The following is a 230,686-nucleotide window of genomic DNA, read 5'->3' on the forward strand; positions in this document are numbered from 1 at the left end:
GAATAGCCTGTAATTTTATTTTTTTTGAAAACATAATAAAACCGGTTCTATACTTTTTCCTGTTGATGGATTGCCAGAGTGGTAATCTATTAACAGGAAAAAGTATAGAACCTTAATAAATAGAGGATCTGAATTCCAGATGGGAATTCGGGTCCTCTGTTTAATTTATGCCTACTTTCATTGCTTTCATCAATATTCTTTCACTCTAATACTTAAACAAATGAATACGACGTGTCTTTATTCATCTCGTAACCAATATTCATGACAACCTTCCTCACTTTGGTCAACAATTTTAAACTATTGCAAGCGTTTACATTATTACTCTATAAGCTTATACTTTGATTAGACAGAAGTTCGATTCTAATCTTCTGCTTAACCAAATTGGAGGTTTTATTATGGGTCGTCTTGATGGAAAAGTTGCAGTTATTACCGGCGGTGTTAAGGGCTTTGGTTTAGCAAGTGCTAAAGTATTTATCCGCGAAGGAGCAAAGGTTGTTATCACAGATGTCGATGAAAAAGGTAGTGCCGATGCTTTAAAAGAGCTCGGAAATGAAAATGCTATCTTCGTCAAACAGGACGTTTCCAAAGAGGCTGAATGGGAACCCGTTTTCGCCGCAGCTGAGGAAAAATTTGGGACTGTCGATGTTTTGCTGAACAATGCTGGAATTCTATTCTTCGATGATGCAGAACACGTCACCCTCGATGAATGGCATAAAATTCTCTCTGTCGACTTAGATGGTGTCATGCTTGGTGTCCAAACTGCTATCAAGCACATGAAGAAAAATGGTGGTTCTATCGTTAATATCTCTTCAATCGCCGGATTAATAGGAATCCCAAATCTCTATGCCTACAATGCTGCAAAAGGTGGCGTTCGCATGTTAACGAAATCTGCAGCTTTGTATTGTGCAGAGAAGAAATATGCCATTCGAGTGAATTCAATTCACCCCGCATATGCTCATACGCCAATGGTTGATGCCTACCCTGAAAAGCTCAAAGAATTGGAGAGTTTGCATCCAATGGGCCGACTCGGAAGTGCTGAGGAAATAGCGAATATGGCACTATTCCTTGCTTCAGATGAATCATCATTCTCAACTGGAGCTGAGTTTGTCACAGATGGTGGCTATACTGCTCAATAAACAAATATAGGAAATGGCGACTAACTTCACATTCATCTGCACGTCAAACAATGAAAATTCTTAGCTTTGCCTTCAAAACTTAATCCCAATCCAGTGGTACCTCCCGCGATTATACGGTATACTAGTTCAGCATAGGCGCTTCATTTGTACCTGTGCACACTATTAGGATGATTCATAAGAAGGAGCACATACATGAAAGTTTCGAAACAATCTTTGTTTGATAGCATCAGTATCGGCCTATTCACCCTGATTTACAGCATCGTTATGAGCGGGTTTTCACTTTGGATGGGTGCTAGTGCATTCGTTGCGGTTGCCTACTTTTTCGGTGTCGGTTTTCCAAAGGACCAAGTTTGGAACATTATCGCAAGCTTCGCCACCGGAATCGTCTGGGGCTTGATTGCTTACAGTCTGCTACAATTGCCTGGCATGGATCAAACTTGGCCTACCGCCATCATTCTTGGCATCATGACGTTCCTGGCAATCATTCTGCAGGGATCCATCATGAAATTCACCATCGTTCCTGCCTGGTTTGTCAGCTGGGGAACCTTCATGCTGATCGTATCCAACGTCAAATTCGACAGCATGCCACTTTTCATGGTGCAGCTTTTTGCGACAATGTTGCTGGGTGTTTTCCTCATTGGTTACGGCTCTGATGCACTGAATAAAGTACTATATCGTTTCTTTCCTGAAGATAAGAAAATTTCAGAAGTAAAACTAGATGAAATTGATGAACTCGGTGATATCGAGGATTAACCAAAACTCAACTAAAAATCATAACTATTTTAACTAAAACTGCCTGCCTCAAAAAATCTGAGGACAGGCAGTTTTTTCTATTCATTTTGCTTTCCACTCCATCTCAACTTCCCTTTGACTCGTTTTCTCATCCATGTCTTCATTAATTACTTTGAACCCTTCTCGCTCATAAAATGCCACCGCTCGTTCATTCTGCCGATAAGCGTGCAAAGTTAGCTCATGATGAATTTCCTTTGCGTAATCGAGCAGCTGCTTGCCAACTCCTTTGGACCGTACTTTTTTATCAACAAAGATACCTGCGATGTACGTGTCCATTATCCCGATGAATCCGATCAGTTTGTCATCATCGATGTAGACATAAACGTCAGCTTTGGGGAACATCGTCTTTACCAAATCGTAGTTGCCCTCCCAGTAACTAACCGGAATAAAATTGTGCGCATCAATGTTGGACTGCAACCAAATTTGCATCACTTGGTCGAGCTCGTTTGCGTTCATTTTTCTGATCATCTCGTATCACCTCTATTAAAATTATAGCAGATGAACTTGGTTATTTAGTTTGAGTTGAATAGTGGCGTTGATACACGTTCTTAATACGTGTATCATGCAGTTAAAGAATTAAATCTCGCTAGACACCTAATTCATAAACACCAACTAAGGAGGTAACCCCATGTCTGACTTAATTTTAACTTATTCCGTTTTGATTAAAGAAGATTCAAAAGACTCAAAAGTTCCCTATCTCGTCTACATCCCTGCATTTGACGGCTATACTCAAGGCACCTCCATTGCCGATGCAATCGGGATGGCCAGGGACTTCATCGGTTTACAAGCAATCGATTATCTTAATGAGCACCGGGAATTGCCAGCAGAAGATATTCACGGCTTTGACTCACCGGATGGCATCAACACCATCGTGGATATCAATGTCGATCAATATCGTCGTCGCCACGATACCAAAGTGGTTAAGAAAACCCTCACCATCCCCAATTATTTGAATGAGTTAGGGATGGAACAAAAGCTTAATTTTTCGAAAGTTCTAACGGAAGCGTTGAAGCAAAAATTAAACATCTAACACAAAGTCCCCAGCCATTTCATCAATGGCTAGGGACTTCATTTTTCATTAATTTATGCTAATTGTATCCATTTTTTTAATAGTCATTCGTATTATACTTCATCGCATTTGCCAGGCTGGCCCACGATTCCTCGTGTTGATGGCCCTCAAGATCCTTTGAAAGGAGCACCCGATAGCCATGCTTCATAGCGGGTTTACTCATGTTAGTTGCCCCGCTTGCCTTACCACCAAGCTGATTCGAATACAGACGGTAGTAGCCCCGTTTCTTTTTCAAGCCAAAGTGAAAGGAATCTTTAGGTGACGTGTTTGAATAGGAAATTTCATCCAATTTATTGGGCTTGAATTGATACTCTCCATGGTGATTAGAAACCGTTCCCGTACGCACTGCGTAGGAATGATCCGTAAACGTCGTTCGAATGACGGTCCCATCACTCATCTTCTGATACCAAGACCCTTGAAGTGATTTAGGTGGCATCGTCTTTTTTGTATGGACGTTGCTTGCGATTCCCAGCGATAGTACAACCAAAATTAGGGCTGTCGCACCCACAATCTTTAATTTCACAATAATTCCTCCAAAGTACGTGTGATTAATGATAGTTTCCATTTTACACCTAGCGTCAATTTGAGACAAAATAGATTCCGACCGTTGCAAGTAGAAAGCCTAAGCAACCGCAAACCAAATAAGCGATTACCCTCAAATGGAGTAGTCGCTTATTTTTGTGAATGATTAAGATCAGTCAAACGCTTACATTTGTTGACTCATCTTAACTTCGTTTGGGACCGCTTTGTACCCCAGTCCACGCACCGTTGCAATGTGAAAACAATCAACATCGGCCAGTTTCTCCCGAATCTTTGTCATGTAAACATCAACCGTTCGAATCGTGGTCTCGGTGTTGGCTTCCCAAAACTCATCCATTAATTGCTCTCTGGTAAAGATTCGTTTGGGATAGGAAAGGAGCTTAAAAACGAGATTAAACTCCCGCACTGTCAGCTCAATCGGTTCCCCATCGTTATAGGCCATGTGCTCATCCATATCCAAAACAAATTTACCCATGGTCACCCGTTGATTTTCATCAATCTTGGCTCGCCGAAACAGTGCCCCAATGTGCAGCAGCATTTCCTCAAAATTGATAGGTTTGGTCATGTAGTCGTCAATTCCAGCTTCATATCCAAGCTGTTTTGATTCAAGATCATCACGATCGGAAATCAACATAATGGGAATATCCGTATTTAATTTTCGAACACTTTCAACAAACTCAAAACCGTCAATTCCTGGTATCGTCATATCTGAAATAACTAAATCAAACTGATTAACATACATTAAATCGTACGCCTTATTGGCATCCGGTGCTCCCTTGACATCGAACCCATGACGTTTCAGAAATTGACAAGCCCCCTCGCTAAAATCCTGATTGTCCTCTACTACAAGTATTTTTAACATATTATCGTCCCCCTCGACAATTTCATTATACCAACAAACTCCCCAGTAATACATTTAAAATATCTTTTATTCGACACAAAAGAGCCCTCACGCTTAAAATTCACTAAGTGCGAGAGCTAATTTGGCAACTAAACGCCAGAGGGGGTCGTCTAATTGCACAATAGACCAACAAAATTGAGGGCTAAATCAGATATAGGGTTTAAGGTTTGTTGATCTATCTATAGCTTTTTCTTGAAACAGAGTAAACCGGGTAAGCCAACAACCAGCGCGAGCCCTACAAAAGCCCGAACATTAGTGTTACTTTCAGTTAGTTGCGATAGAACCCCGGTCGCTATCCTATCGGCATTGTTACCTAAATTGATATTACCAACGGATGATACTGTCCGTCTTTCTACAATAAAATCCAATTCTGGTAACGGTTTCATTATGCCAATAGATTGTTTCTAAACTGTTAACAAGATATTGCTACTTTGTTAATATTCCAATTTTATTAAGAAAAAATGTGGAAATAAAAAACTTCAAAGTCGGATTAGTCCGGCTCTGAAGCTTCCTTTATAATTTATTTATTATTTTCCTGGTACATAGCTCTCATCAATGATTAATACAGGTTTAATGGTCTTGCCACTACCTGAATCAGCATTTGCTTGATTAATTTCACTGAATTTGTAGAACTTTTCAGTCTTATCAAAGTCAAACATGCCCTTACGGTAGAATTTAATCAAACGAGGAACATCGATTTGAGGAATTGAGTCACCCATGTTAACACCAATAACTGATTGGTCGTTGACACAAAGGTCGTTCCAAGTATCCAAGTCGACATGGTTAGGGGTGACGGCGATGCAGGCTGATGTTCCGCCTTGGTTCAAGGCGTGAATGGATTGTTCCATAACAGCACTGACACCAGTGGTATCAACGGTGTAATCAACACCTAAGCCATCCGTTAACTTTTTGATTGCTTCAACGGCGTCTTCCTTCTTACTGTTAACAACGTCTGTAGCGCCAAGTTCTTTGGCTAATTCCAAACGTGAGTCAACAATATCGACGGCAATAACAGTTGTACAGCCAGAAATCTTGCCGGCCATCATAGCTGCCAAACCAACGGCACCAGTACCAAATACAGCAATCGTTTGGCCTGGACGTGGTTTCAAGGTGTTGAGAACAGTCCCTGAACCAGTGACGTAGCCACAGCCAAGAGGGCCTAATTTACGTAAATCAAGATCCTTGGGTACTTTAACCGCATTACGTTCACGAACAACCGTGGTCGTCGTAAATGATGATTGGTCAAACATATCAGCAACATCGTGACCATTTTCAGTAAAGTGAGCCGTGTTGTCAGGACGAACGCCAGATAAGTTGTTAGCACCGTAGTGTAAGCACTTAGTTGGTTCACCTTTCAAACAGTTTTCACAATTTCCACAGGCGTAGAATGAAAGAACAACGTGATCGCCGGGTTCGAAGTTTTGAACGTTCTTACCCACTTTTTCAACAATCCCTGAACCTTCATGGCCTAAAACGATTGGGTAGCCAATTTCGGCATCCCCTTTTCGTAAAGCTTCATCAGAATGACAAATACCACTGGCGACCATCTTAACTTGGATGTCCTCGTCGGTCATATCTGCTAATTCAACGTCATCTTTAATTTCAAAATCTGAACCTTTTTTATCAACAACAGCTGCTGTAATTTTCATGCTTGTCAGCACTCCTTTTGAATTTAATGAAAGCGTTTACTACACCTTAGTTATAACAGCTTGTGAAGCGAAATTCAATGATTGACTTTTCAAATAAAACGTGACGCATCAATAAAAAAAGCATCCGGCCTTATCACTTAAGACCGAATGCTCTCTATGGAATTTATTTATACTGCCATTTCTTTCTAAAACCAACTAGTCCAATCAGGTTAACCGATAATGCCAAACCAACAATGGCCCAAATAGTTGCGCTACTTTCACTCGTTTGTGGAAGTGTGCCATTATCCGAATTACCAACATTATCATCAGAAGCCCCATTGGCATGAGCGCGCGTCGCTACCAATTTGTTTCCGTTGGCAGTCGTTGCCGCCGCTGTGGTGTTTCCTGATGTCGCCACCGTGATTGGATTATTACCAGTTGATTCTGATGTGCCTGTGGAACCTGGTTGCCCGGCTTCCGATGGCGTTGTTGTCCCAGGCGTTACAGTTCCAGAACCAGTCTCGTTGCCGCTGCCAGTACCAGCGCCCGGACCCGTAACTTCTCCGCCACTACCACCAGTACTGCCACCAGTTCCAGGTACAGTCGTTCCGCCTCCTGAACCAGGATTAGCAGGCACGTTCACCTTGATTGCTACCTGTAGCGGTTCCGTATACTGCAAGCCGTTTGCGGTGATTGCAAAGCTATTATAGGCAACCTGTCCATTAGTAGCCGTGTCAGGCACTTCAACTTCAAATGACACCGTCTGATTTTGACCATTAATCGTTGCGCCAGTCGCGGGATCCAAGACCAATCTGAAGGCAGTCACCGTTGCGTAATCATCAACCGTATCTGTCCAAGCGGCACTTGCGGGATCAGTCGTCACACCTGAATCAGTGGTGTAAAGCACTTGAACCTTACCTACCCAGTCAGCGGGAAGCGTCACCGGCCCAGTCAGCTTAGCTTGATAGTCTGACCCACGCTCAGCATTTGTCGTTAATCCTGTGTCACCCACAACTGGTAATACATCAACTAAGTCTAAAGAGGTGAGCTCTTTATCCGTATTAGTTGTCGTGTTGAGGTTAATCGTTACCTTGTCGCCCGGCTTAACGGTTGCTGAATCCGCGAAGGTGGCCCCATTTTGCCCCTTCACTTGCTGGGTAACTTGCGTAACAGAATTTTTAATAATGGTGTAGGTAACCCCTGAAGCGGCTAATGAAGTTGCTGCAGATCCAACGCCAGTGATTTCACTAATATCCGTCACTTTACTTGTATCAGTTACTGAAGGATTCGGAGTTGCGGTTTGAACTTCGTAATCATTATCGCCTAAATCAACGTACGTTTTGAAAACAACATCTTTAGGTGCATCATTTGCGATGTTAACGGCAAATTGGGTTTCAACTGTTTGTTTCGGTGCGACGTACGAAAGTCCCTTCCAGTCAATTTTGACAAGTTGTTGTCCCGTACCTTGGTAATTGCCGTCAGAAACACTGACCGTCTTTTCGCCGTCAGCAACAGTATTCGCCGCATCAAACGTAACGCCCTTAGGAAGTAATGTGTAAGTCGTGAAGTCTTTTCCTGAAGCAACTAAATTACCTAACGACCCATTTGCGACACCAAAATCAACTTTAACTTGATGCGTACCAGCTGCGATTTCCTTACTATCAGCAGTGCCAACGAGACTCGTACTAGTGTTAACAATTTTGGTCGTTCCGGTTGGTCGACTGGCAACTTCAACTAAGTTAGGATTCTTCAACCAGGTATATTGACCACCGGCTTCCTTAGCAAAGACTCGCCAATCACCAAGGGTAAAGTAGTGATCATGATGGGCCGATATCGGCGCATTCACACCGTATTGTGGCACAAATTGGTTTGTCAGCGTCCCCGTATAACCATCCTTAACTGAGGTGGTGAAGAAGAATTCTTGTGCCGTCCCATTTGGTGCACCAGAATCTGCTGGTAATGAAGCGTAGTCAATGTTAGATGACACACCATTAGTTGTGTTATTGGTGTTTGTTGGTTTGATATTGAAGTACCATGTGTCCGGATCAGTTGGCAGTGCTTGTCCATCTGCGTCCAAATGATAATACATGAAAACATCAATAACATCCTTACTGGCATCCAATCCCATTGCTAATAAATCAGTTCGAGTAAAGACATTTTTCTTAGACGTATCGATATTGCTTGATAGAACTTGATACTGGTTCGTTGTGTTCTCACCCGCGTACTTAACGGCCAAAGTGACAAACGGATAAACCGTCAAAGGTTGATCCTTATAGCTCATATTTGGTCGGTAAACGGCTGGATTGAGTTGAATGGTTTGTAAAACTTGGTTCCCGTCAAATTCTTGATGCATCCCAAAATACTTCAAGTTGGGGTAAGTAGAAGAAGTTTGCTGGCTACCATAAACCCCCGTTAGAACATCATACGTTAATAAAATTGGATTATCTTCAATATAAACGGTTGGATCACCACTGGTGTAGTCAAGGGTTGTATGTCCCTTTCCATCTGCTGGGCCTGCACTTACGGAAGCTGCTACTTTTCCGGAAGTGGTAGGGAGCGTTGATGGGTCATATGGTGTAACCGTTACGGTAGCGTCGGTTAGGGCAGATGATGTTTCTGTATCTGTCGTACCGTCCGTATACGTAGCCGTATATTGGCCAGTCGTTGCCAACTCTTCGTAGTTAGCAACATCGTCATCAACCGTTGTCTTAACGCCAAATTTGTACGTTTGATCATTAGCAACTTGATCTGCTAACGAACTGGCTGGTTGGGTCCAGGTTAAAGTCGTTATTCCAGTAGCACTGTCAACGACGACAGTTGGGGTTGGATTTGTTAACCCGTCAGCGGAATCCATGCCAACGTACGTTAACCCCTTAGGCAGTGTATAGGTGAAAATAATATTTTTGCCAGCTTGAATGAGTTTCACTCCATTTTGGCTTGTCGGAATATTAACCGCCCAATTCCAAACGACTGAATCGTTCTGAGTTGGATTAATGTGCGTTTCCCCCGCACTATCTTTAATACTGCCAATATGGTTTGTTACACTACCCACTACTTTATTGTTTGAAACGGTTGCTGGTCCTGACGTTGCAGAAACGGTTGGCGCAAGATCTAACTCATCAGCGGTAAAAGTCACCGTTAAGGCTAATTTTTCACCATCTTTGGCCTGCGTTCTGTCTGTTTTAAAGTTCAAAACAATGTTAGCTGATGTCTCGCTAAGGGTTGCAAAATCGTATTCAAGTTGCCCCTTCGTATTAATAATTGGGGTGACGCCAGCAACTGCTAGGTCTGCTAATTGATTGCCTAATGTCGTTCCATCAATCGTTGGCAACGTCAGTGTTAATTTAGCATTATGATAATTAGTCTTGATACCTGTCGCGTCAAACGTGACTTTAAATACTGCTGAATCTCCCGCCTCAACCGTTGGTGTAACAGCCTCGCTGGTCACCGTAATGGGCGACTTCACAGCGGCAGTCGGTACTTAAGCTGCTCTAGCCGACGGTGCGGACCGCTTAGTCGCCACAGGTTTTTCAGCAACTGGCTGTGCAGGCGCAGGCGTTGCCGGTTCTGGTGTTGCCTGCTCCATTGCTGGCTGCGCAACTTCCGGTGTTTTAATTTGTGTTGATGCTGCGGGTTCTGTAACCTTTGGAACGACCTCTTCTGCCACTACCGGCGAGCTCTCAGGTTCTGCTTCAGATGCTGCCGGCGTTTCTTCTACTGGCGTAACTGGTGTTTCCGCTGCTACTTCAGTTGGTGTCGTTTCAGCTGCCGCAACAGGTGTTACCACAGTTTTTGTCGTTGGTGCTTCAGATACGGGATCCGTTGCTGTATCAGCATGCACAAGGCCGGCCCCACCGGCTAAAAATGCACCAAAGCTAAGCAGTGAAATCCCAGCGACTACCCAGTTACGTCCTGATTTATACATTTTATAATGAGTCTTAGTATCGGTAACCCAATTTTTTCGATTCATGTTTTCACTCCTCCAAATTGATGAAACAGTTCTCCCAACCGTGATCAACCTCTGAAAAAACGATGGCATTTAGACTGACTATCCCCATAGTCCATGCTCTGTCGAGTGTTTCGTTATTTTCGGCTAATTAGTATACCCCCTTAATAATATAGACATCAAATTAAGATATAAAGCGTTTACATGACCTTTATACCATATATGATTGATAAAGCAAGCTAACGCCATTATCTATTTACTATATTCTTTTTAGTCTTCTACAAACGACATATTATGACACCCTAAAAGTGTAAATTAGCTTATGTGGAGTAACTAATAATAGACTTCATACATAGAATCCAAGGGGGAATTTAAAAATGTCTAAGTTTTCTGCAAAAAAATCATTCACTCATTTTTCTCTACTGTCGATGTCCGCACTAACGCTACTAGGAGTCGGCGCAGGATCAACTGCATTCGCGCTTGACTCACACGTACCAACGGCAGCAGCTACTGATTCCACTGATGCCTTTTTCAGTTTAGGTGCAACGCGAGATGGCAAACCAACTACGGTTACTGCAAAAGGTTATTACACATTCGTTAAAAATAAACCGACAACCGTCAAAATCCCTAGAATTGTTGGTTATCACTGCAACATCAAAACAACCAAAGTTACCTGGAAGGGTGGGAATAACTTTACGGTCAGTGCCTATCCCGTTTATACAAAAAGTGATTCAAAAGCCGACAATACGCCACATAAATTTAAAGTATTTAAATCAAAAGTTTATGCGACTAAACAGCTCAAACATCACCAATTCAAAAAAACTTATATTCGCTATAGTGAAGCAGGATTAATTTACACTACTCGTTCATTAAAGCACTGGTCTCATCGGGGAAATAACTGGATGGATACTAAATGGTCAACTAATCAATCGGTAACCGTTAAGAAATCTAATGGTAAAACCGGTGTCTATTATTACATCAAATCTGCGGACGAAGGAATAAAAGGCTGGATTTGGCGCGGTTATCTTCATAAATAGTGGCTAGTAAAATAGCGTTAAACTTGAAATTTCATTATTCAAGTTCAACGCTATTTTTATTAATTATTTTTCAAAATATCCCGTCGCCAATTTCGTATTATCAGTAAACAGACCATCAAGTCCGCTTGCCTGACCGTTCGCAAGTTCGGTATCGGTATCTAATGCATAACCGACAGCTTTCTTGTTGCTCATGTGAATCAACTGCACGTCCTGAGTAGTGACCCCCGGCGTGTAAACGGCCACGATATTAATGTAGCTTGGTAATTGCGACAATAGTTTGCTCAAGTAGTTAGCATTTGAATTATCACCACTTAGTACCAACATTTCTGGTGCATTTGGTAATAAATTATGCAGATACTTCAGGCTTGCGAGGCTAAATGACTGTAAGACCACGTTATTTTCAACGTGATGTTCCTTGATGGAAGCAGCAATTTCCTTTTCAAGTAAGTAGCCACCCTTAGCCGTTTTCTTGGTTTCCACAACGTAATTCGTGGATTGTTGGTAACGGTTAAAAATGCTACCTAACGTATGAATCGTTTCCCCATTTGACAAAGGTGCCTTCCGAATCTCGCTGTAAGTTGAATTGGTCACGCTAATATTATGGCCCGTATTCTTCTTCAGATTGTTATCGTGCGACACAACCAGGTGATTATCCTTGGCCAAAATGACGTCCTGCTCGATGAACTTGCTTCCATTTTGAATGGCATCATTATATCCGGCAAACGAGTGCTCCGGGAACTGCAATGGACTTCCCCGATGTGAAATGATCAGTGGTGTTTCTGCTGTATATTGATTCAATGAACCAACCTCAGCAGCTTGTGCGGTGGCGCTAAATGTCAGACCAGCCAAAGTCAGTGCGATGGCCAGCATCCATTTGAAATGACGCTTCGTAATCATGTGTTCTTCCCCCAGTGCTAAAATGCAATGCACTTATTAGTTTACAAGAGTTGGGAGAAGTTGTCATGCTTTCATGAAAATTTATTATTTTCCTGGATTGAAAACGAGGCGCTTACCAGTTTCTTTCAGCCACATTTCAGAAACTTGGCTGAGTGGCGCAACTTCGATTGGAACGTTGAAGTGCCCTTCGCTGATGAGCTGGGCCAATTCAGGCAACTCCTTAACGAAGGCTCGGGCGGGAACAGATCCCATGCCGCTTCCAAGTAAAGTGAGTGCCGTGGAACGAAGAAAAGCCGCTGGTAATTTAATGTCGGCTCCGGCCATACTGCCGATTTCCGCCCAATTGAGGGGTTGGCTGTGGTCGGTTCGCGCTTGCAATATAATAGGAAGAAACTGTTCAGTCACTTCTCCCCAAAGGTAGTCCAATACCACGTCCACGTCGGCGTTCGCCTTTAAATCTGCATCTGGATTTCCTAACCAAATTTTTTGATCTGCATCTAGTTAATTCAGTTTCTCCTGGTTTCGCCCAACGGCAACCACCTCACTGGCACCCAAATAACGACTGATTTCAATAGCGACGCTGCCGGCAGCGCCGGTTGCACCCAAAATCATCACCTTCTTACCTTTAATATCGCCAAGACGCTGCTTAATCGCCATCCATGAGGACGTTGCGGGATTCATTGCGGCGGCAACCTTATTGGCATCGACGTTTGCTGGAATTGGAATCATTCGGTGCTCGTTCACTGCAACTTTCTCGGCCAGTGGCCCGTTCGCCATAAAGTAGACAAGCTGGCCGTTTGCTAACTTGCCCACGCCATCCACTCCAGGAATAAACGGTAATTGGCTGGCATCGCTAGAGTAATGCGTTCCATTTGCCCGCGCCTGTACCAAATGGTTCACGGGACTTGCTAAAACGGTAACGAGTTGCTCGCCGTCCTTGGCGATTGGCGCCTGAACTTCTTTATATTGTGGGACTTGGTTAAATGTTTCGACTAATGCTGCTTTCATATTTAAAACTTCCTTCTTGATTATTAATTACATGTAATACATAATGATTATACATAGAAACTTTTTAATTACAAGTAATTAATTCGGAGGACTTTTAAAATGAACACCCAATTTTCTCGATTACAAGAAGCGATTCGTAACGTTAACCAACAACACGAGCAAACTGAAGAATCCTTTTGGCAAGCCGCTTGGAATCACCTTGCGGATGAAATGCCGCAATCTCAACAAACTGATCTTAAACTGGCAAAATTAACTCATAATGAAATGCAGATTTTGAGTCAATTGAATAACACCACGGCAGAGCTCGTCCCCTATAAGGAGCTCCAAAAACAAATGCCGTTTTCTCAAGGGCTCTTTTCACGTTACGTCAACCGTTTAGCGAAAGCGAGTTTAATTGAAAAATCGAAAAAAGCAGACAACAAAAAAGCGGTCCAACTCTCGATTACCGAGACCGGCCGCTACGCTGCAAAACTACACGATGAAATGCATCGAGTGGAAATTGCTTCCTATGAAAAATCCTTATCTAATTTTGATTCTGAAGAGATTGAAACAGCGATTAGGGTGTTAAGTCAACTTTCTGACTAAAAGGCGTGGACTATTCTCCTAATATTGCATGGATGAGTTCATTTACTTGTTGAGGAATAGTAACGTGTTCAACAAACTCAATCTTTCTCGCCTGAATATCAACGCAAGTCAACTGTTGCACTAACAGGGTTTCATTTGTCTGACTTGTCGGAACCAGAGTCTCCCAATTTAAAACTAGCGGATAGTCGCGAATCGTACTGGTAAATGGAATAACCCAGGCAAACGGCGATATTTCGCTTAATTCTTTGGCACTCACAACGAGCCAAGGTCGGAGTCCCTTTTTGTTCATGGTTTGAATCATCGGGCTTGGGATCATTTGAAAGACGAATAATATCGCCTCTTTGCATTTCATGTACACTCATCTACTCGACGCCTTTCTTAGATTAATTCTTTACCAACTGGTTCTCCTTTATCCACAATGTCAAAGGGATATGGCTGTTGCTTGTCGTAATCACGCAATAATTCTTGGATAGCAGTTTGTTTGGGGTTAATAACAATTGCGCCATCTTGCTGACTAATTTCCACGGTATCCTGCTCCTTCATATCTAATTGTTCAAGTAAGTCTTTGGGAATTCGAATGGCCAAGCTATTGCCCCACTTGGTTAGCTTTGTTTCGCTTTTTGAAGTCATCATATCGCCTCCTGTATCTACAAATATATACTAGCTGTCAGTGAAGTACAAAAGTTAACTCATCCTATTATTAAATATGAATTTAGTTATTAAAAACACGGCCATCTTTTTTAAGATGAGCCGTGTTTTAATTTATTTTCTTAATATACCGGACGATCCTCACCCTGCGTCTCCGGATCCGCCATTCCCAAGCTATCATTTGATCCAAATGCTGGATCAGCAACAATTTGAGAACAACATCCGCAACACTTTGGCGTGAACCTGATACACCCTCATATGATTCGTCACGATGAGTAACTGAGTACTTCACTTCGTCACGGTCATTCAACCATGGCAAACGGAGCGTTGTGTAGTCCAAACCGGACTCCGCTAACAACTTGTCTGAGTTGGTAGCAGCTGCTAACCCGGCCATAACTGATTGTTTGTTCCAGCGACCAAATTCACCAGGAACCTCGTCGTAAATGCCTAAGATATTAGTAAAGATAACGCGATTAACGTTTTCTTCCTTCATCCCCGCAATCACGTTCTTGGTCCAGTTGTTATTAGCAGTATGGTCAACAACCGCAACGAACACCATGTCCTGTCCAGCAACAGTTTGCTTAACAGCATCGGCATCCCCCAAATCAGCTTCAACCACGTTAACTCGTGGGTTGTCAGCCAAGTTGGCTAGTCGTTTACTGTTTCGAAGGGCCAAAGTTAGCTCAACGTCTTTAAATTGATCTTCCTTTAAAATTCGATCTTCAACGATACTTGCAATTTGTCCGTTGGCTGCAAAAATTAGTAATTTCATTTAAATACTTCCTTTTTCATTTATTAAAGAATATTATCTCCACCCAGTTGTTTAACCATATTTGGATCACGGTGGTCAAAGAAGGCAGATACCTTCATGTCAAGTTCCTTGATTTGATTCATTTCGGTATCACTTAATTCAAAATCAAAAATGTCGATATTTTGTTCCATTCGTTCCTTATGAACTGATTTGGCAAGACTGACAATTCCACGTTGGTAGAGCCAGCGAAGGACAACTTGGCCAACGCCCTTGTTATGGGCCTCACCAATTTTACTCAATGTTTCGTTGGTAAATAGGTTATGCTTTCCTTCAGCAAATGGTGCCCATGCCTCAGGTTGGATATTTAGCTTGTTGTTCCAATCAACTTCTTCATCTTGTTGGAACCAAGGATTAATTTCAATCTGATTCATCTGAGGCGTTACTTCAACATGCTGGTTTAAATCCATGAATCGATCTGCATTAAAGTTTGAAATACCGATGCCACGAACCTTTCCAGCCTTTTGAAGTTCCTCCATTGCGCGCCATGATCCAAAAATATCCCCATAAGGCTGATGAATTAAGAACATGTCCAAGTAATCAAGTTGCAACTTGTCTAAGGCTTCTTGAAATTCTTTCTTAGTTGCTTCATAACCAGTTGATGTCACCCAAACTTTTGTCGTCACAAACAAATCTTTACGGTCAACGTTAGATTCTTTAATTGCTTCGCCAACCTCGGCTTCATTACCATAAGCCTGCGCTGTATCGATTAAGCGATAACCGGCATCAATTGCGTCAAGAACGGCTTGCTTTGTCCCGCCACCCTCAACTTGAAAAACACCGAATCCAACTGCTGGAATCTCTAAACCATTGTTTAACTTAAATGTAGGTACTGTCATCATATAAAATCCTCCTAAATTATTGTTCATCATTATTCTAAACCTTAAAGTTCACTTCATAGCAACCCTTATTACTCACAACTTACTTTTCATCGTTTGATATAAATTTATCAGATTCCCACAACTTTTCCGTGTTATCCGCATCCATATCACCAGCCTTAAACTTGGCAACGTGATCATCGTAGGTCTCAATTTTATACTTCAAGATGTCTCTGGTTCTATTTAATTCATCAAATTTTTTATCTATTTCTTCAAGCTGTTCCTTCAAAAGGTCTTTTTGCGCATTTGAGACATCATGTTTCGATTGTGCCAATGTGGCAAACTCAATCATCGACTCAACTGACATCCCCGCCTTTTTAAAATTTTTAGCTAGGAAAACCCAATTCAAATCATTGGTTCTAAAATTTCGATAGCCATTTTCATCTCTACCAATGGGTGGAATCACACCGACTCGTTCGTAATACCGAATCGTATCAATTGAAATTCCCATTAATTCAGATGCCCGCTTACTATTCATTAACTCATCTCCTTACCTTACAACCACATCATAAACCTTAAAGTTAACTTCATAGCAAGCAAAGCGTTTCAATTTATCCAAATTACATCTGTTATTTAACACCTAAGCCATCGTCGGCTTTTTTTGTTTGATCCGAATCACAATGGCCAAAATTAATGTCAAACCAGCATAAACCGCTGCATTTAGCCAAAATAGATCTCGTAAATTCGTAATATTCAACCAATCTTGAATCAATAGTGACGTATAGGGTGACAGTGATCCTGCCAAATTATAAACGACCAGAACGATTGAAGTCGCTAATGCGTTACCGGTTCCCCCAATGTTGACGGCATTTAGAACCCATGGGAAGAAGAACCGGGCACCGATTCCAGTGAAGAAACCGCCAAGCATCGTCAACCAGGTTGTGTTTGAAACGGCAATCAAGCTCATCGCGAGGGCCAAAAAGACAAACGCAATGACTAAGATGTAATCCTTCATTAATAGGAACACGCGACCAAACAAAATTCCACCGAGCATGGCCCCTAAACTCAAGGATAAAATGACAAAGCTTGCGGAAGTTGCGGTCCCATATCCTGCGCTAACCATCAGAGTTGGCACTTTAATCCCCATAATCATATGGAAGGTAATCACAACAAAGGTCATCACAAGATAACCAAAGAGGGCTTTTGGCAGCTTCGCTTTTGAGGCAACTTTTGTTTCCTTAGTCGTAGTTACATCTGCTTTGGGAATGCTTGGCACAAACAAGGTAAATAAAATGAGTGCAGGAATCGTAATCGCATATGCCCAAAACGACATGTGCCAATTAATTTGAACTAATTGACCTGCGATAAAGGTGACTAAAACGCCACCCAAGCCTTCAAACGTGCTTTGAAACCCAAGCGTTTGTGAGCGTTCGGGTCCTTTGAAAAAGTAGCTGATGATGGTAACCAGTAATGAGTTAAACAGGCCGACCCCAAAGCCAAACAGCGCTCGAGACACCATCAATAAACTAAAACTATTGATAAAAATGGGTGATAAACCGGCAACTGCCGTCATGATAACCCCAACAATCACGGTTTGTTTTAACCCAATCCGTTTCGCAATCCAGCTACTCAATAGGACTGCAATCATTAAAAAGAATGACGGAATTGTTGTGAGCAGTTCAATCTGTGCCAACGGAACGTTTGGAAACGCCTTTGCCAGCACTGGAATATTTGCATTAATTGCGGGTGCTGAAGCGGTGATAACTGAAACTAGTAAAATGGATAGTTTCATTAACGTGTGATTTTTATTTTGCATGTTATTTCTCTCCTTAATCAATTGGTAGTCTGAGTAACCAGTTCTTAAACTGGTCTCGCGTACTCTCTAATTTCGTATCATGAATGGTGTAGCCGGGTAAAATCTTTGCGGATTTTGGTAGTAAGGCCTGCAAGACCATTTGCGTATCACCATTCCCGTAACCTGCATTTGTTGAAAACGACGTGACCGTTTTGCCGGCCAACTGATCTCCAACTGTTTCCAAAAATTGACGCATGGGGTTCGCAATGGTCATCGCCCAAATTGGGTGTCCCAGCAGGATATTGTCATACTTAGAAAAATCTGGCAGGTTCTTCGTGATGATTGCCGGCCATTCCTCCGGTTCACGTTCCGCCGTTGCCCGCTCCACTGAAGCTCGGTAGTTTGCTGGATACGGGCTCTCAACAACCAGTTCCACCATGTCTGCCGTTAACGTTTCTTGAGCAAAAGTTGCTTGGGCTTCCGTATTACCACTTCGCGAAAAGTAAACAATCAACGTCCTCGTGTCATTGGTTAAAATTTGCATTGGCTTATTCTTCGCATTCGTATCAGCACCATCTGAAACGGCGCCGCAACCCTTAGGTAAGTTTGTCATCATCAATTCTCTCCTTCTATAATAATGACCATTAGTCATATTTACTGTTTAAGTTAACCACCATTTCTGGTGGCTGTTAGTTTGTTTGAATGAGGTAATCGCGTAATAGCGATGGTAACTGTAAATCGCAAAATCGTTTGACGGTGGTCACTGGATTAACGGTTTCAGGCGAAATACACCAAGTTAATAAAATGCCGTACATTTCGGTTAGCATCAATTGCGCAATTTGGTGAACGGGCGTCGTGATTTTTAATTTACCCGCATCAATGAGTTTCATCAAAATTCGTTCAAACGACTGAACATCGAACTTCCATTTATTACGATTGGCCGATGAGGCACTGACGTAGCTGATCCACTGGCGGGCAAGTTCGATTTTGGAATTCTCAATCACCGTCATGTAATCAACCAAATAATTTTTGATTACATCAAATGCATCCCCAGAAACCGCCTCATTGTCGTCAATTACATTAGCAAAATGTTCCTTGCTGAGTTCAAAAATGAGATCCTCTTTTCGCTCAAAGTAATTATAAAACGTGCCTTTGGCGATTCCCGCCGTTTTGACAATTTCATCAACTGAAATATTTTCATAACCGCGTTGCACAATGAGCTGGTCTGCAGTATCTAATAATTTTTTTCTGGTTGCAATGGCGTTATCTTCTCTCTTGCCCACTTCTATCACCTCGAAAAATAGTATACAACGTTTTAATTTAAAAAACAATGACTAATGGTCATTTATTTTTATAAATCTGGAATGAGCTTCCGATACAGCTTCAATATGGCCGCTTTTGATAAGGGTTCAGGTGCCTGAACGACCTGTTGCGCAAATTGGAGAATGGTCGCACCTAAGAAGGTTGCCACAAAGGTTCTATTGGGCTCCGGATAATCTCGCAAAATTAAGATTCGTAGTGCAGCACCTGAAATGACCGGTTCAATTCGAGGACGGCTTTGACTCCAATTCATTAATCGAATCAGATCGAAATTGGCATCAATTATGTTTACCAGTTCTTGGCTCCCGGTCTCAAAGTCCAGAAAGGTTAATTGATCCACCCGCGCTTCGAGTTCCGAAATCACAATGATAAACTGAACCGTCAATATATCGCGTAGATCTTGATGATGACGGTAAAAAGTCGCTCGAGAAACGTTGGCTTGTTCGCATGATGCTTTGACCGTTATCTTATTAAAATCTATGTTTCTTCCATAATAATGTCGCAAGGCTTGATAGAGCTTTTGCTGACTCTTTTTAGATCTAGCATCGATTGCCATAGGATTACTAAGTGGAATACTTGCCATTTTAATTTGGTATGATACATTGTGCCTAATATGTATCATAAACTCCTTTTTTTCTTAGTATAGCACCCTTACAATACATAATGAATCGGAAAGGACTGTTCACCTTGAAAACCATTACCGTGGAAGAACATTTTGAATCACAGCTGGTGACCGACCTTATGACTAAGGTAACCGGAAAGCCTACCGTTCCGTCATTAAGCGAAGATATGCTCACCTATATGCGGACAACGTTGCCAACGTCAGCCATTATGCAGGATGTCACCAAAAATCGACTAAACTTTATGGATCAGAATGACATTGATATGCAGATTCTGTCCTACGGCAACTCGCAACCCCAAAATATGGATCCAAAATTTTCAATCGATATTTGTCGGGTCGCTAATAATGAACTTGCCAAAATTGTAAATGAGAATCCTGACCGGTTTGGTGGTCTAGCCGTCTTGCCTGTCGGAGATCCCCAAGCCGCAGCCACTGAATTAAAACGAGTTGTCGAGGACCTCGGACTGAATGGCGTGCTCTTCAAGGGAAATTATGGTGGAAAATATTTCGACGACCCCTTCTTTCTCCCAATCTTTCAAATGGCAAGTGACCTGGACGTTCCTGTTTACTTTCATCCCTCGTTTATTCCAAACGACATTGCCCAACATTATTATGCCAACGATAACTGGTCAGATGTTGTGACCGGAATTCTCTCCTCTGCTGGTTTTGGCTGGCACATGGACGTTGGTATTCAAGTGATGCGCATGATTATTTCTGGTATTTTTGATAAGTTACCCAATTTGAAACTCGTTTCTGGTCACTGGGGCGAATTAATTCCAATGTTCCTTGAACGATTAGATGACGAACTTACGCCATACGCTGGATTGAAGCACCCCTTTAGCACCTACTACCGCAATAACGTTTACGTGACGCCAAGTGGCATTTTGGCAGAGCCCCAATTACGGTTTATCCTGGATGAAATGGGTGCGGATCATCTTTTATATTCGATCGATTACCCCTACAAAACACCAGAAAACAGCGGAACATTTTTGGAGACGGCTCGTTTAACTGATGAGCAACGGGAGAAAATTTTCCATAAAAACGCAGAGACCATTTTTCATTTGAAAGGAGAAAAATAATATGACCTTAAATCCTAAACAATTAGACATGACCCGGCACGAGCTGCAACAAAATTTTGAGCTTAGTGGCTTGACGAAAAAGCAGGTCGCAACTGACCTCAATATTAGTGAAATCAAATTAGACCACCTATTTAACCTCAATCAACAATCCCTGGATGACCCTTGGATTTTGCGCAATTACCTCATTGAAAAGGTGCAGGAGGCTGGCAAGGAGCCCGTCCCATTCTCAGCAATGGGTGGTGATTGGCACCGGCACTGGTTCCTGAATAGTGAGGCGATAGATGCGCGCCAAATGACGCCGGGAGATAATTAAAGAAGGTGCGATAAGCTAAAGAGGTGGCTGGGACAAAAGTCCTAATCTAAAATAAAAGAACCAGGAATTCGAATTTGAATTCCTGGTTCTTTCATTTTATGTAGGCACGGTGTGCCCAAATCTGTTAATCTTAAATCACCACAAAATAAGAAAGTTGGTGCCCACCGTGTATAAACATTATAACAATAACCAAACCATATTAACATTTCCAATTGAATTTAAAATTAATCCCAATCATATTGTCGTTTCAATTAGTGATTTTGTAGATAGTATTCCCACTGAAATTCTGTATCCGGATGCTGACAAGTTTGGGCGACCAAAATATTCGCCAGCGATGATGATGAAACTCCTATTATTTGCTTATATGCGTCATACGTTTTCTGGCCGTGCTATCCAAGAAATGGCAGAGGAAAACCTACCAATGAAGTGGTTAATTGGTAATCCGGACGAAGTCCCAAGTTATCGGAGCATTAATCGCTTTCGAATTTCACAAGTAGCAAAAGGGATTATCAAAAAAATGTTTCTTCAATTTCATGAACAATTAAGTGCATATGGTTTAGTAGATGACGAATCGTTATTTATTGATGGCACAAAGATTGTCGCAGATGCCAATAAATACTCCTTTGTTTGGCGAAAAAGCGTCGAACGAAATGATGCCAAGTTAGAGGAAAAAGCTAGCGCCTTATTTGATGACATGATTCAAGAAAAGGTTAATCTAGCAACTGATGCCGAAGGCACTTTGGCGAAGTTAGATCATGCAGAACGTGAATTAGAACATGATATTGATAACCTCGATCAGAAAATTAGTGCAGAAAAAGTCATTAAAGGTGGCTCGCCATCAAAGCAACGACGAAGAAAACTAAAACATTTTAAGCATATTATTACTTCGGATTTAAAGCCTCGGAAGCAAAAATATGAAGATTATCTTGAAATTCTGGGAAACCGAAACAGTTTTTCTAAGACTGATCATGATGCAACCTTTATGCGAATGAAGGAAGATCCAATGCAAAATGGTCAATTAAAACCAGGATATAACTTACAGATTGGTACTCAAAATCAATTTGTCCTATTTTATGATTTGAATCAACGGCCAGCTGACCAAAGAACGCTAGTCCCATTTTTGAATCAAGTCCAACAAAGAAAGGCCACGTTCCGTTACGTAGTAGCGGATGCAGGTTATGGTAGTGAACCAAATTATGACTTTGTTTTAAAGGATTTTAAAGCGACGCCACTTATTCCCTATACAATGTATTTAAAAGAACAATCCAAGAAGTATAAAAATGATGCCAATAAGGTTATGAATTGGACCTATGATAACGCAACTGACAGTTTCACTGATCAGCATCATATTCAATTCTCCTTTAAACAAGTCTATAACAGGACTGATAAGTATGGGTTTCAGCGGACCATTCGAAAATATGAAGCCAATCAATACGAGGATCCCGAAGGTTATCACTATTCGATTACGGAAAGGGGTAACCAACGGTCAATCCAAATAAATCCGCATTGGGAAATGGAAAAAAGATTAATTAGAGTTAAGCTTTCAAGTAAGACAGGTGCTTCAATTTACGCAAAGCGTAAAATTGAAGTTGAGCCAGTTTTTGGTAACTTGAAGGCTAATTTGGCGTTCAAACGCTTATCGGTCAGAGGGTTAGAAAAAGCCAAAAATGAATTGGGGATCATTTTAATGGCCGGAAACTTAAAGAAGATGATGAAAATCATCCTTTCAAGTCGTCAGCAGAGTCAAAAAAGTAGTTGGAAAAACTTAGTGAATAAGTTTTTCCAACTACTTTTTTATTCAGAGGTCAGTTTTGTCCCAGCCACCTCTTTCTATTTACTATTCAATCACTAACATATCATGTTCATCAAATTGCCAATCCTTGGAATAGGCCACTTCCCAATAATAGCCATTAGGATCTTGGAAGTAACCGCTATAGCCACCCCAGTCGCCCCAAACCGGTTGTTTGACGATCACTGCGCCATTTTGCTGGGCATTTTCAAAAACAGTATCGACCTCTTCCTTCGATTTCGCATTGTAGGCGTGCGTCACGCCATTAAAGGTTGTGGGCATTGGATTGTCCTCAGCCTTAATGCCGATATCCTTCAATAGTTCATCATACGGAAACAGTTCTAATTTAGTACCCGTATTATTGAAAAAGACGATGGTATCAGCCATTTTGTCGTTCGGTTCGTCAAACCCGATTGCTTTGTAAAATTTGCGTGAGGCTGCGAGATCATTGACGCCAAGACAGATTAGATGAATGGTATTCATGGAATCATCTCCTATTTTTGCTTAAATTATAGCACGAAAAAAGGCTTGGCCACTTATGGCAAGCCTTCATTATTATTCTTAATTAGCTGAATACACCAACCGTTTGCAAGATTAGGTAAACATTTAAAACAATCAAAACGATAGTTGATGTCCAGGCGCTGTACTTAACCCAGGCGTGATTCTTGAACTCGCCCATGAGCTTCTTGCTACTGGTGAAGATAACCAGTGGCACCACTGCGAATGGTAGTGCAATACTCAAGAAGACCTGTGAGAATGTCAGTAAGTTTTCAATCTTTGCTTCGTCACCGTGGTAATAAATGGCAAATGCAAGCACTGGTGTTACTGAAATCAATCGAGTGAGTAATCGTTGTGCCCAAAGTGGCATCTTCAATCGAATGAAACCTTCCATAATAATTTGTCCTGAAAGGGTTCCAGTAATCGTTGAACTTTGACCTGATGATAACAGGGCAACGGCGAACAACATACTGAGCATTGGACTGGCAATGGCACCTACGATTTGGTGATTACTTAGAGCGTTGAATAAATCAACGAAACGACCAAGTGAACTGTCAGTACCGAAGAACAATGCAGCTCCCAAGATTAAGAGCAAACTGTTCACGATAAATGCGATGAACAATTGGATATTTGAGTCAATTGTTGAGAACTTAACGGCCTTTGCAACGCCTTCGCGGTCGCTACGGTCAATCTTCCGTGTTTGAGAAACGGATGATCCAAGGTATAAGTTATGAGGCATAACCGTTGCACCAATGATACCAAGTGAAAGGTACAACATTGAGTGGTTCGTAATAATCTTATCTGAAGGAATGTAACCGTTCATGATACCGCTGATACTTGGGTTAGAAAGTAAAACTTCGTAAGCGAACACAAGGAGGATAACCCCAACCAGCGTTGCCACGATTGCTTCAATTTTCCGGAAACCAAGCTTCATTAATAATAGCAAAATCAATACGTCAGCAGTTGTAATCACAATACCGACAATCAGTGGAATATTGAATAACAACTTGATAGCAATCGCTGAACCGATAATTTCAGCAACATCCGTCGCCATAATTGCTAATTCAGTGATAACCCATAGGAAAATTCCCATTCCCTTTGATGTATGTTCACGGGTTAGTTGAGCTAAATCTTTTCCCGTTACGATTCCAAGCTTTGAAGACATTGCTTGTAGCAACATCGCAATCAAACTGGAAATCAAGATGACGGCTAATAAACTGTACTTGTACTGAGCGCCACCAGCAATTGATGTAATCCAGTTACCTGGGTCCATGTACCCCACGGCAATCAAAACACCTGGTCCTGTATATGCAGCTAACGTGCGCCAGAAACCGGCACCCTTTGGTACTTCAATACTTCCATTAACTTCATCCAGACTCTTGCTTCCTGCTGGATCAATATCTAAATTCGTTTCTTCATTAACACTTGTTACTTTCATTGTGTTCCCTCTTTTCTATTGGCTTAGAAATTCAGGTGATCTTCAAATTGATTAAATTGACAGATCTTGATTTATAGAAGTTTAAACGCAGCTAGTTTCTCTGAACTAAATATTTTTAAACAACCATCAATCGCCATCATTTTTTACAATCCAAAACCTCCTCAAAATTATAAGACGTTACTTTTTCGTGCTTACATACTATAGCACCTTTATTTGCTAAGTCAACAGTAATCTGGAATTTAATTGTGCCCGTTGAGTATAAAGTTTGGACAGTCTAACTTTATGATAAAAAAGCCAGTCCAACTTGAAGTGGTCTCCCAGATTGAGCAGATTAAATTCAATTTTCACCCTTTTCTCGATTTACAATGGCATAAATCCTACTTCAAATTCGATTTTTGTCGTTTTCTCAATTTACAACGGCGTACATCTCACTTCAAATTCAATTTTCGCCTTTTTCTCGATTTACAATGGCGTACATCTCACTTCAAATTCGATTTTTGCCGTTTTCTCGATTTACAATGGCGTACATCTCACTTCAAATTCGATTTTTGCCGTTTTCTCGATTTACAATCAATTATATCCCGATTCAAATTCAATTTTACATAAAAAAACCAGTCCACTTCTGGACCGGTTCTCCGCTTGGTTGATTCATTATGTGTTTTGTACGAGTTGTTGCTATGTTTGGAAGAAAATAGTAATCCTAAATTTTCCGTCATCACCTCCAGATATGTGGGTTATTTCCAATAGGCATACTTATATTGAACGGCATTTAACATCCCGTAATGAATGCCACCAATTTTCGTACTCAATAGGTTGGCAGTTGCTGGCTGATACAAAGGAATCGTTCCTTGAATTGCCATTAGTCGTTCGTCAGCCTGTTGAATGTAGTTGGCGCGTTCCTTATCCGTATACTTGCCAAGGTTGTTCGCCTTAGCCATTAAGGCTTCATACTTGTTGTCAGTCCATTGGGTAAAGTTGATGGTGTTCCCCTTTGTGGCTAAGTTCATCATGTCGGTTGGATCAGGATATTCGGTTGAATATCCGGTTAGATTCATTTCAAATTTACCGGAAAAATCGCGGGAAACGTGTTGGGCATGTGGAATTGACGTGATTGAAATTTTAATTCCAGGAAGGTACTTCTCAAGTTGCCCTTGAATGTATTGGCCCGCCTTCTTATCGGAATCGGTATCATCCGTTAGCAGCTCCATCGTGAGCGTTGATTTACCAGTTTCCTTCTTAAAGGTGTTCCAGTATTTCTTAGCTTTAGCGAGATCGTACGTTTGCAGCTTATGGTTGCCATAGTAATCCTTTCCGGTTCGGGGATCCTGGTACTGATCCTTAATAATTTCACTTTGAGCCGCAACCGATCCATCTTGAAGCACTTTATCGGTGATGGCGGAACGGTCAAGCGCATTACTAACGGCTCTCGCTAAATTAGGATTGTTTAGGGTTTTGTTTTTGGCGTTAAACATCAAGTAGTTCAAGCGGTTTTGCGGTGTGATGTGCAGGCTCTTCAACTTAGCGTCTTCTTTAACAAATTGGCCGGAAACCTGCGTCTCTTGAACCTCATCTGATTTGAATAAATTTTGCGCGGTGTTTGGATCAGAAACGACCCGCGCATCAATTTTACTAATCTTGGTATCCTTGGCATCCCAATATTGCTTATTTTTACTGTATGACCAGGAATCCTTGGAAACGTTCCAGTCAGCTAATTTGTAGGCGCCGTTAGAAACCGTTTTGTCACTGCTGGTCCCGTACTTGCTCCCATATTTAGCGATGGCATTGGTACTTAATGGATAAATTTCAGTTAAAAGGTAATCAAACCAGGAAGATCGCTGGCTCAGTTCAATTTGGAGTTTATATTTGGAAATGGCTTTAACGCCTAACTTACTAGTCGCCATTTTGCCGGAATAAACGCCCTCATAATTTTTGATTGATTTCAAACTATCTGTATTTTGAGATTTCGTTTTTGGATCAAGGTGGCGTCTAAGAGAAAGAACAAAATCTTGGGCAGTCACCGTGTCGCCGTTACTCCACTTTGCGTCTTTTCGTAAAGTAAACGTGTAAGTTTTGCCATTATTTGTGGGCTTAACAATTTTGGTTGCGACCCCAGGAATAATTTTACCGGTGGCACTCTTTGCGTAGAGGCCTTCATATAACTGGTTTTGAATGAGGTCTGAATTAGTGTCCAGCGTCTTGTCGGGGTCGGTGGTCATTGCTCGACCAGGAATCGTGATGTTCAGCGTCTTGTTGGTACTACTCGCTTGCGAATTGCCGCAAGCTGCTAATAAGAGACTACTCGCTGCTAAAATTAAAGTTCCAATCAATTTGTTATGTTTCATGTTAAATCCCTCCAAAAATAATTTTGGCAAATAATCGATTACTGCTAAAAAAATAAACAAAAAAAAGCCCTGCAAGACCTAAAGTCTTAACAGGGCATTCACACGCGGTACCACCTGATTTTGTTGTTGCCAAAATGGCGACAACCTTATTCGTACAGTAACCTAAATTACGATACGTCAACACGGTAATGGGTGTCCCCATCGCAAACTTTGATTACTCATCGCTCGCGCCACTCAAAGGCTACTTTCATTCATTAGGTTAGGCTTCCTTGCACCGAACGAAGCTCGCTTAACTAACTGCTTGAATTACTTTCCTTATCTGTGTGTTTAATTTCTCATTTATTTTTAATGTACTGAGTATGCCTTATTTTTAGGGGACTGTCAACCCTTAAAATTAAAATAAGATTAAAAAGTGAATCTTAACTTTTTTAGGCTTTTTAATTTGCCGCAAGATGCTTATTATGAATTTAAGGGAGTTCAGACCACCTACAGGAGGTGTATCCAATGACGTATATTCGCGCAAACTTATCCTTATTTATCGGAATCATTTTAGTCTCATTTCTCATCTTTTTTGGATTCGGCGTCTTTGTGTCCAATCATTCAACCAGTCGAGCAGCTTACCATCGACCAACCCTTTTACTAACTGGATACGGTGCGGTATCAGATACGTTTGACGCAATGATTTCCCGAGCCGAGGTTAAAAAGGACAGCCAGGCCACGGTCATTGCCACCATTCATCAGAATTCGGTTAGCTACCAAGGCAAGTGGCATCCCAGTGATAAGCACCCAATGATTAAGGTTGTTTTCGCTGACAACAAGATGTCCTGGATGGACAATGCCAAATGGCTGAATCGCCTACTTTCTAGTTTGAAACAAAAATATGGCATCAAAACCTTTAACGCCATTGCTCATTCTCGTGGCAGTCTCGACTTACTGGTCGCATATGGAGAAAAGCATCCTTTAAAATTAAAGCGCGCCGTTTTTGTCGGAGCTGCTGCAAACGGGCACCTTGGCCAAGATGATAAAATTGGGCGAAACTACTTTTTGAAGAATGGACAACCCAAATACAAGCATCAAGCTTACGCTGATATTACGAAACACAAACAGGATTTTCCAAAGGGAACCCATGTCTTAAACCTTTATGGTAACGTTGGTAATGGATCAGATACCCACGTCACTAATGTTTCAAGCCAATCGCTTTATCCAGGGTTGGGCAGTCGTTTTGCTTCATACCAGCAAAAAATGATTAAGGGAAAGTACGTTTCTCACCACTGGATTATTCGCAAAAATGGCCAAGTGCGCAAATTGGCGCTGAATTATATTTGGCGGTCAAATAACTAAATCTTTGAACACGACAACACAAAAAATCGGCATCCCAAGTGGAATGCCGATTTTTCATTATTTATCCGTTTTTCTTCTTCTGAATCCAAAAAGTCCCGCAAATGCCGCTAGCAGCGTGATGATTCCCGCCCAAATGCTCATCGAACTGGATTGTTCATTTGTTTGTGGAAGTTTGTCAGCACTTGTACTCGTCGTGGCGTTCGAACCCGTCCCATCAGTTGTCGTTGCACTAGTTGGCGTTGTAGTCGCATCGGATGCTAAATCGGTAACACCACTTTGACCACTGCTGGTAGTGCCGGTACTTCCCGACCCATTTTCTGCATTCTCAGCCGTTTCAACCGCAGCCCCGCTAGCTGTGTTGCTTACTGCTGACTCGGTGTTGGTTGTGCCAGTAGAATCAGTTGACGCAGCACTAGTCGTTGTTCCCGTATCACTACTTTCATCAGACCCAGTCGTTGAAGCTGCATCAGTTGAAGCACCACTGCTCGTTGTCCCAGTTGTGTCGGTGTCAGTGTCAGATCCCGTAGTCGTACCACTTCCTGTTCCAGTATCCGTATCTGTGCTGGTGCCAGTATCAGTGTCACTACCTGTGTCTGTATCCGTGTCTGTACCCGTGTCTGTACCCGTTCCAGTATCCGCTGCACTCACAACCACGTTAACGGTTTTGGAAATCGTTGTCCCGTTGACCGTTTAACTGTACGTTGCTGTGTAGGTTCCAGCTTTCGAAGTATCGACATCGTCCGTTTCAGTCACGTCTGCATACGTTAGCGTATCACCCGTTGATGGATCAACTAAACTGACAAAACTGTCAGTTTCTGGATCCCAAGTATCACCGACCGTCAAAGAAGCATCTTTGGCGTCAATGACTTGAACCAATTCGACATATTGACTTCCATTTGCCATTTCAACACCCGAAGCCGTTCCGACAACATTTCCATCTGTATCGTAGATAGTGAGACCCGAATTATTCATCGTGTAGCTATAGTAAGCGTATGGCTCACCCGTACTACTATCAAATTTGATCGTGTAGCCATCAGTATCAACAGCTGCTTGCGTTGAGCTGGTGTTAATGTAAAAGTTTGAACCACTATAGAGAACCGTTTGACCGGCCGCGACACTAGCACCGTCATCGAAATTATCAAATGTAATGTCACCATCCGCAACGTCCGGCATTAGACTCTGAATATCGCTGGACACCATCGTATAAGTCCCATCGCTATTTAAGATAGTCCCTATATATTGACCGCCAGGATCCGTTGTCGCTAATTTAGCAAATCGTGCCGTAGCAGATGTCTGTTGCGCCGAATAGCCATTTTCAACATCGTAGTTAATGTCGCCGTATGTCATTGTTGCCGTGCCATCATAGACATTAAGATCGTCCGCATTGGTCAGGGTTAGTGGCGTAGACAAGTTGACGATTTGACCAGCAGCCAAAGTTCCAGTAATCTCAACTGCGATTAATTGATCCCAGGTGAAATCAGGATAGGCGGCTTTCAGTTCTGTTAACGTCAAATATTCCCCACCCTTAATCGAGTAGAGAAGTTGCAGTGATGTGGAAGTATCGGCTTCATTGCTGTAAGTGAGTTCCAAACCGGTGGCTGAAATTCGCGAAGCATCGGCGACAACGGTTGCTGTCGTCCCAGTACTCGTAACGTTCTAACTAGGTAGCAGTTGGATGTCTTCAATGACCTTATCCGTATCACTTGTATTAGTGACGGAAGTATTTTCGTTCAAATCGGTTGCCGTATCGACATTGACAATGGCCGAAACACCCGAATTATTTGTCTGCGAGTCACCGGTTGAAACGGTATCACCGGTACTACTGTCCGTTGCCGTCACCGTGGTATCGTGCGTTACGTCATTTTGTGTTGAAGGCGTACTCGTTGACTCAGAAGGATCATTATAAATAGTGGTTGAATCGGCATCGGCAGTTGTGTCGGCGGTATCATCAGTTGTGCTAGTTGCACTTACATCACTAGACTCACTAGTCGTGTCAGCCGCCACGGTAGCAGCCGTTTTAGCCTGTTTGGTAGCGGTGCTAGTTGCGGCAGTTGATGACTCAGCTGAAGTCGTTGCAGCTGTCGTGTCGGCATCAGTCGCCGTCGTATCCGAACTAGTGCTAGAGGTACTTGATGCAGCAGTTGTAGCGGTTCCAGACGTCGTAGTCGCGGCATCACTACTGTCAGCCGCATCCTCACTCCCTGAACTACCGCTAGACGTGGTTGTTGCAGTGGCAGTCGTTGTTGCCGTATCACCAGTGGTATCGGCGCTGGCGGACGAATTTGAAATTGCCAATCCTGTTCCAAACGTGATGACGGTAATCGCAGCAAATACCCAATTTCTGCCGGACTTGTACATCTTGAAACGAACTTTTTGTTCACTCATACTAAAATCTCCCTACATTTGAAGTTTTGTATTTGTAACCGTTATTAACTTAACATCATCTTTACCCGCAGTTACGCAACTTTATTTAAACGTTTAAAAACGTTCCCTTTTTTATCATATTGTTTAAATGAAGGTTAATTGAAGATTAATTGAAGATTAAAATCATCGTGCGTCATCAATAGCTAGTTAGCATTGAATAATCAACCAAACTCTGGAATAATATACCTATGCCGTTGGGGAACGCTTCCATCTTTATCATTTAAGCGGCAAAAACACATTAAAGGAGTGGGGTCATTGAAACAACATCGTAAATTTTTAACCATTATTGTTGTCTTTTTTGCATTATTTTCCGTAGGGGCGACTACGGCAATCATCAACCCAGAAACTGCCCAAGCAGCCACGCACGTTTACGTGACTGAAACGGGTAAACATTACTTTTATCACAAAGGTAATAAAGGGCTTAACCGCGCAAAGAAAATCTACAAGGTTACTTTAAGTGCCGCCAAAAAGCGCGGCTTAACTTTGGCAAAGACGGACTACAAACCGGGCAAACGAAAGGTCGTTAAAAAGACCACCGTTAAGAAGGCCAAGGCCGCAACCAAAAAAGCCAAGAAATCAGCGGGAAAATACGTTACTTCTGGGAAATATAAAGTAAAAGTTCTCAACAGCAATAAACCTGGCTTCTCAAAAGCCACCCTTTCACTTAAAAAGGGGGCATGGCAAAAGTTCGGTAACTTGGATCGATTGAACCGGGCTACCACTGCTAACGCCATGCTAAATAAAAAGTTGATGCCTAAAGGTGAGCGAGAAGCCCTTTACGTGAACCCGACCGCTTGGCACAATAAAAAAATTAAAACTGGCTGGCTTTATAACCGGAGCCACTTAATTGGTTATCAATTAACGGGTCAAAATAACAACCTGAAGAATCTCATTACTGGTACTCGCGAGCTCAATGATCCCGGCATGGTAAAGTATGAAAATAAAGTTGCTAGTTATCTAAAATCTAGCAAGAAACACTATATTCGCTATCAAGTTAAACCAGTTTTCAAGGGAAACAATCTCCTCGCAAGCGGCGTTCAAATGAAGGCTCAATCCATTCATTCAAACGCGGTTCGCTTCTCAGTTTACTTACCTAATACGCAACCTGGCATGAAGCTTAACTATGCCACTGGATACAGTAAGGTTAGCTAATTAATTTTCCGTACAACAATAACTACGAAAATAAATCATCATTCCATTTTTTACTTTGGAATGATGATTTTTTTGTGAAGAACTACTATGATAAACGTTATAAATCAATTTAGGAGATCATCACATGAACGCATCGAAACCAGTACAATGGAAACGAAACTTATGGGCCCTTTGGCTTGGCAACTTTGTCACGGGTGCCGGGTCCAGCATGAGTTTGCCATTCTTACCCCTATTCATTTCTGAAATGGGAAATTACTCCAAAGCCGAATTAAGCATTTTAAGTGGGGTCGCATTTGCCGTCACCTTTCTCAGTCAAGCAATCGTTTCACCATTATGGGGGAAATTAGCCGATCGGACAGGTCGTAAGCCAATGCTGATGCGAGCCGCCGTCGGAATGACGATCACGGCCACCCTTACTGGTCTGTCACCAAACGTTTGGATTCTGATTGCCTTGCGACTTATTCAGGGTGCCTTTTCTGGTTATATTAACAACGCCTACGCCCTGATGGCCAGTGAAGTTCCAATGAACCAAAGTGGCCGCGTGATGGGCACCCTCACAACCGGTAACGTCGGTGGGCAATTAATTGGGCCCATTATCGGTGGATTCTTAGCTGGTATTTTGGGCTACCGAATTCCGTTCTATTGCTTTGGTGGCTTGATGTTGATTGCATCACTATCCACCCTCTTCTTTGTGAAAGAAAATTTTCATCCCACAACCAGTCAGGACAAATCCGAGAGCCCGTTTGTCCATATCAAAAACCCTTCAATCGTTTGGGCGATGATTATTTCGTCCATGCTGATTCAAGCGGCAACGACCTCCATTAACCCAATCTTGAGTCTCTTCATCAAAGAACTCATGCATGGTTCGGGTAACGTGGCGTTTGTGAGTGGGGTAATTGCGGCGCTTCCCGGTATCGCGACTATTTTTGCAGCACCACAATTGGGGGCGCTTGGTGATAAAATTGGCCCGCAAAAGGTCCTCATTGTTGGGCTCATTTTCTGCGGGGTCGTCTTCTTCCCAATGTTCTTCGTGACAACCGTCATTCAACTAGGGATTCTCCGCTTCTTGGTCGGAATTTCTGACGCCGCCCTGCTACCCGTCACGCAAACGGTGATGACCCTAAACACCCCCAGCGAAGTTGTGAGTCGAATTTTTAGTTATAATCAATCCTTCCAGGCAATTGGATCAGTGATTGGCCCATTGTTAGCCTCGGCTGTTGCGAGTGCCTTAGATTACCGTTATGTCTTTCTGATGACCGTTCTTCTGGTTCTCATTAATTTGGTTGTCGTAACGCGAGCATATCGCAAGGATCGTAGAACTACTCAATCAATGGCAAAGTAAAAGAACTAATCAAAAACGATTAGCTCTTTTTTTGACTTATCTATGAAATTGATATTATGAAAACAATTAAATACTAGCTCCTGTCCTAATTTTTGTTTGAACCCAAAAAATAATTTATTTGCTAGTGAATCCTGTAACCAACTTGTAACCATTAAACAGCTGAAATGACACTTTAAAACACTTAGTATTATAATGGTTATTATTCGATAGAAAATATAGGGGTGACAAAATTATGAAGCGCCAACGAATCCAGTGGATTGACGTTGCAAAAGCCTTTGGGATTATCGCCGTCGTTTTAGGACATAATTTACCGTATCATGGGGCTTTTTTCCATTTTATATACTGGTGGCACATGCCACTGTTCTTCATTGTTGGGGGCTTTTTCCTCAAACCAATCTCAAATGATTTACATAAGATTATTCCAACGTGGTGGGCATTCTTTAAAAAGCGCATTTGGCCGTTACTGATTGGCTACTTTGTCCTAGGTGCCTTCTTCATCCTGGCGTATCACTTTATCTATGACAAACAATGGTGGTATACCCGGGGCTATTTCCTTCGATTACTTTGGGGTGGCCGAACGCTGAACCTTTACGTCACAAATTCGTGGTTTATCGAAGTTTTCATTCTATCGTTAATCGTCACAACGTTCGTGATTACCTACGTTAAATCAGTTCGCCTTCAATACATTCTTGCTTTTCTAAGCCTGATTGTTGGCATGTCCTACACGCACATCACAATTTGGAAACATTTTAACTTTTACGCAACGCCGTGGGACTTCGATATCACATTTCTCGCCTTCTTCTTTATGTTCATGGGGCGCGAATTTTTCAGACACGCACGCCAACTGATTGAAAAATGGTATGTGGTTCTGGGCAGTATGGCCATCGGTGCGTTCTTGCTGTACATGGAGCATTTGGATAAATTCCACTTTGCCTTCTTCATGAAGTCACACAGTATCAACGCCCGCCCTGCCAACGCGACAACCTGGGTTGCCATCGTTCCATTTTTAATGGTCGCAGGCGTCTTCGGAGTTTCGTACTACGTTTCCAAATGGATTCCATTTACCGGTGGCTTGCTGGCCATCATTGGTGAGCATTCATTGGTCATCATGTACTGGCACCGATTCATTTTTGACATCATGGATCGAATCGGCTGGACCTCATGGCAATGGCAAGTTGTTGCGGGGGTTCTGTTACCGGTCATCGTGATGGTCCTGTATCAGGCAATTAAGCAAAAGATTCAAGGCAATAAGAGCTCGCGAAATTTTAGTTCTAGCAAAGATTAGAATGAGCAGTATTTGTCAGCCTTTTAAGCTATAATAATCGTGTAACCATAAAACTAAATTTATCGGACTGGGGTGCCATTTGGCTGAGATTAGACCCATTGAACCTGTGCAGTTAATACTGACGAAGGAAGTCGAAAAGTAAGCGACCCCTGCGTTTTGTAGGTGGTCGCTTTTCAGTCTGGAAGGGAATTACGATGAAATTTACTGATGATTTATACACGACAGCTAAACCACTTTGGCAAAAGAGCATGCGCCATCCATTTATTCAGGAACTAGCGGCTGGAACGCTTCCACTGGCAACGTTTCGCTACTATCTCAAACAGGATCAACACTATTTAATGGAATTTGGTAAATTGCACGAAATTATCGCCGCAAAAGTGACTAATCCTCAAGATAAGGCCATTTTGTTAGCAGGCGCTGGCGCTGAAGACAACGAAGAAACGCTCATCCGTAACGATATGCTTAACCAGTTAACGATTTCTCAAGCTGAAATTGCCGCAACCCCTTTGTCTCCAGCAACTTATAAATATGTGACTCACATGTACTACGAACTGAACGCCGGGTCTCCGGCGCGGGCAATTGCTGCACTCCTCCCCTGTTACTGGCTGTATAGCAACATTGGAAAGCAGTTGAGCCAGGCAACATCCCCCGTTCCCATTTATCAGCAATTCATTGATGGCTACGCAGCTGATGCGTTCACAACCGCAACGACGGATATGATTGACCTCGTTGACCGCGAAAGTACGGCAGTTGATGCCGCAGAACAAGTCGACATGAAGGATGCCTTCATGAAAAGTAGTGAATATGAGCTCGAATTCTGGGAAATGGCTTATACCAAAGAAAAATGGCCGTACGAAAGTTTAAGTATTTAAATAAACACACAAAAATGGTTTAACCCAACGGAAATAGTCCGGGTTAAACCATTTTTTAACCTTTAAATGCTGTTATTCCCTGTTTCAACCGTGCCAAAGCATCTTGCAACTGTGCCGTTGGACACGCAATGTTCATCCGAATAAAGTCGTGGCCATCACCACGATAGTCGTTTCCGGTCGACAAAATTAATCCGGTTTCTTGACGCAAAAAGTCGGTCAGTTTCTGCGCATCATCGGTTAAGTCACGAACATCGAACCAAAGTAGATAGGTGGCGTTCTCCGACACTAATCGAATTTGTGGCAACTGGTCGCGAACAAATTTGGCAACCTCGTCCCGGTTCTCAGTCAGCTTCGCCTTTAGTTCATGCAACCAGTCAGCTCCCTGCGTATACGCAGCGATTGTTCCCGGTAATGCGGCAAAATTTGGCTCACCTAGCTCCTCGTTATTGAGGCCGCGAGAGACTGAAGCGCGCAAATGAGGCTCGGGCACAATAACGGTTGCAGCGTGCATCGCCGCAACGTTGAACGTCTTGCTGGGTGACACACAAGTGATGGTGTTGTTCCGCAAATTTTCAGGTAGTGAGAAAACGGGCGTATAGTGAGGCTCTCCAAAGACGAGATCCCCATGAATTTCATCGCTTAATAAGGTGACGTGGTTCTTTTGACATAGCGTTGCAATTTTAGTGAGCTCATCCCGTGACCACACCTTGCCCACCGGATTGTGTGGGTTACAAAGAATCATCAACGTTGTCAGTGGTTCTGCTAATTTAGCTGCCAGGTCCTCGAAATCGATATGATAGCGGTGATTCGTTTCATCATAAACTAAGTCGTTTGATAGCACGTGTCGCCCATTATTTTCGATTGAATTGTAAAAAATATTATAAACCGGTTCCTGTACCAAAACGGTGTCGCCAACGTTGCTACTACTGCGAACAATGGACGAAATAGCTGGTACAACGCCAGTACAGAATATCTGCCACTCGTTTTCCAAATGAGCGTGATGCTCCGTTTGGTACCAATTTGCGACAGCATCAAAGTAGTCGTCCCCCGGCTCTTCATAACCAAAAACGCCAAAGTCGACCTTCTTGCGCAGCGCCTCAATAATTGCGGGTGCCGTTTGAAAGTCCATATCTGCAATCCACATTGGCAGTTCATTCGGTTTGATGTCCCATTTGACGGAATTTGTGTTGCGGCGGTTCAATTTTTGCTCAAAATTAGCCATTTAGCCCGCCCGTCTTTCTGTCTGAGCGTCATTGGTGATGATGGTCGTCTTTGATGGATCCACTTTGTCGACTTCCATAATTAATTCGCCAATTGACTCAGCTTTAATGATGCCGCTGATTGGATTTTTAACGCTAGTAATATTGGAATGGATGTCCGCATCAATATCACTGCAGTATTCGAATGCCAAATCGGTCTCGAGTAACGTGCAGTTTTTCATGACAAGGTGGTCGATGTAGCAAAGGCCCTGATCACTCTCAATGGTACAGTTAATGAGCGTTAGACTTTTGGTGTTCCAGCCCAAGTACTCACCGTTAATGGTGGAATCGTAAATGGTCACGTTCTCACAGTTCCAAAAAGCATCCTTGGTCACAAACGTTGAGTTATGAATCTCAACGTTTTTAGCGCCATCAAACCCGTAGTTTCCAATTAAGCTGAGGTGGTCCGCGTAAATATTTTCGCTGTTCATGCCAAAGTAGTCACCGCGGACCTGCACATTTTCAATATGAATATTCGAACAGTTCCACAATGTCTCATCTGCATCTGAAAAATAATCGTTAATCAGGGTAATTCCCTTGCCCCGCCTAAATTCTTTGGGCGCCTGGATGGAACTATTTGTCACTTTGATATCGTTGGTATACCAGATTCCGGATCGAGACATTTCTTCCAAAATGATGTGATCTGCTTCGATGTGATTGCTGTACCAAAGCGGGTACTTCCATTTAAAAATGGTGTTCTTCAAGTTAATGTTGCGACTTTCCTTCAATGGCGATTCACCATCGCTAAATGTGACTTGGTTGAGGGTGGCGTCCTGCTCCGCAAAGAGTGATCGTTCACCAGTGAATAATTGATTTTGATAAGTTGTCAATATAAGTCCTCCTTATGCCTAAAAAGAAACTTTCCGTAAGTTCTACTTTAGCACTAATCGTTGTATTAATAAGTTAATTTAGCCAATTTGAAACAGCCTGACTTGCACATCCTACCCGTGACCCGCGCATCGGTAATCCTTTCGCAATCGTTGCATCGGGGACGAGCTCATGAATGACTTCGAGGCAATTGCCAAACCCGCTCCCCTCATGTGTACAAAATGGGTGGATAACTTTGCCAGAAAGCGTCGCCTGCTGTAAAAACGTAGCTACTGCTCCCGGTAGTGTGCCCCACCAAACGGGAAAGCCAATGTAAATGTCCCGTTCTGCCTTTAAATCGACTGCAATTGGTTGGATTGCGACTAGTTTGTCAGCATCAAGTTTGCTCCGTTGGAGAGTCTGATCATAACTGTCGGGATAGGGAATGGCCGCCAAAATGGGGAACGTTGGCATCCCTAACTGCTTACCAATTAGTTGCGCTAATTTGGCCGTATTTCCAATGTCTAATTTTTTAATTTCTCCGTTAATCAGCGTTTCACCACCATGGGAAAAGTAAATCACGACTGCCATTTCAAACCCTCCTTTCAACTAAAAAAGCCGTCACTATTGATTATCAATAGCGTACAGCTCGTTCTCTTCATCGTCTAATACTTAATGAAAGTTAATCTATGCTTGAAAAGCATTTTTAAAACGCTTGATTAGCTCGGAGGCCACCGGTGACATGACCCGATTTTTCCGCCAAGCAAGTACACAGTTAGTGGAAATGGCCGGGTCTAGTGGCAGAAAGGTTGTCTCTACATTCCGATTAGTGACCGCCCCTTCGATTCCAACGGCAGCGGCAACTTGTTTTTCGACCAACGGTAAAATATTAAATGCCAAATTGAAATTGCCAACCACGTTTAATTCGCTGGGGTCAATTTTTGCCCAATTTGAAATCAATTTAGTAATTTCCGGTCGTTTGGAAATCATGAGTGGCATCCCCTTGATATCAGCAGGTGTAATCCCTGTTTTGGTTGCCAAAAATGAGTTGTTCGCTACTAATAATCCCCATTTTTCTTGGCGTGGTAATGTCAAAGTGGCGTATTTTTCCGTATCAATTGGTTCCAATAGGATTGCCATATCGACCAGCCCTTTGTCCAAACGGTCGATAATATCATCACTGGTGCCTGTTGTAATATCAAATTTCACTTCGGGATAATCACGCACAAATTCTTCCACCATCATTGCCATGGTGTCCGAATTATCAGCTTCCACACAGCCAATTTTGAAGGTGCCACTGAATAGTTGATGGCGCCTGTCAACGAAGGCTTGCTCAGTCGATTGAGACAGTTCCAAAATTTCTTCAGCCCGACTCTTTAAAAATAGCCCCGCTTCGGTTAGTCGAAATCGTCCCTTTTCGCGGTCGAATAGTGGCGTGCCCAGCTCATCTTCGAGTTCACGCAACTGCCGACTCAAGGTTGGTTGGGTAATATGGAGCTGTTCCGCAGCACCGGAAACTGTGCCGACATCTGCCACCATCCAAAAGTACTGTAAAAGTCGTAGTTCCATGTGCTGGTTTCCCTCCATTTCGAATTCTAATAGATTTATTATACCATTGAAAAACGAGGGTGAGACGAAAGGCGGTTTGCTTTTGAGCATAGCCTAGATTAACGAATAATCCTGCACTTGGGATTGTTTGTTGATCGTAGCTAGGCGGAGAAAGCAGCCTTTTGGAACCCGACTAAGCAAAAGTATTCGGAAATAACAGAGCTGGGACAAAACAAATGTTTTGTCCCAGCTCCGTCTTTTTGTCTTATTTTATTGGAAGTACCACGGTGAAGATACTACCACCACCGGGATTATCGGTCACTTTAATGCGACCATTATGTGCCTTAATAATCCAAGCAGCGATCGCAAGTCCTAACCCATTTCCACCGGTTTCCTTATTGCCTGAGCGTTCTTCCCGATAGAATCGATCAAAGATTCGCTTCTTGTTCGCATCACTGATTCCCTGCCCAGTATCCATGACCTGAATTTTCAGCGAGTTGTTTTCGATAACCGTGCGCACCGTAATCGTATCACCCGGCATCGTATATTTGGCGGCATTATCCAGCAAAATCACCAGTAGCTGATTAATTCGTTTGGTATCCAGCATGACGGACTGCGTTGTTTCCGTCTTAATCACAAACTGTTTATCCTCACTTTGAACAAATTCTTGGTACGGATCCAACACTTCGCTCATAAATTCCGGCACAACGACGCTCGTTTTTTTGATGGCAATGGCGTTGGAATTCGCGCGGGCCAAGGTAAGCATATCGCTCGTCAACCCATTTAATCGCCTAATTTCCGACAGCGACATGATAATTGGGTCAATCTGATCCTTAATCGTATCGTTGGGTTTGGTCATCAAGCCCTCCAGCTGATTCTGGATGATGGTCAATGGTGTCCGAATTTCATGCGCGGCACTGTCAACAAAGTCCTGCTGCTGTTGCCAGGCCTTTAGAACGGGTTTCATGTTAATCCGCGAGACAATGTAACTAATGATGAAAACTAATAGTCCAAATAAAATCAGCGCTGCTAACAACAGATTTTTAAATCGATTAATCCCCTGCAAATCTGGGGTGATGTTCTGAAGCACCATGGCGTACTTGGCGTTCTTCAAAAAATCGTTATTTTTAATATTATTTCGCTTTTCCACCCCTGCCGGTAGGCGATGCCGCTGCGTGTCTGCATTTACTTTTACGTAAACGCCACGCATGGTTGCTTTACCAACCTGTTTGCTAAAAGTTTTATTGAGATCTTTCGTTTGCCCTTTGACCTTCAAAATTGACGCGGAAAAGCGCTGGAGACTGTCGCGATTCAAAATTTTGCCATTTTTATCGTAGTAAATCGTAATCGTCTTAAAATCAGAAGGTCGATCCATTAGCATTGGCTTCTTGGACACGATGGCTGCCCGCTGCTCTAATCCTTTATCAATGTTTGCATAGGTACTTTGTTGAAAGCGCGCAAAGATAATCAGCCCTAAGATCGAGAAAATGACCATAAAACTGATTAACTCGGTTAAAAATAACCGTAACTGTTGTTTGCGATTAACAATTTTATCCACTAAATTACTTCACTTCCAGTAAGAATCCGACGTTTCGAAGCGTTTGAATCAAGTCTGGCCGACCCGCATGCTCCAATTTTCGTCTTAGGTTACTAATATAAATGTTGACCACGTTAATCGTCGTGTCGGAGTCCATCCCCCACACTCGGTCAAAAATCTGCTCGCGGGAGACGATGATGTTTTTGTTTTGCACCAAGTAGGCTAAAATATCGTACTCCTTACCCACTAACTTGAGGGCTTGATCGGAAATTAAAACCTGGCGATTTTCAGTATTTAACCACATTGCATCATCAACGACCAGTCGTTGGTCGTCTTGATAAACACCGCTTCGTTTGAGCAACGCCTTCACCCGCAAAATGAGTTCTTCACGATGAAAAGGTTTCGTCAAATAGTCGTCCGCACCAGCCTGAAATCCCGTTACTTTATCATCCAGACCATCCTTAGCCGTTAAAATGAGCGCCGGTGTTTTCACTTTATTTTTTCGGGCACTCTTGATAACTTCGATACCGTTCATGAGCGGCAACATCAAATCCACGATGAATAAGTCAAAGGGCTCTTCAATGGCTAAATATTCGCCTTGCTCGCCATCGAATGCCTGGGTCACCTCGCCAACGTCCTGTAAGAATCCTTTGACGCTGTCTGATAACTGGTGATCATCTTCAATCAATAATATTTTTATGCTACTTGCCATGTACACCATCCCAATTTTGTTCGCAAGATTTCGTTTCGTGAATTGAAGCAACTGTGAATCGTCACAACATTTCTATTCGTGCTCCGCTCCACTGCGTACTACGTCTAACTCTAGCCTACGAGGAACAAGTTCCTCTTCCAGGCTCTTCGTTAGTCCTCGCAAGCAATCGTGGATCGTCACAACATTTCACAACAAGGTTGCCCCAAACCTCTCGATTTGAGCCAACCTTTTGCTTTTCTCTATTTTACCCTATTAACGGGCCAACTTCATTGCCAACCCTAAAGTGAAACCTAATTGTTAGACACTTTGAATTGATTATCCTTTAATTCAATTTTGACATCGCCCTGCTTGGCAATTTCTGAATCATGCGTCACGATGATAACTGTTTTGTGATGATTATGCGCCAGATCCTGGAATAACTTTAAAATCATTTCCGAGTTGGCAGCATCTAAATTTCCAGTCGGTTCATCGGCGATAACCGTTGTTGCATCCACAACCAAAGCTCTAGCGATGGCCACTCGCTGTTGTTCACCACCAGATAATTTCTGAACGTTCTTACGTGCCTTTTCTTCTGAAATGCCCACATTTTTCAAAGAATCAAGCACAAATTGTTTGTCACCGCGATGACTGGACTTAGTGATATCAAGTGCCGTCAAAACGTTATCAATCGCTGACATGTATGACATTAAGTTATATTGTTGGAAAATCATCGCAATTTTGGTGCGGCGATAATTTGTTAACCCAATTTTATTGATATTCTTATCATCAATTGTGATTTCTCCCGTTTGGGGGGAGTCTAATCCAGCAATGAATGATAGAAAAGTTGTTTTGCCAGAACCGGAAGCCCCAACAAACGTATAGACCTTACTTTGATCAAAACTCAGGTTAACATTTTCATATAACGGTTCTGAATTTGCATACGCATGGGTAAGTTCTTTAACTTCTAACATGTGTGCGCTCCTTTCGCTTTCAATGGTTATGTCGCTAAAGCGACCAGTCGGACTGGGACCTACTCGTTTTCAATGTCTATTTTGCTGTCGCAAAATCTGATTCTCATACGGAGAACCATCCAAACTGCCATACTTCAACTTAGCGACTTTTGCTTTAGTTGAATGGACAACGCCCGGAACATCAGAGATTCTCGGAACGAGAATATTCCTTAGAGTGAAGTAGTTATGTCGCTAGAACGACTAGTCGGACTGGGACCTATTCGCTTTCAATGTCTATTTTGCTGACGCAAAATCTAATTCTCATACGGAGAACCATCCGAACTGCCATGCTTCAACTTAGCGACTTTTGCTTTAGTTGAATGGACAACGCCCGAAACATCAGAGATTCTCGGAACGAGAATCTTCCTTGAAGTGAAGTAGTTATGTCGCTAAAGCGACCAGTCGGACTGGTTTATTCACTCGTCAATATTTTCTTTGGCTTCAATCTCAAAATTCCTATTGAAGCAACACACACTGCCAACGCGATAATGACAAATCCTAAACCACCCAACTTCATAATTGACGATGGCGTAATCGTCGTCTTCAGGCTCTTAAGCTGACTCGCTTTAGACGTTGAAGTTGTTCCTTGGCTCATTCCTGGACGACCCATTTTGGCGCCGCCACCAGTGCCACCAGGTGCCTGTCCCTGACCACCACCGCCTGGTCCACCAGTTGAGGTGCCCGTACTCGTTGACGTTGTTAGAGAGGAATTTTGCTGTGCCAGAAGTTGGTTACCAACCTTATTACCCACAATATTTCCAAATAAGCTGGCCACTACTAATGACGCAATCATGATGATGAACAACTCTGAAAATAGTTGTGCCACAATCTTTGATTTAGATTCGCCTAACGAAACCAGGATTCCAATTTCACGCCGACGAGAACGAACTGACAGGATGATAATCAGTGCAAGAATAATTGTTCCTGCAGCGGCAACCAACCAGACAATTTTAGAGGCAAACGCTTTAACGTTCTTCATTGGCTGAAGCAATGATTGATAAGTTGAATCATCAGATGTTACTGAGAAATCTGAATCGCTAATGATTGACTTGATTTGCTTGATTGTTGCCTTTGATTTCTTCGAGTTAGATAACGTATAAGTTACAGTGCTTGCCTTGTTTTCCTTGCCGTTGATGCTGGCTGGTAACGTATAACTGGTGTAAATCGTATTGCTTGGGTCGCTACCTGGCATACTGCTACTTGAACTCGTTTTATAGATTCCGACAACCTTCATAGTGACATATTTCTTGGAGGTCGTCTTAATTTTGATGGTACTACCCACTTTTAAAGCATCTTGCTTAGCTAATTGCTTTTCAATGACGACATTTTTTGTGCCGGCATCACTAGCTGTAATATTTCGGCCAGATACTAATTTAGAAGTCTTAGACGTGAAATCCGAAGCTAGTTTAGTGCTCGTAACCCCACTTAGCGTTGTGTCGCCGGAAGAGGTACTGCTAGTGCCGCCTGGTCCACCCTTCATTGCTCCCGAAGAACCAGTTGTGGTTTCTATCGGATCAAACGAGTTAGCGGTAACTGAGGCAGTCGTTTGAATATTGTAACTGGCGACCGTACTTAATTGTCCGGCCTTTTTCGCCTTTGCATTTGAAACCGTTGGCGTTGTGATCTTAGTGGAACTAGAGCTCCCTGGTTTCATATTTTTGAACATTTTATTTCGGTTCGCTGAAACGGTGATTGTCGTTCCTGCTGATTTTGTTGCACTCTCTGTGGCGCTGACTGCGGCACTTTGAATGATGATACCTGAAAGAATGAAAATTAAAATGGCTGTCATTATCAGAAAGAGGAGAAAGCTTTGTCCCTTTTTGTGAATGAGATATTGCTGTGCCCGTTTTAAAAAGTTCAATTTCCCATCTCCTTAGCTTTAATGTTATTGAGTCTATAGGCGTGAGGTTAAATGAAGTTTAAAGCAGGAAGTGCTTTACCAATCGTTAAGTTATTGAGGATTATAAAGAAAACAAAAAAACGCTCATCCCAATTAGATGAACGTTCCCATTCCTATTTCGTTAACTGATCCACCCATGCATCACATTCTGCCAAATGTTTGGGCAAATAATCCTTTAAATAATCAAGCGTAAACCAATTTGCAGGCGACTCCCACAATGCTTGATCCAGCTTGACTGATTGCTTAATCTGGCCTGCTTGTGCTTCGGCATCTGCCATAATTAAATCGGACTGCAGCACCGTTTGGCGCAAAGCTTGCCACTGTTGCTGAATCTCAGTTGCAAACGTCCGCTTCATTTTCTCCCAAAGGGGACTCGTTTGATCATCAACCGTTTTTTGATGATTTTTACTTTCAGGATTGACCTTGTGGCCAGCCGTTCCCACCATGAAAACAGCGTCTAAATCCAGAATCGTAAACAACCACTTTTGCCCGTCATACGTGTACATCACGTTATTGTGCGTCATATTGTCGTATGCATCAGTTGCAATCACGAACAGAAAGTAATTAATCACCTTGATTGGGTCAAAGTAGTCGTTGGCCTTCGCGTAAAATTCCGCATCACTTGCCTCATGAATGAAGCTGGTTAACCGATAAATCGACTCTCGCACCACTTTATTTCCAGCTGATTGATGGCTCATAATGTCAAAATCACTGCCATCTAAATGAGGGTGCGATTCAGAAAATACTAAACCTGGCCTATCTGTGTGGCCTTGGCGCCCCATAATCATTATTTCGGACGATGAGCGAGAATCAATTTCTAACGAATTTGCATCCAAATAGGTCATTAAATTGTAGATTCCGGTCGTTTCACCGTTCATGCTTAAATTAACTGGATAGCCGGCTGTAGTGCCCAGAAAATCAGTATCCCGCACCGTATTGACGTAAGCATCATCCGTTTTTAAAATGGCCCGCCATAAATTTAAAGCGGTTTGCGTCCTCACGTGAGTCGGATCCATGTAGTCAGACCTCAAAGAAAATTTGGACCTTGCTTGTTGCCAATCAAATAGTTTCAGCTTCAAAGGTTCTCGAGTTGTCACATCCTTAAATAGTTGAATTTCATAATTATGGCGCGCCCAACTTGCACTCGAAGCGCCCTGAACGGTGATTCGCCCCCAAGCTGTTACGGGGGTCTGATTGAGGAGATGAATTGTCACTGGGACAACTGCCGTCCGCCCCTTTGCGAGCTTAAAAACATCTCCAGTAATATTAATAAGCGGCAAAACAGTGCCTTCATTCGTTATAAATTCCTTATTAATCCAAATTGTTCTGCGATTATCAATCACATGGACAAATGTACCAGCTGAACTCGTCGCTTCTTCAAAGACTTGGACAACATTTTCCTTAAAGTAATTTTTCCTAATCGACCGGCGTTTAACGTGCGCTGTGGGCGTGCTGTACGGCAAGTTTTCGTAGATGGGCAAATGTTCCGTGAAGTTCAATTGGGCCAAGTATGGCGTTTTCGAAAAAGTATATGTCCTGGTCGGCACCTCTAACGCATCCTTCGCAATCCAGTAAGCTTCATCCCGAATTGTGACGTGACACCAAATTGAGCCAATGTTGAGCAACATTTCCTCAAAAACGGCCACCGTTTCGCCATGAAACTGGCCGAGGTCGCCACCCGATTTAATCGTCTCACCCGCACGAACGGGCCAGGGATTTCCAGCGTACATCCCATCCTTCCGATTATTTTGGTTAATAACGCCATCATAAGCTACCTTCTTAAGATTGACGACGTATGACTGATATTCAGATTTCGATTCTTTCGTCATGCTAATCCGCTCCAATTATTTTTTCGCCAAACTCGCCAGTAACGTTGTCCAAGCTTCAGTTTCATCCGTTTGATAATCGTTACCACGTACCACTTGAACGCCTGCTTTTTCAGCCATTTGCGCCTGATTATCATTTCTAACAAGCAACGCATCGTAGGCGGCTAACTTTTTCGGAATTTCGTTATAGATGGTCCCCACTTTTAGAATAGTTTGGGGTAATTTTGCCAGCAACTCATCGTAGTCCGTTCTTTCAGTGACAACGATATCGCCAGGCTTTAGGCGCTGCTCTAAAAATTCCAATTCTAAGTCTTGCCTGCTATAAAATCGCGCATGCTGACCAGCCTTACTAAAAGTTGCGTAGTGCTTTTGATCAAACGTCGCCGTTAAGGCCGTCTTGTCTGCCTGATCAAAATAAGTTTGCGCTGCCGTGACGCCATCCCGTTGATAGGCTGTCATCGCCAACCGGCCTAAGTCATTGAAATAGTCCAATTGAATTTGATTCCCTAACCGGTCAAAGTACCGAACTTGTTCCACTTTTCCCCGTTTATCAGTTTGCGCTTCGGCAACGGTTAGGTCACCATCCTGAAATTGATAGTCTCGACTCTCAGGGTGCATTCTAAAGTAGCCATCCAAATCATGAAAATCATTCACCGAGAGTGGACTAGCTGTCGGTTGTTCAAAGCCTTGCAGTTCATCAAATAGCGATTTAATTTGACCCTTTTGAGCAACGATTGTCCCAGCGGTTTTACGCCAATTTGGTGAAAAATGCATGAGTAGAAGGGTCGCATCAACGCCCATTTCATTGAACATTTTGAGACGCTTAAGACTCGTCTTTTCGATAATCGTGTTTTTAGCATTCAAAGTTCCATTGATGAGATATAGCATCATTGTTGACCGCCTTTCTCGTAAAATTCTGCCGCCCGCTCACTAATTTGTTGCCACTGCGCAAAGACTTCTTTTTGACTAAACCGCAGCGCAGATTCGTAGGCGTGATTGCTATATTCTTGCCACTTTTTCTTGTCCTGCAGCAAATCAATCCCGGTACTGGCCGCGATTCCACGATCGCCCATCGCAACAATATTGCCATTTTCGCCAGGAATAATGAATTCGCGCGGTGCGTATTTGAAATCATAAGCAATCACTGGAACGCCGTGTGATAGGGCTTCATTAATGACCAGCATCACGCCTTCGTACTCACTAGTTACAATCATCAGTTGCGCTTCGTCGTACACCTTGGAAATATCTAGTGCGAAATCGTGAAATTGGATTTCCTTTTCTAGCTTCAACTCTTTAATTTGCTGCTTCAATTTATCAAAGTAGTCATCATCAGAAACCAAGCCCCAAATATCAAACGTGGCATCCGGAATCTCCGCGTGAATTTTGTTAAAAATATGAATCTGTTCTTCAATCCGCTTTTCGGGTGAAATTCGCGAAATTGAAATCATTTTATAGGGTTGGCGATCCTTTAGCTTATTCTTTGTAACAGTTTCAGGATCCCACGAAGCACCAGAAATTTTCACTACTTTATCATCTGGAAACTGGAGGCGACAGTCGGCAGCCTGTTGGTCCGTTTGTGCAATCATGCAGTCCCACTGATTCAAATTTAGTAGGGGTTGGCGATAGTTAAAATTATAGTCCTTTGATGTGGGATTCTTTAGGAGGTTGGTCGCGTGAATATTGTGCAAGAAGAGGGCCTTATAAATGGGCGTCTTCGTGTTTTCCATTGCCCAGGAAACGTCTAATGCTCGGTCAGTGATGAAGGCCGATTGCGGGAAAGCTTCGGCCAATTGGCTAAGAAAATAGGCTTGTAATTCATTTTTCCCAGTTAGGATTGTTTTGCGCTGGCCATCATCGACGATAACCGACGTTTTACTGACCTTTTCATCCTTGAGTTGCCAACGCTGTGTGATGCGCTTGTTGCCCGCTAAATCATAGTAAATATCAACTAGGCGGCGCTGATTAACATCAAAAATAATGGTTGATGATAAAAATCCGCGAACATCATACTTATCTTCCGACGTGTATTTTTCATCAGGACCGTAGTGCAAAACGCGCTTTACGTTTCCGTTTGAGAACGTATCGATAAATAAGGTGAGCTTTCCCTTAAGGTAGTATCGTTTATTCTTTTCTGTCACTGATGATAACGGTAATTTGGCCATTTTTAATATGTCTGTCGGTTGAATTTGCCGTTGTTCAACTTCACGAATATCGCACAAATAATCATACAAGTTAAAATATTCATCGGCGTGTACGCCGTGAGCTGCCATTCTAACGCTAGTTTCGGGATCATAAAGCATTGTTAAAATTTTAGCTGGCTTACCAAATTTTCGAAATAAGACCAACCGTTTAATTTGCGCATTTTCGATTCCTGACACTTTAATTTTCATCGTTTGCCCTACAAAGAAAAACATCGTGACATCCCCCGTTAATTATGAATTTTTGTTATCTTAATTTTACTATAAAACCATTTATGTAAAGAAGCCACCTGACCTTAAAATCGAGTGGCTCCTTTTTAGCGTCATTTCAAATTAGCTTTTTGTTACTCCTCGTCTTTGCGATTCTTTCGACGTAATCCAAAGAGTGCAAGTAGGCTGGTAAGAGCCACCATTGCAAGTCCCGCTTCAGCTGCCGCATTACCAGTTGTTTCATTGGTTTGTGGCAAACTGTCCTTTGGAGATTTAACGTTACTTCCATTAACGTTACCGTTTGTTGAATCAGCAGTTGCGGCGGCGGAAGAATTCTTACTCCCAGCCTTACTACTTGAATCACTATCGTTTGACCCGGATTGCTTTGCACCTGATTTAGGTGACTCATTATCCGAATTCGTTTCCTCAGTAGCGTCAACCACTTCATTAAATTCTACCGCGTCCGACTTAGTTTCACCTGGCTCACTAGGAGTCGTTGGTGTTCCGCCAGGAGTAGCTGAAGCGTGGTAAACGTCATCGGAAGGATCTAATGGATCAGTGCCATCAAGCTTTTCTTGGCCATCGTTGGTTCCACCACCATCAGTGTCGGACTTAGTTGGATTCGTGCCATCAGTCTTTTCTTGACCATCAGTCACACCATCACCATCAGTATCAGACATAAATGGACTAGAGCCGTCCGACTTTTCAGTACCATCGGTAACCCCATCACCATCCGTATCAGGCTTCAATGGATTCGTGCCATCCGACTCTTCAATACCATCGTTGACGCCGTCGCCATCAGTATCAGGCTTCAGTGGATTCGTCCCGTTCGATTTCTCAGTGCCATCAGTCACGCCATCACCATCAGTGTCGACGTTTAATGGATCCGTGTTGTTTGATTTCTCAGTGGCATCCGTTACCCCATCGTTATCGGTATCAGGGTGGGCAACATCATCGGAAGGATCGAGCGGATTGGTCTTATCGATCTTCTCTTGACCATCATTGGTTCCACCACCATCAGTATCGGCCTTATTTGGGCTAGTACCATCTGACTTTTCAACGCCATCATTGACACCATCACCATCGGTATCGGCCTTTAGTGGATTGGTGCCATCCGACTTTTCAACACCATCATTGACACCATCGCCATCGGTATCGGCCTTTAGTGGATCGGTCCCGTCTGACTTCTCAACGCCATCTTTGACACCATCGCCATCAGTATCTGCCCTATTTGGGCTAGTGCCATCTGACTTCTCAACACCATCGTTGACGCCGTCGCCATCCGTATCAGGATTCAGTGGATTCGTCCCGTCTGACTTTTCGGTACCATCATTGACGCCATCGCCGTCAGTATCTGATTTTAGTGGGTTAGTGCCATCGATTTGTTCCTGCTTATCGTTGACCCCATCGTTGTCAGTATCGGCTTTATTAGGGTTGGTCTTGTTTGTGACTTCAGTGTTATCTGAAATGCCATCGCCATCCGTATCAGTCTTATTAGGATTCGTCCCGTCTGACTTTTCGGCGCCGTCAGTCAGGCCGTCACCATCCGTATCCGATCTTGTGCCATCAGTGCCATCAATTTTTTCTTGACCATCAGTGACACCATCACCATCGGTATCAGCCTTGTTAGGATCTGTTCCATCAACGGCCTCAGTTGCATCTGATACACCATCTCCATCGGTATCGGGATGATTCTTGTAGTCATTAGGATCTGTTGGATCGGTTTTATCCGTCTTTTCCTGACCATCAGCGACACCATCACCGTCTGTATCCGTCTTATGTGGATCAGTCTTATCAGTCACTTCAGTTCCGTCGGTTACCCCATCACCATCAGTATCAGGATTCTTAGGATCAGTCCCCTCTGACTTCTCAGCGCCGTCAGTCAAACCGTCGCCATCTGTGTCAGCTTTATTAGGATCAGTGCCGTCTGATTTTTCGGTGCCATCATTGACGCCATCCCCATCTGTATCAGATTTATTAGGGTTAGTGCCATCCGACTTCTCGGTGGCATCCGTCACACCGTCACCATCCGTATCAGTCTTATTAGGATTAGTGCCATCTGATTTTTCGGTGCCATCTGTTACGCCATCGCCATCTGTATCAGACTTAGTTGGGTTGGTCCCGTCCGATTTCTCAGTGCCATCATTGACGCCATCTCCATCAGTATCGGATTTTGTTGGGTCAGTGCCATCCGACTTCTCAGTGGCATCCGTTACGCCATCCTTATCCGTATCTGGATGTTTGACGTCATTTGAAGGATCGAGTGGGTCTGTGCCATCTGATTTTTCTTGACCATCAGTTGCACCGCCGCCATCAGTATCCGTCTTATGTGGGTCAGTGCCATCTGAAATTTCTGTACCATCGTTAACCCCATCGCCGTCGGTATCTGATTTATTAGGATCCGTTCCCTCTGACTTCTCAGCGCCATCGGTTAGCCCATCGCCATCAGTGTCTGACTTATTCGGGTTAGTGCCATCCGACTTTTCGGTACCATCAGTAATGCCATCACCATCAGTATCTGAGTTCTTAGGATCAGTGCCATCTGATTTTTCTTGACCATCAGTGACGCCATCGTTATCCGTATCTGGATTCTTTGGATCAGTGCCATCGGATACTTCGGACTCATCCGTCACGCCATCACTGTCGGTATCTGGATGAGAAACATCGTCAGTTGGGTCTAATGGATCGGTCCCATCGTCAATTTCTTTCCCATCAGTAGTGCCACCACCATCAGTGTCTGGGTTCTTAGGATCAGTTCCCGCTGGGTTCTTAGGATCAGTTCCCGCTGACTTCTCAGCACCATCACTCAGGCCATCTTTATCGGTATCGGAACTTAGTGGATTAGTCCCATCAGATTTCTCGGTGCCATCGTCGACACCATCACCATCAGTATCGGATTTTGTCCCATCAGTACCATCTGACTTCTCAGTGCCATCAGTGACGCCGTCGCCATCCGTATCGGACTTGTTTAGGTCCGTGCCGTCTGATTTTTCGGTGTCATCAGTAACCCCGTCGCCGTCCGTATCTGTATGAGTTTTGTGATCCGTTGAATCAAGTGGGTCAGTCTTATCGGATATCTCAGTCCCATCAGTGACGCCATCCCCATCTGTGTCGGGTTTATTAGGATCAGTTTCAATCGTTTTTTCTGTTCCGTCAGTCAGGCCATCGCCGTCGGTATCCGACTTATTTGGGTTGGTCTCATCTGACTTCTCAGTACCATCATCAACGCCGTCACCATCCGTGTCAGGCTGAGTCGGGTTAGTGCCATCTGATTTCTCAGTACCATCAGTGACCCCATCACCATCGGTATCAGTCTTATTCGGATCGGTGCCATCGGATTTCTCAGTGCCGTCTGTGACCCCATCATTATCCGTATCTGGATCAAATGGGCTGGTGCCATCTGATTTTTCAGTTTCATCAGTAATGCCGTCGCCGTCCGTATCTGGATGGTCCTGATCATCTTTAGGATTTAATGGGTTAGTCCCATCTGACTTTTCTTGACCATCAGTTGTTCCACCACCATCGGTATCCGTCTTATTCGGATCAGTCCCATCGGATTTTTCGGTACCATCCGTCACACCATCGCCATCGGTATCTGGTTTGGTGCCATCGGTGCCATCTGACTTCTCAGTGCCATCAGGAACACCGTCGCCGTCCGTGTCGGACTTGTTCGGGTCAGTGCCGTCGGATTTTTCTGTCCCATCAGGAACACCGTCGCCGTCCGTGTCGGACTTGTTCGGGTTAGTGCCGTCTGATTCTTCAGTCCCATCAGTAACGCCATCACCATCGGTATCTGGTTTCAGTGGGTCAGTCCCATCGGATTTTTCAGAACCGTCAGTGACGCCATCGCCATCGGTATCTGGTTTAGTGCCATCAGTGCCATTGGATTTTTCAGTACTGTCTGAAATCCCATCACCATCTGTATCGGATTTAGTTGGATTAGTGCCGTCTGACTTTTCAGTGCCGTCATCGACCCCATCACCATCCGTATCGGATTTCAATGGATCAGTGCCATCTGACTTTTCTTGACCATCAGGAACACCATCTTCATCGGTATCTGATTTTAGAGGATCAGTGCCATCTGATATTTCGGATTCATCTGTCACGCCATCGCTGTCAGTATCTGGATGAGAAACGTCATCACCTGGTTTTTTGGGATCGGTGCCGTCTTCAATCTCTTTCCCATCAGTTGTGCCGCCACCATCAGAATCAGGATTCTTAGGATCAGTACCCTCTGTCTTCTCAGTTCCGTCACTCAGGCCATCTTTATCAGTATCTGAACTTAATGGATTCGCGCCATCCGATTTCTCGGTGCCATCATCGACCCCATCGCCATCGGTATCAGATTTAGTTGGATTAGTGCCGTCTGACTTTTCAGTGCCATCTGTAACCCCATCACCGTCTGTATCTGGTTTAGTTGGGTCAGTGCCATCAATCTTTTCAGTTGCATTTGTAACCCCATCGCCATCGGTATCAACGTGGCTCTTATCATCTGTTGGATCTTTGGGGTTAGTGCCATCGATTTTTTCTTGGCCATCCGTTACACCGCCACCATCAGTGTCCGTTTTTAGTGGATCAGTCCCATCAGATTTTTCGGTGCCATCATTAACCCCATCCCCATCGGTATCTGATTTATTAGGGTCGGTGCCATCGGAAAGCTCCGTTTTATCAGAAATCCCATCACCGTCCGTGTCGGACTTATTAGGGTCAGTTCCCTCTGACTTTTCGGAACCATCCGTTAAACCATCACCGTCTGTATCAGTTTCTTTAGGATTGGTACCATCGGTCTTTTCAGTCCCGTCAGAAACGCCGTCACCGTCTGTATCAGGTTTATTAGGATTGGTGTCATCCGATTTCTCGGTGCCATCCGTTACACCGTCGCCATCTGTGTCGGTCTCTTTAGGATCGGTGCCATCGGCCTTTTCAGTCCCATCAGAAACACCATCACCATCGGTATCCGACTTAGTGCCATCCGTTCCGTCTGATTTTTCTGTTCCATCAGAAATGCCATCGCCGTCTGTATCAGATTTATTTGGATCAGTCCCATCAGATTTTTCAGTGGCATCGGTAACGCCATCACCGTCTGTATCTGGATGATCTTGTTTTTCCGCTGGATCAAGTGGGTCAGTCCCATCGGATTTTTCCGTCCCATCAGTGACGCCATCGCCATCGGTGTCGGATTTATTAGGGTCGGTTCCGTCTGATAACTCAGTGTTATCAGTCACCCCATCGCCATCCGTATCCGACTTAAGTGGATCGGTTCCTTCTGATTTTTCAGAGCCGTCAGTTAAGCCATCACCATCAGTATCAGGGTTTGCACCATCCGTGCCCTCTGACTTTTCAGTACCATCGGAAACGCCGTCACTATCGGTATCCGTCTTAGTACCGTCCGTGCCATCAGACTTTTCAGTACTATCGTCAACCCCATCGCCATCGGTATCTGACTTATTAGGGTCAGTTCCGTCCGACTTTTCAGTTCCATCAGTCACACCGTCGCCATCAGTATCAGGATTATTCGGATTCGTACCGTCTGACTTTTCTTGTGTATCGGTCACACCATCACTGTCGGTATCGGTGTGCGCCTTATCATCTGTGGAATCTAGTGGATCTGTTCCGTCAGATTTTTCATCATCATCAGTGGTTCCGCCACCGTCAGTGTCTGGATTTTTAGGATCAGTACCATCACTCTTTTCGGTCCCATCCGTCACACCATCGTGATCTGTATCTGAATTTGACGGATTAGTGCCATCGGATTTCTCCGTTCCATCAGTGACGCCATCGCCATCCGTATCTGACTTAAGTGGATCAGTCCCGTCAAATTTTTCGGTGCCATCAGTCACGCCATCACTATCGGTGTCAGGATTGTTTGCATCGGTACCATCAGATTTCTCTGTTCCATCAGTCACACCGTCGCCGTCTGTATCTGACTTGTTTGGATTAGTGCCATCGGTTTTTTCACTGTTATCAGAAACACCATCGCCATCGGTATCCGTCTCATTAGGATTCGTACCGTCTGACTTTTCAGTGCCATCATCAACACCATCACCATCGGTATCTGACTTCAGTGGGTCCGTTCCATCGGTCTTCTCAGTATCATCAGAAACGCCATCACCATCCGTGTCCGTTGGCTTAGCGTCATCATCTGAATCTTTAGGGTCAGTACCCTCTGACTTTTCGGTGCCATCAGTGACCCCACCACCATCGGTATCGGCCTTGTTAGGATCAGTCCCATCGGATTTTTCTGTTCCGTCAGTCACACCATCGCCGTCTGTATCGGATTTAAGTGGGTTCGTGCCATCGGATTTTTCGGTGCCATCAGTGACCCCATCGCCATCGGTATCTGACTTATTAGGATCAGTGCCATCGGACTTCTCAGTTCCGTCAGTCACGCCATCCGAATCAGTGTCTGATTTATTTGGATCAGTCCCGTCTGCTTTTTCTGTATTGTCAGTGATACCGTCACCGTCTGTGTCTGGATGATCTTTATTTTCCGCTGGATCAAGCGGGTCAGTGCCATCGGATTTTTCAGTCCCATCAGTGACACCATCGCCATCGGTATCAGATTTGTGCGGATCAGTCCCGTCAGATTTTTCGGTGCCATCATTGACCCCGTCGCCATCCGTATCTGACTTCAGTGGGTCAGTCCCGTCCGACTTTTCAGTGCCATCCGTGACGCCATCGCCATCGGTATCTGATTTGAGTGGGTCAGTGCCATCAGATTTCTCAGTGCCATCGCTCACTCCGTCAGAATCTGAGTCTGAATTTTCCGGATCAGTCCCATCAGACTTTTCGGTAATATCCGTGACACCATCACTATCAGTATCAGGATGGTCTTTATCATCCGTTGGATCGAGTGGATCGGTGCCATCCGTTTTTTCTTGACCATCAGTTGTGCCACCACCATCGGTATCTGGTTTTAGTGGATCAGTTTTGTCTGATTTCTCAGTCCCATCAGTCACACCATCGCCGTCGGTATCTGGTTTTGTCCCATCAGTGCCATCGGATTTTTCGGTCCCATCAGAAACACCATCACTATCGGTATCTGACTTCAGCGGATCAGTTCCGTCTGATTTTTCGGTTCCATCCGTCACACCGTCGCTATCAGAATCAGAATTTTCTGGATCGGTGCCATCAGACTTTTCAGTCGTATCGCTAACCCCATCACTATCTGTATCTGGATGATTTTTATCATTTGTTGGATCGAGTGGATCGGTGCCGTCAATTTTTTCTTGACCATCACTTGTTCCACCACCATCGGTATCGGGATTATTAGGATCAGTTTTATCTGATTTCTCAGTCCCATCAGTCACACCATCGCCATCGGTATCTGGCTTAAGCGGATTGGTACTATCGGACTTTTCAGTACCATCCGTCACACCATCGCCATCGGTATCTGGTTTATTAGGATCAGTGCTGTCTGACTTTTCAGTTCCGTCAGTCACACCGTCACTATCCGTATCTGGCAGCGTTGGATCTGTCCCATCAGACGTCTCAGTTGCATCCGTCACACCATCATTATCAGTATCAATCGTTGTATTGATGGCTCCTTTAACATCCTCTGGATCATTAATGCTGTAATCTGATTCATCGGTATCAAGTGCGTCAACCGCCGCATTAACTTTAGCAATGCCACTTTCGTTCAATTGGTAAGTATAAGCGTAGGTCGAGCCATCATTTTGAGTGATTGTGAAGTCATCAACCGTTAAGTTTGGTGCCAATCCATCCACGTCAGTGCTAAATGCAGTTCCATTCGCTAAAGCATCCGTCAACGCGCCTTCAGCTGTTTGGTCAGTTGTGCCAATAATGGTGTTGAGGGTAATGCTCCCAACGACCACTTGGGTTGGCGTTGTAACCGTCACCGTTTCGTCAAGCGCCCGAATGGCATCATCAACATCTTCCTGTGAAGCATTGACGTTACTCAAAATATCAGCGCTAGGATTTAGTGCTTCAAGTTGGGATTTATCCACATTTTGGTAGGCAATCGTTGTGTCGGCACGCGTAACGGTGTTGTATAACCTCGTTGCTTCGTTAAATTGTTCCCCAATGAAATCACCAGCTGCAACACCTGCAGCGTTTAAATCTGGGTCGGTCCAAGTAATTGGGACGATTGTCGTCGTACTTGCCCCAAATCCACCATCAATGGCAGATCTAACCAGTTTGTCGAGGGTATCATCAGTCAAAAAGTTCGATACGGTAGCAACAGCCGTATCAATTCCATCTTGAAGTGTTGTTGATGCTGTATCTAATGCAGCTGATAACGCATCTGATGCAACGCTAAAAATTGAATTTCCCGCAATTGCGTTCATCAAGTTTGATAGCGCCGTTGAACCGGTCGAATTATCCGTGCTCGTCCCAGTAATTCCAGCCAAAACATTGCTTGTTGATGACTCCCAGCCATAAAGGTAGTTCGTAATCATTCCTGAGATGGCGGCTGTCGCTGATGCGTTACTGAACGCACTAATGGTGCCCGTTGCGGCATCGTAGGTCGCATTAACTAATTCGCTAACAGCAACCCCATTTTCCATCAAATTATTTCCGGAAGCGGTCATGTCATTTGCCTGCTTGACCGCATTATTAATTGCCTCTTGATAAACTGACGCAGCGTCAGCAATATCACTTAGTCCCAAAGAACCGGCTAGACTTCCGATTGCGTTAACTGCAGCACCAATCCCAGTAGAGATAGCTGTCAAAGGTTTCGATGCTAATGTATTTAAATTGCCGACAATTGTATCCGTAAAGAAAGATGTAATGTCTTCCATACCAGCGCCATTGAACGCGGTTTTAACAATCGTCTTGCTCGTAATGGTGCTATTGACAGCATATTCTCTGGCAAGGTTGTAATCCGTAATTTGAAATAATTCGCCGGTTGACTCATTTTCAATTGTGATACCGACCCCATCATTGGCCGTTACCAAAAATGTGCCAACACTGACAGAATCGCCAATAAGTGAAGGTACACCAATGGTCGTCCCGTGCTCATTGTTACCGAGCGACGAAACGTTAATTCCTGATTGTTGCGCATTTGCATAGAGGGTTGTCCCTCGTTCTTGAAGATTTTCGCTGTCCGAACTGATTGCGCCTTGGTTGTTGAAACTATCGGTAGCGGGTGTCTCTGTATTTGCTTCCGTCCCATTGAGGATTGCGCCAGTAACGTTGAGATCATCATCTAGGTCATCATTATCCGTCGCTTCCAAATCGGCTCCATCTTTTGCGGTGACGTCGCCGTACTGTCCATTTGCACGGTCCGTGTCAGCATTTGCCTGCTGGATTGTTGCTGAAGCAGTCTCACTGTCACCTAGATTTGCCGTTGCACTATTTTCCGCTTGGGCGCCATTAGAGCCGAACAAGGTTCCTTTAAAAAGCGCGCCCCCCGTCTTAGGATCCGTCACGATTCCTTGTTTTTAAGAATCAGTTTGACTGGTTCCATCTTCGGTTGATCCGTCCCCTAACTCAACGGTGGGGTTGGTACTTTCATCAGTGGTGACTGAGCCATTTCTGACCACGTCACCAGCCTTTGCTGCAGTTTGGTCACTGGTCGCTGTGCTTTTTTCTGAGGTACTTTCAGAAGTTGCGGTAGCTGGAGTCGCAGCCTTCGGAGCGGCTGTGGCTCCTTCCTTAGCGGGCGCATCAGAAGTTAGTGGATTAATATCTGCGCCATCCTTAATGCCATCCCCATCAGTATCAGCCTTCGTTGCATCGGTCCCAGCTGCGGTTTCTTGAGCCGTGGTAAGGCCGTCACCATCAGCATCTTCGTTTGCATCCGAAGCCGCGTCCGAAGCGCCATCAGATGTGCCATCTGAAGCGGCATCTGAGGTACCGTCAGAAGTTGTGCCTGACGCATTTTGAGTCGCATCAGACTGCGTTGTCGCCGTTTGCTCGGTTGCTGGATCCTCAGTTGTGGCGGCGCTTGCGCTATCCACCTGTGCAGCACCTAAAAAGAAGAAAAATGTCGTAATCAAACCAGCTACAACCCACTTCTTACCTGATTTGTACAATTTAAAACGTTCTTTTTCATCCGACTTGACCCGTGTCTTTTTAGACACAAAATTACCCCTATAATTAATCTTCATATGTAGTTATCCTCCCTACAAATACACTTGTTCTGAATCGACAAATCACGAAGCTTCCCGTCGCTTTATAATTATCTACAGCTTAAATCCCACTAAAATTTAAGCCCCATCAAGGTTTCCCCCATGATTGATTAACATTATATTATAGTTCCATGATAAGTAAAGCTTTTAATATCCCAATTTTAGTCCCCACAAAATGGTTTTAAGACCATGTGCTTCCTTTATGTACAGTATTCTAAGATATTATGGCAAAATAATAAGAATCAGGTCGATTAAAGTCGCCTGATTCTCATTATTTTTATCTCCTTAATATTTTTTAGGGTCCACCTGCATAGGACCATACTCATCCGCATCGTCGTCCATATAATCCCACCACTCATTTTCATAGCCATGAAAGCCAGCCTGTTCCATTGCGATTTTCAGGGCTTGATAATTTTTCTCTTGAACGACACTTCTCGGATAACTGCGTTTTGCCTTACCGGTGAAATCATCAAAGTCGCTTTGCATGTCAACTTCATTGCCATCCAGATCCGTTAGTGTCAAATCAAAGGTGACCCCCTTTTCATGACTGTAATTTGGATTGGGCTTTGCCACCCACATCTCGTCTGGATAAACTTCGTACAGTTTCTTTTGGGCATACGTGGGGCGATACGCATCCCAAATTTTGATTCGGAATCCCTGTTGACGCAGTATTTTAGCGGCAATTCCTAATTTTTTAACCGTCCCGGCCCGCGAAATCGCTTGGCTAAAATCATAGACTTTTTTGCCAGTAAAATTAGCCGCGGTTGCGTATTTCAAATCAACAATAATGTCTGGGACCACTTCATGAACGTTAATAAAATCCGGATCCTGTTTGACCGCTCGTGCTTCTGGTAACACGCGTTCTTTACTCATTAATGTTGCCCCCCTGGTTTTCTTCTATTTTACGCCATAAACCGATAAGCAAATAACTATCCGTCCAAATTGGCATACGTTAGACTGAAATTAACGCATCAACACACTCATTTAGGAGGACGTTTATATGACTGAACCCCATCTTCAGGACCCCCGTGAATTGTACTATCGTCATGAATTTCCTGATCAAGATCAAGCAGCCCCCGCTCTACAATCTGAAATGAATCCGCAACCTGATTGTGGCGAGACCAGCTATGAAGGTCACGACCGCCTGTTGAATCGGCGCGTTCTCATCACTGGTGCCGATTCCGGAATTGGCCGGGCAGTTGCGATTGCCTTTGCTCGTGAAGGCGCTGATGTTGCCATTCAATATTTGCCCGGTGAAGAAACCGACGTCAACATGGTCGCAACCTTAATCAAGGAAGCCGGCCGAAAATGCGTCCTGCTTTCTCACGATTTGAGAGATGAAGCTGCACCCGAGGAAATGGTCGCCAAAGCCGTCGAAGAGCTGGGCGGGCTCGACACGCTTGTCTTAAACGCTGCACAGCAAATTGCACACAAGGATATCGCAGATCTTTCAATGCACCAGGTGAAAGACACCTTCATGGTCAACATCATTTCCATGTTCGCCATCGTCAAGGCGGCAGAACCACATCTCCCCGCTGGTGGCGCCATTTTGACAACCTCGTCTATTCAGGGATTCAATCCCAGCCCCCAACTTTTGGACTACGCAACCACCAAGGCTGCCATCGCTAACTTTACAATCAATTTATCGCAACAATTCATCAAAAAGGGCATTCGAGTGAACGGTGTGGCGCCCGGTCCCATTTGGACGCCGATTCAATTAGCTGGTGGCCAACCACAGGACGCGATTCCCAAATTTGGTCAAAACGCACTCCTTGGACGTGCCGGTCAGCCAGTGGAACTTGCGCCGGTTTACGTCTTTCTAGCATCAAATGAAGCAAGTTACGTCACGGGTCAAATTTATGGCGTGACGGGTGGCGAAGCAATCAATTAGTTGCAAAAATAGCACATTCCTCGATAAGTAGAGAAACGTGCTATTTTTTGTTTTCTAGTGATTCTTATAGTGATTGAAGCAGGCAACACTAGTTATTGATATCTGCACCAAAGTACTTCTTTGACAGCTTCGTCAACGTTCCATCAGCCTTCAAATCTTTGATTGCTTGACTGATTTTTTTCTGAAGTTTAGGTGACTTTTTGTTCAAGAGTGCTGCAACCTTAGCAACTGGAACCTTTTCTGGATCAAGCTTTTGGTACTTTAATCCAGCAGTTGAGTTATCTTTTGCATAAACTAACCATGAACCCAATGAGTTAATGGTGGCTTCACCACGTTTTTGTTTGAGCATCTGTAGCGTTGTTGGGAAATCACCATTTGGCACAACGGTTGCACCATACTTCTTGGCGATTGCTGCGTTATCTGAACCGGTTCCTTCAACAAGGCGCTTGCCCTTGATGTCGTTAATACCCTTAATGCTGTTGTCCCCTTTGCGCGTTACTAAGACGTACTGTGAATTGATATAAGGCGTTGAGAAACGATACGTCTTTTGGCGTTCCGGCGTCACAGTGATGTTATTGAGGGCGGCGTCAAACTTGCCACTTCCAACTCCGGCAATCAAACTGTCCCACTTTGTTGGTTCAAATTTAACTTTTAAGCCAAGTTTTTTGGCAATATCACGGCTCAAATCGACTTCAAAGCCGACTAATTTGCCATTTTGACGGTATGAATAGGGTTTAAATGCCCCTTCAAGCCCAACCGTCAGCGTTCCTTTGTTCACTAGCTCTGATTTATAGGTTGATTTTGAACTCGATGATTTATTTGATGAGCCACATGCTGTTAAGGTAACAGCGACTAAAAGTGCCCCTGCTAAAACTGATAATTGCTTAATTCGTTTTGAAAATTTCATAATGTAACTCCCCCTGTGTTGTCCAAAAATAATTTTTGCTACTTTTACGCGATGCTTGAGAACGTCATTGCCGATACAAAATCTTTGATTCGTTTGTTTTCCGAGTTGAAGAATGGTTCCACTTCCCCGTCGTAAAGGATGCAGCCCTTTTCGATGAAAATGACCTTATCTGCCACCTGACGTGCAAACTCCAAATTATGCGTCACGATAATCATCGACTGCTTTTCCTTTGCAATCTGTAGAAGCACCTTGAGCACCTCGAGTTCCAGTTCAGGATCCAATGCACTAGTCGGTTCATCCAGTAAAATGTAGTCCGGATGCATCGCCAGTGACCGTGCAATGGCAACCCGTTGCGCCTGACCACCGGATAACTGGTTTGGATAGCTGTCAGCTTTGTCGCCAAGGCCCACCTTTTTGAGTAACTCTAAGGCTTCAATGCGAGCCTTATTTTTGTTCTGCTTTAAGACCTGAACCGGTCCCTCCATCACGTTTTTCAACACCGTCAAATGCGGAAATAGATTATATTCCTGAAAAACCATTTCCGTTTGGCGCCGGACGGAGAGAATGGTTTTGTTTGCAATTGGTTTGCTCAAATCAATGTTGATTTCATTAAACTCGTACTGGCCTGACTCCGGGCGTTCCAAAAAATTCAGTGATCGCAGTAACGTCGACTTTCCGGCTCCTGATGGGCCAACGAGAACGGTCGTCTGATTTTCAGGAAATTCTGTCGTAATGTCCGTTAAAGCCGACTGTTTGCTGAATGTTTTATTTAAACTGGTAAGCTTTAACATTAAACGTTTCCTCCTCCATTTGCTGAAATGTAACGGGACGTGACTTTTTCAAGGTAGCCTTGCAGCCACGAAAGCACGGTACAGAATATGGCGTAAATCAAGGCTACCAGGCTATACATAATTAACGGTTGGTAATTTTCGGCGGCAATTTGCTGGCTCACTTCGAACATTTCTACTATTGTAATGGACGCTGCCAACGATGTATCTTTCACCAACCCGATAAAACTGTTGGAAAGGGGTGGCAAAGAAACTCTTAATGCTTGCGGTAAAATGATGCGCCGTAACGCCTGGGCTCTGGTCATTCCGATTGAGTAAGCGGCTTCCCATTGCCCTTCCGGAATCGACAGGATGGAAGCTCGAATCGTTTCCGAACAGTAAGCACCCGTATTCAATGAAAAGGTGATAATCCCAGCGGTCATCGGTTCCAATTTGATTCCGTCTGGAAAAATTCCCTTAATTTTCAAATAGGGTAACCCAAAAAACACGATGAACAATTGAACTAGCAGTGGTGTGCTCCGGAATAACCAAACGTAGAATCTGAAAATGGCTTTAACAATGTAGAAGAACCCTTTTTGATTTGATAGGCGAACCAACGCCGTAATCAGCGCCAAAATGAGTCCCAGTACAAATGAAATCAGTGTTAACGGAATCGTATACTTCAACCCCGCTGCTAATAGCTGCGGGAATGAATTTGTAATTATTTGCCACATAAGTTTGTGTCATTCCTTTTTATTTAGATAATTGATCAAGTGATTGCGCTAAATCTTCAATTAAGTCGTTTGCATCTTCAATTCCGACTGAGAACCGCAGTAATTGTGGGGTAATACCCGCCTTCAACTGATCCTCTGGCGAAAGTTCTGCATGGGTCATCGTGGCTGGTAGCTCAATCAAACTTTCAACGGCACCAAGACTCACGGCGATGTGAATGAGTTGCAGGTGGTTCACAAACTGGATGGCGTCCAGATCATCCCGGAGTTCAAATGAAATCATGGCCCCGTATCCGCGAACTTCTGCGGTGGCAATTTCGTAATCTCTAGTTCCTGGAATGCCTGGGAAGTATACTTTTGCAACTTCATCGCGATCTTGTAAAAATTTAGCAAGTTTCAAGGCGTTTTCTTGATGACGATCCATCCGAACAGCAAGCGTCTGAATCCCACGGCGCAACAGTGTGATGTCTTGTGGTGATAAAATGCCGCCAATTGCGTTTTGCGCAAAGTAAATTTTTTCGGCTAAGTCTTTCGCCTTCGTGACAACCAACCCAGCAATGAGATCGGAATGTCCACCAAGATATTTGGTAGCGGAGTGAAGAACGATGTCAGCGCCCAAATCAAGTGGCTGTTGTAAGTATGGCGTCAAGAAAGTGTTATCAACAATCGTCAGCAGGCCATGCTTTTTGGCAACCGCTGAAATTTCTTTAACACTGGTCACTTGAAGGCGGGGATTCGTAAATGTTTCAAAGTAAATTGCTTTGGTGTCTGGTGTAATCGCAGCTTCAACTGCCGCTGGATCCTGCGTATCAACTTCCTTAAACTTTAGTTGCCAGCGTTTAAAGTACTCGTTAATGAGGCGGTAAGTTCCACCATAAATCTTGTCGCCCAAAATAATTTCATCGCCTGGTTTAAATTGGGATAGAACGGCATGAATGGCAGCCATTCCGGAAGCAAAGGCAAATCCGGCCTCACCATGTTCAAGTTGCGCAATCAGACTTTGGAGATTATCTCGCGTTGGGTTGCCAGAACGAGAATAATCGTATTGCACGTTACTTTCGGCATCTGGATAAGCGTACGTTGTTGCCGTATAAATTGGGGGGTTAATTGCCCCGTTTGCATCCTTAATCTGTTTGCTACTGCCGTGTACTAAATCTGTGTTAAAACTTGTCATTTGATCTTCACCATCCCTATTAGAATAAAAAAATCCGCCCCCACATATCGCTATGTAGGGACGGACGCACCGTGTTACCACCCATATTTATGTTAGTTTAAAGCCAACACCTCACTGGTACCTATTGATACCTGACAATATAACGGTTGTAACCGGCTAGTTAGCGTTAACTTTCTAGCAACAATTCGGAGCTCATCTTCGCGACCAAAACTAGTTCCCTTTCTCACCATCCGGGGTCTCTTTATCTACTTTTTGGTTGTTACTCTTCTCTTCAATGTGTTCACTTATTAAAATTCACTGTATAAATTAGAATTTAATGAAAGAATACACTCGTTTTTTAATCTTGTCAACATTCTATTGCAAACACAAAGATTTCAAAACATTTGGTCACTACCTTGTTACTTTCCCTCAGACTTTGGTACACTGAAGGATAGACCACAAATCAGTCAATCAACGAAGGCTCGGGGGCAACATTATTATGAAAGAACATAACATTCCAAAAAGATTCTGGGATCGTGGTGAAGCAATTGCCAAATCCGGAAAAGTAATTATCAATTCAATCGATCGAAATAACCACGTCATTGAAGCGACGGTTTACGGATCAACTCCCTATCACGTCACGCTTAGACAAAATGAATTAGAAGATGACTCCTGCACCTGTCCATTTTTTGATGGCAACGGTTTTTGTAAACACGTTGCTGCCGTCATCGAACTGCTTGAATCAGAAAATCGCCCATTAGAAACCCTGTTCGACGATATAGCAGATGCCAACGATCGTATTTCCAAAACGGATACGTCAATCGTCCAGGCCAGTGAAGCTGCTGACCGCTTCTTCAACATGCTCAAAGAACGCCGAAATAAAACCGTTGAAGCAGATCATAGCGGTGAAGAATTTTTGGATCAATTATCCTTACCTCGGCAGCAATATTTCCAACCAATTGCCGATGACGCATCAACACAACTCAAACTTGAAGTAACCCTATTTGTCGATAGTTTGGATCCATACTGGGATAATCCCAACGCCCAAAATCGACTGCTCATTCGGCTGCGAATCGCGTCAAAGGCCCAAAATCGGTTCTACATTATTAGTCGAATTCAAGAATTTTTAGAAGCCTACAAAATTGGGGGCGACCTGCACACTGCTGGTAAACAGGTTTTCCACATTAATAAGGAATCATTTTCAAGTCCAGATCAACAATTTCTGGATTACCTCTTACTCATGCAACCCGATATCGTCCCCGATGAACACCAAATTAATCGAAACCGCGACTTACTATTACCACCACTGTACGTCTCCCATTTGCTGGACCTAAGTCAATCATTACCCGACTTTCAATTCGTGTTAGACGACAAACACTACGATTTGATTGAGCAGGAAACTTTTGCACCAGATAATGGCCTCATTACCGCTGAAATTAAATCCGTTGCGGACGGTTATAATTTAAGCATTACGGTACAACCGCAAACCCAAGTCCAAGCGAACCTATTTGATATTTCGGGCAACGTTTTTTATTCAACAACGCCCCTCCAAATGACGTTACTATCGAACATTATCAGCACGTATAAATTATCACTTCAGCGCCATTCGATGCTCAAACTACCCGGCGAGCCACTCGAAAGAGCAGCCCTACATTTTTCAGCTGGACAGGTCGCCGAATTGAACCAATTTGTCGCTAACTTTAAGAAAATTGGTGAGATTACCGTCCCCGATGAATTAAAAACAGTTCAAATGGTGCCCCATTTTGATTTAAGTCATGCCGGTAATCAGCTCGATTTAGCACTCTCCTACGAATACGAATCAGGGCTGGTTGCTGAAGCGGATGCAGCTGAACTGCCCGAAGCATCCCGAAACTTGCAAATGGAACAACAGTCACAGCAATATCTCCGCCAGTTACAGTTCATTCCGGCCAATAATACTTGGTCCAAAGACTTTTCCAGTGGCGCAGCACTGTATCGTTTCTTTGCGCAAGAACTTCCCAATTTACGCCTAAACGGGGTGGTCACCGTCAGCGATGATCTAAACGATTTGGTCGCCGACGCATCAGACCTCGATTCCTCGGTCGCGGTCAGCGAAAATGGTGGCTTACTGGCCGTTGACTTCAACTTCAAGGGCATTGATGAACACGAAGTTGACCACATTTTAAATGAGCTGGATAAGAATCAGCCCTACATCACTCGGGAAGATGGGACAATTGTTTTAGTTGATGAATCGTTAAAGAAAATTAGTACCGCTCTCACCCAAGTTCGAAAATGGGCCAATCAACCCATTAAAAATGGGCAATTAACCGTCTCAAATACCCAAGCACTTGCCGTTCAGGCCGTGCTAGGTAAGGATGCCCATTTTGATGAAAAGTTTTTAAAACTTACGCAAAATTTAGCTCATCCGGAACTATTTGACGTTCAGCCCAGCCACAGGGTTCACGCAACTCTCCGTCCCTATCAAAAAGTCGGTGTTCAATGGCTAGAAATGTTGAATTCTTACCATTTTGGCGGGATTCTTGCTGACGATATGGGTCTTGGAAAAACGATTCAAATGATTGCCTTTTTGCTGAACCATTTGGATAAGGACAAGCCGAGTCTGATTATTTCACCCGCCTCCCTTATTTATAACTGGCAGGCTGAATTTGAAAAATTTGCACCAGAAATGATCGTTGAAGTTGTGGATGGTAGCAAATCCAACCGCGTCGCCGTGATTGAGCAGGGAGACGCTGACGTTCTCATCACCAGTTACAATAGCGCTCGCCTTGACGTTGCTGAGTATGAGCAACGCAAGATTAACTACTTGGTTCTTGATGAAGCGCAGTACGTTAAGAATTCAAGCACCAAAACGAACCAGAGCCTACAAAAGCTGAATCCAACGAACACGTTTGCCCTCTCTGGGACACCCATTGAAAATCGGATTGAGGAGCTTTGGGCCATTTTCCAGCTGGTCATGCCTGGCTTGCTCCCCAGCAAAAAAGAATTCAAAAAGTTAGATCCGCAAGAAATCGCCTTGCGCGTTAAACCGTTTATTTTACGACGGGAAAAGATGACCGTTCTAAAGGACATCCCTGCCAAGGTCGAATCCAATCTGACCAACGAGATGACCAAGGAGCAAAAGACCGTCTATCTAGCTCAACTCAAGCAAATGCAGGTTAAAATTCAAGGGATGTCGAGCGAGTCATTTGTTAAGAATAAAATTGCCATCTTGGCAGGACTTACTCGTCTCCGTCAAATTTGTGATACACCAGCGCTTTACCTGGATGATTATCAAGATAGCTCTGGCAAATTGGAACAGCTGACTGAGATTGTGAACCAAGCCATCGAAAACAATCGTCACGTGCTGATTTTCTCTCAATTTACCAGCATGCTGGACATCATTAAACAACGCTTAGATGCGGAACATCACGATAGCTTTATGCTTCAAGGAAATACCAAACCAAAGGATCGCCTCGCAATGGTGAACTCGTTTAATCAGGGGGATAAAAATCTTTTCCTCATCTCCCTAAAAGCGGGTGGTACTGGATTAAACTTAACCGGTGCCGACATGGTCATCCTGGTTGACCTTTGGTGGAATCCGGCGGTTGAGGATCAGGCGACCGCCCGAGCGCACCGAATCGGTCAGAAAAAAGAAGTCGACGTTTTCCGCCTCATCACTAACGGGACAATCGAAGAACAAATTTACAAACTGCAAGAAAAGAAGCGCAATTTTGTGGACCAAGTCCTTAGTGGCACCCAGAATAAGGGGTCGCTGACGGAGGATGAAGTTCGTTTGATATTGGGCATTGATTAGCTAAATAGACCAGCTCTCCGAATGGGAGGGCTGGTCTATTTTTGTTTCATGTGAAACAATTTTTTATGCGTAATTCAACTTAAAGTTATCCTCTTCGTAAAAGTGCAATTTATCTTCAAATACGTAATTGCTCAGGATTCCCAATCCAATTGGCAGGATTAAGACGAGCACCGTTACCAGCGTAATTGAACCAAGTGTCACTTGCCCCAACCCATTTAACGCAGCAATTGGTCCAATCAGACCAGAGAAACCGAATCCCGCACTCATCGTCGTTCCTTGAATGTTGAAAAGTGCGCCGAGTCCACCCAAGATTCCCGCATTAATAATAATTGGAATGATTAATTTTGGCCGAGACATAATGTTCGCCATTTGCATCTTGGGCGATCCTAAGAAATGGGCTAAAGACGTCCCCACTGAATTAACTTTCCAGCCGTAAACAGCCAAGGCAAATCCAGCAGCAACAATTCCTAAGTTGGCGGATCCAGCTGCAATGCCATTGATACTGATTGCCGCTGCAATTCCGACCGATGAAATGGGCGAAATAATTAAAAGTGAAAAGACAATTCCCAGCAAAACGCCCATGATAATGGGTTGTAACGTGGTCAATTGCATGACGCCTAACCCGATTAATTTGGTAATTTCGCTTACTGGACCCAAAGTTAACGTTCCGATACCGCCCGCAATCACGAGCACTAACGTTGGAATCAGTAAAATGGTGTACGCCTTAAGTCGTTGCCCCAATACCAAAATGACCGCGTAGCCAATCATAATGGTGATGGCAATATTGATAACATCGCCCGTCCCACTGGCGACAAACCCGTTGGCACCCGCCTTAAAGTTACCTGCCCCCATGACGGCGGCTAACGCAATTGACGTTGTTTGAATCGGCGAAAATTTGGCAAGCATCCCCACGCAAACCGCAGCAACCGCTGGCAACAAGACCATTGTGGCATTCGTCATCCCCATAATGGTTTCCCCGCCTGGAAAAACGGGTAACAAAGCCGTCAACAGTTGGTTAAGCAAGGCACTGGGAACCAGTGCCACGATAATCCCAATCGATAGTCCATTTAGCGTATTCATGACCACTTCTTTAGTTGTTTTTCCAATTGAATTTTGTGACTCACTTTTTGTTATTTCCATCCTACTCACTCCTATTAATTTATCGTCCCGCCGTTGGTAGCACCTGTTTTACAATGTAAGCTTGAATCCGTTCAATTGCTTTCGTCAAATCTTCAGTGCTGGCTGCATAGCTAATCCGCACGTAACCCTCACCGCCAGGGCCAAATGAAGCCCCCGGAATCACGGCCACTTTTGCTTGCTTAGCCAAGTCGTAGCAGAATGTCCAACTATCCTGATTTAGCGTTTCTGGAATTTTAGCAAATAGGTAGAAGGCCCCGTTTGGACTCGCACATTCAAAGCCAGCTTTAGCTAACCCAGCTAACAATAAGTCCCGGCGTTCTTGGTAGACCGCGCGCATTTTAACGCCATCATCCATCCCATTTTCAAAGGCCTCCTGGGCTGCGACCTGAGCATTGGTGGTTGCTGAAGTAATCGCAAACTGATGAACCTTACCAATTTCCATGATCACGTCGGCTGGTCCGCAAAGGAGCCCAATTCGCCAACCCGTCATTGCGTGGGATTTTGAGACCCCATTTAAGACGAGGGTTTGTTCCGGAAGCATCGTCCCCATTGACGCGTGCGTCCCCTCGTAAGTTAATTCACTGTATATTTCGTCGCTAAGGCAAAAGATATCGTATTGCGAAATGACGTCAGCAATTTTCTGAAGATCGTCATGCTTGTACGTCACACCAGTTGGATTGCTTGGAAAGTTGAGGACAACTGCCTTAACGGTTTCTTTATTCGCCTCGATTGCGGCCTGCAATTTTTCTGGAGAAAGGACAAATCCATCAGCCGATGTATCGACAAACACAACCTTGGCCCCATTTAGCATGGCAACCGGAATGTATAATGGGAAAATTGGCGTTGGGATAATCACCGTGTCGCCAGGATTTAAAATGGCGGTTAAAGCTGAATAAATCGCCTCGGTAGCCCCCGTGGTCACGAGCATTTGGGTTTCCGGATTGTAATCCAATTCATATTTTTGCTTCAAAAAGTTGGCAGCTGCTTTCCGAAGACCAATGATTCCACGAGAATTCGTGTAATGACTCTCATTATTCTCGATACTCCGAATTGCGGCTTGTTTGACGTGCTCTGGGGTGTTGAAATCCGGCTCTCCCAAAGTTAACTTGACGATGTCCGGAATGTTCGCAATTTCCTGATTAAACTTTAAAATTTCTGATGGTGCTAATGCGCTTAATTCCTTTTTCATGTGACCAATCAATCGACTCATATGCCATTCCTCCTGTAATATAAAAACCCCTTCCAGTCACGACAAATGACTGAAAAGGGTTCGCAGTTACGCTTATAGTCCCCCCGCACAGTCAGTTAACGTGATCTGTGCGGCCGGTTTTAATCAAAGCTAAAATGCTTTTGGCTCTCCACAAATCACACCCGGAAAAACCAAAAGTAATAACGACAATTATTCAGTTGAGTTTTTTCATTAAGTTTCATAAGTGAAAGCTCCCTTGAATTAAATGTTGCATTTATCATACCATTTTAATATTTTTAATCAAGCTCTAATTTATTTTAGTTGGCTTAATTAACGTTTCAATCTGCGCAACAGTAGGTGTTGCCAGTAATCCAATCGATTGGCTGATTCCACCATTTCAAAATTGCGAGTTTTTCAATCACTTCTTCGGAAAAGCGCTGTTTGATGGACTGTGCGGGATTGCCACCCACAATTGAGTACGCGGGAACATTCTTGGTAACGGTACTATTTGCGCCGATAATCGCACCATCCCCAATCGTGATGCCTGGCAAAACGGTCACGTTCTGCCCAAACCACACATCATTACCAACAATGGTATTCCCCTTCATCGACAGGTCGCTAAGTTCTGGCGTGTTGGCTTCCCAACCATTTGCCAGAATGTTAAATGGGTACGTCGAAATCCCTTTCATCACGTGGTTCGCCCCATTCATCACAAATTCAATGCCGCTTGCGATTGAACAAAACTTGCCAATGATCAGTTGATCCCCGAGGAACTCATAGTGATGCGTCACGTGGTCCTCAAAATGATCGGAATCTTCTGGGCTATCATAATACGTATAATCGCCAACCGTGATATTTGGTCGGGTAATTGTCGGTTTTACAAATGCTAACTCGCCAATTTTTGGATTAGGATGACGATCATTTGGATTTGGTCCCTGTGCCATAGTATCAGCTCCCATTTCGTATTTTCCCCATTATACCGTATAAACTTTTCCTTGACAGACTATTAAATTACGGTTAGAGTAAACACATATTTTAACCGTACGGATTAAATAAGAGAGATTAGTCACCGGCTGCAAGCTAATCACAAAAAATGGCGAACCACAAAATGTTTGGCCTCAATACCGGCTATAAAGGCAATCTAATTAATTGCGAATTAAGGATGGAACAGCGCTAAGGACGCTCCTAGTAGAAATACTAGGGGTGTCCTTTTTTATTTTAAACGGAGGTTATCAAAATGGAAGATAAACAGAAACTATCACGCTCACTCAAGAGCCGCCACATTCAAATGATTGCAATCGGTGGGGCAATCGGGACCGGTTTATTCCTGGGATCCGGGAGTGCCATTCGAGCAGCTGGTCCCTCAATCATCCTCGCATATCTCGTTGTTGGGATCTTTTGTTTCTTTCTCATGCGGGCAATCGGGGAGTTACTCCTCTCCGACACCAGTAAGTCGTCCTTCATCGATTTTGTGAAAGAGTACCTCGGTGACCGAGCCGAATTCATCACCGGTTGGACGTACTGGTCCTGCTGGATTAGTTTAGCAATGGCTGATTTAACGGCTACAGGAATCTACGTAAAGTACTGGTTCCCAGGCTTTCCACAGTGGCTAACTCCACTCATTATCATTTTATTATTATCACTCATTAACCTCGTGAACGTTGGGCTATTTGGAGAATTTGAATCATGGTTCTCCCTTATAAAAGTTGTCGCAATTATTGCGTTAATCGTGGTCGGGGTCGTTTTAGCAATCGGGCACTTTAAATTAGGTTCCACAACGACCGGTTTCTCAAACCTTGTCAGTCATGGTGGCTTCTTCCCAACAGAAATTTCTGGATTCTTGCTATCATTTCAAATGGTGGTCTTCGCTTTCGTTGGGATTGAAATGGTTGGGCTAACCGCTGGGGAAACTGCCAATCCCGAAGAAAATTTACCAAAAGCCATCAATAGTTTGCCAATCCGAATCGGGCTATTCTACGTTGGGTCAATGATTGCCATCATGAGTGTTTACCCATGGGACAAAATTACCACGACCTCTAGCCCCTTCGTTCAGGTCTTTTCTGGAATTGGGATTGCTGGTGCTGCTGGGATTCTAAACTTCGTCGTCCTAACCGCGGCCATGTCAGCAACGAATAGCGCCATCTTCAGTACCAGCCGGACACTGCACGCCTTGGCAACTGGGGGTAACGCGCCTAAACGGTACAGGGAACTGGATCGCCGTTCGGTACCTAGCAAAGCTTTAAACGTGTCATCCCTCTTCCTATTTATCATCGTTATCCTAAACTTCATCATGCCAGCAAAAGTCTTCACCCTCATTTCAGGGGTTTCAACCATTAACTTTGTCTTTGTGTGGGTGGTCTTGCTGTGGTGCCACATTAAATATCGGCAAAAGCACCCAAAGGGACACGCCAGCTTTACGATGCCAGGGTATCCGGTTACGGATTACCTCAGCCTCATCTTCTTCATTGGCGTTCTGATTTACCTATTCTTTGTGCCATCAACAAGAATCTCATTAATAATTTCAATTGTTTGGTTTATTGCCCTAGCAATCGTTTACCAGGTAGCGTATCGCAAACGATACTGAAAAGAACCCCTCACTTTGACCACTAAAGTGAAGGGTTCTCTTTGTTACAAGCACTATTATACTTCTTATTTAGCCACAATAGGTAGGTATATTTTAAACTTGCCCTTCCCTGAAATCAGGTTCGTGACGACTTCCAAATTATAGTTTCCGGCAACTGCGTAATCAATAGATTGAGCCAATTCGCCATATGCCGCACCAATCATTTGATCGATTTCGTTGCGATCCAATGATTTGAACTCAAACTTGGCATACTTCCCAGCTGGAATCGTAAATGACTCAGTGGGTGCGGCCATAACTCTAACGCCCACGAGGTAGTGCTGCTTCTCATCTTGATTGAAGTTGACAGCGTAAAAATCATCGTCCATTGCATCCTCAGTAACCTGATCCTGAATGTCCTTTAATTTACTGATGTAATCGGCTTTGACGACACTCATTTCGGAAATATCGTTAAATGACGCAGGTGTTGGTAGGGTCGTTTGAAATCCTGAGATAAGTTGTTCTGGTAATGTTTCGACTTTAAATGGCATATTAATCACTCCTGTTTTATAGTTGTTTACAAGATGGAGTATACTACTGGAAAGATGACAGCTGTCTGTCACCTATTAAAATTTAGGAGTAACTGATGAAAATTGGCGCGAATCATTTCGACCACGCTGTTAGAACGTCACTTCACACCTCGAGAAAACAAACCTCAGCCATTTGAACACTCGGGTGGTGGCCTGTTTCCCACCATTTCAATCGACATTGTCATCGACAAGTCGCTGCGGGATAAGTTGGTGGAACGCTATGGTCAAAGTACTCTAAACGACTACGATACCGAACATTATCGCGCCCAAATTACCATTCCATATCACGAATTTGGCTACCGGTACTTAACGAGTTTTGGCACTGGTTTGAGAATTCTGGGACCCGCTCCGTTCAAACAAGATTACCAAAATTATCTGCAAAAGTTGATTGACCTTAATCATGATTGAAACAGCTGCTCCTCACACCGCAAAAGGCACCCCTTCATTTTTTGGAGGGGTGCCTTTATTAGCTATTCTTATTCATGTTTTCGACGAATACCCAACATCCCCAGTAGCACACTGAACATGGCTAGTCCAAGGGCCAAGATTCCGGTTGAATTCGTTTCATCAGTTTGAGGCAAAATTGAAGCTTGTTGCACTTTCGTCGCTTTTACTGCTTTTACTGCTTTTGCGTTATTAATTTCTGTGGCATTGGTGTCTTTAGTCACTGGTTTGGCGCCATCCGTTGAGTCAATAATCGGATCATCTGGTGTTTCACCAGGTTGCTCCTCGCCTGGATTTGCTGGATCAGGCGTTGGCTCTGGAGTTGGCTCCGGTGTTGGTTCTGGAGTCGGTTCTGGTTCCGTCGTTGGTGGCGTCACAACTGGAGGTGTTACCTCACCGCCGCCACCCGGTGTCTCAGGAACAAGTACATAAACTAAGGTAATATCGCGGTGGTCGCCCGTGTACAGGCCTTCAAGTGGTGCTGAATTAGACGTGACCGTCTTGAAGGTGTAGGTTTTTCCGTCGACAGTGATGGTTTGGTCTGGCGTAACTTTGTAGGCACTACCGCTATTACCGGTTAAAGTAACGTCTGGCAGAAGCACATTCCCATCAGCATCAATGAAATGTTCGGTTATCGTTCCTTGACTAATTTCGTAATTAAACTGAATTGTATTATTGTCCTTAACCAACGTAATGGTTGCTGAGTCCGAATCAATTAAGTTATAAATAACCCCATTTTTGGTAATCGTAGCTGGTGCCGTCGCCGTATATTGATCACCCACGTTACCGGTATCAGACTTAAAATCTAATAATTTGTCGGTCCCTTTTTCAACATATTTGATATTAATGGCCGTTTTGGTAATCACATCATATATGACTTTTACCTGCAGATTCTCGTCACCAAATGGAATCGTCTTTGCTGCTGGATCTAGCGTCGTCCAATTAACACCATCGGTAGAAACCTGAATTGAATTAAACTTATATTCAGGAAATTCTAACAGGACATTACTTACTGGAAATGGCGTGGTTGGATTTCCGGTTGCCGTTCCAGTGAGCGGGTTCCCTGACCCATCTAAAATTGGTTTTTGAGTCCCATCTGTATCATTGTAAACAAATGACACATTTATTTTGGAATCTTTAACAAAGATAAGTGTCATGTTCCGCGCAGTATCCGTATACGTTCCGGTCGTGTTAACTTTATTAGCCAGCCCATTATTTGCAAGATAGTCCGAGTAAAGGCCGGTTCCATCTAGAATAATATAGGAGTACTTATATCCTTTACCAATGATGTTGCTGAACTGGGTCATCACGTTTGTATTTGAATTTAAATCAAATTGAGTATTCACGTCACCCGCCAATACTGAAGTCGGCGATAAGTTTAATTGCGACATATCAGACTTCAAGTAGGCGTAGTCCACAATGACATTTCCGACATTTTCTTTAAATAAATATGGCTGAATAATCCAACCGTTATAATCACTGTTGGGATCCTTCCACAATGTCGAAAAGTTGCCGTACATTGTTGTGCTATCTGGTAATAGGTTAAACCACGATAACGTAATTGGATCAACGTTTCCACCTGAAGATGTGCTTGGATAGAGTTTGGGATACTCTAGGTTATTTTTATTATCAAAGGCAGTAATTGGTAAATTATTTGCCAATAAATCCTTGATAATGAAAGATGGTGTTTCATACGCTGTCGTTCCCGTTCTTAAAGTAATGGGTTGAAGCAAAATATGTTGCTGAATAAATCCCTTCGATAAATCCAAAGCAGGATTAGTGTCACTTTGTAGCGCTGATAAATCAGCAATTTGATTGTAGGAAAGGTTCAACGTGGTCAGATTTGGTTTATTACCAAGCGCCGTAACGTCATTAATAACAAAGAAATTAATGATGACTGAGCTTAATTTGTTTAAATTCTTTAAAGCACCAATGTCCCATAAATTACCATTCATAAATGCATCTTTAAAGATTGTTTGGCTCACTGATAAATTTGGAACCATGTAAATTTCTTTCAAATTGGTCGCATACTGCAATCCTTCCATACTAGCCATGGACATTAAAGCCATGTAATATTGGAGGCCAGAGCCTGAGGTTGATTGTGAACCTTCAGTCACATAAATTTTAGTGACATTTGCTAAACTATTTTTCGTAAAATTATCTCTAAACAAAGTAATCGTACTATATTGCGCTCTGAAATTGGTATACCAAAGGAAGTATTGAAACGCATAGTCTGGCATCCATTCATCAATATAGTATGCCTGTCCCGCCGTATCGACACCTTTGGCATCCATAGCAATAGCTGCCGCATAAGCCGCACCCTTCCAGGCATGTGCTCCCTGAACCTGGGTTAGGTCTCGATGAACATAGGTGTAGTGCAGATCTGTATTTTTGGGCACGTTAAACGAAGCCGTCGCATCCACAACATTGGTCAAATCGTCTGGCGATACTGCAGCTGTTGCGTCAGACCTCGTAATAACTTGATTCGTGCCAGTATCAACATATGCTTGCTTTGCAGTTTCTTTTACTTCATTAACTTGAGCGTCACTTGCATTGCCTAAGTCCTGTTTAACCGCTTCATTTGACTGTTCGGCGGTTGAAGGCGCTTTGGCTGATGGTTCAGAATTCGTGACATCTTCCTCAACCGGTTGAGTTTTAGGGGTAGCTGCTGGTTCGGGATTCGTGACATCCGCATCAGCCGCTTCAGTTTCAGTGGTGACTGCTGCTTTCGGTGTTTCCAAAGCAACCTCTTTTTGCTGTAACTGCTCCCCATCAGAATCTGCAACAGATTCCGATGTTTGCGCGACATCAACATTATCTACTGTATCAGCCTTAACTAAGTTAGTTGAACCCGCAAAAAAGAGAAGCCCACCAAATAAAATGGTCGTCCCTGCAGTAACCCAAAATTTTCCTGACTTATACTCTTTATAGCGTGATTGTCGTTCTGTCACCCGCCGGCTCTTTTGTTGCTGATTATTTTTTCCTAACATGTTGAACTCCCCTCCAACGATGTTTGCCTGCCCCAATCCTACCTGTTCAATGGTATTCCCCTTAACACCAAGCTAAAATGAAAGCGTTTACGCTCCTTGGTACTGGAATCTTAACATGTTTTTTAAACGATAGATATTAATATGTCCGATATTACGCTAAAAAGACCCGTCTAATTAGACGGGTCTTTTTGGCGAGTTCAAGCTATTCCGTTGCCGCCTCTTGCGGTAAAATTAAGTTTAAAACAATTCCCAAAATCGTGGCTAACGCAACGCCCGTAAACTGGAATTTTCCAAGCTGTAGATAGGCGTTACCGACACCAATAATCATGACGGTTGAGGCAATCATCAAGTTTCGTTTCTTATTCATATCGACTTTATGATCCGTCATGACGGTAATCCCGGCTGACGCAATGGTTCCGAACAACAAGAAACTAATTCCGCCAATAACTGGTAGTGGCATTGCCATGATAATCGCATTCAGTTTTGAAACAAACGAGAACAGGATGGCAAATCCAGCAGCTCCCATCAAAACATAAACGCTGTGGACTTTGGTGATGGCCATGACGCCGATGTTTTCACCGTAACTGGTCATCGCTGGAGCCCCAACTAATCCGGCAAATATTGAAGCCGCACCATCGCCGGCTAGTGTGCGATGTAACCCAGGATCTAAGAAGAAGTCTCGTTTGGTCAAATTGTTCAACACCATGATGTGCCCCATGTGTTCGGTCATCGTCACGAATGCAATTGGGGCAATCGTAATGATTGCCGACCATTCAAAATGGAAATGATAAGTTAACCCCGGAATTTGAAATGCAGGCAGCTTAAACCATGGTGCAATTGCGATACTATGAACGTCCACAATCCCCAATGCAAGGGAAATCAAGTAGCCACACACAATTGCCAGTAGCACGGGAATGAGGCCCATGAACCCTTTGAAAAACATGTTGAAGCAAATTGCGAGTAACAACGTTGCCATTGCGACTAAGAAATATTCTAGGTTATAAGTGCCATTTTTCATCATCGCATCAGTTGCCGCAGACCCTGCCAGTGAAAGGCCAATCACCATCACAACCGGTCCCACAACGATGGGTGGTAAAATTTTGTCAATCCAATCCGACCCAACTAGTCCAATAATCAGTGCAACAATTAGGTAGACAACCCCAACTGCCACCACGCCTTGCCCGATTCCAGGATAGCCAGTCGTTTTCATCAACGCCAGCATCGGCGTAATAAAGGCAAAACTGGATCCCATATACGCGGGTATTTTCCGCTGGGTAATCATAATATGTAGTAACGTTCCGACTCCTGAAGCAAATAGTGCAATTGAAGGACTCAATCCGACAAGCAATGGCACAATTACCGTACTGCCAAACATCGAAAACATGTGTTGCAGTGACAACCCGACCCAAGCCCAAAATTTAGGCTTATCGTGAATATCTAATACCGCGTCATTATCATGGAATTCTGGTTCCTTCATGTATAAAGTCCTCCTTGGATTAACAAGTTCGGATAAGTTGATCTCGTAAAGTCAAATTAAGGATTTTTCCACTTTTATATCAAGTTTCAAAAAGCAGAATCCAACGCTTTTTTCGCTCTTAAAAATAAAAATGCACCCGCAGTCCGCAGACTACAAGTGCTTAGAGTTCACGCCTATTGCGCGAACCACCGAACTCCTTGCTAGCCTCACGGACCAACTTAAAGGAACTTATTTAATTGTTATTATCATACGCATCCCCATTTGAAATGTCAAACAGGTTTCGTCGTCGATGCTTCAAACAGCGTCTTCGTTGCCGCCCAAATCCGTTGCGCCACCTGACTGTGGTTCATCGTATATAAATGAACACCATCAACACCGTGGGCCACTAAATCCACAATTTGATCAATCGCGTAAGCAATTCCCGCATCACGCATCGCTTCTGGATTATCGACATACCGGTTCATAATCGTTAAAAACTTTTCGGGCAGCGGTGTCCCAGAAATATCCGCTATTCGCGCAATTTGTTTCTGATTCGTTACTGGCATAATTCCGGCTTCAATGGGAACGATGATGTCAGCTTGCCGAGCCTGCTTCGTAAAATCGTAGAAACACTGATTATCGAAAAACAATTGGGAAATCAGGTGTTCAGTCCCACAATCAACCTTTTGCTTGAGAAACCGAATATCGGTCGCGATGTCTTTAGCCTCCTGATGGCATTGCGGATAGCAGGCGCCGATAACATCGAAATCCCCATTTTGCTTGATGAATTTCACCAAGTCGTCTGCATGGTCAAAGTCGCCAACCGGCTCATGGCCAGGTACGCGATCCCCACGTAAAGCCATGATATTGGTGACATGATGTGCGGCAAACTGGTCCAATAATCCTTGAACGTCTTTCTTTGACTGATAGAGTCCCGGAATATGGGCCACAGCTGGAATATGAAGGTCATTTTGAATTAAGCCTGCTATTTCAACCGTTGAGTCCCGCTTGCCAGTACCGCCAGCCCCAAGTGTCACCGAAATGAAATCCGGATGGATGTCCTCAAGCTCCTCTAGGGTTTGCTTAATTTTGACGAGGGGCGTTTTGCCATGGGGTGGAAACACCTCAAACGAAAAAACCGTTTTCTGTTTAAAGACTTCCGTTAGTTTCATAAACCTGGCTCCTTACCTTTTTGGCCGCATTCACCATGTTCGTGACTGCCTCAAACGCCTCGGTTTCAGACCGCGTCTTCAAGCCACAATCAGGGTTAATCCAGACCTTCGAAACTGGTAATTTAGCAATGATTTTATTAATAATTGTTTCGAGTTCGTCAACACTTGGAATTCGTGGTGAATGAATATCGTAAACGCCAGGTCCGACCTCCGTTTGGAAATCAGCCGCAACCAACTGGTCAATGAGCGACAAATCAGAACGGGACGCTTCAAATGAAATCACATCGGCATCCAAATTGTCGATTGCTTGGATAATGTCGCCAAACTCGCTATAGCACATGTGCGTGTGAATTTGGGTTTGTGGTTTCACGCCACTGTGAACGAGGCGGAACGCTGGAACTGCCCAATCGAGGTACCGTTTGTACCAATCCGTTTTTCGAAGTGGTAGGTTTTCGCGCAAGGCTGGTTCATCAATTTGAATGATTTTAATATCATGGGCTTCAAGGTCTTGGACTTCATCTCGAATCGCGAGCGCAATCTGCGTCACAGACTCTTCGGGGGTGATGTCTTCACGAGGGAATGACCAGTTGAAAATGGTCACAGGACCCGTCAGCATTCCCTTAACCAATTTGTCAGTTAAGTTCTTGGCGTAAACAGTTGTCTCAACGGTGATTGGCGCGTTACGACTCACATCGCCCCAGATAATTGGTGGCTTAACGCCCCGAGTTCCATAGGATTGGACCCAGCCATTTTGAGTGAAGACGAAACCATCCAGTTTTTCACCAAAGTATTCCACCATGTCGTTGCGTTCGTACTCGCCATGCACAAGTACATCCACGCCAGCTTTTTCCTGGAATTCAATGACCCGCTTAATCTTATCGCGATTGAATTGGTCGTATTCTTCCTGCGTGATTTCACCCTTGCGAAGCTTAGAACGATTTTGACGAACGTCCTTGGTCTGTGGGAATGAGCCGATGGTTGTCGTTGGTAATGCAGGCAACTCAAACTCATCCTGCTGAATCGTTTCCCGTTCAGCTCGTGCTGGCAAACGGGTGTAATCGACATCGGTCAATTGATTAACTCGTTCCGTAACTGCTGCACTCTTGGGATGTTGAATAGTGCTAAAGAGGTCGGTATTTTTAGCCAGACCACCTTGGTCTTCGCCGTTCAAAATTTGATCCAGTTCCTTAATTTCCGTTAGTTTTTCATAAGCAAATGCCAAATGTTGTTGCACCGTTTCAGGTAAATTTGTTTCTAACGCTGCGTCATATGGCACGTGTTGTAGGGAACATGAAGAGCTGAGCACAATCGGTCCCTTAACGTTTAGTGAGTGCAGAGTATCAATTGTTGTCGCATAATGATTCCGCCAAATATTTTTACCGTTCACAACGCCGGCAAATAAAACTTTATCTTCAGGAAATCCGAATTTTTTAACTAAGGCAATGTTCTGATCCGTTTCCACAAAATCCAACCCAATACCATCAAATGGCAATTTGATCACATCTTCGTAAACATCGCGAATGTCGCCAAAGTAGTTTTGGAGAAGCACCTTAACGTTACCCTTAGCCGGCAGAAGCTCACCATAGATGCTTAGGAACAAGGCCTTGTCATCAGCGGTTAAATTAAAATCGAGCGCTGGTTCGTCCAATTGCAACCACTCAACTTTTTGCTGACCTAATTTAGCCAGAATAGCTTTGTAGGCAGAAATCGTTGCTGGGGCAAAATCTGCCGCTTGTTTGTTGCCAATAAACCGACTCAATTTGAGTAACGTAAAGGGACCCACAATGGCGGCTTTAGGCGAAATTCCTTGCGCTTTGGCTTCATTAATTTCATCAAATAGTTTTGTTCCGACCAATTTAACATCCGTTTGATCATCAAATTCGGGAACGATGTAATGATAGTTTGTGTTGAACCACTTCTTCATTGGTAACGCCTTAACAGATTCTGTGTCACTTTGGTAACCGCGGGCTAGTGAGAAATATTCATCCAATGCAGATAGCCCGAGAGCTCGATAGCGAGCGGGCACTACGTTGAGAGCAAATGCTGCATCCAAAGTGGTGTCAAAAAGTGAGAAGTCCCCAACTGGAATTAAATCAATGTCGGCGTCTTGCTGCTTTTGCCAATGTTGTGCTCTTAAATTTTTGGCGGCCGTCAGTAACGCTTCCTTGGTTGCCCGTTTCTTCCAGTAATGTTCCGTTGCAAATTTTAATTCTCGATGTTCACCAATTCTTGGAAATCCAATAATACTCGTTGTCATAAAACATCCTCCAATATCATTTAAACTTAATTTATCAACACAAAAAGGTGGTACCCGATTACACAGTCTCGGAAATAATTCCGAGGACGCGTAACCGTGGTACCACCTCATTTTTCGCTAATTTCGCAATTAACGACTCAGCTAGTCTCAAAAAGAAACTAGTGCCGTGTATCGCCGGCAGTCGGTGGATTGGCGTTAACCGCACCACAGCTCTGAGCTCATCTTCGTCGCTGCCTTGAATCCTCGCTTCCACTAACCCGAGGTCTCTGAAATTCAATGCAACAACTACTCTTCTCATCAATGCTTACTTTTTAAATTAGATTTTGATGAGATTATAATCTCTTTTATTAGGACTGTCAAATGGAATTCTGAGTTAGCTGTTCCGCAATTGCATCCCCTTGCCGAAAAGTCACATCATTCGTCAGTGGGCGGGGGCTTGCCGTCGTAAACCATTGCTTTCCCTCAGTGGGAACACCCCAAAAGAAAAGCTGTGGATTTCGTTTACCATTCACCAATAGTTGCTGCGTTTGAACGTCAACGTCTATCGCACCCGTTTTAAATTTTGCGCCGTTAGAAAGGCGCAGCTCATGGGCTTGTGCCAACTGATTCCCGACCAGCTGTTGAAGTAGAAAGTTTTGGCTTTGATCCGCCTTAATTGACGGTAATCGGCCCTCCAACAAGTAGGTTGAGCGAACCTTTCGTTCTGGCTGCGCTTTAGACCAGGTGACAAATGAACCCGTTTCGTCGTCAGTCTCAACGACCATGTTTGGTCCCAAAATTTTGACAGTGCCCGCAATCACCAAGGCTCTCAGCTCTTCGATTCGGTTTTCCGGTGGACCCACTGCCAAATGGGAATTTTCATAGTTAAATTGACCCAAAAAGTCATTCCGGTAATCGTCAGGATCCAGTAACTGCAGATTCACAACTTTACGAAAGACGTCCCGAATATCCCGGAACACTTCGAACGCTGATGTCAGCGGGCCGGTCTTGGTTCCCTTATTGGCTTCATCGGCATCTCGTTTCAAATAGTCGGTAATTCCACCGGTTTTAATCATTGGATGAACGGTCCGATCCCAATCGAAGTAGTCCGATTCTGCAATGTCAGATTGCTGAACAACCATTTCGGGATCAGCTGATTTCCTAAATTCATCGAGAAAGTTATCGACGTTAATCGTTGGGTAGCTTTGCTCAATTAGCCGTTCATAGTAAACGTACTCCACTTCATGATGAACCGTTTGGATGAATTCACGACCTGATATTTTGCCTTGCGCCTTTGCTGCTGCGAACCATTCAGCAGTGAAAAAGTGCGGTTGCGTTCTTTCGCCAACTTTTTTCTCATTGCGCCCCTTTGCCCTAAGCGGCACACCCAGTCTCGATCCCGCTACAATCACCGGCTCATTGCCAGAAGGCTGGTAAACCAGATCTCCTTTATCATCGCGAGTAAATGTTCCACCCCGGCCAATCGTTAGCATGGCCATCGCATCAAAAAAGCTGAGTCCCAAGCCACGAATCACGATTGTTTGGCCGGCAGCGAGTTCTTGGAAGGCGTACTCTTGCGGTTGCATTGGATAGATATAGTTGATGTGCTGCTTAACTGCAAACTGGCGAAGATTAGCCTGTTCCGCAGTTGGCTTATTTTCACTGTGCCCTAATGCCATCACAACTTTGTCAACGGGTAACATATGATTACTGCACTTAATCAAATACTGATTCGTATCCGCTGAAGGCTGAACGGCGACCACTTCTTCCGTAATGATTTTTAAGGTCGTGTCAGCCGTTTTCCGGGATTGTAAGTAGTCGTAAAACCAGTTTAAATAGACACCAAACATGCCACGGGTTGCGTAGCCATTTTCAGTTAGCGGGGAAATCTCTGCTAATAATGACTGACTCATTGAAAAGTGATTTTCTTTAATATAGGCTTCCCCTGCCGTTTTAATCCATTCATACAAATTGGGACCAGGGACGATTGGCCCCTCAATCTCGTTTGTTTCATCCGTGAACATCGAAATTTGACTCGGATTCGTGTTCATAATTAAATCCGGAGATTGATTAGGCTGCCAAACGCGACCGCCAATTCCAAATGGATCAATCAAGGTAATCGTTAACTGTTCAAATTTATGCTGCTCTCTTTGTCGTTCAATTAATCGTTCGGCCACGACCAATCCACGTGGCCCTGCTCCAATAAGTCCTATTTCCATGGCTGCTTCTCCATTTCATCTATTCTAGCGCCATTTGTTTCACGTGAAACAAAATTAAATCATGATTTATTAGTGATCTTATAGGGATTCTCTAAATGATTCTGCTCTTTTTCTCTTGATGCAAATTGAATTTCCCGGCTAACCTGTTCAAATGAATCATCAGCCTCATACATTTCCAATTTGTAATCGATCTCACGTAAATTATCCGCAATCTTTTGCTGCTTCGTCAATACTTCTGCTCGATGCTCGGATAATAACTGTTGTCGATGGGCGATTGTCGTTGGTCCCGCCATAATGTCATTCACATACTCACGAATATCATTAATTTTCATGCCGGTGTCTTTCAAACAGCAAATTGTGTGAATAATATTGAGGTCCCCATCCGTAAATTCTCGATAGCCAACTTGGTTTCTAGCAACAAACGGCAACAATCCTTGCTTGTCATAAAACCTTAGCGTATAGATGGATAACCCAACTTTTTCTGAAACTTCTTTAATCGAATACGTCATATCGTTCACCTATTTTATTTTTGGCTTTCCCTAGAGTATTATCTAGGGTTTATCATCATTATCATAAATTAAACGTCACACGTTTTCAACTATATAGGAGGTTTATGATGAACAAAAAAGTTTTAGTTACCGGTGGCAATGGGTTTCTAGCATTGCACATTATCGCAGCTCTTTTACCCTTAGGCTATGAAGTTCGGACAGCACTCCGTTCACTGAACAAGCTGCCGATTTGTTAGATTGGCAACCCGTTCATCGCAATGAAGAAATTGTGTTGGCAACGGTAAACGAACTCATTAACGTGTCGTACAGAACCAAAAGATAAATGAGGTCCTTCAAATGCCCCAATTTCTGAAGCTGACAAAGAAAAAATTGCGCATGAAAATATCGAAAAAATCCTGAAATTTAACTAATCTGAAATACGCGATTAACTGGTTTTTAAAATCAGCTAACCGCGTTTTTTTATTTCCAGTTAAGGGCAAATAGCAGACTGCTCATCCCCATTATGCTAGACTTGCGGTGATGTTATCAGTTAATTAAGGTGGTGTTTTCCAAATGAAAAATAAAGAAGTCAGCATGCTCAATATGTTTCGTTACGTTTTCTCATCAGTCCTGAAAAGTCGGGTTCTCCTCATTGTGAATGTTCTTGCTCTCATTTTGATTACGGCGTTTCAATTTGTCATGCCCCAATTCACGCAGTACATCATTGATAAAGTGATTCCTAGAAGCGACTACCACTTGCTTTTTCAAACGATTATCTTGTTACTCGCGGCAGCCATTATTTTAGGATTACTCAATTACTTTTCGACCTATTATATGGGCGTGATGAGTCAAAACGCTATTACACGGCTTCGGAACTCACTATATGACCACATTATCAACCAAGATACCTACTTCTTCGAGTCCCGAAAAACGGGTGACTTAATGGTGCGTTTGACCAGTGATATCAATAACCTTCAAAGCCTAATTTCGCCAAACATGCTCTCGATGATTGGAAACATGTTTACTTTCGTGGGCGTTCTGGTCTTCATTGTTTTTGTTAACTGGCAAATGGCGTTGGCCGTTAGTTTGACCTTTCCACTGATGTTTGTCATTTACCGCGTCTTTCGAAATCGAATTCGAACCTCATTCATGAACGCTCGAGCAGCTCAATCAAAGATGTCGAACCAAATGCAAAATACACTCACTCGAATTGAACTCATTAAAGGGTACACCGCCGAAAAAACGGAACAAAAGCGGTTCAGCGACTACGCAAATGAAAATCGTGATTACACGATTAACGCAACCTGGAATCAAGCAGTTTTTAGTCCTTTAATTGATTTCGTGAATTACTTAGGAACGGCAATTATCCTGGCTTTGGGCGCCTACTTCGTCATCAAAAAGGATCTCACCATTGGTCAATTAGTCGCATACCTAAGCTACGTTGCCTTGCTACAAAGCCCCATTCAGTCCTTTACGCGACTACTTAATCAGCTACAACAATCGCTCGTTTCTTACGGTCGAATTACCGATATTTTAAAAGTTAAGCCACAAATTACAACCGATTCAGCCGCCGTTGCTTTCCCACAATTTAGCAATCAAATTGATTTTGAGCACGTGAATTTTACCTACCCAGCCAAGTCATCCAATGCCAAAAATTTAGTTGCGATTAGCGATGTCAGTTTTGATATTCCTTACGGACAAACCGTTGCCCTCGTCGGTCACTCCGGCGCTGGTAAATCGACGGTTGTTAAGCTACTTGATCGCCTGTACGACGCGGATTCAGGTGTGATTTTATTTGACGGAATACCGATTAATGACATTGATTTAACGAGTCTTCGCCAAAATATCGCCATCGTTTCTCAAGACGTCGATTTAGTGGACGGCACCATCAAAGACAATATTACTTATGGCTCAGCAAACGCCACTGATGCGGAAATTCAACACGTAGCTGAACTCGCCGACATCACCGACTTTGTCACCCCACTACCGGATGGGTTCGACACACAAGTTGGTGAGCGGGGCATGCGCCTCTCTGGCGGGCAAAAGCAGCGAATTGCGATTGCGCGGGCACTGTTAAAAGATGCACCCATTATTATCTTGGATGAAGCCACTTCGGCGCTCGATAACGAATCTGAAAAAGCCATTCAACACGCAATGGATAATTTGATTGAAGATCGAACTTCACTCGTGATTGCCCATCGGTTATCAACCGTCCACAATGCTAATACTATTTTGGCCATGGATCACGGAGTCATCATTGAACGTGGAACACACGATGAGCTAATTGCCAAAAATGGGTACTACCGCCAATTGTATGATGCACAATTTGAATGAAGACGCAAAAAGAGCGAGAATTTTAAAATTCTCGCTCTTTTTGTATATTCCTGAATATTGCAGCCTAGTCGGGTTCCTAAAGGCTACTTCCTACGCCTAGCTACGATCAACGAACAATCCCAAGTTCAGGATTATTCGTTAATCTAGGCTACGCTCGGAAGCAAAACGCCTTTCGTCTCACCTTTTTAGACCATCTTCGACTTTCTTCGATGGTTCACTGAAATTCTAATTATTTTATCCAACTCGGTCACAACCAATGTGACAAAACCGGCAGCAACCACAATTCCCCATTGCATCAGGTTCATGTCAGCTGTCTTAAAGACGCCTTGCATAAATGGTTGATAAACCAGAAACATTTGGAGAACCAGCAATAATCCAATCATGACGAACGCCATTGGGTTGGAGAAGAAATGACGACCAAACGCCAAATGTGGTGTCCGAATGTTGAACAGGTAGAAAATCTTACCCATGATGATGACGTTAACGGTAATGGTACTTGCAACCATGTGCGACACGCCACTTGAAGTCAGCCAGTCGAAGACCCAAAGTCCCATTGCTGCAATCAATATCGAAACATAGGTTAGCTGGAACACATCTCGTTTGTTAAGCAAGGCGGTTCCCGTTTTCCGTGGTGGCCGCTGCATAATGCCCTCTTCTTCAGGTTCGAAAATAAAGGCAAACTGAATCGTAATGGCTGAAACCATGTTAATCCATAGCAATTGTGTTGGCACCAGCGGAAGCGCTTGTTGCATGATGATACTAAAGGCAACAATCAATCCTTCGGCGAAACTAGTTGGCAACAGGAAGGCAATTGTCTTTTTTATATTGCTATACAAACGGCGACCTTCACGAATGGCTTTGGTCATCGTCGTAAAGTTATCATCAACCAAAATCATATCGGCTGCATCCTTCGCAACATCGGTTCCCTTGATACCCATGGAAACCCCGATATCCGCTTTCTTCAAAGCTGGCGCATCGTTGACACCATCCCCAGTCATTGCGGTAATCTTACCGTTCTTCTGGTAAGCATCGATAATGGCCAACTTATTTCGCGGCGTTGTTCTAGCGAACACATTATAGTGGCTAATATTTGCTTTTAACTCATCTGGTGTCATCTTATCCAGTTCAGCACCGGTAATCGTTCGAATTTGATCAGCCAGGCCAAGTTGACGACCAATTGCTGCGGCAGTATCCGGATGATCACCGGTAATCATTTTAACTTCCACGCCGGCAGTGTGCATTTCCTTAAGCGCCGAAATAACTTCTTCACGTGGCGGATCAATGATTCCAACAATTCCAAGGAAATCAATCCCTTGATTTCGCAGGGTTTCGTGGGTCACTTCATCGACAGTTGAGTCGACAACCTTATGGCCGACCGCCACAACTCGTTTACCTTCATGCGTTAACTCATGGATAACTTCATCCCATCTGCTGCGGTCGAAACTAGGATCAGAAATTGCAGCCATTTGGTATAGCTTATCGGGGGCACCCTTAATGAAAATTTCGTGCTGCCCGGTGGCATCCTTGTCCAACCTAGCAATGTAACGATAATCCGAGTCAAATGGAATCCGGTCTAGCTCTTCCAATTCTGGCTGATCAGGACCAAATCCCTTATGATATAGGGTTAAGAAGGCTCCATCGGTTGGTTCACCGTTAATAACCCAATGCCCATCTTCTTCTTGGAGCATCGTGTCATTTGCTTCAAATCCAGCAATTAATAGCTTTTGTAAGTCAGCATCCGATTTGATATCGATTGCTTGTTGATCCAATTTGATTTGACCTTCAGGCGCATAACCCGTTCCGGAAACCGTGTAGCTCTTGGTTGCTGTAATGATGTCCTGTGCGGTCATTTCGTTCTTCGTTAATGTCCCAGTTTTATCAGTTGCAATCACGTCAACCGTTCCCAACGTTTCAACGGCAGGTAAGGTCTTCATGATTGCGTTATGCTTGGCCATTTTGTTGACACCCATTGCCAAAATAACGGACGTTGAGGCAGGTAGTCCTTCAGGAAGCGACCCCACCACCATCGTTACAACGGCTAATGCTAAAGTTGGCAGTGAGTAGAGGTTCGTCCACCAACCAATTCCAAATAGAATTACCGCAATAGCAATAATAAAGTATGAAATCCATTTGCCAAGACCATCTAGCTCAACCATTAATGGCGTTTTGGCTGCCTTAACGTTGCTAACATCGGTCGCAATTTGACCTAACTCTGTGTCATGACCAGTTTGCACAACAATTCCAGTGGCACTCCCATTTGTAACGGCGGTACTGGCATAGGCCATGTTGGTCCGTTCTGCCAATGGGGTTTTTGAATCTGTGAGTGGGTCAAACGTCTTAAGAACGGAATCTGCTTCACCCGTTAGCGCTGATTCTTGGACTCGCAGGTTATCAGAATCTAAAAGACGCATATCTGCCGGGATATTATCGCCGGCTTCAAGGTACACGATATCCCCAATCACCAATTCACGGGCTGGAATATCAGTTCGCGTCCCATCCCGAATCACGGTTGCTTCGGTAGATAATAGGGACTTTATTTTGTCCAGCGCATTGCTAGCGTTAACTTCTTGAAAATAACCAATCATTGCATTGATAATAACGACCAGCCCAATAACGATGGCATCTGAATAATGCTGGAGCAGCAGCGTCATTGCCGCCGCAAATAGCAGAATATAAATAATGACATTATTAAACTGACGCAAAAAGATTACCCACTTGGGCGTTGCGTTTGCCGTTAATTCGTTCGGGCCATTTTTAGCTAAAAGACTCTTGGCGGCACTGGAACTTAACCCATTTTCAACGTCTGAATTAAACTCAGTTAAGACGCCGGTCCAGGTTTTGAATCTGGTGTTTCAATTGGCTTTTTTTCCATGAAGTTCATCATCCTCCGTATATTTAGTTCCATAAGTATATCATAGGCGTATCTATCAGAAAATATTTTAATCTCAATTATAAGATTTATGTAAATGAAAAAGCTGAATTCTTTCCAAAATTTCAGCTTCGTCACTTCTATTAATGTTGCGTCGTTGGTCGAATCACGATTTCATTAATTGCCGTATCAGCTGGGGCCTCAACTGCATAGGCAACCGCTTCAGCGACACGTTCTGCATCAATTGCAAAATCTGCGTATAATTTGTCGACTCGCTTTTTAGTTTCCGGATCCGAAATTGTGTCGGGTAATTCTGTCGCAACCGCACCCGGTGAGATAACGCTCACGCGAATATTGCTTCCGGCAATGGCTTCTTCTTGACGTAACCCTTCACTAATAACCCGAACTGCGTACTTTGTAGCACTGTAGACGCTACCGCCTGGGTGAACCGCGTGGCCAGCTACGGAAGACGTGTTAATAAATTGACCTGATTTTTGTTCGCGCATAAATGGAAGTGCTGCGGCAATACCGTACAGAACACCCTTAATGTTAACGTCAATCATGCGATCCCATTCATCAATTTTGTACTTATCCAAAGTTGATTGGGGCATCAATCCCGCATTATTCATCCAAACGTCAATTTTGCCGTAAGTCTTTACCGCAAACTTGGCCAGCTCAGCAACTTCACTTTTATTGGTGACATCTGTCACTTGGTAGCTTGCGTCGCCGCCTGCCGCCTTAATTTAAGAAACTAATTTTTGCAAACGCTCTTCCCGTCGTGCACTCACGACAATCTGATTTCCGTTTGCGGCTAATTTCTTGGCAGTCGCTTCGCCAATTCCACTTGAAGCTCCGGTAATAACAATCACTTTACTCATCAAATACATCTCCTCAATCATATTAAGTCCATTATAGTCGTTTTGCGCACAAAAATAGGATTCAAGTCTTCTCTTACTTGAATCCCTTATGAGGAAATATTCTCGATAGTCGAAATGTTACGCTTAAAATCTTTAATCACTTAACACCTTCATATTCAATTACACGATGTTTCTATCCTGACCTACCTGCTTCAATCATCTATGACGTTAGTCGGTGTGGCTTTACCATTCACCCAATATGCAGGCTAAGCGGCGGTATGAAACATTGTGGAGAAACCATTAACAAACTTCTTAATGAGCTACTACCTCCACTGATCGTATCTTTACTTTTAAAACATTGGAGCTTTTAAATCTATTCTCTAAAGAAAGTTGACGCTTAATTCTTGAAGCTAAAATCTGATGCTTCTAAACTACTTGCATCGCCGTAATCCCAAACATTTGAGCCCGTTTCGAACTTCCTGATACTTTCAGACCCCTTCCAACTTTCGCTGGAAAATCACTCTGACGGATTACGTTCAACCAGTGGTTAATCTTTCTGAATCGGTACTACATTGTTACTTAATACCTACTTGAGAAGTCGATTATCGAGGATTAAGACCTTTCCTCACTTAGAAATATACCATATCTTGTAAGCGATTACAAACAATACACTCACCATTTTAGTTCCTTTTTTATAACTGTTTAATTGCCTTGATATGTGGGTCTTTTAGCACAAACCATCTTTTTATGTTATACTGCGTTTCAAGGTGCCAAACCTTGCGGATTGAGAAATCCGCGCGCGATTTATCGCGCCGCACTTCTATTGAAGTGCTCAGCAACCACATCGACTACATTGTGGTTGCTTTTTTCTACGATTAGTCAAGAGAAACCTCTATTTTATGGGGTTCTCTTTTTTTTGAGCAGTACTTTAAGATTTTTTCCCGTGTTTTATAGATTGTATTACCGAATAAATGTATGATAAATAGCACCTCTGGTGTTATTGATTTTTTGAGGTGTTATAATTGTGTGTGAATGAATTATGATTTATTTCTCTGGTGAGAATTGTGTTGAATCATATAATTCATTATTTTTAATTAGGTGGTAGATGGTCCTAATCAGACGTCCCATCGCAGCTATGGCAATCTTCTTAGTGTGTGATTCACTAGAAGATTGCTTTTTGCGTTGATAAAAAATACTGATATTCGATGGATGATATTTGGCGACACTCATCATGTTTAAGACAGCTTTAAATAATATTTTTCTTGCATATGGATTACCGCGCTTTCGAATATGCTGCATCATCTCGAAATCCCCAGATTGATACTGGATCAAATCAATTCCAACGTATGCATTAATGGCATTGGAGCTATGAAATCGGCTAATATCACCTAACTCAGCTAAGAGACAAACTGCTGTTTTAATACCGAATCCCGGAATTGATTCTAAGATTGGGATTTCGGCAAGTAAGCTTGAAATCTTAGTCATTTCCTCAATAATATCTGCCTTAAGTCCGCTTAAGTGTTCAACCTCGTTAGCTGGATAAATAACGGAGTGAACTGCGTGAGCGTTGTAATCAACTGCGGGGGCAGATTGACTTGCCAAATCATGAAGATGCCTAGCTAGAGCGAATGCACGCTTCTCACTCATGTTTTTTGGTGTAGCCTTTAAAATGAATTGGGCTAACGCTGGTAATTCGATTGCTAATACAAGGCTGGCATGTGGAAATTGTTGCACGACGTGCCAATACAATGCACCATCGGTCGTGCTTATAAATTGTTCCACCTCTGGGAAAGTAAGCTGCAACTTTTGATGTAATCGATTTTTAGCTCGTACAATATCTTCGTGGAATTCTTGATAGGTTCGCTCCAAGTCGTGAAGCTCGCCATACACAGCTTTTTCCTTAAAGGTCGACTGATAATGATGTTGTGCCATTGCCATTGCTAATGAAACGGCATCTAACCGATCATTTTTATTATGCCTAAACCCATCCATGTCTTTTTTTGCTGCTAATGGGTTAATTTCCGTATAATTCCAATTTTCCCTTTGAAGAAAGGACCGTATACTTCGGGAATAGATGCCAGAAGATTCAAAAATTACCTTCGGCGATCTAAAACTGTTAAGCGCATCATCAAGTATTTTGTAACCTGGTCGGTTATTGGTTATTTTAAATTCTTTAAACGTCCTGCCATCAATCAAAATGGCTACGTTTGAACTATGTTTACTGACATCAATACCAAATATGATTTCCATATCAAGCATCATCAAACACCACCTACATAAAAGTTGTATTCATCGATTCACTCATCTCAATTTTCAATACACGACTTTAATAGCCAACAGACTTCGAGCGAGCTCATTGGTGAACCGGATGAAGTTGCCGTTTTTTGTTACGACGTCACCGTAAGGTGCGCCAAAAAGCAATTCGACATGTCAACTTCATTTCCACTTTAACAGAATATAAAAGTGGTGAATCATAATTCCGTCGAATTATGATTCACCACTAATGTTAGTCAGTTTTTGTGTCCAAAATAAAAAACCATCCAGTTTCGGATGGCTTTACTCTGTGACTGTATTAAATTGTTGGGTTGGCTTAAGTGGAAATTCTGTTGCTTCTTTTTTAGTGAGCAACGCTTCAGTCAGGACAACCTTTGTAATCGTCTGATCATCGTAAGGCTGCATGTAGTACGTTGGGGTTGCCATTTCCATATATCCGCGGTACTGCGTGTAATCTACATCGCCATCCGCCTGAATTTTAACACCTTTTGGAATCTCGACACTATTCAAAATATGGGATAGCGCGTTGATTGATGACGAACTATCTTGCGCCTTTTCAGCATGCTGACGCATGAAGGCCATTCGGATGAAACGGGAAACTGAGGTGTAATCCCCAGGCAATCCGAGCGCCCCCGTTCCAGCACCAAATCCGTTTGCGGTAAATTTGCCGTAGGGCTTATTTTCATGCAAACCTGGATTCAACTGAACATAATTGTTTAAGTTCTTTAAATGCCAATCAAATTCGGGTGAGTTGGCCATCACGCCCACTGGGTTATCGGTAATTTTGATTCCATCTGCCTGTTGCTCAATGACGCAGCTCTTTCCCGTTTTATCAGCGACAATCCAATGAAGGGGAACGACTATTTGCAGCAGTGAATTAGGGACTGCCACAATATTGACGTTCGCAAATTTGGCCCTTAATTCAGCAATACTTGCCACATTCCCCAAAAGTCACATCAGAACCTCGTGAGACGCAATATTGACTGATTCCGTAAAGTACAGGGCCGCCGCACTAAGTCCCTTTTCGTTCACCCCGTCAACCAGGATGTAGCCGTTTAAGTTGCGGCCTGCACCCGTAAATCCGAACTTCGTATCGAAGCCATTTGCTGATGCATCGCTATCAAAATGGTAATTTCTAGGAATGACGACTGGCCGACCATCTAAATTGAACCCGAAGTCCATGGTTCGCGCCAAATACCAGTCACCCTTATAATCTTCATACGTTAAACTTGTGCACATTAACTTCACGTCCTTTTTATTTCGTTAATTTTAGCACGCCTCATTTAATCTTCGTAATCATTTTTGAAAATTAATTGGTCCAATCAACCGTCATATTTTTATCCGCTTTTCCACGGCCTGTTGTGTAGTTGAAAACAACACCCGGTTGAACGTTCCAAACGTAGGCGTTAAAGTTTAATTTTTTATTAGTTGAAATTGCTTGGGTCCAGTATCCCCGTGGCATCAACTCACTTCCCAGGTAAACGGGTTGGACTCGATAGATCACCTTTTCCCGTTTTTCCAAGGCCGTTCGAACTTGCTCTTCGTAAACCTGCATGGGCTGCTGGTTACTGAATGCTGTCTGGGTTGCTAAATTTTTAGGATTATCGCTACTGCCCTCGGCACCCTTTTCCTGTTTACCATCACTATTCAAATTAAACGTCAGCGTGTAGGCAATCAAGTGTCCCCTATTTTCTGGATAGACACGTTTACCATTCACCGTAATCGGTTGGTTATGCCAACCTGCCGGCTCCCAATTTTGAGCGGGACGTCCAGCAGAGCGACCCAAATTGGAATTATCTAGGTATGCAGTCGCAACCCGTGCCCGATTATGCGTATCTAAATTAGAATACTGAATGTGCGAATATTTCCAGTCCGTTGCCTTCAGCTGACTTTGATTATGGTTCACAATTTTAACCGCCTGCATCCCTGATGCAAACTGCCAATGCGCAATCGTCTCATACGTGTCGCTGAAGCTCGGACTATTCTTAAAGCTGGTTGTTTTTTGGCTGGTACTGTTCGTCTGACTAATGTTTTTGACAGTATCCGGACCGTACTTTGCGGCAGTTGGCGTTAGCACAACGACGGCAAATATAATCCACCAAAGAATCCCCTTATTTTTATTCTTACGTCTACGTCTTTTACGTGCCATGTTTAAAATTCCCCTCAAAAAAGTAATACATAAATTATAACGCAAACGAGTGTTCGAAGGATAGCTGAAAATAAAAATTCCAGCTCCTAAATCGAGCTGGAATTTTTCTATGGAATTATTAGTCTGGATCTGCCAACGACTTACCACTCGTTGCCGTTTGAAATTTTACAAATACATCATCAATTGCTTTGTACTCCGCATCGCTTAACTCAACGTCCATCGCCTTCGCATTTGCCTCAACTTGACTGGCTTTCTTGGCGCCAGGAATAACCACACTAATTAATGGATTCTTCATGTACCATGCCAAGACAGTTTGAGCAACGCTTGCGTTATGTTCGCCAGCAATTGGCCGAACCTTTTCAATTGCCGCCAAAGCATTGCTGTAACGCGGTTCTTGGAAATCAGAAATTTGGCTGCGAATATCGTCTTTAGGAAACTTAACATCGTGATCATACTTACCGGTTAAGAGCCCAGAAGCTAGTGGGAAGTATGGGACAAAGCTAATCCCGTTTTCTTTCAAATAAGGCATCATGTCGACTGCATGATCCTGGTGCAATAAGCTAAATTCATCTTCAACTACGTCAACGTAGCCGTCCGCATTGGCTTCTTTAATTTGGGCCAAACTAAAGTTAGAAAGTCCAATTGCTCGGATTTTCCCCTGCTCCTTTAAGCGCTCTAGAGCGCCAACCGCCTCCGCTTTGGGGGTGTCGTGATCTGGGAAATGAATGTAGTAAACATCAATGTAATCTGTATCAAGTCGTTTCAAACTTGCTTCCACTTGAGCGGTTAGAAATGCTGGTGAATTATCAATGACCTGCTCGCCAGTTGAAAAGTCCTGAGCCCCTTTGGTTGCGAGTGCGAAACTATGGCGGTCAAACTCCTTCATTGCTTGACCAACGAGTTCTTCAGAATGACCTAACCCGTAAACGAAAGCCGTGTCCAATAATTTAATGCCATTGTTTAAGCCCGTTTTGACAAGTTCGAGCCCATCCTCATCCTTTAAATTTGGAAACAGGTTATAGCCACCGACCGCATTAGTGCCGAGACCAAGGGCCGTTGCCTGAACATCACTTTTACCGATTTTAACTTCATTATGTGCCATAAATAGGAACCTCCTCGTTATGTGAAAACGGATACAATCTAATGATAAGTATAGCATAGGAAAACCACCAATCTAAGGAAAGATTGGTGGTTAATTTTTACTAATATGTCACATCGATATCGCCGTTTACATTGATTAAGCGGTAAAGCACCGCGTTTTTGGCCTTCAAATCCCCATAGGTTGAACTATCTTTACCATATAAGGTCGTATCGCCATTATCATTGTCCGTGATAATCGTATTATGCTTATTCTGATCGATTTGACCGTCAATATCACCATTCGAAAGTCTAGCGACAAATTGTTTCTTAATGCTCTCTTGGGAAAAGTCTAAATCCCCGTTTTCCAACTTAACGTTCAGTGATCGCCAAGAATTTTGGGCTAATTCCGCATCATCGTTTGTGCTAACGATTGAACTGTCCTGTTCTATGAAGTGACTATTCTTAACCGTTATTTCACCATCCGTTTCTGCATTAAGGCCTGGTGCCGTCACCCGATTTAACTCCAAATCAGAGTAATTGGATTCATTCAAATCGAGCGAGTTTTTGCTCGTCACGTTGTCGAGCGTAATTTCCGAATAGCGGCTATTTAACCGGTCAACGTTGAGGTCCTTCATGGTTAGTTCCCCATGAGCCACTGAAACAGTCTTCAGCTGGGTTTTCTTTGGAATCGTAATCTCAATTTGGGAATCTTCGTAGTCCTCATCAAAAAATAGGTTTACTGCTGGGTGACTACCACCCTTGACGGTTAGCTTCCGTTTACTGTTATTTAATGAAATATTTGTATTTGAACTCTTAGTCGATTTAACGGTTACTTTAGCTTCATCCCCGCGGTGAATAATCACCGGTCGACTCGTATCCAATTCAATTTCGTTAACGTTACCAATCTGTTTTGACTGGCTGACGCGACTATCGATTTTGAACCCATTTTGCCAATAAACTGACTTTGCTCCCCCGTGTCCGACACCGAGGGCTAAAATGAATAAACCAACAACCAATGTGATGGCACCTGCAATGAGTGATTTTTTCATTTGTGCGCCCCCCTTTCCTGTGCTTTATCTCGGTGCTTAATTTTGGCATATAACCATTTGCTAATACTTAAAACACCACGAATCAACCAGCGAATAATCCAAATGATGATTGGAATACCAATCAAGGTAAGCCCAACTCCGGTCACTCCCGCACCTAAGTAGAACATCCCCGGCCAGAAGTTCACCGTAATCAAACTAAATCCAATGAAAATGGCGACTAACACCGTCACAATAAATGCCAAAACAACTGCAATGATTGAGACGACAATCGCTGCTCCAATTGCAATAATCGCAAATAGCATTGCGAACACGACAATCGCGATTGGAATCGTTACTGGCGTTGAAAGTAACGCCAAAATAATAAGCCAAATCGTTTTAACTTGGGCTTTTGGTGCCCGTCTTTGTCTGCTCGCACTCGATCCATTTTGCGGATCATCCAAGCTTTTGATTGAGTAATCGGCCAAAACTTTCCGGGCCAGCTGCTTGCTACTGCCGAGTTCCGTGACACAGGCCTCATAGTAGTCAAACCCGCCATCTTCTAAATATTCCTGATAGAAGTTAATTACTTCATCTCGTTCAGAATCTTCCAGTGGCTGTAAATATTCCGTTAACTCTTTAATGTATTTATTCATCGCTCTTTTCATCCCCTAACATAGATTCGATGCCTTCTCGAAATTCTTGCCATTCATCCCTGACTGTTGCCAAATGAGTTCGACCTTCTTGGGTAATCTGATAATAACGTCGATTCCGTCCCTGAAATGGTTCATCATAAGTTGTCAGTAACCCATTTTTCTTCAATCTTCTCAGGACCGGATACATCGTTGATTCAGAGACGGTAACCGCCTGCTGCACGCGCTGGGTTAACGTGTATCCGTAATAATCCTCATCTTCTAGAATCGCTAAAACACACCCATCCAGAAGTTCGGAGCTAATTTGAATTGCCATTTTATCACCTCTATAATACTATATGACGTATAATATGATTCCAAATACATAATAACTGGTCATGAGCCACTAGTCAAGAAAAAATCCCCATTCAATTATCGAATGGGGATTCCTATTAATTATGCAAACAAGTCGTTCAGCGCCTCCGTCATCGTCGGATGGCTATAAATTTGATCTCGCAACTCATCAGCAGAAATATGATGACTCATTGCTGTTGTAATCAGGTTAATCGTTTCATAGGCTTCTTCGGCATAAATCGTCATGCCTAAAATGGTATGATCTTTCGCATCGAGAATCGCTTTATACATTCCTCGGGGATCGCCAATTACCTGGGCTTTTGGGACACCAGCTGCCGCCATGGACTTAACGATAAAGTTGAGTCCTTTTTCAGTAGCTTGTGCCTCAGTTAACCCAACCGAAGCAAGTGCTGGTTTCAAAAATGTTGTCGTTGGATAGACGGGACGATTGTCCAACGTTCGGGTCTGATCACCGTAAAATTGATTATTTAAAATCCGCCAGTCATCAAGTGACACATAGGTGAATTGAGGTCCGCCATTAACATCACCCAATGCCCAAATAGTTTCAACTGAGGTTTGAAGCTTATTGTCCACAACAATCTCACCTCGTTTGCCCTGCTTTATATGGGTATTTTCTAGGTGCAGATCTGCAACATTTGGCTGTCGGCCGGTTGCGACTAAGAGCGCATCCGCCGCTATCACCTTAGTCTCATCGCCTTGCTGATAAGTCAATTTCACACCGTCATCCGTGTCCTCAACGCTGCTAAGGACCGAATTGAACGCGAATTTGATGCCATCTTCTTCCAAATCAGCGGTCGCCATTTCAGCAACTTCGGGTTCAACCCGTCGCAACAATTGAGCGTCATGAGCGAGAACTGTCACGTTACTCCCAAATTGGGCGTACATTGACGCGAATTCGAGCCCGATTGGTCCACTGCCCAAGATGGCCAAATTTTGAGTTTGTTTTCTTTGGTCTAACATTTCGCGGGATGCAAAAACGTGTTTGCTCTCACTTAAGCCCTCAATGCTGGGCATAATCGGGGTTGATCCCGTATTAATGAAAATTCGATCCGCCGTCAACATTTCTTCGCCGGAGTCATCGGTCACCTTGATGGTCTTATCATCAACGAATTCAGCATCCGCATTTAAAACGGTCGCTGTTTCTTGATCAGCCACTTTATGGTAGTTCTTATTTCGTAATTTGCTAGTCATCTTATTCTTGGTTTCAAACGCTTGGTCAAATGAAACCCCTTTTTGCGCGTTTAAAATTAAATTTTTTGTTGGCAAACAAGCAACATTAATACAGGTTCCACCATACATCATGGCGTCCTTTTCAATAATTAAAACTTCTTCCTGCTGGCTGGCTAAAGTTGCAGCCAACGTCTTACCCGCCTTACCAAATCCAATAATAATATTATCGTAATGCTTCATTAGAAGGTCACTCCCTATTTGTAATCATTCAAAATCAGTATACATCAGGATTTTTAAATGAGTTCGCTGGAAGTTTGGCCTCAATTTAGTGTTTCACGTGAAACTAAACTTGCACCTTTTTTAGAAGACTGTCTATAATAATTCATAACTATACTAGAGCAGGTGCTAATCATGATTAAAAAAATTATCACAGATACTAATTTTCTTTCTAAAAAGGCCGTTCTTGCTACAAAAGACGACTTATCCGTTGTGACCGATTTACAAGATACGCTCAAGGAAAATGCCTACCGTGGCGTCGGCTTAGCTGCCAACATGATTGGCGTAAACAAGCGAATCATCGTCGTCCAAATTGGCCCAATGGAATTTCCAATGATTAACCCCACAATTACAGCAAAATCTGATTCTTATGAAGCAGAGGAAGGCTGTCTTTCTTTACTAGGCAAACGAAAAGCCACTCGGTATCAGCGCATTACCGTCTCATATGTCGATAAAAATTTTAAATCACACTTGGATACCTTTACGGGATTCACCGCGCAAATAATTCAACACGAGGTTGACCACTGCGAGGGCATCCTTATTTAGGAGGCTTTTGGAAGAATGTTTCAGATTATTTTATTAATTATCATTGGCTTTTTCGTTGGTATTTTCGTTCTATCCATGGGTGGTGGCGGTGGCTCGTTCTACCTTGGCGCACTCTCGGCTGTCTTTGGACTGGCACCCGCAGTCGCTGCGGCAACGTCCATCGTTACTGCCATTCCGCCCCTTTTGATTGGATCGTGGTCGTACTACCGAGAAAAACAGATTAACTTCAAACTCGGTAATCGCCTCTTAATTTCAGCAATTCCGTCAGTTGTCGTTGGGTCGCTGCTGGCACCCCTCATCCCAACTAAAATTTACAAAATTGTCATCGGACTTATTTTGGTTGCGCTTGGGGTTCAAACGCTCTATCGATTGCGCGGAACGTCAAAAGATAAGCCCAAGACTCATAGCAAATGGTTATCCGTTTTCTTTGGTGTCATTAGTGGCCTAATGGTTGGGATTGCCGGCTTAAGCGGTGGCGGTCCAATTATGGCTGGGTTGCTCATCATGGGTGGCTCCTTCATGGAAGCTTCCGCAACCTCATCCTACGTCCTCATCTGTATGGCAATTGTCGGCGCCATTTTCCACACATCTGGTGGAAACGTTGACTGGACTGCAGGTCTAGATGATTTTGGTGATGGGTGTTAAGACGATGATTTAACGACTAATAAAGGCAAGCGTAAAAGCGCCTGCCTTTTTGTTTGTTGCATTTACAACATATCTATTTTACAATATGACTACTGAAAGTGAGGTGGTCTCATGGCAAATATTCTCCGCTCAATCGGCGTTGTTGCCCGAACACTTGATTCAATTGCCAACATTGAATTCAAACAGTATGAACTTGCTCGCGGACAATATATGTATTTAACGCGAATTTGCGAAAATCCTGGCATCATTCAGGAACGCCTAGCTGAAATGATCTGTACCGATCGCACGACTGCAGCAAGGGCCGTTCAGCGATTGGCCGAAAACGACTTTATTGAACGCCGATTTGATTCAGAAAATCGAAAAACCAAACATCTTTATCCCACTAAAAAGGGACTAAAAGTTTATGAGCCAATTAAACGCGAAAATGATTACTCAACCGAAGTTGCGTTTCAGGGATTTAGCGCCGAAGAACGCAAAAATGCTGAGCAGCTTTTAGATAAAATGAGCGTCAATATTGCGCAGAATTGGGACTATGTAAAAAAAGGCAATAAACGAAATTACTAAAAAGGAGATTCATGTTCATGACTAAAAAAATCATTATTGATCCCGCATTCTGGGAACTATTCCCAGAGGCCCACATCGAAATTCTATTTGCTAAGGGAATCGACAATCACGTGGATGAAAGTAAAAAGGCCCATTTTCAAAAAATGCTAAGTGCTGCTGAGGATGAAGCAGAGCCCTTTATCGAGGTTGATCCCTTTAGGAAGAACCCAGTCATCGCTGAGTGGCGTGATGCTTTCACCAAATTTAAGACGAAGAAGGGTGCTCGTTCTTCCATTGAAGCCTTACTCAAACGGGTCAGTCAGGGACACGAATTCACACCAATTATTCCCCTCGTTGACATCTACAACAGCATTTCACTTAAATACGCGGTCCCAGTTGGTGGGGAAACAATTGCCAAAATTGATGGTAATTTACATTTGGGCGTTGCTAAGGGCGGCGAACCATTCTGGCCACTTGGTGCTGAAGAAGATTCTCCCGCTCTTCCTGGCGAGGTTATCTACTACGACGATACCGGTGCCGTTTGCCGTTGCTTTAACTGGCGTGAAGCACAAAGAACCATGTTAACCGAGGAAACTACCGAAACAGTTCTCGTCATCGAATCCGTAACGGAAGATGGCGCCAAACGAGCAAAGGACGCCGTTCAGGAACTGAAACAGCTTGTTGACGCAGAGTTCTCAACAACCGGTGTCATTCATGAGCTAACCAAAGATAATCAAGAAGTCGATGTCCAATTTGAAGATTAAGAAAAACGTTCATCCCCAAAAATATGGTGGATGAGCGTTTTTTGCTGTTCTAAGCCTATTTAATTGCACAAAAATAGGATTCAAGCCTTCTCTTACTTGAATCCCCTATGAGGAAATATCCCAACTGATTGATTTATTAAACCTAAAATCTTTAATCACTTAACACCTTCATATTCAATTACACGTCGTTCCTATCCTGGCCTACCTGCTGTCATTGTTCTAATGATAAAAGTTGGTGTGGTTTTACAAGCACCCATTACTTATTCAGGCTAACGGCGGTATGAAACGCTGTGGAGAAACCATTAACAAACTTCTTAATGAGCTACTACCTCCACTGATCGTATCTTTTAATTTTTATCTAACATAACCTTGGTGCGCTTGCGAGCTTTCACATCACCCACAAGGTCTTGCTTGTAACACGTGACTCTTTTGAAACGTCTTGCATTTCCGCAATCCCAAGCTTTTGGATCCTACAAACTTCCTGAAACACAGAACCCCTCCACCTCTCGATGGAAAATCCTTTGACGAATCTACGGAAATTGCCGCAATCCCAAACTTTTGAGTCGTTTCAAACTTCCTGAAGCATCTCGACTCTTTCCATCTTTCAACAGAAAACACTCTGACGGATTAACGGTCAAATCAGTGGTTATTGTCTCTTGAAACGGTACAAACGCTAACATTCGAGAAGTCAATCAGATGAGGTTTATTTCTTTCCTCACAAGTAAGATACCACTTTTTGAAAACGATTACAACCAAAATACTTAAAATCTTTGTGACTTTTTTATCAATCATGATGAATGCCTTGATATATAAGAGATTAGGGCTTCTAATTTATTTTAAAATTAGTCATCTTTTTCGCCTTATCGAGGATTTTTTCCAGCGTATTTCCATTTCGAATTGTCATCTGTCGGTAGTACGGATTCTTCATCAATTTTGAATACTCACTTTTAAAGTAACCCTTTCGATCCGCAAATGAAGATGACCAAAAAATGATATTCTGCGTCATAAAAACGGCCTCATACTCAGTGTTTAGTTTCCCAACATGTTGGAGCACCTTCTCGGCCGGCACATTGTCTAACAAAAAAATGGCATTATGTCGCCAGCCATCATCCTGCCGCCACCAATCTGGCAGATTATCGAGGGCTGCTCTAATCACCTGTTCATCGACTATCAACGTTTCAATTCCAGCTGGTAATTCAAGCTGTAAGGTTTCTTTTGGATCGTCATACACAATAACCCCGGTCGCCCCAATCGTCTCTGCTTCCGAATGACCCTTATTCGCAAATAGTTGGCGGACGTCCGCCATTAAGAGGCGCCGCTTACCACCAACATTAACGCCGCGCAATAACATTACTTTCATGACCGTTTAATCTCACCGTCTTCATTTAAATGCTGATAAATTTTCTGCATTTTGGTTTCGATTTCCTCAAGCTCATCCGAATATTCTTGCAAATTTGAGCCATACTGATCAACTAACTCCTGATTAATGTCCGTTTTATAGCGCAATTTGTGCTCCAAGCTTGCCCACATATCCATGCCAACGGTTCTAATCTGGATTTCGACCTTAACGTCTTGACTGCCAGACGCCTGAAATACGGGTACTGACACAACTAAATGCAAACTTCGATAGCCACTTGGTTTGGGATTTTTAACATAGTCTTTTCGCTTAAGTAACGTGACATCGGACTGATTAACGAGGATTTTCTCCACCAAGTAAATGTCGTCTAGGTAGTTGGTCACAACTCGAAGTCCAGCAACATCAGAAATATTATCCTCAATGTTTTCAACTCTCCGATCAAGCCCCTTTTTATCAAGTTTCTTCATTAAACTTTGAACACTTTTAATTCGTTCCTCAATATGATGAATGGGGTTATGATCATGTTTCACTTGAAATTCAGAATCTAAGTTTTCAAGCTTCGTCCCAATCTCATTTGCACCGGCCTGGGCCAATGCAAACAGTTCATTAAGTTGCTCTAGCTCAGCGATTGCAGGCTCTTCAGGAACGCCACGCTCACTTCTAAAGTCTTTCGCAATTTGTTTGAAATCCATATAACTTTTTCGTTCTAGTATCATTGAATTCCTCCTGTATATTAGCTACCAGTATTATACTATTGTTTCACATGAAACATCGTTCATTTGTTCCCGCGGCTCTTATCTGATAGTATAGGGGGACGATAAAGGAACTCGAAAAATAAAAATTAAAGCGAGGTATAAGCTTGTTAACTGTAAATAATGTATCAATGTCTTTTTCTGATCGAAAACTGTACGATGACGTCAATTTAAAATTCACCCCCGGTAACTGTTACGGAATTATCGGTGCAAACGGTGCAGGTAAATCAACTTTCCTGAAAATCCTTGAGGGCAACCTTGCCCCAACTTCCGGCAAAGTTTCAATGGGCCCCAACGAACGAATGAGTAGTTTAAAGCAAGATCACTTTGCTTTCGATGATCAAACTGTTTTAAACACCGTTCTCCAAGGCCACGAACAACTGTACAAAATTATGGCTGAAAAAGATGCCATCTATGCTAAACCAGACTTTACCGATGCAGACGGCCTGCGCGCTGCCGAATTAGAGGGTGAATTTGGTGAAATGGACGGCTGGAACGCCGAAAGTGATGCAAGTCAGTTGTTACAATCACTGGGAATTCCTGAAAGCCAACACGATTCTTTAATGAAGGATTTACCAGAAAGTGACAAGATTAAGGTCTTGTTAGCTCAGGCCCTCTTTGGTAAACCAGACGTCCTACTTTTAGACGAACCTACCAACGGACTTGACCCTCAGACGATTAGCTGGTTGGAAAACTTCCTCGCCGACTATAAAAATACCGTCTTAGTTGTCAGTCATGACCGTCACTTCTTGAACGCCGTTTGTACCCATATCTGCGACGTTGATTTTGGTAAAATTGAACTATTTGTCGGTAACTACGACTTCTGGCTTGAAAGCTCTAAGTTAGCACAAAGCTTAAAAGCCCAATCAAATGCTAAAAAAGAAGATCAAATCAAACAACTGCAAGAATTTATTGCCCGTTTCTCGGCCAACGCTTCCAAGTCAAAACAGGCCACTTCTCGAAAGAAGCAACTAGATAAAATCACGTTAGATGACATCAAACCCAGCTCACGTAAGTACCCATTCATTAAGTTTACACCAGAACGTGAACTTGGAAATGACTTGCTTCGCGTTGAAAACGTCAGCAAGACCATCGACGGCGAAAAAGTTTTGGATAACGTCAGCTTCATTCTTCGCCCTGGCGACAAAACAGCCTTCGTTTCCCGCTCTGATGCAACAACTAGTTTACTGATGCAAATCATTGCCGGGACACTTGAGCCAGACACTGGTACCGTTACTTGGGGCGTGACAACAAACCGAGCTTACATGCCAAAGGATTTGACCCCTGAGTTTAGCGACGACCGGTTTGATATTTTGGAATGGTTACGTCAATATGCTAGCAAGGAAGAAAGTGACAATACCTTCCTTCGCGGCTTCCTGGGTCAAATGCTGTTTGCAGGCGACGAAGTTTTGAAGAAGGTAAACGTCCTTTCCGGTGGTGAAAAAGTCCGGAGTTACCTTTCTAAGTTAATGCTTAGCAAAGCAAACGTACTCCTTTTAGACGATCCGACTAACCATTTGGATCTTGAAAGTATTACAAGTTTGAACGATGCATTGGTTGATTTTGCTGGCTCTCTCATCTTCACGAGTCATGACCACCAATTCATCCAAACGATCGCCAATCACTTGATTGAGGTTGGACCAAAGGGAATCGTTGACCTGCCTGACACGACTTATGACGAATTTTTAAATCATGAAGCTAGCCAAGCAAAAATTGAAAATATCTACTAAATTGAAAAACGACTAGATGATCTAATCTTGAATGATTAGACTTTCTAGTCGTTTTTTGTTTACGCATCAAACTGAATTGACCCGGTGACCAATGCGTAAATTCCAACCAACGCCATTAGGAAAATGACCGAGCAAACCACTATTTCAGATTTATTGAAATGGGAATGCCGTTCTCGCTTCCCTTTGAAAAAGAATGGAAGACCTAGTGACCACACAATTGCGGCCAGCAGTAAGTACCGGAATCCTGCGCCATAAATCATAAAGAAAACAAACAAGATTGCGATACAAGCAGTAACCCCTGAGTAAACTCGCTGTTGCGTTGACCGATTAGCAAATCCGGTTCCCACAATCACACTTTTAAGCGCGTAGATGGACGAAAACAGGTACGGAATCAACGCCAGTGAAGTTGAAAACGAGAGCAACGTAACGTAACTCGACTTATCAATTCCGGCAATAATCATCAAAACTTGGGTAATCCCCGTCGTAATTAATAGTGAATTGCGCGGTGCTTCATTTTGATTGAGGCCGTTCAACCACTTTGCAGCAGAACCACCTCTACCCGCCAAACGTACTTCTTCCGCACTCAGATTAACCCAAGCAATTAAGGCCCCCAGCACAGCTAAAATCAGGCAAATATCAATTAACGTGCCGCCCCATGAACCAACCATGTGGGTCATTAAACCCGCCATTGACGGGTCATGTAATTGACTAATTTTTGAAGGCGCCATTAATCCTAACGCCAGCACCGTTGTTCCAACAAGAAGGAATACGACGATTAGGGCGCCGATGATGGTTGCTTTGGCAACATCCGCCAGCTTCCGAGCTCGCGTTGCGAAAATAGTCCCAGATTCCAAGCCAATCAACGTCCACATTGTTGCTAAGAGCACCGTTTTACTTTGATTAAATAGTGAAACGTGCGTCCATTTGCCCGTTGCGACAGACATCACCTGCGTAGAGGCAAAACTATGCATGAAAATATGCGGATTAAACTGAATAATTGCCAGCACAATGAACAATACAATGGGAATAATTTTGATAATCGTTGTGAAATTGTTGAGCCTCGTACTCGACTTAACCCCGCGAAGCACAAAGTAGTTCACAATCCACAGCACGGCTGACGCACAGATGATTGCCGGCCAGGTCGTTCCCTTACCAAAGTAGTCAAAGATTCCGAAGCTCCCAAGCGCCGAAAATAGCACGACTAAGTAACTTGCATTTCCAATGGCATCCCCTGCTCCGTGACCAAACGCACCAATAAAGCCACCAAGGTGACCAAATGCATTTCGAGACCAACCATAAATCCCATCATCAATGTTGGATTGCTGCAACGTTAGGTTACTATAAACGGATACCAAGGACAGCATTCCGATACCCACAATTGCCCAACCAATTAAGATGCCGGCCGGATTGGCGCCACCCGTCACCGTCGCGGGTAATGCAAAGATGCCTGACCCAATTGAGCTCCCGACGATTAACGCAATTAACCCACCTAATCCAACTTTTCCATCATTTTTTGTTTCCATTATTTTGTTCCCTCTAATCAAACCAGATTTAAATAAAAGCGTTCTTCGTTTACAAGTGAATTTGTAAACTTGTTAGCACCGCTAAAAGTATAGTTCTTTTTTAGAGGGATTAGAAGGTACGACTTATACAAAATGCCAAAAAATTTAAAAGAAGAAATTGTTTTCACCGCCATCATGGCCGGACTAATGGTCTTTGTGATGGTTTGTTACAACGTTGCGTTAGTACAAGGATTTACGGACGGATTCCTATTAAACTCTATTAAGGAATATCCCGGTGGCTTACTTGTCGCAATCATCTTGGACCTACTAGTCGTTGGTCCCATCGCTAAGGGTCTCGCTTTCAAATACATCATTAACGATTACATGAAGAAAAACGTTGTCCTCATCGGAATCACCATCTCAGTTATGATGGTTCTTGGAATGGTTTCATGCATGTCACTTTTCGGAATTATCATGGCCGGTAACGTCGGCGTTGCAAACTACTTCCATGCCTGGGGCTTCAACTTTATCGTTGCTTTACCACTTCAATTAATCATTGTTGGACCAATCGCCCGAGCTGTTTTAGGCAAGATGCAGGCTGCATCAGCCAAAGCTCAAGCAAAAGTTAACGAAAAGGCAAATGAAGAAGTCGACTAAACATTTATAAAAATCACTAGCAACACAAAAATTCCTCAGCAAGTTTTAAATGCTGAGGAATTTTTTTGCTCATAAATATTTACTGCCTTCCTTAACTGCCAACCGACTCATTTGGTGCGCCACTAAAAAGTGTCGTACCCAAGCTGGGTCCGTTTTGCTGTACTGGCGCAGCGACCAGCCAATCGCCTTTTGGATGAAAAATTCATCCGTCTCCTGGTCAGCCAGTATGGCCTTCGTCAACATCGTCAGATTTGTATTTCCTTTTTCCATTAATTGTAAGTTGATGGCAACCCGGCGCTCCCAGAAATTGTCACTGCCAAAGAACAGGTCAAATACTGCCTGCTTTTCTTCCAGGTGCCATTTAATATACTTGCCAAACATGGTTCGCCAGGAATCAACGCTATCCCACCAGGATTTCTGAGTAATAAACTGTTTGAAATAGGCAATATCTGAAAATTGCCAGCGCCGGACATTTTTATCCGCCAAATCAATCGCAAGATACTGGTACTCGCGCTCATCCCGCTCATAGAGTGTTTTAATCCACTGGCGCAATGATTCAAGATCCATCGTGCTACTCAGCTTCAGTAGTGGCTTGCTTTGCTCTTTACGTTCCGGCGCCTTTAACCCGATGAACTCGAAACGATTCCTCATGTAAGCCGCCATCGCCGCTGCGTTTTCCGGATTACCCGTAAATTCAAAATCTAATTTCATCATAAATACGTTCCCTTTATGATAAAAAAGGTTCCCCGAATGGTTCCTGCCAAAGTTGACCGTTGCTTAGCGAACTTAAATTTCCCTTCAAATTCTGCCGGAATTTCCATCCCGTCGCTCAATTTGAATCCAACAGCTCGCTTAGCCCCTTCTTCCAAACCGTATAGAACATTCACCGCCAACCCATTTTCATAAAAAACGCAAGCGTAGCGATTGCCACCAGCTTCAAATGACGTCACTTCTAATGGTTGATATGGGAAAACAAGGTCTCTTTCCTGGCAAATCGATTCGATCCACGCTAAGGTGTCTGGATCATCTGCGGCCGGGACAGTGATAAACTCATGCTTGAATTTGTTCCAGAAATAACGGGCTTCGTGGGCTCGCATTCCAGCGAGTTTCTCTGCAACCGGTGAGCTTCCTAATCCAATTGTTGCGACGTTTTTGAAATCAACTTTGTAGGCCATGAGGTTCCCCTTTTCATTTTGTTGAGTTGAGTATACCAGTAAATTTAAAAAGAAAATAGATTGATCTATTTCCCATCTGGCACCAGCACCAACTTCTCCTTCACGCCACCAGTTTGCAATAACTCATGTGCCTCGCGCGCGAAAGAAAGTGACTTAACCAAAACCTGATCATCCAACAAGTTTCCTTGTGCAAATTGATCATTCAACACTTTGGCGGCGACTTGCAATTGTGGTAACTCAGCGTGACTAATCACAAATCCAATAAGTTGCTTGTCAGTGGTGTAAAAACTTCGTGACTCCAAAGTGGCGTTAACATCTGCGGGCGTTGTAATCATTCCAATTTTGCCACCCAACGCCAGCAAATTCACATTCTCCTGCAAAGCCACTTTCCCAGAGGTATCAACAATGACATCGACACCACTCGCACTAGTTTGCCAATTGCCATGGTAATCAAGAGTTTTATCGCTGCCAAGCCTTTTTAAGTTATCAAAATCATTCGGATTCGAAGTGGTCAGAACTCTTGCACCCATTGTGTGCGCCACTTGAATGAGCTTGGTTCCAACGTGGCCAGCAGCTCCCTCAACCAGCACCTTTTGTCCGGATTCAAGCTGCAAATGATGCTGCAGGAGAATAACGGCAGTTGCTGCAGAATGGACTGCCGCAATCAGTTGAATCGGATCAACACCATCCGGTACCGCGTTCAATCGCTCAGCTGGAATCGCCGCAAATTCACTGGTAATCCCTTGGCGCCCGTCATAGCCCATGCTGTTCGTCCAAACGAGCTGACCGGCGTGAAATTGCGTCACCTGTGACCCGCTTTCCAGCACTTCTCCAACGGCATCCCGACCAATCACAAACGGAAAGGTCAAGTTGGTTTTAAATCCTCCACTTCGGACAAACGTATCAACATTATTGACGGACACCGCCTTAACTTTGATTAACACGTCATCTTCATGCAGCTCGGGAGTCGGCAACTCGCCAAATTGAATTTCACCGGCATCCCCCACTTGATTGATATATGCAGCTTTCATATCCACTCATCCCTTTATTAATCTAGTTTCATTGAACGCCACTCTCTCACCAAATGCAACTTCAAATTGTACATTTATTGCGCTAGTTGTCTCCATAGTGTATTCTGATTATGGCTTATTTGTAAGCGCTTGCCTATCTATAAATAGGAGTTGATATCAATATGGCGACTAACTCAGTCAAACGAAACGTTAGTTCACTCAGCCTCATTTCTTTGGGGGCTGGTGGCACTATCGGTAGCGGTTGGATTTATACTAATAGTCAGTTTTTCAATGAATACGGTGCTGGTGGGGAAATATTTGGTCTCGCCCTCGCGATGGTTTTTGCAATTTTAGCTTCCCTCTCCTTTGCCGAGCTTTCCACCATGTTCACGCGTTCTGGTGGGGAGATTGTTTACGGCTACATTGCCTTCAAAAAGCCGGGCGCCCTGTTTGCGGCCTGGACACTTCTCGGTGGCTATCTAAGTGCACTTGGCTTTTACGTCACCGCCTCCAGCCTTCTCATTTCCCAAATTGTTCCGGAAATTGCGGTTGGGCCGTACTACTCCTTTGCCGGCATCAAAGTCCATTACTTAGAGTTGGCAATTGGGGTTGCCATTACCTTGCTGATTTTCGCCATCAACTACCTGGGGGCCCATTTGACGGGACGAATTCAAACCATCCTGGTCATCGGGCTAGTCGTACTAGGAGCCATTCTGGTCGCGGTCGGCTTTAGCCAAGGCTCCTTCAACAACTTTTGGCCAGCGTTCACCAGCAAACAGGCACCACTCCCCTCGATGATCCGGTTCATTTTACCAGCCATGACGTTCATGACCGGCTGGGAATCGGTCGCGACCATGGCAGAAGAAGCAAAAATGCCGGCCCGCAAAATTGGCTTAATTGTCATTGCTTCCATCGTTGCTGCGGGCGCCTACTACATTGTTGTGCTCCTCTCCTCCGCCTTCGTTTGGCCTTGGCAGGAAACGGCAAAAATGCAAATGGGAACAATCGATGCCTTCACGGCGGCAGGTTTCCCCATTCTTGGTACGGTGGCCCTCATTATTTCAGCGCTCGGATTACTAACCAGTTTCTTGAACTTATTTTCAGCTTCATCCCGGTTAATTTTATCCCTCGCACGGGGTCACATGTTGCCAAAACCATTAGCAAAAATTCATCCGAAGTATGGCACACCGACTAACGCTTTATGGGTCGTTTTGGCACTTATTTTGAGTATTGGTTGGTTGGGCAAAGGCGCCTTGGTCTACTTCCTAGACATGGGTGGTTTCTTGATTGCTTTGGCCTGGGCATTCAGTACGTTGTGCCTTTTCAAAATTCGCAAACGGTACCCTCAACTAATTGGCGGCTTTCGCAATAAGACGTTACTTTGGCCCCTTTTAGGTGGGATAGCAGCATTAGGAATTGCTTTGATTACAGTGACCCCTAAAACTGATTACTCGCTTATCTGGCCTTACGAATACGTTCTGCTTGGGGTCTGGATTGTTCTGGGCGCTGTGGGTGTCTGGTGGGGTCGCAAGATTCCGGTGACAGACCGCGATTTACTTGGTGATACGATTATGCAGGATTTGGAAAAGCACGATATTAGTGGAAACTAAAAATCATGAGCAAAAATCTGCTCATGATTTTTAATTTGGCCTAGGCCGTCTTTGCTGCCAAAGCTGGTGTCTCTGCGCCAGCCTGTCGTAAGTGTGCCTGTGCTGCCGCCAAACGGGCAACGGGCACGCGGTATGGTGAACAAGAAACGTAAGTCACTCCAATTTGCTCAAAGAACTCAATGGAGGCTGGATCACCACCCACTTCTCCACAAACACCAATTGGGAGCTGTGGTTTCGTTTGACGCCCTTTATCAATTGCAATCTTCATTAACGCACCAACGCCTTCCGTATCCACGGTTTGGAACGGATCAGCCGGTAAAAGTCCCTTTTTGATGTACTCCGGCATGAATGAGCCCACATCATCCCTTGAGTAGCCGAAGGTCAGTTGCGTCAAATCGTTGGTCCCAAAACTAAAGAAATCAGATTCCTCAGCAACCTGGTCAGCGGTCACACATGCTCGTGGCATTTCCATCATGGTTCCAACCGTATAATCAAGCGTCACGCCCGCCGCCTTAGTTGCCTGGTCAATTTGATTAACGACCAGTTCCCGAACCCACGCCATTTCAATCTTGGAATCCGTCAAAGGAATCATGATGTGTGGCGCCACTTTCAAGCCTTCATTTGCCAACTTCAGTGCCGCCGTCATAATCGCCTGGACCTGCATTTCATAAATATCAGGGAAGGTCACTGCCAACCGGTCGCCTCGGTGGCCTAACATCGGATTTAACTCCTTCAAAGAGCTGACCCGCTCTTTAATCTTGCTGGTAGAAATTCCAGTTTGCTCAGAAACTTCCGCAACTTCTTTTTCATCATGCGGTAGAAATTCGTGCAAAGGTGGATCCAGCAAGCGAATCGTGACCTCTTTATGCTCAGCTAATTTGTATAGCTCGTAAAAATCACCTTGTTGCATTTGCAGGAGCTTGGCGAGTGGATCTTTGCGTCCTTCTGCATCTTCTGCCAAGATGAGGCGCCGCATTTGGACGAGGCGTTCTGGCTTGAAAAACATGTGCTCAGTTCGCGTTAACCCAATACCATCTGCATCGTAATCCAATGCTTTTTGGAAATCCTTTGGCGTGTCAGCATTCGTGTAGACACCCATTCGGGAATACTCTTTCGCCCACTCCAGCAAAACCGACAAGTCGCCTTTGACGGTGACCTCAGTGGTTTTAATTTGCCCCAAATAGAGATCTCCAGTTGTCCCGTTGACGGATACCCAGTCGCCTTCATGAATAATTTGCTGCTTAACTTTGGCTTCCTTGGCCTGATAGTCCACGTTCAATTCGTGTGCCCCAACAACCCCAGTTGCGCCCATTCCGCGTGAAACTACGGCCGCATGGGAGGTCATTCCGCCTCGGGACGTCACAATTGCCTGACTGACAATCATACCGTCAATGTCTTCCGGCGATGTGTCTTGCCGCAGTAAAACCACTGGGTGCCCCGCCTCACTTGCCTGTTTGGCATCCGCTGCAGTGAAGTAAACCTGACCAGTCGCAGCACCCGGAGACGCTGGTAGGCCAGTCGTTAAGATTTGATGTGCCGCCAGTGCTTCCTTATCAAATTCAGGATGAAGCATCGCCGAAATAGCGTCCGGTTCAATTCTCAGTAATGCCTGCTTTTTGGTAATTAGGCCTTCGTTCACTTGATCCACTGCAATTTTAACGGCCGCATACGCTGTTCGTTTGCCATCTCGTGCTTGAAGCAGGAACATCTTTCCCTTTTCAATCGTAAATTCGAGATCTTGCATGTCCTGGTAATGGGTCTCCAATTTTTCTGCGGTTTCGGCTAATTGATCATACAAAGCTGGCATTTCAGTTTTCAAAACGCCAACATCTTGCGGGGTTCTGACACCGGACACCACGTCCTCGCCTTGCGCATTCAGTAGGTACTCACCAAAGAGGGCCTTTTCACCAGTTGCTGGGTTGCGAGTAAAAGCAACACCCGTCCCAGAATTTTCGCCCGCATTACCAAAGACCATTTCCTGCACGTTGACCCCAGTGCCTAGGTTTTCAGAAATATGATTCTGCTTTCGATAAACTTGTGCCCGATGATTATTCCAAGATTCAAAAACGGCATTGATTGCTGCTAATAGCTGCGTTTTCGGATCCTGGGGAAAATTTCCTTTATCAGATGTTTGATAGATTTCTTTAAATTCAGTCACAACTTGTTTAAGATCTTCCGCTGTTAACTCTAAGTCAGAAGCATAACCGTTTTTCCGTTTGATATCGGTTAGCACCTGGTCAAAGGCCGCTTCATCAAGTCCGTACACCACGTTTCCAAACATTGCCAGCAGTCGTCGATAGCTATCGTAAGCGAACCGCTCATTATTAGTGGTTTGTGCCAAAGCTTTTACTGTCTGATCATTTAGCCCAATATTTAAAATGGTATCCATCATGCCGGGCATCGAAATTGCAGCACCGGATCGAACAGAAATAAGTAGGGTATTGTCATGACTATCAAATTGCTTCCCTGTTTCTTGGCTAAGCTGTGCAATTGAAGCGTCCAGCTGAGTCAATAGATCAGAGCTTAAGCTCAGGGTGCGTTGATAAGCGTGACACGCCTCCGTTGTAATGGTAAAGCCATGAGGAACGGGTAGCCCTAAGTGGGTCATTTCGGCTAAGTTGGCCCCTTTTCCTCCTAATAAATCACGCATATCCTTATTTCCTTCAGAAAAATTGTAGATAAACTTCGACATATTATCCCTCTTTCCACTAAATGAAACGTCATATTTAAACATTTATAACGTATCTTATTTAGTGGGAGATTGCAAGCGCTTTCCAAAAAAGCTCAGTGGTATAGTCCGTCTCACCTAGCTTTAGTAATTCCTCATTCCTGATATAGGGCGTGGATTTATACCATTACAATAAACAAAAAGAACACCCCAAAAGGTGTCCGATTTCTTTACCAAAATTTTAAATTTGTCCTCGTTCAATAAAATGCTGAAATATTCGATTTTTAGTAATTTTCCCGATTACTTTAAGCGACCCTTTTTTCTCAACGACTGGCAGTGAATCTACCTGGTGTTTTAGTAATAATTTTCCAGCTTCCATGACCGTTGTTTGCGGCGTGGCAGAGATAAGATTGGGCATTCGCGTCATGATGACACTGGCCAGCATGGATTCAGGATTTGTACTATTAAAACTAGCTCGTAACAAATCTTTCCTAGAGATAAGGCCAACAATTTGCTGTTGTTGATCCACAACGTATAGTGAGCCAACATCCTTTAGAAATAACTTTGAAACAGCCTCTTGTAAGCTAGCTTCGTCGTTAATTTTAGTGGGTGCCAACATAATGTCACCTACCGGAATATCATATAGGTCGTCATAATCAACATTAACTAACTGATCTCCTTGGTAGCGATAGCCGACTTTGGGTCGCGACTTTAAAACACCGACCGTCGTTAATAATCTTAAATCGCCACGAATCGTTGGAACGCTGAGCCCCAAAGTTTTGGCGATTGTGTCGCCTGTCAATGGACTCGTTTTTTTGAGCATATTAATTATTTTCGTTTGGCGATCAGTAAACTCCATCGTCATTAGCCTCCTCCATTGATTGTGCCTTTTATATCACGTTATTAATATGAATTATTATAGCATTTATTCGGAATCTTGATGACTTTCATTTGCAGAAGACGACACCCATTTAATTGACAAGTCCACTAAACGGGTCATACAATGGATAAGTCCATTAAATCATTGGAGGCTTTTCATCATGCAATATCATCATTTTAGTCAATACATTGCCGGAATTTATCGGCGGTCAAAGAACGATTTTAATCATCAAATTGAAGCTTTAGACGTGCACGCCACTCAAAGTGACCTGCTGATGTTTATCTATGAACATCCCGGCCGCCAGCAAGTCCAAATTGCCCAGGAAATGAGCGTTGATCCAAGTTTGCTTGCCCGCGACTTAACCGTTTTGGCGAAAAAGGGCTGGGTGACTCGAACCCCCGCCACCACCGATCGGCGGGCGAAAGTAGTTGCGCTCACGGTTGCCGGAGAAGCGCTCGCACAGGAACTAACCGAAACGATGGCCAAATGGTGGCAATCACTATTTAACGAATTAGCCGATTTTGACGTTGACGATTTCGATACCAAGCTAACTGATATCTACAATGTTCTACTAAAGCGTGACCGCCCATGACCCTTAGCAAACACATTATCTATGAGCTAAAACACGTTTGCTTACTGGTTCTTGGATTGCTCATCATGTCCGCCAGCGTTGCCTTAGCAAAAATTGCCACGCTTGGTACTTCTCCCATTTCAAGTGTGCCAAACGTTTTGAGTATGTTGGTTCCCCTCACAATTGGCCAGACAACTATTCTATTCATGATTCTGATTATCCTTTTGGAATGGGTCGTCCTTCGCAAAGATTTTGGCTGGATGAATTTGATTCAACTTCTACCCTCAATTTTATTTGGTGCCATGATTGACTGGTTCGTTAACCAATTTAGCTTTTTACAACCTAGTGTTTATTGGGAACAAATGGGCCTCACGCTCATTAGCGTCGTTCTTTTAGCGACCGGGGTTTTCTTTGAAGTTAACTCACGAACCCTCATGATGGCCGGCGAGGGAATTGCAGCTGCACTAGCCTTTCGCTTTAAAAAGCCATTCGGGACGATTAAGGTGCGGGTCGATATTTCGATGGTCATTGCGGCAGTTATTCTGTCACTCGTTTTCGCTCACGGTCTGATTGGCGTCCGAGAGGGTACGGTCATTTCAGCACTGTTGACCGGCAGAATCGTCGACTGGTTTGAGGAGCATTTAACCAAGTTTACAAAATGGGTTCAAAATTAAAAGCAATCAGAAATTTCTGATTGCTTTTTATGTTTAACTTAACGCCGTCACAACTTCCAAAGTTGCTGAGAAGTAATTCTTTTTCTCAATTGATTTTGGCAATTGTTTCGTTGTTTTTGTTTGTAAACTCTTCTGCTTCAACGTCTTCGCTGCAAAGTTAACTGGCGCCGTGAACGCGGTATTAACGTAGCTGTTCACCGCTTTGCCGCCCAATGTATAAACGGCGGTCACCTTTGAACGTTTGTTGAAGAAGGTTAACTGCTTCTTGAGGGCTTTCTTCGTGGTGCTGTCCTTCTTTATCTTGTAGGTTTGTGCCAATCTCCATGGAACACGGCAGGCATTGTAGCCGTATTGATCATCACTGGCCCCTTCAATTTGATAAGCAGAGACGGCAGCTAATTTGATACTGCTGCCTGTGGCTTTGATAAAGTCGGGGAACAGTCCCGTTTTATGGCGGGCGCTCAATTTTTTAACAGCTGTCTGACTGTGACTAGCAACTTTCGTCCAAAATGAATCCTTTGTGTAAGTTGCAAAGGTCTTAAAGTAGCCGGTTGTTAAATCTGAGGTTCGTAATTTGCTTTGATCATAGCTTCTGGTTGCCCAATTCCCCATCTTAGGGAGATATGTGGTCTTATTAATTTCATTTTTCTTAATGGCCTTTAAAATATTCTTAGCGGCCGCTTTATAGTTTGTGGTTTTACTTCCCCACTTTTTATCTGCTAGAATTAGAGAGTAAGCAATATCCAAATCACCATCAGTGGCACTATTTTTTTCGGATCCGGTGCTGGTCATTTTTCCGGAACGCTTCGTTTGCTCCCATTCCATGAGCGGATTGCTACTAGAAATTCGGTGCGCCCGATAATAACGATAAAATTGATTGAACGTCGTATGCGTATTCGCACCCTTTTTGGCTGCCAAAACGGTGGCAAGCATCCCGTAGCCTTGACCCTCAGACACGGCCTTTGTTGCTCCCTGTCCGTTATTAGATTTCACGTATTTCTGGGTCTTTCCACCTACATAAGCCTTCTTCCACTGGTTGTATAATGTAACAGATTGACTCGCCTCGGCCTTATGAAGCTTGGTGCTTGAACAACCTGCAAAAACACCAACAGCAATTGCCATACTCAGGATACTAAGTCCAATTTTTTTCAACTTCATGTTAAGAATCCCCTTTTATTGACTAATTACTTTCATTGTAGCGATATTTTCCGTTAGTATGGAGGTAATAAGACTATTTATCGAAAAAAATCTTAAAAATTAGTTAACGTCCTATAAGGTTCTTGTAAACCATTTTACCTAGTTTATAATACTATATAGTGACTTAAAGACTAAACTAATAAAGTTGGTGAACTAAATGCCCAATATCAAACTAGTAACAGACTCCGCAACGGGTCTAACTAAAGCCGAAATTAACCAATACAACATTACTGTTGTGCCATTAACCGTTATGATTGATGACGTTATTTATGTTGACGGCGTGACCATTACGAGCGATGAGTTCCCAAGTCTAATGCGATCAGCTAAAGCTTTACCGAAAACGTCTCAACCCCCAATTGGCAGTTTCGTCGACGCATTTGATCAGGCTGGCGAAGACGGAAGCCAAGTATTATGTATCGATATTATGGAAAGCATCAGTGGCACGGTTCACGCTGCTCATCAGGCCTCAATGCTCTCTACAGCAGACGTGACCGTCATCGACAGCAAATCCGGTGATCGTGGAAGTGCCTTTCAAATTTTGACCGCTGCCAAAATGATTGAAGCTGGTGCAACTCTTGACGAAATCACGACTGAATTGGAATCGATTCAGCAACGTACAAAAGCCTACCTATCCGTTGTCGACCTGCATAATTTGATTGCGGGTGGCCGAATTAGTAAAGCTGCCGGGATTTTAACCAATCTATTAAACGTGAAAATTGTGATTGAAATTGTGAACGGTGAGCTTGTCGTTCAGAAAAAGGGGCGGGGCATCAAACCAATTAACCGTTTTTTTGATAACATTTATGAAGAAATGAGTAGCGGTCCCAAGGTTAAGACAATTGGAATTTCCCATGTCGATGCACCCGAGCAGGCTGAAATAATGAAGACGGCCTTGACTGTCCAATTTCCGGACACTGAAATTTCCGTTAATGCCATCTCGCCAGTTTTGGCAACTCATGGTGGCGAAGGCGCGTTTTGTTTGTTCTATGAGACGGAATAGACTCATGTTATACTGTCATTAAACAGGGAGACTATCAATTATGAAAAAACAAATCAATCTATTATTATCTTTAGCCACAGTTGGTATATTTGCGGTAACAGGCTTAGCAGTCAGCCAGCAAAATGCTCAGGCTAAATCAGCTACCGTAAAAATCGGGACTCATTCTGTTCCTCGCGACTATTTGAATACAGATACTTACTATAAAACCACCAAAAAAGTTTCTGTAAATGCACACTGGTTTGCATCAAATAAGGAATTCAGTACCAAGCTAACATTGCCCAAGGGCACTGTCATAACGGGTAAAACCCAAATGATTCAAGTTGGTAAGAAATGGAAATCGGGACTCCTCTTAAATAAAAAGAATAATTTACGCTATAAGTACATTAAGTCAGGTATTGATAAGGGATACTCTCTGGCCCAAATAGATACGACCAACAAGGCAGCCTTTAGCAAGGTCAAAACGCCTACGTTTGTACCGACCTATAGCCATGGTAATTTAACAATCGGCGGTACTAGCGCCATTGGCTCTTCCTCTTCAAAATCCGTCCAGTTTACTTCCGATGGCTATGTTGAAGTTCACACGAATACCAATAAAAGTTACAACGCCCTAGCCTATTACCGAACACCAAGTGCTTCCGTAAAGATTACCAAAACGTCGGTTAAGGGTAGCTATCGTTACATTTATACAAAAACCAAGATTAAGGGATTAACCACAAAACACGTTAAGACGACTGGAAATTATCGTTATCGTTTAACGCTCAAAAACCAGCATAAACCAGTGTTCTTAGCAGGAGACCCAGATAACGATCTGCAAGCTGCCTACTACAGTCTTTACAGCCTTGGCGGTAAAACTTACTTTACTCAAATCGCGCAAGAGGCGGAATAAATTTAACTAACCGTACCCGTTTATACGGAAAGACTAGAATCCTAGCCTTTCCGTATTTATTTTTGACTTTTAAAAGAAGAAAATCCGAAATTGAAAGCTTTTTCTCATCTTGAATTATTTTCTGGATAAATTTACAATAAATATGTGATATATTTCACAATAAACGGAGGTAATATTATGGGTCGTTTAGATGGTAAAGTAGCACTGATCACTGGCGCAAAGAGTGGTATGGGACTTTCTGGAGTCAAACTTTTTCTTAAAGAAGGCGCTAAAGTCGTCGCAACTGACATTGTAACGGATAAGCTAAATGAAGAGGTAAATAAACTTAAACAAACTTATCCAAATGTTATTGGTGCAAAGTTAGACGTGTCTAACGCTGATGATTGGAAAGCCGTAGTGGATCTTGCTGTTAAAAAATTTGGCACAGTCAATGTTCTAGTCAACAATGCTGGTATTCATATTCCCAATGGCATTCTTGAAACTAAAGAAGATGATTGGGATAAAGTTATGAACATTAATGCAAAAGGCGTTTGGCTGGGAATGAAACAAGTCATCCCCGTCATGCAGCAAGCCGGTGGTGGATCAATCATCAATAATTCCTCAGTTTCTGCTCTGATTGGCGGCTTTGCAGATGCCCATAGCGTTGCTTATAGTGCCTCAAAGGGGGCGGTTACCTCCATGACTAGGCATGCCGCACAATGGTTTGCTAAGGATAATATTCGTGTCAATTCCGTTCATCCCGGTCCAATTTATACTGATTTGGCCAAGGATGCAGGAATCTCTTCGCAGGAAGCAATGGGAAAATTACATGTTGGTAGAATCAACTTGCCACCTTACGCTGGAGAAGCAGATGATGTTGGCTATGGATTTGTTTATCTAGCCTCTGATGAATCAAAGTTTACAACAGGGACTGAACTTGTCATTGACGGTGGCTGGGTAACTAACTCAACTATTTAATAAAAAAATAAATATTCAAAATGTTACATTCAAAAAGGGATGCTAGCGGATTAACCTGCTTGCATCCCTTTTCTACTTATTTGTCATTTTCATCAATTCATCTCGCGAATACGTATACTCAACGTGGGCCGCTTCAGGCACATCTTCCCACTGAACGGGATAGCCTGCCCCATGCGCACAAAATACGGAGCCCGGTGTATTTTCCAAATCAGACACCGGATGATAATCCTTCGTCGCAATAACATCATCCGCATTGTGACATGGCCGATAGCCATCAATCACACATTCTAGTTCCCCTTGTCCATGGGTATAAGCCCGCACTTCTTGAATATACCCCTGCATTTCGGAAACGGGCGCCACCCCGGTCAAAGTCGTTTGATCAACGCCGGTATCCGGTGTAACAAATTGACCACTCATTCGCTGAATATCGCTCATTGCGCGACCAATTTGGTCTTGCCCGACTTCTAGTCTAAACCGGTACCACGGCTCTAATAACTGGCATTCATTGCGTTCTTTTAGCATCATCAAGCCTTGGCGAACTGCCCGCCAGGTGGCTTCACGGAAATCGCCACCGACTGAATGCACGATGCTGGCTCTTCCCCCAACAAGGGTAATTTTCATATCGGTAATCGGCGACCCAGTTAGGACGCCAAGGTGTTCTTTAGCACCAAGATTGCTTAATACCTGATGCTGCCAATTTTTGCCGAGCACTTCGAGTGAGCAATTCGCATCAAACGTTAGCCCACTGCCTCTGGGTGCCGGCTGCATCAACAGATGAACCTCCGCGTAATGCCGTAATGGTTCGAAATGGCCAACACCTTCAACTGCTTGATTAATCGTTTCTTTGTAGAGAATACTTCCCTCGCCAAAGCCAATATCCAAATGGAACCGATCAAGTAAAATTTGCTGCAAGATTTCCAACTGAATTTCACCCATAATTTGAATTCGAATTTCCTGCAGATGCTCTGACCAAGAAACGTGCAACTGAGGATCCTCATCCTCTAGTTCCCGTAAGGCGTCAAGGCAAATATGTATCTCATTGTCTTTCGAATCCACAGCGTAGTTTAATACCGGCTGGATAGCTGGTATCGCTGCATCTGTTTCACCACCCAAGCCCTGACCAGGATGGGTGCCCGTCAGCCCTGGAATCGCACAAATTCCGCCGGCTGTCACTTCCTGAGCCACCGTAAACTTAGTGCCATTGTAAATCCGAAGTTGATTTGCCTTTTGGTCCCCTAGAATAACGTCCTTCGTGGCTATTTTGCCACCCGTTACTCGAACCCAAGTGAGTCGGTCGCCCTTTTCATCGTGTGAAATTTTAAAGACTCGCGCACCAAAATCAGGTTTAGTCGATTTCTCGCTAGTCCATTTTTCAACGCCAGCTAGGAATTTATCGACGCCATCAACCTTCAATGCCGCACCAAAATAGCACGGAAAGACTTGTCGTTGCAGAATCATTTGGCGAACTGTGTCATCGTCGAGGTCGCCGGTTTCCAAATAAGTATCCAAAACTACCTCGTCTTGCAATGCGATTTCTTCATAAGAGTCATCTGGAATTTCAGCTGAATCAAAGGCAACGCATCCCTGCGATAGTGTATCTTTTAATTGCGCTAAAACTTTATCCTTATCAGCACTATCCGCATCCATTTTATTCACAAAAATAAACGCCGGAACGTGGTATCGCTCAAGCAAATGCCAAAGAGTTCGGGTATATCCCTGCACCCCATCCGTCGCCGAAACGACCAAAATGGCATAGTCGAGCACGCTAAAAACTTGCTCAGTTTGGCTTGCAAAATCCGCATGTCCTGGCGTATCAAGTAACGTTAATTCAAGATTATTGTGCTGCAGAATGGCTTGATGGGAGAAGATGGTAATTCCCCGTTGTTTCTCTAAATCATCTGAATCAAGAAAGGCATCCCCATTATCCACTCGGCCCAGCTGACGCAGTGCACCGGTTTGGTAGAGCAGCGCTTCTGAAAGGGTTGTTTTGCCAGCGTCAACGTGGGCGATGATGCCTGCTACGATGTGTTTCATGATTGATTTCTCCCCAAATTTCTATTTTTAGTTTCATTTTTAACGGAAAAACAAAAGTCCGCCAAATACAATCAACAGCATATAAATATATTTGACCAGCGTCTCACTCGCAATGTGTGCGGTCAGCCAATTACCAAATGGGATGACCACGAATAACAGGGGCACGATGATGCAAAGTAGCTTAACCACTTCCATCGACCAAAATCCCGACGCAACCTGGCTCACCACCACAATGACGCCAACGCAAACAAAGTGAGCTTGGAGAATGCCGCGCATTGTATCAATCGGCCAACGTTTTAACGTTCCGTAGATGACGACTGGAACCCCATGACTATTGAACGCACTCCCCATGGTTCCCGAGATGATGCCAGCTAAATAGTCCCACCCATTTGCGTGTAAATGGGCTTTCCCTGGTCGGTTGCGTAAAACTTTAAGCAGACTATAGGCGCCATAAAGAATTAAAAAGCCACCAAATAAATGTAATACCAAGCTCCGATTTACCGTTTTAATGAGCAAAATTCCGACTGGAACGCCCAATACGGATCCAGCCACTAATCGACGAACAGCCGCAAAATCAATTTTAGTATGATATTTGACCGTTGCTGGTAACGCAACTAGCAGGCCAAGCGCGCCAATTAAGGCAGTAGATGCTTGAATGTTAAACCCAACTAAAGCCAGCAGCGGCATCGTTACGAGCGCCTCACCGAACCCAAAAACGGTTCGCACTAAAGCACCAAAAAGAGCGATTAAAATGATTAAAGCTATCGTCATGTCGTTCTCCTATCATCTATCCATCCCTTAGTATAAAGAAAAATCGATAACAATTTCAATAAAATTGATATCGATTCCTTAAATGATTAATCGTTTTCCTTTAACCAATTATCCAACACGCTAATAAACTCATCGTGTTGATCCAAAAGTGCCAAATGACGACTGTTCGCAAATAAGTGCCACTTTGCACCTGGAATATTGTCATAGACGGATTTAGCTACTAATGGTGTACATAAATCATCTGTTCCACTCGTGACCAAAACGGGAACATCGATGTTCTTGAGCTGATCCGTCACATCAAAGTCGCTAATTGTCCCATTTTCAGTAAACTCATTGGGTCCTTCTGCAATCAAACTAGCACGAGCCCCGTTTGTCTCTCGGCGCAGAGGTTCTGGTGAATTTTCATCGGGGTCATCCCAGCAGTAACGTTCCATGTAGCGGTCGTTTGCAGCCAAATACTTAGGGTTAGTGAAGTCGCCGGTTCTTTTTGCCTCAGCAATCGCCGTGCGATCCTCATAACTTAAATAAGAAATCAACCGTTGCTGTTCTTGCGTCCATAATTTAATGGAAGCTGGTGAACCGTCAATCATCACACTCTTAATCCCCTTAGGATTGTAGCTAGTCAGGTATAGCATTTCGAGCATGCCGCCCCACGATTGACCCAGCATGTGAACTTGGTCCAAATGGAGGTATTCTCGTAAAGCAATCAGTTCTTCTGCCCAAGTTTCTTTGACGTAGACGCTTTCGTCTTCAGGAAGTGATGACTTTCCGCAGCCGACTTGGTCATACATAATTAATTGGCGACCCGTATTGGCGTAATCATCCATCAATTCAAAGTAATTATGGGATGATCCAGGCCCCCCATGAAGTAATAATAATGGTGTTTTGTCGCTGGGTTCGCCAACGATGCGGTAATAAGTTTTGTAGTCACGAAATGGCATGTATCCTTCTTCAATTTTCATAGCAAACGGTCCTTTTCTAATGAAGTTGTTAGAATTAATTGTACGCCTAAATTAAATGAATGACTCTTTACATTTTCACTCCACAAAGCATAATAGATATTATTAAATTCTCTAACAAAAGGGTGATCATGATGATAAAGAGCCGATTGTTTCGCGAAACTGATGCAGAAGAAGTTTCCAAAGTAGTCGCAGAAACGCTAAGAACCACAAATATTTCTGATTATTCACATGATTATATTGAAAGAACTATTCAAACGCTGACGCCAGCATTTTTTAAAGAAAAGAGTACTCAAACCCATTTTTATGTCATTTGTGATAACTCTAAAATTATCGGTACCGGCGCTATTGGATCTTATTGGGGAAGCCAAACAGAATTTAGTTTATTTGATATTTTTGTTCTTCCAGCTTATCAAGGCCAAGGCATCGGAAAATCAATTATTCAAACCTTAGAATCCGATTCCTTCTTCAAACATGCAAGCCGCATAGAGATTCCAGCCTCAAAAACTGCTTTGGGATTCTATCAAAAAATGGGATATACTTTTAAAAATAATATTGACTCACTGGATGATGAACAACTGTACCGACTGGAAAAATTTCCGCAAAAAAAATAGCGTGACCTTTTTAATACCTATTAAGTAATGAGTCATCGGGTTGTTTTTAACCTAAATTTGGACTGTCTTTAATTCAATCCCATTTCTACTGAGGCCAAGTAGTCACCCAAATCAATCAGTTTCACGCACCCCTGTCACTACCGTAAAGTTTCACGTGAAACATCCTCCACTCACAGTAACCTAATCATTCTCCCCGTCATCTCAATCACACCCTCTTGGCTCAACTTCGTAAATTGACGACTCAGAGTCTCCGGTGTAATGCTCAACCAATTTGCCAAATCACGTTTACTCAACGGTAATTTGAAATAATGGCTACCAATCTTTCCCGCCGTATCCTCAAGATATTGAACTAATCGATCATGTGAAGTGAGCGTTCCATATCGGGCACTGCGGTTTTCTAAATCCGTCAGTCTGTTGCCAAACGCGTTAATGATGCTGACGGCCAAGGAAGGCGTCTTCTCAAGCAACTCCTGAAAATCTGACTTCCTAATCGAGCAAACGAGTGAGTCCTCTACCGTTTCAGCGAAGTTGTGGTGCGTTGATTCCGTGAAAAGTGCTGCTTCGCTATCGACCGCATGACCATCTAAGAAGTAGAGAATTTGTTCCTGCCCGTCTTCATCCAACCGGTAAACTTTGACGCGCCCCTGGTCCACCACTAATAGTCGATCCACATCCGAGCCAGCCTCATAGAGCGTTGTTCCGGCGGGAAATTGTTCCTGATGGGTTGAAATGGTCGTTAACTTCTTAATTGTATCGTCGTCCAGTCCAATAAAAATTGGCGCCGATTTAACGCACTCGAATGCGGAATGATTTTTCATCGTTTTCCTCCAAAAATTGACATTTATCAATTTATTTTGATTAACTTGATTATATACTAAGTTCAGATAAATCGAGGAGGAACTTTTATTATGACAAAATACGAAGCACAGATTGTTCCATTAAACGACACGAAAATTGGTACGAGCGCCCATGGGACTGCAACCTTTTTAGAAGAAAACGACAAACTAACCATCACCATTGAAATGTTCGACACCCCCGCCAATACAGAACACTGGGAACATTTTCATGGTTTCCCAGATGGCAAAGATGCTGCAATTTCAACCATTGACCAGGATACCAATCTTGATGGGTTCGTCGATTTGATGGAAACTGAAGCCGTTTCTGGCACAACGATGGTCGCATTTGACGATGCTCCTGAAAACATCGACATCCCCCATGATCGTTATCCCGTATCTGACGCTAATGGCCATTTCTCATACACGCAGGTCGTTCCCCTATCAACCTTACAAGCTAACTTTGAAAAAGCATTTGGCAGCAAGGACCTTCAACTAGACAAACGGGTCATTTACATTCACGGTGTACCTGCATCTCTCGAATTACCAGCTACGGTTGCTGGGATGGTCGGCGACTTTGATGCGCATGTGACGCTACCAATTGCGGTTGGTAAGATTAAACGAGTTGACTAGGTGATCGCATGAAAATTCTACATTTATTTGTCCTCGCCATTTATATCATCGGTCTCATCGGCATGCTCAGGATGCACATGGACTTTGCCATGTATCTGATGTTTGCCGGAATGATTATTGAATGCGTTGTCCATTTGGTGGTACCGAAGAAAAGATGAGGTAAAGCTTGATTCGATGAGAATCGGGCTTTTTTCATATCCAAATGCTTTCCTTTGACTTTAATTTTAACTGATGATAAATTATTAAAGTCCAAATCGTAATAATAACGATTTACTTAGTTTAAAGCGAAAATGAAAGCACATAATCATTAACTACAGGAGGTTCATCATGGAAAAAACAGATTTAGCCAGTGCTCACCGTCGATTAAAAAGTCCGGATATCAAAGCACGTAAACGCGCATTAAAGGTAATTAAAGACGCCAAACGTAACAGTAAGAAAGCTTAAGCTTAGATAGGAGATCTCACTCATGGCAGTTCCAGCAAGAAGAACCTCTAAAACCAAAAAGAACCAGCGCAGATCACCAAAAAAATTGGATCAACCTAATGTCTCAGTTGATTCAAAAACTGGTGATGCGCATATGAGCCATCGAGTGTCGTTGGATGGCTATTATAATGGGAAAAAGGTAATTTAGGTGACTATATTTTATGTAAGGGCTTGATTCAATCTGAATCGAGCTTTTTTTATTGAAAAGATAGACGTCATCACCAAAACCTTGTAATATAAGCAAGTCTGTCAAATAATTAGGTATAGAAAGAGAAGTAAAATGATGAAACAATTCAAAATTCAAAGTTTAATTCTTATATTAATTGCGTTTACGCTGGGGATTAGTGAATTCCTAATCGTCGGAATTTTAGATGACCTATCAGCGCAGTTTAACGTCTCCGTTGCTGCGGTTGGCTATCTGGTGACAATCTTTGCCCTGGTATATGCGGTCAGCACCCCATTTATCACGTTGCTAATTGGTAAACATAATCTATTTTGGGGACTATTTGGCCTCATGGGTATCTTTACATTTGGTAACATTTTAAGCTTCATCTCACCAAACTTTACCTTATTTACCATCTCTCGGATTATCACGGCGTTAGTTTCCGGTGTTGCCATCTCAATTGCGCTGTCATTTGCCGGTCATATCGCACCACTGCCAAAACGAGGGTGGTTATTATCTTGGGTGTTCGCTGGATTTAGCATTGCTTCCGTGCTCGGAGTTCCACTGGGCACCTGGATTTCAACTAATTTGGGCTGGCGGATCTCATTTTTAACCATTATTATCATTTCGTTTATCACAATGGGCCTCATTTTAGCGTCACTGCCTCGTGACTTTAAACAGCAAGCCAGTAGCATTATGGGTCAGTTAGCCTTATTAAAGGATCGTCGAATTCAGGTTGGAATGTTCTTGCCGATGTTTAACCTTGCGTCTATTTATGTCTTCTATACATATTTGCGCCCCATTCTCACGACCCAATTGCACTTCTCGACGGGCATGCTGACAATTCTCCTATTTGTCTTTGGGATTACCAATATTATTGGCAACCGGATGAGCGGCAAATTAACTGAAGGGCCCGGACTCAACGTCATGCCTCAGGTCTACATTGGCCAATTTGTACTACTCCTCATCATGCCCCTTGCCTTCCTTTATAGTTGGGTGGGCGTCCTCGTCTTAATGCTGCTGATTACCAGCATGCCACTCTTGGGCTCCCCCATTCAAATCCTCTTCTTACAAGTAGCGGAAGAGGCTTACCCACAATCAATCGTTCTGGCATCCTCTCTCAATTCGATTTTCTCCAATTTTGGAATTGCGTTGGGATCCGCAACTGGCGGTGTGTTAGTTAGCTCAATCGGTATGAATTCCGTAGGGCCTGGTGGTGCCATTTATACGGTGATTACGTTTGGACTGACGGTTTGGCTGATTAGGTTGAATAAGAAAAGTAAGGCAGCTGAATAAGTGTTACAGGAGAAATATTTTGTTCAAAAATAAAGTCCTCTTCAAATGAAGGGGGCTTTATTTAGTCAAACATCAAAATTAATTTGTTTCCAATGTCCTAGGCCAAACAACTATAGGAGCAGCTAATTTACTACTCACTTATACAGGCGCAACCTTACTTAACCCGAGAATTACTAAGGAAAATAAACTTTGATTTTAATTAGATCGCAACGACGTCCCATTTCCACGCCACATTTGCGTTATACTATGTATGCAAATTAATCACATATTATCCTCGGGAGGATTCATCATGAAAAAAAGACTCATCATCACCTTAGGCATCTGCTTTGGCTTGTTCGGCCTTGGCGGTGCACTTGTTGCCCAGCCACATCAAGCACAAGCAAAGACCACCTATACCAAAGTTAGCGCGAAATATGGCATTTTTGACACAACTTACTACGTCAAATCGAGCAAGAAGTCCGTTTACATGTGGAACGCCAGCCATACAAAGAAAATCATCAACTTGAAAAATTATCCAAGCCAAACGTTCGTTAAATTGTCTGAGTTAGTGCTGAAACATGGCAATACCAAGGCAGTTTACTACCGAACTTCAACCGCTTTGCGTGGCAATGGAAAAATAGTCACCGGTTACGTTTGGCGGGGGAACTTAAAGGCGGGTGTCAATCCTAATCCCAACAAATTAAACTACGCTGCGCTATCTCAATTTAATTCAACTAAAACGTACGCCAGCTATATTCAAAAGGGAAATTACCAAAAACTAGCTAAATCAGTCGTCAAATTATTCCCTAAGACACCGGTTGATTTGAATCTTAGTAGAATTGCCGCGTACAACGAAAGCCTCAGCACTTTCGATGAGGGGACGACTTGGTTTGAGGACCAAACCTCAGTCACAACTACTGGTTATACTGATATTATTCCGCTCAATAGCGCTATGAATACCCTTTACAAACATAAGACTGCCAGCAATGCTAAGAAACTTGCCTACCTCCAAACGGCACTCAACAAAGCCGGCTACAGTGCTTCCAAGCGTGCCAAATTATCAGGCTACAAGCTTGGCATTTACTTCATTAACAACATACCCGATACTTACCGCTCAATTATTGAAGATGGTGGTAATGGTCGTGCCGCGGGTTATGCCTTGGTATTAGCTAAGCGTAATTCCGAAACACCAGATGTCCATTTCATCACTGAATAAACCAAATCCCCAAGGTTGAAACCGCAGCCCTGGGGATTTTTTGTATTCTTATTCTCAATTTTGCGGTATTCTACACACATGAACCTACACTAATGCTAAGGAAATGACTCATGAAAATTATTATTTCACCCGCCAAAAAAATGCAAATAGATACCGATAACTTTGCTAGTACAGCATTGCCGCAATATTTATCAGAGACTAAAAAAATCGTGACTGCACTAAAATCTCATAACTATGATGAACTCAAATCCATTTGGAATTGTAGCGACAAACTTGCCCGAGAAAATTACGATCAGCTGCAACGCCTCAATTTAGAAACTCAGCTTACGCCTGCTCTGATGGCCTTTTCGGGCATTCAATATCAATACATGGCACCCGACCTTTTTACGGAACCAGCCCTAGATTACGTTCAAGCCAATTTAAAAATATTATCTGGCTTCTATGGCATCTTGCGACCATTTGATGGTGTCGTTCCCTACCGGTTGGAAATGCAGTCACCACTTGTGGTTGAAGGACATCAACGACTCTATGATTTCTGGGGCGATAAACTTTACGATGCATTAGGTAGCAGCGCCGGCGAACCCATTATCAATCTGGCCTCTCAGGAATACGCTAAAGCCATTCGGCCTTACCTACCACCGGATACGCCCTTTATCGAAATTGTCTTCGGGCAACTAATTGATGGCAAAATAAAAATCCGCGCCACTTTTGCTAAAATGGCCCGGGGAGAAATGGTTCGATATATGGCAGAAAACGACGTGCAAAAAGCGGCTGAATTGAGGAAATTTAACCGCTTAGACTACCAGTTTGATGAGCAACGGTCGACGAAGGAAAGACTGGTGTTTGTGAAAGCATAATTCTTTTCAGATTATGAATGACTATACTTTTGCCAAACCTGTTTGACTAAGCTTAAAACGTATTCTAATTGACTATCATTTTCCAGTCGAATCTCATAGTCTCCGTTTCCCCAATGCCCCGTTTCACTGACATCGCGAATTAGATTCTTAGGATCCTTTAATTCACCCATAGGAAGATTAATCCACATTTTCATAGCCTGTTTTTGTAGAAGAAAGTCTACAATTTTATGCTGATTAATCCGAAAACCAATGTATTTAGATGTTGGCTTTATTTCAAACGATGAATCCCACTCCAGCAAAGCATCTTTCATTTTTTGATAAAGATTCTGGATGCTTTCAGAGCCCGCCGCTACTAGTCTTTCTTCATTTGGTGCAATTAGTTCGGCAGCATTATCTAAGTTAACACCTTTATCTTCACGAACTGCTTTCTTATTAGAATTATGAGCAAAATGCCCTAAATTACTAGGCCGCAAAATTTGATTCAATGAAAGATGATTATTTCGATATTTTTTTGCTTCAAATAATTCAATTGGTAAATCAGGATTATTAATTGCATCCATTTGGTAGGCGCTAAATCCGCCAGCGACAAAGATGACCTTTACCTGCGTCCAATCGAAATCCTCAATCCCTTTTTTTGCTTGAAACTGTTCGTTATAAACGAGTGCAAAATCAGCCTTATGATTTAATAGTGTATTCAGATAGGCAAATCCCTGATCAATGACACTATACTTGGAGGATCTCTTATACTCCACAATAACAAACGAATCCGTACTCTGATCAAAACCAACCGTATCAAGGCGGTATTTACCAACGACAAACTCACTTGCGACAAATTGAATTCCTAATGTTAATTCAAGATTGTTTTCAATTAGGTTTTGTAATTCTCGCTCCAATTCAAAATTACTGCCATCTACCTTTTTCAGGTCTTGGTTTTCTATCTTAAAAAGTTCCAATGTATTTTTTCCTCCAAAGTAAAACGCATATCATGTAAATTGTTGATACTAAAATCAGCATTTTTCATTATCCTCTTTTTTTATAAAGCAAACTACCCTTTTCCATTTGCTTAAATTTTCAAAGATTCCAAGCAGTTTATCGTTTTACTGATATAATACCTTGAGGAATACAACAGCAGTAACTGCACTCAAATAATGAATAACTTAGGAGCCACACCATGAATGAGATTTTAAAAGCACAATTTTTTGTTGATGATCTTTCAGACGATCAAAAAGCAAAAATCACAGATATTAACAATTACATTGAAAAAGGACTCAACGATAAGTCCCATTCCATCGCGATTATCGAGGGTGGTGCGGGAACCGGAAAGTCAGTCGTTTTAATGGAGCTGGTTCGCCAATACATGACCGACAAGCGCTATAAGACCGCATTAGTCGTTAACCATCCGGAACTATATAAAGCTTACCGTGACATTGGTGAGGCAATCCCAAATATGAACGTGAAGTCCATTTTGCGACCAACAGCGTTAATTAATGACGCGCAAAAGAATCATAAAAAATATGACGTTATTTTTGTCGACGAAGCCCATCTCCTCTATTCCAAATCAGAACCCTACGCGCACTATCGCGGACAAAATCAACTAACTGATTTGATGAGTATGGCCAAAGTGGTCGTCGCCGTGTACGATTTCGACCAGGTCTTCCAGTCTAAGATGTACTGGGACAAGGAGTTGCTCTTTAAGACGATTGGTAAGGACCCCTACAAAGTATTTGATATGGATTTCCAATACCGAATGGTCGCCAGTGATGAGCAGGTTGCCTGGATGGACGATTTATCTGCTGAAAAGCCATTGAAGGCCTTCCCGAACAATAGCGACTTTGAGTTTAAGGTGTTTGATAAAGCCGGCGACTTGTTTGAAACTATCAAAAAGCGCAACAAAGAGTTTGGCATGAGCCGTGTCGTGGCCACTTCTGGCTTCCCACGAATTGATGGCCGCCATAACGTTGAAATGGATACTTTCAGCCTACCTTGGGATGAATGGGATCCACAACGCACCCCGTGGGCTAAACGTGAGGGATCGATTACCCAAGTTGGGACGATTTACACGCTGCAGGGATTTGATTTGAACTACGTCGGGATGATTATCGGTCCTTCATTTGGCTACGATAAAAAGACGGACACCATGACCATCATTCCCGAAAAGTATTCTCATAAGGAAATTTTCAAGAAACGGAAAGATATTCAATTTTCTCAAGATGAATATAAAACCTTCATCGCAAACGTTTTGAACGTGTTAATGAAGCGCGGTAAGTATGGGCTGTATTTGACGGCTTATGACCCTGCGTTGAGACAGCGATTGATGGAATTGGATGAAGATAGGAAGTAAGTTCTATATACTACTTCACTTTACAAAAAGTAGGTGCCATAAGAGGCACCTACTTTTATTTTCCATGGAGACTTGTCAAAAGTTCTCGCTCCATCTTTCCAGTTTTGTCATCTCTGAACATAGCATATACAGGAAAATTTGCAACATCATTCTCCTTACATTTCTGAACGAGTATTTTGGTTATTTTTATCTTATTTTCATTGCTTGTTTTAGGACCAAAAGTTATTGATTTCAATTCTGAAAAATCATAAAAAAATGTCCTACTTTGAGTCGTAGAATATCCCTCCATAAAATTAGAAATAATAAGACGCGACTCTCTTTGTGTGATCCACGAAGAATCCTTTGTTAATACTGTTTGCTCGGTCCATTTCCAGTAGTTATCTTTTAGATTTTCTTTTATTTGATGAGTATCGTTTCCCCAATCATAATTTGCAAATATTCCTGTAATCATTGCATCCGGTAGTTTTCCTATAGAACTAAAAAAATTAAAACTTTGTGCATTCTCATATGCCACTTTTTTAAACTTATGATTACTGCTATTTCCTTCAGAATCCCTTAAAGTGATTGACTCATCATTCTTATACTCTATTGCAATCCCCTCATAATTAGTATAATCATGCCACATCCGTCCGTCTGAATAATCATCTGTAAATGAAGCAATGTAGCAGTTTTCTAATGCCATATTCCTTAATCCTTCAAAAAAACTGTCCATCAACTTTTCACTTATTTGATAATTAACGAATTGCTGACTATTAACATCCAACTCATTTTGGTAACATAAAGGGTCACTAGTAAATTTTGACAAAATATCTACACGACTTGTTTCTTCGCATGGTACTTTATTGAGTGTACTTATTATCTTCTGCACACTATCCAATTTTTTCACCATTTGTTTATTCTTTTTTTCAAGTTCTGTTTTCTTATTAACAAATGCTCCAAATTGCTGCGAGTAAAAAATAGTTAAAAATAAAATATACTGAGTAATTATCTTACGCAACTGACGTTCATATACTTTTCCTGACGCTGCAAAAAGCGCTATTAAAGCCCTCACTCCGCCTATATTTAAATATCCTTTAAATTCCTCTCCATCATAATTATAATTTCTACTAGTGAGATTCGTTTTTAATGGGACCATGGCTGGTACATATTCATCAAATTTTTCGCCAACGATTCCTTGATTGAATGAAATATGTTTGTAGAACATAGCAAAGAAACCTTGCCACAATGCCTCATTTCCGTCAAAATACATTGGATATCTGCCTTCATACATATCATCTTCAACACTAGCCGGAGCAAAATAGATGGATTGTTTTTCTAACTCTTTAAATTTCAAAAGAGTATCAATATTTCTTAATCTAAAAATAACTTCACCTTCTATAACAATTTTGAATCACCAGTTTCACCATATTTCCGGTAAAGCCTTACATGTTTGCAAACCTTCACTTATGATACGGGCTTCCCTCGTTAATCATAAATGCCCGGTATACCTGCTCCGTCAGCACCAGTCTCATCAATTGGTGAGGAAGTGTGAACCGGCCAAACGAAATCTGTGTGTTGGCACGTTTAAGGACCTCTGGTGTCAATCCGAGTGATCCACCAATGACAAACGTGATATCAGAATGTCCATAAGTAGTTAATTGCGCGATCTCGGCAGCAAATTCCTCCGATGAACGTTCCTTCCCTAAGATTGCGAGTGCGTACACGTACTCGCGGTCTTTTATTTTGCCCAAAATACGTTCGCCTTCCTTAGCCATCACGTCATCCATCTGGGCCTGACTCAAAGATTCAGGAGCCTTCTCATCTGGAACCTCGACAATTTCAAACTTACAAAAACGTGATAATCGTTTTGCATATTCAGCAATTCCCTGTTTAAAGTATTTTTCCTTCAGTTTACCCACACCAATAATTTTAATATTCATCACAGACTCCTTAGCCATTATTTCTGCTTTCATTTTACGCTATCCACCGAAAAATGGAACTATCAACAAGTTATGCACAAAGTTATCCACAGACTTAATTCACACTTTATTTTAATTGTAACCGTCAACATGCTTCAAAAACGGCATTTATAATAGACCCTCAAAAATAGTTATCAACAGGTTAAACAAAACAAGCGTTCCTATGTTACAGTCAAACGCTTACGGCCACAAGGGATTAAGGAATTATCCCCAGTTGTTGACAAAGTTATGCACATTAGCCTGTGGATAACTTAAAAATTTAGCAAAATAAAGTTATACCAGTATCATTTTTAAAATATACACAAATTTTGACTTATCCACAAAGTTATCCACAGGCTCCTCTAATTTATCTCACCCGAAGTTTTACCCTTAATCCACTATTTTTATTCGGACTTTTCGTCTCTTTCACCCTGCAAATACACTTGATTCCGCAAGCATTCATTTTCCTAGTTCGGAAAACAGACAAAAAAGCCCGATAGACGCGCTCGTCTATCGGACCTTTTTCATGCTAAAACCAATCGATTGTGTGACTCAAAATGCCGTCTATCGCCAGTTTTTAGAAATTTTATTTTATGCATCATTTATGAAGCAGTTTTATTAAGCGTTACCGTCTCAGTCTTCTTGTTTCCGTTGTGGTAGTAGGTCACTTTGACCTTATCGCCAACTTTGTAATTATACAGAAGATCACGTAGCGTCGTATTTTCAGTTACCTTTTTATTCCCAAGAGCCGTAATAACATCGTACTTCTTAATACCGGCCTTACTTGCGGGCGAATTGCTGCTTGGCGCTGCCATCACAACGGCACCGTAGGAAACGCTACTTGGTAATTTAAGCGTTGATTTTTGTTGGGTCTTAGAGATTTCCGACAAATCAACGTACTTGATTCCCAATGCTGGTCGGGTAATCTTACCACTCTTAATGAGTTGATTAATAATCTTCACAACTTCATTACTTGGAATGGCAAAGCCCATCCCTTCAACGCTAGTACCTGAGCTGTCAGAAGCTAACTTCATCGAGTTAATCCCGATAACTTGGCCACCTAAATTAATCAGTGGACCACCCGAGTTACCTGGGTTGATGGCGGCATCCGTTTGAATAACCGTTGCAGTCCCATTCGTTGTTTCAACCGTTCGTTTCTTAGCTGAAATAATTCCTTGCGTCAATGACGTTGCGTACTCTGAACCAAGTGGTGATCCAATCGCGAGCGCCGTTTCACCAACCTTGATGGCCGATGAGTCACCAAACGTGGCAACTTTATTGATATCGCTTGAATTAACCTTAATAACGGCTAAATCAGTCACGCTATCCTTACCAACAATTTTGGCTTCCTTCTTCTTACCAGAACTAGTAATGACTTCTAGCGCGTTTGAACCAGATACCACGTGGTTATTTGTGACGATGTAAGCCGAGTTCCCAGATTTCTTATAAACGATACCTGAACCCTCTGAACTTTCCTCTAAGGAGCTGCTAGAGGACGATGATGACTCACTACTGCTCTCGCCAAACAAACTTCCCAATCCATCGCTACTTGAACTTTCTTTTTGCAAATTGATAACCGAAACAACGGCACCCTTCACATTTTTGAACGCAGTTTCAGATTTAGAACTAACGTTAACCTTCACGTTGCTCGTCGATGCTGTACCACCACTGTTTGAGCCACTAGGAACTGAAGTTGTATTCACATGATTATTAAAGTAGGTCATTCCCCCATAGGCAATTCCCCCACCAAGTAAACCGGCAATTAATGCTGTTATGGCAACCTTTGTTAGCATTCCGCCGCCCCGCTTAGCACGAGTTGGTTGATCTTGGTTATTTAAGTTTTGGTTTTCATTATTATTATTATCCATATTGATTCGGCTTTCGCCTGACCTCCCTTTGGATTTAGCGCAAAAGAAAAACGCCCTTATTTAAACCTTTTACAAGTCTATATTACCGTTAACTTGTGAAAAATGTTTGAATAAAGTCGCTAAATTCTCGTTAAATTATTAAATTTTATTAAAGAGAAACAATTCCTGATGCCTTATCAGGATCCGTATCGAGTAACTGAAAGTCGTGTCCCACGCCGTAATCGTGGTTCGCCATCATTGAAGCCACCGTCAAATGGGCAAGCGTCTTGATGTTATTTTCCTGACTTAAATGGCCAAGGAAAATGCGCTTCGTATGGTTGCCAAGCACATCCATCATCACGTTAGCGCTATCCTCGTTGGACAAATGCCCCTTATCACTTAGAATCCGTTGCTTCAATGGCCATGAATAGCTTCCCTGACGTAACATTTCAAGATCATGGTTACATTCCAGCAAGTAGCCATCTGCGTCCTTAATCGTGCCCTCAACGTGCTCTGAGACCATTCCCGTGTCCGTCAAGATGACAAACGACTTCCCATTATGATGAAATGAGTAAAATTGAGGTTCGGCTGCATCATGAGACACGCTGAAACTTTCAACGTCCAGGTCACCCATTGATAGAGTGGTATCTGGTGCAAATAGGTTCTTTTGGTCAGCAGCAACTTCCCCGATTCGGTTAGCCATCGCATCCCAAGTTCCCTTGTTGGCGTACACGTTTAGTTGTGGATAGCGTCGTGCTAAAATGCCAACTGCTTTGCGGTGATCACTGTGTTCGTGGGTCACAAACAGAGAATCGACATCATTCAGACTTTTGCCAATTGATGCCATTAATCCTTCAATTTTCTTGCCGCTTAATCCGGCGTCAACCAATACCTTGTGCTGACCCGTTTCAATGTATGTGCAATTGCCAGTACTACCGCTGGCTAATACGCTGACTTTTAGTCCATCATTCATTGTCATTAAGTGCTCCCTTTTATGTAAAAAGCCGGGACAATGGTTCTGCCACCAGCTCTTATTCCGTTATCTTTAATTATGGCTCGATTATACACTATTTTTTAATCAGTCGTTACCGATTTGGCTGACGTTTCACTTTTAAGAATGGCACCAGTAAACGCATTAACACGTCTCAGGTACGTCCCCGTCGTGTTATTGGTCTTCATCGCAATAATCCAAGTTGGCACGTACACGCTACTTTCCTGAATGGACAGTAGTTTTGTATATCCAAGTTTCGTCCACTGAATCTGTGCCCCGTTTGGAATTTCATTATATTGATACAACCAAATTAAGGCCCGTTGTTCGGAAATTGTGTCGGTTTTTTCACGTAAAGACTGGACGTCACTCAAATATCCTTGAGTATATCCGGTGATTTCGTTATTGCTAACTTTAAAGCGAACTTCACCCATTTGAGAATAAATGGAACCATTGGTCACATCTTGCACGTAAATTATCTGATTTTTGGTCGATAATTGCTTGCTGTAATGGTATTCCTTCCCATGAGAAACCTGACTAGAATCCTTCATCATGATGTCAGTTGCCTTTTCTGCCGTTGAATTACTGATGGCAACTGGGGTCTTGAACGTGCTGGTCAACTGGTCATCACTGTAACTCGTTGATTGACCAAGCAGTGAACCGGCCTTATCTTCCAAATCATTATTATTACTACTCGAAATGTAGTATCCATCAGAACTTTTTGCAGATGGTTGGCTAAATTTAATTTGATCACTTTTCATTTCCTTGATGATGGTCCCATTTGAATCGCCAGTTTGGGCACTGCCACTTGTTTGAACAGTCCCACTTTGCCTAAACGACACAAATAAGAAAATATCAATCGCAACAAAGATCACTAAGAATATCCATTCAATTCGTCGAAAATCCACACAATTTCCTCCTTTCCTGATTGCTCAAATTAGTTACTCAACAATGACTCGTAAGTCCGCCATTTTCCCTGATATCTCACGTACCAAGTTGGGTTTAAGTCAACGACTTCACTTGACGCTTTATTCTGCTTCCATTCATAGCCTAGTTGAATATTATCAACATCCGCTTCCTTAATACCCGCCTGTTTCAGCTGATCCAGCATCGATTGGGTTGTCGGCAGGTCCTTATCTTTCTGTCTTGAAGGAACCGGCACCTGTAATCCGTACAGCGAGAAGTTGTAACGTTTGATGCTTTGACCCTGCAACTGAATGCGTGCAGTCCCATATTCTGCTTGATTAAAGATTGGGAAGCCTTCAACGAAGCCACGGTAGGCAACGCTACTCGTTTTTTTATTGTAATAGTAGAATCGCGTGTTATCTAACGGAATGCCAATCTTTTTCAGGTCACCATATGATCGCAGCAACATGTTTGTATACGTATTAATCGACTTCATTGAGCTGTAATCACCGTAAGTGACAAATCCCGTTTTCGTATTCACTTGCAAACGATGGTAAGAGCCATCATCATACGTTGTCACATTTTGACGTTTCTTAATTGAAATGTTGTCATTATCTGAACTCATCAGCCGGTTAACAAAGTTATTGGCATCCTGTTTGTTAATCATGTAGCTATACCGCGGCATTTTTAGGCCTTTGTTAATGAAAACAGTTGGTTGATCACTGACCATCTTGAGATTAATTGGATACTTAATTAAGTTTGTTTTTAAAACGCTGCGTAATTTACTCAATTTTTGACCACTAACAGTAACCCGATAAATTCGATAACCGTTATCGTTTAGAAGATAAATGTGCTTCGCATCGTCCATTTTGATTTGAATTCGGTTAAATTTTCGATTGCGAACACCCTTCAACTGGTTCTTAAAGACGCGATTGAAAACCTTCACGGTAATGCTACTATCGTAATTCATCATCACGGTGTCCGGCCGGCGCAATTGCGCTAAATAGTCGGACTTAGAGCGTGATTTAACTAAAACCATTCGATTCGATTTCCAAGTACTCATTCGGTCCCGAATTTCAGTCACTAAATTAACCTTGTGATTATTCACCAAATTTTGATTGCCACCAACATCCGTTGTGATGACCTGAACTGGCAAATAAATATCACGAATTGATTTCGTACTCAAATCCCGTTGGGTACTCGTACTCGTCACGGTATCTTCCTTGTTACGTTCATACCTCACTGGATTATTTGTCCAAATAAACCACGACAAAATCATGCTAAGAACGACCGCAACCAGGAGCGCCACTGGTAAAAATATTTTTCTAGTTACTTTCATCCCAAAGGTCCCCCTCGTACGGTTCATAAGGTAGCGTAATGTAGAAAGTTGAGCCTCGGCCTTCGTGACTATCAACCCAAATTCGGCCACCCAGCATTTGGACAGTTTCTCGTGAAATTGCCAACCCTAGTCCAGTTCCACCTTGTGCTCTAGCCCGGGCCTTATCAACTCGATAGAATCGATCGAAAATGTGGGTCTGATCCGCCCGCGGAATTCCCAATCCTTGGTCACTGATACTGATGATGACGTTGTTATGGGTTTCCACCAAACGGCAGGTAATGACGCCACCATCTGGCGAATACTTGATGGCGTTATTCATGATGTTATCAAGAACCTGAGTAAATCGGTCCGTGTCAATTTCTACCCATAAATCGCGTTTGGTAAAATTACGCTTGATTGAGTAGTTCTTTTCCGGTTCTTCCTCATCGCTCTTCTTTTCGTTACTCGTAATAATCATGTCGAAGCGATCGAGGACATAGTTAAATAGCTCGTTCAAATTGACGAGTTCTAAATTCATCTTTTGTGTTCCGGAATCCATTCGTGACAGCGTTAATAGGTCATTAATCATTCGAATCATTCGGTCAGTTTCTTCCTGGGTCACCTTTAAAAACTTGGGTGCAATCTTCGGATCCTTCCAGGCACCGTCAGATAAAGCCTCGACGTAAGAACGCACGCTTGTCAGCGGTGTCCTTAACTCATGAGAAACGTTTGACACGAATTGTTTTCGATCCTGATCAATCTTTTGCTGCTCAGTGACATCATGAAGGACACAGACGAGTCCGCTAATGAAGCCAGATTCCCTTTGAATCAATGAGAAGTAAGCCTGCAAAATTAAGTCATGTTCATCAGTTGAAAAATCGAGAATAATTTCGTCTGGATTTTCGAGGAGATCTCGCAATGAGTATTCCTTGCGAATATTCAGGATATCTAGGATTGATTTGCCAACAGCATCATCATTTTCTAGATCCAAGAAATCATTCGCCATTTCATTAATCGTGATGACGTTTCCTCGTCGATCGGTTGCTAAAACACCGTCAGTCATATGGGACATAACGGAATCCAAACGACGTCGCTCTGATTCAGTTGATTCCTGAGCTTCTTCAACTCTGACAGACAGGTTATTAACGGCGCCAGCAAGTTGTCCGAGTTCATCATTTCCATATACGTGAACTTGGCCAGAGTAGTCCCCTCTCGCAATTCGCAAAGTCTGTTTCTTCATTTCATCGATGGGCCGGGTAATTGCTCGCGAAATAACGATTGCCAGCATTAAGCCAAGGACAATCGCAATCAGTGCCGCAAAGACGTAGATCAACGTAATTGTATTGATGTTGCTATAAACGCTATCTAAACTAGCCCGCATGTAAATAACCCCGACAGGCGTGTTGTTATTGCTGCCGGCAGTTTGGCTCCGAATAATCGGTTTTACCGTCATATAGTAGTGATTGTCCCCACTATCAACGGTCGTCCGGTCAATTCCCGCACTTCTTGTATTATAAATAACGCTCTTAATCCCACTATCAGTCGTTTTCTGGCCGACAACGGATTGATCGTTAATTTCATTTGTTCCACGGATGGTTCCCTTACTATCAATGACCTCAATTTGCGCGTTATTAGGCGCATTCACGTCTTGCAAAATAATTCTAATTCGCTTATTTGCGGCACCAGAATTACTGCGCACTAACTGATCTGCCAACGAAGTGCTAACGTACGGCGGTAAGGTCATCTGTGATTTAAATGTATTAATATTTTGTCGTTCAAGCTGTTGAACGAAAATTGCCCCAACAATTTCCAGGGTCACTATCAGCATTAGCGCAAATACGAGCGCAATTTTATAATGAATGGACTGATACCAACGCAGTTTTGTATTCACGCTTTTTTGACTCCTCCGTGCAAATTAGCTTTGTTCGTTATCTGGGTTGCGTAAGTAATACCCTACGCCCCGGCGAGTCACCAACCATGTTGGGTGACTTGCATTATCTTCAATCTTTTCTCGTAAACGTCGAACCGTCACATCAACCGTTCTGACATCACCAAAGTAGTCGTAGCCCCAAACTGTTTGCAGTAAGTGCTCACGGGTCATTACTTGACCTAGGTGTAATGCCAAATAGTGTAGTAGTTCAAATTCACGATGGGTTAATTCGATATTTTCGCCACGTTTTGAAACGGAGTAGGCATCTGGATGAATAACTAAGTCCCCAACTTCAATATCTTGGGTTTCATTATCATCTGCCTGAGCGTTAGAAACCGTATTTTGACGACGCAAATTAGCTTTAACACGCGCAATCAATTCACGATTTGAGAATGGCTTGGTAACATAATCATCAGCACCAAGTTCGAGTCCTAGCACCTTATCTAACTCAGAATCTTTTGCAGTGACCATGATAATTGGCATGTCGTGGTTCTTTCTTACCTGACGGGCAACTTCTAGTCCATCAATCTTTGGAAGCATTAGGTCTAAAATAATGAGGTCTGGGTTAACATCCTCAACTTGTTGGATTGCTTCTTCACCGTCAGAGGCAACATATACCTCGTAACCTTCTTTAGTTAAATTAAATTTCTCAATATCAGTAATTGGTTTTTCATCATCGACAACTAGAATTTTCTTCATGGATGTTCCTCCTTAAAGGATTTTCATTTCTCGTTTTAAATTTTTAATTTCAAATTATCGTTTCGCTCATTCCGATTAAGTCACTCTGCCAGGAGCGTCCAGCTAGAATGAATAAACATCCCTAGATCACCATTTTCGGCCATTTAGGATAGATTTTTATTCCAATTTTTAAAATAATTAGAATTAAAGTCATTATAGCACAGACTACCTACTGACGCATAAACTCGGCATTTCTTGGGTCATTTGTCGTCAAATTGTACGGAGATTGTAAATGAATTTTTAAAAAAAGGTGTTGCGTTGCTAAAAGCTACATGGTAATATTATTATCGTTGTTAACGAGCAAGTTTTGTTAACGCAAATTATATGGGCAGTTAGCTCAGCTGGCAGAGCAACGGACTCTTAATCCGTGGGTCCAGGGTTCGATCCCCTGACTGCCCATCATATAAAAACACTAAACAGTAATCACGCTGCGTTAAATCGCCGTGATTGCTGTTTTTTTATTTCAGCTACTTTGAGTTTAAGCCCATCAGATTAATTTTGGGTTAAATAATCCACTTACAAGTTATATACTACAATCAGAAAGAGGTGTTTATGATGAATGAAACCAAGAACCCGTATTGTCACGAAGGAATGGTTTGTGAACCCGGCTGTGGTTGCGCCAGATCTGATGGTATTTGTCACTGCCCCATGATCAGTGAAGATAAGTGCGCCTGTGACGGCTATTGTGGAAATCCAAATAAGTCCTAATCAGCTTCCACGCGTGTGGTAAACTTATTTATAAGCTTATTCACGAAACGGACTTGACTATAGTTATGGAACGAAAAAAAATTGATCGATCAAAAATTAAAATTGTGGCCGACAGCTTCTTAGTCGGTCTTTTTGCCGGAATTGTGGTGAGCTCGTTTCGCTGGCTCATTCAGCACGGCCTCCTCATTTGGAAAAAAATGTACCACCTATCTGTTAATTGGCCAAACGTCCTATTCCTCTTAGTTGTGATTTTGCTAGTTGCTGGTATCGTTGGGCACCTCATCAAAGGTCATTCACACATTATGGGTTCAGGAATTCCGGAAGTGGAGTTACAACTATCAGGGCAACTTTCACTCAAGGCTTTCCCCTTACTCTGGCGCAAATACATAGCGGGGGTCCTCATGATCAGTTCTGGCGGTATGCTTGGACGAGAAGGACCCTCAATTCAACTGGGTAGCCTAGTTGGACAATGGTACGCGGAAGGACGCCATTTAGATGAACAACGATGGCGGTTAATGATTGCTGCCGGTGCCAGTGCTGGTTTGTCAGCCGCATTTGGAGCTCCTTTGGCGGGTGCTATGTTCATTTTGGAAGAAGTCGCGCATAGTTTTTCACTTTTACTTTGGTTGAGTGCATTAAGTAGTGCGCTTGCTGCCGACTTAGTTTCCGAGCAAGTCTTCGGTCTAAAACCCGTCCTAGATGTCGTTTACACGCACACTCTGCCCCTTCAATACTTCTGGCTTCTAATCCCCTTAGGAATTCTGTTGGGTCTTTTAGGACGTCTCTATCAAGTTGTGACGTTAAATATGCCACGTCTCTATTCAAAAATTCCATGGTTGCCGAGGCGCTACCACGGCGGCATTATGCTTCTCCTGATTTGGCCATTAGGCATTTTGTGGCCAGCCGTCATTGGTGGAGGAAACGACGTCATCAAGCTTTTAGGGACCCACCGCTGGACACTCCTATTTTTACTCGGTGTCGTGCTTGTCCGCTTTATCTACTCGGCCATTTCCTTTGGTTCGGGCGTTCCAGGTGGCATTTTCTTACCAATCCTCGCCCTTGGCGCTGCAATTGGTGCGCTAATCGCGACGCTTGCCGTTAGTTTTCATTTGATGCCAAATATGTACATCCCCAACCTCATCATCGTCAGCATGGCGGGCTATTTTGCCGGTATCAGTAAATCTCCTTTTACCGCGATTATCCTCATTACCGAAATGGTGGGCTCAATTATTCACTTATTGCCCCTCATCATCGTTGCGCTAATCGCCTATCTAATGGTCGATTGGCTGGGTGGTTCGCCAATTTACAACGCACTGGCTTCTCAAATTGCTCTCAAAAATCAAATTAGCACCCCGGCTGCAAAGTTAGATGAACTCACCATTACTATCTCACCAGCAAGTTTAATCGCTGGCAAAGAGGTTCGTGGTGTTGACTGGCCCGCCGGCGTGATTCTAACGCGTGTGCATCGACATAATCGTGAACTCGTTGCAAATGGTGACTTAACTCTCGCTGTTGGTGATCAGCTGACACTTCTATTTGATAGTAACCATCGGCCAAAAATCAATCAATTTAAGGAAACGTACCTTTAACCAAATTAAAACGCCACTACATTTTTGTAGTGGCGTTTTTTTAAGCCTCCTGCGGAATCCAACCCGCAATATCACCAGGCGTAAATTCGTAGGTCAATTTTTTCCCATATGCGCGCTCGTACGCCGCACACTTTTGATCATAATCCTGTTGCATCATCGCCAAACTATTTTCATGCACATTTTTAGTCGCATCGGGATAGATTGGTTTCAGGATATGCATGATGAACTGCACCTCGTTGAAATCAACGCTAACTTGCTGATGGGTATCCACAATTTCGACGAAACACGAAATGATTGGAACATTGAATCTCGCAGCGTAATAGTACGCCCCACGCTTTGGTGGCCGCGGCTTACGATAATTAAACCACATTTCCTGTTCCGGATAGATTAGGATAAAATGCTTCTTTTCTAAAATATCTGCCAACATATTTGGAAACGGTCGCGCCATGTACTGGGTACTCGTACTCATTGGAATCGTATCGTAAAAATTCATGACGAAACCAACAAATCCCTTCATTTCAAGGTTAGTCGCTTCACTCACGATAAATAGTCGTGACTTACCACTCACCCGCATGGCCTTGCTGACAACCGTATTTTCGATTGGACTAAAGTGATTGCTCGTGACAATTGCCCCACTTTTAATCGCTTGAATATTCTCGCTCCCGACAACTTTGGTCGTGCGCATAATCCACTTTGATGCCACTCGCAGCATGCTTCTTGCGGCGACATTTTTAACCTTATACCGCCAATTTTCATAGTAATGGAGGTAATGATTCACCACTTTTTCCTGCTGCTGCATGGTCATGACCGGATCATTCGTTTCCACTTTATCGTTAAATCGCTGTTCAGTGACTGCTTGTTTAATATTTTGAATGACTTCTTCGCGGTTTCCCGCCACTAATTTGCTAGCATCCATGTGCCTACTCCCCTCCGTTCAACACCTTTTTAAAGGTAATCTCCTCATCAGGAACACTATTTGCCATTTTAATTAGACTCAACAAATTGGTTTGATCTTGCTGAACGTCTTTTGATGAGTAATGCTTTTTCATTTCTAAAAGCTCATCATAGAAGCCTGATTTACGGGCGGTTTCCCAGAAAAATGTTTCATGTGGAACATTTTCATAGTGCGTTGGCTTCTTGAATAAGTTGTAATGAATAATTTTAGGATCCGCCGTCAACATCTCAGGAACCGCTGTTTGATCATTCCACTTTGGATCTAAATAGAGGGTCTTTTGGTAAGCTAATGCGTTCAAATAGTCTTGATCCGGTGCAATGACACTAAAGTGGTAGCGATTAAACAGTTCTAAAAACTGTTTGCTGAAATTAGTTGCCCTAAATTTCTTTAAATTAAGCAAGAGGACGCCGGAATTGACATACTTGCCAGCGGGGACGCCCACCGCATTGTTATCGTAGTTGACGCCTTCCGGAATACTAGCGGTAAATGTATCCGGTGCTGCAGCAATCAGATTATTGCCCAATTCCATTTCATAAAGTTCCGATATATCGCCTGGTGCTAACATATCCGCATCCAAATAAATGGCCTTATCAAATTGCGGGAACATGTCCGCAATAAATAACCGGAAGTAGATGGTTAACGTACTGTAGTCGCCACGTAATTTTGCGTTATCCGCCGTCATTTGGCGTTCTAAGACGTTTGCCATTGGGACAAATTCAAGTGTAAAGGATGCTGTTTCTTGCTCTTTAAGGCGTTTCTGATTGCGCTCAGTTATATCTTGGTACAGAATAATTGCTTTGTAATCGTATTTTGGTGATGCAGACGCAATTAGTGAATTGATCATGACGCCCAAATAGGGAACGTACCGATCATCTACTGAAAAAAATAATGGAATCGTCTCTCTTATATCTTGCATATCGCTAAAGCCTCCTCAGCTTTGGTTGTAATTCTTGATACTCAGCCAGAATATCATCATAGGCGTGCAGGTTCAGAACCTCGTGCATTTGGTCAACTTGCCAAGGCTTTACCTTCTGCGTGTGAATCCAAGGCCAAAATCTAAAACTCGTGGTAAAGTGCTGAAAAACGGTGTTCTTTCGGAGTCGTTTCTGTTCATTGAATCGCTTTGATACAATTTTCTTGGATTTTGCGAGTTTATTAAGTGCTGATTGATCTGGCATGAAGAGCCACTTAGTTGCGCACATTTGCCGACATTTTTCGAATAATCTTGTCTGTCGAATTTGCGCCAAATTCAGGAGCAAAACGCCAGAGTTCATATAGTCCAAAGAATCGGCTCTTCGATGAAATAACCACTTTCCATATCGATCTAAGACGCCCATCACTTCAGTTTGACCCATTTCCTGATAATAGAATGAATGAAAATCTTGGTGACAAATAATATCAGTATCTAAATATAATAGTTTATCAGGTAAGGATGGAATCAAATCGGCGTAGAGTCTGATCATGCAATATGGCGTAAACATGGTGTTCATATTGGCTGTCGGTGGATTGTCCATGAATTCTTTCGTCACATCCACCTTCGTCACGGTGCTATCACGATGTTCAAGCTGAACCCGCTCGTTTAGAAATTGAATCGTCGCATCATCAATCGCGTGATACGTTAGTTGCGTCGTCTTGATTGCCGCCGTTAACACAAAAATATGCAGCGGCTCTTTCGTATGCTTTAATAGCGAGATGATTGAAATTAAAAGTCCATCCGCCATCTTGTCGTTCCCACAGTATAAAATGTTCAACTATCTCGCCCCCTTTGATAATGAACGGTTTCATAATGACTTTCTTTGCTTCTCATAACCATACAATCATGAACTTCTTGATTCAACTTCTTCCGTTGGTCTTTTTTGTTCAGTGTCTGATCCGGCAAAAATGGGCCATCCACATAGACCGTTAATCGCGGTTTCGACCCCCAGCGCCGCTTTTGGTACGTCGTGGTCATCGCAAACGCAGCTGCCTGCGTTTGAACCGGGTAGTGAAACGCGCCATCCGGAAATGGTCTAATTTTCGTGTAGTACGGCCAAACGTGCGCTTCCGGATAAATGGTCACAGCCTGATTCCGTTGAATGAGCGACTCAATTTCCCGATTAAATTGACCCATTTGGTGAATCGAATCTGGCAAAATTAGCGCACCCGCAATTGGGATCAATTTTCCAAGAACTGGAATGCCTAGATTTGCCATGCCTGCCATCATGTAGGTTCGTTTAGGCGCCATGACCTGCAGGGGTGTGAAAACATCCCCAACCGGCTGCGTGTGATTCCCATAAACGAAGTAACCCTGATGACGGTACGGTTTCAGTACTTTCCGGTTCTTCACTGTCACATGGAGTCCCCACTTACAATAGAAAACGCCAAACAGCCAAAACAAGCCGTACAGAAACCTTGATAACCAGCGGAATCCCCAACTATTGTGCGACCAACTGTACGCACTAGGTAGTTTTTGATCCTGATTTTTGCTGGTCACAAAATCATCCGTAAATGACTGATAATAGTAAGTTTTTGGCGCCTTTTTCCCTCTCAAACCGTTATCTCACCTCCCAACGATTGGTATGTGTATCAGACTAAGCTTAGCCGCAAAATTCGTCAACCTGCGTTGCTGAATTCACCTTAGTATATTATCCCAAAAGTCAGAAATTTCAAGCCTAATTCCCTATTCTATTGGGATTTAAGCTACATAAACTAACAAGTGTTAATTAACGCGACATATATTATAATATTGTTGACTAAAACTTTAATTAGGAAGGCTTTTACTTATGACTGATTTGCGTATTAGACGAACTGAAATTGCCATTAAAAGAAGTTTCATTGATTTAGTAAATCAAGAGGGATTTAACGCTATTTCCGTTACCAAAATTGCCGAAAATGCGATGATTAATCGGCTCACCTTTTATAAACACTATGCCGACAAGTACGACCTGGCTGAAAAACTAATCAAAAGCCTTTCGGCCGACTACCGCCAAGCCGTTGAAGAACGCATTCAACTAATGGATAGTGGTCTTGATTTTGGGGAAATCATTAAGATAATGACCCCCGAGTTAAAGCAGGTTTTCTTGAATCAACGTGACACCATCAAGGCTTTAAATACCATTCAAATTGGTTCTTTAACGCTTCAGAGTGAAATTAAAACCATTATTTCAGATAATATCGACCAATTGACCCATCACGAATCATCGGTGCTGGAAAAGGCAATCACCCTCTCCCTTTTTCTAACGATTATTAATTACGTTTTAGAACAGGAAAAGATTCCCAATTACCATGAAATCGGCCAAATATTGCAGAACATGCAACACTATTTTAGCTAAACAAAAACCACTTAGAGCTCTCAGTCAGCTAAGTGGTTTTATTTATCTATTTAGTTTTCTCAAACTCGTGCCCTAGTTTGAGCTTTCTTACCAATCGTTTAGTCTACTTCCAGTAGGCGTATTTGTACTGTGCTTCCGTGATCATTGAGTAATCCATGCCACCGACCTTATCACTCACTAGGTAGGCCTTAGCTTGTTGATAAAGTGGAACCAAACCAGCATTTTCTGTCACGTAGGTATCTGCTTTCTTCATCAAATCCCAACGTTGCTGAGTCGTGTGGTTCGAAGTATCGTTAATCTCTTTAATCATGTTTTGATACGTCTTGTCGTCCCACTTTGTGAAGTTGACGGGGTTTGATCCATCAGCCATTTGGAGGAAGTCTAACGGATCGTACCAATTGGTTGACCAGCCATCAAGATCGATGTCGTAGTCCATCTTAGCGCCCTTGGCAATTTGTTGCGCCAAAGGTAATGATTGAACCGTCACGTGAAGTCCTGGCATGTACTTTTCTGCTTGTTGTTGCAGGTACTGGGCGACATGCTTTTCATCATCTGTATCAGCAGATAGGATTTGAAGGTTAACAGTTTTCTTTCCAAGTTGCTTCTTGGCCTTATTCCAAAGGACCGTTGCTTTTTTAGGGTTATAACTCAGCAAATTACCAACTTCTTTGGTGAAGTCTTCACCCGTCTGAGGATCCTTGGCATCCCCCTTTGGAATTAGGCTGGTTGCCGGGGCTGAACCGTCTTGAAGGACGTTCTTCGTAATTGATTCACGATTGATGATGTATGAGAATGCCTTACGAACGTTCGCATTATGCGTAACGGCCTTCTTATCGTTGAACTCCAAGAAACGCATTGACCCGTTTAACGTGGTCTTCAAACTCTTGTTGTTCTCGTTATTTTTAACGTAGGTCCCACTCAAAGCCGTTTCCTGAACCTTGCCAGACGTAAACAGGTTTTGAGCTGTGCCAGGTTCCTTAACAACTTGAACGGCAACCTTATTAATTTTCACGTTTTTAGCATCCCAATAGTGGGTGTTTTTAACGTATTCCCAGTCGTCAGATGTTCCGTTCCAGTTAACTAGCTTGTAGGCGCCGTTGGTCACTGTTTTAGCTGATGAGGTTCCATACTTACTGCCATACTTCTTGAAGGCGGCTGTGTTAATTGGGTACCCTTTTGAAGCTAAAATATCGTTCAACCAAGGTTGTGGTTTTGATAATGTGATTTGCAGTTTCTTCTCGCTAAGTGCCTTAACCCCTAAGGCGCTCGGCTTCATTTTGCCGGATTGAACGGCATTGTAATTCTTGAAATACTTAAAGTCACTCGCAATTTGTGACTTAGATGTTGGATCAACTTCATGTTCAAATGACGTCACAAAGTCCTGTGCGGTAACCTCGTCGCCGTTTGACCATTTGGCATCCTTTTTCAAATTGTAAGTATAGACCGTGCCATTATTGGTTGGCTTAACTAACTTAGTCGCAACGCCAGGAATGACGTTGCCCTTTTTGTCGTAAGCATAAAGCCCCTCATACGTTTGGCCAATGATTGCGGAACTGAAACGGTCCCCCGATAGTGCAGGATCCGCCGTAGCAGGATTCCCACCAAGTGTGACGTTTAATGTTTTGTTTGAATTAGTTGAAGTTGAATCGGCGTTGCCACTCGTACAACCTGCCAAAATTAATAATAAACTACCAAGTGCAACCGTTAATAGCGTGTTTTTCTTGTTCATGTGATATTTCCCCCGTTAAGTTCAAATAGTGATTAGTCAACTTGTAGCATCGCAAAACCATGCCAGATCGGAAGCTGCGGCGGACTCTATTTAACCCTTTAACTTGTGCTTGTTTCATACTCTCCATCATGTTGACCTCTCTTCTTTGTCTTAAATTGGGGTACTAAAAAAGTCGCCCCTGGTCCATTAAGAACCAAGGGCGACTGTCGCTTTACCACCTTTTATTTGAAAGCCGCTCACACGACTTTCCTCTGGGAGTTCGTATTCAAACTCCGGTGCGGTAATGGGCACCAATCAGCACTAATCTTCTTAGTACAACTTCGAGACTCGTTTCACCATTTCAAACCGGTTTAGCTTCCATTAACCTAAACTTGCTGAGCGTGTTTGACTTGATTACTTTTCTCTTCATCGTTATTCATTATTATGAAAATCTATGCTGATAAAGTTACCTCTTTTGCATAAAACTGTCAACAATTAATTATAATATTCATTTAATCAACCCATTTATACATTATTAAAATTCAATGAGTTAGCAGGCTTATCGACACTTTATACAAAAAATGAATTTTGATCTTTTACTGTCGTGAAAATGGAATGTGGTGCTTTGGCTGATTAATTTTTTGGACTCGGACTTTCGTTGTTACCTTGTGGGTCGTTGTGCCCTCATTTTGCACGGCAACTGAATGGCCCTCAGTGGCAACCAACGTTGTTTGGCTGGCATCCGGTGTCACATAATTTGTCGAAATTTCAAACCGATTTTGCTTAGAACTGGTCATTACAAAGAAAGAGCTACCGATAATAATTCCAGCGGCAATCCCCACGATTCCCCGAAAAATTCGTTTCATACTCCTCTACTCCAATCAAGATGCTAAAACAAGTATAGCACCGCTGTGTTTCAAAATTAACACTAATAGACTTCCGTTTCATTTCTTTTTAAATGGACGATAATCAAATTTAAAATTAATAGGCCAAAATTGGCAATTGCCGCAATCAGAAACAGCCATGAGTAACTCAATCCCTCAATGACTAGTCCACCAAACAAGGGACCAATCGCCTTACCAAATGAGGCCCAGGAGTTGAGTAAGCCTTGATACTTACCTTTAACCGCCACTGGTGTCAATTCGTTAATAATTGCTGGCATGGCTGGAAACGCCGTTGCTTCCCCCATCGTTAGAATCACCATCGCCAATATAAAGTGCATATAATCATGGGCAAACATCAGCGTCACAAACGAAATCGCAACAAAGAAAATTCCCGCATACACTTGAATGTAGATATTTTTCATGTAGTGCGCCAACCGATTAAGAATGAGTTGGAAAATTACAATTAATCCTGCGTTTAAAGTCCATAATAGACTATAATTTCGCATCGGAATTCCCATTCCGGTCATATAGACGGACAAGTTGGATACCCATTGTTCGTACATAATCCAAATGATGACTAAGGTGAAAAAGAAGGTATAAATCACCCAGTTATTTGCCTTTGGAAGTCGAACGAGCTGTTTGGCGCCGTCTGGCTTACGGCGTTTGGCAAGGGCTGGCACCTTATAGTAAACGGCCACCACGATAAACAATAGGACGTACAGCACCGTTGTAATCACAAATAGCAGCGACATACTGATATCGTATACGAAGCCAACCAGTGACGTTCCAAAAACGACCCCCAAATTTTGCATAAAATAGAGCATGTTGAAGACGTAGCGGCCATCTTTTGAATGGATCGTGGTTCCCAAAGAGTTGACCTGGGTGATGATCCATCCCGTCCCGAATCCAATTGCGACAAGCCCAATCGGATACGCCGGCCAACCATGGAGGAAGATTAGCGTTGCCATTGCCAAACCTGAAACGCCCACTCCAAGTAGCGTCAGAAGTTGGGGATTCAGTTGATCAAACAAGCGGCCACTAATATAACTGCCAATCACGTTCGCAATCGAATACATTAAGAGAATGACACCAACCTCTGTCAGTGATTTGCCAAGCGCATTATGCATGTAAATGGTCGTTAACGGCCAGATGAAACTCGTTCCAATACTATTGAGCATGGCGCCCGTTAGTAGCCACTTTAAGCGTGATTCATGCACAAAATCACCTCCATCTTTTGTTTTCCTTAATTAAACCTTTAATAAGTCATGGTTTATTTGTCACATTTTCTTCAAACTTTTTGATTATACTATGTTCATAAGTTAGAAATAAGTTACTAACCTTCCCCCAAACACTTCTTTTCATGTACTCCTCCTCCCCTTGGAATATATAGAATTGAATCATATATAAAATCAACAGGTTAGCCCGAGAGGCTGGCCTGTTTTTTTGTTTAATTCGGTAAAAAAAGGCTGGTCGCAAAGCGCAATGCTTTGCCCAGCCTTTAACCTTAACCTCGTTGATCAGGGACGTTTGAAATCGATGAGAACTTGTTGTACGACTTCACGAAGAGTAACTTAACTGTTCCTCGTGGACCCGAACGGTTTTTCTCAATAATAACTTCAACCGGTCCAACGTCCTGCACCTCGTCACCACCGTCGTCATCATCATCGTCACGATCATAATAATCATCCCGATATAAAAATGAAACGATGTCGGCATCTTGTTCAATTGAACCAGATTCCCGAATATCAGAAAGCACTGGTCGTTTGTCCTGACGCTGCTCAACCCCACGTGACAATTGGGAAAGCGCGATAACTGGAACGTGAAGTTCTTTGGCTAATTTCTTTAATTGCCGTGAAATAGCGGAAACTTCTTGTTGCCGGTTTTCAGCACCCGTACTTTCAACTAGTTGGAGGTAATCAATGACGATTAGTCCAAGTTCACCATTTCGATCCTTTTCCAATCGGCGACATTTTGCCCGAATTTCGGACATTTTGATGCCGGCCGTATCATCGATGTAAATGTTTGCTTTGGAAAGGCTTCCCATCGCAACCACCAAATTTTGCCATTCTTCTTCAGTTAGCTGACCCGTTCTTAAATGGTTGGCATCAATACTGCCTTCAGCACAAAGCATCCGGTTAACCAGTGATTCAGCACTCATTTCCAAACTAAAAATGGCCACTGTTTTGTCAGTTTTTGTTCCCACATTTTGGGCAATATTTAACGCAAATGCAGTTTTACCAACGGCTGGACGCGCCGCTAAAATCATTAATTCATCTTCATGAAGCCCAGTTGTAATCTTATCTAAATCACGATAACCCGTTGAAAGACCGGTAACCGTGTCTTTTTGTTGGGCAAGTTTATCGATTTCTTCAAAGGTGCTCGTCAAAACATCCTTGATTGGCTTAAAACCAGAGGAATTTCGATCCTCAGCCACGTTCATGATGCTTTGTTCAGCCTGCGCTAGCAGGTCATCGACAGATTCATCTTGCGAGTAACTTTGCGTCACAATGTCGGTTGCTGTTTTAATTAACCGGCGGAGAATTGCCTGCTGAGAGACGATTTTTGCGTAGTAAATAGCGTTAGCTGCCGTTGGAACTGAAGATGCCAGTTCGGCGATGTAGTTCACGCCACCGATGTCCTCCAGCTGATTACGGGTGGTTAGCTCGTCGCTGACAGTCACCGCATCAATTGCCTCATCCCGATCATTTAGATCAACCATGACAGCAAAAATAAGCTGATGAGCACGGCGGTAAAAATCATCCGGTTGGAGGTATTCCATCGAATCCACTAGCGCATCTGTGCTTAGAAAAATAGCACCTAAAACGGCTTTTTCTGCTTCTATATTTTGTGGTGGGGTTTGATCATTAATAATCTCGTTATTCATTCTTGTTCTCCTAAATCTAAACGACAAAAATCTCAAAACCAGCGATTGATTTTGAGATTCTTCATCAAAGGACCAGCTTATTTTTCAGAAACGTGTACCCGAATTTTTGCGGTCACATTTTGGTGAAGCTTAACTGGTACATTCGTATATCCCATTGCGCGAATTGGTTCGTTTAATTCAATCTTGCGCTTGTCTAGCTTTAAGCCAAATTGTTGGTTGAGTGCCTGCGCAATTTGCTTACTAGGAATTGAGCCAAACAATCGGCCATCAGTTCCGGCCTTTGCTTTTAGCTCAACAACCGTCTTATCACTTTCAAGCCGTTTTTGTAGCTCTTTAGCTTCCTCAAGCTGCTCTTCTTCGTGCTTAACTTCGGCCTTTTGTTGACCTTCAAGTTGACTCATTGCGGATTTAGTAGCGGATTTCGCCTTACCATTTTTAATTAAAAAGTTTTGGGCGTACCCATCCGGAACATCCTTAATTTCGCCGCGTTTTCCTTTGCCACGAACATCCTGTAGAAAGATTACTTTCACAGTGATCCACTCCTTCTTAATCATCTACGCCGACCGTTCTCGGCTCTGTTTAAAACTTTATCATATAATTGAACGTTGTGACACTAAAATTATTCAGCATCGGAATCAGTTTCGGTTTCGTCATCCTCAGTTAAAATATCGATTAATCCCTGTTTAACTTCAGCAACCGTTTTATCTTCAATTTGGGTTGCCCCACTGGACAGGTGACCACCACCACCCATTTTTTCCATAATCAATTGAACGTTGTAGTCACCAAGACTTCGGGCTGAAACGCCCACTCGACCGTCGTCACGCTTTGTGATGACAAACGAGGCATCGACACCCGTCATTGATAGGAGGCTGTCTGCGGCCTGAGCAGCGGTCACTGAATCATAAATTTGATCCTCTTCACCCGCAATAATTGCTTTATCTTTATCGATAAATTCAACCATTTCAATCAAATGATTCCGTTGTAGGTAACTGTCCACGTTTTCCTTCATCAGTTCTTGCATTTGAACGGAATCTGCTCCCGCAGACCTCAAGTAACTCGCTGCGTCAAAGGTTCGGGTTCCTGTTCGTAGTGAGAAGGATTTAGTATCAATAAAGATCCCAGTCAACATGGCAGTTGCTTCAATTTTGTTAATTGGTTCTTCTTCTTGAGACTGGTACTCAAACATTTCAGTAATCAGTTCACAAGTTGATGACGCATAAGGTTCGATATAAACCAAAATTGGATTCTCGGGGAATTGTTCTCCTCGACGATGATGGTCAATGATCATCACCCGGTTTTCTAGCTTATTATAGAGCTCTGGTGCGATTGAAAGGGATGTCTTGGAATGATCCACCATGATCAGCAGACTTTGCTTAGTCGCCTTTTCTACGGCCTCTTCTGGTGTGATGATTGAATCAGTAATTTCAGGATATTCTTTCAAGGCTTCCAGCAACCGTTTAATATCAGAATGGACGTTTTCTTGATCAAGAACAATCCAGCAATCCTTGTTATTCATTTTGGCAATTCGCCTAATCCCTAGACAGGCCCCAACGGAATCCATGTCTGGGTGCAAATGTCCCTGAACAAAAACTTGATCAGACTCATTCATGAGCTCTTGCAGTGCTTGCGAAATCATCCGCGCACGAACCCGCGTCCGCTTCTCCATTGGGTTCGTCTTTCCGCCATAAAAGCGGGCTTCTTCATCCTGAGGCTTAACAACCACCTGGTCACCACCTCGACCAAGTGCCAAATCAAGGTTACTTTGTGCCTGGTCAGCCAATCGATTTAGATTTAAATCATCATAGGCAATCCCAATACTTAAGGTCAACGGGAAGTTTTGTTTAGACGTGCTTTCCCGAATAATGTCCAGAATCTTAAACTTGTCCTCTTCAATTGCCTTTAGCGTCTTCGAATAGGTCAACAAGAAGAAATGATCATCATCAAGTTGCTTGATGTACATCCCAAAGTCTTGTGCCCACCGCGATAATTCATTGGTTACATAGTTACGTAAATTTGAAATTTCTTGGTCAGTCATTGACTGAGTGATTTCATCATAGTTATCCAAAAAAATCTGTCCTAGCGCTAACTTTTCATCGTTATAGAGCTGTGCAATGTTTTCATAGTGGGTAATGTCCATGATGTAGGCAACGCCCAATTCTCGTTGAACCACTAGAGAAATCTTATAGTCTCCCCACGAAACAGTCGAGTTTGCGCCATCTTCGGCATGGTCACTAATTAATTTTGCCAGTGACTCATCCACGTCCTCAATTTTTTTACCCAGCACGATTTGATCACCAAAGTAATTTTGTAAGTAGGGATTTACCCACTCGATTTCATCGTTTTTGCTGAAAATAACGATTCCAACGGGCATTTCAATCAATGCTTCTTGTTCACCATGTTTAATTCGATAAGATAAATCTGATATATAACGATTGGTATCTTTTCCAATTTCACTCATTGTGTTAAAGGAGAATATTAACCCCAATAAGACGGCGAACACACCGATAACCCCTAAAATCCAACTGTAAATAAAGGCGAGCCAAAGACCCACCAGCGACAAGACGCCAATGAAAATGGTAATTCCTCGTAATCGTTCATTCCGTAAGAACTCTGGTAAATTATCCCAAGAAAATATTCTTTTCATATTTACTCCTCTTATGTTTCAATGGTAGCTTTATTTTAGCACATTCACACCGTTCAAAAAAGCAAGCGGAGAAGTCCCTCTAAAGGCCAAAAAAGAGGTTAAAGCTTTTCAGCTTTAACCTCTTAATATTGACTAGCCTTCTTCTGAAACGAAAGGCATTAAGCCCATGATTCTTGAACGCTTGATAGCAATCGTTAAACGACGTTGGTTCTTGGCACTAGTACCAGTAACACGACGTGGTAAAATCTTGCCTCGTTCTGAAACGAAACGTTCTAGTAAGTTAGTATCTTTGTAATCGATGTATTCGATATGATTTGCGGCGATGAAGTCAACCTTACGGCGACGACGGCCACCTCTTCTTTGTTGAGCCATGTGTTTTCCCTCCTTGATTAACCAAGATCAAATCTTGATCTTAGAATGGTAAATCATCATCAGAGATATCAATTGATTGTCCATTATTTGCAAATGGATCATTTTGGTTGCTGTTATCAGCTGATGGGGCACTGTTGTTGGTATTGTTACCAGCAGCAGGTGCTGACCCACCTTGATTAGGCGTGCCAAATGGATTGGTATCTCCTTGAGGAGCATTATTATCACTAGGAGCACTGAAATTGTTGTTACCACCCGCATTATTTGAAGCCGAACGTGGCTCTAATAGTGCAAAGTTTTCAACAACAACCTCAGTCACGTAAACTCTTGTACCTTGTTGATTTTCGTAATTTCGAGTCTGAATGCGACCTTCAATACCAACTAACGACCCTTTGTGGGTGAAGTTGGTGAAGTTCTCAGCAGACTTTCTCCAAATAACACAGTTGATAAAGTCCGCTTCACGTTCGTTGCTTTGATTGGTAAATTGCCGATCAACAGCCAACGTAAAGTTTCCTACTGCTGCACCACTTGGTGTGTAACGTAAATCAACATCTCTTGTCAAGCGTCCCGTAAGTACTGCTCGGTTGATCATAACTGTTTGCTCCCCTCATTAATTATTGATAATTGAATTATCGGTAAATTAAGCTTCGCGCTTAACGATCATGTGACGAAGAATATCATCATTGATCTTTGAAAGACGGTCAAATTCGTTCAATGCTTCTGCATTAGCAGTTGTTAAGTTAACGATATGGTAAACACCTTCGTTATAGCCACCAATTTCATAAGCAAGACGACGCTTTTGCCAATCTTTTGAATCAATTACGCTAGCATCGTTGTCAGTCAAGATCTTGTCGAAACGTTCTACTAAGGCAGTCTTAGCAGCGTCATCAAGGTCAGGACGAATGATGTAGGTAATTTCATATTTAGTAGTTTCCATGAAAATTACACCTCCTTATGGACTTCAGACCCATCCTCTTGAGATTTAGATGAGTAAGGAGAGTTACCGTCAAATTGACGGCACTCACAGATAAATAGTATATCATGATAAAAATCAAAGTGCAATACGGGACGTTGCAAGAGATGTTATTTGCGTTACTCCCTTAATTACGAAATTGACTAGCTGACTGTATTAAAAAAGATTAGAACATTTTTCGTTCTAATCTTTTTTTGAAATTATTCGTCTTCTGAATCTGATTTTGGCGTCTCCGCTGTCTCATCTTCATCGGTTGGTTGTTCATCAGCTGGCGCTTCTTTTTCAACGACAGCCATCGTTGCAACCTTTGTATCCTCATCAATTCGAATCAAGTGAACTCCGAGTGTTGCTCGTCCCGTCTCCGAAACCTTCTCGACACCGAATCGAATCATGACGCCTTTATTCGTCACAAGCATAATATCTTCATCACCTGAGACAGTTGCAAGTCCTGTCAACGGTCCGTTCTTTTCGGAAACGTTAACGGTCTTGATTCCCTTACCGCCACGACCCTTAATTGGGTAGGCATTTGCAGGGGTTTGTTTACCAAATCCTTTTTCGGAAATGACAAACACTTTACTATCTGGTTGAAGAATATCAGCACCGATAACGTAATCGTCATCACGCAGACGAATTCCTCGTACTCCGGCAGCTGAACGTCCCATTGAACGCACATCACCAGACTTGAAGCTAACGGCATATCCCAAATGAGTTCCGATAATCATGTTATCGCTATCGGTAATGATGGCGACGTTCATCAGCTCATCATTTTCTTTAAGGGTGATTGCCTTTAGTCCATTACTCCGAATATTGGTGAATTCGTCAACTGGCGTCCGTTTAACAGTTCCGTGAACGGTTGTGAAGAACAGATAGCGCTGTTCATCCCCGCCGCCAGAAATATTAATCACGGCTTGCACTTGCTCACCAGTATTAATACCCAGCAGGTTAATCACTGGAATTCCCTTTGCGGAACGACCGTATTCAGGAATTTCGTAACCCTTCATTCGGTAAACTTTTCCAGCATTCGTGAAGAATAACAGAACGTCATGGGTTGAGGCAGAAACAAGGTGCTCGATAAAGTCATCGTTATGCACGCCCATTCCTTGAACCCCACGGCCACCACGGTTCTGCGCTTTAAACTCTGAAGTTGGTAGGCGTTTGATGTACCCGGTATGGGTCAACGTGATAATTACGTCTTCCTCAGCGATTAGATCTTCATCTTCAAGACTCAAGACTTCGCCAACCATCAATTCTGTCCGACGTTTGTCACCAAATTTGGATTGAACATCTAATAATTCTTGATAAATGATTTCGTTAACCCGATCACGACTAGCCAAAATTTCTTTATAACCAGCAATGTCTGATATCAAACCGTTATATTCTTTTTCAACCTTATCCCGTTCCAAACCAGTTAATCGAACAAGACGCATGTCCAAGATTGCTTGGGCTTGCTTATCAGTTAACTTGTACTCGTTCATTAACCGATCCTTGGCAACTTCACCAGTTTGAGAATTACGGATGATGCTAATAATGGCATCAATATGGTCTAGCGCAATCTTCAATCCTTCAAGGATATGTGCTCTAGCCTCAGCCTTCTTCAATTCAAAAGCAGTCCGTCGCTTAATAACTTCAACTTGATGTTCAAGATAGTAAACAAGAATTTCCTTCAAACTGAGAATCTTTGGGGCACCTTTAACAATTGCCAACATGTTGAAGCTAAAGGATGTTTGCATCATGGTCATTTTGTATAGGTTATTCAAAATAACTTCAGCACTTGCATCACGACGAACATCAATGACAATCCGCATTCCTTCACGATCAGATTCATCGTTTATATCAGTAATGCCCTCAATTCGCTTCTCACGAGCTAACTCAGCAATTCGCTCAATTAGCTTGGCCTTGTTGACCATGTATGGAATTTCAGTTGCAATAATCCGCTGTTTGCCGTTCTTTTGCTCTTCAATTTCGACCTTAGCACGGACGATAATTGATCCACGACCAGTTTCATAAGCTTTCCGAATCCCAGATTTTCCCATGACAACGCCACCAGTTGGGAAATCAGGCCCTGGAACAGCCTCCATCAAATCGGCAGTTGTTGCATCAGGATTATCCATCAAAATATGAATCGCGCTGATAACCTCTGATAAGTTATGAGGGGGAATGTTTGTTGCCATCCCAACCGCAATTCCTGACGCACCGTTCACTAATAAGTTAGGGAAACGAGCAGGAAGCACAGAAGGTTCGCGTTCAGTTCCATCGTAGTTATCTTGGTAATCGATTGTATCTTTGTTGATATCGCGCAACATTTCCATCGCGATTTTGCTTAAACGCGTTTCGGTATAACGCATCGCCGCAGCACCGTCACCATCGACAGAACCAAAGTTTCCGTGACCATCAACAAGCATATACCGATAACTAAAGTCCTGCGCCATTCGAACCATTGACTCGTAAACGGCAGTATCTCCATGGGGATGATACTTACCTAAAACGTCACCAACAACTCTGGCAGACTTTTTGTAGGGTTTATCAGGTGTCACACCCAGTTCGTTCATATCGTACAAAATCCGTCGGTGAACGGGTTTCAATCCATCTCGGACATCCGGCAGGGCACGCGCAACGATAACACTCATTGCGTAATCCAAAAATGACGTTCTCATTGTTTTGGATAAATCAACGTCCTCTATCCGCCGGCTTGGTAATTCTTCATCAGCCAAATTTGCAACCTCCAGTCTTAATTCAAATCCAACTCAATTTAGGTTGGTTACTTAGATGTCCAAGTTTTGAACAAATTTTGCATTTTCTTCGATAAATTTACGTCGTGGCTCAACTTTGTCACCCATCAGCATGCTCAATACTTGATCTGCCTGAATGGCATCTTCAGAATCAACTCTAAGGAGACGGCGATTTTCTGGATCCATTGTCGTTTCCCAAAGTTGTTCAGCATCCATTTCACCAAGACCTTTGTATCGTTGAATTGCAGGCTTTGGTGATGGTGGCAATTGTCCCAAGACTTCTTGTAATTCTTCATCTGAATCAATATAACGCTGCATCTTTCCTTGTCGAATTCGGTACAGCGGTGGCTGTGCAATATACACGTAGCCAGCCTCAACAAGTGGCCGCATGTAGCGATAGAACAGGGTCAATAGCAAGGTTCGAATATGAGCCCCATCGACATCGGCATCGGTCATGATGATTAGCTTATGATAATTTGCCTTTGAAACATCAAATTCATCACCAAACCCGGTTCCCATAGCTGTAAACAGTGATCGAATTTCTTCGTTAGCCAAAATTCGATCCATGCTAGCTTTTTCAACGTTCAGAATTTTTCCACGAATCGGTAAAATTGCTTGCGTCAAACGGGAACGTCCTTGTTTGGCTGAACCACCGGCAGAATCACCCTCGACGATAAATAGTTCAGAAATTGCGGGATCTTTACTTGAGTTGTTTGCCAACTTACCAGGTAAATTACTAATTTCAAGACCACTCTTTTTACGAGTCACTTCACGAGCTCGTTTAGCGGCAACTCGGGCTTTTGAAGCCAAAGAACCCTTATCAACGATAATTTTACCGACAGTAGGATTTTCCATCAAATAGTCCATCAAGTACTCACTGAATAAGTGATCCGTAACGGTTCTAGCATCTGAATTTCCAAGTTTTGTCTTAGTTTGACCCTCAAATTGAGGATCTGGATGCTTGATTGACAGGACAGCTGTCATCCCTTCACGCACATCTTCACCGGTTAAATTATCTTCGTTTTCTTTTAACAATCCCTTTTTGTGGGCGTAATCATTAACAACTCGAGTTAGAGCCCGCTTGAATCCTTCTTCATGGGTCCCACCTTCATAGGTGTGAATGTTATTCGTAAAAGTCAGCAGGTTTGAATGAAAATCATCCGTATACTGCATCGCAACTTCGACCGTAATCCCCTTTTCCTTACCCTCAACGTAAACGGGTTCTGGGAAAAGCGTGGTTTTATTTTTGTTTAAATATTCAACGTAATGCCTTAAACCGCCCTCATATAGAAAATCTTGTTCGGTTGGCTCTTCCGGGCGTTCATCCCGAATCGTGATTTGTAGTCCCTTATTCAGAAAGGCAAGTTCACGAATACGGGTTGTTAACGTATTAATGTCAAAAGTCGTCGTTTCACGGAAAATATCTGGATCCGGAACAAAATGAACCGTCGTCCCATGAATATTTTCTGCTAGGCCTTCATCAATGACCTTCATTTCGGTATGAACGTGCCCATAAGCAAAGTCCATATAGTAACGCTTACCATCACGAACGACTTTAACGTCTAATTCAGTCGACAACGCATTAACAACTGATGCACCAACACCATGAAGACCACCAGAAACCTTGTATCCGCCGCCGCCAAACTTACCGCCAGCATGCAGAATCGTGAAAACAGTTTCCAAAGCTGGTCGACCAGTTTTTTCTTGTAACCCAACTGGAATTCCACGCCCGTTATCCATCACGGTAATGCTGTTATCTTTTTCAACAGTCACGTGGATTTCGTTTGCAAATCCGGCTAAGGCTTCATCGATACCATTATCAATAATTTCCCAAACGAGGTGGTGAAGTCCTTGAGAACTCGTTGAGCCAATATACATACCAGGTCGCTTACGAACAGCCTCTAGACCTTCTAGTACTTGGATTTGACTGGCATCATATTCTGCTGCACGCTCTTTTTTTGTTTCTTTTTCGTCTGCCAAATGCGTTGCCCCCTTATTAATTTGACGTTTCATCCGTTTTTTCTTCGACTAATTTGCCCGTTTCAATGTAAAATACCTTTGGATCATGAATTAGCTGTCTGGCGATGCCGCTTAAGCTAGTGGTTGTCAAAAAGGTTTGCACCTTATCTTGAATCGCCGTTAGCAAATGCGTCTGACGATTGTCATCTAATTCTGAAAGAACATCGTCCAGCAGCAAAACCGGATATTCCCCAGTTTCAGCCTTCATCAAATCGATTTCGGCCAATTTCACGCTGAGTGCTGCTGTTCGCTGTTGCCCCTGAGAGCCATAGGTTGAAACATTCTTGTCATTCACAAAGAATTGCAGGTCATCACGATGTGGTCCGAACAACGTTGTTCGCTGAAAAAGCTCTTTTTCACGCTTCTCCTCAAATAACTTCTTTAATCCCTCATAGATTGTATCCGTGGAAACTAACTGTTCTTTTTCAAGTGGTGTTATGTACCTAAACGTTAACCGTTCGCTTCCCTGTGAAATTTCTTGATGAACCTCCGCTGCCCAGTGTTCCAACTCTTTTAGCAGTTTCAACCGTTCCCAAATAATTTCAGCCCCATATGCTGCCAATTGATCAGACAGCACGTCTAGAAATACTAAATCGGATTCTTTGTGGCTGCGCAACTCCTTTAAATAGCGGTTTCGCTGCTTCAAAATCGTCCGATATTGTGACAAATTATAAAGATAGCGAGAATTCATCTGGCCAAATTCCATATCAATAAAACGACGCCGAACCTGTGGCGACCCCTTAACTAAGGATAAGTCCTCGGGTGCGAACAGGATGACGTTTAGTTGACCAATATACTGTGATAATTTTGCTTGTTCCAAATGATTAATCTTAGCCCGTTTGCCGGACTTTCCTAAATCAATTTCAAGTGGCACTGAGGTGGTCTGCTTTTGAACTCGTCCAACAACCTGAGCTGCTTCGGCATCCCAGCTGATGAGTTCGCGATCACTATTAGTCCGGTGGCTACGCGTTAGCGCCAAAAAATAGATTGCCTCCAATAGGTTCGTTTTACCCTGAGCGTTTTCACCCAGTAGAATATTAATCCCATTTTTAAAGGTGACATCTATTGCCTCATAGTTTCGAAAATGATGTAAACTCATGTTCTTTAAATACATGTTTCACCCTACTTTGAATGAATCGTAAATGATCCAACATCAGGTACAGCAACCGTATCGCCTTCGTAAAGCTTCTTACCCCGACGATCATCGCGCTCACCGTTCACTAAAACATCATTGTCATGCAAAAACCATTTTGCTTGACCGCCCGAACTAATGACTGCTTCCGCCTTGAGTAACTGTCCTAATGTTATATAGGGTGTATCAATGGTAACGTCTTTTTTCATCTTTCCACCCACCTTTTCACATACGAATATTATACCCTTTATCAGACCGATTGTACAGTTTACGACACCATACAACGCTCTCTGCGCATTTTTATGAAATTTAAGGTTCTGAATATCAAACTGTCTAAAATTCCTGAGAACGAAAAATAACGGCTTTAAAATTAAAATTAGGTATTTTTCAACTTTTCAGCTGGAAAATTTGAAACCACACAAAAAGCCACCAAGAAATAAAATTTCTGGTGGCTTTTCACGATTATTTTCGTCGGTTAGAACGTTCTAACTGGCGTAATCAATTGAATGAAGTTTTCATCATCCTCAGTTGGAACTAAGGTAAATGGTCGTAACGCTGAGGTAAACGAAACTTTAATGGTTGATTGACCAAATGAATGAAGGGCGTCCTTCATGTAATCTGGGTTGAATGAAATTTCTAGTTCCGAACCTTCCACAGTGTTAGGAACTAATGCTTCTTCAACTTTACCAACATCGGGTGAGTTGCCGTAAATCACAACTGACTTTTCGCTAGGCTTAATGATTAATTTGATGACGTTATTGCGCGATTCATGTGAAAGAAGGGATGCTCGCTCAATTGCAGCAAGCAAAGCGGGTGCTTCGAATTCAAGTGTCGTCTCCGCTTCTTTAGGGATGAGTCGGGATGTATCAGGGTAAGTTCCTTCTAACAAACGTGTGTAGAAAGAGGTTTCTCCCAAGATGAATAGGGCCTGATTTTCAGAAAGGCGCATTTCAACTTGATCGTATTCGTCACCAATCATTCGGGAGAGTTCAACTAAACTCTTACCAGGAATAATAACATCATACTTAGAAGTCGATCCCGTTTGTAAGTTAACTTTTCGTTGGCTTAATCGATGACTATCGGTAGCAACCGCCAAGAATTGATTTTCATCCAAGACAAAATGGACCCCAGTTAAGATTGGCCGGCTTTCTTGATTAGAAACGGCAATAACCGTTTGACTGATTAATTCGCGGAAAACCGCACCATCTAATTTGATGGCATCAGTTGTATCAATTTCAGGTAGGTGAGGATAGTTGTTGGCATCTAGCCCATTAACATTAAAGGATGCAGAACCAGAAGTAATCTCAGTTTGAAATCCTTCAGTTACTTCTAATTGGAATGTTTCTTCTGGTAGTCGTTTGATGATTTCACTAAAGAATCGGGCAGGTAACACAATGGCACCCGTACTTGCGATTGCTAATGCGTTATCTTCATCGCTCGCAGAAATGGTCGTTTCAATTGAAATATCAGCATTAGATCCAGTAAGTGTCAGACCGTTATCTGTGGCAACTAGTTTTAGTCCCGTTAATATTGGAATCGTTGTTTTTGATGAAATGGCGCGTTGGACGTTTGATAATTCCTTGATGAAAACTGAACGGCGAATTGAAAATTTCATAATAAGTGTGTCACTCCTTAGGGATGTATTTATATTAATTAATAAAAAGATAGTAGTCGTAGTAGGGCAGTTGATACGGTGGATAACTATGTAGAAGTGAGCCCCACCGTGAAAATTGGCCTGTGCATAACTTGTGGATAACTTTACAAAAAAATTACATTTATCCACAACCGCGAGAATTAGCAAATAAAGTTACTATTCCCATGATAGCCTAAAATACGAAAAAAAAGCAGTCATTAATCCCAAATTTTTAATTTAGGATAAGTGATTGCCTTTTTACTATCTTTTAAGTTCATTTTTTAAGTCAGAAATCTCGTTTTGAAGATTGGTATCATTTTTAAGAGATTCAGTGATTTTTTCGTAAGCATGGATAACGGTTGTGTGATCCTTACCGCCAAACTCAGTCCCAATTTTAGGAAGCGAATTGTCAGTCAGTTCCCGGCAAAGGTACATGGCAATCTGCCTCGGCATCACGATTGATTTCATTCGTTTCTTTCCTTTAAGGTCGGCAAGTGAGACGTGATAGTAGCTTGCAACGGCATTTTGAATAGACAGAATGGTAATCTCAGCGTGAGAGTTTCCAAGATTGAGACTCTTTAACGATTTAGCGACTAGATCCGTTGAAATAGGGGTGTTTTTGAGTTTGGAATAAGCGTGAACTCGTGCCAAAGCACCCTCTAATTCACGAACGTTGGAGTCAATTTGACCAGCGATGTAGCTCAGTGTGTCATCTGGGATATCAATATGATCAGCGTTGGCTTTATTTCGTAAAATGGCGATTCTAGTTTCCAAATCAGGAGGCGTAATATCAACGGATAATCCCCATGCAAATCGGGAAACTAACCGATCTTGCAGCTTTGGAATTTCCCGTGGTAGCCGGTCAGAAGTCAATACAATCTGTTTGCCATCATCATATAGGGAGTTAAAGGTATGGAAAAATTCCTCCTGAGTTCCCTCTTTATCAGCAAAAAATTGAATATCATCGACTAATAAGAGGTCGGCATTTCGATATTCTTGACGGAATTGTTCCTGTGTCTTGGTTTGAATAGCGTTAATAAAGTCATTGGTGAATGCCTCACTGGTCACGTATTTAACGCGAGTGTTGGGTCTATCGAGCATCATTTTGTTACCAATGGCGTGCATCAAGTGGGTCTTGCCCAAACCAACACCACCATAAAAGAAGAGTGGATTATACATTGCACCAGGTTCTTCTGAAACAACTAACGCAGCGGCGTGAGCCATTTGATTTCCTTTACCAATAACAAAGGTATCAAACGTATACTTGGGATTTAGTTTCGTTTCCTTCATAAATGTCGGAACATTCTCATTAGCGTTATCGCTGGTTGTTTTGCGAGTAGCAGTTTCAACTGGATCTATGTCGACAACAAAATCTGGCTGAATATCCTCATGGGTTGCTTGGTAGGCAAATTCAACCAGCTCCTGTGTCAGATTACTTTCCCAATAATCTTTATGTAGGGCAGACGGCAGCTTGATCGTTAGCTGATGATTAATTAATGAAATAGGTTGAGCGCTCGCAATCCAGGTCGAATAAGTGACGGGTGTCGAGACTTTTCGAAAACTTTCGGCGATTGCTCCCCATACTGTTTGAAGATCAAGCAATTTTTTTTCCTCCTCCTATGTGAAATAGTAAATTCAGTTTAGCATGAAGTTTTAGAGTTTTCCACAGGTAAACGAACCTGTTCATAAATGTTTCACAGGCTGTCGAAAAGTTTTCCACAGGGCTGTTGATAAGTCAGAAGTTTTTCAATAATCTTCAAGTTATCCACAGAACGTTGTGTAAAAGGAAGTGCATAGCAACAAGTGTTTCACGAGTTATCCACAGTATTAACAAGGTGAGGAGGCTCTTTTTCCAGTGCCTGTGAATTGGGGGATGAGCCTGTGAGTTTCCAGTGGATAATAATAAAGATATGCACAAGTTATCCACAGGCTCTGTGCATGAAACAAAATTTAAAAATTAAAAAATCACAGAGAAATCTAAATTAGCCCTTTGAAGTTTGGCTATAATATGATATTATATTCAGGAAATGCATTTAGGAAATCTATGATGTAAATAAATCAGCTCAAAAAGCTAGTTAAGTAGGAGGTGTCCTTATGAAGAGAACTTACCAACCAAAGCGTCGTCATCGTGCACGTGTTCACGGCTTCCGCAAGCGTATGAGTACCAGCAACGGTCGTAACGTATTAGCTCGTAGACGCCAAAGAGGCAGAAAAGTATTATCTGCATAAGGCCACTGACCGTTCAGTGGTCTTTTCTTTTTCACTGAATTTGGTCGGGCCTTTTTGTATCAGATGATTCGACACATTTTGGAGATGTATCATGCGAAAATCATACCGTGTAAAAAAAGAAGCGGAGTTTCAAAAGGTTTTTGAAACGCGTAACTCGGTCGCAAACCGCCAATTTGTTATCTATACTATGGATAAAAAAGATCAGCCCCATTTTCGGGTTGGAATTTCAGTTGGCAAAAAGATTGGGAATGCGGTTCACCGTAACTGGGTCAAGAGAAGAATTCGACAGACACTGTTAGAATTGAAACCAGATTTAAAGCAAGATGTCGATTTTTTGGTAATTGCTCGTCCTAGGGCTGACCAGTTATCAATGGAAGAAACTAAACATCACTTGATCCACGTATTGAAGTTAGCAAAGCTACTTGACTCTAATTATAGTGAGGAAAAACAGTGAAAAAATATAGACGTATCCTATTGATGCTGGGACTCGTTGGATTAGTTCTCCTGCTATCCGCTTGTAGTAATAATCCAATCACAAGTAATAGTACGGGAATTTGGGACGGTTTAATTGTCCTAAACTTCTCGCGAGCTATTATCTGGTTGTCTCATCTATTTAACGGTAGTTATGGATTGGGAATCATCGTCTTTACTATTTTGGTCCGAATCGTCATCTTACCTTTGATGATCTTCCAGACGCGAAGTATGCGAAGAACCCAAGAAGTCCAACCACAACTTAAAGCATTACAAAAGAAATACTCTTCTCGTGACACGGAAACAATGCAGAAACTTCGAGAAGAACAACAAAAATTATATTCTGAGGCTGGTGTGAATCCAGTTGCGGGGTGCTTACCATTGATTGTGCAATTGCCAATTATTTGGGCGCTGTATCAAGCTATCTGGCGGACTGAGGTTTTAAGAACAGGTTCATTCCTGTGGTTAAAACTCGGTGACAAAGATCCTTATTTTGTCCTTCCAATCTTGGCTGCAGTATTTACCTTCTTCAGTTCGTGGCTTTCAATGAAGTCACAACCAGAAAGTAGCGGAATGACGACGATGATGACGGTCGGAATGCCGGTCGTTATCTTCTTCACCGCCTTAAATGTTCCTTCAGCCCTTTCACTTTACTGGGTCATCACCAACGCCTTCCAAGCTGGACAGACGTTGACGATTCAAAACCCATGGAAGATTAAGAAGGAACGGGATCAGAAGCAACAAGAACAGTTGGATCATGAACGAACTGTTAAAAAGGCGATGAAACGAGCTCGAAAGAGTCGTCGTAAATAATCGTTTAGAAAATTCGAAAGCTAAGACAAAGTAACTTTTGTCCTAGCTTTTTATTTTTTGTCCAATTAAGCCGCTATTCATGCGTTTAATATGATAAAATCGAATCTGGAAATCATTGATAAAAGAGTTATCGAGCAATTAGGAGGAAATTTCATGACGGTTTTTAAAGGCGCAACGGTTGAGACAGCAATTGAGGCTGGCCTTTCAACTATGCAGCTAGATCGTGAGCACGCAGACATTTCAATCGAGGTTCAGCCTCGGCACGGATTCTTGGGAATTGGCAAACGACAGGCGGAAGTAAGCATCATCAAGCGGGCACCTAAAAAAGTCGTTGATGATAAGCCAGTTAAACAGGCTGTTAAAAAGCAGCCGAAACGAATGAAAGTAGCCACCCAAAAGCCACAGCATAAATCTGAGTCAAATGAGCAGGCAATTGATGAGTTAGAGGGTTACTTGTTGGACATTGTCTCTCAACTCGGAGTGGATGCCACCACAGAAGTAGACCTGCAGCAGCGCAAGGTGACGGTTCGATTTACGACCGAAGCGGAAGGTCTCTTAATTGGGAAGCACGGACGGACAATTAACGCACTACAAAGCCTGGCACAGATTTTCTTGAACCATAAGGGTGCAGCGCATTTAGACGCGGAATTGGACGTTGCTGGTTACCGTGAGCGACGAGCTGAGACGCTTATCCGACTTGCTGATAATATGGCTCGCGAAGTCGTTGCGACGGGCAAGCCCGTGTATTTAGACCCAATGCCTTCATTTGAACGCAAACAAATTCATTCAACACTTGGACAAAACCACCACGTTATTACATATTCAGCTGGCAAAGAGCCACGGCGCTCAGTTGTCATTGCCCCAAAATTGTAAACCGAACAGCTGGGTTTTAATTGACAAAGTAGCGAATCCATTTTATATTAGAAGCAATCATTCTTATCTTAAAAGATAAAGTAGTCAAAGTGCTTTATCCATGCTATTAGGTGGCATGGAGTGGGCACTTTTTTTGTGCAGTCATGAGCAATTAGGAGGTACAAAGTATGTCAACGACAACTGAATTTGATACGATTGCAGCCGTTGCAACGCCACCTGGCGAAGGCGGTATTTCCATCATTCGAGTGAGTGGTGAGGACGCAATCAGCATTGTAGAAAAAGTATATAGAGGCAAAGACTTGGCAAAGGTTGCCAGTCATACCATTAATTATGGTCACATTATTGAACCAAAAACCAAAGATGAAGTAGACGAGGTTATGGTTTCAGTAATGCGGGCACCTAAAACGTACACTAAAGAAGACGTGGTAGAAGTTAACTGTCACGGTGGGTTAGTTGCGACAAATGAAATCTTGCAGCTAATTTTGAGTAATGGCGCACGAATGGCCGAACCAGGTGAATTTACAAAACGGGCCTTTTTGAATGGCCGATTAGATTTATCTCAGGCAGAGGCAGTTATGGACTTGATTCGCGCAAAAACGGACAAGTCGATGAAGGTTGCCCTGAACCAACTAGATGGCAGTTTGTCACGGCTAATTAAGAATTTGCGCCAAGATATTTTGGAAGTGTTGGCTCAAGTTGAAGTTAACATCGATTATCCAGAATATGATGACGTCGAAACGTTAACTACCAAATTACTGAGAGAAAAAGCAACTGAGGTTCGTCAGTCAATTGAGCGATTGTTAAAAACCGCAAAACAGGGAAAAGTGCTTCGTGATGGATTAGCAACTGCCATTGTGGGACGTCCTAACGTTGGGAAATCAAGTCTTTTGAACCATTTGCTTCATGAGGACAAGGCAATTGTCACTGACGTTGCGGGAACGACACGGGATGTTATCGAAGAATTCGTTAATGTTCGCGGTGTTCCATTGAAATTGGTTGATACGGCAGGAATCCGAGATACCGAAGACAAAGTTGAAAAAATTGGTGTCGAACGGTCACGAAAAGCAATCAATACGGCAGATTTGGTATTGGTCGTCATTAATGCGAGTGAGCCACTAACTGATGAAGATCGTAATTTGCTTGATATTACGGATGATGACAAGCGACTCATCATTTTAAACAAGACCGATTTGGAGCGAAAAGTGTCCAATGAAGATTTGGCTGACTGGGCAAAACCGGAAGATATTATCGGGACCTCCGTTCTAACCAACCAAGGATTAGATCAACTTGAAGAACGAATCGCAAGTCTATTCTTTGATGAGGGTATTGAGAGCAATCAAAACAGCGTTATGGTGACAAATGCTCGTCACATTGGCTTACTTAATCAGGCCAACGATGCTTTAGGAGACGTGCTTCACGGTATCGCAGCAGGGATGCCCGTTGACCTTGTGCAAATTGATATGACCCGTTGCTGGAACCTACTGGGTGAAATTACGGGTGACAGTTATCAAGACGAACTGCTTGATCAGTTATTTAGTCAATTTTGTGTCGGAAAGTAAGTAAAAGTGTCACCCAAACAATCAAAAATGTTTCACATGAAACAATTTAAAAGGAGAAAAGAAATGACTGGGGTAAAAGCCTATAGTGGCGAGGAATACGATGTTATCGTCGTTGGTGCTGGGCACGCAGGATCAGAAGCGGCTCTTGCAGCTGCCCGAATGGGGAACAAAACCCTTTTGATGACGATTAATTTGGACATGGTCGCCTTCATGCCATGTAATCCATCAGTTGGTGGGCCGGCAAAGGGAATCGTTGTTCGCGAAATTGACGCCCTTGGTGGCGAAATGGGACGCAACATCGATAAGACCTACGTTCAGATGAGAATGCTGAATACGGGTAAGGGTCCAGCCGTACGTGCTTTACGAGCACAGGCTGACAAGCATGCTTACCATGCGGAAATGAAAAACACCATCGAAAATGAACCGAACTTGACCTTGCGTCAAGGAATCGTTGATGAGCTAATCGTTGAGGATGGCGAGTGCCGTGGCGTTATCACAAATACCGGTGCAAAGTATCACGCAAAGGCGGTTGTGGTCAGTTCCGGAACTGCCGCTCGCGGGAAGATTATCATTGGCGAATTGATGTATTCTTCTGGCCCTAACAACTCACAACCAGCGATGAAACTATCTGAAAACTTAAAGGATCTGGGCCTTAATTTGGTCAGATTCAAAACTGGAACACCACCACGGGTTGATGGAACAACCATTAACTATGATGAAACAGAAGAGCAACCTGGTGATGAAGATGTGAACCACTTTAGTTTTGAATCTTCAGATGAAGACTATCTTTCACTGAAAAATCAACTCTCATGTTGGCTCACGTACACGAACGAGACGACTCATAAAATTATTCGGGATAATCTCGACCGGGCACCCATGTTCTCAGGTGTTATCGAAGGGGTTGGCCCCCGCTACTGTCCTTCAATTGAGGATAAGATTGTTCGTTTTGCGGACAAGAAGCGGCACCAACTATTTTTGGAACCAGAAGGTCGTCACACCAAGGAATGGTACGTTCAAGGTCTCTCAACTTCGATGCCAGAGGAAATTCAGCAGAAAATTCTTCACTCCATCAAGGGATTAGAAAATGCCGAAATGATGCGTCCCGGATATGCAATTGAGTACGATGTCGTCTCACCATACCAATTAAAGCCAACCCTGGAAACTAAGCTCATCAAGAACCTCTATACCGCTGGCCAAACCAACGGAACTTCTGGTTACGAAGAGGCAGCTGGTCAAGGACTGATTGCCGGAATCAACGCTGGATTACGTGCGCTAGACAAGGGTCAATTTACCTTGAAACGATCAGAGGCTTATATTGGCGTTATGATTGATGACCTTGTTACAAAGGGAACCAACGAGCCATATCGTCTATTGACGAGTCGAGCAGAGTATCGCTTGATTTTACGTCACGATAACGCTGACATGCGGTTAACTGAAAAGGGCTATGATCTTGGCCTAATTTCGGATGACCGACTTGCTAAGTTTGAAGCGAAGAAGCAAGCAGTTGAAACAGAACTTGAGCGCCTCAATAGCGTTCGAGTTAAGCCATCAGCTGAAGTTAATGCATTCGTTGAGTCTCATAACGAAAAGGCATTGAAGGATGGCGTTTTGGCCGCAGAATTTCTTCGTCGACCACTCGTTTCATACAATGACTTATTGAAATTTATTCCAGCATCAGCAGAACCTCTTGACCGCCGCGTTGTGGAGCAAGTTGAAGTTCGAATTAAGTATGCTGGGTACATCAAAAAGGCGGAAGCTAACGTTGCCCGAATGAAGAAAATGGAAGATAAGAAGATTCCTGATCGAATTGATTATGATGCAATTGATGGTTTGGCCACTGAAGCCCACCAGAAATTGAATAAGATTCGACCAGTTACGATTGCCCAAGCAACTCGAATTAGTGGTGTTAATCCCGCTGATATTGCAATCTTAACGGTTTATATTGAACAGGGAAAAATCGCAAAAATCGCAAACTAAATATCAATCAAAAAATCGTCAATTCTAACTTAATAGAATTGACGATTTTTTGATTATTTTTTACGCCGAACTTGCCACGTAAACAGGCAGAGGCCGAGAAGAGAAATCGTTGAGATGATGGCTCCGGCTTTGAAGCCTGGGACCGTATACGTTAAATTGACGGCGTTATTGCCCTGTTTGAGCGGGATGCCCATCAAGTGAGAGGCAACCGATTTAATTTGAACCGATTTGCCGTTTACTTTCGCGGACCAGCCAGTTTCCTTTGGAATGGAAAGGAAGAGGATCTTATTTTTAGTTGTGCCAGTTGCCATTCCAGAGATGTGGGTTGGGGTTGAAACTGAATCTAATTTGAACTGGCGAATCCTCAGACTCCTGATAAAGGTGGCGTATTTTTTCTCGTCGTATGAGAAGAATTGGGTGTTGTGACTCAAGTGCTGATGCTTACTAGCAAATGAAATCGTCACGAGTTCATTTTTACGATGAGACCCGAACTTCATTAAATATCGGTGACCGGTAGCATGGATTCGAGGGGGCTGATTGATGCCGTTTATCCGGAGACTTGGATAAATGACATGACTTGAATAGCCAAATAGTGGTCCCGTTGTGGCAACCTTCAGGCGCAGGGTGTGCAAATAGTTAGTTGGATTTTCCTGCGACCTCGTGACCTGTTCGCTAAGAATTGTTGGCGGCAGAATCGTTTGCGCAGGGGCGTTAAGTTGCTTTAGTAAGCGTAATTGGTTTTGATAAATATTGGTTGATAAATTAACGGTTGCAAGGTTCTCGGGAGTTGTGAAGCCGATTCCAGCGTAATTGGGATTCCGCATTGGTGAAGGTTGATTCGGATAGTTGGTGTATTTCATCGCAAGTAAGGTGTCGACGAGTGGCGAAATACCCTGTGACGAAATTCTACGAACATTTTTGCTGAACAAGCCAAGCCGGTGGAGCATATCGCGCGTTTGATTATCTAGTGTAGAGCTGTATGAACTTACACCAAAATAGTTAAATAATAGCGAATCATTATAGTTATTATATTTAGTCCCCATCGCTGCATCGACCAGTGAACTTTGATTATTCAACCGGTAAAATGATTGATCTTTGTCCGTTAGTTTATCTAGCTGATTGTACTCAATTTGGAAGTATTTGGAATAGAGTTGCTGATTACCAAAGGCCATCCCATACATTGATTTGAAGAAGTTACCGCCGATTTCAGCGAACGAAATGAGGGTAATGATGGTCAATGTTGTGTAGGTTTGGCGCTTTAAAAATAGGAAAGTGGCCTCAATAATGATCAGCAGGCAGGTCAGCAGTGTTAAGTGAATCGGAGGAGCTAACCGCGTAATTGTGGAAGAAAAGTCGGGACCGACAATTTTGGCATCAATGAAGAATCCAATTTTGCCGAGAACGATAATGCCAATGGCTGTCCCAATCACCGCCAACTTTTGCATGTCGTTTAACACCTTTCCTGGGTGCGTTTGCCATGCTTCAAAAGCTAAAAAGACGCACACGAATGAAAAGTAAAAGACGTTTCGAAATGGAAAGCCAGCAGGTTGCTGAAGCATATGCCAGCCGGTATTGAGGACACGCACCCACATGCTTAAAAACAAAATACCCAGTAGACCCGCCGACATATTTTTGTAGTGCTGAGGAATTTCCTCAGTGTAGTAGTACGTAATAAGCAAAAGAAAGACCAGTATGCCCACATAGAAACTGGGATAGTGAAAAATACGGATGAGGTAGTTACTACTTGCGGGTTCAAGCTGTGACAGTGCGCCAAGCCCAAATGTCGGTAACAAATTGAAGCTGGCTGCATCAAAGGTGCCTTTTCCGGTAGCCAGCATCGCCTTAAAAGTGGGAATCAACAAGATGGCACTTACACCCCCAGTTAGCAGGGAGGCGCTAAAGAAGTCCCGGATCTTAGTCAATGACTGTTTCAAAGTGGCAGTAAAGCGGACTTCTGAATTTTTGAAAATAAGGTAGCAGAAGTACAGCACGGAAAATAGGCAAGTCATATAGCCCAAATAGTAGTTGGTCACGATACTTAATAAAAGTGTCACGATATATAAATCAAATCGATTTTTATCAATGAGTCGATGGATTCCAAGTGCCACTAAAGGCAATAAAATGAGGGCATCCAGCCACATAATTGTGTAAAAATTCATGGCAACAAAGCCACACAGGCTAAAGGCGGTGGAGAACCAGACGATTGAATAACTAGTTGACTGATAAACGCGTCTCAAAAAAATACTGGTTGTTAACCCGATTGATGCAATTTTAAAAATAATGATCACACTAATCGTAGTCGGTAATAGATTTTGTGGAAATAGTAAAACGAGTAAATTAAACGGACTCAATAAATAATAGGCAATTAGTGGCGTTACGTTGTCACCAAGCGATAACCCAAAGGAAAATAAGTGAACGCCATGCGTTAATAGTTGGTGCCGAAATGCAGATAAGAATGGTAAATACTGGGCACCCATGTCACTGAAGAGCAGGTTATGGCTGCCAAAAGGTGTGATTTTTTTTGATGCAAAAACGATACAAACCATGATAAACGGTATGACAAATGCTAGGCCGGATAACGACCATTTAGAATTAACGTGTTTTGTTTTAAATGACTCCAAGAAAATACCCCCGAATTTGCAACAAGTGTCAGTTTCCCCTGACCGAATGACTGAATTCATTACACCACTTGTTCGTAATTGATAATTGATTCTTTAGTAATCCATTAAAATTTTTAGGTAAAATTAGTCTTTTGGTAATGTTTTCAAAAAGCGTTTTAAATTTGGATTCTTATTTTCTGTATTATAAATCACCACGATCTGATAGGTTTGACTTTTGCTGTCAGAAATTGGCAAAAGGGTCAGGTTAGCCAGTTCCTGGTTGGTACCAGCAATGAGTCCTTGCGGGAAAAAGGCAAATGCTTGGTTAAGCGATACTAGTAGTGCCATTTGCTCAAGGCTCGTTACCCGTTTGATCTGTTCAAAGTTTGTAATGAAGGGGACGCTTGCAAGAAAGCTTTCCAACAAAAAGGTGGAGCTTTCCGGACTGTAGTAGAGAATGGATTTGTCAGCCAAGTCAGCTGGACTGAGTGCGGTTTGTTGGCTCAGCGGATCGAGATTACTAACGCCCATGACCATTTTACCTTGAAAAATAGGTTTCTCCGTCAAGCGGGAGGTGGGCGCCAAAGCGGGCCGCCCATATGAGATGGAAAGTGCAGCGTCCAGGCTGCCATTTGAGACACTTTCAGTTAAATGTTCGTTGCTCTCTTCTCGTACCGTTAAATGCAGATTGGGATGATTGGCGACGACGGGCAAGAGTGCATTTTCTAATAATTGTTTTTCAAATGCTGAAAAGTAGCCTAACCGCAACGTTTCCGGAGATTGTTGGTTCATTTGATTTAGCTCAGAGACGGCTGTTGAATAGTTATTGACGATATCTTGAGCGGATGAAAAAAAGAATTTTCCCTGCGGCGTTAGTTGGATTTGGTTCGCGTTTCTAGTAAATAAAGCAACACCAAGATCGGCCTCTAATTTGGAAATCTGTTTTGAAACGGCCCGCTGTGATAGAAACTCCTTATCAGCAACTTTGGAAAAGCTACCTAACTGAACGACACTAAGAAAGGTTTTTAATAAATTGATATCCAAATTATTCACTCCAGTAGGAGAACTAAAAGTTCGGGTACCGAACTTTTATCCCCGTTTTAATCAAAATGTAAACGCTTTATGATGTAGTCGAAATAGCAATTACGATCTTATTAATTCTACATGGGATGGGGATTGTTTTCAAATTAATGCTCAATTATTCACTATATAGATGGAGGTTTTACCATGACAATCAGTAAAAAAACAGAATATGATGTTGTCGTTGTTGGAACTGGTGCAGCTGGAACTTCAGCTGCCTTAGAGGCTGCCCAAAATGGCGCCTCAGTTTTACTACTTGAAAAAGGAAAGAGCACTGGCGGGAGTAGTAACTACACGGAAGGCTTGTTCGCCGTTGATTCATACCTTCAAAAGGAACAGGGAATCCATGTTTCTGGGACGGAAGTTCTCAAGGAAGAGGTCGAGTATTCTAAGTATCGCGCTGATTCTCGTATTTGGCGCCGTTACGTGGACGATAGTGCTGACACCGTCAAATGGTTGAAGGACCAAGGTGTCGAATACGAAGGCGTCCAAGCCATGGGTGCCGGTGAAGCGACTTGGCACATTTACAAAGGGATGGGCAACGCTGTTATTCACGATGCTTTACAACCTAAGGCGGAAAAGCTTGGCGTTGAGCTATTGACCCTGACAACGGCCACTAAGTTACATCGTGACGGTGAGGGCGCAATTGATGCCATCACAATTAAGGACGTTAAGTCTGGTGAGTCTGAAGATATCAAAACGAAATCAGTCGTTCTCGCAACTGGTGGTTACCTAAATAATCCAGAGATGATCAAAAATCTCACCCATTATGATGATTCACGTTTAATTCCTGTTAGTTCAGGCAAGGGAACTGGCGATGGATTGAATTTGGCCTGGAACGTGGGTGCTAAGCAATATGGAACAGGATTAGCAATGCTATTTGGCGGCTACCTAAAGGATCCAGATGGGCCAGCTTTCAAATTTATGGCATCCCAGATGAACACCGCTGCCGGTCAACAACCGCTTCTTTGGGTAAACGAAGATGGGAAACGATTCGTTGATGAATCCGTTGTTTACAATTTCTCATATGCCGGAAATGCGCTTTACACGCAAAATGAAACCTACAGTATTTTGGATCAAGGCGTGATTGATAAAATGGCTAAGGACGGTAACTTCATGGGCTTAGGCGTTTACGTCAAACGTGGCGAAAAGATGGTAAAGCTGCAGGATGAGATTGATGAAGCAGTTGCAGCCAACAAGCCTTTCATTTTTAAAGCGGACACAGTCGAAGAACTTGCTCAAAAGATGGGCCTATCCGTTAGCCAATTGACGGAGACGGTTAAAGACTATAATGGCTATTGCGAGAACGGCGTTGATGGTGACTTTGGTAAGGATGCCGAGTACCTTGTTCCCGTTGCAAAGGGTCCGTTCTATGGGTTTAAGTTGAACGTTGGCGCTTTCTGTACGATGGGTGGCTTACAAGTTACACCTGAAAATGAGGTTGAGGACGAGAAGGGAACTGTTATTGAGGGCTTATACGCAGGTGGTAATGATTCAGCTGGCCTTGCCGGAGATACTTATGGTCCAAACATGCCTGGAACCTGTGTTGGGTTCGCCTTCTATTCAGGCCGTAACTCGGGTCGAAATGCAGCAAAGTATGTTAAGACGGAAAAAATAAATAGTTAATAATATAGAAGGTGCCTTTTGGAGCCTGATTAGGAAAAGTAATAGTAAAAAGATATGGCCGAGACAAAACTTTTGTTTTGTCTCGGCCACTTTTTAGTCGATATTACAATTCTAAATGATCCATCAAATCTTTCTGAACCGCACGGCCAGCCTTCCGTGCTGCGTTGCGCTCATCATAGCCAGCACAAATGAATTTTTGCTCGTCAGTAACTGGCACAATTTCCGGTAGGGCAGGATTTGGACTTTTGCTCAGCGTCACAAAGGTAGAGAAACAGGAGAAGGCTAAAAATTTCTCGCCGGTTAACAAGTGTTCTCCAACTCCTTTGACGAATACCTCAAGAGAGCGATGACCAGCACCGGTAACGTAGGATTGAAGATCCAAGCCATCCTGAAGGACAACTGGGTGAATGAAGTTGATGTGGTCGAGACTAGCGGTGACGGTCACTTGTCGGGAGGCTCGCTCGCAAGAAATGGAGGCACTATCATCAACCCATGACAGAATTCGACCACCAAAAACGGTTTCGTGCTCATTTAGATCAGATAAAAAGATTCGGTGACTTGCACTGGCGAACGTCTCGTTACACGTAAGTTGTTTGGCTGACATAGTAATTCCTCCAATTCGATATTAACTCAATTGTACCTGATTGTAGGTGGAATGCCAAAATCGTTAAGTCGTCTTTTTCTTTCGCCCCATCAAGCCTAATGCACCCAAATTGGTCAGCATAATCAATCCGGCCATTGGTGCATAGCCAGTTCCCAGAACGCCGACTAACGGTGAGGCGATGCTCCCGAAGGCATTTTGGGATAGACCCACCATTGCAGAGGCACTACCTGCATGGCGATCGGTGAGATTCATAATGATGGAAGTTGTTAACGTCAGCAGCATTCCGTTCATAATCACAAACACCCAGATCAATGCGACAACAACCATTAGTTGGGGCTTCATGGTGGCGCTAATCAGTAATCCGGCACTTGCCAAAATGGTGACAATTAAGGCCCCTCTAACCTGTGTACGGTCAGAGTAACGCGCCGTTAGCCAGCCGGGGATGTTGTTACCGAGAATCATTCCCAGCCCGTTTAGCGCATAGAACAAACTGAAAATCTGAGGACTGAGGTGGAACGTTTTTTCAAAGATGAACGATGACGCCGAAATGTAACTGAACAAAGCACCATATATTAAGCCAGTTGCAATCGTCCAGGTGGCAAAATGGGGAATTGAGAAGACGCTGCCCATCCCCTTAAGAGACTGCCAAAAGTTGCCAACGGTTCGATGCTCAGTTGGCAAAGTTTCGGGTAAGCCAACCATGATGAGGACAACCAGGACGAAGCCGATAATGCCCAACAGGACGAACACTCCCTGCCACGGCATAAAATGGATCATCAGGCCACCAATAATTGGCGCAATGATTGGGAAGACCCCGTTAATTGAATTTAAAATGGCATAGAAGCGGGTTAATTTGTGGCCGGAGAATAAGTCGCGGGCAACGGCTCGAGACAGGACCTGACCGCTTGCACCACAGATTCCCTGCACGAATCGCAAGATAATTAGTAGCGTAATTGATGACGTGAATGAAATGGCAAGTGAGGCTAGGCCAAACAGAAAGAAGCCTATGATGAGTGGCTTTTTGCGCCCAAAATGATCACTTAGACCGCCAATAATAATTTGCCCAATCGCGAGTCCAATTAAGCAACTCGTAATGCTCAGCTGCGCCAGCGAAGTCGTTGTTTGTAATTCAGTCGTCATCTGCGGTAAGGCAGGTAAGTAAAGGTCAATAGCGAGTGGACCCGTGGCACTTAAGGTTCCCAACAAAATCGAGAACCAAAGTGAATTTTTTGGTGTGGCTGTTTCTGACACGAATGAGGACTCCTTTATCTATCACTGATTTTGACGCCTAAAAGGGTAATGATTTGAGTCGCTTGAAGTGGACTAATCGTTAGGCCAGCAATGCGGTCGAGCGTTAGTTGCAAGGTGTCGAAGTAGGATGCCGAAATGTCGACTTTGCTCAAATTAGAATCGGATAAATCGATTCCCGTTAGCTCGCAGCCCTTGAAAGTGAGGTGCTTTTTGACCTTGATTGCTTGAAAGGCCGAATCAATTAATTGCGACTCGTTAAATGTGACTGCTTCGATTCCTGTTTCACTCAAATTCAGGTAGGTTGCCTTGCAGGAATCAAAAGTGGTTCGTTTGAACTGGCTGCCAGTAAAGTCGGCGCCCATCAAAAGGCTGTCCTGAAAAACGCAATCGAAAAAGGCGTTATTGTGGGCGGTGATATTGAGCCAGTCGAGATGATCAAGCGTGCAACCACTCCATTCGGCATCGTCAAAGTTAGATTGCTCGAATTTGCAATGGCTGAGCGTGACGTTGGTCAATCGAATTGACTTATTGGAGTACGTAAACGTACAATCAACGTATCGGTAATTCATTTCCACGTCATCCAGCGATAACGTCTGATGTTCCACGGTATTATTTGGCATGGTAACTCCTTAAAATTGAGTAAATTAGTTTTAGTAAAAGTAGGTTTAATGTTAATATTATACTGTTGGCCGTTTGTTGCCTAGTTAAATTAAAAATAAACGAAATAATAACGGGAGCATATATTATAAAATGAAAGTATTAAGAGAGATTTTTAGTTGGGTGATTCCAATTGCAATTGGGTTGTTGTTGGCACTCTTATTAAAGAACTATGTATTATCTCCAGTGAAGGTTGATGGCCCATCGATGCAGCCCAACCTAGAAAATAATCAACGGGTTTGGATTTTTAATCAAGCTAAGGTAAAGCACCTCAGTGTTATCGTGTTTGACGCGCACGGAGAAGATCCTAGCGCCAAGCCTGGCACGGATTACGTCAAACGGGTGATTGGATTGCCTGGGGACACCGTGTCCTACAAGAACGGTACAATTTACGTTAACAATAAGAAGATTAAGCAAAACTTTATCAGTGAGTCCGAGCGAACAAGTGGGACGACTGATGGTTCTGGTCACAGTTCATGGAACTTGAAGACACTGTCTAAACGATTTAAATGGGGTAACGGCTCAGTCACTGTACCAAAGGGAAAATACTTTGTCTTAGGTGATCACCGTAGCGTTTCTAATGATAGTCGCTATTGGGGATTTGTTGATAAAGACAAGATTGCGGGTGTTGTGAAGGTCCCAGTTTGGTCATCTACCAAGACGAAGCGAGCAAACGTGAACTCACTCGGTTACTAGAATTCTCATTAAAATTTAATAAAAGTGTTGCACTTGTAAATTTGCAGCGCTAAACTTGGTGCATCCCTAAAAAGGATGCACTTTTTTATTTGAAGGAGGCTGTTTTCATGAGCGAAAAATTACTTAATCGCACGCCCTTAAGCGACGAAAAGCGGGCTGCGTTACACGAAGATTTACATAAACGACCGGAGGCAGCGGTGATTAGCCGCGCCGTCATGAAAAATGGAATTAAACAGGCTTCAGAGGATACTGCCGCGTTAACGCGTTTGCACCGAACATTTTCCGTTGAATTAGAAACTGGAAAAGTGACGAATCAACGTCATAGTGGCCGTTGCTGGGAATTTGCAACGTTGAACACGTTGCGGCATGCAATGGGTGCTAAATATAAGGTCAAGGATTTTGAGCTTTCACAAAACTATCTGTTTTTCTGGGATAAGGTTGAACGCGCCAATATTTTCTATGATAATATTTTGAATACCGCTGAACTGCCTGCTGATGATCGGGCAGTCGCCGCATTCCTAGCTCGTCCAGGTGAAGATGGTGGCCAGTGGGATATGGCAGCCTCACTAGTCCAAAAGTATGGCGTTGTTCCGGATTATGTGATGCCAGAAACCGCGAACACTAATGATTCGAGTTCATTTGGCGAAGCGTTAGATTTGAAGCTGCGAAAAGATGCCATGGTTTTACGACAACTTGTTCATGATGGCAAAGATGAAACTGAAATTGCAGCGCAACGACAGGAATTTTTATCAGAGGTTTATCGAATGGCAGCTTACTCATTTGGTGAGCCACCAGTTAGCTTTGATTTGGAATATCGCGATGACGAGAAAAAGTATCACAGGGATGAAAATTTAACGCCACAAGCCTTCTATGATAAGTACTTCGATATCAATTTTGATGATTACGTTGTCCTATCAAATGCACCCGATAGGGATTTCAATAAACTGTATCGTTTGCCAAGTCAGGAAAACATCGTCGGCGGTCGGCCAATTCGGTTACTAAACGTGACGCTAGATAAAATGAAGAAAGCAACGATTGATCAACTTCAAGATGGCGAAGCAGTGTGGTTTGGGAATGACGTGCTGGAGCAAATGAACCGTTCTGAAGGATTACTGGATTCGCAACTTTATCGGGAATCTGAACTATTTGATGTCGATCTTTCAATGACGAAGGCCCAACGCCTTGAATATGGGCAGGCAAATGTGTCACATGCGATGACCTTTACGGGTGTCAATCTTGTCAACGGGGTGCCTAACCGTTGGAAGGTTGAAAATAGTTGGGGTGAAAAGAACGGCGATAAGGGCTACTTCGTGATGGCTGATAGCTGGATGAACGATTATGTTTATGAAGTTGTGGTCAATAAGAAGTATCTAGATGCCGAAACCTTGGCGGTATTAGATCAGGAACCAACCATTTTGCCATCGTGGGATTCGTTAGCGTAGGATATACCTATTAAAACCATAAGTAAATTCTTAAAATAATAAAAAGTTGGCGGGAAAAGGCGTTATTTTCTTGTTTTATTAGCTATTTTCTCTTATAGTTTAGGCATACCAAGTTACCTAACAACCAATTTTGCTTCACATTACTTCATATTGAAGTATCATAAAGTAGGAATCCCCAATATATTCCTACGAAAAAGAGCTAATTGCTTAATTGCAATTAGCTCTTTTTGTGTTGCTTATATTAATGAAAAGAAATAGCTAATTAAATCAAAGTTTAGTTTCTTATCGTGTTGCTGTTTTTATAAAAAATGTTTGTCTTCAAGCAGATGGTACAACAAAATATCAATTTTATTTATAATATTTAAATCACATATAAACATGCTAATTAGAATAGAAAGTCAGAATAATCGTGTATTTAATGACTTTTAACGAGCTATTATCCCGAATATATTTGTTAATTAGTATTCAAGCAAGCTATTAATATTCCTTTTTTGTGTTAATATTTAAATAGTTTTTATATTATATTTCAGGGGAGAACCAGAAGATGAAATCGAAAAAGTTAAGGATTATTCTAATTAGTTTGGTAGCAACATTATTTTTCTTGTTAAAAGTAACCGCTTCACAAAATGTTCAGGCGGCCAATTTGGCGGATGGAACGTATACGGTACCAGTTTCACTACTAAAACAAGGAACAGAAACAGCATCAGTAGCGAATCAATTTTTTCCCAAACCGGCCATTGTCGTCATTAAAAATGGCAATTATTCAGTGTCACTTCCCTGTGTTAATGGCGCACAGTATATAAAAAATATGACAGCTGGAGGGGTAGCAGTTTCAAGTCAAAAAGTTGATGACACAATAACTAATGAAAATTTTACGTTAACTTCACAAGTTGGCATAGTTCCCGTGACATTCGATATAGAAGTCCCTGCGCCTCATTTAAAACTGAGTGAATCTGCAAGACTAAAATCTGCAAGACTAAAAATGGAATGGGAGAAAAACGACCTCATTTCAAAGCCGGCCGAACCAGAATCATCAACGCCCGCGCCAGTCCCAGACAAAACGGCAGAATCCAGTAGTTCGTCAAGCTTTAGCTCAGAAGTTGATGCGACTGCTACCGGACCGGAAGATGATGATTCTCAATCTAGCGCTTCCGCCGCTTCTGATCCAACCCAAACTTCGCTCACCTATACAGTCCTTCAAGCCGATAGCAATCAACCTTCCACGGCGGACCAGTATTACACCCACCAGGCAGCCGTTACTAAAAATTCAGATGGCAGTTATAAAGTCACCATGGTCGTTAGTTACGCCAAAAGTTTAGGGATGGGCAGTAAAGGAGTTGTGCCCCTCACTGTTGCAGGTCAAAAAGTGACTGATATTACGTATGGAAGTACCGACAAAAATCAAACGGTCACTTACAGCTTTAACGTTGACTCATTAACTGATTTAGACAAAGTGATTGATGGGACGATTCACGTGACGGTTCCCAGCATGAATATTAGCCAAGACTTTGAAGTTCGGTTCAAATTTGCCGGCGCTAAAAGTGGAGCGGATAAACCAAAAACAGATAGTACAAAGGCGGATAGTACGTCAACCACTGATAGCCAAACACCAGATAAGAGTCAGTCTTCAAATACAGCCAGTGCCAACAAGTTACCCCAAACGGGTGAGCATCAGTCGCAACTCATTTCAGTCATTGGCATCTTGACGTCCCTTACATTTATTGGTGGTCTATTGTATAGAAGGAGTGCACAAAAATGAAACACCTTCATTGGTTATTAATTAGCGGGATTGCTTTGATTGCACTGGCACTAGGTCTGCACGTGGGCTCCGAATCGGTGCAAGCAAAATCGCTAAACTATCAGGCATTAACATACGGAACAACGAAAACTTCCATTGCGAGTGGCTACTTTGTCCATCCCGCCAGTGTAAAAGTTAAGAACCACAAGTACGTCGTGACAATGCGCATTAGAACGGCCAAAAAATTAACAAGTTATCCAGTAACGGTGACCAGCGTGAATGGCGGTAAGCCCAAAAACATTCGCAAAAACAAGGATGCAAAAGGGAACTCCAACTACTATTACACGTTTACCACAACCAACTTAAAGAAGAAAATTAACGCAAAATTGAAGATCAATGTACCAAAGGTGTACAAGGCGACGCACTTAATCACGTTTAAATTTAGTACAACGGGACTACCTAGTTTAGGAAAAAAAGCTGAGGCCACTACCGCGGTATCAACCAGTCAGGCAAGCGCAACGAGCAGTAGTGGCAGTCAAAAGGCAGCAACGAAAGCTGCTAGTTCAAGTCCCAAGGCAGCTTCATCAGCATCGTCCAAGCAAAAGACTAAAGTTAATTCAAATTCTTCCTCATCTCAGTCATCTTCCGTGGCATCCGCGCCAGAACCACGCAATCAAACGGCTAATCATCAAACGAGGAAGACGGCAGATTCGCCCGACAAGAGTAAAGCGGGCATTAATTTGCCATTACTCATTGGGGGCGTTTTAGCGATTATTGTGGTGGTTGGTGGCACGAGCCTCTGGTTACTCAATCGAAAATAAGGGGACGTTATAAGTGAAATCACCACGAAAAATTGCATTAATTACTATTGGAGTGATCGCAATAATCGGGTTTTCGGGTGGTATTTTTGCAATGCATCAGCAGTCAAAAGCGACTAAACAGCCCCGGATTGTTGCAACCACATATGCAGTGGTTCAAATTGCGGATCGACTCAAGCTGCCCTTGGTTGGGGTACCAACCACGAGCAATAAAATGCCAGCGCGATATAAAGCGGCGACTAGAATTGGCAATCCGATGAGTCCGAGTGCGGAAAAAATTGCATCCTTGCACCCAACGGCCATTTATTCAGTCACCACGCTGAAAGATCAATTTGGGAAGAGCTTTAAGCAACAACATTTGACGCCCCACTTCCTAAATTTGACGAGTGTTGCTGATTTAAAACAAACCGTTCAGAAAATGGGCAAACACTATCACCGGCAAACGGAAAGTCGCCAAGCAGTTGCTCAAATAAATCAAACAATCAAACAAGCCCGTCGAACTTCAAATGGGCACGCTAAACCACGAGTCTTAGTATTAATGGGGCTTCCCGGCGCTGGATACATGGTTGAAACGAATCAATCGTATATTGGCGATTTGGTGCGATTGGCTGGGGGACAAAACGTCTTTACATCGAAGTCCCAAGAAGTTATTCAGCCTAGCAATGAAGCCATCAAAAAGGCCAATCCGCAAGTTATTTTGCGACTTGAACATGCAATGCCAAAAATGGTGACAGCTCAATTTAACTCGGAGTTTAAGACAAATACTGTTTGGCGACAAACGGCTGCAGTAAAAAGCCAGCGCGTGTACGATTTGCAGGAGCCAGATTTTGATGCAACGGCGAATATGCACGCTTCAACAGCGCTAAAACGGATTTCAAATTGGTTATATCCAAGGGGTTAAGCTAATGAAAAAAGAAACGATTGCTTATTTAGTTGTTGTTATTGGATTAGTGATAACGAGTATGGTTGCCCTTATGAGCGGTGTCGATTTTTTGACACCGCTTGATTTGTGGCGGGCAATAAATGGAAATAATGCTGATGCAGTCAACACGATTTTGAATTTTCGCGCCCCGCGTTGGATTGCGAGTTTAATCTGTGGGGGGATGCTTGCGGCTGCTGGCGCATTGAGCCAATCAGTCTTCAGTAATTCACTGGCAGATCCAACTATTTTAGGTGTGACGAGTGGCGGTGATCTTCTCATTTTGCTGGGAGGACTGTTCCTGCCAACTTTTCCAATGCGAAATTTAATTTTGGCGTTTATTGGCGGTGGATTGGCATTATGGCTTCTAATAAATAAGCAGACATTGAGAACCCCATACAAATTAATTATCGTCGGGGTGGCGCTAAATTTGACGTTTGTTGGCCTTAAGCAGCTATTTACGCAGGGAATTAGTACTGGAATTGTAACGGGATTTAATGGCATTACGTGGCCAAAAGTGTTGACGCTATTGGTCATTGGCTGCATTGGTTTATTTGTGGCGCTTCTATTAGCGCCTTGGGCAAATTACCTCAAATTGCCGGATCAGCAATTAGCGAGTGTTGGCGTTCCGGCAACTTTAATTCGATTGAGCTTACTTACTTTGGTGGTCGTGCTCTCTGCGGGGGTGACGACTGCCGTCAGTACGATTCCCTTTATCGGCATTATTGTTCCCAGCATCGGGCGTAAATTAGTGGGACACGATTATCAAACGCTGATTCCATTTTCTATTTTGGGCGGCGCGTGGTTGTTACTGATTGTTGACACGGTTGGTCGGTTGGTTGTCCTACCAAGTGAAATCTCAGCTGCCACAATCATGACCATTATCGGTGGGCCATTCCTAGTCTTCTTGGTTCAAAGGAGGGGATTTAATGGAACTAAAGCAAGTTAATTTTTCTTATAACGCGAATCATCCCCTAATCAACCACTTCTCTGCGAAGGTGCCGCAAGGAAAAATTTTATCAATTATTGGACCAAATGGTGCTGGAAAAACGACGCTATTGCAACTATTGACGGGCCAATTAATACCGGATAGCGGCCAGATTTTGGTAGATAATCAGCCACTTGCTGATTTAGATGCGAAAGAACGGGCGACTAAAATTGCCATTGTTTCTCAACAGCATCACGTTTTGGATGAAATGACCGTGAGTGATGTTGTTAAAATGGGCCGGCGACCATTCCATTCACTTTTAGCTACAATTAGTGATGAAGAGGTTGCGCCATTTTTGGAACAAGTTCAGCTGACGAAAATGGCGACTCGGAATATTGCGTCACTATCTGGTGGGCAACAGCAGCGGGTCTGGATTGCAATGGCGCTTGCACAGGAGCCAGAATACCTATTTCTTGATGAGCCGACAACGTACTTAGATGTTCGGTATCAGACTGAGCTGATGGCCCTCATTCAGAAGTTACAAGCCGACAAGAAAATGACGGTGATTCTCATTTTACATGATATTAATCAGGCGATGAAGATTAGTGATGAAATTTGGCTGTTGAAGGATGGCCAATTAATCGCGTCTGGTAGACCAGAACAGCTATTAAACGAGTCACTGCTATCAGCAGCCTTTGGGATGACGGTTCACGTTGTGACGGTTCCTGGATACGGTCAGTACGTCGTTCAAGTGTAACGGGTCATATTGCTGAATTTATTGAAAGCCTTTTTAATTGAATCTTTTACAGGTTAAGATTAGAATGATTGCACTTACAAAAAGTAAGGGAAAGATTTCTGGGAGGTCTTATCATGGTAGAAACAATTAAATCAGGGATTGCAATGTTAAAGACACTTGAAAGTTGGGACGTTGATCACATTTACGGAATTCCAGGGGGCAGCATTAATAGCCTCGTTTACGCATTACGGGATGAAGAAACAGCGGGTCATATCAGATATATTCATGTTCGTCATGAAGAAGTTGGTGCATTGGCAGCTGTTAGCGATGGTCGTGTTACAGGTAAAATTGGCGTTGCTTTTGGCTCAGCTGGCCCTGGCGCAACCCACCTTTACCAAGGTGTTTACGATGCCAAAATGGATAAGGTGCCAACGTTATTTATTGTTGGCCAGGTTGGTCAAGCACAGATGAACATGGATTTCTTCCAGGAACAGGATGAGGCGCAACTGTTTGGGGATGGCGCAGTCTATAATCGAACGGTCATGACGGCGGAAAGTCTGCCACACGTGGTTGATGAAGCCGTTCGTCAGGCCTACGTTAATCATGAACCAGCAGTGGTCGTGATTCCTAATGATTTAGCAGATAAGGAGATTCCAGCTGATGGCTACTATTCCGCAGCTGCTAATTTCCGAAAGGCTGAAGCGCCTGCGCCAACCGATGAACAAGTTGATGACGCCTTGACGTTAATCAAACAGGCAAAGAAACCAATTTTATATATTGGACAGGGTGTCCGTGGCGCAGCTGATGAGGCAATGGAACTTTCCCAAAAGCTACAGTTGCCAATCGCTTATGCTGCCTTGGCAAAGGATGTCATTCCGTATGATTTCCCAGCTTTACTTGGCTCTGCCATGCGAGTGGCCTCAAAGCCTGCAAATGAAGCCATGGCTGAGACGGACCTTATTCTCTTTGTCGGTTCTAATTTCCCATTTGCGGAGATCTTATTTAATCCAAACGCCAAATTTATTCAAATTGACAGTAATCCTGCCGTTTTAGGGAAGCGGCATAAAACCGAAGTTGCGATGTGGGCGGACGCCAAAAAGGCCCTTCGCAAGCTTAATAATCACGCGGAGAAAGCGGCAGACAGTGACTGGTACCGAGCTAATATTGCCAACGCAGACAACTGGCGTGACTACAATGAGCAGATGATGAACAAGACTGATGGCGAGCTGCGGTTCGAGCCAGTATTTAAAGAAATTAATCGGATTGCAACTGATGATGCCCTCTTCTCGATTGATGTTGGCGACGTTACGCAAAATTCAGTTCGACTCATCAAGAATACGGGTAAGCAGCGCTGGTACACTTCTGGGCTATTTGCAACAATGGGCTCGGGCTTACCGGGTGCCATTGCAGCCCAGCTTAGTTTTCCGGATAAACAAGTTTTCAGTTTAGCAGGGGATGGTGCTGAATCAATGGTCATGCAAGATTTGATTACAGAGAACCTTTATCATTTGCCAATTATTAACGTCGTGTTCAAAAATGAGGAATTAGGATTTATCGTTGATGAACAAGAGGACGATGAGCAGCGCCGTTTTGGGGTTAGTTTGGGGAACGTCGACTTTTCTAAAGTTGCGGAAGCCCATGGTGTCACTGGAATTTCCGTAACGAAACAATCGGAGTTACAGAAAGCCTTTGATGAAGCCCTCGAAATTACCAAACGGGGTGAACCGGTCCTGATTGACGTTCAAATTACCGGTGAACGACCAATTCCCGTTGAAAAATTGGAATTAGATCCAGATAAATTCACTGATGAAGCAATCAGCCGATTCCGCAAACGTTATTATGCACAAGAGTTGAAGACTTTAAAGGAATTTGAAAAAGAGTCATAAAATAAATAGCGCCCTAACTGCAGGAAAAGCAGTTGGGGCGTTTTTATTGAGATTTAAAGGCTCAATTACTAGGTGGGTTACATTAAATAGTGGCGTCACTGACTTCTTAGTCGTAAACTATTAACTATCAAAGGGAGTGACAGGTAGTGGAAATGGAAATTCGACCGATGCGAATAGCTGAGCAGGAACAGCTTGCTGCAATCTATTTGAAAGCCAGGCAGGTGAGCTTTCCTTGGGTTCAGGATCCGCAATTAGCAGATTTTAAACGGGATTCAATGGGCGAGTCCGTGATTATTGCGGCAATTGATGGCAAAATCGTGGGATTTGCGTCGCTGAATCGGTTATTGGCCTTTGTCCATTTACTGTTTGTTGATCCGGATTGGCAGCGAATGAGTGTGGGACATCGACTCATTGAGGAAATGGATAAAAGAACGCAACGACCATTAACTTTGAAGTGCGTCATCGAGAACAAACCCGCCTTGGCCTTTTATAAGCGAGAAGGTTTTGAAATTTTACGGGAAAATCGCAATGACGTACCTGCAAATGATACGTTAATTAAACAAAAAAATGAGTGACTTCCGTTTATTTTACGGAGGCACTCATTTTTGTTACTGGTTTAATTTAACTTCAAGTTCCATTTGTTTTGTCTTTTCACGCTCAATCTTTAGCTTCTTCTTTAGGGAACGATTATGGAAGAAACCAACCGCTGCAATTGCCACCGGAATCGTTGTCAATGCGACAACTGGCGGAACAATCCATGGATTTTCTTTAACAAAATCAAGGTGTTTTTCGCGCATCATTTTTTCAAATTCAAATAGTTTTTTAGGATCCATTTCTGGTAGTTTACGACTCATCGTACATCACGCTCCTTTAACTCTATCATAGCGTAAATGAAAGCGCTTGTCTGCAAATATGTTTAATGGATGATTTGGTTCTCATCGGTGGAAAGTGGGAAGCCCCGGCCAAACGATTCTAATAGAAATTGCCAAAGTGGACGGGGAATTTGTAATTCAGCGCGGTCACTCTCTGAAATTGTGTAGCGGATGGCGGATTCGTCATCATTTTGAACTTTTTGAATCCATTGAGGTTCGCGAATTAATTCCCGACCCATTGCCACAAAATCATTGCCAGCATCGATTAGCGCGTCGGCCTGTTGGGGACTGGCAACGTGACCGACCGTTATTAATGGCAAATCGTCAGCAAGCACCGCTTTAATTTGTTCAAAGACTGGGGTCGTTTGCGTCGAATCAACAATAGAACCTGCCCAAGCGTCTGCCAACGAAATATGAAGGTAATCAATGGCTGTTTTGTTGAGCTTTTTGACGAATTCAAGTGTATCTTTCAAACGAATGCCCGGTTCCTCGCGCTCTTCAGGCGAAAGTCGATAGCCTAAAATAAAGGGCCGGTCTGCGGTCTCCTTGATGACCCGAGTGGCTTCCTCGATAACGGCAAGGGGGAAGGCCATTCGTTTGTCCAATGAGCCACCCCATTGGTCAGTCCGTCGGTTGGAGTGGGGGCTAAAGAATTGTTGCAAAAGGTAAGTGTTGGCACCATGAAGTTCGACACCATCAAACCCTGCTTCAATAGCAAGTTTGGTTGCATTGCCAAAGTCTTTAATGGTTTGCTCAACTTCAGCTTCTGTCAAAGCGCGAGGGATTTCAGCATCAGGACGAAGGGATGGAATCGCACTTGCGGAGACGGGTTGCTGTCCACGCAAAATTTTAGAATTGGTCATGCGTCCTGCGCTAAATATTTGAAGAATTGCTTTGGTATGACCGACCTTGATTGTACGAGCTAAGCGTTGCAGACCTGGCAGCACGGCCTCGTTTGTGATGCTTAATTCGCCTTCAAAGCCCTTGCCGAGGTCGTTCACATTAGCACAGCCAGTAATGAGCATCCCAACGCCGCCAGCCCGTGAATGATAGTAGTTAAGCTCGTCCGTGGTAATGGTACCGTCGTGAAAGCTCGATTTTTCAGTCATTGGCGACATGGCAATTCGGTTGGCAATAGTGACGCCATTTCGTAGTTTATAGGAATTTAAAAAGTGCCATTTTTTCATAGTTAACTCCTTTCTGACGCTAATTGTTTTAAGTTTACTCGTTTGGAAAAGAAGGCAAAAGAAAAACGTTCCGAAAAATCGGAACGTTTCAACGGTTATTCTTTAGCAATTTTAACGAAGACGTTATTTGTTTTGTCTTCATCAATATCCCGGACGATCTTATAGCCCGTGACGTGAAGCCTTGTAGACTTGTTCTTGCCAGTCGTTGTGTCCTTGACGGTGAACGTTTGGGTCATTGGGATGTCAGATAGCTTTCCCTTGAATTTGATAACGGTTTGAGACTTGCTGTTCTTACCAAATGAGTACGAAAGGGTTCCTTCCTTACTTAGGGCGTTTGCTTTTTGAGCGGCTGAGTAAGTCTTGTAATATTTGCTGACGTTGTAGATTGTCACCTTTTTTGAATCCTTATCAAATTTGTAGGCTTCAAATCCAGAATTACTCTTGGAATTGATACCGCCCGAAAGATACCAAAGATCACTATTATTTGAAATTTGAGATTGAACGGAAGTTGCTTTGGTACTTTTGACTTCGTTACGGAAACTAGCTTGCTGGTTTGATTGATTGCTGCTCTTACCGCAAGCACTCAATACAACCACAAGAACCGCGGCAAGACTGATAAAAATGGCCATTGTCCGTGATTTTTTCATGATATATCACTCCTCTATTTGACGATAGTATAGCACAGTCTCGTATGGGACAAAATTCTAACCTAAATTCTTAGCAAATAAAAAATAAATTGTTAACGGTTGTTCATGTATCGATAAATACCATATAGAACGATGGCGAGTAGAATGCCAAACCCAATCACCGGGTTCTCCCGGAAAATCCAATGGAAGACGCGAAACGTACCACGGCCATGGGGAATGGCAACGCCAGAAATGAAATTTGTCAGCATTGAAAGCAGAACCTTTCCCATATTTTTCTCCAGTTTAACGCATTTTTCAGGTAAAAGATAAGCAAAAGCGTTAAAATTTCGGTATTATAGGGACTATATGATTTTAATCGGGGAACGGGGTGCTTTAAGTGACCATCAATTGGTATTTAATATTCGAAATAATCGTTTTTATTAACGCGGCGCTTGCCTTTATTACCGTTTTTAGAGAAAAACGGGATATTGCGGCAACTTGGGCCTGGCTGATTGTGTTAGTTTTTGTGCCAGTTGTCGGCTTCCTGGCCTACGCCTTTATTGGTCGAAAGCTCCCAAGGCGTCAAATTTATCGAGTTAAAAACCAGGTCAGAATGCAGTTGGACAAACGGGTCATGCAGCAACGAACGCAAATTGGGTTCGATCATCTACCTGCTGACGACGTGACAGAAGAGACGTCCTCATTGGTGAGCCTCTTTGTCAGGACGGACCACGCTTTCCTGTCCCGTAAAAATCGAGTGAAAATTTTCATTGATGGTAATTCCCTATTTCACCGCATGATTCAGGATATTGAAGCGGCGCAATCCAGTATTCACATTGAATTTTATACTTTCTACAACGATAAGATTGGAAATGAAATTCTCGATTTATTGATTAAAAAAGCGCAGTCTGGCGTTGAAGTTCGGGTAATTTATGATTCTTGGGGGTCGATGGGAACTTGGCGAAGTTTCTTCAAGCCACTTATGGCCGCTGGAGGGCACGTTGAACCCTTCTTGGCCACCCATTCAGCTCTACTGGATTTCCGTTTGAACTTCCGTGACCATAGGAAAATTGTGGTAGTTGATGGAAAAATCGGCTACGTTGGCGGATTTAACATTGGGGATCAGTATTTGGGGCGTAAGGAAAAATTTGGTAACTGGCGCGACACCCATTTGAGAATTGTGGGTTCCGGCGTCTTCGGATTACAAGCCCGCTTCATTTTGGACTGGAACGTCACTGATAAGCACCATCCAATTCCAACTGATTACGTGGAACCAAAGTACTTCCCACTGACTAAAATTAAGGGCGAAACTAACCTGCAAATTGTCTCAAGCGGTCCGGATTCTGATTTGCAACAGATTAAAATGGGTTACATTCGCCTCATTCAAACGGCGCAAAAGCGACTTTGGATTCAATCGCCGTACTTAATTCCGGATGATAGTGTTTTTGATGCGTTGCGGATTGCCTCGATGGCGGGCGTTGACGTGCGAATTATGATTCCAAATATGCCGGATCACCCGTTTGTCTATCGGGCAACACAGTATTATGCGCGCCTGCTTGCGAATGATGGTATTAAAATTTATTTTTACGGAAATGGGTTCTTGCACGCAAAAACGATGGTTGTCGATAGTAAAATTGCCTCGGTTGGTTCAGCCAATCTGGATTACCGCAGTTTCAAATTAAACTTCGAAATTAACGCATTCTTGTATGACGCTAAGTTGGCAAAAGAGTTGGAAGATATTTTTGAAAATGATGTCACTAGTAGTGAGCTGATGACCCCGGAGAAGTTTGCGGCGCAGTCACTCTATTTAAAATTCAAACAAGACGCGAGTCGATTGTTGTCTCCAATTTTGTAGAAGTTGACACAAAAAGGGACCGAAATCCGTTAAGATTTCGATCTTTTTTTTATTTTATGATTTTACTATTTTCGTTTTCAAGCCTTCAATAATGATTTCCAGGCCCATTTCAAACTGTTCCTTTGCCGAAAAAGAATTTCTAATTTTGATGGAGGCGGCCATGTGTTGGAGCGCGTGTTCCTGAACGTTTTCATGGATAAGGGCAACGTGTTTGGCAATCTCCTGGCCTTTATGATCCACAATCTGTTGCCGAAAGCGATTTTCGGTGGATAGATCAATAATCGATCCAGTCAGGAGAAAATCGATGGAGGTCATGGCAACCGTTGATGTTTGCTCATCAATTCCAGCATCGGCCATAATCCCGATGGCGTGATCGATTAATCGGAGTCGTACAAGGGAGGAGGGAATTGTTTCAACCATCAAAATGGCTGAGGATGGGTAAGCAATATAAACGTCTAAAATATTATCAAAAAGTTGACGGAGTTGGTCTGCCCAGTTGAGGCTTGGGTCAGGAAATTTAATTTTTCCAATAATCACTTCGGCCATCGCCTGGAGAATTTCCTGTTTGTTTTTAAAATACCAGTACAACGTTGATACATCAATGTGCAGGTCGCGAGCAACGTGCCGGAGAGAAAAGGCATTAAAGGATTTTTCTTGTCCTAACGTTTTGATGGCTTGCTGAATAATCTGTTCTCGTTTAATTTCCTTTGGCAAAATAAGCCTCCTTTTAAATTAATAAGAAATAGTAATTGTTTTTTAAGGTGTGATTTGGTAATATACAAATTGCTTTTGCTTCAGCGCTATTTTTTTGTTATTTACTCCAACACTGTTGGAGAGTTGATTTATTCTAACATATTTAAACAAGTTATCAAGGGAGGGTTCACTGTGATCACAAAGGCAATTGGTAAATATAAGCTGTTAGTGACTGCTGCTATTCTAACCATGTTAATCCAGGTTGGGGCAACGTTATGGCAGCCCAGTTACATGAAAAGTATTCTAAGTGTGATGGCAAATACAGCACTTTCCACGTCAGGCAAAATTGATCGGATAAGTGGGTACGGGGTCGCACTGATTGTTATTGCGGTAATCGGATTAATTGGCTCTGTTTTAAACACGATTACTGCGGCTAAAATTGCCCAAGCAGTTTCAGCCGACTTACGAGAAAATACGTTTCGAAAAATTCAGACCTTCTCATATGAAGATGTTGAAAAATTTAAATCAGAAAACCTCGTTGTCCGAATGACGAATGATATTAACCAAATTCAAATGCTCCTAATGATGATTTTTCAGGTTCTCATTCGGGTCCCACTCCTTTTTGTTGGGGCGTTTGTCCTCTCGATTATTACGATGCCCCAACTTTGGTGGATTATCATCGTCATGGTGGTCCTAATCGTTGTGGTCACAGGCTTATCAATGCGCGCAATGGGGCCACATTTCTCAGCTTTCCAAAAATTAATGGACCGCATTAATGGAATTGCCAAGGATAATCTGCGAGGCGCACGCGTTGTTAAATCATTTGTGCAAGAGAAAAACCAAGAAGCTAAATTCGATAAGGAATCGGATGACCTATTTGGCCATAACTTATCAGTTGGGTATATTTTCTCAACGATGATTCCGGCCTTCACCATTATTTCGCAATTAGCTATTTTTGTCGCTATTTTATTCGTTTCAACCTTTATTACGAAATCGGCATCGTTTGCGCAGGATCAGTTGGGGGGCATCATGTCCTTTATTCAATATATGATGCAAATTATGTTCGCCATTATTATGGGCGGAATGATGTCGATGTTTGCTTCACGTGGCTTCGTGTCGATGGGCCGAATTGCTGAGGTTCTCGATACGAAGGTTTCAATGATTTTCGACGATGTGCCGGATGAAACGCTTGATGGGACGATTGAGTTTGATCACGTTTCGTTTGCCTATCCAAATGACGATGAACCAATGCTAAAGGACGTCAGTTTCAAAATTAATTCCGGTCAAATGGTGGGAATTGTTGGAGCAACCGGTGCCGGTAAATCTACCTTGGCCCAATTAATTCCTAGACTGTTTGATCCAACTTCTGGAACCGTCAAAGTGGGCGGTAAGGATTTGAGACATGTGTCAAAGGGAACCCTAAAGAAGAATATCTCGATTGTTTTGCAAAAGGCTATTCTATTTTCCGGTACCATTTCTGGAAATCTGAAACAGGGAAAGCAAGATGCGAGCTCGAGTGAAATGGATCGCGCAGCGCAAATTGCGCAGGCGGCCGAGTTTATTAATAAGTTACCGGACCGGTATGAAGCAAACGTTGAGGAACGAGGGAATAACTTCTCTGGTGGCCAAAAACAACGAATGTCGATTACCCGGGGAATAATCAAATCACCGAAAATCCTTATTTTAGATGATTCGACATCCGCTTTGGATGCCAGATCTGAAAAGCTTGTACAGGATGCCTTTAGCCAAGAATTAAAGGACACCACTACAATTATTATTGCCCAAAAAATTTCGTCTGTTGTCCATGCGGATACCATTTTGGTAATGGATGAAGGGCGAATTGTCGCGCAAGGAAACCACAAAGAGTTGGTGGCAACTTCTGATGTTTACCAACAAATTTATGCAACCCAAAAAGCAAAGGAGGAAGCCTAAAGATGAATGATACGACTAGAGCAATTCGCTTTTTTTACCTTTACTTAAAGAAGTACAAGCTGCAGTTCCTTATCATTGCCATTTTTATTTTTGCGGCAACCTATTTGCAGGTTGAGGCGCCCGTCGTGATGGGACACGCCATTACTCACTTAACGACTTATGTAGGCGATTTTTTCACTCATCAGCATGCACCAGAAGCAATGAAGGCTTTGAAAAAAATTGCTAGCGCCGCAACTACCTCGCAGGATTCACTTCAAAAGATTGCGGAACAGTTAGGTCAAGCGACCGGGCAGCACGTTTCCTGGAAAGCGCTGACGGATTCAAATGTACCGCAACAGGTTCTCTCAAGCTTGCCAAAGGGGACCTCAATTCATCAGTTACAACAAATGGCGCAGATGCCAACCAATTGGAAATTTCTCACGGATTCAAACGTCCCAGCTTCACTATTAGATGCATTGCCAAAGGGAACCACCATTCACAGTCTGCACCAAGTTGCGTTATCAAATCCAGCAAGTAAGGCGGATTTCTTCGGTGCAATGTGGAAGCTGCTAGGTTTCTATGTGTTTACAGGAGTTGCCCAGCTTATTTACACCATTTTGTTTACGCGAATTGTCGCTCATTCAACGAACCGTATGAGAAAAGGGCTTTTCGGTAAATTGGAACGGATGACGATTGCGTACTTTGATAAGCACGAAGATGGTGATATTTTAGCTCGATTTACCTCTGATTTGGACAACATTCAAAACACTTTGAATCAGGCTGCGGTGAACGTCGCGACCAATGCGGCGCTGTTTATTGGAATAATCATCATGATTTTTAACCAAAACGTCAGCATGGCCTGGGTCACTGTTTCGACAACACCAGTCGCAGTTTTATTTGCCGTCATCATTATCATTCAAGCCAAGCGGTCAACTGACCGGCAACAGGCCGAGGTCGGAACGCTTAACGCCTACATGGATGAAAAGATTTCCGGCCAAAAGGCAATCATTGTTGAAGGTCAGCAGCAAGACGCCATTGACGGTTTCGTTAGCCGCAATAAAAAAGTTCAAAAGTCCACGTTTGCATCCCAAACCTGGTCAGGAATGATTTTCCCATTAATGAACGGGTTTTCGTTAGTGACGACAGCCCTCGTTATTTTCCTGGGAACTAAAATTGCGCTGAATGACAGTTCTTTGAGTACCGCTGCAGCCCTTGGATTGGTTGTCACATTTATTCAATATGCCCAGCAGTATTACAATCCAATTATGCAAATTTCCTCTTCATTTGGACAATTGCAGTTAGCCATTACCGGCGCAACTCGATTGAACATTATGTTTGATGAGCCGGATGAGGTCCGTCCCGAAAATGGCAAGACCTTTAATGGAGTTGGAAAGGGAATTCAGATTCAGGATGTTGATTTTGGTTACAGTCCAGATGTTCCAATCCTAAAAGATGTGTCAATTGATGTCAAAAAGGGGCAAATGGTTGCGCTTGTTGGGCCGACTGGATCTGGTAAGACAACGGTCATGAACTTGATGAATCGATTTTACGATGTGGATAAGGGTGTTATTAAGTACGATGGCACCGATATTCGGGAATTTGATTTGGATAGCTTACGGGCCAAAGTCGGAATCGTCCTGCAAGAGTCAGTTCTATTCTCTGGCACGATTGCGGATAATATCCGATTTGGGAAGCCAGATGCAACGATGGCAGAAGTCATTACGGTTGCCAAGACGACTCACATTCATGAGTTTATCGAGGGACTGCCGGACAAGTATGAGACGGTAGTTGATGATAATAATTCAGTTTTCTCAGTTGGACAGAAGCAGCAAATTTCGATTGCGCGAACTATTCTAACCGACCCAGATATTCTGATACTGGATGAAGCAACTTCTAACGTAGATACAGTTACGGAGCAACAAATTCAGTACGCGATGGAAGCTGCCATTGCTGGGCGAACTTCATTTGTGATTGCCCATCGACTTAAGACAATTCTAAATGCGGATAAGATCATCGTTTTGAAGGATGGTCAAATCATTGAAACCGGAACGCATCACGAATTAGTTGAGCAAAATGGTTTTTATGCCGAGTTGTATCATAATCAATTTGTATTTGAGTAAATTTAAAAAAGCCAGAACTTCGATTTTCGAAGTTCTGGCTTTCTTGGTAGTTAGTTTAATAGTTTATCCAAATTAATCCGCTTATTCATGATGTATAGCAGGATTGCCCCGATTGTCAGTGAGATGAACTCACCAATGGCAATGGTTCCCCAGCTAAGCCAAAATGTTGGCCAAAAAGCAGTTTTACCAATGAAGGCAATTTCTGCGGCGATGGTGAACATTGAGAAGGTCACCCACAGATCACCCACGATTAATCGGGGAATGAATCCCTTAACGTGGGGAATGATAAATCGGAGCAGAATCAACGTGAATAGGGTAGACAGGCTTCCCCAGACAACGTCAATCAAACCAAGTGACGACATAAGAAAGTTGGAAATGGCAACGCCTAATGTAACCGCAACAACGTACCGTTTGTTGAAGATAGCTAAAATATTAAACATTTCAGCCAGTCGAACCTGAACGGCAGCGAAGCTAAAGGGCGCCAAGACCATCGTAATTACGACGTAGAGTGCAGCGACAACCGCAACGCGTGTGACATCATACACGTTGTCAATGCCTAAAAAACTAGTCTTAGAATTCATAACAAATTCCTTCCTTTGCTTAGATAGTGAATTATTAAATTTCAATATCTAAGAATACTCGTTTTCTAGGCGATGCGCAACGCTATTTGGTATTCAAAATCCAAAGAAAAATGATGAAGACGACGGCAAGGCCGTACATTATTGGACCAACTTGTTTGCCTCGTTTAGCAGCAATCATCGTTAGTGGGTAAGTGATAAAGCCTAAAGCAATTCCGTCAGAAATACTGTAAGTTAGGGGCATCCCAATGATGATTAGGAAGGCTGGTGCAGCAATTTCGAACTTCTTCCAATCAATTCCGCTCATTGATTGCGCCATGAGAATTCCGACGATAATCAAAGCTGGCGCGGTTACTTGGCTTGAAACAACGGCAAGTAGGGGCGAGAAGAACATTCCTAAGATAAAGAGACATCCAGTGATGATGGCGGTGAAACCAGTTCGGCCACCGACTGCAATCCCGGCAGATGATTCAACGAAAGCACCCATTGGGGAAGTTCCCAATAGTGACCCAACAACCATTGTTGAAGAATCAGCAGCAAGTGCCTTACCAATTCGTGGAATTTTATTGTCTTTAACGAGACCGGCTTGTTCAGCAAGGCCCACTAAAGTTCCAGTTGTATCAAAGAAGGTCACTAACAGGAACGTTAGCACAACGACCACCAGTTGCAGCGAATTAATATCAGTTACATGATAGAAGGCTTGCATAAAGGTTGGTTTCAAACTTGGAACACCGGAAACGATGTGGCTAGGAACCGCAATCAAATGGGTGAACATTCCCACAATTGTCGTACCAACCATTCCGATGAAGATGGCACCGGGAACCTTTGCGCTCATCAGAACCAGCGTTAGAATCAACCCAACAATTGTTAACCAAGTTGTCCCAACGTTTAAGGGCCCTAAGCCAATGATGTTCGACTTGTTAGCGACGACGAGCCCGCCTTCGCTTAACCCAATAAAGGCGATGAATAGCCCGATCCCGGCCGCAATCGCCATTTTTAAATCACGAGGAATTGCATCAACAATTTTTTCACGGAGTTTAAATGCCGTCAAAATGATGAACAGGATTGAGGCAACAAACACACCGGCTAAGGCAGTCTGCCATGGGAAGCCCATTCCGATGACAACGGAATATGAGAAGAAGGCGTTAATCCCTAAACTTGAAGATAGTGCAATTGGATAACGGGCAACAATTCCCATTACGAAACAGCCAAAGGCACTGGCTAGCGCGGTTGCTGTAAACACAGCGCCCTTATCCATGCCGGAGTCTCCTAAAACGCTAGGATTTACGAATAAAATGTAAACCATTGAAATGAACGTGGTTAATCCCGCAAGTGTTTCGGTACGGAAGTTGGTACCGAGTTCGTCAAACTTGAAATACTGAGCAATTTTGTTAGTCATTAATAAACGACTCCTTCAATAAATTATGATAAATGCGAAACACGAACATTAATTTCGCTAATGTTCGTGTTTTATACGACCTTTTACTTATTAATGATAACATCTTATGAATATAATGACAATACACGAATAAAAAAAGATAGCCTCCGATAAAGGTTATCTTTTTTTGAATGGAATTTTTAATTTGAAAGTGATTTAAAGGCATTATCAATTGAATTATAGTCGTTATCTGAAAGGGTAAGATCCATTGCTTTAGCATTGTTAAGGACCTGTTCCGGCTGTCTAGCACCAGGAATGACAACGCTAATCGCTGGATTTTTGATGTACCAAGCAAGAATTAACTGGGCCATGGTTGCATCGTGTGCATCTGCTAGAGGCTGTAAATTATTAACGGCTTGCACAATTCCAGCAAAGCGGTCACCTGAAAAGTTTGGGTTATTTTGACGTGGATCGTCGCTAGGAAAATCGGTTGCTTCATGGTATTTACCCGTTAAAAGGCCTGAACCTAACGGGAAGTAAGGAACAAATGAAATTTGATGTTCTTTGAGGTATGGGAAGAGGCTAGTTTCAGCATCGCGATGAATGAGGCTGTAATTATCCTCAATGATATCAATTTGGTTATCGACATTTCCCTCTTTAATTTGGTCGAGGCTGAAATTAGAAACACCGATTGCCCGAATTTTTCCGGCCTTTTTGAGATCAGCTAAAGCGTTAACAGCTTCTGCCTTTGGTGTGCTTGAGTCGGGGAAATGGATGTAAAAAATATCGATGTAGTCAGTTTTCAGACGCTTGAGTGCCTCATCAACTGATTGCTTGAGGAAAGCGGGTGAATTATTGAGTTTGCCATTTTGGGTAGGATCCTGCGCAGCCTTTGTCGCAATCGTCACTTTACTGCGATCGTACTTTTGTAAAACTTGGCCGATGATTTCTTCAGATCGACCAAGACCATAAGCATATGCCGTGTCTAATAGCGTAATGCCGTTGTCTAAGGCGGCTTCAACTACTTTGGCACCTTTGTCATCATCCAAATTCGGAAATAGATTATGGCCACCTACCTTATTCGTTCCCAATCCAAGTGGGGTTGAGACAACTCCAGTGTTACCAATTTTTACGATATCCATGACGACGGAACCTCCTTGTTTAAATTAACGTTAGCGTACCCCCAAAGTATAGTACACTGGAGGTATAAAAACATAATCATATGACGAGGCAATTGATTTGAAAACAATTTTGATATTAGGAGCAGCTCAACCGGTAGCTAAGCTAGTGGCGGCTCAGCTTCAAGGCCAGGACCAATATAATTTAAGGCTGTGGTCGACAGGTGATCCACACAAGGCGGCTGCCTATATGGATGCGGTAAAGAATGTGGACATCATCTATTCGGACTTTACGGGGATGGATGTTGACTGGAATATTGAGACGGTCACTGAGGCCATGCGCCAACAAGAAAATAACAGTGCTCGGTTCATTTTCCGATCAGTTTCGGGAATTGATGGAGAGCTAACAAATTCAGCTCAATATACGGGTATTCAGGATAAAGAGAAGTTTCTGGATCAACAGCGTTATGCCATCAAAATGATTGATGAGGCAGAAATTCCGTACACCATTTTGCGAGTGGGAAATGTGATTGACGGACCAAAGACAGATTTCACCATTTATAATGAAGGAAACCAGATTCCATTTGGAAATGTTTCATGTGAAACACTGGCCACAATAGTGGTTGACGAGATTTCAAATGCAGCACACGTTAATCAGTCAATTGGTATCATTGAAAAATAGGGATATAGCTTGCTATGAAAGCCTTTTTACGCTATTATCTGATAAACTATTAAAAACTAATTAGGAAAAAGGGGAAATCAAGATGCAAGTGGGGAACGCCAAACGCCAAATTAATGCGAATCGGATTGTGGTCAAGATTGGAACGAGCAGCTTGATTTACCCCGATGGCAAATTAAATTTAAAGACAATTGACCAGCTTGCTTTTGTGTTGAGTGCGCTTTGTAATCAAGGAAAACAGGTGATTTTGGTTTCCTCTGGCGCAATTGGCGTTGGGTTAAATCAACTAAATTTGACGGAACGGCCAACCAGTATTTCAGCACAGCAGGCCTTGGCATCCATTGGTCAAAGCAAGCTCATCATGATTTTTAATCAACGCTTTGAACACTATGGTCAGCAAATTGGTCAATTGTTGTTGACGCATGACGTTTTTGATTATCCGAAAAGTCGGCAGAATGTGCTAAACACATTTGAGAAACTGCTTCAACGCAACGTGATTCCAATCGTTAATGAAAATGATTCGGTGGCCGTTGATGAACTTGACCATAAAACGCGATTTGGGGATAACGATCAACTATCAGCGATTGTGGCGAGTCGAACAAACGCAGATTTGCTGATTATGCTGTCGGATATTGATGGTTTTTACAATATGAATCCCCTTAAAAGTCCGGATGCAGCACTCATTTCTGAGGTTGATCAAATCACACCTGCCACCTTTGAGGTTGCGGGTGGTAAGGGCAGTGAATATGGCACAGGCGGTATGTTTACAAAGCTGAAGGCTGCCGAACGACTCATGAACGAGAACCGCCAAATGGTGCTCGCAAACGGTCGAGAACCTAAAATTATATTTGATATTTTAGCCGGTATTCCGGTTGGAACGTGGTTTAACCCCCTTCAACGAAAGGAGTTTTCTAGTCATGGAAGCAAATAAATTAACGGTACTTGGTAAACAAGCCCAAACAGCGGCAAGTCAACTGGCCCAATTGGCTACAGCAAAAAAGAATGAGTTACTAGAAGCAATGGCGACGAGCCTAATCGCTCATCAAACTGAAATTTTAGCGGCAAATGCACGAGATCTCGCTGAAGCAACCCAGTTAAAGCAGAGCTTTATTGATCGCTTAACGTTAACGGCGGATCGACTTGCGGATATGGCTGCTGGCATGCGCCAGGTTGCCCATCTTGATGATCCAATCGGCAACGTTGATAAAATGTGGCGAAATGAGGCTGGCCTATTAATTGGTAAGCAGCGGGTTCCTTTAGGCGTGATTGGGATTATTTTTGAAGCGCGGCCAAACGTCACAGCCGATGCCGCAGCGTTGTGTTTTAAAAGTGGTAACGCCGTGATGCTTCGCGGTGGCAAGGAAGCAATTCAAACCAATATTGCGGTCAGCAATGCCTTGCGAAGTGCCTTGGAGGAACAACAGGTTGACGCTAACGCCATTCAAATGGTGACGGATACGACTCACGAATCTGCCAATGAAATGATGCAGTTAGTTGGCTATATCAACGTGTTAATCCCACGTGGTAGTCAACGGTTGATCCAGCACGTCGTTGAGACGGCAAAGGTTCCCGTCATCGAAACTGGTGCGGGAAACTGCCACATTTACGTGGATTCAGATGCTGATTTGCAAATGGCGATTGATATTACCGTCAACGCAAAGGTTCAACGCCCCTCCGTTTGTAATTCTGCTGAAAAATTAGTCATTCATTCGGCTGTTGCACAGAACTATTTGCCAAAGATTGCGGCTGCTTTAGCTGAAAAGGATGTGCAGTTGCGCGGTGATGATCGTGCTTGCAGCATTGTTCCCAACATGATTAAGGCGGATGAGGAAGATTGGTCGACTGAGTATAACGACCTGATTATGGCAGTGAAGGTGGTTGACTCAGAGGATGAAGCAATTGCCCATATTAATCGCTACAATACGAAGCATTCAGAGGCAATCATCACGAACAATTATCAAAATGGCCAAACCTTTTTGCAACAAATTGACGCGGCCTGTGTTTACATTAATGCGTCAACACGATTTACGGATGGTTTTGAATTTGGGTTTGGTGCTGAAATTGGGATTAGCACGCAAAAATTACATGCGCGTGGTCCCATGGGGCTGAACGAATTGACCTCGATAAAGTACATTATTTACGGAAATGGTCAGGTACGAAAATGAGAGTCATTCTTAGTCCTATTTAGAGAAAAGGCTGTTAAAATATAGATGAGAAATGGAGGTGATTCGCAGTTGGCTATCAAAGTTAATCGAGAACAATTAGATGTCGTTAAACAGAATATGATGGAAGCAAATCAGCGCTCTCATTTCATTATTTTTGAATCAGTTGAGAATCAGACTAGCGAGGCCCTGCGACTCATCACGGATTACGATAGTTTCCAAACGATTAAAGAGCAGCATCATGATGAAGCAAGCATGGCAATTGCGCAGGATATCGTTCCCATTACCGACACACTTGCAAAATGGGCATTGGCTGAGAATGCAGCGGCTAATAATCCGACTGATTCGGGTGTTTTGAAAGATTTGGAAAAGTGTACGAATGATGTTTTGAAAGAGAATAAATTAGCAGAAAATCAAGCTTAATATTATTGTTAGCGGCAAGTTGGTCACGTTTTGGAAGGGGAGATCCAAAATGAAAAAATCAATGATGCTTCATAGCAACCTATTTAAAAATGTGAATCGGGGATTCATTATGGTTGCCGCCGTTTCTGGGGGACTTTTTCTAGGGGGACAGCAGCAAGCTTCTGCAGCGACGACACCAGCACCAGTCGAAATTAATCAGGGCTTTGCTCACACAACTGTCGGAAACACAAAAAAGTATGTCAGTTTGACGTTTGATGATGGGCCAAGCCCAACATTGACACCGAGACTTCTAAAAATCTTGAAGAAGTACAACGTTCCGGCGACATTCTTTGAAGTTGGCTATAATGTGAAGGCGCATCCGGCAACCAGCCGTTTGGTCCTCAAGTATGGCCACACAATTGGGAATCATTCGTGGAATCATCCCGATTTGGCAGGCATGTCAATGAGAAGTGCCAAGAGTCAAATTAGTCGAACGGATAAGGTCATCTACAAGGCAACGAAGACTAAGCCGAAGTACATTCGTCCACCATATGGGTCAATTACGCACGCTGAAATTAAAGCGTTCAACCGTCCAATTATTCAATGGAACGTTGATTCATTAGATTGGTCCTATCTCAATGCGGCAAGAACAGCTAACCATGTCGTTGCAACCACTCATGGGCGTTCCATCATTTTGATGCATGATATTCATGCAACTTCGGTGGCGGCGGTCCCAAGCATTATCAAACGATTGCGAGCTAAAGGCTACGTTTTTGTTTCACTTGATAAGCAGTTTAACGGAAATTTGAAACCTGGTTATCAGTATTTTGGGTATGGTGATTATCGAAAGTAAATGAGAATGGTAGATTAATCAGGGCTTAGCTGGCTCTGATTTTTTTAATTGTATCCGTTTACTTTCTCATTGACTCAACCTTTGAATATCAGTATGATTGAACCATAAACAACACGAGGGGTGTCCATTAGTGGGCTGAGATGTTGCTGCACGCAACGATCCCTTTGAACCTGTAAGTTCACACTTGCGTAGGAACGTGTTATCAGTCGGTAAAGAAGTGAGGACCGTCATCCTATGTGTAAGGGTGGCGGTCCATTTTTGTGTTGAAAAAGGAGAAAATAAATGAAACTTTCACTATTAACTAAGTTACGACAACAAAATCCCATCGTCCTCAATATTTCGAACTTTGTCACGGTACAAGATGTGGCAAACGGCATCAATGCCATCGGGGGCTCACCCATCATGTCCGAGGAAATAGCTGAAACTGAAGCCATGGTACAAATGAGTCGTGCGGTTGCCCTTAATTTGGGTGCGTTTACGGAAGCCCAAGTCGCCCACATCCGAAAAATGGGGCGTTTGGCAAATGAATATGGCAAACCGGTCATCCTTGATCCGGTCGCAGTTGGGGCAGTGAAGTATCGATTGGAAGTGGCCCAACGACTGCTGACTGATTTTCAAGTGTCAGTCATTCGGGGTAACGCTGGCGAAATTGCAGCACTCGCAGAGGTAGACTGGGCAGCCAAGGGAATCGACGCTGGTGAAGGAAGCGGCGACCTCGTGGAGATTGCAAAGGCGGCAGCGAGTCGATACCACTGTGTTGTTATTTTAAGTGGCCCAACCGATGTTATTTCGGATGGCAAGAACGTGGTAAAGGTTGAAAATGGGACCCCCCTATTCCAACTACACGTGGGATCAGGCGACATGCTTTCAAGCATCGTGGGAGTCTTTGATGCCGTGGCGGATGGTGATGATTTTGAAGCTGCTCAAACGGCATGCCTGGTCTTTGCGGCAAGCGGTCAATTAGTGGCCGAGGAACTGGGAGCTGAATTGCCAGGAACCTTTTCAATGAAGTTGATGGACAAACTCCATTTAGTGACTGAAGCAGATATTGAGAAAATTGCGAAATTTAAATAGAAGGAGTTCAACAATAATGAGTGAAATAAATGAGTTTCCACAAACCTTAACCATCGCTGGAACGGATTCTGGCGGTGGTGCGGGCGTCATGGCGGACATTAAAACGATGCAGGAACGCCACACGTTTGCTGCAGCAGTGATTGTTGCGGTGACCGCACAAAATACGCTGGGGGTGCAGGATTTCATGGCCCTTCCAGAAAAAATCATTGATGAACAGTTTGCGTCCATTGCAGCTGATTTGAAGATTCGGGCGTGCAAAACGGGCATGCTAGCGGATGCGGAACACGTGCGAATTGTTGTGACTAATTTGAAAAAAGGTGATTTTGGTCCCCTAATTGTCGACCCAGTGATGATTGCAAAGGGCGGTGCTGCCTTATTAGCGGACGATGCAATTCAAGTTGTCCGGGATGAATTAGTTCCACTGGCAACCTTGATTACGCCAAATTTACCGGAAGCAGAACGTCTAACGGACATGAAAATTAACTCAAAAGCGGATATGGAGCAGGCGGCCCGAAAGCTGCAAGAGATGGGGGCTAAAAACGTCCTGATTAAGGGTGGCCATGGGGATGAAGATGAAGTCAGTGATTTGACACGTTTGGAATCTGGGAAAACATTCTGGGTCTCTGCACCGCGAGTGGACACGATTCGAACTCACGGAACGGGCGACACTTTGTCGTCTTGTATCACATCTGAGTTGGCAAAGGGTCAGTCGATGGAGCAGGCCATCAGAATTGCCAAAAAATACGTTGAGGCCGCAATTGCGGATGGGATTCAGGTTGGAAATGGACACGGCCCACTCAACCATTGGGCCTATCGAAAGGTGGTAGACTAATGGGAATTCAGTTTAAGCCAGAGCAGTTAAAAGCTTACTTTGTTTGTGGCTCACAAGATGTGCATGGTGATTTTGTGACGATTGTGAAGCAGGCGATTGATGCGGGAATAACGATGTTCCAATTTCGGGATAAGGGCGCTGGGTCGACTTTGACACCCAGCCAAAGGTTAGTCGTTGCTGGCCAAATCCGCAAAATGTGTCGGGACGCTGAGGTGCCATTTGTCGTGGATGATGATGTTGAATTAGCACTGGCAGTTGGCGCCGATGGGGTTCACGTGGGACAGTCTGACGAGCAAATTCAGCGTGTGATTCAGCAGGTGGGATCCAAGATGTTTGTGGGATATTCCTGCTCGAATTTAACTGAAATCAACCGGGCAAATGAAATTGCTGGAATTGCTTACTATGGGAGTGGTCCCATTTTTGAAACGGGCTCCAAGGCGGATGCGGATCCGGTCATTGGAATTGCAGGGTTGGCCAAATTGGTGACCGCAGCCACGCGGCCAGTTGTGGCAATTGGTGGTATTACCGAAGCATCGTTGACCCCAATTATCAAAACGGGTGCTGCAGGATCGGCCGTTATTTCAATGATTGCGCAGAGTGATGATCTTAAACGGACCGTTTCAGCGATGAACCGGGCGTAAGGAGGGAATTAATAAATGTATAAGGCGTTAAGGAGTCAATTTTTACTCTGGATGGGCGCTGCAATCTCGATTGCAGAAATCGTCACGGGGACGCTCATTGCCCCGCTTGGATTAGCAAAAGGAACGCTCGCAATTATAGTGGGTCATTTGATTGGTTGTTTTTTGTTCTTACTGCCAGCGGGATACATAGGCGCCGTTCAGCACCAAACCGCCATTCAGTCCACGGAATCGGCTTTTGGCAAGCAGGGTGTGTGGGGCTTTTCACTGATAAATGCGTTGCAACTTCTGGGATGGACGGCCGTGATGATTGTGAATGCTGCCCAGGCAATGAATGGTGTTTCAAGGCGATTATTTGGCTTTCAGAGTACTTGGGTCATGAGCGCCATTGTGGCGGTGCTAATCATTATCTGGCTACTGTTGGATACAAAACTTCTTTTCAGAATAAATAATTTTGTGGTTGGCCTGCTATTTTTAGGAGCGCTACTGATGCTTTTTGAAATCTTCAAAGCCCCAGTTGCCAGTCATCAGGTGGCGACGGGGGGAATGACGTTTGGTGGTGCGGTCGAGCTCAACGTCACAATGGCGTTATCCTGGTTACCACTTATTGGTGATTACACGCGAACAACGAAACGGCCGCTACAGATTGCGTTGACCAGTGCTTTAGGGTATTTTGTTGGCAGTTTATTTATGTTCATGACGGGGTTACTGATTGTGACTCGAACGGGGATGACTGATATTGCCAGCTTGCTAACCGCGAGTGGCTTAGGATTAGTGGCATTATTCATTGTGATCTTTTCAACGGTCACAACGACGTTCATGGATGCCTACTCAGCGGCCACCAATATCGATAATCTTTTTCACAGTAAAAAAACGAACTTTATTGGGGTTGGCGTGACAATCGTTGGGTTATTAATTGCGTTGGTGGTCTCGATGACGTTCTATCAAAACTTTCTTTACTTCATTGGGTCAGTTTTTACGCCATTGTACGCAATCGTATTTGTGACCTTTTTCATCACAAAACAAAGTCTGCCAAAGCTTTGGAACTTAGGATTGTGGTTAATAGGCGTTTGGGGTTACTATGCACTGCAACAGGTTGCTAGCCCACTAGGAACGACATTTCTATTGTTGATTGGAATGGCAATATTGGTGGTAGCGAGTCACTGGCTAGTGAAGCTGATTAAAAACTAAAAATACCGATCCGCAATTTTTTGCGGGTCGGTATTTATTTTAGCTTAAAAATGATTTCACCATGTTTTTATATATTTGATTGACTGCTAAATAATTTTCGATTTCGACGTGTTCATCTGTTCGGTGAGCTTGATCCCAGCCACCTGACCCAAGAACAACGAGCGGAAATTGATTAGCCGACTTCGTATACTCGGAAGCATCGGTGGCGCCATGAATCACGGTCAGTTGACTTGGTTTCCCTAAAGCGTCATCGGCAATCTGCTTAATCTGTGTGACAAATTTAGAGTTAGGATCGGAAATGACGGGTTTAAAGCTGTAATTCACTTTGAAGTCGAGGTCAACTTTATCTTCTTGATTCAATTTGGCAACGACTTCGTTTAGTCGATCGATGACGTGTTGGTTATCAAATTCGGGAATTGGGCGAATGTTTCCTTGGAGAACGGCGCTACCGGGGATGCTGTTGACCTGGTCGCCACTATGAAACATGGTGACGCTGTGCACCAATGGGCCGAGTTCAGGACTTGGTTTGACGTCATCAAATGCAGTAGATTCGGCATTGACGAATTTGACGAGGTTAGTCAGTGCGTTGACGCCATCCTGTGGCATCGAACTGTGTACACTAAGACCAGTAGAGGTAATGGTGTAATTGAATGAGCCGTTATGACCGTACACGACATTTCCGCCAGTTGGTTCACCTAAAATCATGCCGCTTAAATCATCAGCGATGCCATCTTTAGTGAGGTCGCGAGAGCCCATGGCCCCATTTTCCTCACCAACGGTTCCGATGAATCGAACGCGTCCCTTTAATGGAACGTTTGCTTCACTTAGTTCAATGATGGCAATAATCATGGCTGCCAGGCCACTCTTCATATCGGCGCTACCTCTTCCGTAAATGCTGCCATCGTGAATTTCAGCGGATAGGGGTGGGTACGTCCAGAGACTCTCATCTCCGACGGAAACGGTGTCCAAATGACCAGCCAGCGCAAGGACTTTATCGCTAGTGGGATCCCCAATTTCGGCGATGAGGTTTGCGCGATCAGGTGCATAGTCACTAATGTGCGAAACGATGCCGTGCTGTTTAAGCAATTCTTGCAAATAGTGCGCAACTTTGGCCTCGTGATCATTTTCTGAATCAATTTTGATTAAGTCTTGTAGAATAGTAATTTTTTGATCCTTATTCATAAAAGTCCTCCTGAACGAAATGAGATATGTTTAATTATATTCTAACCCTTTTGCCAGATAAAAAGCGAAAGCAATTTCGTAATTAGTAATAGAACATGTGTTCAAGTTTGCTAGTATTTACGTAAAAAAACCAGTACAATAATAAGAAGATTAAGTGCGCGATTGAAAGGGGAATAACGAAAATGACATTGCAACTCATAATTGGAAAAGCAAGCTGTGATCATCGTCAGGTTTTACTGAAAGATTTATACGAAACGTTGGAGAAACAGCCATCTGACCAATTTTATTACATCGTTCCTAACCATATCAAATTTGAATCTGAGGTAGCTACCTTGGAGAATTTGGCTCGCCAGACTGGTGCGGTGGATCAGTATGCGCAAAGTCAGGTCCAGGTTTTCTCGTTTCCCCGTTTAGCTTGGTATTTCATGAAAAATACGCCATACTACCAAATTCCTAGAATTTCTAGTGCTGGTTTAAACATGATTGTGTATCAATCAATCGTCGACCATGCGGATGACCTCGTTTTGTTCAAAGGCGAAGCAACGCGACCGGGATTTATTTCCAAATTAGCCAATCAACTTTCTGAATTGAAGATTGGCCGAGTCACCGATGAAGATTTACAACAAGTAGCTGGCCAGGTAACGGGTCAAAGTGCCGATTTAGATGCTAAACTGCATGACTTAACGATCGTTTATCAAGCTTTTGATGCCGCAATGCGGGACAAGTATATTGAAAATACGGATATTTTGAATGCGTTGGCCGATTTTTTAAAGTCGGCAGATTTGAGCCAGGCTCACTTTTACATTGATGGGTTTTCTCAATTTTCAGCGCAAGAGATTAAGTTGTTGCAACAAATGATGGGGTCTGCTGCGAGCCTTGAGGTGAGCTTAGTACTCGATCAGCCTGCCATTCGGGAAGATGGTCACGGTCAGGGACTCTTTTTTCAGTCCAAAAAGACGTACCATCAACTAGTCGGATTGGCGCGCGCTGAACAGGTGCAAGTCATGACGGATAAAGTTGCGAAAATTTCGCGGATTTGTCCCGACTTACAACAGGTCGAAAATTATTGGATAGCATCCTCTAATTCACAAAAAATCGCACCAGCAGTACCTTTTGAAAGTTCAAGCTCAATTGAGATTGTGCAGGCGAATAATCGTTATTCAGAAGTTGCCCAAATTGCTGCCGAAATTCGGCGGTTAGTGGCGACAAAAGGGTATCGATACAGTGATTTCTTGATTTTATCGAGAAAATTAGATCGATATCAGAACGTGCTGGCGCCTATTTTTAGTGCGCAAGAAATTCCCTATTTTAATGACAATCAACTGGCGATGACCAATCATCCATTTGTGGAGCTGATAACGGCCCTCTTTGAAGTGAACCGGCATTACTATCGATACAAGGATCTCATGCGCCTTTTGAAAACAGAATTACTTATTCCAAAGGACCAAGAAGACCACTTTATGCCGATTGATGAATTTCGGCGGTCATTAGCGCTAGCAGAAAACTGGGTATTAAAAACCGGATATGAAGGTCGACGCTGGCTACAGGAGGACGATTGGCAATATGCCAAGTTTGAACCTGGTGATGGCGGCGTTGAGACAACGAAAAATGAAGAAATTGCGACCCAAATTAATCAAATTCGGCGATTTGTGAAAGAAACTTTACCACCCTTTTTCAAGAAGATTAAGGCCGCCCAAACGGGTCAAGAAGCGGCAAAAATTTTGTATCAATTTTTAGAGGATACGGGAGTTGAAACCCAGCTAATTTCATGGCGGGATACATTTATTGATCAAGGCGACCTAGTTTCGGCAGACCAACCAGAGCAAACTTGGGATGCACTTTGCGATATGTTGGATGAATATGTCGAAATTCTGGGGGATCGTGAGTTTGATTTAGACGAATTTTTGGCGCTGTTACAAGCTGGTTTTGAGGGTGCGGCATTTGCGCAGATTCCATCGACGTTGGATCAAGTTATCCTATCTGAAAGTGGAATGGTGCAAATGAATAATCGGAAAGTGACCTTTATGATTGGGTCAACAGACGATGTGATGCCTGACACAACCGTTTCAAACCGCCTCCTATCTGATCAGGATCGAGAAAAGATGACCCTGCCGGACGATAAATATTTAAGCGACACAAATTCCACCTCATTAAAAAATGAACCATTTTTAAACTATTTGGCATTCAGTTCTGCTAGTGAACGGCTCGTTTTCACATACTCATTGAATGGGGATGAGGACGAAGCACGCCAAATGAGTCCCTATGTCAGCCGCATTGCGAAACACTTCAACATTTCGATACAGGATCATGCGGCGGTACCAGATCCCAAGCAGAATGAAATTTGGCACTATTTGGGGGCAAAACGGGCAACGCTACGACACTTAGTGCAAGTTAGTGATGCCAGTCGAACGCAAGAAGAACCGTTGGCGCCAGCTTGGCAATATGTCTATCAAACACTGACGAATGATGATCACTATCGGGACATGACGGCTCAGTTATTAGGGGGCATGACTTACCACAATGTGCCGAAGTCTTTGGCCCCAGACATTGTTTCCGCTCTATATGGGCAAACAATATTCACTTCTATTTCTAAATTAGAGGAATTTTACACAAACGAGTACGCTTATTTTCTTAAGTATGGTCTCAAGCTACAGGAACGATCAGTCTTTGAACTATCGCCTGCTAGCACGGGTGAATTTTTCCATGCGGCGATGGACTATCTCATTAAAATGGTTCGCAAGCAAAAGTTAGATTTGGCGGCGTTAGATTCTCAGCAGCTTAACGAAATGGTGGACGAAATTGTCGATCAAATTTTAAATGATCCTGAAAATCTGCAATTTGCCATTTTAAAAAGTTCAAACCGAATGAGCTACATTTCGAGTCAACTCGTCGAAACCATTAGGCGAATGGCGGCAACCCTGCACGAGCAAAGTAAACGAACGCCCATGCGTGCAACGCAAACAGAAGTGATGTTTGGCCGAATTGGTGCGGAACAAGGGATGAAATCACTCTCATTTGAGCTACCAAATAACCGCAAAGTTGAGGTTCGGGGGAAAATTGACCGAATTGATCAAATGGCGATTGACGGGAAAAATTACGTTGGAATAGTGGACTATAAATCGAGTGATCACGATTTTAATTTGAGTGATGCCTACCAAGGCACAACCATGCAGATGATGACGTACCTGGATGCAGTTAAACGCAACCTAGATACAATTACCGGCGACAAAGATGCCCAGATTGCGGGGGCATTGTACCTTCATTTGAGTAATCCGAAGCTGGCTTTCAAGGAAATCCTCAAATTAGCGTCTGATGATGATTTTCTGGAAGCGTTACTCTCAAAAGAAAAGTACAAGGGAATTTTAGTGGACGATTCAGTGCTGATTGATAAGCTGGATTCAAAAATTGGAGTGGATGGTTACGGAAAATCCACAATTTACCCGTTTGGAAAGAAGAAAACCGATGGTGCGGCGATGGCAAATAGTCGCCTAATCCGCGTGAGCGATTTAACACTTTTACTTCGACATACTGAGAAACTGATTAAAAACGCCGCAACGCGTATTTTTGAGGGAGAAACCGACTTAAATCCGGCCAAATGGACGAATCAACGGACTGCGTTACAGTACTCCCCCTTCAAGTCAATTATGCAATTTGATCCATTATTAACGGAAAATAAGTATCATGAAATCACAAAAATGGCGGATGAGGACGTGTTAGCAGCGCTCAGAAAGGAGTCTGATTAAGCAGATGGCAGATATAAATTACACTAAAAGTCAGCAGCAAGTGATTGATACGCGAAAGACTAATTTGCTTGTATCGGCTTCCGCGGGCTCAGGAAAAACACGAGTCTTGGTCGATCGGGTGATCAAACGCGTGACGGAAGAAGGGGTTGGCATTGATCAGCTCTTAATTGTGACCTTCACGAAGGCCGCTGCCAAAGAGATGAAGGAGCGAATTCGAAAATCACTCGAAAAAGAAATTAATCATGCTGAAGGTGAAAAGCGCCAACGATTAATGACCCAATTAAGTTTATTGCCGGTCGCTAATATCAGTACGCTCGATGCTTTTTGTCAGCAATTAATTGAGCATTACTACTATATTATTAATTTAGATCCTGTTTTCAGGCTGTTGGCGGATAGAACTGAGGGCATTTTACTGCGGGACCAGGTTTGGCAAGATGTACGTGAAGACTTGTACGGTAATGACGAGGACGGATTATTCCGTCAACTGACCGTTAACTTTTCAAATGATAGAAATGATGATGGTCTCACCGAGTTAGTTAATAAGGTTTATTTTTACGCAAATTCGAAGCCAAATCCGACTGAGTGGTTAGCCCAGTTAGCGCAACCCTACGATATTGGCGGGTCATTAAACGATAGTGATATTTATCAAAAGAAAATATTGCCATTAGTGAGTGACCGCTTAACCGAAGCTATAAAAGGTTTTAAACATGTTATTGCACTTGGCATCGAAATGGCTTATCCAAAAATTGTTGAGCGTAGTCAGGCGGATATTGAACGACTTGAGTCAGTCAAAACGCAATTACCATTCTTAAAGTGGAATGAGTTAATAGAGACACTTTTTGTAGCAAGAAAAGCGGCACCACAAGTCTCAACAAAGGATGAAATGCATGATCAAAAGAAGGTCGTACAGGAGAGTTGGAAATTAACCTGGCAACCAATTGATGACTTAAAGGCGACCTACTTTGCCTTAAATGAAAGTCGAACGACCGAAGTGATGCAGCAAAGTCATCAAATTGTCTCGACGCTTGCCAAAACGGTACAAGCCTTTAGTGAGGCATACCAAACAGAAAAATTGCGGCAACACATGCTTGATTTTAGTGACTTAGAGCATTTTGCATTGGAAATATTGCAGTCAGAAACTGATCAGGGACGGGCTGTTCGCAAGCAATTACGTAATCAATACACGGAAATCATGGTTGATGAATATCAGGATACGAATGAGCTGCAAGAATCAATTCTGCAGACAATTACGAAGCATGACCCTGGTAATTTATTCATGGTGGGCGATGTGAAGCAGTCGATTTACCGTTTCCGACTGGCAGATCCGAGCTTATTCCTCAACAAGTTTAAGCGGTTTAAGGAACATGATGAAGAAGGAACCAACATTGAACTTGCAGAAAACTTTCGCTCTGTCAAAAATGTCGATGACTTCACCAATCTCATTTTTACGCAGTTAATGGATCCGCAACTAGGAGAAATGACCTATACGGGGGCGTCAAAGCTCGTGTATGGTGCCACCTACTATCCGGCTGATTATCAACCAGGGACGGAGCTTTTAATTTACGAGAGCCAAAAGCAGGAAAAACATCAGGATGAGGAATCAACGGATGAAGAACCAGTTGATGACGCTTTTCAAATTGATGGCAAAGCGGAAGGCCAAATTACAATGGTGGGTCAACGAATTCAAGAGCTGATAGCAAATAAAACACCAATATTTGACCGAGAGACTGGTAAATTAAGACCTGTTGAGTATCGTGATATTGCGTTACTGACCCCAACGAAGGGGAACAATTTGGTCATTACTGAACTCTTTTCAAGATTGAATATTCCTGTGCTGGTTAATGATGCCCAAAATTACTTTAAGACGACTGAAGTTCAAATTATGATGGCGTTATTAAGTATTATCGATAATCCCTATCAGGACATTCCACTGGTAGCTATTTTACGGTCACCAATTGTTGGGTTGGATGAAAATCAGTTGGCTTATTTGCGCATTACCGATAAGACGGGGGACTACTTCCAAGCAGTTTTAAGATTTCATGATACGTACCAATCTGATAATTCGTACGGGGATGTTATTTATCCCAAAATTAAGCGTTTTTTGGAACAGTTACAGTTGTTTAAGAACGTTGCCAAGCAAAATCAACTGGTTACGCTCATTTGGCGAATTTACCAGGAAACGGGCTTCTTAGATTATGTTGCGGCGATGCCAGCGGGAAAACAGCGGCAGGCAAATCTGCATGCCTTATACGAACGGGCAGCCGTGTATGAACAAAGTAACTTTAAAGGCCTCTTTCAGTTTGTCCAGTTTATTCAGCGGATGCAAAATGAGGACGAAGACCTATCCGAGGCACCAACTCAGGTGAGTGACAACGTGGTTCGGGTGATGACCATTCATGGAAGCAAAGGACTCGAATTCCCGGTTGTCTTTTTGATGGACATGAGCCACAAGTTTAATATGCAGGATACGATGGGCGATGCCGTCCTGAATGATAAGCTCGGCATTGGCATCACCTACTTTGACGAAAAGCATCGGGCCAAGTTTGATAGTCTCCAAAAAATGGTGGCGAGTGATGCAACGCGCCAGGCCAGCTTGGCTGAAGAAATGCGAAAGCTATATGTTGCCCTAACGCGAGCAGAGCAGCAGCTTTTCATTGTGGGTGCGGTCGATGATCACGAAAAGACGATTACGTCTTGGGAAAATGCACAGCAAAGTAATCAGTTGGTGCTAGATATGAATCAACGACTAGCCGCCAAGAATAACTTAACGTGGATTGGCATGTGCCTGATTCGCCATCCTAAATTTGATCAGGCACTCCGAGTTGCCGAGGGAAACCCTTTATTTACAGACTTAAACGGGGATGAAACAAAATTTTCAATTCGATTCGTCACCCCAGCAGATCTTCAGCAAATCGGGTCAAAGACTGCTCCCTTAACTGGTGAGGAATGGTTAAAACAGCTAGAGTCACAATCTAAGGAAGCTGATTTAACAGATGTGAACGTGGATGAAATTGATCAAATTATGAATTTCAGCTATCCGGATCAAGTGGCCACCAGAACGACTGCTTATCAGTCAGTCTCAGAAGTTAAGCGCCTCTTTAATGATCCAGACTCAATGGAAATGGGACAATTCAGTAAAGATTGGGATAAAGCAGGTAGTGCTAACCGTTATGTTTCGAAAGAATTTGGACGACCGAAGTTTTTGCAAACGGAAAGAAAACCAGTTCCAACGGAAATTGGTACGGCAACCCACTTGCTGCTTCAAGAAATTGATTTGACCCAACCCATTACGTCCGCCCGCATTGCCGAATTAATTCAACAATTGGTTAGAGGTGGCGTTATTTCCGAATCTGTTGCTTCACAGATTAACCAACAGAGTATTCTTAACTTCTTTGAAAACAGTCAGCTAGGGAAGCTCCTTTTGGAAAATCCGGACGAAGTTAAGCGAGAACAGCCATTTTCACTCCTACTTTCAGCTAATAAGCTGTTTAATGAGATTGTGGATGGGGATGCTAAAGTGCTTATTCACGGGATTATGGATGGCTATGTGACACTGGATGATGAGGTAATCCTGTTTGACTACAAGACCGACTATGTATCGATGAAGGATCATGAGGCTAGTTTATTGAAGATTGAAGACCGATATCGTGGGCAAGTTAATTTGTACGGTGAGGCCCTTCGAGACATTTTGAGGCGCCCCGTTACGCACAAATATTTATACTTATTGTCGAGCGGTGATTTAGTTGAAATAAGGGATGACTAGCATGATGCAGCTTAGTGATTTAAATAGCCAGTACGATAAAATGCAGTTGATGTATGGGGATGCAAACTTTCACTCTGTGTATGGTGGTGGTGCTACGCAGCAGCCCAAAACAATGTTCGTTTTTATGAATCCAACTGGCAGAAATGTGTCAACGGCCTTGGATTGGCAAGGACGGCGGGCACCATGGATTGGAACAAAACCCATTTGGCGACTATTTCATGACCTCGATTTAGTGGACGATACCGTTTGGCACGAAATTGATAGCAAACGGGGGAAAGATTGGACTCCAGAATTTGCTGAAGAAGTCTATCAGGACGTGAGCAAGCACGATTACTTCTTAACTAATTTAGCAAAATGTACGTTTGCGGGAACGGCCCCAGTTTCTAATAAAATTTATCGTCAATATTTGGCCTATTTATTAAAGGAAATTGAGATAACGCAACCTAAGAAGATTGTTGCATTTGGTAATCAGGTGAGCTCAATTTTGCTGGGCCAAGCGCTCAGTGTTTCGACTACTAGACAAAATAAGTTTGATTTATTGGTGGCGAATCACCACTATCCTGTATACCCAACCTATTATCCGGTTGGTAACGGAACCCGCAACTTAGGCAAAGCAGTTGAAGATCTCATGGAAATATTAAACTAAAAAAGGTCTAAATCAGATTTTCTGATTTAGACCTTTTTTGCTGTTAATTGATCAGGAGTTGGTAGGCGAATCGTTTGGGATCATCTTCCGCCATATACACGATTCCTCGTTTGGTAAAGCCGTTAGAAGTAATAACGTGTTGCATTCCCTTATTATCAGGGTGGGTATCGATCCGGACATCCGTATAACCCAAAACACCCGAAATCGTGATGAGACCACTAATCAGTTTTCCAGATAAATGTTGCCCGCGAAAGTTGCTGGACAGCGCAATTCGGTGGATGGCCGTATAGTTTGCCTCTGGCCCATTCGCCCATTGACCATCCTCGATTTCCAAGTAGTGGGGATCAATTCCCTGATGAAGAGCAGCCGTTCCAGCAACTTCACCATCGATAATGAGGACGTATGAAATGCCATTTTGAATATCAGTTTCTAAGTCGGCGGACAGCGGATAATTTCCCTGCCACTGGTTAATCTTCTGTTCCTTTAGGTATGCCTTTGCATCGGTAATAACTGCACTAATCTTTGGTAAATCAGCTTGTGTTGCTTGACGTAAGTAGGTTGCTGACATGATGGTCACTCCTGTTTTTGTAGAATTGTTTCTATAATAGGGTAAACTAGAGCTAAATACAATATGGGAGCGGTTGACATGAAATACGATAACTACCAAATCGGGACATTTGTTAAAAAAGATAATCGGTTTACGGCAACTTGCCGCCTAAATGATGAACTCATCAAGGTGCACATTAAGAACACGGGCCGAAATAAGGAACTTCTAATTAGTGGTGTTCAGATTTCCTTGGTCCATAGTGATGCGCCCAAACGTGTGACTCATTGGGACCTGGTGGCGGTGAATAAGCACGGACACTGGATTAATATTGATAGTCAAGCGCCTAATTTGGTAACTGCTGAGGGGGTTAATCTTTCTCTGATTCACTTGCCGGGCATTCAGCAGGTGGCGGATTTTCATCCTGAGGTAAAATATTTCGATTCCCGGATTGATTTCAAAGGTGAATCAGCCGATGGAAAGCCATTCTTTGTTGAGGTAAAGGGTGTTACTTTGGAAGGAAATGGCTTGGCTGCCTTCCCAGACGCGCCCACCACAAGAGCGGTCAAGCATGTTCATACGTTAATACATGCATTAACGGAAGGCTACGGGGCCTACCTCTGTCTCATTGTGCAAATGGATTACGTCTCCACTATGACGATTTATCGTGAGCGCGCGCCAAAATTATATGCAGCTATTCAGGATGCGATGAAGGCAGGCGTTCAGGTGGTCGCTTACCGTTGCCACGTGACGCCAGATGAAATAAAGGTTGAGGACCAGATTACATTTGATTTAACTCAAAAATTTACGGAAGAATAAAAAGATGAGTCGCGACTTAATCAGCCGTGACTCATCTTTTTTATCTAGAAATTGCCATCGCAATTCCCATTCCACCACCGATGCAAAGGGACGCAACACCGGTTTGCAAATTGTCATTGATTAGATTATGAATGAGCGTGGTTAAAATTCGGGCACCTGAATCGCCAAGCGGATGGCCAAGAGCAATGGCACCTCCGTTGACGTTCACTTTTGCGGCGTCCAATTTCAAATCGCGAATGACGGCCGCACTCTGAGAGGCGAAGGCTTCGTTAATTTCCACACGATTAAAGTCCGCTACCGGATGATTCATTTTTTGGGCTAATTTCGTAATGGCGTAGTAGGGGGCATAACCCATAATGTCGGGGTTGATACCCACTTCTGCATAGCCCGTTATTTTGGCAAGGTAGGGGAGTCCTAATTCAGTGGCACGGGACTCCTTCATCAAAATGAGGGCACTCGCGCCATCATTTAACCCCGCCGCATTCCCAGCAGTGACGGTACCATTTTCCTTGAAGACGGGCTTTAAGTTAGCTAAAGCTTCCATTGAGGTGTTATCGCGGATGGCCTCATCGTCGTGTACGAAGGAATCACCCACTTTAACAGGGACAATTTCTGCTTTAAAGTTGCCGCTATCTCGAGCAGCCACCGCTTTTTGATGGGACTGAAGGGAGAAGGCATCCTGAGTTTCCCGCGAGACGTGGAATTGGTCTGCAACATTTTCAGCAGTGATTCCCATTGGCTTTTTAGAAAATGCATCTTCCAAACCATCATGTTCCGCACTATCATAGAAGGGAACTTGCCCAAACTTATGCCCAAATCGCACGTGCGGGGCGATGAATGGGGCGTTAGACATGCTTTCTGTACCGCCAACCAAGACGACGTCGGCATCACCCATCATAATGGCCGCCTGACCCAATCGCACAGCTTTTAGACCGGAACCACAGACCTGGTTGATGGTCATGGCGGTGCTGGTATCTGGAATATTAACAGCTCGTTCAATTTGACGGGCAACGTTTTGACCAGAACCGGCCTGCAACACGTTACCAAAAATAACTTGTTCAATTTGTGTTGGCGAAATAGCTGCGCGTTTGATGGCTTCATCTGCCACAACGCTACCAAGCTGGACGGCATTTAATCCAGAGAGAACACCTCCCAGCTTACCAATTGGTGTTCGGACGGCACTAAGAATTACGACTGACTCCATGAGTTGACCCCTCTCTACTTATTCAAGTGATAAGCATACAAAATCGTGGCAAAATTGTCTCTTATTGTGTCTCAATCTTTAGTGATTATTATAGAAATAAAACGTAATTTGAAAAAGAGACTGTTTTTTTCTATAATGGGGGCAGTACTTTCAAATCGGATTGGAGATTAATACATGAACCAGAAGGAAATCATCGATAAGTTTCAGAAGAGTAGCATGTATCAAAAACTTTCTGACAATCAGCAGAAATTTACTGAGAGAGTGCTAACTTCTTTCTTGGCTGCCAATGAGCATGCCCTATCGAAATGGACCCCTAACGATGTTACTGAAATTCTGACGGGTGAGTTCGCTACAAATCTAAATGAACCTCATAACTTTTACGTTGCTGTTACACCGATCCTAAGCAGTTTCTTCAAATTTGCGGAGACAGAATCTACTATTACTGATGGTAAGGCGTTCATCGAAGCGGCAAAAGGCGCTCGTGATGAAATGCTTAACCTTAGTTCAACTAATAGTAAGAAACCGGCAAAAACCAGCAAGAAGGCTGAAAAGCCGGATACGACTAAAGTAGTGGCGGAGGATATTGATGTCAATCCCGCCCAAGTTGGTGATGAAGTTGATAGTTGGCTGGATGAGATACATAAAGTCCCAGTCGTCAGCAATTTAACGGCTGCCGATTTACATTACTTTGATGTCATTGTTGATTCAGTCTCTGAACTGATGATTCTGGGGATGAAGCGCGAACCTGATACCTGGGATACAGGGTTACTAGCTGAAGTTATGTTCAGACGTTTTGTTCCTATATTGGAAGAAGACGAAAAGACAAGTGCCCTTTTTGAAATAGTACCCTTTGGCCTTAGTGAGTTGATTAAGCATTTGGCCAGAACGAATGCTTTAACGAATGATCAAGAATTACTGGCATGGGTTAGAGAGCATCATGATGGATTAACGAGCCTTTACGATAAGAAGTTCGATAATTTCTATACGAATTTGACGCAAGCGATGAAACAGGCTGGCGTTGATACCACCAATCGTGACCAAGTTAATGCGTTCACGCAATATTATCTTTCTCAAAATGGTGAAGAAGGAAAACAACTTTACGCCGGAAAGACCAAAAAAAGTAAAGCAGGGCAGCAACTTGCCTTTAGAAAAAAAGGAAGACGGAAGAAGAAACGCCATTAAAATAGGGAGCGGCAAATTCGGACTGAATTTGCTGCTCTTTTTTTGCAGACGAAATAGTGCATATTTAAACTATAATTCGGAAATAGACGAACTTAACGGGATATTCATTTTATAAAGTTCGGATATGAAATTAATTTCAAAAAAAGCGTGAAACTACTTGACCAAGTTCTGATTTACTGGTAAATTATTAATTGTTGTCGCGAAGGAAAATGACAATTACCGGAAATGTTAAATGAATTTTTATTCAAGTTACTTGTTGACATGAATAAAAATAAGTGATATATTTAAGTAGTTGTCCTGAGGGACACGACGTAGACCTTTGAAAACTGAACAAAGTTTCGACGAATCAAATGTGCAGGGCGATTCAACCCATTGAGGTTGGATCCAAAATGTAACAAACGAAGTCAATTCGTAAGCAACAAAAACAAATAATGAGCTAAAGCTTATCATTTTAAAATGAGAGTTTGATCCTGGCTCAGGATGAACGCTGGCGGCGTGCCTAATACATGCAAGTCGAACGCATCCCGTTGATTTGAAGTGCTTGCACTGATAATTAACATCGGATGAGTGGCGAACTGGTGAGTAACACGTGGGTAACTTGCCCAAAAGTAGGGGATAACATTTGGAAACAGGTGCTAATACCGTATAACAACGAAAATCGCATGATTTTCGTTTGAAAGATGGTTTCGGCTATCACTTTTGGATAGACCCGCGGTGCATTAGCTAGTTGGTAGAGTAATGGTTTACCAAGGCAATGATGCATAGCCGACCTGAGAGGGTAATCGGCCACATTGGGACTGAGACACGGCCCAAACTCCTACGGGAGGCAGCAGTAGGGAATCTTCCACAATGGACGAAAGTCTGATGGAGCAACGCCGCGTGAGTGAAGAAGGGTTTCGGCTCGTAAAACTCTGTTGTTGGAGAAGAACGAACGTGAGAGTAACTGTTCACGTTGTGACGGTATCCAACCAGAAAGCCACGGCTAACTACGTGCCAGCAGCCGCGGTAATACGTAGGTGGCAAGCGTTATCCGGATTTATTGGGCGTAAAGAGAGTGCAGGCGGTTTGTTAAGTCTGATGTGAAAGCCTTCGGCTCAACCGAAGAAGTGCATTGGAAACTGACAAACTTGAGTGCAGAAAAGGACAGTGGAACTCCATGTGTAGCGGTGAAATGCGTAGATATATGGAAGAACACCAGTGGCGAAGGCGGCTGTCTGGTCTGTAACTGACGCTGAGACTCGAAAGCATGGGTAGCGAACAGGATTAGATACCCTGGTAGTCCATGCCGTAAACGATGAATGCTAAGTGTTGGAGGGTTTCCGCCCTTCAGTGCTGCAGCTAACGCATTAAGCATTCCGCCTGGGGAGTACGACCGCAAGGTTGAAACTCAAAGGAATTGACGGGGGCCCGCACAAGCGGTGGAGCATGTGGTTTAATTCGAAGCTACGCGAAGAACCTTACCAGGTCTTGACATCTTCTGCCAACCTAAGAGATTAGGCGTTCCCTTCGGGGACAGAATGACAGGTGGTGCATGGTTGTCGTCAGCTCGTGTCGTGAGATGTTGGGTTAAGTCCCGCAACGAGCGCAACCCTTATTATCAGTTGCCAGCATTAAGTTGGGCACTCTGGTGAGACTGCCGGTGATAAACCGGAGGAAGGTGGGGATGACGTCAAATCATCATGCCCCTTATGACCTGGGCTACACACGTGCTACAATGGACGGTACAACGAGTCGCGAACTCGCGAGGGTAAGCTAATCTCTTAAAGCCGTTCTCAGTTCGGACTGTAGGCTGCAACTCGCCTACACGAAGTTGGAATCGCTAGTAATCGCGGATCAGCATGCCGCGGTGAATACGTTCCCGGGCCTTGTACACACCGCCCGTCACACCATGAGAGTTTGTAACACCCAAAGTCGGTTCGGTAACCTTCGGGAGCCAGCCGCCTAAGGTGGGACAGATGATTAGGGTGAAGTCGTAACAAGGTAGCCGTAGGAGAACCTGCGGCTGGATCACCTCCTTTCTAAGGATAATGCGGAAGGTTGCACATAAGTCGAAACTTTGTTTAGTTTTGAGGGGTTTACTCTCAAATTTGATCTTTGAAAACTAGATAATATCAATTTTTTCCTTTAATTTTATTGTAATAAATTAATTAAAGCCGAGAACACCGCGTATTTTTTGAGTTTTGAAACAAGTTTATATCGCGTAACATACTCAATTAACCGTTATCACGAAGTGATAGCTAGGTTAAGTTATGAAGGGCGCATGGTGAATGCCTTGGCACTAGGAGCCGATGAAGGACGGGACTAACACCGATATGCTTCGGGGAGCTGTACGTAAGCTTTGATCCGGAGATTTCCGAATGGGGAAACCCAATCATCTTAGTCGATGATTGTTGCTTGGGGAATACATACTCAAGTAACGGCAGACGTGGGGAACTGAAACATCTAAGTACCCACAGGAATAGAAAGAAAAATCGATTCCCTAAGTAGCGGCGAGCGAACGGGGAACAGCCCAAACCAACGAGCTTGCTTGTTGGGGTTGTAGGACTGAACATTTGAGTTACCAAAGCTTTCGATAGTTGAATAGGTTGGGAAGCCTAACCGCAGATGGTGAAAGTCCAGTAAGCGAAATCGAAAGCCCTCAGTTCAGGATCCTGAGTACGGCGGAACACGTGAAATTCCGTCGGAATCCGGGAGGACCATCTCCCAAGGCTAAATACTCCCTAGTGACCGATAGTGAACCAGTACCGTGAGGGAAAGGTGAAAAGCACCCCGGAAGGGGAGTGAAATAGTTCCTGAAACCATGTGCCTACAATTAGTTAGAGCCCGTTAATGGGTGATAGCGTGCCTTTTGTAGAATGAACCGGCGAGTTACGTTTACATGCAAGGTTAAGTCGAAGAGACGGAGCCGTAGCGAAAGCGAGTCTGAAACGGGCGTTTCAGTATGTAGATGTAGACCCGAAACCAGGTGACCTACCCATGTCCAGGCTGAAGGTGCGGTAAAACGCGCTGGAGGGCCGAACCCGTGTACGTTGAAAAGTGCTGGGATGAGGTGTGGGTAGCGGTGAAATTCCAAACGAACTTGGAGATAGCTGGTTCTCTCCGAAATAGCTTTAGGGCTAGCCTTGGAGTAAAGAATCGTGGAGGTAGAGCCACTGTTTGGACTAGGGGCCCGTCATGGGTTACTGAATTCAGATAAACTCCGAATGCCATAGATTTATATCCAGGAGTCAGACGGTGAGTGATAAGATCCATCGTCGAAAGGGGAACAGCCCAGACCACCAATTAAGGTCCCTAAATGTATGCTAAGTGGAAAAGGCGGTGAAGTTGCATAGACAGCTAGGATGTTGGCTCAGAAGCAGCCACCATTTAAAGAGTGCGTAATAGCTCACTAGCCGAGTGATTTTGCGCCGAAAATGTACCGGGGCTAAGTATACTACCGAAATTGTGGATACAACCGTAAGGTTGTGTGATAGGAGAGCGTTCTAAGGGCAGAGAAGCTAGATCGTAAGGACTAGTGGAGCGCTTAGAAGTGAGAATGCCGGTATGAGTAGCGAAAGACCAGTGAGAATCTGGTCCACCGAATGACTAAGGTTTCCTGGGGAAGGCTCGTCCTCCCAGGGTTAGTCGGGACCTAAGTCGAGGCCGAGAGGCGTAGACGATGGATAACAGGTTGAGATTCCTGTACTAGTTAAACGTGTTTGAACGATGGAGGGACGCAGAAGGCTAAGGTGAGCATTCAGTTGGATAAGAATGTTCAAGCAACGAGTCTGGTTAGCAGTCAAATGCTGGTGACCGAGTAGACAAGTTGTGATGAGGACCGAATTAAGTAGGGAAGCACCTGATGTCACGCTGCCGAGAAAAGCTTCTAGTGAATGTTTAACTACCCGTACCGCAAACCGACACAGGTAGTCGAGGAGAGAATCCTAAGGTGAGCGAGTGAACTCTCGTTAAGGAACTCGGCAAAATGACCCCGTAACTTCGGGAGAAGGGGTGCTGCACGCAAGTGTAGCCGCAGTGAATAGGCCCAGGCGACTGTTTATCAAAAACACAGGTTTCTGCAAAATCGTAAGATGACGTATAGGGGCTGACGCCTGCCCGGTGCTGGAAGGTTAAGTGGATGAGTTAGCTTCGGCGAAGCCCAGAAATGAAGCCCCAGTAAACGGCGGCCGTAACTATAACGGTCCTAAGGTAGCGAAATTCCTTGTCGGGTAAGTTCCGACCCGCACGAAAGGCGTAACGATCTGGGCACTGTCTCAACGAGAGACTCGGTGAAATTAAAGTACCTGTGAAGATGCAGGTTACCCGCGACAGGACGGAAAGACCCCATGGAGCTTTACTATAGCTTGATATTGGGTGTTGGCACAGCTTGTACAGGATAGGTCGGAGCCGTAGAGGCCGGAACGCTAGTTTCGGCAGAGGCGCTGGTGGGATACGACCCTGGCTGTGTGAACACTCTAACCCACACCACTAATCGTGGTGGGAGACAGTGTCAGGTGGGTAGTTTGACTGGGGCGGTCGCCTCCTAAAGAGTAACGGAGGCGCCCAAAGGTTCCCTCAGAATGGTTGGAAATCATTCATAGAGTGTAAAGGCAGAAGGGAGCTTGACTGCGAGACAGACAAGTCGAGCAGGGACGAAAGTCGGGCTTAGTGATCCGGTGGTACCGTATGGAAGGGCCATCGCTCAACGGATAAAAGCTACCCTGGGGATAACAGGCTTATCTCCCCCAAGAGTCCACATCGACGGGGAGGTTTGGCACCTCGATGTCGGCTCATCGCATCCTGGGGCTGTAGTCGGTCCCAAGGGTTGGGCTGTTCGCCCATTAAAGCGGTACGCGAGCTGGGTTCAGAACGTCGTGAGACAGTTCGGTCCCTATCCGTCGCGGGCGTAGGAAATTTGAGAGGATCTGTTCCTAGTACGAGAGGACCGGAATGGACATACCGCTGGTGTACCAGTTGTTCCGCCAGGAGCATCGCTGGGTAGCTATGTATGGATGAGATAAACGCTGAAAGCATCTAAGTGTGAAACTCACCTCGAGATGAGATTTCCCATTCCATTAAGGAAGTAAGACCCCTGAGAGATGATCAGGTAGATAGGCTGGGAGTGGAAGTGCAGCGATGCATGGAGCGGACCAGTACTAATCGGTCGAGGACTTAACCACAAAGTGGTGTTCTCTGAAGGAATTGATATTATCTAGTTTTGAGAGCTCAAGTTCTCAATAGTGTGGTGGCGATAGCCTAAAGGATACACCTGTTCCCATGCCGAACACAGAAGTTAAGCTTTAGCACGCCGAGAGTAGTTGGGGGATCGCCCCCTGCAAGGGTAGGACGTTGCCACGCAAACCAAAAACACCGGATATATTATCCGGTGTTTTTTCTACGATTAGTCAAGAGAAACCTCTATTTTATGGGGTTCTCTTTTTTTTGAGCAGTACTTTAAGATTTTTTCCCGTGTTTTATAGATTGTATTACCGAATAAATGTATGATAAATAGCACCTCTGGTGTTATTGATTTTTTGAGGTGTTATAATTGTGTGTGAATGAATTATGATTTATTTCTCTGGTGAGAATTGTGTTGAATCATATAATTCATTATTTTTAATTAGGTGGTAGATGGTCCTAATCAGACGTCCCATCGCAGCTATGGCAATCTTCTTAGTGTGTGATTCACTAGAAGATTGCTTTTTGCGTTGATAAAAAATACTGATATTCGATGGATGATATTTGGCGACACTCATCATGTTTAAGACAGCTTTAAATAATATTTTTCTTGCATATGGATTACCGCGCTTTCGAATATGCTGCATCATCTCGAAATCCCCAGATTGATACTGGATCAAATCAATTCCAACGTATGCATTAATGGCATTGGAGCTATGAAATCGGCTAATATCACCTAACTCAGCTAAGAGACAAACTGCTGTTTTAATACCGAATCCCGGAATTGATTCTAAGATTGGGATTTCGGCAAGTAAGCTTGAAATCTTAGTCATTTCCTCAATAATATCTGCCTTAAGTCCGCTTAAGTGTTCAACCTCGTTAGCTAGATAAATAACGGAGTGAACTGCGTGAGCGTTGTAATCAACTGCGGGGGCAGATTGACTTGCCAAATCATGAAGATGCCTAGCTAGAGCGAATGCACGCTTCTCACTCATGTTTTTTGGTGTAGCCTTTAAAATGAATTGGGCTAACGCTGGTAATTCGATTGCTAATACAAGGCTGGCATGTGGAAATTGTTGCACGACGTGCCAATACAATGCACCATCGGTCGTGCTTATAAATTGTTCCACCTCTGGGAAAGTAAGCTGCAACTTTTGATGTAATCGATTTTTAGCTCGTACAATATCTTCGTTGAATTCTTGATAGGTTCGCTCCAAGTCGTGAAGCTCGCCATACACAGCTTTTTCCTTAAAGGTCGACTGATAATGATGTTGTGCCATTGCCATTGCTAATGAAACGGCATCTAACCGATCATTTTTATTATGCCTAAACCCATCCATGTCTTTTTTTGCTGCTAATGGGTTAATTTCCGTATAATTCCAATTTTCCCTTTGAAGAAAGGACCGTATACTTCGGGAATAGATGCCAGAAGATTCAAAAATTACCTTCGGCGATCTAAAACTGTTAAGCGCATCATCAAGTATTTTGTAACCTGGTCGGTTATTGGTTATTTTAAATTCTTTAAACGTCCTGCCATCAATCAAAATGGCTACGTTTGAACTATGTTTACTGACATCAATACCAAATATGATTTCCATAT

General features: G+C 43.2%; 190 protein-coding genes, 1 tRNA gene, 3 rRNA genes, 5 pseudogenes, 2 riboswitches and 1 other annotated feature (2 of these 202 only partly in view). Of the genes and pseudogenes, 78 read left to right on the forward strand and 121 right to left on the reverse strand.

Annotated elements, in window-relative coordinates:
• Positions 1 to 34, reverse strand: partial view of a helix-turn-helix domain-containing protein gene (locus FGL90_RS03975; RefSeq protein WP_033445309.1) — the beginning only. 455 nt of this gene lie to the left of the window's left edge; the window shows 34 of its 489 coding nt (coding positions 1–34); it begins with the start codon at positions 32 to 34; its stop codon lies beyond the left edge, outside the window.
• A 361-nt stretch (positions 35 to 395) separates the two neighbouring features.
• Between FGL90_RS03975 and FGL90_RS03980 the strand changes: the two genes are divergently transcribed.
• Together FGL90_RS03980 and FGL90_RS03985 are read left to right on the forward strand one after the other, a co-directional pair.
• Complete coding sequence (locus FGL90_RS03980) at positions 396 to 1,136, forward strand: glucose 1-dehydrogenase (protein ID WP_147656978.1); 741 nt, start codon at positions 396 to 398, stop codon at positions 1,134 to 1,136.
• A 192-nt stretch (positions 1,137 to 1,328) separates the two neighbouring features.
• Positions 1,329 to 1,889, forward strand: a complete 561-nt coding sequence (locus FGL90_RS03985) for a DUF1097 domain-containing protein (protein ID WP_010619155.1) — start codon at positions 1,329 to 1,331, stop codon at positions 1,887 to 1,889.
• Positions 1,890 to 1,970: 81 nt separating this feature from the next.
• Here the strand turns inward: FGL90_RS03985 and FGL90_RS03990 are convergent, their stop codons facing one another.
• The gene (locus FGL90_RS03990; RefSeq protein WP_010619154.1) at positions 1,971 to 2,396 is read right to left on the reverse strand and encodes an N-acetyltransferase; all 426 of its coding nucleotides are present in this window, start codon (positions 2,394 to 2,396) and stop codon (positions 1,971 to 1,973) included.
• 160 nt (positions 2,397 to 2,556) lie between these two features.
• Here FGL90_RS03990 and FGL90_RS03995 point away from each other — a divergent pair, with 160 nt between their 5' ends.
• Positions 2,557 to 2,958 (forward strand): type II toxin-antitoxin system HicB family antitoxin, encoded by a 402-nt coding sequence (locus FGL90_RS03995; protein WP_147656979.1) that lies wholly within the window; start codon positions 2,557 to 2,559, stop codon positions 2,956 to 2,958.
• Between the two features lie 76 nt (positions 2,959 to 3,034).
• Here the strand turns inward: FGL90_RS03995 and FGL90_RS04000 are convergent, their stop codons facing one another.
• From FGL90_RS04000 to FGL90_RS04020, 5 genes are all read right to left on the reverse strand, one after another.
• Positions 3,035 to 3,520, reverse strand: coding sequence for a hypothetical protein (locus tag FGL90_RS04000; protein ID WP_029327485.1), 486 nt, complete (start codon positions 3,518 to 3,520; stop codon positions 3,035 to 3,037).
• A 183-nt stretch (positions 3,521 to 3,703) separates the two neighbouring features.
• The gene (locus FGL90_RS04005; RefSeq protein WP_010619151.1) at positions 3,704 to 4,399 is read right to left on the reverse strand and encodes a response regulator transcription factor; all 696 of its coding nucleotides are present in this window, start codon (positions 4,397 to 4,399) and stop codon (positions 3,704 to 3,706) included.
• 566 nt (positions 4,400 to 4,965) lie between these two features.
• A complete protein-coding gene (locus tag FGL90_RS04010; RefSeq protein ID WP_147656981.1) occupies positions 4,966 to 6,087 on the reverse strand; it encodes an NAD(P)-dependent alcohol dehydrogenase in 1,122 nt (373 codons plus the stop codon).
• A gap of 163 nt (positions 6,088 to 6,250) precedes the next feature.
• Positions 6,251 to 9,532, reverse strand: coding sequence for an LPXTG cell wall anchor domain-containing protein (locus FGL90_RS04015; protein WP_147656983.1), 3,282 nt, complete (start codon positions 9,530 to 9,532; stop codon positions 6,251 to 6,253).
• A 15-nt stretch (positions 9,533 to 9,547) separates the two neighbouring features.
• Positions 9,548 to 10,036, reverse strand: a complete 489-nt coding sequence (locus tag FGL90_RS04020) for a KxYKxGKxW signal peptide domain-containing protein (RefSeq protein WP_187240439.1) — start codon at positions 10,034 to 10,036, stop codon at positions 9,548 to 9,550.
• Between the two features lie 353 nt (positions 10,037 to 10,389).
• Here FGL90_RS04020 and FGL90_RS04025 point away from each other — a divergent pair, with 353 nt between their 5' ends.
• Entirely contained in the window at positions 10,390 to 11,049 is a 660-nt protein-coding gene (locus FGL90_RS04025; RefSeq protein WP_147656986.1) for a hypothetical protein, read from the forward strand.
• A gap of 63 nt (positions 11,050 to 11,112) precedes the next feature.
• Here FGL90_RS04025 and FGL90_RS04030 read toward each other — a convergent pair whose 3' ends face one another.
• From FGL90_RS04030 to FGL90_RS04040, 3 genes are all read right to left on the reverse strand, one after another.
• Positions 11,113 to 11,946 carry a glycerophosphodiester phosphodiesterase gene (locus tag FGL90_RS04030; protein ID WP_147656988.1) on the reverse strand — a complete coding sequence of 278 codons (834 nt, stop codon included), beginning with the start codon at positions 11,944 to 11,946 and terminating at the stop codon, positions 11,113 to 11,115.
• Between the two features lie 84 nt (positions 11,947 to 12,030).
• Entirely contained in the window at positions 12,031 to 12,384 is a 354-nt protein-coding gene (locus FGL90_RS04035) for a hypothetical protein (RefSeq protein ID WP_147656990.1), read from the reverse strand.
• Between the two features lie 63 nt (positions 12,385 to 12,447).
• Positions 12,448 to 12,954 (reverse strand): quinone oxidoreductase family protein, encoded by a 507-nt coding sequence (locus FGL90_RS04040; protein ID WP_147656992.1) that lies wholly within the window; start codon positions 12,952 to 12,954, stop codon positions 12,448 to 12,450.
• A 99-nt stretch (positions 12,955 to 13,053) separates the two neighbouring features.
• Here FGL90_RS04040 and FGL90_RS04045 point away from each other — a divergent pair, with 99 nt between their 5' ends.
• Positions 13,054 to 13,539 carry a MarR family transcriptional regulator gene (locus FGL90_RS04045; RefSeq protein WP_010619146.1) on the forward strand — a complete coding sequence of 162 codons (486 nt, stop codon included), beginning with the start codon at positions 13,054 to 13,056 and terminating at the stop codon, positions 13,537 to 13,539.
• A gap of 10 nt (positions 13,540 to 13,549) precedes the next feature.
• On the opposite strand, the gene FGL90_RS04050 is transcribed toward FGL90_RS04045, so the two are convergent.
• The 9 genes and pseudogenes from FGL90_RS04050 to FGL90_RS04090 all read right to left on the reverse strand — a co-directional run bounded on the left by FGL90_RS04050 (position 13,550) and on the right by FGL90_RS04090 (position 19,550).
• On the reverse strand, positions 13,550 to 13,891 hold the full coding sequence (locus tag FGL90_RS04050; RefSeq protein ID WP_010619145.1) for a type II toxin-antitoxin system PemK/MazF family toxin: 342 nt from the start codon (positions 13,889 to 13,891) through the stop codon (positions 13,550 to 13,552).
• A 26-nt stretch (positions 13,892 to 13,917) separates the two neighbouring features.
• Positions 13,918 to 14,172 carry an AbrB/MazE/SpoVT family DNA-binding domain-containing protein gene (locus FGL90_RS04055; RefSeq protein WP_029327482.1) on the reverse strand — a complete coding sequence of 85 codons (255 nt, stop codon included), beginning with the start codon at positions 14,170 to 14,172 and terminating at the stop codon, positions 13,918 to 13,920.
• 137 nt (positions 14,173 to 14,309) lie between these two features.
• A pseudogene (locus tag FGL90_RS04060) lies at positions 14,310 to 14,959 on the reverse strand (NAD(P)H-binding protein).
• 23 nt (positions 14,960 to 14,982) lie between these two features.
• Positions 14,983 to 15,834: an aldo/keto reductase gene (locus tag FGL90_RS04065; RefSeq protein WP_029327481.1), complete on the reverse strand. Its 852-nt coding sequence runs from the start codon at positions 15,832 to 15,834 to the stop codon at positions 14,983 to 14,985.
• 82 nt (positions 15,835 to 15,916) lie between these two features.
• The gene (locus FGL90_RS04070) at positions 15,917 to 16,351 is read right to left on the reverse strand and encodes a MerR family transcriptional regulator (RefSeq protein ID WP_010619141.1); all 435 of its coding nucleotides are present in this window, start codon (positions 16,349 to 16,351) and stop codon (positions 15,917 to 15,919) included.
• A gap of 102 nt (positions 16,352 to 16,453) precedes the next feature.
• Entirely contained in the window at positions 16,454 to 17,629 is a 1,176-nt protein-coding gene (locus FGL90_RS04075) for an MFS transporter (protein WP_147656994.1), read from the reverse strand.
• A gap of 13 nt (positions 17,630 to 17,642) precedes the next feature.
• Positions 17,643 to 18,224 (reverse strand): flavodoxin family protein, encoded by a 582-nt coding sequence (locus tag FGL90_RS04080; protein ID WP_225423051.1) that lies wholly within the window; start codon positions 18,222 to 18,224, stop codon positions 17,643 to 17,645.
• Between the two features lie 73 nt (positions 18,225 to 18,297).
• Positions 18,298 to 18,891, reverse strand: coding sequence for a TetR/AcrR family transcriptional regulator (locus tag FGL90_RS04085; protein ID WP_010619138.1), 594 nt, complete (start codon positions 18,889 to 18,891; stop codon positions 18,298 to 18,300).
• A gap of 68 nt (positions 18,892 to 18,959) precedes the next feature.
• Positions 18,960 to 19,550, reverse strand: coding sequence for a TetR/AcrR family transcriptional regulator (locus FGL90_RS04090; protein WP_010619137.1), 591 nt, complete (start codon positions 19,548 to 19,550; stop codon positions 18,960 to 18,962).
• Positions 19,551 to 19,615: 65 nt separating this feature from the next.
• On the opposite strand from FGL90_RS04090, the gene FGL90_RS04095 reads away from it, so the two are divergent.
• The 3 genes from FGL90_RS04095 to FGL90_RS04105 all read left to right on the forward strand — a co-directional run bounded on the left by FGL90_RS04095 (position 19,616) and on the right by FGL90_RS04105 (position 22,794).
• Positions 19,616 to 20,629 (forward strand): amidohydrolase family protein, encoded by a 1,014-nt coding sequence (locus FGL90_RS04095; protein ID WP_147656995.1) that lies wholly within the window; start codon positions 19,616 to 19,618, stop codon positions 20,627 to 20,629.
• A 1-nt stretch (position 20,630) separates the two neighbouring features.
• A complete protein-coding gene (locus FGL90_RS04100; protein ID WP_010619135.1) occupies positions 20,631 to 20,942 on the forward strand; it encodes a DUF2316 family protein in 312 nt (103 codons plus the stop codon).
• A gap of 166 nt (positions 20,943 to 21,108) precedes the next feature.
• The gene (locus FGL90_RS04105; protein ID WP_187240440.1) at positions 21,109 to 22,794 is read left to right on the forward strand and encodes an IS1182 family transposase; all 1,686 of its coding nucleotides are present in this window, start codon (positions 21,109 to 21,111) and stop codon (positions 22,792 to 22,794) included.
• Here the strand turns inward: FGL90_RS04105 and FGL90_RS04110 are convergent.
• The 3 genes from FGL90_RS04110 to FGL90_RS04120 all read right to left on the reverse strand — a co-directional run bounded on the left by FGL90_RS04110 (position 22,780) and on the right by FGL90_RS04120 (position 27,009).
• The gene (locus tag FGL90_RS04110) at positions 22,780 to 23,214 is read right to left on the reverse strand and encodes a VOC family protein (protein WP_010619134.1); all 435 of its coding nucleotides are present in this window, start codon (positions 23,212 to 23,214) and stop codon (positions 22,780 to 22,782) included. The two genes, FGL90_RS04105 and FGL90_RS04110, sit on opposite strands and share 15 nt — an antisense overlap.
• 82 nt (positions 23,215 to 23,296) lie before the next feature.
• On the reverse strand, positions 23,297 to 24,667 hold the full coding sequence (locus FGL90_RS04115) for an Nramp family divalent metal transporter (protein WP_147656999.1): 1,371 nt from the start codon (positions 24,665 to 24,667) through the stop codon (positions 23,297 to 23,299).
• A gap of 734 nt (positions 24,668 to 25,401) precedes the next feature.
• Complete coding sequence (locus tag FGL90_RS04120; RefSeq protein ID WP_010619132.1) at positions 25,402 to 27,009, reverse strand: peptide ABC transporter substrate-binding protein; 1,608 nt, start codon at positions 27,007 to 27,009, stop codon at positions 25,402 to 25,404.
• An 87-nt stretch (positions 27,010 to 27,096) separates the two neighbouring features.
• Positions 27,097 to 27,340 (reverse strand) — a binding site (T-box leader).
• Between the two features lie 173 nt (positions 27,341 to 27,513).
• On the opposite strand from FGL90_RS04120, the gene FGL90_RS04125 reads away from it, so the two are divergent.
• Positions 27,514 to 28,350: an alpha/beta hydrolase gene (locus FGL90_RS04125; protein ID WP_010619130.1), complete on the forward strand. Its 837-nt coding sequence runs from the start codon at positions 27,514 to 27,516 to the stop codon at positions 28,348 to 28,350.
• Between the two features lie 57 nt (positions 28,351 to 28,407).
• Here FGL90_RS04125 and FGL90_RS04130 read toward each other — a convergent pair whose 3' ends face one another.
• The 3 genes from FGL90_RS04130 to FGL90_RS04140 form a co-directional block, all read right to left on the reverse strand.
• Positions 28,408 to 28,998, reverse strand: coding sequence for an LPXTG cell wall anchor domain-containing protein (locus FGL90_RS04130; protein WP_147657001.1), 591 nt, complete (start codon positions 28,996 to 28,998; stop codon positions 28,408 to 28,410).
• Between the two features lie 42 nt (positions 28,999 to 29,040).
• Positions 29,041 to 29,862, reverse strand: a complete 822-nt coding sequence (locus FGL90_RS04135; RefSeq protein WP_147657003.1) for a bacterial Ig-like domain-containing protein — start codon at positions 29,860 to 29,862, stop codon at positions 29,041 to 29,043.
• Between the two features lie 144 nt (positions 29,863 to 30,006).
• Positions 30,007 to 30,735: a KxYKxGKxW signal peptide domain-containing protein gene (locus FGL90_RS04140; RefSeq protein ID WP_147657005.1), complete on the reverse strand. Its 729-nt coding sequence runs from the start codon at positions 30,733 to 30,735 to the stop codon at positions 30,007 to 30,009.
• A 294-nt stretch (positions 30,736 to 31,029) separates the two neighbouring features.
• On the opposite strand from FGL90_RS04140, the gene FGL90_RS04145 reads away from it, so the two are divergent.
• The 4 genes from FGL90_RS04145 (at position 31,030) to tenA (ending at position 35,425) form a co-directional block, all read left to right on the forward strand.
• Positions 31,030 to 31,926 carry a DNA/RNA non-specific endonuclease gene (locus FGL90_RS04145; RefSeq protein ID WP_147657007.1) on the forward strand — a complete coding sequence of 299 codons (897 nt, stop codon included), beginning with the start codon at positions 31,030 to 31,032 and terminating at the stop codon, positions 31,924 to 31,926.
• Positions 31,927 to 32,050: 124 nt separating this feature from the next.
• On the forward strand, positions 32,051 to 33,268 hold the full coding sequence (locus tag FGL90_RS04150; protein ID WP_147657009.1) for an MFS transporter: 1,218 nt from the start codon (positions 32,051 to 32,053) through the stop codon (positions 33,266 to 33,268).
• A 232-nt stretch (positions 33,269 to 33,500) separates the two neighbouring features.
• The gene (locus FGL90_RS04155) at positions 33,501 to 34,553 is read left to right on the forward strand and encodes an acyltransferase family protein (RefSeq protein ID WP_010619125.1); all 1,053 of its coding nucleotides are present in this window, start codon (positions 33,501 to 33,503) and stop codon (positions 34,551 to 34,553) included.
• Between the two features lie 58 nt (positions 34,554 to 34,611).
• A riboswitch (TPP riboswitch) is annotated at positions 34,612 to 34,700 on the forward strand.
• 47 nt (positions 34,701 to 34,747) lie between these two features.
• A complete protein-coding gene (gene tenA, locus FGL90_RS04160; RefSeq protein ID WP_147657011.1) occupies positions 34,748 to 35,425 on the forward strand; it encodes a thiaminase II in 678 nt (225 codons plus the stop codon).
• A 55-nt stretch (positions 35,426 to 35,480) separates the two neighbouring features.
• Here the strand turns inward: tenA and FGL90_RS04165 are convergent, their stop codons facing one another.
• The 14 genes from FGL90_RS04165 to FGL90_RS04230 form a co-directional block, all read right to left on the reverse strand.
• On the reverse strand, positions 35,481 to 36,647 hold the full coding sequence (locus FGL90_RS04165) for a MalY/PatB family protein (RefSeq protein WP_147657013.1): 1,167 nt from the start codon (positions 36,645 to 36,647) through the stop codon (positions 35,481 to 35,483).
• Positions 36,648 to 37,514, reverse strand: a complete 867-nt coding sequence (locus FGL90_RS04170) for a DUF3737 family protein (RefSeq protein ID WP_147657014.1) — start codon at positions 37,512 to 37,514, stop codon at positions 36,648 to 36,650.
• 73 nt (positions 37,515 to 37,587) lie between these two features.
• A complete protein-coding gene (locus FGL90_RS04175) occupies positions 37,588 to 38,082 on the reverse strand; it encodes a flavodoxin (protein ID WP_147657016.1) in 495 nt (164 codons plus the stop codon).
• A 96-nt stretch (positions 38,083 to 38,178) separates the two neighbouring features.
• A complete protein-coding gene (locus FGL90_RS04180) occupies positions 38,179 to 39,060 on the reverse strand; it encodes a LysR family transcriptional regulator (protein ID WP_147657018.1) in 882 nt (293 codons plus the stop codon).
• 244 nt (positions 39,061 to 39,304) lie between these two features.
• Entirely contained in the window at positions 39,305 to 40,597 is a 1,293-nt protein-coding gene (locus FGL90_RS04185; protein WP_147657020.1) for a sensor histidine kinase, read from the reverse strand.
• A 4-nt stretch (positions 40,598 to 40,601) separates the two neighbouring features.
• Entirely contained in the window at positions 40,602 to 41,288 is a 687-nt protein-coding gene (locus FGL90_RS04190) for a response regulator transcription factor (RefSeq protein ID WP_147657022.1), read from the reverse strand.
• Positions 41,289 to 41,578: 290 nt separating this feature from the next.
• Positions 41,579 to 42,238, reverse strand: coding sequence for an ABC transporter ATP-binding protein (locus FGL90_RS04195; protein ID WP_010619118.1), 660 nt, complete (start codon positions 42,236 to 42,238; stop codon positions 41,579 to 41,581).
• Positions 42,239 to 42,689: 451 nt separating this feature from the next.
• On the reverse strand, positions 42,690 to 44,138 hold the full coding sequence (locus FGL90_RS04200; RefSeq protein WP_147657024.1) for an ABC transporter permease: 1,449 nt from the start codon (positions 44,136 to 44,138) through the stop codon (positions 42,690 to 42,692).
• Between the two features lie 152 nt (positions 44,139 to 44,290).
• Complete coding sequence (locus FGL90_RS04205) at positions 44,291 to 46,006, reverse strand: CotH kinase family protein (protein WP_147657026.1); 1,716 nt, start codon at positions 46,004 to 46,006, stop codon at positions 44,291 to 44,293.
• Between the two features lie 15 nt (positions 46,007 to 46,021).
• Positions 46,022 to 46,894 (reverse strand): glycosyltransferase family protein, encoded by an 873-nt coding sequence (locus FGL90_RS04210; protein ID WP_147657028.1) that lies wholly within the window; start codon positions 46,892 to 46,894, stop codon positions 46,022 to 46,024.
• Positions 46,891 to 48,393 (reverse strand): glycosyltransferase, encoded by a 1,503-nt coding sequence (locus tag FGL90_RS04215; RefSeq protein WP_187240441.1) that lies wholly within the window; start codon positions 48,391 to 48,393, stop codon positions 46,891 to 46,893. The genes FGL90_RS04210 and FGL90_RS04215 overlap by 4 nt, the downstream gene beginning before the upstream one ends.
• A 152-nt stretch (positions 48,394 to 48,545) precedes the next feature.
• Positions 48,546 to 57,800: an LPXTG cell wall anchor domain-containing protein gene (locus FGL90_RS04220; RefSeq protein ID WP_147657031.1), complete on the reverse strand. Its 9,255-nt coding sequence runs from the start codon at positions 57,798 to 57,800 to the stop codon at positions 48,546 to 48,548.
• Positions 57,801 to 57,812: 12 nt separating this feature from the next.
• Entirely contained in the window at positions 57,813 to 58,454 is a 642-nt protein-coding gene (locus FGL90_RS04225; RefSeq protein ID WP_187240442.1) for a KxYKxGKxW signal peptide domain-containing protein, read from the reverse strand.
• 333 nt (positions 58,455 to 58,787) lie between these two features.
• Positions 58,788 to 59,375, reverse strand: coding sequence for a M15 family metallopeptidase (locus FGL90_RS04230; RefSeq protein WP_010619112.1), 588 nt, complete (start codon positions 59,373 to 59,375; stop codon positions 58,788 to 58,790).
• 127 nt (positions 59,376 to 59,502) lie between these two features.
• On the opposite strand from FGL90_RS04230, the gene FGL90_RS04235 reads away from it, so the two are divergent.
• Positions 59,503 to 60,393, forward strand: coding sequence for an SDR family oxidoreductase (locus FGL90_RS04235; RefSeq protein ID WP_147657035.1), 891 nt, complete (start codon positions 59,503 to 59,505; stop codon positions 60,391 to 60,393).
• Between the two features lie 88 nt (positions 60,394 to 60,481).
• On the opposite strand, the gene FGL90_RS04240 is transcribed toward FGL90_RS04235, so the two are convergent.
• From FGL90_RS04240 to FGL90_RS04255, 4 genes are read right to left on the reverse strand one after another with little or no spacing between them, the layout of a single operon-like run.
• The gene (locus FGL90_RS04240; protein ID WP_010619110.1) at positions 60,482 to 61,300 is read right to left on the reverse strand and encodes a transporter substrate-binding domain-containing protein; all 819 of its coding nucleotides are present in this window, start codon (positions 61,298 to 61,300) and stop codon (positions 60,482 to 60,484) included.
• A 44-nt stretch (positions 61,301 to 61,344) separates the two neighbouring features.
• Positions 61,345 to 62,091, reverse strand: coding sequence for an amino acid ABC transporter ATP-binding protein (locus tag FGL90_RS04245; protein WP_010619109.1), 747 nt, complete (start codon positions 62,089 to 62,091; stop codon positions 61,345 to 61,347).
• Complete coding sequence (locus FGL90_RS04250) at positions 62,091 to 62,801, reverse strand: amino acid ABC transporter permease (protein ID WP_010619108.1); 711 nt, start codon at positions 62,799 to 62,801, stop codon at positions 62,091 to 62,093. Before FGL90_RS04250 ends, FGL90_RS04245 begins: the two co-directional genes overlap by 1 nt.
• Positions 62,802 to 62,820: 19 nt before the next feature.
• Complete coding sequence (locus tag FGL90_RS04255) at positions 62,821 to 63,972, reverse strand: trans-sulfuration enzyme family protein (protein ID WP_010619107.1); 1,152 nt, start codon at positions 63,970 to 63,972, stop codon at positions 62,821 to 62,823.
• Positions 63,973 to 64,450: 478 nt separating this feature from the next.
• Between FGL90_RS04255 and FGL90_RS04260 the strand changes: the two genes are divergently transcribed.
• Positions 64,451 to 67,744 (forward strand): DEAD/DEAH box helicase, encoded by a 3,294-nt coding sequence (locus FGL90_RS04260; protein WP_147657037.1) that lies wholly within the window; start codon positions 64,451 to 64,453, stop codon positions 67,742 to 67,744.
• Positions 67,745 to 67,807: 63 nt separating this feature from the next.
• Here FGL90_RS04260 and FGL90_RS04265 read toward each other — a convergent pair whose 3' ends face one another.
• The 3 genes from FGL90_RS04265 to FGL90_RS04275 form a co-directional block, all read right to left on the reverse strand.
• On the reverse strand, positions 67,808 to 68,851 hold the full coding sequence (locus FGL90_RS04265; protein ID WP_187240456.1) for a PTS sugar transporter subunit IIC: 1,044 nt from the start codon (positions 68,849 to 68,851) through the stop codon (positions 67,808 to 67,810).
• Between the two features lie 52 nt (positions 68,852 to 68,903).
• Complete coding sequence (locus tag FGL90_RS04270; protein ID WP_147657040.1) at positions 68,904 to 70,094, reverse strand: aminotransferase class I/II-fold pyridoxal phosphate-dependent enzyme; 1,191 nt, start codon at positions 70,092 to 70,094, stop codon at positions 68,904 to 68,906.
• A 317-nt stretch (positions 70,095 to 70,411) separates the two neighbouring features.
• The gene (locus FGL90_RS04275; RefSeq protein ID WP_147657042.1) at positions 70,412 to 71,017 is read right to left on the reverse strand and encodes a Vat family streptogramin A O-acetyltransferase; all 606 of its coding nucleotides are present in this window, start codon (positions 71,015 to 71,017) and stop codon (positions 70,412 to 70,414) included.
• Positions 71,018 to 71,310: 293 nt separating this feature from the next.
• Between FGL90_RS04275 and FGL90_RS04280 the strand changes: the two genes are divergently transcribed.
• Complete coding sequence (locus FGL90_RS04280; RefSeq protein WP_147657044.1) at positions 71,311 to 72,657, forward strand: amino acid permease; 1,347 nt, start codon at positions 71,311 to 71,313, stop codon at positions 72,655 to 72,657.
• Positions 72,658 to 72,722: 65 nt separating this feature from the next.
• Here the strand turns inward: FGL90_RS04280 and FGL90_RS04285 are convergent, their stop codons facing one another.
• Positions 72,723 to 73,184, reverse strand: coding sequence for an effector binding domain-containing protein (locus tag FGL90_RS04285; protein WP_056973806.1), 462 nt, complete (start codon positions 73,182 to 73,184; stop codon positions 72,723 to 72,725).
• Between the two features lie 102 nt (positions 73,185 to 73,286).
• Between FGL90_RS04285 and FGL90_RS04290 the strand changes: the two genes are divergently transcribed.
• Positions 73,287 to 73,631 (forward strand): WCX domain-containing protein, encoded by a 345-nt coding sequence (locus tag FGL90_RS04290; protein WP_010619100.1) that lies wholly within the window; start codon positions 73,287 to 73,289, stop codon positions 73,629 to 73,631.
• A gap of 68 nt (positions 73,632 to 73,699) precedes the next feature.
• Here the strand turns inward: FGL90_RS04290 and FGL90_RS04295 are convergent, their stop codons facing one another.
• From FGL90_RS04295 to FGL90_RS04320, 6 genes are all read right to left on the reverse strand, one after another.
• On the reverse strand, positions 73,700 to 76,657 hold the full coding sequence (locus FGL90_RS04295; protein WP_147657046.1) for a MucBP domain-containing protein: 2,958 nt from the start codon (positions 76,655 to 76,657) through the stop codon (positions 73,700 to 73,702).
• A 202-nt stretch (positions 76,658 to 76,859) separates the two neighbouring features.
• Positions 76,860 to 78,134: a solute carrier family 23 protein gene (locus FGL90_RS04300; RefSeq protein ID WP_147657048.1), complete on the reverse strand. Its 1,275-nt coding sequence runs from the start codon at positions 78,132 to 78,134 to the stop codon at positions 76,860 to 76,862.
• A gap of 269 nt (positions 78,135 to 78,403) precedes the next feature.
• On the reverse strand, positions 78,404 to 79,285 hold the full coding sequence (gene metF, locus FGL90_RS04305) for a methylenetetrahydrofolate reductase [NAD(P)H] (protein ID WP_147657050.1): 882 nt from the start codon (positions 79,283 to 79,285) through the stop codon (positions 78,404 to 78,406).
• On the reverse strand, positions 79,263 to 81,542 hold the full coding sequence (gene metE / locus FGL90_RS04310) for a 5-methyltetrahydropteroyltriglutamate--homocysteine S-methyltransferase (RefSeq protein ID WP_147657052.1): 2,280 nt from the start codon (positions 81,540 to 81,542) through the stop codon (positions 79,263 to 79,265). Before metE ends, metF begins: the two co-directional genes overlap by 23 nt.
• A 356-nt stretch (positions 81,543 to 81,898) precedes the next feature.
• Positions 81,899 to 83,740, reverse strand: a complete 1,842-nt coding sequence (locus FGL90_RS04315) for an FAD/NAD(P)-binding protein (RefSeq protein WP_147657054.1) — start codon at positions 83,738 to 83,740, stop codon at positions 81,899 to 81,901.
• Between the two features lie 59 nt (positions 83,741 to 83,799).
• Positions 83,800 to 84,249 carry a MerR family transcriptional regulator gene (locus FGL90_RS04320; protein ID WP_010619093.1) on the reverse strand — a complete coding sequence of 150 codons (450 nt, stop codon included), beginning with the start codon at positions 84,247 to 84,249 and terminating at the stop codon, positions 83,800 to 83,802.
• A 107-nt stretch (positions 84,250 to 84,356) separates the two neighbouring features.
• Between FGL90_RS04320 and FGL90_RS04325 the strand changes: the two are divergent.
• Positions 84,357 to 84,470 (forward strand): annotated as a pseudogene (locus FGL90_RS04325) (aldehyde reductase); the annotation flags it as partial.
• A 331-nt stretch (positions 84,471 to 84,801) separates the two neighbouring features.
• The gene (locus FGL90_RS04330) at positions 84,802 to 86,562 is read left to right on the forward strand and encodes an ABC transporter ATP-binding protein (RefSeq protein WP_147657056.1); all 1,761 of its coding nucleotides are present in this window, start codon (positions 84,802 to 84,804) and stop codon (positions 86,560 to 86,562) included.
• Between the two features lie 185 nt (positions 86,563 to 86,747).
• On the opposite strand, the pseudogene FGL90_RS04335 reads toward FGL90_RS04330, so the two are convergent.
• The 10 genes and pseudogenes from FGL90_RS04335 to FGL90_RS04380 all read right to left on the reverse strand — a co-directional run.
• A pseudogene (locus tag FGL90_RS04335) lies at positions 86,748 to 89,387 on the reverse strand (HAD-IC family P-type ATPase); the annotation flags it as partial.
• 187 nt (positions 89,388 to 89,574) lie between these two features.
• A pseudogene (locus tag FGL90_RS04340) lies at positions 89,575 to 90,309 on the reverse strand (SDR family oxidoreductase).
• Between the two features lie 1,023 nt (positions 90,310 to 91,332).
• Positions 91,333 to 92,550 (reverse strand): IS110 family RNA-guided transposase, encoded by a 1,218-nt coding sequence (locus FGL90_RS04345; RefSeq protein ID WP_147657058.1) that lies wholly within the window; start codon positions 92,548 to 92,550, stop codon positions 91,333 to 91,335.
• Positions 92,551 to 92,844: 294 nt separating this feature from the next.
• Positions 92,845 to 93,801: pseudogene (locus tag FGL90_RS04350) on the reverse strand (choloylglycine hydrolase family protein).
• Positions 93,802 to 93,871: 70 nt separating this feature from the next.
• On the reverse strand, positions 93,872 to 94,711 hold the full coding sequence (locus FGL90_RS04355) for a DNA/RNA non-specific endonuclease (protein ID WP_010619087.1): 840 nt from the start codon (positions 94,709 to 94,711) through the stop codon (positions 93,872 to 93,874).
• A 118-nt stretch (positions 94,712 to 94,829) separates the two neighbouring features.
• A complete protein-coding gene (locus tag FGL90_RS04360) occupies positions 94,830 to 95,813 on the reverse strand; it encodes an aldo/keto reductase (protein ID WP_147657060.1) in 984 nt (327 codons plus the stop codon).
• Positions 95,814 to 95,913: 100 nt separating this feature from the next.
• On the reverse strand, positions 95,914 to 96,840 hold the full coding sequence (locus FGL90_RS04365; protein ID WP_010619085.1) for a DUF4097 family beta strand repeat-containing protein: 927 nt from the start codon (positions 96,838 to 96,840) through the stop codon (positions 95,914 to 95,916).
• Complete coding sequence (locus tag FGL90_RS04370; protein WP_010619084.1) at positions 96,837 to 97,472, reverse strand: DUF1700 domain-containing protein; 636 nt, start codon at positions 97,470 to 97,472, stop codon at positions 96,837 to 96,839. The genes FGL90_RS04365 and FGL90_RS04370 overlap by 4 nt, the downstream gene beginning before the upstream one ends.
• The gene (locus tag FGL90_RS04375; RefSeq protein WP_010619083.1) at positions 97,465 to 97,785 is read right to left on the reverse strand and encodes a PadR family transcriptional regulator; all 321 of its coding nucleotides are present in this window, start codon (positions 97,783 to 97,785) and stop codon (positions 97,465 to 97,467) included. Before FGL90_RS04375 ends, FGL90_RS04370 begins: the two co-directional genes overlap by 8 nt.
• 119 nt (positions 97,786 to 97,904) lie before the next feature.
• On the reverse strand, positions 97,905 to 99,233 hold the full coding sequence (locus FGL90_RS04380; RefSeq protein ID WP_147657062.1) for an FAD-dependent oxidoreductase: 1,329 nt from the start codon (positions 99,231 to 99,233) through the stop codon (positions 97,905 to 97,907).
• A gap of 171 nt (positions 99,234 to 99,404) precedes the next feature.
• Between FGL90_RS04380 and FGL90_RS04385 the strand changes: the two genes are divergently transcribed.
• The 4 genes from FGL90_RS04385 to FGL90_RS04400 all read left to right on the forward strand — a co-directional run bounded on the left by FGL90_RS04385 (position 99,405) and on the right by FGL90_RS04400 (position 101,767).
• The gene (locus tag FGL90_RS04385) at positions 99,405 to 99,815 is read left to right on the forward strand and encodes a peptide deformylase (protein ID WP_147657064.1); all 411 of its coding nucleotides are present in this window, start codon (positions 99,405 to 99,407) and stop codon (positions 99,813 to 99,815) included.
• Between the two features lie 15 nt (positions 99,816 to 99,830).
• Positions 99,831 to 100,460 (forward strand): sulfite exporter TauE/SafE family protein, encoded by a 630-nt coding sequence (locus FGL90_RS04390; RefSeq protein ID WP_147657066.1) that lies wholly within the window; start codon positions 99,831 to 99,833, stop codon positions 100,458 to 100,460.
• A gap of 111 nt (positions 100,461 to 100,571) precedes the next feature.
• Positions 100,572 to 101,024, forward strand: a complete 453-nt coding sequence (locus FGL90_RS04395) for a MarR family winged helix-turn-helix transcriptional regulator (protein WP_147657068.1) — start codon at positions 100,572 to 100,574, stop codon at positions 101,022 to 101,024.
• Positions 101,025 to 101,041: 17 nt separating this feature from the next.
• Positions 101,042 to 101,767 (forward strand): B3/B4 domain-containing protein, encoded by a 726-nt coding sequence (locus FGL90_RS04400; protein ID WP_010619078.1) that lies wholly within the window; start codon positions 101,042 to 101,044, stop codon positions 101,765 to 101,767.
• A gap of 826 nt (positions 101,768 to 102,593) precedes the next feature.
• On the opposite strand, the gene FGL90_RS04405 is transcribed toward FGL90_RS04400, so the two are convergent.
• Complete coding sequence (locus FGL90_RS04405) at positions 102,594 to 103,127, reverse strand: DUF1697 domain-containing protein (protein WP_147657070.1); 534 nt, start codon at positions 103,125 to 103,127, stop codon at positions 102,594 to 102,596.
• On the reverse strand, positions 103,124 to 103,840 hold the full coding sequence (locus FGL90_RS04410; protein ID WP_147657071.1) for a GTP pyrophosphokinase: 717 nt from the start codon (positions 103,838 to 103,840) through the stop codon (positions 103,124 to 103,126). Before FGL90_RS04410 ends, FGL90_RS04405 begins: the two co-directional genes overlap by 4 nt.
• Before the next feature lie 143 nt (positions 103,841 to 103,983).
• Between FGL90_RS04410 and FGL90_RS04415 the strand changes: the two genes are divergently transcribed.
• Positions 103,984 to 105,606 (forward strand): ABC-F family ATP-binding cassette domain-containing protein, encoded by a 1,623-nt coding sequence (locus FGL90_RS04415; protein ID WP_010619074.1) that lies wholly within the window; start codon positions 103,984 to 103,986, stop codon positions 105,604 to 105,606.
• Between the two features lie 59 nt (positions 105,607 to 105,665).
• Here the strand turns inward: FGL90_RS04415 and FGL90_RS04420 are convergent, their stop codons facing one another.
• A complete protein-coding gene (locus tag FGL90_RS04420) occupies positions 105,666 to 107,129 on the reverse strand; it encodes an amino acid permease (RefSeq protein ID WP_147657073.1) in 1,464 nt (487 codons plus the stop codon).
• A gap of 132 nt (positions 107,130 to 107,261) precedes the next feature.
• On the opposite strand from FGL90_RS04420, the gene FGL90_RS04425 reads away from it, so the two are divergent.
• On the forward strand, positions 107,262 to 107,765 hold the full coding sequence (locus FGL90_RS04425; protein ID WP_010619072.1) for a DUF2798 domain-containing protein: 504 nt from the start codon (positions 107,262 to 107,264) through the stop codon (positions 107,763 to 107,765).
• Between the two features lie 69 nt (positions 107,766 to 107,834).
• Here FGL90_RS04425 and FGL90_RS04430 read toward each other — a convergent pair whose 3' ends face one another.
• From FGL90_RS04430 to FGL90_RS04440, 3 genes are all read right to left on the reverse strand, one after another.
• A complete protein-coding gene (locus FGL90_RS04430; protein ID WP_010619071.1) occupies positions 107,835 to 108,479 on the reverse strand; it encodes a DNA alkylation repair protein in 645 nt (214 codons plus the stop codon).
• Positions 108,476 to 108,940: a hypothetical protein gene (locus tag FGL90_RS04435; RefSeq protein ID WP_010619070.1), complete on the reverse strand. Its 465-nt coding sequence runs from the start codon at positions 108,938 to 108,940 to the stop codon at positions 108,476 to 108,478. The genes FGL90_RS04430 and FGL90_RS04435 overlap by 4 nt, the downstream gene beginning before the upstream one ends.
• Before the next feature lie 65 nt (positions 108,941 to 109,005).
• Positions 109,006 to 109,971, reverse strand: a complete 966-nt coding sequence (locus FGL90_RS04440) for a quinone oxidoreductase family protein (RefSeq protein ID WP_010619069.1) — start codon at positions 109,969 to 109,971, stop codon at positions 109,006 to 109,008.
• A gap of 161 nt (positions 109,972 to 110,132) precedes the next feature.
• On the opposite strand from FGL90_RS04440, the gene FGL90_RS04445 reads away from it, so the two are divergent.
• The gene (locus tag FGL90_RS04445; RefSeq protein WP_010619068.1) at positions 110,133 to 111,560 is read left to right on the forward strand and encodes an APC family permease; all 1,428 of its coding nucleotides are present in this window, start codon (positions 110,133 to 110,135) and stop codon (positions 111,558 to 111,560) included.
• A gap of 40 nt (positions 111,561 to 111,600) precedes the next feature.
• Here the strand turns inward: FGL90_RS04445 and ppdK are convergent, their stop codons facing one another.
• The gene (ppdK, locus tag FGL90_RS04450; RefSeq protein ID WP_147657075.1) at positions 111,601 to 114,252 is read right to left on the reverse strand and encodes a pyruvate, phosphate dikinase; all 2,652 of its coding nucleotides are present in this window, start codon (positions 114,250 to 114,252) and stop codon (positions 111,601 to 111,603) included.
• A gap of 217 nt (positions 114,253 to 114,469) precedes the next feature.
• Positions 114,470 to 115,087, reverse strand: coding sequence for a helix-turn-helix transcriptional regulator (locus FGL90_RS04455; protein WP_147657077.1), 618 nt, complete (start codon positions 115,085 to 115,087; stop codon positions 114,470 to 114,472).
• A 181-nt stretch (positions 115,088 to 115,268) separates the two neighbouring features.
• Here FGL90_RS04455 and FGL90_RS04460 point away from each other — a divergent pair, with 181 nt between their 5' ends.
• The gene (locus tag FGL90_RS04460; RefSeq protein ID WP_147657079.1) at positions 115,269 to 115,700 is read left to right on the forward strand and encodes a MarR family winged helix-turn-helix transcriptional regulator; all 432 of its coding nucleotides are present in this window, start codon (positions 115,269 to 115,271) and stop codon (positions 115,698 to 115,700) included.
• Entirely contained in the window at positions 115,697 to 116,353 is a 657-nt protein-coding gene (locus FGL90_RS04465; protein WP_187240443.1) for a YczE/YyaS/YitT family protein, read from the forward strand. The genes FGL90_RS04460 and FGL90_RS04465 overlap by 4 nt, the downstream gene beginning before the upstream one ends.
• A 33-nt stretch (positions 116,354 to 116,386) precedes the next feature.
• On the opposite strand, the gene FGL90_RS04470 is transcribed toward FGL90_RS04465, so the two are convergent.
• Entirely contained in the window at positions 116,387 to 117,511 is a 1,125-nt protein-coding gene (locus FGL90_RS04470) for a glycosyl hydrolase family 8 (RefSeq protein WP_010619063.1), read from the reverse strand.
• A gap of 196 nt (positions 117,512 to 117,707) precedes the next feature.
• Here FGL90_RS04470 and FGL90_RS04475 point away from each other — a divergent pair, with 196 nt between their 5' ends.
• The 3 genes from FGL90_RS04475 (at position 117,708) to FGL90_RS04485 (ending at position 120,393) form a co-directional block, all read left to right on the forward strand.
• Positions 117,708 to 118,550, forward strand: a complete 843-nt coding sequence (locus tag FGL90_RS04475) for a DegV family protein (protein ID WP_010619062.1) — start codon at positions 117,708 to 117,710, stop codon at positions 118,548 to 118,550.
• 40 nt (positions 118,551 to 118,590) lie between these two features.
• Positions 118,591 to 119,436 (forward strand): hypothetical protein, encoded by an 846-nt coding sequence (locus FGL90_RS04480; protein ID WP_147657081.1) that lies wholly within the window; start codon positions 118,591 to 118,593, stop codon positions 119,434 to 119,436.
• A gap of 177 nt (positions 119,437 to 119,613) precedes the next feature.
• Complete coding sequence (locus tag FGL90_RS04485; RefSeq protein WP_010619060.1) at positions 119,614 to 120,393, forward strand: SDR family NAD(P)-dependent oxidoreductase; 780 nt, start codon at positions 119,614 to 119,616, stop codon at positions 120,391 to 120,393.
• 72 nt (positions 120,394 to 120,465) lie between these two features.
• On the opposite strand, the gene FGL90_RS04490 is transcribed toward FGL90_RS04485, so the two are convergent.
• The 3 genes from FGL90_RS04490 to pepI all read right to left on the reverse strand — a co-directional run bounded on the left by FGL90_RS04490 (position 120,466) and on the right by pepI (position 124,160).
• Positions 120,466 to 122,427 (reverse strand): elongation factor G, encoded by a 1,962-nt coding sequence (locus tag FGL90_RS04490; protein WP_147657083.1) that lies wholly within the window; start codon positions 122,425 to 122,427, stop codon positions 120,466 to 120,468.
• A 39-nt stretch (positions 122,428 to 122,466) separates the two neighbouring features.
• On the reverse strand, positions 122,467 to 123,198 hold the full coding sequence (locus FGL90_RS04495; protein WP_147657085.1) for a sulfite exporter TauE/SafE family protein: 732 nt from the start codon (positions 123,196 to 123,198) through the stop codon (positions 122,467 to 122,469).
• A gap of 86 nt (positions 123,199 to 123,284) precedes the next feature.
• On the reverse strand, positions 123,285 to 124,160 hold the full coding sequence (gene pepI / locus FGL90_RS04500; protein WP_029327473.1) for a proline iminopeptidase: 876 nt from the start codon (positions 124,158 to 124,160) through the stop codon (positions 123,285 to 123,287).
• 131 nt (positions 124,161 to 124,291) lie between these two features.
• Here pepI and FGL90_RS04505 point away from each other — a divergent pair, with 131 nt between their 5' ends.
• Positions 124,292 to 124,771, forward strand: coding sequence for a GNAT family N-acetyltransferase (locus tag FGL90_RS04505; protein WP_147657888.1), 480 nt, complete (start codon positions 124,292 to 124,294; stop codon positions 124,769 to 124,771).
• Positions 124,772 to 124,941: 170 nt separating this feature from the next.
• Here the strand turns inward: FGL90_RS04505 and FGL90_RS04510 are convergent, their stop codons facing one another.
• Complete coding sequence (locus FGL90_RS04510) at positions 124,942 to 125,589, reverse strand: Crp/Fnr family transcriptional regulator (RefSeq protein WP_010619056.1); 648 nt, start codon at positions 125,587 to 125,589, stop codon at positions 124,942 to 124,944.
• Positions 125,590 to 125,676: 87 nt separating this feature from the next.
• Here FGL90_RS04510 and FGL90_RS04515 point away from each other — a divergent pair, with 87 nt between their 5' ends.
• From FGL90_RS04515 to yaaA (FGL90_RS04540), 6 genes are all read left to right on the forward strand, one after another.
• Positions 125,677 to 126,237: a hypothetical protein gene (locus FGL90_RS04515; RefSeq protein WP_133278349.1), complete on the forward strand. Its 561-nt coding sequence runs from the start codon at positions 125,677 to 125,679 to the stop codon at positions 126,235 to 126,237.
• A 327-nt stretch (positions 126,238 to 126,564) separates the two neighbouring features.
• Positions 126,565 to 126,681 carry a putative metal homeostasis protein gene (locus tag FGL90_RS04520; RefSeq protein WP_010619054.1) on the forward strand — a complete coding sequence of 39 codons (117 nt, stop codon included), beginning with the start codon at positions 126,565 to 126,567 and terminating at the stop codon, positions 126,679 to 126,681.
• A 22-nt stretch (positions 126,682 to 126,703) separates the two neighbouring features.
• Positions 126,704 to 126,868, forward strand: a complete 165-nt coding sequence (rpmF, locus tag FGL90_RS04525; protein ID WP_010619053.1) for a 50S ribosomal protein L32 — start codon at positions 126,704 to 126,706, stop codon at positions 126,866 to 126,868.
• A gap of 135 nt (positions 126,869 to 127,003) precedes the next feature.
• The gene (locus tag FGL90_RS04530; RefSeq protein ID WP_147657890.1) at positions 127,004 to 128,179 is read left to right on the forward strand and encodes an MFS transporter; all 1,176 of its coding nucleotides are present in this window, start codon (positions 127,004 to 127,006) and stop codon (positions 128,177 to 128,179) included.
• 289 nt (positions 128,180 to 128,468) lie between these two features.
• On the forward strand, positions 128,469 to 129,374 hold the full coding sequence (locus FGL90_RS04535; protein ID WP_010619051.1) for a hypothetical protein: 906 nt from the start codon (positions 128,469 to 128,471) through the stop codon (positions 129,372 to 129,374).
• Between the two features lie 110 nt (positions 129,375 to 129,484).
• A complete protein-coding gene (yaaA, locus tag FGL90_RS04540) occupies positions 129,485 to 130,231 on the forward strand; it encodes a peroxide stress protein YaaA (protein ID WP_147657087.1) in 747 nt (248 codons plus the stop codon).
• An 11-nt stretch (positions 130,232 to 130,242) separates the two neighbouring features.
• Here the strand turns inward: yaaA (FGL90_RS04540) and FGL90_RS04545 are convergent, their stop codons facing one another.
• Positions 130,243 to 131,184 (reverse strand): DUF5655 domain-containing protein, encoded by a 942-nt coding sequence (locus FGL90_RS04545; RefSeq protein WP_010619049.1) that lies wholly within the window; start codon positions 131,182 to 131,184, stop codon positions 130,243 to 130,245.
• A gap of 218 nt (positions 131,185 to 131,402) precedes the next feature.
• Between FGL90_RS04545 and FGL90_RS04550 the strand changes: the two genes are divergently transcribed.
• Positions 131,403 to 132,572, forward strand: coding sequence for a DUF2075 domain-containing protein (locus FGL90_RS04550; protein WP_147657089.1), 1,170 nt, complete (start codon positions 131,403 to 131,405; stop codon positions 132,570 to 132,572).
• Between the two features lie 55 nt (positions 132,573 to 132,627).
• On the opposite strand, the gene FGL90_RS04555 is transcribed toward FGL90_RS04550, so the two are convergent.
• The 8 genes from FGL90_RS04555 to yycF form a co-directional block, all read right to left on the reverse strand.
• The gene (locus FGL90_RS04555; protein WP_225423052.1) at positions 132,628 to 133,905 is read right to left on the reverse strand and encodes a DUF2971 domain-containing protein; all 1,278 of its coding nucleotides are present in this window, start codon (positions 133,903 to 133,905) and stop codon (positions 132,628 to 132,630) included.
• Between the two features lie 106 nt (positions 133,906 to 134,011).
• The gene (gene rlmH, locus FGL90_RS04560) at positions 134,012 to 134,491 is read right to left on the reverse strand and encodes a 23S rRNA (pseudouridine(1915)-N(3))-methyltransferase RlmH (RefSeq protein ID WP_010619046.1); all 480 of its coding nucleotides are present in this window, start codon (positions 134,489 to 134,491) and stop codon (positions 134,012 to 134,014) included.
• 620 nt (positions 134,492 to 135,111) lie between these two features.
• Positions 135,112 to 136,302: a S1C family serine protease gene (locus tag FGL90_RS04565; RefSeq protein WP_187240458.1), complete on the reverse strand. Its 1,191-nt coding sequence runs from the start codon at positions 136,300 to 136,302 to the stop codon at positions 135,112 to 135,114.
• Positions 136,303 to 136,525: 223 nt separating this feature from the next.
• Positions 136,526 to 137,335: an MBL fold metallo-hydrolase gene (locus FGL90_RS04570; protein ID WP_033445153.1), complete on the reverse strand. Its 810-nt coding sequence runs from the start codon at positions 137,333 to 137,335 to the stop codon at positions 136,526 to 136,528.
• A gap of 95 nt (positions 137,336 to 137,430) precedes the next feature.
• A complete protein-coding gene (locus FGL90_RS04575) occupies positions 137,431 to 138,252 on the reverse strand; it encodes a two-component system regulatory protein YycI (protein ID WP_010619043.1) in 822 nt (273 codons plus the stop codon).
• Between the two features lie 29 nt (positions 138,253 to 138,281).
• Positions 138,282 to 139,589, reverse strand: a complete 1,308-nt coding sequence (locus FGL90_RS04580; RefSeq protein ID WP_010619042.1) for a YycH family regulatory protein — start codon at positions 139,587 to 139,589, stop codon at positions 138,282 to 138,284.
• Positions 139,576 to 141,459 carry a cell wall metabolism sensor histidine kinase WalK gene (gene walK / locus FGL90_RS04585; protein ID WP_147657095.1) on the reverse strand — a complete coding sequence of 628 codons (1,884 nt, stop codon included), beginning with the start codon at positions 141,457 to 141,459 and terminating at the stop codon, positions 139,576 to 139,578. The genes FGL90_RS04580 and walK overlap by 14 nt, the downstream gene beginning before the upstream one ends.
• 24 nt (positions 141,460 to 141,483) lie before the next feature.
• Entirely contained in the window at positions 141,484 to 142,197 is a 714-nt protein-coding gene (yycF, locus tag FGL90_RS04590) for a response regulator YycF (RefSeq protein WP_010619040.1), read from the reverse strand.
• A gap of 365 nt (positions 142,198 to 142,562) precedes the next feature.
• Here yycF and FGL90_RS04595 point away from each other — a divergent pair.
• A tRNA-Lys gene (locus FGL90_RS04595) sits at positions 142,563 to 142,635 on the forward strand.
• Between the two features lie 374 nt (positions 142,636 to 143,009).
• Positions 143,010 to 144,533: a ClC family H(+)/Cl(-) exchange transporter gene (locus FGL90_RS04600; protein ID WP_147657097.1), complete on the forward strand. Its 1,524-nt coding sequence runs from the start codon at positions 143,010 to 143,012 to the stop codon at positions 144,531 to 144,533.
• A gap of 40 nt (positions 144,534 to 144,573) precedes the next feature.
• Here the strand turns inward: FGL90_RS04600 and FGL90_RS04605 are convergent, their stop codons facing one another.
• From FGL90_RS04605 to FGL90_RS04620, 4 genes are read right to left on the reverse strand one after another with little or no spacing between them, the layout of a single operon-like run.
• A complete protein-coding gene (locus FGL90_RS04605; protein WP_147657099.1) occupies positions 144,574 to 145,449 on the reverse strand; it encodes a lysophospholipid acyltransferase family protein in 876 nt (291 codons plus the stop codon).
• Positions 145,450 to 145,453: 4 nt separating this feature from the next.
• Positions 145,454 to 146,404, reverse strand: a complete 951-nt coding sequence (locus FGL90_RS04610) for a glycosyltransferase family 8 protein (protein ID WP_147657101.1) — start codon at positions 146,402 to 146,404, stop codon at positions 145,454 to 145,456.
• A gap of 4 nt (positions 146,405 to 146,408) precedes the next feature.
• Positions 146,409 to 147,209: a glycosyltransferase gene (locus FGL90_RS04615; protein ID WP_263862598.1), complete on the reverse strand. Its 801-nt coding sequence runs from the start codon at positions 147,207 to 147,209 to the stop codon at positions 146,409 to 146,411.
• A 26-nt stretch (positions 147,210 to 147,235) separates the two neighbouring features.
• Positions 147,236 to 148,018 (reverse strand): 1-acyl-sn-glycerol-3-phosphate acyltransferase, encoded by a 783-nt coding sequence (locus FGL90_RS04620; protein WP_147657105.1) that lies wholly within the window; start codon positions 148,016 to 148,018, stop codon positions 147,236 to 147,238.
• A gap of 232 nt (positions 148,019 to 148,250) precedes the next feature.
• Between FGL90_RS04620 and FGL90_RS04625 the strand changes: the two genes are divergently transcribed.
• Positions 148,251 to 148,799, forward strand: coding sequence for a TetR/AcrR family transcriptional regulator (locus FGL90_RS04625; protein ID WP_147657107.1), 549 nt, complete (start codon positions 148,251 to 148,253; stop codon positions 148,797 to 148,799).
• Positions 148,800 to 148,902: 103 nt separating this feature from the next.
• On the opposite strand, the gene FGL90_RS04630 is transcribed toward FGL90_RS04625, so the two are convergent.
• The 15 genes from FGL90_RS04630 to dnaA form a co-directional block, all read right to left on the reverse strand.
• Positions 148,903 to 150,528, reverse strand: coding sequence for a peptide ABC transporter substrate-binding protein (locus FGL90_RS04630; RefSeq protein ID WP_010619033.1), 1,626 nt, complete (start codon positions 150,526 to 150,528; stop codon positions 148,903 to 148,905).
• Between the two features lie 575 nt (positions 150,529 to 151,103).
• Positions 151,104 to 151,373 carry a hypothetical protein gene (locus FGL90_RS04635; RefSeq protein WP_147657109.1) on the reverse strand — a complete coding sequence of 90 codons (270 nt, stop codon included), beginning with the start codon at positions 151,371 to 151,373 and terminating at the stop codon, positions 151,104 to 151,106.
• Between the two features lie 62 nt (positions 151,374 to 151,435).
• Positions 151,436 to 152,608 carry an MDR family MFS transporter gene (locus tag FGL90_RS04640; RefSeq protein ID WP_010619031.1) on the reverse strand — a complete coding sequence of 391 codons (1,173 nt, stop codon included), beginning with the start codon at positions 152,606 to 152,608 and terminating at the stop codon, positions 151,436 to 151,438.
• Between the two features lie 287 nt (positions 152,609 to 152,895).
• Positions 152,896 to 154,275, reverse strand: coding sequence for a replicative DNA helicase (gene dnaB / locus FGL90_RS04645; protein WP_010619030.1), 1,380 nt, complete (start codon positions 154,273 to 154,275; stop codon positions 152,896 to 152,898).
• A 77-nt stretch (positions 154,276 to 154,352) separates the two neighbouring features.
• Entirely contained in the window at positions 154,353 to 154,805 is a 453-nt protein-coding gene (gene rplI, locus FGL90_RS04650) for a 50S ribosomal protein L9 (RefSeq protein ID WP_010619029.1), read from the reverse strand.
• An 89-nt stretch (positions 154,806 to 154,894) separates the two neighbouring features.
• Positions 154,895 to 156,919, reverse strand: coding sequence for a DHH family phosphoesterase (locus FGL90_RS04655; protein WP_147657111.1), 2,025 nt, complete (start codon positions 156,917 to 156,919; stop codon positions 154,895 to 154,897).
• A 132-nt stretch (positions 156,920 to 157,051) separates the two neighbouring features.
• Positions 157,052 to 157,291 (reverse strand): 30S ribosomal protein S18, encoded by a 240-nt coding sequence (rpsR, locus tag FGL90_RS04660; RefSeq protein ID WP_010619027.1) that lies wholly within the window; start codon positions 157,289 to 157,291, stop codon positions 157,052 to 157,054.
• A 40-nt stretch (positions 157,292 to 157,331) separates the two neighbouring features.
• On the reverse strand, positions 157,332 to 157,880 hold the full coding sequence (gene ssb / locus FGL90_RS04665) for a single-stranded DNA-binding protein (RefSeq protein ID WP_010619026.1): 549 nt from the start codon (positions 157,878 to 157,880) through the stop codon (positions 157,332 to 157,334).
• A 48-nt stretch (positions 157,881 to 157,928) separates the two neighbouring features.
• Positions 157,929 to 158,225, reverse strand: coding sequence for a 30S ribosomal protein S6 (gene rpsF, locus FGL90_RS04670; protein WP_010619025.1), 297 nt, complete (start codon positions 158,223 to 158,225; stop codon positions 157,929 to 157,931).
• A 236-nt stretch (positions 158,226 to 158,461) separates the two neighbouring features.
• The gene (gene gyrA / locus FGL90_RS04675; protein WP_404814664.1) at positions 158,462 to 160,915 is read right to left on the reverse strand and encodes a DNA gyrase subunit A; all 2,454 of its coding nucleotides are present in this window, start codon (positions 160,913 to 160,915) and stop codon (positions 158,462 to 158,464) included.
• A gap of 108 nt (positions 160,916 to 161,023) precedes the next feature.
• A complete protein-coding gene (gene gyrB, locus FGL90_RS04680; protein WP_010619023.1) occupies positions 161,024 to 162,970 on the reverse strand; it encodes a DNA topoisomerase (ATP-hydrolyzing) subunit B in 1,947 nt (648 codons plus the stop codon).
• Positions 162,971 to 162,986: 16 nt separating this feature from the next.
• Positions 162,987 to 164,123: a DNA replication/repair protein RecF gene (recF, locus tag FGL90_RS04685; protein WP_147657115.1), complete on the reverse strand. Its 1,137-nt coding sequence runs from the start codon at positions 164,121 to 164,123 to the stop codon at positions 162,987 to 162,989.
• 8 nt (positions 164,124 to 164,131) lie between these two features.
• A complete protein-coding gene (gene yaaA, locus FGL90_RS04690; RefSeq protein ID WP_010619021.1) occupies positions 164,132 to 164,350 on the reverse strand; it encodes a S4 domain-containing protein YaaA in 219 nt (72 codons plus the stop codon).
• A 266-nt stretch (positions 164,351 to 164,616) separates the two neighbouring features.
• The gene (gene dnaN, locus FGL90_RS04695; protein WP_147657117.1) at positions 164,617 to 165,756 is read right to left on the reverse strand and encodes a DNA polymerase III subunit beta; all 1,140 of its coding nucleotides are present in this window, start codon (positions 165,754 to 165,756) and stop codon (positions 164,617 to 164,619) included.
• 279 nt (positions 165,757 to 166,035) lie between these two features.
• Entirely contained in the window at positions 166,036 to 167,376 is a 1,341-nt protein-coding gene (gene dnaA, locus FGL90_RS04700) for a chromosomal replication initiator protein DnaA (RefSeq protein WP_010619019.1), read from the reverse strand.
• A gap of 492 nt (positions 167,377 to 167,868) precedes the next feature.
• Here dnaA and rpmH point away from each other — a divergent pair, with 492 nt between their 5' ends.
• From rpmH to mnmG, 6 genes are all read left to right on the forward strand, one after another.
• Positions 167,869 to 168,003: a 50S ribosomal protein L34 gene (rpmH, locus tag FGL90_RS04705; RefSeq protein ID WP_010619018.1), complete on the forward strand. Its 135-nt coding sequence runs from the start codon at positions 167,869 to 167,871 to the stop codon at positions 168,001 to 168,003.
• Positions 168,004 to 168,094: 91 nt separating this feature from the next.
• Positions 168,095 to 168,457, forward strand: coding sequence for a ribonuclease P protein component (rnpA, locus tag FGL90_RS04710; protein ID WP_010619017.1), 363 nt, complete (start codon positions 168,095 to 168,097; stop codon positions 168,455 to 168,457).
• Complete coding sequence (locus tag FGL90_RS04715; protein WP_147657119.1) at positions 168,454 to 169,287, forward strand: YidC/Oxa1 family membrane protein insertase; 834 nt, start codon at positions 168,454 to 168,456, stop codon at positions 169,285 to 169,287. Before rnpA ends, FGL90_RS04715 begins: the two co-directional genes overlap by 4 nt.
• Before the next feature lie 153 nt (positions 169,288 to 169,440).
• Positions 169,441 to 170,160, forward strand: coding sequence for an RNA-binding cell elongation regulator Jag/EloR (gene jag, locus FGL90_RS04720; RefSeq protein WP_010619015.1), 720 nt, complete (start codon positions 169,441 to 169,443; stop codon positions 170,158 to 170,160).
• A gap of 167 nt (positions 170,161 to 170,327) precedes the next feature.
• The gene (mnmE, locus tag FGL90_RS04725) at positions 170,328 to 171,719 is read left to right on the forward strand and encodes a tRNA uridine-5-carboxymethylaminomethyl(34) synthesis GTPase MnmE (RefSeq protein ID WP_010619014.1); all 1,392 of its coding nucleotides are present in this window, start codon (positions 170,328 to 170,330) and stop codon (positions 171,717 to 171,719) included.
• Between the two features lie 63 nt (positions 171,720 to 171,782).
• Entirely contained in the window at positions 171,783 to 173,696 is a 1,914-nt protein-coding gene (gene mnmG, locus FGL90_RS04730) for a tRNA uridine-5-carboxymethylaminomethyl(34) synthesis enzyme MnmG (RefSeq protein ID WP_010619013.1), read from the forward strand.
• 53 nt (positions 173,697 to 173,749) lie between these two features.
• Here mnmG and FGL90_RS04735 read toward each other — a convergent pair whose 3' ends face one another.
• Positions 173,750 to 176,317 (reverse strand): YfhO family protein, encoded by a 2,568-nt coding sequence (locus tag FGL90_RS04735; protein ID WP_187240445.1) that lies wholly within the window; start codon positions 176,315 to 176,317, stop codon positions 173,750 to 173,752.
• Between the two features lie 123 nt (positions 176,318 to 176,440).
• Positions 176,441 to 177,349 (reverse strand): LysR family transcriptional regulator, encoded by a 909-nt coding sequence (locus FGL90_RS04740; protein ID WP_404814658.1) that lies wholly within the window; start codon positions 177,347 to 177,349, stop codon positions 176,441 to 176,443.
• Positions 177,350 to 177,523: 174 nt separating this feature from the next.
• On the opposite strand from FGL90_RS04740, the gene FGL90_RS04745 reads away from it, so the two are divergent.
• Positions 177,524 to 179,002, forward strand: coding sequence for an FAD-dependent oxidoreductase (locus FGL90_RS04745; protein ID WP_147657125.1), 1,479 nt, complete (start codon positions 177,524 to 177,526; stop codon positions 179,000 to 179,002).
• A gap of 103 nt (positions 179,003 to 179,105) precedes the next feature.
• On the opposite strand, the gene FGL90_RS04750 is transcribed toward FGL90_RS04745, so the two are convergent.
• The 3 genes from FGL90_RS04750 to FGL90_RS04760 all read right to left on the reverse strand — a co-directional run bounded on the left by FGL90_RS04750 (position 179,106) and on the right by FGL90_RS04760 (position 181,477).
• A complete protein-coding gene (locus FGL90_RS04750; protein ID WP_010619009.1) occupies positions 179,106 to 179,606 on the reverse strand; it encodes an acyl-CoA thioesterase in 501 nt (166 codons plus the stop codon).
• A 63-nt stretch (positions 179,607 to 179,669) separates the two neighbouring features.
• On the reverse strand, positions 179,670 to 180,857 hold the full coding sequence (locus FGL90_RS04755; RefSeq protein WP_147657127.1) for a multidrug effflux MFS transporter: 1,188 nt from the start codon (positions 180,855 to 180,857) through the stop codon (positions 179,670 to 179,672).
• A gap of 14 nt (positions 180,858 to 180,871) precedes the next feature.
• Positions 180,872 to 181,477, reverse strand: coding sequence for a pentapeptide repeat-containing protein (locus FGL90_RS04760; RefSeq protein WP_147657129.1), 606 nt, complete (start codon positions 181,475 to 181,477; stop codon positions 180,872 to 180,874).
• A 130-nt stretch (positions 181,478 to 181,607) separates the two neighbouring features.
• On the opposite strand from FGL90_RS04760, the gene lepB reads away from it, so the two are divergent.
• From lepB to FGL90_RS04805, 9 genes are all read left to right on the forward strand, one after another.
• Positions 181,608 to 182,210: a signal peptidase I gene (gene lepB / locus FGL90_RS04765; RefSeq protein WP_010619006.1), complete on the forward strand. Its 603-nt coding sequence runs from the start codon at positions 181,608 to 181,610 to the stop codon at positions 182,208 to 182,210.
• 107 nt (positions 182,211 to 182,317) lie between these two features.
• Positions 182,318 to 183,652 carry a C1 family peptidase gene (locus FGL90_RS04770; protein ID WP_147657131.1) on the forward strand — a complete coding sequence of 445 codons (1,335 nt, stop codon included), beginning with the start codon at positions 182,318 to 182,320 and terminating at the stop codon, positions 183,650 to 183,652.
• Positions 183,653 to 184,196: 544 nt separating this feature from the next.
• Positions 184,197 to 185,411, forward strand: a complete 1,215-nt coding sequence (locus FGL90_RS04775; protein WP_147657133.1) for an NEAT domain-containing protein — start codon at positions 184,197 to 184,199, stop codon at positions 185,409 to 185,411.
• Positions 185,408 to 186,211 (forward strand): NEAT domain-containing protein, encoded by an 804-nt coding sequence (locus FGL90_RS04780; RefSeq protein WP_010619003.1) that lies wholly within the window; start codon positions 185,408 to 185,410, stop codon positions 186,209 to 186,211. Before FGL90_RS04775 ends, FGL90_RS04780 begins: the two co-directional genes overlap by 4 nt.
• A 13-nt stretch (positions 186,212 to 186,224) precedes the next feature.
• On the forward strand, positions 186,225 to 187,109 hold the full coding sequence (gene isdE / locus FGL90_RS04785; protein WP_010619002.1) for a heme ABC transporter substrate-binding protein IsdE: 885 nt from the start codon (positions 186,225 to 186,227) through the stop codon (positions 187,107 to 187,109).
• Positions 187,110 to 187,113: 4 nt separating this feature from the next.
• Positions 187,114 to 188,076, forward strand: coding sequence for a FecCD family ABC transporter permease (locus tag FGL90_RS04790; protein WP_010619001.1), 963 nt, complete (start codon positions 187,114 to 187,116; stop codon positions 188,074 to 188,076).
• Positions 188,057 to 188,812, forward strand: coding sequence for an ABC transporter ATP-binding protein (locus FGL90_RS04795; protein ID WP_147657135.1), 756 nt, complete (start codon positions 188,057 to 188,059; stop codon positions 188,810 to 188,812). The genes FGL90_RS04790 and FGL90_RS04795 overlap by 20 nt, the downstream gene beginning before the upstream one ends.
• A 113-nt stretch (positions 188,813 to 188,925) precedes the next feature.
• The gene (gene spxB, locus FGL90_RS04800) at positions 188,926 to 190,677 is read left to right on the forward strand and encodes a pyruvate oxidase (protein WP_147657137.1); all 1,752 of its coding nucleotides are present in this window, start codon (positions 188,926 to 188,928) and stop codon (positions 190,675 to 190,677) included.
• Positions 190,678 to 190,829: 152 nt separating this feature from the next.
• Complete coding sequence (locus FGL90_RS04805) at positions 190,830 to 191,252, forward strand: GNAT family N-acetyltransferase (protein WP_033445151.1); 423 nt, start codon at positions 190,830 to 190,832, stop codon at positions 191,250 to 191,252.
• 33 nt (positions 191,253 to 191,285) lie between these two features.
• On the opposite strand, the gene FGL90_RS04810 is transcribed toward FGL90_RS04805, so the two are convergent.
• The 4 genes from FGL90_RS04810 to FGL90_RS10400 form a co-directional block, all read right to left on the reverse strand.
• Positions 191,286 to 191,531: a hypothetical protein gene (locus FGL90_RS04810; RefSeq protein ID WP_010618997.1), complete on the reverse strand. Its 246-nt coding sequence runs from the start codon at positions 191,529 to 191,531 to the stop codon at positions 191,286 to 191,288.
• Positions 191,532 to 191,593: 62 nt separating this feature from the next.
• The gene (locus FGL90_RS04815; RefSeq protein WP_147657139.1) at positions 191,594 to 192,736 is read right to left on the reverse strand and encodes an NADH-dependent flavin oxidoreductase; all 1,143 of its coding nucleotides are present in this window, start codon (positions 192,734 to 192,736) and stop codon (positions 191,594 to 191,596) included.
• Positions 192,737 to 192,831: 95 nt separating this feature from the next.
• Positions 192,832 to 193,383: a hypothetical protein gene (locus FGL90_RS04820; protein ID WP_010618995.1), complete on the reverse strand. Its 552-nt coding sequence runs from the start codon at positions 193,381 to 193,383 to the stop codon at positions 192,832 to 192,834.
• A 92-nt stretch (positions 193,384 to 193,475) separates the two neighbouring features.
• Positions 193,476 to 193,652, reverse strand: coding sequence for a hypothetical protein (locus tag FGL90_RS10400; protein WP_155801526.1), 177 nt, complete (start codon positions 193,650 to 193,652; stop codon positions 193,476 to 193,478).
• 107 nt (positions 193,653 to 193,759) lie between these two features.
• On the opposite strand from FGL90_RS10400, the gene cls reads away from it, so the two are divergent.
• A complete protein-coding gene (gene cls / locus FGL90_RS04825; RefSeq protein ID WP_010618994.1) occupies positions 193,760 to 195,217 on the forward strand; it encodes a cardiolipin synthase in 1,458 nt (485 codons plus the stop codon).
• A gap of 54 nt (positions 195,218 to 195,271) precedes the next feature.
• On the opposite strand, the gene FGL90_RS04830 is transcribed toward cls, so the two are convergent.
• Positions 195,272 to 195,931: a TetR/AcrR family transcriptional regulator gene (locus FGL90_RS04830; protein ID WP_010618993.1), complete on the reverse strand. Its 660-nt coding sequence runs from the start codon at positions 195,929 to 195,931 to the stop codon at positions 195,272 to 195,274.
• A 171-nt stretch (positions 195,932 to 196,102) separates the two neighbouring features.
• Between FGL90_RS04830 and FGL90_RS04835 the strand changes: the two genes are divergently transcribed.
• Positions 196,103 to 197,842: an ABC transporter ATP-binding protein gene (locus FGL90_RS04835; protein WP_010618992.1), complete on the forward strand. Its 1,740-nt coding sequence runs from the start codon at positions 196,103 to 196,105 to the stop codon at positions 197,840 to 197,842.
• 2 nt (positions 197,843 to 197,844) lie between these two features.
• Positions 197,845 to 199,941 (forward strand): ABC transporter ATP-binding protein, encoded by a 2,097-nt coding sequence (locus FGL90_RS04840; RefSeq protein WP_147657141.1) that lies wholly within the window; start codon positions 197,845 to 197,847, stop codon positions 199,939 to 199,941.
• A 50-nt stretch (positions 199,942 to 199,991) separates the two neighbouring features.
• Here FGL90_RS04840 and FGL90_RS04845 read toward each other — a convergent pair whose 3' ends face one another.
• From FGL90_RS04845 to FGL90_RS04855, 3 genes are all read right to left on the reverse strand, one after another.
• On the reverse strand, positions 199,992 to 200,522 hold the full coding sequence (locus FGL90_RS04845) for a QueT transporter family protein (RefSeq protein WP_010618990.1): 531 nt from the start codon (positions 200,520 to 200,522) through the stop codon (positions 199,992 to 199,994).
• 82 nt (positions 200,523 to 200,604) lie between these two features.
• Positions 200,605 to 201,918, reverse strand: a complete 1,314-nt coding sequence (locus FGL90_RS04850) for an NCS2 family permease (protein ID WP_147657143.1) — start codon at positions 201,916 to 201,918, stop codon at positions 200,605 to 200,607.
• A gap of 179 nt (positions 201,919 to 202,097) precedes the next feature.
• Positions 202,098 to 203,039: an aldo/keto reductase gene (locus FGL90_RS04855; RefSeq protein ID WP_010618988.1), complete on the reverse strand. Its 942-nt coding sequence runs from the start codon at positions 203,037 to 203,039 to the stop codon at positions 202,098 to 202,100.
• A gap of 97 nt (positions 203,040 to 203,136) precedes the next feature.
• Between FGL90_RS04855 and FGL90_RS04860 the strand changes: the two genes are divergently transcribed.
• From FGL90_RS04860 to cytX, 9 genes are all read left to right on the forward strand, one after another.
• Positions 203,137 to 203,697, forward strand: coding sequence for an NAD(P)H-binding protein (locus FGL90_RS04860; protein ID WP_147657145.1), 561 nt, complete (start codon positions 203,137 to 203,139; stop codon positions 203,695 to 203,697).
• A gap of 82 nt (positions 203,698 to 203,779) precedes the next feature.
• Positions 203,780 to 204,625, forward strand: coding sequence for a glutamate 5-kinase (proB, locus tag FGL90_RS04865; RefSeq protein WP_010618986.1), 846 nt, complete (start codon positions 203,780 to 203,782; stop codon positions 204,623 to 204,625).
• Positions 204,612 to 205,859, forward strand: coding sequence for a glutamate-5-semialdehyde dehydrogenase (locus FGL90_RS04870; RefSeq protein ID WP_010618985.1), 1,248 nt, complete (start codon positions 204,612 to 204,614; stop codon positions 205,857 to 205,859). The genes proB and FGL90_RS04870 overlap by 14 nt, the downstream gene beginning before the upstream one ends.
• 69 nt (positions 205,860 to 205,928) lie before the next feature.
• Complete coding sequence (locus FGL90_RS04875) at positions 205,929 to 206,279, forward strand: hypothetical protein (protein ID WP_010618984.1); 351 nt, start codon at positions 205,929 to 205,931, stop codon at positions 206,277 to 206,279.
• Positions 206,280 to 206,328: 49 nt separating this feature from the next.
• Positions 206,329 to 207,111 (forward strand): polysaccharide deacetylase family protein, encoded by a 783-nt coding sequence (locus FGL90_RS04880; protein ID WP_147657147.1) that lies wholly within the window; start codon positions 206,329 to 206,331, stop codon positions 207,109 to 207,111.
• A gap of 106 nt (positions 207,112 to 207,217) precedes the next feature.
• A riboswitch (TPP riboswitch) is annotated at positions 207,218 to 207,323 on the forward strand.
• 70 nt (positions 207,324 to 207,393) lie between these two features.
• Positions 207,394 to 208,185, forward strand: a complete 792-nt coding sequence (gene thiM / locus FGL90_RS04885) for a hydroxyethylthiazole kinase (RefSeq protein ID WP_010618982.1) — start codon at positions 207,394 to 207,396, stop codon at positions 208,183 to 208,185.
• Between the two features lie 16 nt (positions 208,186 to 208,201).
• Positions 208,202 to 209,017 carry a bifunctional hydroxymethylpyrimidine kinase/phosphomethylpyrimidine kinase gene (gene thiD, locus FGL90_RS04890; protein ID WP_010618981.1) on the forward strand — a complete coding sequence of 272 codons (816 nt, stop codon included), beginning with the start codon at positions 208,202 to 208,204 and terminating at the stop codon, positions 209,015 to 209,017.
• Complete coding sequence (gene thiE / locus FGL90_RS04895; protein ID WP_010618980.1) at positions 209,017 to 209,658, forward strand: thiamine phosphate synthase; 642 nt, start codon at positions 209,017 to 209,019, stop codon at positions 209,656 to 209,658. Before thiD ends, thiE begins: the two co-directional genes overlap by 1 nt.
• Positions 209,659 to 209,673: 15 nt before the next feature.
• Positions 209,674 to 210,846, forward strand: a complete 1,173-nt coding sequence (cytX, locus tag FGL90_RS04900; protein WP_147657149.1) for a putative hydroxymethylpyrimidine transporter CytX — start codon at positions 209,674 to 209,676, stop codon at positions 210,844 to 210,846.
• 39 nt (positions 210,847 to 210,885) lie between these two features.
• Here the strand turns inward: cytX and FGL90_RS04905 are convergent, their stop codons facing one another.
• On the reverse strand, positions 210,886 to 212,028 hold the full coding sequence (locus tag FGL90_RS04905; protein ID WP_010618978.1) for an ArgE/DapE family deacylase: 1,143 nt from the start codon (positions 212,026 to 212,028) through the stop codon (positions 210,886 to 210,888).
• 182 nt (positions 212,029 to 212,210) lie between these two features.
• Here FGL90_RS04905 and addB point away from each other — a divergent pair, with 182 nt between their 5' ends.
• From addB to FGL90_RS04920, 3 genes are read left to right on the forward strand one after another with little or no spacing between them, the layout of a single operon-like run.
• The gene (addB, locus tag FGL90_RS04910; RefSeq protein WP_010618977.1) at positions 212,211 to 215,771 is read left to right on the forward strand and encodes a helicase-exonuclease AddAB subunit AddB; all 3,561 of its coding nucleotides are present in this window, start codon (positions 212,211 to 212,213) and stop codon (positions 215,769 to 215,771) included.
• Between the two features lie 4 nt (positions 215,772 to 215,775).
• On the forward strand, positions 215,776 to 219,534 hold the full coding sequence (gene addA, locus FGL90_RS04915) for a helicase-exonuclease AddAB subunit AddA (RefSeq protein ID WP_147657151.1): 3,759 nt from the start codon (positions 215,776 to 215,778) through the stop codon (positions 219,532 to 219,534).
• A gap of 1 nt (position 219,535) precedes the next feature.
• Positions 219,536 to 220,180 carry a uracil-DNA glycosylase family protein gene (locus tag FGL90_RS04920; RefSeq protein ID WP_187240398.1) on the forward strand — a complete coding sequence of 215 codons (645 nt, stop codon included), beginning with the start codon at positions 219,536 to 219,538 and terminating at the stop codon, positions 220,178 to 220,180.
• A 43-nt stretch (positions 220,181 to 220,223) separates the two neighbouring features.
• On the opposite strand, the gene FGL90_RS04925 is transcribed toward FGL90_RS04920, so the two are convergent.
• Positions 220,224 to 220,748 carry a GNAT family N-acetyltransferase gene (locus FGL90_RS04925; RefSeq protein WP_147657155.1) on the reverse strand — a complete coding sequence of 175 codons (525 nt, stop codon included), beginning with the start codon at positions 220,746 to 220,748 and terminating at the stop codon, positions 220,224 to 220,226.
• Positions 220,749 to 220,826: 78 nt separating this feature from the next.
• Here FGL90_RS04925 and sfsA point away from each other — a divergent pair, with 78 nt between their 5' ends.
• On the forward strand, positions 220,827 to 221,543 hold the full coding sequence (gene sfsA, locus FGL90_RS04930) for a DNA/RNA nuclease SfsA (protein ID WP_029327467.1): 717 nt from the start codon (positions 220,827 to 220,829) through the stop codon (positions 221,541 to 221,543).
• A 40-nt stretch (positions 221,544 to 221,583) separates the two neighbouring features.
• On the opposite strand, the gene FGL90_RS04935 is transcribed toward sfsA, so the two are convergent.
• Positions 221,584 to 222,747 (reverse strand): acetyl-CoA C-acetyltransferase, encoded by a 1,164-nt coding sequence (locus FGL90_RS04935; RefSeq protein WP_010618972.1) that lies wholly within the window; start codon positions 222,745 to 222,747, stop codon positions 221,584 to 221,586.
• A 174-nt stretch (positions 222,748 to 222,921) separates the two neighbouring features.
• Between FGL90_RS04935 and FGL90_RS04940 the strand changes: the two genes are divergently transcribed.
• The 4 genes from FGL90_RS04940 (at position 222,922) to rrf (ending at position 229,266) form a co-directional block, all read left to right on the forward strand.
• The gene (locus FGL90_RS04940) at positions 222,922 to 223,929 is read left to right on the forward strand and encodes a hypothetical protein (RefSeq protein ID WP_147657157.1); all 1,008 of its coding nucleotides are present in this window, start codon (positions 222,922 to 222,924) and stop codon (positions 223,927 to 223,929) included.
• Positions 223,930 to 224,381: 452 nt separating this feature from the next.
• A 16S ribosomal RNA gene (locus FGL90_RS04945) occupies positions 224,382 to 225,947 on the forward strand.
• Positions 225,948 to 226,169: 222 nt separating this feature from the next.
• A 23S ribosomal RNA gene (locus FGL90_RS04950) occupies positions 226,170 to 229,088 on the forward strand.
• Between the two features lie 61 nt (positions 229,089 to 229,149).
• A 5S ribosomal RNA gene (gene rrf, locus FGL90_RS04955) occupies positions 229,150 to 229,266 on the forward strand.
• Together the 16S, 23S and 5S rRNA genes form the textbook arrangement of a ribosomal RNA operon.
• Before the next feature lie 212 nt (positions 229,267 to 229,478).
• Here the strand turns inward: rrf and FGL90_RS04960 are convergent.
• A protein-coding gene (locus FGL90_RS04960; protein ID WP_010620874.1) for an IS110 family RNA-guided transposase crosses the window boundary here: on the reverse strand, positions 229,479 to 230,686 show its 3' portion. 10 nt of this gene lie beyond the right edge of the window; only the last 1,208 of its 1,218 coding nucleotides appear in the window; its start codon lies beyond the right edge, outside the window; it ends in the stop codon at positions 229,479 to 229,481.

It is taken from the genome of Secundilactobacillus malefermentans (assembly GCF_008033155.1).
In the GTDB taxonomy this organism is placed as follows: Bacteria; Bacillota; Bacilli; order Lactobacillales; family Lactobacillaceae; genus Secundilactobacillus; species Secundilactobacillus malefermentans.

Excerpts from the sequence above, each read along its gene's own strand:
- FGL90_RS03980 (WP_147656978.1), top strand. The coding sequence starts at position 396 with ATGGGTCGTCTTGATGGAAAAGTTGCAGTTATTACCGGCGGTGTTAAG.
- FGL90_RS03985 (WP_010619155.1), top strand. The coding sequence starts at position 1,329 with ATGAAAGTTTCGAAACAATCTTTGTTTGATAGCATCAGTATCGGCCTA.
- FGL90_RS03990 (WP_010619154.1), bottom strand. The coding sequence starts at position 2,396 with ATGATCAGAAAAATGAACGCAAACGAGCTCGACCAAGTGATGCAAATT.
- FGL90_RS03995 (WP_147656979.1), top strand. The coding sequence starts at position 2,557 with ATGTCTGACTTAATTTTAACTTATTCCGTTTTGATTAAAGAAGATTCA.
- FGL90_RS04005 (WP_010619151.1), bottom strand. The coding sequence starts at position 4,399 with ATGTTAAAAATACTTGTAGTAGAGGACAATCAGGATTTTAGCGAGGGG.
- FGL90_RS04010 (WP_147656981.1), bottom strand. The coding sequence starts at position 6,087 with ATGAAAATTACAGCAGCTGTTGTTGATAAAAAAGGTTCAGATTTTGAA.
- FGL90_RS04020 (WP_187240439.1), bottom strand. The coding sequence starts at position 10,036 with ATGAATCGAAAAAATTGGGTTACCGATACTAAGACTCATTATAAAATG.
- FGL90_RS04025 (WP_147656986.1), top strand. The coding sequence starts at position 10,390 with ATGTCTAAGTTTTCTGCAAAAAAATCATTCACTCATTTTTCTCTACTG.
- FGL90_RS04030 (WP_147656988.1), bottom strand. The coding sequence starts at position 11,946 with ATGATTACGAAGCGTCATTTCAAATGGATGCTGGCCATCGCACTGACT.
- FGL90_RS04040 (WP_147656992.1), bottom strand. The coding sequence starts at position 12,954 with ATGAAAGCAGCATTAGTCGAAACATTTAACCAAGTCCCACAATATAAA.
- FGL90_RS04045 (WP_010619146.1), top strand. The coding sequence starts at position 13,054 with ATGAACACCCAATTTTCTCGATTACAAGAAGCGATTCGTAACGTTAAC.
- FGL90_RS04050 (WP_010619145.1), bottom strand. The coding sequence starts at position 13,891 with ATGAAATGCAAAGAGGCGATATTATTCGTCTTTCAAATGATCCCAAGC.
- FGL90_RS04055 (WP_029327482.1), bottom strand. The coding sequence starts at position 14,172 with ATGATGACTTCAAAAAGCGAAACAAAGCTAACCAAGTGGGGCAATAGC.
- FGL90_RS04065 (WP_029327481.1), bottom strand. The coding sequence starts at position 15,834 with ATGACAGTACCTACATTTAAGTTAAACAATGGTTTAGAGATTCCAGCA.
- FGL90_RS04070 (WP_010619141.1), bottom strand. The coding sequence starts at position 16,351 with ATGAATAGTAAGCGGGCATCTGAATTAATGGGAATTTCAATTGATACG.
- FGL90_RS04075 (WP_147656994.1), bottom strand. The coding sequence starts at position 17,629 with ATGCAAAATAAAAATCACACGTTAATGAAACTATCCATTTTACTAGTT.
- FGL90_RS04080 (WP_225423051.1), bottom strand. The coding sequence starts at position 18,224 with ATGATGACAAACTTACCTAAGGGTTGCGGCGCCGTTTCAGATGGTGCT.
- FGL90_RS04090 (WP_010619137.1), bottom strand. The coding sequence starts at position 19,550 with ATGATACATATTAGGCACAATGTATCATACCAAATTAAAATGGCAAGT.
- FGL90_RS04100 (WP_010619135.1), top strand. The coding sequence starts at position 20,631 with ATGACCTTAAATCCTAAACAATTAGACATGACCCGGCACGAGCTGCAA.
- FGL90_RS04110 (WP_010619134.1), bottom strand. The coding sequence starts at position 23,214 with ATGAATACCATTCATCTAATCTGTCTTGGCGTCAATGATCTCGCAGCC.
- FGL90_RS04115 (WP_147656999.1), bottom strand. The coding sequence starts at position 24,667 with ATGAAAGTAACAAGTGTTAATGAAGAAACGAATTTAGATATTGATCCA.
- FGL90_RS04120 (WP_010619132.1), bottom strand. The coding sequence starts at position 27,009 with ATGAAACATAACAAATTGATTGGAACTTTAATTTTAGCAGCGAGTAGT.
- FGL90_RS04125 (WP_010619130.1), top strand. The coding sequence starts at position 27,514 with ATGACGTATATTCGCGCAAACTTATCCTTATTTATCGGAATCATTTTA.
- FGL90_RS04140 (WP_147657005.1), bottom strand. The coding sequence starts at position 30,735 with ATGAGTGAACAAAAAGTTCGTTTCAAGATGTACAAGTCCGGCAGAAAT.
- FGL90_RS04150 (WP_147657009.1), top strand. The coding sequence starts at position 32,051 with ATGAACGCATCGAAACCAGTACAATGGAAACGAAACTTATGGGCCCTT.
- FGL90_RS04155 (WP_010619125.1), top strand. The coding sequence starts at position 33,501 with ATGAAGCGCCAACGAATCCAGTGGATTGACGTTGCAAAAGCCTTTGGG.
- tenA (WP_147657011.1), top strand. The coding sequence starts at position 34,748 with ATGAAATTTACTGATGATTTATACACGACAGCTAAACCACTTTGGCAA.
- FGL90_RS04165 (WP_147657013.1), bottom strand. The coding sequence starts at position 36,647 with ATGGCTAATTTTGAGCAAAAATTGAACCGCCGCAACACAAATTCCGTC.
- FGL90_RS04175 (WP_147657016.1), bottom strand. The coding sequence starts at position 38,082 with ATGGCAGTCGTGATTTACTTTTCCCATGGTGGTGAAACGCTGATTAAC.
- FGL90_RS04180 (WP_147657018.1), bottom strand. The coding sequence starts at position 39,060 with ATGGAACTACGACTTTTACAGTACTTTTGGATGGTGGCAGATGTCGGC.
- FGL90_RS04190 (WP_147657022.1), bottom strand. The coding sequence starts at position 41,288 with ATGGCAAGTAGCATAAAAATATTATTGATTGAAGATGATCACCAGTTA.
- FGL90_RS04195 (WP_010619118.1), bottom strand. The coding sequence starts at position 42,238 with ATGTTAGAAGTTAAAGAACTTACCCATGCGTATGCAAATTCAGAACCG.
- FGL90_RS04205 (WP_147657026.1), bottom strand. The coding sequence starts at position 46,006 with ATGACGAAAGAATCGAAATCTGAATATCAGTCATACGTCGTCAATCTT.
- FGL90_RS04210 (WP_147657028.1), bottom strand. The coding sequence starts at position 46,894 with ATGATGCTATATCTCATCAATGGAACTTTGAATGCTAAAAACACGATT.
- FGL90_RS04215 (WP_187240441.1), bottom strand. The coding sequence starts at position 48,393 with ATGAAAATTAAAGTGTCAGGAATCGAAAATGCGCAAATTAAACGGTTG.
- FGL90_RS04230 (WP_010619112.1), bottom strand. The coding sequence starts at position 59,375 with ATGAGTAAAGAACGCGTGTTACCAGAAGCACGAGCGGTCAAACAGGAT.
- FGL90_RS04235 (WP_147657035.1), top strand. The coding sequence starts at position 59,503 with ATGACTGAACCCCATCTTCAGGACCCCCGTGAATTGTACTATCGTCAT.
- FGL90_RS04240 (WP_010619110.1), bottom strand. The coding sequence starts at position 61,300 with ATGAAATTTTCAAAACGAATTAAGCAATTATCAGTTTTAGCAGGGGCA.
- FGL90_RS04245 (WP_010619109.1), bottom strand. The coding sequence starts at position 62,091 with ATGTTAAAGCTTACCAGTTTAAATAAAACATTCAGCAAACAGTCGGCT.
- FGL90_RS04250 (WP_010619108.1), bottom strand. The coding sequence starts at position 62,801 with ATGTGGCAAATAATTACAAATTCATTCCCGCAGCTATTAGCAGCGGGG.
- FGL90_RS04255 (WP_010619107.1), bottom strand. The coding sequence starts at position 63,972 with ATGACAAGTTTTAACACAGATTTAGTACACGGCAGTAGCAAACAGATT.
- FGL90_RS04260 (WP_147657037.1), top strand. The coding sequence starts at position 64,451 with ATGAAAGAACATAACATTCCAAAAAGATTCTGGGATCGTGGTGAAGCA.
- FGL90_RS04270 (WP_147657040.1), bottom strand. The coding sequence starts at position 70,094 with ATGAGTCGATTGATTGGTCACATGAAAAAGGAATTAAGCGCATTAGCA.
- FGL90_RS04275 (WP_147657042.1), bottom strand. The coding sequence starts at position 71,017 with ATGGCACAGGGACCAAATCCAAATGATCGTCATCCTAATCCAAAAATT.
- FGL90_RS04280 (WP_147657044.1), top strand. The coding sequence starts at position 71,311 with ATGGAAGATAAACAGAAACTATCACGCTCACTCAAGAGCCGCCACATT.
- FGL90_RS04285 (WP_056973806.1), bottom strand. The coding sequence starts at position 73,184 with ATGCCATTTAAAGTCGAAACATTACCAGAACAACTTATCTCAGGATTT.
- FGL90_RS04295 (WP_147657046.1), bottom strand. The coding sequence starts at position 76,657 with ATGTTAGGAAAAAATAATCAGCAACAAAAGAGCCGGCGGGTGACAGAA.
- FGL90_RS04300 (WP_147657048.1), bottom strand. The coding sequence starts at position 78,134 with ATGAAGGAACCAGAATTCCATGATAATGACGCGGTATTAGATATTCAC.
- metF (WP_147657050.1), bottom strand. The coding sequence starts at position 79,285 with ATGAAACTAACGGAAGTCTTTAAACAGAAAACGGTTTTTTCGTTTGAG.
- metE (WP_147657052.1), bottom strand. The coding sequence starts at position 81,542 with ATGACAACGAGTATTATTGGATTTCCAAGAATTGGTGAACATCGAGAA.
- FGL90_RS04315 (WP_147657054.1), bottom strand. The coding sequence starts at position 83,740 with ATGGAAATAGGACTTATTGGAGCAGGGCCACGTGGATTGGTCGTGGCC.
- FGL90_RS04320 (WP_010619093.1), bottom strand. The coding sequence starts at position 84,249 with ATGACGTATTCGATTAAAGAAGTTTCAGAAAAAGTTGGGTTATCCATC.
- FGL90_RS04330 (WP_147657056.1), top strand. The coding sequence starts at position 84,802 with ATGAAAAATAAAGAAGTCAGCATGCTCAATATGTTTCGTTACGTTTTC.
- FGL90_RS04345 (WP_147657058.1), bottom strand. The coding sequence starts at position 92,550 with ATGATGCTTGATATGGAAATCATATTTGGTATTGATGTCAGTAAACAT.
- FGL90_RS04355 (WP_010619087.1), bottom strand. The coding sequence starts at position 94,711 with ATGGCACGTAAAAGACGTAGACGTAAGAATAAAAATAAGGGGATTCTT.
- FGL90_RS04360 (WP_147657060.1), bottom strand. The coding sequence starts at position 95,813 with ATGGCACATAATGAAGTTAAAATCGGTAAAAGTGATGTTCAGGCAACG.
- FGL90_RS04365 (WP_010619085.1), bottom strand. The coding sequence starts at position 96,840 with ATGAAAAAATCACTCATTGCAGGTGCCATCACATTGGTTGTTGGTTTA.
- FGL90_RS04370 (WP_010619084.1), bottom strand. The coding sequence starts at position 97,472 with ATGAATAAATACATTAAAGAGTTAACGGAATATTTACAGCCACTGGAA.
- FGL90_RS04375 (WP_010619083.1), bottom strand. The coding sequence starts at position 97,785 with ATGGCAATTCAAATTAGCTCCGAACTTCTGGATGGGTGTGTTTTAGCG.
- FGL90_RS04380 (WP_147657062.1), bottom strand. The coding sequence starts at position 99,233 with ATGAAGCATTACGATAATATTATTATTGGATTTGGTAAGGCGGGTAAG.
- FGL90_RS04385 (WP_147657064.1), top strand. The coding sequence starts at position 99,405 with ATGATTAAAAAAATTATCACAGATACTAATTTTCTTTCTAAAAAGGCC.
- FGL90_RS04390 (WP_147657066.1), top strand. The coding sequence starts at position 99,831 with ATGTTTCAGATTATTTTATTAATTATCATTGGCTTTTTCGTTGGTATT.
- FGL90_RS04395 (WP_147657068.1), top strand. The coding sequence starts at position 100,572 with ATGGCAAATATTCTCCGCTCAATCGGCGTTGTTGCCCGAACACTTGAT.
- FGL90_RS04400 (WP_010619078.1), top strand. The coding sequence starts at position 101,042 with ATGACTAAAAAAATCATTATTGATCCCGCATTCTGGGAACTATTCCCA.
- FGL90_RS04405 (WP_147657070.1), bottom strand. The coding sequence starts at position 103,127 with ATGAAAGTAATGTTATTGCGCGGCGTTAATGTTGGTGGTAAGCGGCGC.
- FGL90_RS04410 (WP_147657071.1), bottom strand. The coding sequence starts at position 103,840 with ATGATACTAGAACGAAAAAGTTATATGGATTTCAAACAAATTGCGAAA.
- FGL90_RS04420 (WP_147657073.1), bottom strand. The coding sequence starts at position 107,129 with ATGGAAACAAAAAATGATGGAAAAGTTGGATTAGGTGGGTTAATTGCG.
- FGL90_RS04425 (WP_010619072.1), top strand. The coding sequence starts at position 107,262 with ATGCCAAAAAATTTAAAAGAAGAAATTGTTTTCACCGCCATCATGGCC.
- FGL90_RS04430 (WP_010619071.1), bottom strand. The coding sequence starts at position 108,479 with ATGATGAAATTAGATTTTGAATTTACGGGTAATCCGGAAAACGCAGCG.
- FGL90_RS04435 (WP_010619070.1), bottom strand. The coding sequence starts at position 108,940 with ATGGCCTACAAAGTTGATTTCAAAAACGTCGCAACAATTGGATTAGGA.
- FGL90_RS04440 (WP_010619069.1), bottom strand. The coding sequence starts at position 109,971 with ATGAAAGCTGCATATATCAATCAAGTGGGGGATGCCGGTGAAATTCAA.
- FGL90_RS04445 (WP_010619068.1), top strand. The coding sequence starts at position 110,133 with ATGGCGACTAACTCAGTCAAACGAAACGTTAGTTCACTCAGCCTCATT.
- ppdK (WP_147657075.1), bottom strand. The coding sequence starts at position 114,252 with ATGTCGAAGTTTATCTACAATTTTTCTGAAGGAAATAAGGATATGCGT.
- FGL90_RS04455 (WP_147657077.1), bottom strand. The coding sequence starts at position 115,087 with ATGGAGTTTACTGATCGCCAAACGAAAATAATTAATATGCTCAAAAAA.
- FGL90_RS04460 (WP_147657079.1), top strand. The coding sequence starts at position 115,269 with ATGCAATATCATCATTTTAGTCAATACATTGCCGGAATTTATCGGCGG.
- FGL90_RS04465 (WP_187240443.1), top strand. The coding sequence starts at position 115,697 with ATGACCCTTAGCAAACACATTATCTATGAGCTAAAACACGTTTGCTTA.
- FGL90_RS04470 (WP_010619063.1), bottom strand. The coding sequence starts at position 117,511 with ATGAAGTTGAAAAAAATTGGACTTAGTATCCTGAGTATGGCAATTGCT.
- FGL90_RS04475 (WP_010619062.1), top strand. The coding sequence starts at position 117,708 with ATGCCCAATATCAAACTAGTAACAGACTCCGCAACGGGTCTAACTAAA.
- FGL90_RS04480 (WP_147657081.1), top strand. The coding sequence starts at position 118,591 with ATGAAAAAACAAATCAATCTATTATTATCTTTAGCCACAGTTGGTATA.
- FGL90_RS04485 (WP_010619060.1), top strand. The coding sequence starts at position 119,614 with ATGGGTCGTTTAGATGGTAAAGTAGCACTGATCACTGGCGCAAAGAGT.
- FGL90_RS04490 (WP_147657083.1), bottom strand. The coding sequence starts at position 122,427 with ATGAAACACATCGTAGCAGGCATCATCGCCCACGTTGACGCTGGCAAA.
- FGL90_RS04495 (WP_147657085.1), bottom strand. The coding sequence starts at position 123,198 with ATGACGATAGCTTTAATCATTTTAATCGCTCTTTTTGGTGCTTTAGTG.
- pepI (WP_029327473.1), bottom strand. The coding sequence starts at position 124,160 with ATGAAAATTGAAGAAGGATACATGCCATTTCGTGACTACAAAACTTAT.
- FGL90_RS04505 (WP_147657888.1), top strand. The coding sequence starts at position 124,292 with ATGATAAAGAGCCGATTGTTTCGCGAAACTGATGCAGAAGAAGTTTCC.
- FGL90_RS04510 (WP_010619056.1), bottom strand. The coding sequence starts at position 125,589 with ATGAAAAATCATTCCGCATTCGAGTGCGTTAAATCGGCGCCAATTTTT.
- FGL90_RS04520 (WP_010619054.1), top strand. The coding sequence starts at position 126,565 with ATGGAAAAAACAGATTTAGCCAGTGCTCACCGTCGATTAAAAAGTCCG.
- rpmF (WP_010619053.1), top strand. The coding sequence starts at position 126,704 with ATGGCAGTTCCAGCAAGAAGAACCTCTAAAACCAAAAAGAACCAGCGC.
- FGL90_RS04530 (WP_147657890.1), top strand. The coding sequence starts at position 127,004 with ATGAAACAATTCAAAATTCAAAGTTTAATTCTTATATTAATTGCGTTT.
- FGL90_RS04535 (WP_010619051.1), top strand. The coding sequence starts at position 128,469 with ATGAAAAAAAGACTCATCATCACCTTAGGCATCTGCTTTGGCTTGTTC.
- yaaA (WP_147657087.1), top strand. The coding sequence starts at position 129,485 with ATGAAAATTATTATTTCACCCGCCAAAAAAATGCAAATAGATACCGAT.
- FGL90_RS04550 (WP_147657089.1), top strand. The coding sequence starts at position 131,403 with ATGAATGAGATTTTAAAAGCACAATTTTTTGTTGATGATCTTTCAGAC.
- rlmH (WP_010619046.1), bottom strand. The coding sequence starts at position 134,491 with ATGAATATTAAAATTATTGGTGTGGGTAAACTGAAGGAAAAATACTTT.
- FGL90_RS04565 (WP_187240458.1), bottom strand. The coding sequence starts at position 136,302 with ATGCTAACAAAGGTTGCCATAACAGCATTAATTGCCGGTTTACTTGGT.
- FGL90_RS04570 (WP_033445153.1), bottom strand. The coding sequence starts at position 137,335 with ATGACAATGAATGATGGACTAAAAGTCAGCGTATTAGCCAGCGGTAGT.
- FGL90_RS04580 (WP_010619042.1), bottom strand. The coding sequence starts at position 139,589 with ATGAAAGTAACTAGAAAAATATTTTTACCAGTGGCGCTCCTGGTTGCG.
- yycF (WP_010619040.1), bottom strand. The coding sequence starts at position 142,197 with ATGAAGAAAATTCTAGTTGTCGATGATGAAAAACCAATTACTGATATT.
- FGL90_RS04600 (WP_147657097.1), top strand. The coding sequence starts at position 143,010 with ATGGAACGAAAAAAAATTGATCGATCAAAAATTAAAATTGTGGCCGAC.
- FGL90_RS04605 (WP_147657099.1), bottom strand. The coding sequence starts at position 145,449 with ATGGATGCTAGCAAATTAGTGGCGGGAAACCGCGAAGAAGTCATTCAA.
- FGL90_RS04610 (WP_147657101.1), bottom strand. The coding sequence starts at position 146,404 with ATGCAAGATATAAGAGAGACGATTCCATTATTTTTTTCAGTAGATGAT.
- FGL90_RS04615 (WP_263862598.1), bottom strand. The coding sequence starts at position 147,209 with ATGGCGGATGGACTTTTAATTTCAATCATCTCGCTATTAAAGCATACG.
- FGL90_RS04625 (WP_147657107.1), top strand. The coding sequence starts at position 148,251 with ATGACTGATTTGCGTATTAGACGAACTGAAATTGCCATTAAAAGAAGT.
- FGL90_RS04630 (WP_010619033.1), bottom strand. The coding sequence starts at position 150,528 with ATGAACAAGAAAAACACGCTATTAACGGTTGCACTTGGTAGTTTATTA.
- FGL90_RS04635 (WP_147657109.1), bottom strand. The coding sequence starts at position 151,373 with ATGAAACGAATTTTTCGGGGAATCGTGGGGATTGCCGCTGGAATTATT.
- dnaB (WP_010619030.1), bottom strand. The coding sequence starts at position 154,275 with ATGAATAACGAGATTATTAATGATCAAACCCCACCACAAAATATAGAA.
- FGL90_RS04655 (WP_147657111.1), bottom strand. The coding sequence starts at position 156,919 with ATGAAAAGAATATTTTCTTGGGATAATTTACCAGAGTTCTTACGGAAT.
- rpsR (WP_010619027.1), bottom strand. The coding sequence starts at position 157,291 with ATGGCTCAACAAAGAAGAGGTGGCCGTCGTCGCCGTAAGGTTGACTTC.
- ssb (WP_010619026.1), bottom strand. The coding sequence starts at position 157,880 with ATGATCAACCGAGCAGTACTTACGGGACGCTTGACAAGAGATGTTGAT.
- rpsF (WP_010619025.1), bottom strand. The coding sequence starts at position 158,225 with ATGGAAACTACTAAATATGAAATTACCTACATCATTCGTCCTGACCTT.
- gyrA (WP_404814664.1), bottom strand. The coding sequence starts at position 160,915 with ATGAGAACGTCATTTTTGGATTACGCAATGAGTGTTATCGTTGCGCGT.
- recF (WP_147657115.1), bottom strand. The coding sequence starts at position 164,123 with ATGTATTTAAAGAACATGAGTTTACATCATTTTCGAAACTATGAGGCA.
- yaaA (WP_010619021.1), bottom strand. The coding sequence starts at position 164,350 with ATGAAAAAAGACGTTACCATTGATACACCCTATATAACATTAGGACAG.
- dnaN (WP_147657117.1), bottom strand. The coding sequence starts at position 165,756 with ATGAAATTTTCAATTCGCCGTTCAGTTTTCATCAAGGAATTATCAAAC.
- rpmH (WP_010619018.1), top strand. The coding sequence starts at position 167,869 with ATGAAGAGAACTTACCAACCAAAGCGTCGTCATCGTGCACGTGTTCAC.
- rnpA (WP_010619017.1), top strand. The coding sequence starts at position 168,095 with ATGCGAAAATCATACCGTGTAAAAAAAGAAGCGGAGTTTCAAAAGGTT.
- jag (WP_010619015.1), top strand. The coding sequence starts at position 169,441 with ATGACGGTTTTTAAAGGCGCAACGGTTGAGACAGCAATTGAGGCTGGC.
- mnmE (WP_010619014.1), top strand. The coding sequence starts at position 170,328 with ATGTCAACGACAACTGAATTTGATACGATTGCAGCCGTTGCAACGCCA.
- mnmG (WP_010619013.1), top strand. The coding sequence starts at position 171,783 with ATGACTGGGGTAAAAGCCTATAGTGGCGAGGAATACGATGTTATCGTC.
- FGL90_RS04745 (WP_147657125.1), top strand. The coding sequence starts at position 177,524 with ATGACAATCAGTAAAAAAACAGAATATGATGTTGTCGTTGTTGGAACT.
- FGL90_RS04750 (WP_010619009.1), bottom strand. The coding sequence starts at position 179,606 with ATGTCAGCCAAACAACTTACGTGTAACGAGACGTTCGCCAGTGCAAGT.
- FGL90_RS04760 (WP_147657129.1), bottom strand. The coding sequence starts at position 181,477 with ATGCCAAATAATACCGTGGAACATCAGACGTTATCGCTGGATGACGTG.
- lepB (WP_010619006.1), top strand. The coding sequence starts at position 181,608 with ATGAAAGTATTAAGAGAGATTTTTAGTTGGGTGATTCCAATTGCAATT.
- FGL90_RS04770 (WP_147657131.1), top strand. The coding sequence starts at position 182,318 with ATGAGCGAAAAATTACTTAATCGCACGCCCTTAAGCGACGAAAAGCGG.
- FGL90_RS04775 (WP_147657133.1), top strand. The coding sequence starts at position 184,197 with ATGAAATCGAAAAAGTTAAGGATTATTCTAATTAGTTTGGTAGCAACA.
- FGL90_RS04780 (WP_010619003.1), top strand. The coding sequence starts at position 185,408 with ATGAAACACCTTCATTGGTTATTAATTAGCGGGATTGCTTTGATTGCA.
- FGL90_RS04790 (WP_010619001.1), top strand. The coding sequence starts at position 187,114 with ATGAAAAAAGAAACGATTGCTTATTTAGTTGTTGTTATTGGATTAGTG.
- FGL90_RS04795 (WP_147657135.1), top strand. The coding sequence starts at position 188,057 with ATGGAACTAAAGCAAGTTAATTTTTCTTATAACGCGAATCATCCCCTA.
- spxB (WP_147657137.1), top strand. The coding sequence starts at position 188,926 with ATGGTAGAAACAATTAAATCAGGGATTGCAATGTTAAAGACACTTGAA.
- FGL90_RS04805 (WP_033445151.1), top strand. The coding sequence starts at position 190,830 with ATGGAAATTCGACCGATGCGAATAGCTGAGCAGGAACAGCTTGCTGCA.
- FGL90_RS04810 (WP_010618997.1), bottom strand. The coding sequence starts at position 191,531 with ATGAGTCGTAAACTACCAGAAATGGATCCTAAAAAACTATTTGAATTT.
- FGL90_RS04815 (WP_147657139.1), bottom strand. The coding sequence starts at position 192,736 with ATGAAAAAATGGCACTTTTTAAATTCCTATAAACTACGAAATGGCGTC.
- FGL90_RS04820 (WP_010618995.1), bottom strand. The coding sequence starts at position 193,383 with ATGAAAAAATCACGGACAATGGCCATTTTTATCAGTCTTGCCGCGGTT.
- FGL90_RS10400 (WP_155801526.1), bottom strand. The coding sequence starts at position 193,652 with ATGGGAAAGGTTCTGCTTTCAATGCTGACAAATTTCATTTCTGGCGTT.
- FGL90_RS04840 (WP_147657141.1), top strand. The coding sequence starts at position 197,845 with ATGAATGATACGACTAGAGCAATTCGCTTTTTTTACCTTTACTTAAAG.
- FGL90_RS04845 (WP_010618990.1), bottom strand. The coding sequence starts at position 200,522 with ATGAATTCTAAGACTAGTTTTTTAGGCATTGACAACGTGTATGATGTC.
- FGL90_RS04850 (WP_147657143.1), bottom strand. The coding sequence starts at position 201,918 with ATGACTAACAAAATTGCTCAGTATTTCAAGTTTGACGAACTCGGTACC.
- FGL90_RS04855 (WP_010618988.1), bottom strand. The coding sequence starts at position 203,039 with ATGGATATCGTAAAAATTGGTAACACTGGAGTTGTCTCAACCCCACTT.
- proB (WP_010618986.1), top strand. The coding sequence starts at position 203,780 with ATGCAAGTGGGGAACGCCAAACGCCAAATTAATGCGAATCGGATTGTG.
- FGL90_RS04870 (WP_010618985.1), top strand. The coding sequence starts at position 204,612 with ATGGAAGCAAATAAATTAACGGTACTTGGTAAACAAGCCCAAACAGCG.
- FGL90_RS04880 (WP_147657147.1), top strand. The coding sequence starts at position 206,329 with ATGAAAAAATCAATGATGCTTCATAGCAACCTATTTAAAAATGTGAAT.
- thiM (WP_010618982.1), top strand. The coding sequence starts at position 207,394 with ATGAAACTTTCACTATTAACTAAGTTACGACAACAAAATCCCATCGTC.
- thiD (WP_010618981.1), top strand. The coding sequence starts at position 208,202 with ATGAGTGAAATAAATGAGTTTCCACAAACCTTAACCATCGCTGGAACG.
- thiE (WP_010618980.1), top strand. The coding sequence starts at position 209,017 with ATGGGAATTCAGTTTAAGCCAGAGCAGTTAAAAGCTTACTTTGTTTGT.
- cytX (WP_147657149.1), top strand. The coding sequence starts at position 209,674 with ATGTATAAGGCGTTAAGGAGTCAATTTTTACTCTGGATGGGCGCTGCA.
- FGL90_RS04905 (WP_010618978.1), bottom strand. The coding sequence starts at position 212,028 with ATGAATAAGGATCAAAAAATTACTATTCTACAAGACTTAATCAAAATT.
- addB (WP_010618977.1), top strand. The coding sequence starts at position 212,211 with ATGACATTGCAACTCATAATTGGAAAAGCAAGCTGTGATCATCGTCAG.
- addA (WP_147657151.1), top strand. The coding sequence starts at position 215,776 with ATGGCAGATATAAATTACACTAAAAGTCAGCAGCAAGTGATTGATACG.
- FGL90_RS04920 (WP_187240398.1), top strand. The coding sequence starts at position 219,536 with ATGATGCAGCTTAGTGATTTAAATAGCCAGTACGATAAAATGCAGTTG.
- FGL90_RS04925 (WP_147657155.1), bottom strand. The coding sequence starts at position 220,748 with ATGTCAGCAACCTACTTACGTCAAGCAACACAAGCTGATTTACCAAAG.
- sfsA (WP_029327467.1), top strand. The coding sequence starts at position 220,827 with ATGAAATACGATAACTACCAAATCGGGACATTTGTTAAAAAAGATAAT.
- FGL90_RS04935 (WP_010618972.1), bottom strand. The coding sequence starts at position 222,747 with ATGGAGTCAGTCGTAATTCTTAGTGCCGTCCGAACACCAATTGGTAAG.
- FGL90_RS04940 (WP_147657157.1), top strand. The coding sequence starts at position 222,922 with ATGAACCAGAAGGAAATCATCGATAAGTTTCAGAAGAGTAGCATGTAT.